The organism is Duganella zoogloeoides, assembly GCF_034479515.1.
GTDB lineage: Bacteria > Pseudomonadota > Gammaproteobacteria > Burkholderiales > Burkholderiaceae_D > Rugamonas > Rugamonas zoogloeoides.
Window position 1 is genome coordinate 4,182,758 of record NZ_CP140152.1, and the last position, 230,686, is coordinate 4,413,443.

Here is a 230,686-nt window from a genome sequence, read left to right on the forward strand (position 1 = left end):
TCCTGTCGCCCACCGGCGCCACCAGCCGGCCGCCGATGGCGAGCTGGTCGAGCAAGGGCTGCGGCACCTGCAAACCGGCAGCAGCCAGGATGATGCCATCGAACGGCGCCGCTTGCGGGAGCCCAAGCATACCATCTCCGTAATGCAAGCGCAGATTCGGCACGCGCAGGGGGCGCAGGTTGGTCTTGGCCAGTTCGTGCAAAGGCTTGATGCGCTCGATCGAATAAACTTCCTGCGCCACGCACGCCAGCACCGCCGCCTGGTAGCCGCAGCCGGTGCCGATTTCCAGCACGCGCTTGAGCTGGCCGCCGTTGCGCATCACCTCGATCATGCGCGCCACGATGTACGGCTGCGAAATGGTTTGCTGGTGGCCGATCGGCAGCGACGCGTCGATGTATGCTTGCGACACCAGCCCCTGGTCCATGAACATGTGGCGCGGCACGGTAGCCAGCGCGTTCAGGACCACCTGGTCGCGCACGCCCTGCCTGGCCACCCGCTGCGCCATCGCGTGGCGGATCGCATCGGACACCAGCGGCCGGTCGCGGCTGGCGATAGGTTGCGCCCGTTCTTGAGCATAATTTTGCGCATAGCCATGCGACTTCGAGGGCGTGGCCACGGCGGCGGGCCGCTGCTGGCCCGGCACGGGCACATGGCGGGCGGCATTCTGGGTGGCGGTTTGGGGCGTGGCCACGGGAGCAAACACCGGCGCCTTCCTGGCGCCCTTGTCAACAACGGACGAGAGAGGCAAAGGAAAGCTGCGGGGTTTATCGCTCATGCCAGGCCTTTTTCGAGTGCGGCGAGTTGCGTTTTATGGGTGAGGTCGATTTGCAGCGGCGTGATCGACGTCTTGCCGTGGGTGACCGCGTAAAAATCGGTGCCCTCGCCCGCATCCTTGCAGGCGCCGGGCGGGCCGATCCAGAAGATTTCGCGCCCGCGCGGATCTTGCGAGCGTATCACGGGTTCGGCCTGGTGGCGACGGCCAAGCCGGGTGGCAGCCACCTGGCCCAGTTGCCCGTAAGGCAAGTTCGGAATATTGACGTTGAGCAGATACGGGCGCGGCAGGGTTTCGGAGTACCGCATCACGATATCGCGCGCATGCAGCGCGGCGTCGTCGATATGCTCCCAGCCCCATGCGCCTTGCGAGAAGGCGATGGCCGGGATGCCGAACAGGTAGCCTTCGGTGGCAGCTGCCACGGTGCCGGAATACAGCGTGTCGTCACCCATGTTGGGGCCGTTGTTGATGCCGGAGACCACCAGGTCGGGCCGGTAGTCGAGGATGCCGGTCAGCGCGATGTGGACGCAGTCGGTGGGTGTGCCGTTAATAAAATAGAAACCATTGTCGGCGCGTTGCACCGACAATGGCCGGTCCAGCGACAGCGAGTTGGACGCCCCGGAGCGGTTGCTGTCGGGCGCCACCACCACGATGTCGGCCACCGGTGCCAGGGCCTTGGCCAGGGCGTTGATGCCCGGTGCCAGGTAGCCGTCGTCATTGCTGATCAGGATTCTCATGACGGAGATTTTACCTGAAGCAACGCCACTGCTGCGCATCTTGCCCGCCTTGCAAGCAACAAATAATTGATTGTCGGCTTAACCACTACCCTGCCTTGTGTGCAACGTAAGCCATGGCGCTCGACGATGTCCAGTCCGCGCCCGGCTGGTACGGCGTCAGCGCCCGCAAATGGGGCGGACGGGCCAGCGCGTCGCCGTAATCGTCCATCGCGGCATCCTGGTGCAATTCCGCAGCCGTTGGCAACACCGCCGCTTGCTGCACCACGCCGTCAAGCAGGGCCTGGGTGCGCCGGGTGTCCGGGTGCTCGGCGCCGAGCCGCCCCGCTTGCGCCCGCACCACCTCGTCGAGCAGGCGGCGGGCGCCGTCGAGGTCGCGCGCCACCACCAGCGTGCGCGCCAGCGCGGTCTTGCTGCGCAGCGTATCGGCGTGCTCGGCGCCCAGGGTGCGCTTGCGGGCGGCCAGCACCTGCTCCTGGGCCTGGCGCGCGTGGTCGATGTCGCCGCGCTGGAACAGCAATTCCGCGCGCGCGGCCTGGCACGCCAGGGTGAGCAAATGTTCGGGGCCGAGCTGGCGCAGGTAGGCGTCGAGCACGCTGTCCTGGATGTTGAGCGCCTCGGCAGTGCGGTGCTGCTGGGCCAGCGTGGCGGCCAGGTTGGCGCGCGCGGCCAGGGTATCGGGGTGTTCCGGCCCCAGCATCCGTTCGCGCGCGGCGATCACCCCCTCTTCCAGAAACTGCGCTTCGTCGAGCTGGCCTTGCAGCCGCAGCACGCCGGCCAGGTTGCCCTTGCTGGTGAGCGTGTCCAGGTGGTCGTCGCCCATGGCGCGCTGGCGCAGCGCCAGGCTTTCTTCGAAACACGCGGCGGCCTGGCGCAGCCGGCCCTCCTGCCGGTACATCTCGCCCAGCAGGTTGAGGTCGCGCGCCAGCGGCTGCGACAGCGCGCGGGCGCCGATGCCGGCTTCGCCGCCGCCCTGTTCGAGCGCATGGCGGGTATCGGCCACGGCGGACAGCAGGTGGATTTCGCGCGCCGACTGCCAGGGAAAGTAGCCGGGGCCTAGCCAGTCGAGAAACGCTTCGAAGGTGCGGGTGAGCGAAAAGCGGTCGCCGCCCTGGTCCATGCGCACCGCCAGTTGCTCGCCGTAGGCAAAGGTGCGGGTCTGCTGCAGCTGCACTTCGTCGAAATACGAGTCGAGCGAGACATGCGGCAAGCCGTAGCAGTCGCGCATCAGGCGCTCGAAGATGGGCTGGTAGCCGATGATGTGCTGCTCGGGTGCGCCGCGCCGCCACTGCGCGCGCTGGATGCTGTCGCCCATCTCGATGCGCGACGGCAGCGGGTACACCAGCAGCGGCCGCTGCTCGTCCTCGTGGCTGCTGCGGTAGGCGGCGGCGCGGGACACCAGCGCCTCGACACCCTCGAGGCTCTGGCGATTCGGGGTAAACACCACCACCAGCTTGCGCGGCAACAGCGTGGTGCAGATGCCGGCGCTGTCGGTGCGACCCGTGCGCGAATCGACCAGCACGTAGCGGAAATGGCGCGCCATCAGGTCGGCAAAGCATCGGAACAGCGCCGGGCAACGGTCGAACAGGTCGTCCCAGTGCATCGCGGCCAGCCGTTCGCCATAGGTATGATCGAAGCGGCCGGCGCGCATCAGGTATAACTGGCTGCTCTGGTCCACCCGGCTCACGTATTGCTGCCAGCCGACTGCCGCCAGCACTTCGTTGGCCAGCGCTTCGCTGTCGAGCGCCGCGCCTTCGGGCGCCGCGCTGTCGTGTGCCGCGCTGCCGGGCACGACGGCCTCGCCGTCGGATTGCGGCCGATACCGGCTCAGCAGCTGTTCGCGGCATGCCTCGAACAGTTCGAGCACGCCGGGCCGCTCTTCGTGCAGGTCGAAATAATGGTGCAGGCCCGGCGCCTCCATGTCCCAGTCGATCATCAGTACGGGCGACGTGGAGTTGTGCTGGCGCGCCAGCAGCACCGCCAGGTTGGACAGGGCCATGGTGCGCCCGGTGCCGCCCTTGTATGAGTAGAAAGTGACAACTTCACCGCTATCGCTGAGCGGCGTCAAGGACAAGGAAACGTTTTCCATGGCAAACCCTTTTGTAAACCCTAACGAGGGAAATGTGGCGGCGGAATGGCGCGCCATTCCGGTGGGATGTCCGGCATGACAAATCGACCACAGTCATGCCCCGGCGGTGTGCAGCGTTTCAGATGATGGTAGTGCGCGGCAATCCGATCGACGATCCTGGCAATTTCCGGCAGGTAGTCGGGGTTGTTCTTGAGATCGCCGCTGGCCAGCGTGTAGCTGGAAAAATCGACATACATGCCCGGGCCCGAAATTTGCGGCGGCAGGTTCAACGGGTGGCGCGTCATGATGACTGGGATGATCAGGTGGCTCGGCAGGTCGTACCACTGGCGCCGCTCGGCCTCGATCAATTGCATCGCCGCAAACTCGCGCCGGGTGTAGCCATGGGCTTCGTACTTGGGGGTGTAGATGACGATCATGCACACGCTCTCGCACAGTGCGCGCGCGATTTTGCCATCGAGGTCATCGCCACCGCCCAGCTGTTCGCTATCCACGAACAACTCGTCCTCGTTGTCGAAGTGCGGCTCCAGGTAGCACTTCATGGCCTCGACCAGGTCATCCTTGAACTTCTTCATGTGCGCATGCTTGCCGTGGGCATAGCTGAAAAAACAACCGTGGCGGATCGTCATGACATCCTCCGTTCCTGCTCCACAAGGCAGCAGCATTTAACCAACTCTAAACATCCAGCCGGCAGCGGCTTTGCGCATGCGCAAACGGCAACCAAGCCCAAAAATGGCGTCAACGCACCAGAATCTGGCTTGATTGCCACGAAAAAATGCGGCAAAGAAAGGTATAGGCGAATGGAAAGGAAATCGAGCGCACCGGACGGTGCGCTCGGCAGGAGAACCGGAAGTTACAGGTCTTCGACCGGCGGTTGGTTCAGTTTTTTGAAGAAGTCCAGCACTTCGGCCGCTTCGCGCGTGCGTTTAAACGACGGCAAGCTCTGCCAGATGCGGCGGCCGTACGGCTTGGAAATCACGCGCGGGTCGCACAGCATCAGCACGCCCTTGTCGTTGACATCGCGGATCAGGCGGCCGGCGCCCTGCTTGAGATTGATGATCGCCTCGGGCAGGGTGTGGTGCATGAAGCCGTTCTTGCCCTGCTTTTCCATGACCTCGATGCGGGCAGCCAGCACCGGATCGTCGGGTGGCGCGAACGGCAGCTTGTCGATGATCACCAGCGACAAGGCGTCGCCGCGCACGTCAACGCCTTCCCAGAAACTCTGGCTGCCGACCAGCACGCCGTTGCCGGCCTTGCGGAACTGGTCGAGCAATTCGGTGCGGCCACGGTCGCCCTGGATGAACAGCGGGTAGTTCAGGCCACGCTTTTCGAACTCGTCGCGCAACCGCTCGGCCGCGCGTTTGACCGCACGTAAGGTGGTGCACAACAGGAAAGTCTTGCCGCCAGCCGCCTCGATAACGGGCAAGGCCAGGTCGAGCACGGCGTCGGTGTACCCCATGGAATTGGGATCCGGCAGGCCTTGCGGCACGTACAGGATACCCTGCTCTTCGTAATTGAACGGGCTGGGCCAGGTGCGCGACGGCTCGTCGGCCAGGCCCATCTGTTCCGAAAAATGGCTGAAATCGTTTTTGACGGCCAGGGTGGCCGACGTGAAAATCCAGCTGCGCGGCACGCCTTCGCGCTGGCCGGAAAAGATCGGTGCGATCGACAGCGGGGTTTTATGCAGCTGCAGCGACGAGGCGTAAGCTTCCACCCAATACACCGCTTCCTCGCCCTTGTTGACCTTGGCTTTCGGGTCGAACTTCCAGGCGGCCAGCTTTTCGGCCAGTTCCAGGCCGCGCTGGCGGCACTGTTCCAGCGTTTCGGCGCGCATGGCCTGGGTTTCCAGCACGGCCAGCATGCCGTCCAGCTCGTCTTTGAGGTGTTGCAGCGCCGGGAAAAACTCGCTCGATGGCGCAATTTGCGGCAGCGACAGGCGCACGATGTCTTGCGGGAAAGTCAGGCGCAGGTCGCGCGCGGCCTTCTCCACCACGGTGACGGTCTTGCCCCAGTCGGCGCCGTCGCGGGCATTGGACAAGCCTTCGGCCAGCACGTCGCGGCACAGTTCGAGAATGTGCGAGGTCGAGAACGTATCGCCAAAGAACAGGGTGGCGGTGTCCGGCAACTGGTGCGCCTCGTCGAAAATGATGGTGTTGGCAGACGGCAGCAGCTCGGCCACGCCGGAATCCTTCAGGGCCACGTCGGCAAAGAACAGGTGGTGGTTGACCACCACCACGTCGGCCTGCTGGGCTTCCTTGCGCGCCTTCATCACGAAGCAGTCCTGGTAGTACTGGCACTCCTGGCCCATGCAGTTTTCGCGGGTGGACGTGACCAGGTTCCAGACCAGCGCGTTCTCGGGCACACGCGCCAGCTCGGCCTTGTCGCCGGAGCTGGTCATCTTGAGGAAGCGCGAAATTTCGCGCAGGTGGCCGACGTCGTCGCGCGAGGTCATGCGGCCGTTTTGCAGCGTGCGTTCCAGGTGGTAGTGGCACACGTAGTTCGAGCGGCCCTTGAGCAGCGCGATCGACACCGGCGCTTTCAATGCCGCACGGACGTTCGGAATATCGCGCAGGAACAGCTGGTCCTGCAAGTTCTTGGTGCCGGTCGAGACGATGGTCTTGCCGCCCCACAGCAGCGCCGGAACCAGGTAGGCGAAGGTCTTGCCGGTGCCGGTGCCGGCCTCGGCGATCAGGGTGGTCTGGTTGGCGATAGCGTCGGCCACGGCCTTGGCCATCTCGGTTTGCGAGCGGCGCGGGCGGAAGTCGCCGACGGCCGGGCCCAGCGGACCGCCGGCGCCGAACAACTGCTCGACTTCGGCATCGTGGATACCCGGTGCGTGTTCGGGCGTCTCGCCGATCACGGCGGCTACAGCGGGCACACCGGCTACACCGGGTGTAGCAGGCACAGGAATGCCCGGCGTCTCGGTGGCAGGTTCGACGGGACGCTTGAGGATCGGACGGCTGGCCGGCGCGGGCGAACCAGCTGGCGTGGGCAGGGCTTCGGTCAATGTGTACTTAGGTAAGGCGCGAGGTTCGGGCGAAATCAGGCAGGAACGTCGGGCACGAGTTGCATTTTCAGCAAAGTGATATGGTCTTTCAGCTGTAGTTTGCGCTTTTTGAGACGGCGCAATTGCAGCTGGTCGTGGTGGCCATCCAGCGTGAGCATGTCGATGACCGCGTCCAGGTCGCGGTGTTCGACGTCGAGTTCAATCAGACGACGCTGGATATCTTGTACATCAGTCATGTTTCTCAGTCACTGGAAGGTTCACGGGATACGGCACGGTGCATAGTTTAATCTACCGGGGGCTTGCCAACAACCTTATTGCTTTTTGGCCGCCGCCGCTGCCGCTGCATCCGCCTTCTTCTTCTCGTCGACCGCACGCGCCTCGGCCTTGGCCTTGCGCTCCGCCAAGCGCTTGGCCACCTGCTCCTGGCGGCGGGCGGCATCGGCTTGCCGCTTTTCGTACGCGGCGACATTGGCGGCGCGCTTGTCGGCCTGCGATGCGGTCCGGGCAGCATCGCGGCGCAGGCGCTCGGCGTGCTCGGCTTCGCGCTCGGCCACGCTTTTACCGCCCCTGGGTGCGGCGGGTGGCGCCAGTTCTTCTTCGGTGCGGGCCGGCTTGGGCGGCTGGGCTTCGCGGCGGGCGAATTCCTCGGCATCCTTGCGGGCGCGTTCGGCCAGGTCGGCGTCGCGCTTGGCGACCGACGCGGCGCGCTTGAAGTGCTCGGCTTCCACTTCCTCGGCGCGCAACTGGGCCAGCGCCACGCGGCGCTGTTCCTTGGCCTTATCCAGGCAATTGTTGACAAAGAACTTGTCGTTGCATACGGTTTCTTCGGCGGCAAAGGTGCTGGCCACCACCGCGCGTTCGCGCGTGATGCGCTCGAGCGTGGCGTCGGCCTGGGCCACCGACTGCGTCGGGGTCACCACCGGGGCCGCCCCGGTGGACTCGGCCCGCGCCGCCATGGTTGCCATGGCGAGTACGCCGAGCGCAGCGGCCATCATCGATTTCACATTCAGTTTCATACGTATCCTGTAGCCTACGCCAGCGAGCCGGCGGCGGTGCGCTGCTCGCGGTCCATGTATTCCTGCGATTGCATTTCCACGATACGCGACACCGTGCGGTGGAATTCGTTGGCCAGGGTGCCGGTCGTGTACAGCTCTTCCGGTTCCACTTCGGCCGACATCAGCAATTTTACGCCCTGGTCGTAGAAGACGTCGATCAGCCACGTGAAACGGCGCGCTTCCGACGACATCGACGCCGACATGCGCGGGATTTCCGACAATATCACGGTGTGGAAGCGGCTGGCGATTTCCAGGTAATCGTTCTGCGATCGGGGGCCGCCGCACAGCGTATGAAAATCGAACCAGATCATCGAACCGGTGCGGCGCAGCGCGCGGATTTCGCGCGCCTCGATGCGCACCACCGGGTCTTCGTCAGCGCTTTCGGCCAGGCGCGCGTAGGCATCGCGCAGCGCGGCGTCGGCGGTGGCGCCCAGCGGCGTGTAATACGATTCCACCTGTTCCAGCGCGCGGCTGCGGTAGTCGATGCCGGCGTCGATATTCATCACGTCGAGCTTTTCGTACAGCAGGTCGATGGTCGGCAAGATGCGATCGCGGTGCAGGCCGTCCGGGTACAGCAGTTGCGGATCGTAGTTGGACGTCATGATAAACGACACGCCGTTGTCGAACAGCGCCTTCAACAGGTTGTACATGATCATGGCGTCGGCCACGTCCGAGATGTGGAACTCGTCGAAGCAGATCAGCCGGTATTTCTTGGCGATGCGCTTGGCCACCTCGTCGAGCGGATCGGCCACGCCTTTCAGTTCGTCGAGCTGGCGGTGCACGCCGCGCATGAATTCGTGGAAGTGCAGGCGCGTCTTGCGCACCACCGGCACCACCGAGTAAAAACTGTCCATCAGGAAGGACTTGCCGCGCCCCACCCCACCCCACATGTACACGCCCTTCGGCACTTGCGGCCGGTTGATCAGGCGCTTGAAGGTGCTTGAGCGCTGGGCCTTGTACTGGACCCAGTCGTCATAGCATTGCTGGAGGCGGTCCACCGCGCGGCGCTGGGCGGCATCGGCTTTGAAATCGCGCTCGAGCAGCGCCTTCTGGTAAAACTCTTCGACGTTCATGGGTTCGCTTGTGCGCTGGGCGCAAATGAAAAAGCGGGCCGAAGCCCGCCAAGGTTGCTTCAAACCGTGCGCAGCGAGGCGCGGCGCCGAAGACAGTACGCATGTACAGTCTCAGCTGGGCGCCGCAACGAAGCTGCGCGCGGTTTTAAGCGACCGACTTAGAAGTTCAGGGTGCGCTTGTCGATGGCGAGAGCCGCTTCCTTGGTCGCTTCCGACAGCGACGGGTGCGCGTGGCAGATACGGGCGATGTCTTCGGCCGACGCCTTGAACTCCATCGCTACCACGGCTTCCGAGATCAGCTCGGAGGCCATCGGGCCGATGATGTGCACGCCCAGGATTTCGTCGGTGGTGGCATCGGCCAGGAACTTGACCATGCCCGACGTGTCGCCCAGCGCGCGAGCGCGGCCGTTGGCCAGGAACGGGAAGGTACCGGCTTTGTAGGCAACGCCGTCAGCCTTCAGTTGCTGCTCGGTGCGGCCGACCCACGCGATCTCCGGCGAGGTGTAGATCACCCAGGGAATCGTGTTGAAGTTGGTGTGACCGTGCTGGCCGGCGATACGCTCGGCCACGGCAACGCCTTCTTCTTCGGCTTTGTGCGCCAGCATCGGGCCGCGCACCACGTCGCCAACTGCCCATACGCCTGGCAAGTTGGTTTTGCAGTCGTCGTCCACGGCGATGAAGCCGCGCTCGTCCAGCGCCAGGCCAACCTGGTCAGCGCCCAGGCCGTTGGTGTTCGGGGTGCGGCCGATCGAGATGATCAGCTTGTCGAACTCGGCGGTGATGGCTTCGCCCTTGGCGTTTTCGTACGCCACGGAAACGCTGTTGTCACCCTTGGTGATGGTGCCGATCTTGCAGCCCAGGTTGATCTTCAGGCCTTGCTTGGTGAACAGCTTGTTGGCTTCCTTGGCGATCTGCTCGTCCACGGCACCGAGGAAGACCGGCAGGCCTTCGAGCACGGTCACGTCCGAACCCAAGCGACGCCACACGGAACCCATTTCCAGGCCGATCACGCCGGCGCCGATCACGCCCAGCTTGGCTGGTACGCCTTCGATGGCCAGTGCACCGGTGTTCGACAGGATCAGTTTCTCGTCGAATTCGGCACCTGGCAGTTGACGGGCGTTCGAACCGGTCGCGATGATGACTTGCTTGGCGGTGATGGTTTCATTGGCCGGGCCGGTGATGGCCAGCGGGTAACCGTCAGCACCGGCGGCGCCGGCAAACGCTGCGCGGCCGTGGAAGAAGGTGACCTTGTTTTTCTTGAACAGGTACAGGATGCCGTCGTTGTTCTGCTTGACCACGCCGTCTTTGCGCTTGAGCATCTGGCCCAGGTTCAGCGCCAGGCCCGATACATCGATGCCGTGTTCCTTGAACGCGTGACCGGCGTGCTCGAAGTGCTCGGACGATTGCAGCAGTGCTTTCGACGGGATGCAACCGACGTTGGTGCAGGTGCCGCCAGGAGCCGGGCCACCTTTTTCATTTTCCCAGGCATCGACGCAAGCGACCGAAAAACCCAGTTGTGCAGCGCGGATGGCAGCAATGTAACCGCCAGGACCGGCGCCGATGACTACTACGTCAAATTGTTTACTCATTTTTATATTTCCAATCAGTTTCTTCTTCTGGAACGAAGATCCACAGCAAAAGATAAATCACCAGGCCCGTGCCAAAGGTCAGCACCAGCAGCACCAGCAGCACGCGCCATATCCACGACTCGATGCCGGAGATGCGGCCCAGGCCGCCACAGATGCCACCGAGCCAGCGGTCGCTGCGCGAACGGCGCAGGCTGCCCACGTTGTCCTCGCGCGGACGATGCGCTTCCTGGCTCAGCAGGCGCATCTTGGCTTCGGCGAACTCGTCCGCAGTCAGGGCACCCGCTTTGTGCAGGTCGTGCAGGCGCTGGATTTCTTCCGCGATGCTCATGGTTTCCCTCGGAGTGAACCCGGCAAGCTCAAGCTTGCCGGGGCGGGCTGGTGAACCGCCTAATGAAAGGCCGATACCTTACAGGTCCAGCAGCAGGCGGGCTGGATCTTCCAGCGCGTCTTTCATGGCGACCAGGCCCAGCACGGCTTCGCGGCCGTCGATGATGCGGTGGTCGTAGGACATTGCCAGGTAGTTCATTGGTCGGATCACGATCTGGCCGTTTTCAACCACGGCGCGTTCCTTGGTGGCGTGTACGCCCAGGATGGCCGATTGTGGCGGGTTGATGATCGGGGTGGACAGCATGGAGCCGAAGGTACCGCCGTTCGAGATCGAGAAGGTACCGCCGGTCAGGTCGTCCAGGGTCAGCTTGCCTTCCTTGGCCTTGGCGCCGAATTCACCGATTTTCTTTTCGATTTCAGCGATCGACATCTGGTCGGCATTGCGCAGGATCGGCACCACCAGGCCGCGTGGCGAACCGACAGCGATACCGATGTCGAAGTAGCCGTGGTACACGATGTCGTTGCCGTCCACCGAAGCGTTGATGATCGGGTATTTTTTCAGAGCAGCAACAGCAGCCTTGACGAAGAACGACATGAAGCCCAGCTTGACGCCGTGCTCTTTCTCGAACTTGTCCTTGTACTTGTTGCGCAGTTCCATGACTGGGGCCATGTTCACTTCGTTGAACGTGGTCAGGATGGCGTTGGTCGATTGCGATTGCAGCAGACGCTCGGCGATACGGGCGCGCAGGCGGCTCATCGGCACGCGCTCTTCAGGACGGTCACCCAGGCTCGCTGGCGACGACGACACTTGTGGCAGCGAAGCCTTGGCAGCAGGAGCAGCCAGTGGCGCGATCGCTGGGGTGGCGCTTGGAGCCGATGCTGCCAGGGCGTCGCCCTTGGTCACGCGGCCGTCTTTGCCCGAACCGGCGACGTCGCCAGCGTTCAGACCTTTTTCCGACAGGATTTTTGCAGCGGCAGGCATGGCGACATCGCCCTTGCTGCCACCGGTTGCAGCGGCAGCAACAGGTGCTGGAGCGGCGGCAGGAGCAGGAGCAGCTTCAGCGGCAGGAGCGGCGGCAGCAGCGACGCCATCGGTGTCGATCACGGCGATGACTTCGTCAGCAACCACGGTGGTGCCGTCGCCCTTGATGATTTTGACCAGTACGCCGGCCGCTGGTGCTGGCAGTTCCAGTACGACCTTGTCGGTCTCGATGTCGATCAGGTTTTCGTCGCGCGCCACAGCGTCGCCGACTTTTTTATGCCAGGTCAGCATGGTGGCTTCTGCAACCGATTCCGACAATTGGGGTACTTTAACTTCGATTTGTGCCATGAAAAACTCCGTATATTTTGTTATTGCGGCGCCACCCCGCGTAGCAAGGCGGCGCTCCGTCAAAAAGTGTGATGAACCGGGTACGGCGCCGGCGAACGAGCCGCGCGGCGCCGAAAACTTATTTCGTCAGGATGAAGCCCTTGAGCTTCGAGAACGCCGTTTCCAGCAGGTCTTTTTGCTGGGCGTAGTGCTTGTCGTAGTAACCGACAGCCGGCGAAGCCGATGCCGGACGACCGGCGTAGGCCAGGCGCTGGCCGGCGTCCATGCTCTCGAAGATGTTGTGCTGAATCTGGAACCATGGGCCCTGATTCTGCGGCTCGTCCTGCGCCCATACCACTTCGGCCAGTTTCGGGAACTTCTTCAGTTCGGCAGCGAAAGCCTTGTGCGGGAACGGATACAGCTGTTCGACACGGATGATGGCGGTATCAAGCTGGCCGCGCGTCTTGCGTGCGTTGATCAGGTCGTAGTAAACCTTGCCCGAGCAAGCGATCACGCGTTTGACTTTGTCCGCTTCGATGGCCTGATCGACTTCGCCGATCACGGTCTGGAAGGCGCCCTTGGCCAGGTCGGTCAGCGGCGAGCCGGCATCCTTGTTACGCAGCAGCGATTTCGGCGTGAGGATGACCAGCGGCTTGCGGAACTGGCGCACCATCTGGCGACGCAGCACGTGGAAGATCTGCGATGCCGTGGTCGGCTGCACAACTTGCATGTTGTTGTCGGCGCACAGTTGCAGGAAACGCTCAGGACGTGCGGACGAGTGCTCCGGACCCTGGCCTTCGTAACCGTGTGGCAGCATCATTACCAGGCCCGAAGCGCGGCCCCATTTCACTTCGCCGGAGCTGATGAACTGGTCGATCACGACTTGCGCGCCGTTGACGAAGTCGCCGAACTGGGCTTCCCAGATCGTCAGGGTGTTCGGTTCTGCGGTCGAGTAGCCGTATTCGAAGCCCAGTACCGCTTCTTCGGACAGCACGGAGTCGATCACGGTGAACGGCGCCTGGCCTTCGGCGATGTTTTGCAGTGGCACGTAGGTGCCCGAATCCCAACGCTCGCGTTTTTGATCGTGCAGTACAGCGTGACGGTGCACGAAGGTACCGCGACCGGCATCCTGGCCGGTCAGGCGCACGGCGTAGCCGGACGCAACCAGCGACGCGTAGGCCAGGTGTTCGCCCATGCCCCAGTCCAGGTTCATTTCGCCACGGCCCATGGTGCCACGGTCGCCCAGTACTTTTTCAACCAGCGAGTGGACCTTGAAGTCTTCCGGCACGGTGGTGATGCGGGTGGCCAGGCGTTTCAGTTCAGTCATCGGCACGGCGGTGTCGGCCGAGTCGGTCCATTTCTTGTTCAGGAACGGCAGCCAGTCGACCGCGAACTTGTTCTTGAAGTTGGAAATCACTGGATCGACAGTGTGCTTGCCGGCGTCCATCGCATCGCGGAACGCAGCTTGCATTTGTTCGCCGCCATCGGCTGCGATCACGGTTTGCGCGACCAGTTTGTCCGCGTACAGCTTGCGGGTGCCTGGGTGCTGGCCGATTTTCTTGTACATCAGCGGCTGGGTCAGCGCTGGCGTATCTTGTTCGTTGTGACCGAGTTTGCGGTAGCAGATGATGTCGACAACGATGTCTTTCTGGAACTGCAGGCGGTAGTCCATCGCGATTTGCGAGGCCAGCACCACGGCTTCAGGATCGTCGGCATTCACGTGCAGCACCGGCGCTTCGATCATCTTGACCACGTCCGAGCAGTAGATGGTCGAACGGGCGTCGCGCGGATCGGAGGTAGTGAAACCGATCTGGTTGTTGATGACAATGTGCACGGTACCGCCGGTACCGTAGCCACGGGTTTGCGCCAGATTCAGCGTTTCCATGACCACGCCCTGGCCGGCGAATGCTGCATCGCCGTGCACCAGGATCGGCAGCACTTGCTTGCCCAGGTGGTCCCCACGGCGATCCATACGGGCTTTCACGGAACCTTCAACCACCGGGTTGACGATTTCCAGGTGCGACGGGTTGAACGCCAGCGACAGGTGGACCGGGCCGCCTGCGGTGGAGATGTCCGACGAGAAACCCTGGTGGTACTTGACGTCGCCGGCTGGCAGGTCGTCGCCGTGCTTGCCTTCGAATTCTTCGAACAGGTCTTTCGGCGCCTTGCCCAGGGTGTTGACCAGGACGTTCAGGCGGCCACGGTGGGCCATGCCGATGACGATTTCCTGCACGCCTTTTTCGCCGGCGCGCTGGATGATTTCATCGATCGACGCGATGAAGGTTTCGCCGCCTTCGAGCGAGAAACGCTTCTGGCCGACGTACTTGGTGTGCAGATAGCGCTCCAGGCCTTCGGCAGCGGTCAGGCGCTCGAGGATGTGCTTTTTCTTTTCTGCGGTGAAATTCGGGGTGGAACGGATCGATTCCAGGCGCTCCTGCAACCAGCGCTTTTCGGCTGGATCGGAGATGTACATATACTCTGCGCCGATCGAACGGGTGTAGGTGTCGCGCAGGTAGTTCAGCAGGTCGCGCAGGGTCGCGGTTTCGGGGCCAAAATAGGTGTTGCTGATGTTGAACACGGTATCCATGTCAGCATCGGTGAAGCCGTAGAAGCTTGGCTCCAGTTCATTGATCGATGGACGCTCCTGGCGCTGCAGCGGGTCCAGGTTGGCCCAGCGCGAACCGAGGTAGCGGTAGGCAGCGATCAGTTGGGTTGCAGCAACACGCTTGCGGCCCATTTCGGCGTCGGCGGAAGCAACCACGGTGCGGATCGGACCCGATTTTGCGCGCTCGGCAAACGAGGCGATGACGGAAGCATGGGCGACGTCGGGCTTGTTGGTGCCATCGACGGCCGGTACGTGCTGCATGGCGTCGAAGTAGGCGCGCCAGTTGTCTGGTACGGAGCCTGGATTGTTGAGATACGCTTCGTACAGTTCTTCAACGTACGGTGCGTTCCCACCAAACAGGTAGGAATTGGACGAGGATTGTTGCATTTGTTGCTCACCTTTCTTCGCGTTTCGCGAGGAATTAGCGGGTTAGTCTAACCTTCCGCGACACGGCCTGACCGGTTAGCGGATTGCACATCAAGTTGTGGGGAAGGGCTAAAAATTCAGGGTAGTTCTCAAAAAAACGTCTGCATCAAAAAACAGCCACTTAGCATAGCACCGGTATTGTAGCGTAACAACCGCCTGTGCTCGCGTTTGTGATTTATTTTCGACTAAATCTTTCAAGGTTAATTTTCACTTAAGCCGCATACTACCTACCTCGGCGGGCAATGTTTTCTCATTTTTAACGGCATTTTGGATTATTTAGGCCGAACGTTGCTCACACTTAACCATGTGGGGTCGGTCGCGAACCAGTCCAGCAAAAAATCGAGCATGGCGCGCAACGCCGGCGCCATGTGTTGTCTGGAGGTATAAATTCCGTGAATGCCCATGCTCTGCGGAACGTATGTCGGCAACAAAGGCACCAAGTCGCCGTCGGCGATCAGCCTGGCCACGCTGTAAACTGGCTGCATCACCACGCCGGCACCCGCCACTGCCGCCCGCAATAACACCGTATCTTCGTTGGCAGACAGGTTGCCGCCCACCGGCACCGAGACCGCCTCGCCATCGGCATCGGTAAACTGCCACAGGCTCTTGCCGAAATACGTGTAGGTCAGGCAGTTATGGCCGGCCAGTTCGTGCGGGTGCGCCGGCGTGCCGTACGCGGCCAGGTAGGCCGGCGCCGCGCAAGCGACCGACTCGCACACGGCCAGGCTGCGCGCGATCAGGTTCGGCTCGAGCGCATTGGTGATGCGCAGCGCCAGGTCGATGCGCTGCTCGACCAGGTTGACCGCGCGGCTGTCCACCTGCACATCGACGGTCACGCGCGGGTACTGGCGCAGGAACGCCGTGATGGCGGGCGCCAGCGTGGTCTGGGCCAGCGACTGCGAGCAGGCGATGCGCAGCAGGCCTTGCGGCGAGGCGACATCGTCGGCTGCCACCGGCATGGCGCCGGCCAGCTCGAGCATGGCGCGGCAGCGCGCCAGGGTGACGTCACCGGCGTCGGTCAGGCTCAGGCGCCGGGTGCTCCGGTGCAGCAGGCGCGCGCCAGCCCACTCTTCCATTTCAGCCAGGTAGCGCGTGACCATGGCGCGCGACATGCCCTGCGCCTCGGCCGCCGCGATCATGCTGCCGCGCTCGGCGATGCTGACAAACACTTGTGCGGCGGTGATGCGATCCATGATTCGTCCGGATTATGCAATTGAGATGCGCAGATTACCCGATTTTTCTACCGTATCAAGCAATTTAAGATGGGGCACCTTTCACCAACACCGAGACCATCATGATCAAGCACACCATCCTGTCCGCCACCCTTGCTGCCGCTGTCGTTACCGCCCCTGCCTTTGGTGGGCCGTTAAAACTTGAAGTCTTCAACCCGGGCGAAGCGGCGATTTTCCCGGTCGCTTCCGTGCTGGTCACTGGCGACAGCGATGCCGTGTTGGTCGATGCGCAGTTCTCGCGCGGCGAAGCCGTCAAGCTGGCCGAGAAAATCCGCGCCAGCGGCAAAAAGCTGACCACCGTGTACATCAGCCACAGCGACCCCGATTTCTATTTTGGCCTCGACGTAATCCACGCCGCCTTCCCCGATGCCAAAATTGTCGCCACCGCGCCAACCGTGGCCGGCATCGAAAAGAAAAAAGATGCCAAGGTCGCCTACTGGGGTCCTATCCTGAAAGACAACGCGCCAAAATCCGTGATCGTGCCGCAGGTGTTGAAGGGTGACACCATCACCTTGGAAGGCCAGAGCCTGAAAATCGAAGGTTTGAAAGGCCCGACGCCGGACCGCAGCTACGTATGGATTCCATCGATCAAGGCAGTCGTCGGTGGCGTGGTGGTATTCAACGACCTGCACGTCTGGGTGGCCGACACGCAAACCGCCGAATCGCGCAAAAACTGGCTGACCACGCTGGCCGGCATCGACGCGCTGAAACCGGTTACCGTGGTGCCGGGCCACTTCAAACCCGGTACGCCGCTGACGCCAGCCGCCGTCGGTTTTACCCGCGACTACCTGGTGCACTTTGAAGCCGAGACTGCCAAGGCAGCCGACAGCGCCGCCCTGATCGCCCGCATGAAGCAGCTGTACCCGACCGCTGGCCTGCCTGCCGCGCTCGAGACCAGCGCCAAGGTCACCAAGGGCGAAATGAAGTGGTAAGCAGGTGATAAGCAGGTGATGGGGAGTGGCGAATGCTAGACTGCCGGCTTTAGCATATCCTTCACTTCCCATGCACACACTTGAGCAGTTGCGCGCCGGCGCATTGCAGGGCATCACGCGCCTGCAATTGCGCGCCGGCCTCACCGAATTCCCGCGCGAAATCTTCGACCTGGCCGACACGCTGGAAATCCTCGACCTGACCGGCAACGCCCTCGCCGCCCTGCCCGACGACCTGCCGCGCCTGCACAAGCTGCGCATCCTGTTCTGCTCCAACAACCGTTTTACGGAACTGCCCGCCATGCTGGGGAGCATGCCGGCGCTGACCATGGTCGGCTTCAAGGCCAACCAGATCGCCTCGGTGCCGGCCTCGGCGCTGCCACCGGCGCTGCGCTGGCTGGTGTTGACCGACAACCGCATCGAGGACCTGCCCGACGAGCTGGGCCGCCGCCCGGCCTTGCAAAAGCTGATGTTGTCGGGCAATCGCTTAAAAACGCTGCCGGACACCATGGCCAACCTGCACCAGCTGGAATTGCTGCGCCTGGCCGCCAACGCGTTCGAGGCGCTGCCCGCCTGGCTGACCAGGCTGCCGCGCCTGGCCTGGCTGGCGTGCGCCGGCAATCCGTGGGGCTTTGACCGCGCGCAGGCAATGAGTGCGGCGCCCGCCCCGCTCATCGCATGGCAGCAATTGGCGCTGCAACAGCAGCTGGGCGAAGGCGCCTCGGGCGTGATCCACCGCGCCGACTGGCAGCATGACGGCGCCAGCACGCCGGTGGCGGTCAAGCTCTACAAGGGCGAGATGACCAGCGACGGTTCGCCGCTCAACGAAATGGCGGCCTGCGTGGCGGCCGGCCTGCATCCGCACCTGATCCCGGTGCTGGGCCGCATCGCCAGTCACCCGGACCAGGCGCAGGGGCTGGTGATGGCGTTGCTCGATCCCGCCTTCGTCAACCTGGCCGGACCACCGAGCTTTGCCAGCTGCACGCGCGATGTCTACGACGACGACAAGCGTTTGAGCTGGCCGGCCATGCTGGCGATCGCCCACGGCGCGGCGGCAGCGGCGGCCCAGCTGCATGAACGCGGCATCCTGCACGGCGACCTGTACGCACACAACATCCTGCACGACGATCTTGGCCGCTGCGTGCTGAGCGACTTCGGTGCGGCGGCGTTCTACGATCCGGCCGCGCCAATTGCCGCACGGTTGCAACAGCTCGAGATACGCGCTTTCGGCTTGCTGCTGGAAGAGCTGCTGGACCGTAGCGACGCGACACCGGCGTTGCGCGCGCAGCTGGCGGCACTGCATGCAGCGTGCACCCAGCCCGAGGTAGTGGCACGCCCGCTGTTCAACCACGTCGCCGCGCAGCTGCATGCGCTGAAACAGGACTAGACAAATCGATCTAGATATTTTATTCTAGATCGATGACGACGTTACCTAAACCCACTGCTGCCGAGCTCGAGATGCTGCGCCTGCTGTTCGCGCTGGGCCCGGCCACGGCCAAGCAGGTGCACGCCGCCGCGCTCGACACCCGGCCGGATATGAACTACGCCACCGTGCTGCGCCTGCTGCAGGTCATGCACACCAAGGGCCTGCTCAAGCGCGACGAAAGCCAGCGCGCCCATGTCTATGCGCCGCGGCAGGAGCAGGATGCGATCCAGACCAATTTACTCAAAGAGCTGATCCAGAAAGCTTTTTCCGGCTCCGGCAAGGCGCTGGTCCTGGCCGCGCTGCGCGGCGGACACGTGAGCAGGAAAGAGCGCGCCGAGATCCAGGCGCTGCTGGACCAGGAAAAGCCGTAAGCGTCACCGGCAACTCAAGCACGCCAGTGCCCGGGCACTGTCCCGGAAATGTCGCCAGGCAGCCCGGTGGGCATCACCAAATGCCACTACAATGGTGTCCCACCGACTTTGCGCCGCACCGATGAACCACCGTTTCGACTCCTGGCCCGCCCTGCCCCATCCCGTCATTGCCGTCATGCTTGGCGTCGCCATCTGCGCGGTGCCGGTGATCCTGCCGCACTTCGACCTCGCCAACCTGGCCGCCAACCTGTTTTCCTACTGCTTCGCGTGCGTGCTGGCGTACCCGTTCGCGGCGCTGCTGCGCCACCGGATCACCAATGTCGTGCTGTTGTGGGCGGTGGCTTCGCTATTGATGCTGGCCGCGTGCTTCTACCACACCAACATCATGGCGGAGACCGCAAACGCCTTGTGGCCGCAGCGACGCGACGCGACCCTCGCCAAGTTCCTGTTCAACCTGCCGCAGGTAACCTTAGGTGTGTTGGGCTGGTGGATACTGGTCATCCGCCCCGACCGCCGCGCACCGGTCGTGCGCGAGGAAGACGATGAATTGCTGGAACCGGAAGACAAGCAGTAACATCATCTGGCTCCGTCATTTTTCATGCACCAGCCTGGCTGTATGGTATTCAACTTCGAAGGCACCGAAGCCAGGCTTGCCGATGGTGGGGATAACGTAGGTGGCGCGCTTGATATCGGCTGGCCGGCTACGGCTGAGCTCGATAAATTGCGTGGGAGACAGAATCTCTCGTTTCACGGCGATCAGCTTTGCGACAGCAGTTCCCTTGAATAGCTTCATGACTACCTCCCTTACTATAAGCGGCACCATCCACATACAATTTAGCAGAGTTCATTACTGATGAGCGTTGCGTTTTCCGTACGCGCAGCGACGCTCAAAATGAAAAAAGCCGCCTAGCTTGCACCGGGCGGCTTCTTTGGCATGGGCCGCAGCCCATGCTCACATTGCTTGTGCGTCGATTAACGCTGATCCAGCGGCTTGACGTCGCGGACGGTCGAGCCGACGAACAACTGGCGTGGACGGCCGATTTTCTGTTCCGGGTCGGCGATCATTTCGTTCCACTGGGCGATCCAGCCGATGGTGCGGGCCATGGCGAAGATACCGGTGAACAGCGATACCGGGATACCCAGTGCCGATTGCACGATGCCTGAGTAGAAGTCGACGTTCGGGTACAGTTTGCGCGAGACGAAGTATTCGTCGTTCAGTGCAATCTTTTCCAGTTCCATCGCCAGCTTGAACAGCGGGTCGTCTTGCAGGCCCAGCTCTTCCAGCACTTCGTAGCAGGTTTCGCGCATCAGCTTGGCGCGCGGGTCGAAGTTCTTGTACACGCGGTGACCAAAGCCCATCAGCTTGACGCCCGAGTTCTTGTCTTTCACTTGCGCGATGAAGGCAGGGATGTTCTCGACCGAGCCGATTTCCTTCAGCATGGTCAGCGCCGCTTCGTTGGCGCCGCCGTGGGCAGGGCCCCACAGGCAGGCGATACCGGCAGCGATACAGGCGAACGGGTTGGCGCCCGACGAACCGGCCAGGCGGACGGTGGAGGTCGAAGCGTTTTGCTCGTGGTCCGCGTGCAGGATCAGGATGCGGTCGAGGGCGCGCACCAGCACGTCGTTGACCTTGTACTCTTCGCATGGGTTACCGAACATCATGCGCATGAAGTTGGCGCTGTACGACAGGTCGTTGCGCGGGTACATGAACGGCTGGCCCATCGAGTACTTGTATGCCATGGCGACTAAGGTCGGCATCTTGGCGATCAGGCGGATGGCCGAGATTTCGCGCTGCTTGGCGTCGTTGATGTCGAGCGAGTCGTGGTAGAACGAGGCCAGCGCGCCGACGGTGCCAACCAGAACCGACATCGGGTGCGCATCGCGGCGGAAGCCGCGGAAGAAGAATTGCATTTGCTCGTGCACCATCGTGTGCTTGGTGACGGTGTCAACGAATTCCTGCTTCTGAACGTTGTTAGGCAGTTCGCCGTTCAGCAGCAGGTAGCACGATTCCATGAAGTCGGCGTTGACGGCCAGTTGTTCGATCGGATAGCCGCGGTACAGCAGTTCGCCCTTGTCGCCGTCGATGTACGTGATCGACGAATTGCACGACGCGGTGGACATGAAGCCCGGATCGTAGGTGAACTTGCCGGTGCCGGCGTACAGCTTGCGAATGTCGATGACGTCGGGACCGATGGTGCCCTTGTAGATCGGGAATTCGACGGACTGGCTGCCATCGGAGAACGACAGGGTAGCTTTGTTATCAGAGGTGTTCATGGACTCTTCCTTCTTTTAGGGAGATGGTGCGAAAAAAGTTCTGGTGCCTGGCGGCCTGCCGCTTGTGGCGTCAGGCCTGGCGCAACCGCTGCAGCAGTGCGTGCACGTGCGGCAGATCGATTTCGCCGTCCGGCTCCTTGCGGGCCAGTACCAGATCCATCAGGTCATTGTCCGACAAGTCGAGGAGCCGCGTGAACGCGTCCACTTCGTCGTCGGTCAATTCGGTTTCATGCGCATCGAGAAAACGGGTGAGGATGATGTCGTTTTCCAGGAGACCCCGGCGCGAGCGCCAACGCAGGCGCGCTCTGTTGGCTGGGTCCGACTGATGTGCAGATTGGTTCGGTTCAGTCATGGGTCACTACTTTACACTGCGCGCGCCGTTCATGCTGGAGCGCTACTTCTAAACGAAACGGGCGACGTTGCCGCCGCCCGCCACTGCGCCGTTAGATTGCGCGGCGTACCATCAATTCCTTGATTTTGCCGATCGCCTTGTTCGGGTTCAGGCCTTTCGGGCACACGTCCACGCAGTTCATGATCGAGTGGCAGCGGAACAGGCGGTACGGATCTTCCAGGTTGTCCAGGCGCGCGCCGGTGGCTTCGTCGCGCGAGTCGGCGATGAAGCGGTACGCTTGCAGCAGGCCGGCCGGACCGACGAACTTGTCCGGGTTCCACCAGAACGACGGGCACGACGTCGAGCAGCACGCGCACAGGATGCACTCGTACAGGCCATCGAGTTCTTCGCGTTCGGTCGGCGTTTGCAGGCGTTCTTTTTCAGGACGGATCGAGTCGTTGATCAGGTACGGCTTGACCGAATCGTACTGCTTGAAGAACTGGGTCATGTCGACGATCAGGTCGCGGATCACCGGCAGGCCTGGCAGCGGACGCAGCACGATAGGCTCGGTCAGCTCGTTCAGGTTGGTGGTGCAGGCCAGGCCATTCTTGCCGTTGATGTTCATCGCGTCCGAACCGCACACGCCTTCGCGGCACGAGCGGCGCAGGGCCAGCGAATCGTCCACGTCGGACTTGATGCGTTGCAGGGCGTCGAGCAGCATCTTGTCGGTGTCTTTCAACTCGACGGTGATGTCCTGCATGTACGGCTTCGCATCCTGGTCCGGATCGTAGCGGTAAATTTTCAGTTTGATAGTGCGTGCCATGTTCTAGCCTTAGAAAGTACGTGGTTTCGGTTTGAAGGTGTCGACCGTCAGTGGCTTGGTCACGACTGCCTTGTAGTCCAGGCGGTTGCCTTCCGAGAACCAGAGGGTGTGCTTCATCCAGTTGTCGTCGTCGCGGTGCGGGTAGTCGTCCTGGGCGTGGGCGCCGCGCGATTCCTTGCGCGCTGCTGCCGAGACGATGGTCGCTTTCGCAGTTTCGATCAGGTTGTCCAGCTCCAGCGCTTCAACGCGCGCGGTGTTGAACACTTTCGACTTGTCCTTGAACGAAACATGCTTGCGACGCTCGTCCAGTACCATGATTTCCTTGACGCCCTGGTTCAGCATCTCGTCGGTACGGAACACGCCGCAGTACTTCTGCATCGTGGCGCGGATGTCGTTGGCGACGCCCTGCACTTTTTCGGTACCGGTGGACGTTTCCAGCTTGTTCAGGCGGTCCATGGCGAAGTCCGACGCGTCTTTCGGCAGCGGCTTGTTCTCTTTTTGCTTGAGGTTCGAGGCCACCACGTGGTTGCCGGCCGCGCGGCCGAACACCACGAGGTCGAGCAGCGAGTTGGTGCCCAGGCGGTTGGCGCCGTGCACCGAGACGCAGGCGCATTCGCCGATCGCGTACAGGCCGTTGACGATCTTCTGGCTGCCGTCGGCGCCAGGCACCACCACTTGACCGTGGATGTTGGTCGGAATACCGCCCATCTGGTAGTGAATGGTAGGCACGACCGGGATCGGTTCCTTGGTCGCATCGACGTTGGCGAACTTGTGGCCGATTTCCAGGATCGATGGCAGGCGCTTCTCGATGGTGTCCTTGCCGATGTGGCGCAGGTCCAGCATCACGTGGTCCTTGTTCGGACCGCAGCCGCGGCCTTCCTTGATTTCCTGGTCCATCGAACGCGAGACGAAGTCGCGTGGCGCCAGATCCTTCAGCGTTGGCGCATAGCGCTCCATGAAACGTTCGCCTTCGGAGTTGATCAGGATACCGCCCTCACCGCGCACACCTTCGGTGATCAGCACGCCCGCGCCGGCCACGCCGGTCGGGTGGAACTGCCAGAATTCCATGTCCTGCAGCGGCAGGCCGGCGCGTGCCGCCATGCCCATGCCGTCGCCGGTGTTGATGAACGCGTTGGTCGAGGCTGCGAAGATACGGCCGGCGCCACCGGTGGCGAACATCGTGGTCTTCGCTTCCAGGATCATGACGTCGCCGGTTTCCATTTCCAGCGCAACCACGCCAACCACGTCGCCGTCGGCGTCGCGTACCAGGTCCAGCGCCATCCATTCGACGAAGAAGTGGGTACGGGCACGGACGTTACGCTGGTACAGCGTGTGCAGCAGGGCGTGACCGGTACGGTCGGCCGCGGCGCAAGCGCGCTGCACGGCTTTTTCGCCGAAGTTGGCGGTGTGGCCGCCGAACGGACGCTGGTAAATCGTGCCATCCGGATTACGGTCGAACGGCATGCCGAAGTGTTCCAGCTCGTACACGACCTTCGGTGCTTCGCGGCACATGAACTCGATCGCATCCTGGTCGCCCAGGTAGTCGCCACCCTTGACGGTGTCGAACATGTGCCAGAACCAGCTGTCTTCGGCCATGTTGCCGAGCGACGCGCCGATGCCGCCCTGGGCAGCAACGGTGTGCGAACGGGTCGGGAAAACTTTCGACAGCACCGCCACGTTCAGACCGGCTTCAGCCAGCTGCAGGGATGCGCGCATGCCGGAACCGCCGGCGCCAACGATTACCGCGTCAAAGCGGCGGGTAGGGATTGCAGATTTGATTGCTGCCACGATTACACACTCCAGATTATCTGTACCGACCAGGCGGCACATGCGATCAGCCACAGGATGGTGGCTGCTTGCAGGGTCAGGCGAAGGCCGACCGGTTTAACGTAGTCCATCCAGACGTCACGCACGCCAACCCAGGCGTGGTAGAACAGTGCGAACAGGGTCACAGCACTGATCAGCTTGAACCACTGCTGGGCGAACAGGCCTGCCCACCCTTCATAGCTGAAATTCTGGCCGGTCAGGAAGGTGATCAAGAGGATCGCGGTGTATGCGACCATGACCACGGCGGTCACGCGTTGCGCCAGCCAGTCGCGCATGCCGTAATGGGCGCCGACGACCAGGCGTTTCGGGCCGACGTTGTTGTTGACGTTATTTGCCATCTCAGAACACTCCAAACAGTTTCAGTGCCACCAGCACGGTCAGGGTCAGGCTCAGCGCCAGCACGGCCGCCGACGATTTACGCGCCGAATCCTTGTCCAGACCAATGTGCAGGTCCATCACCAGGTGGCGTACGCCAGCGAACATGTGGTGCAGGAAGGCCCAGACCAGGCCCAGGATGATCAGTTTGACCAGCGGGTAGGTGACGAAACCCTGGTAGTGCGCGTAGGAGATCTCGGAGCGCAGACTTTCCTGCAGCAGGTACAGGATGAATGGCAGCAGAACGAAGATGATGACGCCGCTGATGCGGTGCAAAATCGACACGATTGCCGACAAGGGCATGCGGTAATTTGACAGTTCGGTAACGTGGATATTACGGAACTCCGGCCGTTCTTTTTTGGGTGCGACCCGTACGGCTTCTGACATAACAAGACCTCCTAAACTTTGACAAAAATTGGGTGAAATCGGATGAAACATCGATTTTCGCCTATTTACCCTCATACAACCAATATCTATTGTTACATATAACCAAAATAGTGTTTTGCAACACACCCCAACGGCCACTTTCCGTAGCTCAACGTATTATCAGCGCAACAATGCTACTGGCGTATGACAGCCTCGTATTGTGCGCCTCCCGCAGCTTTTGTGCACTGCAAGAGTCTCCTGCTCCACTCCATGAGTTCGGTTCAAAGACGGTTCACCGCCCGGGTCCCGGTGCGCTCCCGCAGCCGGCTCCCTTAACTTAATTCGTTGTGATAATGATGTTGTTCGGTCAGATACAAGCCGCGGCGCAATTCCACCGGCTTGTCGCCGTAGGTGAACGACACCCGCTCCGACGCCAGCAGCGGCGTATTCGCGGCGATCTGCAGCAGAGCGGCGGCGCCATCGTCGGCACAGACGGCGCGGATTTTTTCGGTTGCCCGGATCATGCGGGTGCCGAATTCGGACTCGAACAGGCCGTACATCGGCCCCTTGTATTCGACCAGCCGCTCGGCGGTGAGCCCCTTGAAGGTGGCGCCGGGCAGCCACAGTTCCTCGACGATGGTGGGCACGCCGTCGAACGACTGCACGCGCTTGATGAACACCACGGCATCGCCGGATTTGAGGTCGAGCAGGCGCGCCACGTCGGCGGGCGCGCGCAGGCGCTTGACTTCGATGAACTTACTCTCGGGATAATGGGGAACGCCCTCGTCGGGCATCAATCGCAGAAAGCGGAAATGCGCGCGCGCTTCGTGGTGGGTGGACACGAACGTGCCCTTGCCCTGCTTGCGCATCACCAGGTTCTCGGCGGCCAGTTCGTCGATGGCCTTGCGCACCGTGCCCTGGCTGACCTTGAAGCGGTTGGCCAGTTCGACCTCGCTCGGTATCAGTTCGCCCGGTTTCCACTCGCCGCTTTGCAGGCTTTGCGTGATCAGCGCCTTGATTTGCTGATACAGTGGGGAGAACGTCGGCGAGGTCGTCGGCGCGTTCGCTGGCACCCCCGTCGCTGCCGTGGACGAACCGGCAGCGCCACCGGCACCTGAGGCTGGGCTGTTGCTGTTCGAATTGGGCGGGACGGGATTCATAGACCGAGATTTCACCACAAATACCCTTTGGCGTCCAGCAAAAACCGCCCTAACTTCTATGTCTTATATAAGACATAAGATACAATTGACAGAAGCCGGACACAGGCCTACACTCCCCGGCCATGCGCTGCGTAGCGAGTGCTCAAAATTGCAGTATGATGTTGGACTGTGTTCGACTCTGTTCTATACCTACTTTGGAGATTCATCATGGCAAAAACCCCAATGCGTGTTGCTGTTACCGGTGCAGCCGGTCAAATCGGTTACGCTCTGCTGTTCCGTATCGCTAACGGCGACATGCTGGGCAAAGACCAGCCAGTCATCCTGCAACTGCTGGAAATCGCCGACGAAAAAGCCCAGAAAGCGCTGAAGGGCGTGATGATGGAAATCGACGACTGCGCGTTCCCGCTGCTGACCGAGATGACCGCCCACTCCGATCCACTGACCGCCTTCAAGGATGTCGACGTCGCCGTGCTGGTTGGCGCCCGTCCACGCGGTCCTGGTATGGAGCGTAAAGACCTGCTCGAAGCCAATGCGCAGATCTTCACCGTGCAAGGCAAGGCGCTCGACGCCGTCGCTTCGCGCAACGTCAAGGTACTGGTCGTAGGCAACCCAGCCAACACCAACGCTTACATCGCCATGAAATCGGCGCCATCGCTGCCAGCGAAAAACTTCACCGCCATGCTGCGCCTGGACCACAACCGCGCGCTGTCGCAAGTTGCTGCCAAGACCGGCACTGCCGTCAAGGACATCGAGAAGCTGACCGTGTGGGGCAACCACTCGCCAACCATGTATGCCGACTACCGCTTCGCCACCACCGGCGGCAAGGCAGTCAAGGACCTGATCAACGACCAGGAATGGAACGCCAACACCTTCCTGCCGACCGTCGGCAAGCGCGGCGCGGCCATCATCGAAGCACGCGGCCTGTCGTCGGCAGCGTCGGCAGCCAACGCCGCCATCGACCACATCCACGACTGGATGCTGGGCACCAACGGCAAGTGGACCACCATGGGCGTGCCATCGGACGGTTCGTACGGCATCCCTGAAGGCACCGTGTTCGGCTTCCCTGTAACGACCGAAAACGGCGAGTACACCATCGTTCAAGGCCTGGAAATCGATGAATTCTCGCAAGAGCGCATCAACCTGACCCTGAAAGAACTGACCGAAGAGCGCGAAGGCGTCAAGCACCTGCTGCCATAACCGTCACCTCTTCATGAATGCTCGTGGAACCGGTTAATTTACCGATCCGCAGCAAGCACCGCGCTGCCAGGAGCAGCGCGGTTTGCGTTTCCGCTCCTGGTACTCTCTCCCCTCCCACCACTACACCCATTTCCTGCATGCATCCATCCGAGGTTTTATTCCAGGGTAATCGCCAGCCGCTCTTGCTGCCAGCTTGCGACCACTACGCCGGCTCCGAAAAGCTGATGCGCAAATCGATCGTCCTGCAACAAGAACTTGGTCCCGTCTTCGACATCACGCTCGACTGCGAAGACGGCGCCAGCGCCGGCAACGAGGAGGCGCACGCCCACCTGGTCGCCGAACTGCTGGCGTCCGGCGACAACCGCCACCACCGCATCGGCGCCCGCATCCACGATGTGCACAGCCCGCACTTCGCCCGCGACGTGGAGATCATCGCCGGCGGCAGCGCTGCCCAGGCGCTGGCCTACATCGTCCTGCCCAAGGTCAACAGCGTGGCCGAAGTGATTGAAGCGATCGCCTTCATCAACGGCCATGCCGGCAACGCCGGCCGCAGCGACCTGCCGGTGCACGTGCTGATCGAAACCCACGGCGCCCTGCGCGACGCCTACGACATCGCCGCCCTGCCCCAGGTCCAGTGCCTGTCGTTCGGCATCATGGATTTTGTCTCGAGCCACTATGGCGCGATTCCCGGCGCCGCCATGCGCACGCCGGGCCAGTTCACGCATCCGCTGGTGGTGCGCGCCAAGCTCGAAATCGCTGCGGCCTGCCACGCCCACGGCAAGGTGCCGTCGCATAACGTCACCACCGAGATCAAGGACCCGGCCGTGGCTGCCAACGACGCCCAGCGCGCCGCCGCCGAATTCGGCTACACGCGCATGTGGAGCATCCACCCTGGCCAGATCAAGCCCATCGTCAAGACCTTTACGCCGCGTCTGTCCGAGGTGAACGAGGCCGCTGCCATCCTGCACGAAGCAGCCAACGTCCAATGGGGCCCCATCTCCCAAAATGGGCGCTTGCACGACCGCGCCAGCTACCGATATTATTGGACCATCTTGCAGCGCGCCAGACTCGCGGGGCTTACCCTGCCCGAGTCGGCTGCCGCATTGATGCTGCCTACTCCCGTTCACCCTCTGGAACCAAACTGATGTCCATCTCCAAAATCCTGCTGGCCTGCGGACTCGCCATCGGCTCGCTGAGCCTGGCGACCGCGCCGGCAGCTGCTGCTGTCGAAACCAAGTCGGCCGCCAAGAAACCCGTCAAGAAAGCCACCACCAAAGCCAAGAAGGCCGTGGAAAAGCCGGTCGTGCCGAAAGAGCCGAATCCGGAAGAAGACGAGCCGGTCATCACCGATTCGAGCGTGACCGAATTCGACTGCGAACTGGGCAACAAGGTCGCGATCTACCAGAACGTGGGCGACGACGAACACATCGCGCTGCGCTGGAAGAAGCGCCTGCACCGCCTGACGCGCGTGGGCACCACCACCGGCGCCCAGCGCTTCGAGAACAAGCTGTATGGCCTGATCTGGATCGGCATTCCGGCCAAAAGCATGCTGCTCGATTCGAAACTCAATCGCCAGCTGGCCAACGAGTGCCGCAACCCCGAACAATTGCAGCCGGTCGCCATCACGGAAAAGGCGCCGGAAGCACCAGCAACTGCAGTCCAGTAACGCGTTTTGGCCGGCCGCGCACGCTTGCGCACGGTCGGCACCGATTTAGTTCATCATTTGACGATACCCACTGAAGGAGATGTCATGTCCCGTAACACTTTGAACACGCTCAAGGAATTCAACATTTCGGGCAAGAAGGCGAAGTTCTACTCGCTGCCCGCACTGGAGAAGAGCCTGGGCACCAAAATCTCCCGCCTGCCGGTATCGATCCGCGTGGTACTGGAGTCCGTGCTGCGCAACTGCGACGGTAAAAAAGTCACCGAAGAACACGTCAAGCAACTGGCCAACTGGGGCGCCACTGCCGAGCGCACCGACGAAATTCCATTCGTCGTGGCCCGCGTGGTGCTACAGGACTTTACCGGCGTGCCGCTGCTGGCCGACCTGGCCGCGATGCGTAACGTCGCCTACAAGATGGGCATCAACGCCAAGAAAATCGAGCCGCTGGTGCCGGTGGACCTGGTGGTCGATCACTCGGTCACCATCGACCACTTCCGCGAGCCGGGCGCGCTGGACCTGAACATGAAGCTGGAATTCTCGCGCAACAACGAGCGCTACCAGTTCATGAAATGGGGCATGCAGGCGTTCGACACCTTCGGCGTGGTGCCACCTGGCTTCGGCATCGTCCACCAGGTCAACCTCGAATACCTGGCGCGCGGCGTCCACAAGGACAACGAAGGCGTGTACTACCCTGATTCGCTGGTCGGCACCGACTCGCACACCACCATGATCAACGGTATCGGCGTGGTCGGCTGGGGCGTGGGCGGCATCGAGGCCGAAGCCGGCATGCTGGGCCAGCCCGTGTATTTCCTGACCCCGGACGTCATCGGCGTCAACCTGACCGGCGTGCTGCGCGAAGGCTGCACGGCAACCGACCTGGTGCTGACCATCACCGAACTGCTGCGCAAAGAGAAAGTCGTCGGCAAGTTCGTCGAGTTCTTCGGCGAAGGCACCGAGACGCTGTCGGTCACCGACCGCGCCACCATCGCCAACATGGCCCCGGAATACGGCGCCACCATGGGCTTCTTCCCGGTTGACGACGCCACCATCGAATACTTCGAAGGCACGGGCCGCACCAAGGCCGAGATCGACGCGTTTGCCGCCTACTTCAAGGCGCAGGGCATGTACGGCGTCTCGAAAGCCGGCGACATCGACTACACCCGCGTGGTCGAGCTGAATCTGACCACCGTCACGCCTTCCCTGGCCGGTCCGAAGCGTCCACAGGACCGTATCGAAATCGGCAACGTCAAGGCCAACTTCACCGAGCTGTTCTCGAAACCGACCACCGAAAACGGCTTCAACAAGAACCCGGACGACCTGCAAAAGACCTACACCACGACCGACGGCGTGCACGTGAAAAACGGCGACGTGCTGATCGCGGCAATCACCTCGTGCACCAACACCTCGAACCCGAGCGTGCTGCTGGCCGCCGGCCTCTTGGCGAAAAAAGCGGTGGAAGCCGGTTTGACCGTGGCGCCACACATCAAGTCGTCGCTGGCCCCCGGCTCGCGCGTGGTCACCGAGTACCTGACCGCTGCCGGCCTGCTGCCGTACCTGGAGCAGCTAGGCTTTGGCGTCACGGCCTACGGCTGCACCACCTGTATCGGTAACGCCGGCGACCTGACCGCCGAACTGAATGCCGCCATCACCCAGAACGACATCGTCGCCTCGGCCGTGCTGTCCGGTAACCGTAACTTCGAAGCGCGGATCCACCCGAACATCCGTTCGAACTTCCTGGCCTCGCCACCGCTGGTGGTCGCTTACGCCATCGCCGGCAACATGACCGTGGACCTGATGACCCAGCCGGTTGGCAAGGGCAAGGACGGCCGCGACGTGTACCTGGGCGACATCTGGCCGACCTCGCAAGAGATCGCCAAGCTGATGAAGTTTGCGATGAACTCGAAAGTGTTCAAAACCAACTACGCCGACGTCAAGGGCAACCCGGGCAAGCTGTGGGAACACGTGTCCTCCACCGAAGGTCAGGTGTACAACTGGCCGGAATCGACCTACATCGCCGAGCCGCCGTTCTTCGACGGCTTCACGATGGAGCCGGTGGTCACCGAAGCGGGCATCACCAACGCGCGCGCGCTGGGCGTGTTCGGCGACTCGATCACCACCGACCACATTTCGCCGGCCGGTTCGATCAAGGAAGACGGTCCTGCCGGTAAATGGCTGCTGGCCAACGGCGTACTGAAAGCCGACTTCAACTCGTACGGCTCGCGCCGCGGCAACCACGAGATCATGATGCGCGGTACGTTCGCCAATGTGCGTATCAAGAACCGCATGATCCCGGCCAAGCCGGACGGCTCGGCAGTCGAGGGCGGCATCACGATCCACCAGCCATCGGGCGAACAGCTGTCGATCTACGACGCGGCCATGAAGTACGTGGCCGAAGGCACGCCAACGATGATCTTCGGCGGCGAAGAATACGGCACCGGCTCGTCGCGCGACTGGGCCGCCAAGGGCACCCAGCTGCTGGGCGTGAAGGCCGTGATCGTGCGCTCGTTCGAACGTATCCACCGCTCGAACCTGGTGGGCATGGGCGTGCTGCCGCTGCAATTCCTCGGCAACGACAGCGTCGAAACCCTGGGCATCACCGGCAAGGAAACCTACGACCTGAAAGGCCTCGAAGGCGAAATCAAACCACAGCAAACCGCCACCCTGGTGATCCACCGCGCGGACGGCTCGAGCACCGAAGTGAAAGTGCTGCTGCGTATCGATACCCCGATCGAAGTCGATTACTACAAGCATGGCGGCATCCTGCCGTTCGTGCTGCGCCAGTTGCTGGCCGCGTAACGGTCGTTTAAAAAGATCGCAGCGTCGTTGCAGCGCCTTGCCGTGCAGGCGCACTGTCTGCGGCGCTGCGCCTCGCTGCGATCATTTTTAAACAACCTCGTGATCGAAAAAGCGCCGGACTCGTCCGGCGCTTTTTTTATGCCTGCACCATCGGTGACCTTGTTTTGCGGGTTTCATCTACAATATGGTGCATAAGGGTTATGATCTGCATGACCGATCCGTTTTTTTGTTTGCTTTCCCTTACCTGAGACCTTTATAGCGCCATGCGTCGTCCATCTAAAGATTCATCCCAAAAATTGTCCGCCGAGAGCCAGCGCCTGGTCAGCCATGCGCAGGCAGTCGGGCAAGCTGCCAGCCGCCTCGAAGAGCGGGCCTGGGAGCGCAGCCTCGATGCGCAGCTGCAAAAGCTGCTCAAGACCGGCCACCAGGACACCATCGACGCCACCCTCAACGCCCTGTTCCGCGAAGACCTCAACGCCTACGACGTCCTGATGGACGGCGTGGAAGCGGCCAGCGAATCGAGCTCCATCGTTCTGGAAACCGCCGACGGCGTGTCCAAGCCCTACGACGTGCTGCTGGTCGCCGCGCCGATCCTGGCCTGGACCCGCTTCGCCATCGCCTCGGGCCCAATTCCGGCCGATATTTTGAATACGCTGTCGGCCCATTTCTCGGCCCACCTGCTGGCCGATGGCACGCAGATGGCCATGTCGCCCACGCTGTTCTCGATCGACCAGCTGCCGCGCAGCCACGTGGAAACCTGGGGCAAGGTACACAAGCTGGCGCAGGCGGCCCTCAAGGGCACCGTGCTCAAGGCCGACACCAAGGTGCCGGAAACCGCGCCATTCCTGGCCGACACCCGCTACCTGATGGTGGCCGTGGTGGCGCCGGCCGGCGCCCCGCTGTTCCGCTGGCAGATGCCGGCGCACCAGGCCAACTTCGCCAACGAGCGCGCCAACGTGCTGGAACAATGGCGCGCCCAGGCTACACCAACGGTGAACCGCCTGCTGCCCGGCTGCGGCGTGGAACTGCTGCTGCCCGAAGCGTATTACATGGCCTGCCGCGAAGCGGACAAGCAAATCCGCCCGGTCTCGATCCGCGCTGCGGTGCACTATCTGACGCACACGCTGTCGATCGAACCATCGGAACTGCGCGCCGTGATCGCCGGTTTTGGCGAGGAAAATGGCGAAGGCCAGATCGACGAATACCGCGTGGCGTTCACGCGCCGTTCGTCGCCCGACGTGATTTACGGCGTGGTGTGGCCGCTGTATGGCCAGGAAGACGAAGAAGGCACGCCACCGGAAGGCCCGGCCGCGATGTTGCCGGCCACGCAAAAGCCGGTCACGCCGATGGACGACATCGTCAACCACCTGAACGAAGCGGGCATCACGCAGATCAAGCGCCATGCCGAGCGTTACGTGGTGGAGTTCTGCGACGACTGCGGCGCGCCGCTGTTTGCCGATCCGGTCGGCGAGCTGGCGCATGCGGAAATGCCGGAAGATACACCGGCCGGCACCGAGCACTTCCATTAAAGTCCAGCCTGGAATCTGGCCGTTATACTTCGATCCGTCATTCCCGCGCAAGCGGGAATCCATAGACCGGTTGCGCCGCGCCAGCTTAACGCAGAGCCGGACGACTCACCTGACGCATGGATTCCCGCGTCCGCGCGAATGACGGAGCTAGCGCTGGCAGCAAATATCCAGCGGCTTTGACTTACCAGCCTGAAAACGGCTGCTTGATCAAATTCGAGTTGTAGTACCGCGCATCGTCGGTCACCTCGTCCGCAACCCACTCGGGTTGGTCGAACGCCTCATCCTCGGCACCGAGCTCGATCTCGGCCACCACCAGCCCCGCATTCGCACCGAGAAATTCATCGACCTCCCACACGTGGGCGCCATTGGTGATCTTGCGCCGGTACTTTTCGATCAGCGGCTGCTCGCACAAGCCGTCGAGCAGCTCTGCCGCGTCCTGCATGGGTATCGGATACTCCCACTCGCCGCGCGTGGCACCCACGCTCTTGCCCTTGATGGTGATCACCGCGCGGTCGCCTTCGATGCGCACGCGCACCGTGCGCTCCTTCTGCGACGACAGGTAACCCTGGCGGAAGAACACCGGTTCGCCCAGCGTCTTCCAGGCGTCGCCCTGCACCAGGAACTTGCGCTCGATTTCGACGCCCATGATCAGTAGTCGTCCAGCGACAGCAGGATCGGTTGCAGGATGGCCGCGCCCAGCGCAGCGGAGCGGGCGCCATTCCAGCCCACGCGCACGTCGGGCAGATCGGCGTTGTCCTTGAACGGCATCTCGAGCGTCAATGCCAGGCAGCCGAAGTGGTGGCCCACGTACTTGGAGGCCAGCGTGAGCATGTCTTCCTTGTACTTGCTGGCCGCGTAGCCGACCTTGTCCTGGAAGTCCGGGCTGGCGTTTTTATAACGGTCGATAAACGCTTGCTGCTTGGCGCGGCGTTCGTCGCTGAAGTTTTCCAGCATCTCGTTACCGGCCACGAAGTTGTACGGCAGCGCCTCGTCGCCGTGGATGTCGAAAAACATGTCGATGCCCGTCTCGTGCATCTTCTGCTTTACGCACAGCACTTCCGGACTGCGCTCCAAGGTTGGCGTCATCCACTCGCGGTTGAGGTTGGCGCCGGCCGCATTGGTACGCAGGTTGCCGCGCACCGAGCCGTCCGGATTCATGTTCGGCACGATATAGAACACGCAGCTTTGCAGCAGCTTGCGCGCGATCGGGTTGGCGTCGTCGAGCAGCGAATCGATCAGGCCTTCGACAAACCATTCGGCCATCGATTCGCCCGGGTGCTGGCGCGCGATGAACCAGATTTTTTTCGGCGCATCGGGCTGGCCGATCACCACCAGGTTCATGTCGCGGCCATCGACCGTGCTGCCCAGGTCTTGTACCCTGGCCAGCGGGTGCTCGCCCACTTCGCCCAGCAGGCGCAGGTGGCGCTCGAACGAGTATGGCTCGAAGTAGGCGTAGTAGATGCTGTCGGTATCGGGCGTGTGCTTGATGGTCATGACAGCGCCGTCGAACGTGGTGGGCACGCGGAACCAGGTTTCGCCATCGTAACTGGCCACGGCGTTGTAGTTCTCGTAGCCCTTGGCATAGGTGGCTTCGCCGGCATTCAGGAAGCGCATGCGCACCGCCTGCCCCGCCGCGCCTTGCAGGCGGAAGTGGAACCATTGATGGATGTCCGCGTGCGAGTCCTTGCGCAGCTTGAGGTCGATGGCGTCGGCGGCTTCCGCGCGCACGACGTCAATGGCGCCGGAGTCGAAATTCTGGCTGATTTTGATGGTCATGTCGATCCAATAGATGATTATCGATCGCGCTATTTTACCAGCATGGTCCCTTCGCGTTTATAGCGGGCATGCCATGCCAGCGCCTGTTCCAGCACGTGCGGCGTCTGGCCGCCGCCGGCCAGCGCCTGCTCAACATACGCGCGCAATTGCGGGCGATAGTCGGGGTGGGCGCACTGCTCGATGATCAGCGGCGCGCGCTCGCGCGGGGCCAGGCCACGCAGGTCGGCCAGGCCCCATTCGGTCACCAGCACGTCGACATCGTGCTCGGTGTGGTCCACGTGCGCGGCAAACGGCACCACGCTCGAAATGGCGCCGTCCTTGGCCACCGACTTGCTGACGAAAATCGACAGCTGGCCATTGCGGGCGAAGTCGCCCGAGCCGCCGATCCCGTTCATCATGTGCGTGCCGCCCACGTGGGTGGAGTTGACATTGCCGTAGATGTCGAATTCCAGCGCCGTGTTGAGCGCGATGATGCCAAGCCGGCGCACGATTTCCGGGTGATTGCTGATCTCCTGCGGGCGCAGCACGATGCGGTCGCGGTACTGCTCGAGATTGGCGATGAAGCGCTCGTGGGTGGCGGCACTCAAGGTAATCGAGGACGCCGACGCCACGGCCAGGTGGCCCGAGTCGAGCAGCGCGATGGCGCTGTCCTGCAGCACCTCCGAGTACATGGTCATGTCGCGGAACGACGATGCAGATAAACCATGCAGCACGGCGTTGGCAATGGTGCCGATACCGGCCTGCAGCGGCAGCAGCTGCGGCCCCATGCGCCCGGCCGCCACCTCGCCTTCCAGGAACGCCACCACGTGGCGCGCGATGGCGTCGGTCTCGGTATCGGGCGGCAGCGCGTTGGACGGGCTGTCGGCGCTGTCGGTGATGACGATGGCGGCGATGCGCGCCGGGTCGATGGCGATCGCGGTGGCGCCGATGCGCTGCAGCGGCGACGTCAACGGAATCGGTTCGCGTTCGGGCCGCGCGTGCGGCACGTAGATGTCATGAAAGCCTTCCAGCGCCAGCGGCGCGGCCAGGTTGATCTCGATGATCACCTGCGCCGCCTGCTGGGCGAAGCTGGCCGTATTCCCGACCGACATGGTGGGGATGATGCTGCCGTCTTCGGTGATGGCCACCGCTTCGATCACCGCGATATCGACGGCTTTCAGGTCGCCCGAACGCAGCTGCTCGGCGGTCTCGGACAGGTGCTGGTCGATGAACATCACCTCGCCCGTGTTGATCTTGCGCCGCAGCGCGGCGTCGGCCTGGAACGGCATGCGCCGTGCGACCACGCCGGCATTGGCCATCAGGCCGTCGCTGTCGTTGCCCAGCGAGGCGCCGGTGAGCAGGGTCAGGTGCAAGGGCGCCTGGCGCGCGCGTTCCACCAGCGCCAGCGGCAGCGCTTTGGCGTCGCCGGCGCGGGTAAAACCGCTCATGCCGACGGTCATGCCGTCGCTGAACAGCGCGGCGGCGCGGTCGGCGGTCATTACCTTGTCCATCAGCGTTGCAAGGCGAATGCGGTCTTCATACATGGTGTGCTCCTCGATCTTCTTATAGAGTTTCAGTATAGAATTGCCGAGTCAGTCGCTTTATGACTTAAATTCCTGCTACCCAGTCGCTTTATTCATGGACCTTCGCTCGCTGCGCTATTTTGTCGAAACCGTGCGCCTCAACAGTTTTACCCAGGCGGCGGAGTCGCTGCACGTCACCCAGTCCACCATCAGCAAGATGGTGCGCCAGCTGGAACAGGAAACGGGCGCGCAGCTGTTGATACGCGACGGCCGCAAACTGGCGCTGACCGATATCGGCCGCGTGGTGTACGCGCGCGGCGAAGACATGCTGGCCTCGATGCGGCGCCTGGCGCAGGAAGTGCACGACACGCAAACCGTGGAGCTTGGCCAGCTCACGGTCGGCATCCCGCCCATGATCAACCTGCTGTTTACGCCCGTGCTGAAGGCGTTCCGCGAACGCCATCCGCAAATCACCCTCACGCTGCTGGAAGACACGGGGCAAGCCATCGAACGCAAGGTCGCCAACGGCGAACTGGAAATCGGCTTGACCGTGCTGCCGGCCGACCCGGCCTTGGCACTGCAAACGGCCGCCATCGCCAGCTACCCGCTGTGGGCGCTGGCCGCGCAAGGCACGTTTCGCAAGAGCCGCGCCACGTTGCCGTTCAAGGCGCTGGACCGATTGCCGCTGGTGCTGCTCACCGACGACTTCGCGCTCACGCGCAGGCTGCGCGCGGCGTTCGGCGCAGCCGGGTTCGAGCCGCAGGTAGCGGCGCAAAGCGGGCAATGGGACTGGCTGGTGGCGATGGCGTCGGCCGGTATGGGCGTGGCGCTGCTGCCGGAACCGTTCATAGATCGGCTGGCGCTTGGCCCGCTGGATGCGGTGCGGCTGGTGGAACCGGCGCTGCCATGGCAGCCAGCCCACGTGTGGCAGGGCGGCTACCTGTCGCACGCGGCGCGCGCGTGGCTCGACGTGTGCGAGGAAGTGCTGGGGGCCGCTACGGGTTAAGCCGGTGACAGTGGTGGCAGCGTGTGCAGCGCCACGCCTTCGATCAGATCCACCTTCGATTCCCACGGCCGCAGGGCGATCATGCGCTGCGCCTCTTCATACCCGGCCTGCCAGCGCGCGTTGATGCCGCTCGAGGAAAAATCGATATCCTTGGTATGGTCCTCGCCGCCGATGCGCGGCGCCACCAGCGACAGCACGTGCATGGTGGTGCCACAGCCCCAGCACGACAGGTCGCGCACTTCGGGCAGTTCGGCCACGTCGGGCGGCAGGTGCAGGCTCAGTTCGCGGATCACGTGACGCAGCCGGTGCAGCTTGCGCTGCTGTTCGATATTGCTGGAGCGGCTCGCGTACTGGATCTCCTTCTGCTTGTCGAGCACGTCGAGGATGCTTTGCGGCTCGGTACCGTCCGGGTTCCACACCTGCACCGAGAAGATCACCGAACTGCGGCGCGGCTCGTCGTCGAGCACCGCTTCGATCGGCGTGTTGGAATAGATGCCGCCATCCCAGTACGGCTCACCGTCGATGCGCACGGCGGGAAAGGCCGGCGGCAGCGCGCCCGACGCCATCACGTGGTCGGCGGTGAGTACGTCGCGACTGCTGTCGAAGTAGCGCATGGCGCCGGTGCGGGCGTTGACCGCGCCGACCGTGAAGCGCGGCTGCTGATGATTGAGGTAGTCGTAGTCGATCAGTTGCTCCAGCGTGGCGCGCAGCGGCGCGGTCTGGTAGAACGACGCGTGCTCCACGCCCACCTTGGCATCGGGATTCCACCAGGCCGACAGGTTGGGCTCGAAAAAGGCGGGAATGCCCTGCCCCACCGTGAGCGCATTGGCCACGCTGCGCGGCAAGGACGTCACCCCGAGCGCATTGCGCTCCATGCGTTGCCAGAACTGGCGCAGGCGCTCGAGGCGCTGCTCCGGTGGATTGCCGGCGATGATGGCGCCGTTGATGGCGCCGATCGACGTGCCGATCACCCAGTCGGGTTCCAGCCCCGCCTCGTGCATGGCCTGATAGACGCCCAGCTGGTAAGCGCCCAGAGCGCCGCCGCCCTGCAGGACCAGGACGACCTGGCCAAGCTGGGCAGAGTTTGAAACGGATGCGGGGGTGCGGTTCAAACGGTACTCCACGTTGGTGGCAACGTGGAGATTGTAGTGCAGTTAAGCGACTTCCACACCACGCGCCTTGAGCGCAGCGCGCACGCCGGCGCCGTAAGCCGGATCGGCCTGATCGAAGTGGGTCAATTGACGGGCGATGATCTCGGCGCTCACCTGCGACAACGGACCGGCGATATTGTCGAACAGGTTCTGCTGCTCTTGCGCCGGCAGCAGGCGGAACAGGTTGCCCGCTTGCGTGTAATCGTCTTCCTTGCCGCGACCGTCGTAGCGCCCTGCCGCGCCGTGCAGCGCCAGCCCCGGTTCGCCGTGACCCATGCCTTGCGGGTTGCTGCCGTTGCTATCGACCGGCTGGTAGTTCTGCGCCCCGCCGCCGTTGGCGATCGCCATGGCGCCGTCGCGCTGCTGGTTGTGGAACGGGCAGCGTGGCGCGTTCACCGGCAGGTGCTGGTGATTCACACCCACGCGGTACAGCTGGGCGTCGTGGTAGGCGAACAGGCGCGCTTGCAGCATCTTGTCCGGCGAGTAGCCCAGGCCCGGCACCACGTTCGACGGCGACAATGCAGCCTGCTCCACCTCCGCGTGGTAGTTCACAGGATTGCGATTGAGTTCGAACACGCCGACCGGGATCAACGGGAAGTCCGCATGCGGCCACACCTTGGTCAGGTCGAACGGGTTCCAGCCGGTGCGCTGCTCCCATGCCGCCAGTTCCGCCTCGGTGGCCACTTGCAGGCGCACGTCCCAGCGCGGGAAGTCGCCGGCCGCAATCGCGCCGAACAGGTCGCGCTGGGCGTAGTCCGGATCTTCACCGGCGATGCGGGTGGCCACGGCAGCTGGCAAATTCTTGATGCCCTGCTGCGTCTTCAGGTGCCACTTGCAGTACACGCGCTCGCCCGCCTCGTTGATCAGGCTGAAGGTGTGGCTGCCGAAGCCGTCCATGTGGCGATAGCCGTCCGGCGTGCCACGGTCCGAGAACAGCATCGTCACCTGGTGCAGGCTCTCCGGCGTCTTGCTCCAGAAGTCGAACATCATGGTCGGCGACTTCAGGTTGGTTTGCGGATCGCGCTTCTGGGTGTGGATAAAATCGGGGAACTTGATGCCGTCCTTGATAAAGAACATCGGCGTGTTGTTACCGACCAGGTCCCAGTTGCCGTCCTCGGTGTAGAAGCGCATGGCGAAACCGCGCGGATCGCGTTCGGTATCGGCACTGCCTTTTTCGCCGCCCACGGTGGAGAAGCGCACGAAGGTCTCGGTCTGCTTGCCGATGCTGGCGAACAGCCTGGCCTTGGTAAAACGGGTGATGTCGTGGGTGACGGTGAAGGTGCCGTAGGCGCCCGAACCCTTGGCATGGACCACGCGCTCCGGAATGCGCTCGCGGTTGAAATGCTGGAGTTTTTCGAGCAGGTGGAAGTCTTGCAGCAGCAGCGGGCCGCGCGGGCCAGCGGACAGCGAATTCTGGTTGTCGGCGACCGGGATGCCGGAGGCGGTGGTGATAGGTGGCTGGCTCATGCTATGGCTCCTCGTTGTTTAATAGACTGAGGCTATTTTAAACGCTGGATGCGATAAATAAAAACTATAAATATCTATGGCTTTCATAGATAACGCCAATAGCTACCGGCAATAAAAAAACCGGGGACGCACCCCGGTTTCATTGCTTACTCTGACGATCAGACTTCGGCGATACGCTTGCGGATATGCGCCAGCGCGTCTTCCACCTGGTCGATCAGGATCAGGCACAGATCCCCTTCCTGCAGGCGGCTCAGCGCCGTATCGATGGCCAGGAACTCGCCGTAAATCTCCTGCACGTGCGACGTGCGCGGTGCGCCTTGCAGACCGGAGCGCAGCAGCGCCACCACTTCGCCATCGACGCGGCCGCGCTGGCACGCGTCTTCGTACAGCAGCACGTCGTCGAACGCGCGACCGAGGATTTCGGTCTGCTGCCGGATGTCTTCGTCGCGGCGGTCGCCGGCGCCGGAAATCACCACGCCACGACGCTTGGCCGGCATGGTTTCTACGGCCTGCACCAGCGCCAGGATGGCATCCGGATTGTGGCCGTAGTCGGCGATCACGGTCGCACCCTTGTAATCGAACACGTTGAAGCGGCCGGGCGCGTTGTCGGAATCGTTGGCGAAGGTTTTCAGGCCCAGGCGGATCGCATCCCAGCTGATGCCCACGCCCCATGCGGCAGCGACCGACGCCATCACGTTCTCGACCTGGAAGCCGATGGCGCCGTTGCGGGTGATCGGCACTTCCGCCAGCGGAATGCGTACCTGCTGCTTGCCTTCGGCAGCGACCAGGTGGCCGTCCGCGACGTACACGGTGCGGCAGCCCTGCGCCAGGTGGGTGGCGATGACGGGATGGCCGGCGTCCGCGCCGAAGTAGATGATCTTGCCTTTGCAGTTGGCGGCCATGGCGGCGACGATCGGATCGACCGCGTTCAACACCGCGTAGCCGTCTGCCGCGACGTTCTGCACGATCACGCGCTTCAAGACCGCCAGGTCTTCCACGGTGGTGATGTAGTTCAGGCCCAGGTGGTCGCCGGCGCCGATGTTGGTCACTACCGCCACCTGGCAGCGGTCGAAGGCCAGGCCTTCGCGCAGGATGCCGCCACGGGCGCTTTCGAATACCGCCGCGTCCACGTCCGGGTGCAGCAGCACGTTGCGCGCGCTGCGCGGCCCGCTGCAGTCGCCGCTGTCGGTCTGGCGGCCTTCGATGTACACGCCGTCGGTGTTGGTCATGCCGGTGCGCAGGCCGCTGGCCGTGAGCAGGTGCGCGATCAGGCGCACGGTGGTGGTCTTGCCGTTGGTGCCGGTGACGGCAACGACCGGGATGCGGCCGTTTTCTCCCGGCGCGAACATGGTGTTCACGATGGCCTCGCCCACGGCGCGGCCCTTGCCGTACGACGGCGCGATGTGCATGCGCAGGCCGGGGGCGGCGTTGACTTCCACCACGCCGCCGCGACGGTCGTCAAACGGTTCGAGCACGCCTTCGCACACCACGTCCACGCCGCAGATATCGAGACCGATCATCTGCGCCGCTTCCACCGCGCGCGCCGCCACTTCCGGGTGCACGTCGTCGGTCACGTCGGTGGCGGTGCCGCCGGTGGACAGGTTGGCGTTGTTACGCAGGATCACGCGCTGACCCTTGCCTGGCACGGAGTCCGCTTCCAGGTCTTGCAGCGCCAGGCGCGCCAGGGCAATGTCGTCGAACCGGATCTTGGTCAGCGACGTCGAGTGGCCGCTGCCACGGCGCGGGTCGGCATTGACCAGGTCCACCAGTTGGCGCACCGTGTGCACGCCGTCGCCAACCACTTGCGGCGGGTCGCGGCGGGCGGCAGCAATGAGCTTGTTGCCGATGACGAGCAGGCGGAAATCGTGGCCCGGAAGGTAGCGCTCGACCATCACGTCGTCGCGGAATTCCTTGGCGGTGCGGAACGCCTGCTCCAGGTGCTCTTTCGAATTGACGTTGACCGTCACGCCCTTGCCCTGGTTGCCGTCCTTCGGCTTGACCACGACCGGCATGCCGATGTCCTGCGCGGCTTGCCAGGCGTCCGCCTCGTCTTCCACGGTGCGGCCGTACGGGACCGGCACGCCGGCCGCGTGCAGCAGCTTCTTGGTCAGTTCCTTGTCCTGGGCGATCGATTCGCCGATGGCGCTGGTGGTGTCCATTTCGGCAGCCTGGATGCGGCGCTGCTTGGAACCCCAGCCGAACATCACCATGCTGCCTTCGGTCAGGCGGCGGATCGGGATGTCGCGCGCCAGCGCGGCGTTGACGATGGAGCCGGTGCTCGGTCCGAGGCGCACGTCTTCGTCGAGGTCGCGCAGTTCGGTGAGCGCGGCGTCGAGGTCGAAGGGGGTGTCGTTCAGCGCGGCGTTGATCAGGTTTTCGGCCATGGCGACGGCCAGGCGGCCCACGGCTTCTTCCGAGTATTCCACCACGGTCTGGTACACGCCCTCTTCCGGCGTGGCGGTGGTGCGGCTGAAGGTGACCGGGCAGCCGGCTTGCGCCTGCAGGCTCAGGGCTGCGGCTTCGAGCACATTGGCCAGCGAGATGGTTTCACCGGTGGCGTGCAGGGCGCCGACCGCCGGGAAGCGCGCGTGCAGGCGCTGCTCGAAGCCGGGCAATTGCGCAATAGCGCGCTGGTCGGGCGGGCACGATACGACCACTTCCATGGCGGTGTGGTGGCTCCAGAGATTCGGGCCACGAAGGGCGCGGGTGCGGATGACTTCCATAAATCTGCTTGTTCTTTCGTATCAGTGATGGATGCGCTTCGGATTCGCATCGAAGGTGCGCAAACCGGCGGCGATCAGTTCCGGCGTCAGGCCCAGCGCCCAACCGGCGGCAATCGCAGCCAGCACGGCCTCGGGCGGCACCAGCGGCGACAGCGGCAGGCTGACCATGTCCACGTAGCCCTGGCCCAGCACGATGGTGTGCTGGTCGCCCTGGATGCGCTGGAAGACCACGCGCGCGCTGTCCTGGCGGTGCTGGACGATGGCCGGCAGATGCTCTTCCACGCCGTAGAAAATCACTTCGCCGTCGCACAAATCTGCCATCTCCACCACTTGCGGATCTGCGGCGTTGAGCACGGCGGCACCGCTGGCCAGCACCACGTCCACCTGGGTGCGCAGCACGTTGTACAGTTTGTCGTCGGTGTCGATGTGGAACTCGGCCACGTCTTCCAGGCCGGAGACATCGGTCACCACGCCCACCGTGCACTTGTCGTAGGCCAGGCCTTCGGTGAGGATCATGCGCGCGCTCGATTCGAACACCGCCGCTTCCACGTTCTTGTTGAGCAGCAGCCGCTCGCCGGTTTCCCAGTCGGACAGGCCGTCGCGCGACAGCAGGCGGCTGTTCACGTACAGGCCGTCGGCGCAGCTCACGCCGACCTTCTTGCCGCCCACTTGCAGCAGCCAGGCGATCAGGCGCGCGGCCATGGTGGTGCCGTGCGTGCCGGTGATGCCCACGACCGGGATGCGGCCCGTGTCTTCCTGCTTGAACAACTGTTCCACGATGGCGGCGCCGACGTTGCGCGGCTCGCCGTGTTCGGGCTTCAGGTGCATCAGCAGGCCGGGGCTGGCATTGACTTCGATGATGGCGCCGCCCTGCTCGTGCAGCGGACGGGTAATGTCGGACGCCACCAGGTCGATGCCGGCGATGTCGAGGCCCACCACGCGCGCAGCCAGCGTGGCCATGGCGGCCACTTCCGGGTGCACCTTGTCGGTGACGTCGGTGGTGACGTTGCCGTTGGCCTGGATCAGCACCTTCTGGCCGTCCAGCGGCACGGAAAGCGCGTCCATGCCCTGGCGCTTGAGTTCCAGGATGGTTTCGCCGGCTTCCGCCGGCTTGATCAGGCTAAGGGGGAAATCTTCTTCCTCGCCACGGCGCGGATCGATATTGATGTGCAGATCGACGAGCTGCTGGATGGTGTGGACGCCGTCGCCGGTGATCCACAAGGCTTCGCCGGCGGCGGCAGCGATCATGCGCTTGCCGACGACCAGCAGGCGGTGCTCGTTACCGACGATGAAGCGCTCGACGATCACGCTCGAGCTGTAGCCTTCGTCGGACGCCAGCGCATAGGCGGCAGTGACATCGGCTTCGGTCATCAGGTTGAGCGACACGCCACGGCCATGGTTGCCGTTGTACGGCTTGACCACGACCGGCAGGCCGATGTCCTGCGCGGCTTCCCAGGCAGCTTCCGCGCTGGTCACCAGTTCACCTTCGGGCACCGGCACGCCGCACGACGACAGCAGCGACTTGGTCAGGTCCTTGTCGCTGGCGATGCCTTCGGCAATCGCGCTGGTCTGCTCGGTTTCGGCGGTCCAGATGCGGCGCTGGGCGGCGCCGTGGCCCAGTTGCACCAGGTTGCCGTCGGTGAGGCGAATCGACGGAATCGCGCGGTCGGTAGCGGCATCGACGATGTTGCCGGTGCTCGGACCCAGGCACAGCGTCTCAACCAGGTCGGTCAGTTCGGCCACGGTGGCGGCCAGGTCGTACGGTTGATCCTCGATCATTGCCATCAGCAGGTCGCGCCCGGCGGCCAGGGCGGCGCGGCCGACCTGTTCCTGGCGGGTGCGGAACGCCATCTTGTAGTAGCCGGTGTCCTCGCCGATCTGGCGGGTTTTGCCGAAGCCGGTCTTCATGCCGGCCAGGTTTTGCAGCTCCAGCACCACGTGCTCGAGCACGTGGCCGGCGTAGGTGCCGTCGCGCAGGCGCTCGAGGAAGCCGCCCACCTCGCCCACGCCGCAGCGGTGCTCGAGCAGGCCCGGCAGGATCGTGGTCAGGCGCTCGTACAGGCCCGGCAGCAGGTTGGACGGGTATTGTTCCAGCTCGCCAATGTCCAGCCACGCCTCGATCACCGGGCGATAGGTCCAGATATTGGGGCCGCGCAAGTGGGTGACGCGGAGGATTTCTATGCTTTTCTTCTTGATCATGTTTCGAACTTTATAACTTCGTTATCGGCTCGGGCCGTGGCCGCGCGCCGTATTTTAAACCCTGTAATATCGCTGTCGCCAAATCACATTTGGCATCACCCATGTCCTGATCAAGTTCATCAAGCAGTACCAGCGTCTTTGTCCGTGCGTTATACTTGCCGCTAGAACAAATAAGTCAGTACTGACTTAACTTCTGTCAATTATTAGCGACAGAATACCGTAATTCATTACTTTTACCAGAGACAATGCACGATTGAATTCCTGCACTGCCGCTGCCATGTAAGTAAGCACTTAACCACGCACCTCAGCACACAACGCTTTTTTCCCGAATCCGGAGTACGCCACACAATGACAAGCCAACAACTTTCCACCATATCGAGCGTCGGCGGCGAGCTGCCCGACCGCTGGCGTTCCGATATACAGGCACAACTTTCCCAAGGGGAAAACGTTGTAAGTGCCCTGGAGGTTGACCTGGATCAGCAACTTCGTTTCGCCAAGGGTGTGGTCGTGATTACCAACACCCGCCTGCTGGCGCGCGCGCCGGGCCAGGAGCAATGGCAGGCATGGCCGTTCTCGTTCGATCTGTCGCTGGAACACCACGATCACGCGGGCGTGGGCCACCTGGAACTGGTGTCCGCGCGCGGCCGCCTGGCCGCCTGGCGTTTTACGCTGGGCCAGAACCTGCAGGCAATCCGCCTGATCGAGCACTTTGCCGCCCAGCGCGACAGCCATTCCAGCGGCGAGCCGGTCATCAGCGACGAGACCAACATGTGCCCCAGTTGCAAGGCGCCGCTCGAACCGGACCAGGAAGAATGCCCGGTCTGCACCAAGGTGGTGTACACGCCGCCGTCCACCTGGACCCTGTTCCGCCTGTGGCGCTTCGCCCGCCCCTATAAACTGCAACTGGGCCTGGGCTTTTTGCTGATGCTGCTGTCCACCGGCGCCCACATGATCCCGCCGTATCTGACCATCCCGCTGATGGACAAGGTGCTGATCCCGTACCAGAACGGCACGCCGGTCGATTCGAGCCTGGTGGCGCTGTACATGTCCGGCCTGGTGGGCGCAGCGGTGCTGGCGTGGATTTTCGGCTGGGCCAAGACCTATGTGCTGGCACTGGTCTCCGAGCGCATCGGCGCCGACCTGCGCACCGAGACTTATGACCACCTGCTGCGCCTCTCGCTCGAATACTTCGGCGGCAAGCGCACCGGCGACCTAATGTCGCGCATCGGTAGCGAAAGCGACCGCATTTGCGTGTTCCTGTCGCTGCATTTGCTCGACTTCGCATCCGACTGCCTGATGATCATCATGACCGGCGTGATCCTGTTCTCGATCGATCCGTATCTCGCCATCTTCGCGCTGGCGCCGCTGCCGTTCATCGCCTGGCTGATCCACCTGGTGCGCGACCGCCTGCGCACCGGTTTCGAAAAGATCGACCGCGTGTGGGGCGAAGTGACCAACGTGCTGGCCGATACCATACCCGGCATCCGCGTCGTCAAAGCGTTCGCCCAGGAGACGCGCGAAGCGGCGCGCTTCCGCACCGCCAACAAGCACAACCTGGCCGTCAACGACAAGCTCAATAAAATCTGGTCGCTGTTCTCGCCCACCGTGTCGTTCCTGACCGAACTGGGCCTGCTGGTGATCTGGGTGTTCGGCATTTACCAGGTCTCGAAGGGCAATATCACGGTCGGTGTGCTGTCCGCGTTCATCGCGTACTCGAGCCGCTTCTACGGCCGGCTCGATTCGATGAGCCGCATCGTCTCGGTCACGCAAAAATCGGCGTCGGCCGCCAAGCGTATTTTCGATATTCTCGATCACGTGTCGTCGGTGCCCGATCCGGTCAACCCGGTCAAGCTGGCCAAGGTGGAAGGCAATATCACCTTGCGCGAAGTGGGCTTCCGCTACGGTAACCGCGCGGTCAACCGCGGCATCAACCTCGATATCAAGGCCGGCGAAATGGTGGGCCTGGTCGGCCACTCGGGTTCCGGCAAATCGACGCTGGTCAACCTGATCTGCCGCTTCTACGACGTGGCCGAAGGCGCCATCATGCTCGACGGCGTCGATATCCGCTCGCTGGCCATTTCCGACTACCGCCGCCAGATCGGCCTGGTGCTGCAGGAGCCGTTCCTGTTCTTCGGCACCATCGCCGAGAACCTCGCCTACGGCAAACCGGATGCGACGCGCGCCGAGATCATGGCAGCCGCCCGCGCCGCGCACGCCCACGAATTCATCCTGCGCCTGCCGCAGGGCTACGATTCGATGGTCGGTGAACGCGGCCAGGGCCTGTCCGGCGGCGAGCGCCAGCGCATCTCGATCGCGCGTGCGCTGCTGATCGACCCGAAGATCCTGATCCTCGACGAAGCCACCGCCTCGGTCGATTCGGAGACCGAAAAAGAAATTCAGCGCGCGCTGGAAAACCTGGTCAAAGGCCGCACCACGATCGCGATTGCCCACCGCCTGTCCACGCTGGCCAAAGCGGACCGCCTGGTGGTGATGGACCGCGGCGTGGTGGTGGAAGAAGGCGCCCATGATGAACTGATGGCCAAGGAAGGCGCGTACTACCGCCTGGTACAGGCGCAAGCCCGCAACGTGGACACGGACCTCGACGACCGTGGCAGCAAGGATTGAAGCAGATGAGCATTAACTTTGAACTGATACGCAACCCCTTCGGCAAACTGGTACTGACCACGCTTGATGGCGTGGTCCACGAAGGCGTGGCAGCGGTGCGCGCCTTCCCGGTGCAGGCGCCGGAAGACGGCATTGCGCTGGTCAATCACGACGGCAAGGAAGTGGCCTGGATCGACCGTATCGAGGATTTGCCGGCAGCGGTGGGCGCGCTGGTGCGCGAGGAATTGAGCGGACGCGAATTCATGCCCGAGATCAGCCGCATCGTGGCCGTGACCAGCTTTGCCACGCCGTGCACCTGGACCGTCAATACCGACCGTGGCGACACCGAGTTCGTGCTGCGCGGCGAAGAAGACATCCGCCGGCTGACGGCCGATACGCTCCTGATCTCGGACATCCACGGGATTCACTTCCTGGTGCGCGATGTGCGCCAGTTGGACAAGCACAGCAAGAAGTTACTGGATCGCTTCCTGTAAGACGGTGCAGTGCACGGGTTCGGCGCTTACTTGGCCGGCACCCCGGCCTGTTTTTTCGCCAGCAGGTCCGCCACCGGGTTGTCCGGATCGGCGGCCAGGGTCCAGTTGCCGCTTTCGATTTCGGACGGCCGCACGTCGCGCTGGTTGCCGAGGTTGACGCCAAAGCTGTAGCGCAACTCGGGGTTGCGCAGCGATAGCCGTTCGAGCGCCTCGAAAATGATGCGCATATCGATGTCGTTGGAGCTGTCCGTCAGGCTTCGCTCCAGCCGCCCCACCAGCTCGGCATTGACGCTGCGGCCGGCCTTGCCAGCTTCTGCCTTCAACTTTTCGAACAGCGAAAACGGCATGCGGAATTGACTACGATAGATGTTTGTCATGACGCTATCTTGGCATCAACGCGGCAAACCCGCTAGTGCCTGAAATTCTCAAAATAGTGACAAAACGGTCTGGAACTGCGAAAAGACGGTCCTGGAGCGGTACATTTCGTCGCTAACCCGCGCGAGTCTTGGTCACCCCAAGAATCTTACCAATTCGGCATTTCCATCTGTATCATAGCCATAGCGTCGCAGCCCGACGTTTCCGGCCGGGCGGCACCCGGCGCGCTCCGTGGAAGACGCTGTCATGCACACCCTGGTCCGTATCGCCGCCATGGCGGGCACCACCCTCTTGGCCGCCCGTGCCACACTCGGTCCGCTGGCACTCACGCGCATGATGTGCCCACCCGATGCCATCGGCCAGCACTGGCTGCAAGACGTCGAACGCATCGACAGCTATCGCCTGACCGATGGCCGGCTGCGGCGCACCGTGTCCGGCAATGGCGGCAGCTACGCCTGGGAACGCGTGCAGCCGTGAGCCTGCCTGTGCGTTTGGCCGCCACGGCGATCTGGCTGATGATGCTGGCCCTTGCCGGCCTGGTGACTGCGGCAGCGGCACCGCCGCCGCCAGGCGCGCCGGCCACCCCCATCACCATCCAGGACATCCTCAAGCAAACCGACGAAGACCAGCAACTGGTCGATGTCGCCCGCCAGCTGCTGGCCGCGCCGCCGCCGTTCGCGCGCCTGCGCGCCACGCTCGACGCCATCGCCGCGCCGGTCAACGCCAAGCTGCTCTCGGCCCGGGGCACGGCCTTGCGCGCCCTGCCCATCATGCGTCTCGAGAGCCTGGCCCGCCACTGGGAATTCGATGCGCGCCGCTATGCGCGCTGGGAAGCGGAGTCCCGTGCCACTTTCGCGCCATATGCCGACAGCGCCATGCAACTGGCGCAGCGCCGCCTGGCCTGGTCGGCGGCGCGCGGCGCCGGCACGCTCGGGGGGCTGCCGCCGGTAATGTCCACCCGTATCGAGGCGGTGCTGGTGCAGATCGACGCGTGCGAGGCGGCACTGGGCGCGGCCTTGTCCACCCAGTTCGAACTGACCGAGCGCGCCAGCGTCATCAAGGCGCGTATCCGCAGCGGCCAGGCCGACGTGGGCGCCGCCATCGATGACATCGACCGCCGCCTGCTGAAGATCGATGTGCCGCCGCTGTGGCAGCAGTCGGGCATTGGCGGTGGCGCAGGTGCGCCGCTCGACGCCATGCAGCGCGGCCTCGACATCGAAGCCCGGTTCGCCAACGACTACAATGCTGCCAGTACCGGCAACCAGCAAGCGCTGCGTGTACTGCAGATCCTGCTGCTGCCGTTGATCCTGGTGCTGGCGCTGCGCAGCCGGCGCCACGGCAGCCTGCCCGAAGCGGGCACCAGCGCGCTGCGGCGGCCAGTGTCGGCCTGGCTGCTGCTGTCGCTGCTGGCGGTGCTGGTCTTTGAGCCCGATGCGCCGCTGCTGGTCGAGGAATTCGTGCTGATGCTGGCACTGATCCCGGTGCTGCGCCTGCTGCCGAAAAACACTGCCGCCTGGCTCGGTATGCCGCCCTCCATCGCCGTGGGTCTGTACGCGATCGACCGCCTGGGCGTGGCGATCGTGGCGGACGTGGGGCTCTACCGCCTCTTCACGCTGGCGCTCAACCTTCTGGCGCTGGGCTTGACGGTCTGGATGCTGCGTCAACCCTGCCCGCCGCATGCCGCGCGGTACAACATGCTGCAACGTCTCAAGCGCCCGCTCGAATGGGGTGTGCTGCTGATACTGGCGGTGGCGGCCATCTGCAACGTGGTCGGCAATATCTCGCTGGCCGAAACGCTGACCAGCGGCGTGATCGAAAGCGGCTACATGGCGCTCCTGCTCTACGCTGGCGTGACAGCCTGCCAGGGACTGTTACGCGGCATGCTCAGCGCGCCGGAGCCCGATGGCGGCACCCTCGTGCACCGCCAGGGGCCGGCGCTGGTGGCAGCCTGCGACCGCCTGCTGGTCGTGGCAGGATTGGTCGGATGGCTGGTCTACAGCCTGCACCGTTTCCGCCTGCTGAGGCCGCTGCAAAATGCCGGCAGTTCAGTGCTGGCCGTGGGCATCGACGTCGGCGAGGTATCCCTCCACCTCGGCGACGTGGTGGTCTTCGTGTTCTCGACCTGGCTGGCGGTGTGGGTTGCGCAGGCAGTGCGGCGCCTGCTGCGCGAGGAACTGCCCGGCCACAGCAGGCTGCCGCGCGGGGTGGGCAACAGTATCGCCTCGCTCAGCTACTACGGCGTGCTGCTGCTGGGGATCCTGTTCGCGCTGTCGGCCGCCGGCTTCAAGGTCAGCCAGTTGATGTTCATTTTCGGCGCGCTGGGCGTGGGCATCGGCTTCGGCCTGCAAAACGTGGTCAACAATTTTGTGTCGGGCGTGGTGCTGATGTTCGAGCGGCCTATCCAGCCCGGCGACGTGATCGACGCCGCCGGCATCTCCGGCACAGTGCGCGACATCCGGCTGCGCGCCACCACCATCCGTACCTTCGACGGCGCCGACTCGGTGGTGCCCAACGGCCTGCTTCTGAGCGGCAACCTCACCAACTGGACCATGTACGACCGCAGTCGCCGTTTCGAGGTCACCATCAACGTTGCGTATGGCACCGACGCGGCACGCGTGATCGCGATCCTGAATGCCACGGCCGGCGCCACCGCCGGCGTGGCGGCCGAGCCGGCGCCGGTGGTGCTGCTGACCAGCGCTGGCGACAATGGCGTCAATTTCGCCGTGCGCGTGTGGACGGCCGATGTCGGTGGCTGGCTGCAGGTGCGCGGCGCGCTGCTCGAAAACATCCTCGCCGCCCTGCAGACTGCAGGCATCGAAATCCCCTACCAGCAGCTCGACATACATGTACGCAAACCAACCGGAGACCCGCATGAATAAACTCTTGATGGCGGCGCTGTGCGCAGCGCTCGCCTGTGGCAGCGCCTGGGCGGTCGACCCGATACGGCCCGAAGAGATCGTGCTCACCCACGCAGCGCCACTGCAGAAAATCAGCGGCAAGATCAAGGGCCGCGCGACTGCCGAATACAGCATTGCCGTGCCGGCAGGCGCCAAGATCGACATCCGCCTGACAGGCGCCAACCGCTCGGCCAACTTCAACGTCACCGCCGCGGGCGCGGACGAGGCGCTGTTCGTGGGCTCGCGCGATGGCAACCGGTTTCATGCGACGGCGCCGACGGCTACCGTCTATCGCGTCAGTGTTTACCTGATGCGCAACGCGGCGCGCCGCAACGAGTCGGCGAGCTTTGTGCTGGAAGCGGGCCTTGGCGCCGCACGCTGAGTTGTTCGAGGCGTGCTAGTCGCGCCCATTGAGCACGGTAAGCGGGGTGCCAGCGGCGCCCTGCGAAAGTGGCTCAGCAGTCACCAGCAAGGTGGTCCCGGGCAGCAGCAGCGGCGCCACTTTTGCATAAAAATCCGGCGCCACCTGCACCCGGTTGCGCACCGCCTCATCTACCGGCCTGCCGGATTCGTTGGCATGCCCGGCTACGCCAACGTAGAACCATGCCGGTGCGCCGGTGGCATCCGTCCCAGCGTGAGCACATGGGTGGCATCGCTGTCGGCCGGCAGGATGGCGCGGGCGCGGCCGATTTCCACGCCATTCCTCAGCACCACCACCGCCTGGTCACTGCGCGAAATGACGATCGTCACCGGCCCCGATGCAGCGCGCTCCGGCGCCCAGAACTCTCCGGTCTGTTCGCCGACGAGGGTTGACGGCGCCAAGACATCTGCGCTGTCGGTGGTCACCGCGTGGCTGGCATCGCCGGTCACCACCACGGTGGTGCCGCGCCGGGTGGCGTCGAACAGTTCGCGCGCAAACGCGTACGGCAAATGCACGCAGCCATGGCTTTCCGGGTAGCCGGGCAGACCGCCCGCATGCAAGGCCACGCCATCCCAGGTCAGGCGCTGCTGGTACGGCATGCTGGCGTTGTTGTAGGCGTTGGAGTGGTGCTCCACATTCTTTTCCAGGATGGTGAAGACGCCGGTGGGCGTGGCGTGCCCCGGTTTTCCCGTGGAGACGGTCGAAACGCCGATGCGCACACCGTTGCGATAAATGGTCGCGACCTGGCGCGACAAATCCACGTACACCAGCACCGGCCCGGCGGGCGCAATACGCGGCGCCCACACCCACTGCCCCGGCTTGAGCGCATCCGCCCGCCGCGCCAGTTCCACCGGCGACGACACCTTCGCGCCTTGCGCCAAAACGGCGCCGGCCAGCAGCGCGCCGTATGCGAGAGCCGCCAGCGTGAATGCTACGCGCGCCATGCTGCTAGAACCTGCGATGGCCATCGTCGGCATCGCAGCGGCCGTTGAACTTGATCATGCCATCGACGGTCATGGCTCCGGTGCGGCGGTTGATCGACAGGCGCGGCTGATTCAGTGCATTGAGGCGGAACTTGCCGCGAATCTCGTCGTGCCCCACGAGCAGGTCATCGATGCGCCACCAGCCATCGCGGTTGTCGCCATGCAGCGGCGGAATCAGGCTTTTGGGTAACTGGATATCGCCGCGATCGCCGTGAATGGAGACGGTGATGGTGGCCTGAAAATCGGCTTTGCCGGTTTCAACGCTTTGCTTGGGCACGTACTTGTGCTGCTGCGCGTCCCACTCGTAGCCCGAGTGGACTTCGGCGGTGGTTTTCTCGGCGCCGCCGTAACAGACCAGTTGCAGATCGGGGCCGCGATCATCGCGGTCGTCCCGCTGGCGGTCCTGGGCGTGGGTGGCGGTGCAGGCGGCAAGTACCAGGATCAGCGGCAGGAGCCGGCGTGGTGCGGTGTTCATCGGATGTCTCCTTGGGTGAAGGGATACGGACTTACCGCGCGAGTATAAACCACAGGTTGCATTTTTTATTACTGCCGGTATGCCCATCTTTCTGGTGAAGGCAACGCCCGGGCATTCAGCTATCATAAGACTGCTGTGCCATGAGGCCCACCGACGAAACCGTCCGTTCTTCAACCAAGGATCAACCATGAGCAATGACCATAGCGCATCGAAATGCCCGTTCAGCCAGGCCAACAACGCCGGCACCACCAACCGCGACTGGTGGCCCGACCAGCTTCGCCTCGACCTGCTGCACCAGCATTCCGCCAAGTCGGACCCGATGGGCGCCGGCTTCGACTATCGCAAGGAGTTCGAGAGCCTCGACCTGGCAGCCGTCAAGCGCGACCTGGCCGCCCTGATGACCGATTCGCAGGACTGGTGGCCGGCCGATTTCGGCCACTACGGAGGTCTGTTCATCCGCATGGCCTGGCACAGCGCGGGCACCTACCGCACCGGCGATGGCCGTGGCGGCGCACGCCGTGGTCAGCAGCGCTTCGCACCGCTGAACAGCTGGCCCGACAACGTCAGCCTCGACAAGGCACGCCGCCTGGTCTGGCCGATCAAGCAAAAATATGGCCGCAAGATCTCGTGGGCCGACCTGATTATTTTGACCGGTAACGTCGCGCTGGAAACCATGGGCTTCAAGACCATTGGTTTCGCGGGCGGCCGCGTCGATACCTGGGAACCGGACCAGGACGTGTACTGGGGCCGCGAAACCACCTGGCTCGGCGGCGACCTGCGATACGCCCACGGCAGCGATGGCGTGGAAAAAGCGGGCGGCGTGCTGGTCTCGGATGACGACGCCGACGGCGATGTCCACAGCCGCAACCTGGAAAATCCGCTGGCCGCCGTACAAATGGGCCTGATCTACGTGAACCCGGAAGGCCCCGACGGCAATCCCGATCCGCTGCTGGCCGCGTACGATATTCGCGACACGTTCGCGCGCATGGGCATGGACGACGAGGAAACCGTGGCCCTGATCGCCGGTGGCCACAGCTTCGGCAAGACCCACGGCGCCGGCCCGGCCGACAACGTCGGCCCCGAACCCGAAGCGGCCGGCATCGCCGCCCAGGGCTTCGGCTGGCATAACAAGTTTGGCAGCGGCAAAGGCGGCGACACCATCACCAGCGGCCTGGAAGTGACCTGGACCAAGACCCCGGCCCAGTGGAGCAACGACTTCTTCGAGCACCTGTTCGGCTTCGAATGGGAACTGGGCAAGAGCCCGGCCGGCGCCCACCAATGGTTTGCCAAGGATGCGCAGGCAGTCATCCCGCACGCGCACGACCCGTCGAAAAAACTGCTGCCGACCATGCTGACCACCGACCTGGCGCTGCGCGTCGATCCGATCTACGAGCCGATCTCGCGCCGCTTCCTGGCCAACCCCGGCGAGTTTGCCGACGCTTTTGCACGCGCGTGGTTCAAGCTCACCCACCGCGACATGGGCCCGAAAACCCGCTATCTCGGCGCCGACGTTCCCGCCGAAGACTTCATCTGGCAAGACCCGGTACCGGCAGTGGATCACCCGCTGATCGACGCTGCCGATATCGCCGCGCTCAAGGCAGCCATCTTGGCTTCAAGCCTGACGGTTTCTGAGCTGGTATCGACGGCCTGGGCCTCGGCCTCGACCTATCGGGGTTCCGACCTGCGCGGCGGCGCCGACGGTGCGCGCGTGCGCCTGGCGCCGCAAAAGGACTGGGCCGTCAATCAGCCGGAGCAACTGGGCAAGGTGCTCGCCGCGCTGGAAAAAGTGCAGGCCGACTTCAACGGCAAGGCTGCCGGCGGCAAGCGCGTATCGCTGGCCGACCTGATCGTGCTGGCCGGCGCCGCCGCCGTCGAAGAAGCGGCCAGGCAAGCCGGCCACGCCGTCACGGTCCCCTTCAAGCCGGGCCGCACCGATGCCACCCAGGAGCAGACCGACGCGGCCTCGTTCGACGTGCTGGAACCGATCGCCGACGGCTTCCGCAATTACCAGAAAACGCGCTACGCCGTCCCGGCCGAAGCGCTGCTGGTGGACCGCGCCCAGTTGCTGACCCTGACCGCACCGGAGATGACCGCGCTGGTCGGCGGCTTGCGCGTGCTGGGCACCAACAGCCCGCAGTCCGACGCCGGCGAGTTCACTACCCGCCGTGGCACGCTGACCAACGACTTCTTCGTCAACCTGCTCGACATGGGCACGGTGTGGACGGCGACATCGCCAGCAGCCGAAGCGTTTGAGGGCCGCAACCGCAAAACCGGCGCCATCACCTGGCGCGCCAGCCGCGTCGACCTGATCTTCGGCTCGAACGCGCACTTGCGGGCGATTGCCGAGGTGTATGGCAGTGCTGATGGTGAGCAGAAGTTCGTCGGGGACTTTGTGGCGGCTTGGGGCAAGGTGATGGCGTTGGGGCGTTGATGATGGCTTGATCGGTCGGCCCTGTCGCTGCTGTCAGGGCCGGCGATATCTGGCTCAGGAAGCGCGGACGGTTCGGCAACGAGCCGCCCGAGGGTTTGGGATAAGGGCGGCACTTTCCGCATGGTGTACACAGCGCAGTTCGAAGGCTCGGTCTTTGTGCTTCATTCATTTCAAAAAAAGACGATGCAAACCGCTCAGTCCGATATCGATCTGGCGCAGCGCCGATATAAACAGGTGAAGGAGCAACAACATGGAAAAAATTGAGACGTTCGCCAATCCCTGGGATGCCATCGCAGAGTCCCCAGCCGAAGCGGCGAATCTCCTGGCTCGCGCCGAGTTGATGCTTTCAATCACAGAAATTATTCGTCACAACGCCTGGAAGCAGGCTGATGCTGCTATCCACTGCGGCGTTACCCAACCCCGGGTAAATGATTTGCTACGCGGCCGAGTGTCGCGGTTTTCTTTGGACGCGCTCGTCAATATCGTTTCCGCCCTTGGTTACAGGGTTCATTTCGATGTGAAAAAGATGGAAGCGCAGGCCGCTTAAGTCGCGGTCTATACCGCCACCATATCGGGCGCCAACAGCACCGAGGTGCGTGGCGAACAGTTGCTGTCCCAAGTCCGGCAAATCCTCGCTGTCACTGGCGCGGCCAAGGCCAATCTGATCGGCCATAGCCACTGATCACGGCCGGCGCGTTCGCCGCCCTGGGGCTATCCGGGTCACTGGCGCGCGGCGAACCGCCGGCACCAGCACCGCCAAAGCAAGACCCCGATCTGTTCGCGTTCGTGCGCTCGATGGAAGGCACGCGGCCCGACGGCAACGTGACCGTCGCCGCCGGCGACGCGCTGGTGATCGATGTGGAATTGGGCCACCTGTTCGACTACTACCTGGCAGGCCTCGGCGAAAAACCGCTGGCCGCCATCCGCAGCAGGAAAGCGCCGGCCTGTTCGGCCAGGAAGACGCACCCGTTGACGACACCGTGGTGCGCATGGCCGTGCTGGCCGACGGCACGCTGGACGAGGCGCAGCGGCAGCGCAAGCTCGCTACGCTCGACGCGGCGCTGCCGCCGGCCCAGCGCCTGGCTCGCGACGCACCGCAGCAGGTCAGCGCGCTCGATGCCGCCGTGCGCGACTTGCGTGCGCACGGTGGTGGCGACAATGACGTCTATTGGCTGCGCGGCGACGTTTTCGCCGCAAGCGGCAGCGCGACTGGGGGAACTCGATCGCGAGGAAGCGCAGTGGCAGCAGCGTATTACTGCCTGGCGCGCGCAGATGGCGGCGCTGGGCGTGGGGGTGACCTTGAACATCTAGGAGGGGTAGCAACGCCCACCGGCATGCCTTACCTTTTGCCTTGGCTTGCTATATTATTTGCAACGCCCGCCATGTGGCATTGTGGCCACACCTCAGGACGATAATGGACAAAGAAATCGCGAAAGTGGTCTTGAGTTTGATGGACCAGGCAAATGGAAATCTCAATGAAGCGCTGATGGTCATAAAAAATGGGGGCTCAGAGGAAGATTTTCTGAATAACCGTACAGAGATCGGAAAGATTATGTTGGAAATTTACCTCAATGTAATGAGGCCCATCCATAACGAACACTCTGAGTTGGAACCTGAGAAATTGAGACAAAGCCGACTTTCCAGCGAATGATGGCTGCAATCAAGAAAAAAGCACGAACATCAGCCTAGCTGGAACCGGACATCAAGGATGGGTATTAAATAAATGAAGAAAGAAATTGCCACTCAACTAAACGACATGCTGGTCGATCAATACGGCCAACTAAACGAATCCATTTACTTGGTCCGGGATAATTGCACTGAAGACGAATTTTACGAGTATAGACGTGCTGCCGGAGCAATTATGGCCGACATGTATTTCAAGATCATGAAGTCTATTCATTTGGAATATCCTGAACTCGAACCGGAAGCACTACGCAGCGCGAGAATCAATACTTGAGACAAGGAATATTGCTTGATGAAGTCAGCATCACTGATCCCGACAGTCCGTACGGACCTCGGAGGGGACCGGACTGCCGGGGCTGGCGCGCCGCAAGAGCACGAATATCCACATCAAGGAATCGACCCCGGACATTTCGAGCATCGACATCGACATCGACCTGCAGCGGGCGTAGATCAAAGAGAAAGCCGGCGCTGAAAAGACTAAGCCCAGCTCCGATATTAGACAACCGTCTAATATACAGCGCTGAGCTTTTATACAGTTTATGCTGCAAGTCCTTGATTCTATTGGTCGGGGCGAGAGGATTCGAACCTCCGACCCCGTGCACCCCATGCACGTACGCTACCAGGCTGCGCTACGCCCCGACTAGGCCAAGATTATAGCAGCCACTTTAAGCATTTGTCATGTTTGTGTTGTGCCGGGTAAGATTTACTTTCTTCTCCTGTCAAAACCCCCACAGCCGCCATGACCAACTCCACCGACATCGCCCGCGCCGCCGCCCTCATCGACCAGGCCGACCTGCTGCTCGTTGCCGCTGGCGCCGGTATGGGCGTCGATTCCGGCTTGCCCGATTTTCGCGGCAATGACGGTTTCTGGAAGGCCTACCCTGCCCTGGCGCAGGCGCGGCTGGCGTTTGCCAGCGTGGCGTCGCCGCGCACGTTCGAGGACGATGCGGCGCTGGCGTGGGGCTTTTATGGGCATCGCTTGCAGCTCTATCGCGCGACGGTGCCGCATGCGGGCTTTGCGCTGCTCAGGGACTGGGGCGCGCGCATGGCGCACGGGGTTGCGGTTTTCACCAGTAATGTCGATGGCCAGTTCCAGCGCGCCGGCTTCGATCCCCAGCGCATCCTAGAATGTCATGGCTCGATTCACCACCTGCAATGCCTGGCGCCTTGTTGCGAGGCGATCTGGCCGGCGGACGGGTTTGTACCGCAGGTCGATGATGCGGCTTGCCGGCTGCTCAATGAAGCGCCGGTGTGCCCGCATTGCGGTGGCCTGGCGCGGCCGAATATTTTGATGTTTGGCGACGGCGGTTGGGTCGAGCGGCGCACGGCGGTGCAGGAGGCGCGGCTGGAGGCGTTGCTGGCCAGGGCGCGGCGGCCGGTGGTGGTGGAGCTGGGCGCCGGGGTGGCGATTCCCTCGGTGCGGCATTTCAGCCAGCGGGTGGTGCGCGATTACGGTGGGCGGCTGGTGCGGATCAATCCGCGTGAGGCGGGCGTTGGCTCGGCACTGGATGTGGGGCTAGCCTGCGGGGCGCTGGCGGGATTGATGGCGATTGATCAGGTGCTTCGCGCCTGAGTGCAGCGGATTGCCGGGTCCATGGATCCCCGCTTTCGCGGGGACGACGGATTGACCGCTAACGATCGATATCGTTTATACGATTTTTACCGTGATGCCGTCGATGCCGGCTACCGTACCCACCAGCACCTGCCCCTGCACCACTGCTCCCACGCCCTCGGGCGTGCCGCTGAAGATCAGGTCTCCCGGCGCCAGCGTAAACAGCGTGGACAGGTTGGCGATGGTTTCGTCGATCGACCAGATCAAGTCGTCGATGCTCGACGTTTGTTTGGTCACGCCATCGACCTTCAGTTCGATCGCGGCGCGGTTGATGTCGCCGGCGGCGGCGGCCGGGGTGATCACGCCGATCGGCGCCGAGTAGTCGAACGCTTTGCCGATTTCCCATGGACGGCCGGCGTCGCGCATCTTGAATTGCAGGTCGCGGCGGGTCATGTCGAAGCCGACCGCATAGCCGAAGATGTGGCTTGCTGCGTCTTCCACGGCGATGTTGCTGCCGCCTTTGCCAATCGCCACCACCAGCTCGCACTCGTAGTGCAGGTTGGCGGTTACCGGTGGGTACGGCAGCTCGGCCACCTGGCCTGGCGCGACCGGCACCACGGCCTGGGCATCAGCCGGTTTGCTGAAGAAGAATGGCGGTTCACGGTCCGGGTCGGAACCCATTTCGCGCGCGTGGCCCGCGTAGTTGCGGCCCACGCAGTACACGCGGCGCACCGGGAACAAGGCGTCGGTGCCGGCGACTGGCAAGCCGACGATGTCATGGGCGGGGATTACATAGGCAGTCATGATGCTCCGATATCGTGTTGGGGATACCGGACATGTTACAACAGACGCTCTCCCCCTGCATCAGGTCATAAGAAGGGCGCGCATCGCCACCTGGAATGCTTCCGTCAGGCCGGCACGGTTCATGTCCGGACGGTGCAGAGCGCGCACGGTCAGGCCATGGAAGTACGCGATCATGGTGTCGATCCGGCTGTCGAGCAGCACGTCCTCCACCGACAGGTTGCGGCGTTCGCGGCCACGCCTGACCAGTTCGCGCAACTGGCCACGCGCGGAGTCCTCGTGCGCGCGCAGGCGCTCGGCGATCACCGGGTTGCGCGAGGCTTCCGCATACATCTCGATCGAGACGTGCCACGGTTGCGGATCAAGCGCTTCGGTGACATGGCGCTCGGCGTCGTCGATCATCGCCTGCAGCGGATCCTCGAGCGAATCGAGGTTGCTCAGCATGGCGCTTACGTACTCGGAGTGCGCCTCCACGAACGCCAGGATGATGGCGTTCTTGCCGTCAAAATAATTGTAGATATGGCCGGCGCTCATGCCGGCCTGCTTGGAGATCTCCGACATGCTGGCGCCGTGGAAGCCGCTGCGTGCAAAGCAAACGGCCGCCGCTTCCAGCACCTGGTTACGCCGCCCCGCTGCCTTCTCGGGATCGACTCGCCGTTTTGCGGGAGAAGTGGTCATGATAATTCCTTGGGTAGGCGGCGACCGCACAACTGCGCGGCCGCCGCATGGTCGCAGGATCAGCCGCGCGGTGCTGGCTGCACTGCTTGCGTTGCCTGTGGCGCTGGCGTTACCTGTGCCGCCTCCGGCTGCCAGCCGCCGCCCAGCACCTTGTACAAGGTGACGGCGTTGCTGGTCTGGTTCAGGCGCGTGGTGATCAGGCCTTGCTGCGCCTGGTACAACGCGCGCTGCGATACCAGCGAGTTGAGGTACGTGTCGGCGCCGTTGCGATAGCGCGCTTCGTTGATGTTGTAGCTCTTCTCGGCCGCCTGCACCAGCGCCTGCTGGGAGTTCAGGCGCTCGTCGATGGTGCCGCGAATGGCCAGGGCATCGGCCACTTCGCGGAACGCCACCTGGATCGCTTTTTCGTACTGCGCCACCGAGATATCGCGGTCAGCCTTGGCGATATCGAGATTGGCGCGGTTGACGCCTCCGTCGAAGATCGGCAGGTTGATCTGCGGCGCGAAGCTCCAGGTACCCGAGCCGGCCTTGAACAGGCCGGACAGGTCGCGGCTGGCGCTGCCGCCCGACGCCGTCAGCGAAATGCTGGGGAAGAAGGCGGCGCGCGCCACGCCGATGTTGGCGTTGGCCGAGCGCAGCGCGCGTTCGGCCTGCTGCACGTCGGGACGACGCTGCAGCAGGTCGGACGGCAGGCTGCCCGGCAGAGCGGTCAGTTCGGTCACCGATACCAGCTCGCCTTCCGGCAGCAGCGTGGTCGGCACGGTGCCGCCCACCAGCAGGTTCAATGCGTTCTGGTCCTGCGCCACTTGCGCGGTATAGGTGGCGACGTCGTTGCGCGCCGTTTCCACGCTGGTCTGGGCGTCGTACACGTCCACGCCCGACGTGGCGCCGGCGTCGAAGCGCTTGCGGCTCAGGTCATACGTGGTCTGCTGGCTGCGCAGGGTTTCCTGCGCCAGCTTCAGGCGCTGCTGGTCGGCCGTGAGCGTGAGCCAGGCGTTGGCCACTTCGGCCACCAGGCTGATTTGCTGCGTGCGGCGCGCTTCTTCGGTGCCGAGGTAGGTTTGCAGGCCCGCTTCGGCGCCGTTGCGTACGCGGCCGAAGAAGTCCAGCTCATACGCGGCCAGCGAAAGTCCGCCGCTGTACTGGCGGGTAATGGCCGCTTCGCCGGTGCCGGTCATGGTGCGCGGCGTGCGGGTAGCGGTCTGGCCCACGCCAGCGGCCACGGTCGGCAGCAACGGCGCGCTGCTGATGTTGTATTGGGCGCGGGCACGCTCGATGTTGAGCACCGAGACGCGCAGGTCGCGGTTGTTGGCCAGCGCCAGCTCGATCACCTGGCGCAGGCGCGCATCGGCGAAGTACTCGCGCCACTGGATCTCGGACACCGGACGGGCATCGGCTGCCGCTGCCGGCAAGCCCTTGTAGGCTTCGCCGGCAGGCCAGGCCTGGCCCACCGGTGCCGCCGGACGCTCGTACACGGGCGCCAGGCTGCAACCGCCCAGCAGCGCCAGCGCCGCCAGGGTGAATAAGGATTTATGCATGTTGTTCATGATCGTCATGATTAATGTGCCTCCACGACTGGCGTAGCGTCAGGTGCCGGCTTGGCCTTGGTCTTGCCAAAGCGGCCGCGCACCAGCACGAAGAACAATGGTACGAAGAAGATGCCCAGGAAGGTCGCCGTCAGCATGCCGCCCAGCACACCCACGCCGATCGCGTTCTGGCTGCCCGAACCGGCGCCGCTGCTGATTGCCAGCGGCAGCACGCCCAGGCCGAAGGCGATCGACGTCATCAGGATCGGACGCAGACGCGTATGCACGGCCTGCAGGGTCGCTTCCTTCAGTTCCACGCCCTGCTCCTGCAGGTCCTTGGCGAATTCCACGATCAGGATCGCGTTCTTCGCACCCAGGCCCACCACGGTCAGCAGACCCACCTGGAAGTACACGTCGTTCGACAGCTTGAAAAGGAACGTCGCCAGCACCGTACCGAGAATACCGAGCGGTACGATCAGCAGCACCGAGAACGGCACCGACCAGCTTTCATACAGCGCGGCCAGGCACAGGAACACGATCAGGATCGAGATCGCATACAGCTGCGTGGTTTGCGAACCGGAGTCGCGTTCTTCCGTCGACAGGCCGGTCCACTCGTAGCCGATACCGGGCGGCAGCTTGGCCGCCATGCTTTCGACTTCCGCCATCGCGGCGCCCGAGCTCTGGCCCGGCGCCGGCTGGCCCAGGATCTCGACCGACGGCAGGCCGTTGTAGCGTTCCAGGCGCGGCGACGCGTAGATCCACTCGCCGTGCGAGAAGGCCGAGAATGGCACCATCTCGCCAGCGGTGTTACGCACGAACCACTTGTTCAGGTCTTCCGGCACCATGCGCGCTTCGGCCTGGCCCTGGATGTACACCTTCTTCACGCGGCCACGGTCGATGAAGTCGTTAACATACGCAGAACCCCAGGCGGTGCTCAGCACGCGGTTCACGTCCGCGATCGCCAGGCCCAGCGCAACGGCTTTTTGCTGGTCCACGGTGATCTTGTATTGCGGCGTATCTTCCTGGCCGTTCGGACGCACGCCGACAATGACCTTGCTCTGCGCGGCCATGCCCAGCATCTGGTTACGCGCCGCCATCAGCGCCTCGTGGCCCACGCCGCCGGTGTCCTGCAACATCAGGTCGAACCCGGATGCGTTACCCAGTTCCAGCACCGCTGGCGGGGCGAACGCGAACACCATCGCATCCTTGATCTGCGAGAAGGCACCCATGGCGCGGCCCGCGATCGCGCTCACGGCGTGATCCTTGCCTTTGCGCTCGGACCAGTCTTTCATCCGCACGAAGGCGATACCGGTGTTCTGGCCGTTACCCGCGAAGCTGAAGCCGGCCACCGCAAATACCGATGCCACCGATTCCTTCTCGTTGTTCATGAAGTGCTGCTCGACTTTTTCGATGGTCTTGAGCGTGCGCTCTTGCGTGGCGCCGGTCGGCAGCTGGATCTGGGTAAACAGCACGCCCTGGTCCTCTTCCGGCAGGAACGACGTTGGCAGGCGCAGGAACACGAACGCCATGACCGCGACGATCAGCGCATATACCACCAGCGAAATGCCGCTCTTGTTGATGATCGAGCCGACGATGCCCTGGTACTTGCGGTTGCCGCGATCGAAATTGCGGTTGAACCAGCCGAAAAAACCGGTAGTGGCCATCGCATGGCCTTTCGGCACTTGCTTGAGCATGGTGGCGCACAGCGCCGGGGTGAAGATCATCGCGACGATCACCGAGAGCACCATCGCCGAGACGATCGTAATCGAGAACTGGCGGTAAATCACGCCGGTGGAGCCGCCGAAGAACGCCATCGGCACGAACACGGCCGACAGCACCATGGCGATACCGACCAGCGCACCGCTGATCTGGCCCATCGATTTGCGGGTGGCCTCGATCGGGGACAGACCCTCCTCGGTCATGATCCGCTCGACGTTTTCCACCACCACGATCGCATCATCGACCAGCAAGCCGATGGCCAGCACGATGGCGAACATGGTCAGCGTATTGATCGAGTAACCGAGCACCGACAGGATGCCGAAGGTACCGAGCAGCACGACCGGTACGGCCATGGTTGGAATCAAGGTGGCGCGGAAATTTTGCAGGAACAGGTACATCACCAGGAACACCAGGATCACGGCTTCGATCAGGGTTTTCACCACTTCTTCGATCGAGATCTTGACGAACGGGGTGGTATCGAAGGCCACCATGGCTTTCAGGCCTTGCGGGAACTGCTTTTCCATCTGCGCGATCTTGGCTTTCACCGCCTCGGCGGTGTCGAGCGCGTTGGCGCCGGTCGCCAGCTTGATGGCGATACCGGTTGCGGCATTGCCGTTATAACGGGCCAGGATCGAGTAGTTTTCACGGCCCAGTTCCATCTTGGCGACGTCGCGCAGGTACACGGTAGCGCCGTTGGTGGTGGTCTTGAGCAGGATGGCGCCGAATTGCTCGGCCGTTTGCAGGCGGCTCTGGGCCGACACGGTGGCGTTCAGCTGCTGGCCGGCGACGGCTGGCGCGCCGCCCAGTTCACCGGCGGACACCTCGGTGTTCTGCGCGGTAATCGCGGTGGTCACGTCTGCCGGAGTCAGCTGGTAGCTTTGCAGTTTGGCCGGATCGAGCCAGATGCGCATCGCGTATTGCGAACCGAAGTTGGTCACGTCGCCCACGCCTTCCACGCGCGAGATCGGATCGAGCACGCTGGCGGTGACATAGTCGCCGATGTCGGCCTGGTTCATCGAACCGTCTTCCGACACGAAGCCGATCACCAGCAGGAAGTTCTTGGTAGCCTTGTTGACCACCAGGCCCTGTTGGGTCACGGCGGTAGGCAGCAGCGGCGTGGCCAGTTGCAGCTTGTTCTGCACCTGCACCTGCGCGATATCCGGGTTGGTGCCGGATTCGAACGTCAGCGTGATGCTGATGCCGCCCGACGAATCGGAGGACGAGGCCATGTAGCGCAAGCCGTCGATACCCTTCATCTTCTGTTCGATGACCTGGGTCACAGCGTCTTCCACCGTCTTGGCGGAAGCGCCCGGGTACGAGCCGCTGATCGAGATCGACGGCGGTGCGATGGCGGGGTACTGGGCGATCGGCAGGCCGAGGATGGCCAGTACGCCACCCAGCATGATCACGATCGCGATCACCCAGGCGAAAATCGGGCGATCAATAAAGAAACGGGACATGTGTGATCTCCTCGATTACTGCTTGGCGGCCGGCGCGGCCGGTGCACCACCGGCGGCTGGCGCGGCGGCTGGGGCCTTGGCGACAACGGCTGGCGCGCCCGGCTTGACCTTCTGTACGCCTTCGACGATCACCTGGTCGCCATCGGCCAGGCCGGATTTCACCAGCCACTTGGTGCCGTAGGTGCCGGCGGTGGTCAGCACGCGTTGTTCGACCTTGCCTTCCTTGTTCAGGACCAGCGCGGTGGCCTGGCCCTTCTGGTTGCGGGTCACGCCTTGCTGCGGCACGGTGATGGCTTTTTCGTCGACGCCCGATTCGATCACGGCGCGCACGAACATGCCCGGCAGGAGATTCTGTTTCGGGTTCGGGAAGATGGCGCGCAGCGTGACGTTGCCGGTACCCTGGTCCACGGACACGTCCGAGAATTGCAGCTTGCCCGCTTCGGCGTACTTGGTGCCGTCGGCAAGTACCAGCGACACCTTGGCCTGGCCCGATTGTTTGAGGCTGCCGTCAGCCATCTCGCGCTTCAAGCGCAGCAGGTCTTCGCTGGACTGGGTGACGTCCACATAGATCGGATCGAGCTGCTGCACGGTGGTCAGCGCTTCGGTCTGATTGGCCGTCACCAGTGCGCCCGGGGTCACGGTCGAACGGCTGATACGGCCGCTGATCGGCGCATACACATTGGTATAGCGCAGGTTGATATTGGCTTCCTGCAGCGCGGCGGTGGCCGATTCGATATCGGCCTGGGCCTGGGCGTCGGCGGCGAGCGCATCTTCGTAATCCTGGCGGCTCACGCCCTCGATCGCCAGCAGTTCCTTGTAACGCGCGACCTTGGGACCACTGGTGAGCAGGTTGGCCTTGGCGCGCGTGAGCGCCGCCTTGGCCGAATTGACATTGGCTTGATAGATCGATGGATCGATCTGGTACAGGGCGGTACCGGCCTTGACGTCGGAACCTTCGACAAACAGGCGTTTAAGAATCACACCGTTGACCTGCGGGCGCACTTCAGCCACCTGGAAGGCGCTGGTGCGACCCGGCAGTTCGGTCGTGATTTGCAGTGGCTCTTGCACCACTTTATAGACGCCCACTTCCGCCACCTGCGGTTTTTGAGGTGCTTCGGACGTGGATTTGGAGCAACCAGCCACGAAGGCGGTTGCAGTGATCAGGGCTGCGACCCCGGCCGTCCGCAGGGACGGTTTGCAGAAAAGAGCTTCCATGTGGTGAGGCTTTCTGAGGAGATTACGAGAGGAATTATAAATATGCAGACGCTAGAATGAACGATCATTCTAACTATGTCAAGTTGGAATTTAATTCCGCAAGGCAACTCGCTACTTCATTTAAGTTATATTTAAGGAATTATTCCGTGGCTATCAGGAAACAATTTGGCCATTCAGACAAGATTATGCCGGGCGCCGATGCTAGAATTACCGGTTACTCTTTCATCCTACTAGCGGCCGGTGGCGGCCATTTCGCCCGATGCGTACGCAGCCCAATTCTCATGCCACGCCGCCCCGCCTGACCACCCTGGTCACGTTGGGCGTCAGCGCGACGGTGCTGCTCACGGTGCTCGCCCTGTTGATCCTGGTCGATCATTTCGCGCTCAACTATGCCGAGCGCGAAGCAGGCCAGCGCCTGCAACAACTGTCCTGGCAAATGCGCGACGCCCTCAATCGCGGCGTGCAAAAAGCTGGCGGCGACGTCCGCTTGCTGAGCGAGCTGCCGCAACTGCGCGCCGCCCGCTCGCCCGACGAAGTGCGCACGGTGCTCGACAGCCTGCAGCGCGCCTCCCCCGACTATGCGTGGATCGGCCTGGCGGCGCGGGACGGCCGCGTGCTCGCTGCCACCCAGAACCTGCTCGAAGGCGTGGACGTAAGCAACCGCACCTGGTTCCAGGCCGGCCGCGACGGCCTGTACGCCGGCGATGCCGGGCCGCTCTCCGCCGCCGCCGAGATCGACGACAAGTTGCCAGCCAGCGGCGCGCCGTGGCGCTTCATCGATGTGGCCGGCCCGGTGCCGGGCGCCGATGGCAGCGTGCGCGGCGTGCTGGGCGTGCGCATGAGCTGGGGCTGGGCGCGGCGCCTGATGCACGGCGTGCTGGCGCCGGCCGAACAAACCGACGCTGCCGAGATTTTTGTCGTGCGCGGCGACGGCCAAGTCTTGCTGGGCCCTGCCGGCATGGAGCAGCAGCGGCTGCAAACGGCCAGCCTGGCGCTGTCGCACAGCGGCAAATCGGGCGCCGTGCGCGAAACCTGGAGCGACGAGCGCGAATACCTGAGCGGCTACTCCCTCACCGGCCAGACCGGCGACGCCGCCACCCTGCCCTGGTCGGTGATCGTGCGCCAGCCGCTGGCCGTGGCGCTGGCCGACGCCCGCGCGCTCGAACGCCAGATACTGCTGCTCGGCGCCTTCCTCGGCGTGGTGCTGGCTGCTGCCGCCGCCGTCATCGCGCGCCGCTACACCCGGCCGTTCAATCAGCTGAGCGCGCAGCTCGAGCGGCATTCGGACGCGCCCGACGATGCCGCCGGCCTGCCCGACAGCGCCACCATCGCCACCATTGCCACGGTGGGCAGCTTCCACGAATTGCAGGTGCTCTCCGGCGCACTGGCGCGCATGGTGCACAAGGAGCAGCAGCACCTGGCCGCGCTGCGCACGCTCAACGAGCAGCTGGAAACCACGGTGGCCGAGCGCACCCGCGAAATCGCCAGCAAGGCGCTGCAACTGGAGCGCGCGCTGGCGCAGGAGCACACTACCCAGCTGCTGCTGCAGGAACGCGCCGCCGAGCTGCGCGCCATCCTCGACAACACCCACGACGCCTTCATCGCGCTCGACCATCGCGGCGTAATCCTGGACTGGAACCGCCAAGCCGAAAAGCTGATCGGCTGGCGCCGCGCCGAGGTGATCGGCCAGCCGCTCGGTGCAATGGTGCTGCCGCCCCTGCTGCGCCGCACCTGCGAACGCGACATGCAGCTGCTGGCCGAGCGCGGCCCGGGCGCCGGGGCGTCGCTAAGCCGCCGGATGGAACTGACCATGCACCACCGCGACGGCCAGGAGTTGCCGGTGGAAGCGTCGGTGGCATACGTGCCGCGCAGCGGCGGCCACGTGTTCATCGCCTTCCTGCACGATATCAGCGAGCGCAAACGCATGATCGCGTCGCTCGAGGAAATGGCGCTGCACGACACGCTCACCGGTTTGCCCAACCGCCGCGCACTGATGCAGACGCTGCCAGCGGCGCTGCAACGCGCGCAGCGTTCAGGCCAGCGCTGCGCCGTGTTCTTCCTCGACCTCGACCGCTTCAAGCAGGTCAATGACCGTTACGGCCACGAGGAAGGCGACGAGCTGCTGCGCCAGTTTGCCGACCGCGTGCGCGGCGCAGTGCGCAAGACCGACACCGTGGGCCGCCTGGCCGGCGACGAATTCATCGTCATCGTGGAAATGCTGGGCAGCGACGCCGATGCCTACGAGGCCGCCGACAAGCTGGGGCCGCTGCTGCGCCAGCCGTTCATGCTCAAGACCGTGACGGTGGCATTGAGCGCCAGCGTGGGCGTGGCCATTCACCACCCGGACGATCCGCAGGATGTCGCCACGCTGCTGGCCCGTGCCGACCGCGCCATGTATGCGGTCAAGCAGCGCGATCAGCGACAGGCCTTGCCCTGAGCCGTCTGGGGGACTCCCTGTTTCGGCCGATTGGGGTAAGATCGAACGATTCACGCTGGCCCTGTGACGCCAGCTCCCCTGCCCTCCCGGACCTGCCCCATGGAACCTCAAAACAGCGATACCACCGATTTTCTCTCCAGCGGCGTGCCCGGCCTCGATGAGGTGCTGGGCGGCGGGCTCACCGCCGACCGTCTTTACCTGGTGGAAGGCGAGCCGGGCACCGGCAAGACAACGCTGGCGCTGCAATTCCTGATCGAGGGCGCGCGCCGGGGCGAGCACGTGCTGTACATCACGCTGGCCGAAACCGCCGTCGAACTGCGCAGCGTGGCGCAGTCGCACGGCTGGGACATGGCCGGCATCCAGATCGAGGAAATCATCCCCGCTGAAAATGCGCTCGACCCCGACCAGCAATACACCATTTTCCACCCGGCCGAAATCGAAATGGGCACCACCACCCAGCGCATCGTCGCCGCCATCGACAAATCGCGGCCGCGCCGCGTGGTGCTCGATTCGCTGTCCGAGTTGCAGCTGCTGGCGGAAAACCCGCTGCGCTACCGGCGCCAGGTGCTCGCGCTCAAGCAGTACCTCACCAGCCGCTCGTGCACCACCGTGCTGCTCGATGACCGCACCGCGCTCAGTACCGACTTGCAGGTGCGTAGCGTGGCGCACGCGGTCATGACGCTGGAGCTGGCCGACCAGGCCTATGGCGCCGAGCGGCGCCGCATCCGCGTGGTCAAGTATCGCGGCATTGCGTTCCACGGCGGCGCCCACGATTACCAGATCATCCGCGGCGGCCTGCGCGTGTATCCGCGCCTGGTGGCAGCCGACACCCGCGTGAGCAGCGCCCGGCGCCAGCTATCGTCCGGCATGCCGGCGCTCGACCAGTTGATCGGCGGCGGCCTGGAGGAAGGCATGAGCACCCTGATCAGCGGCCCGTCCGGCACCGGCAAGTCGTCGCTGGCGGCGCAGTTCGTGCATGCGGCCGCGCAGCGGGGCGAAAAAAGCGCCATGTTCCTGTTCGAGGAAGCACGCAACAACCTGCTCAACCGCTGCGCCAACCTGGGCCTGGACCTGGCCGGCGCCGAGGACAGCGGCCTGCTCACCATCCAGCAGGTCGATCCGGCCGAACTGGCGCCGGGCCAGCTCACCCACGCGGTGGTGCAGGCGGTGGAACGCGGCGTCAAGGTGCTGGTCATCGACAGCCTGAACGGCTACCTGAACGCCATGCCCGACGAGCGCTTCCTGGCCACCTACCTGCACGAAATCCTCACGTACCTGGGCCAGCGCGGCGTGGTGAGCATCATCGTCGGCGTCCAGCGCGGCATGATCGGCACCGCCAGCTCCGCGGTCGATGCCAGTTACATCGCCGACAACATCATCATGCTGCGCTACTTCGAAGCCGAGGGCGAGGTGCGGCAGGCGATCTCCGTGTTCAAGAAGCGCGGCAGCGCCCACGAGCGCACCATCCGCCGCTTCGAAGTGAGCACCGGCGGCATCAAGGTCGGGCCGGTGCTGCGCGGCTTCCACGGCATCCTCACCGGGGTACCCACGTACGACAGCGCCGAGATTTCCCAGAATGCCGGCCAATCCGCTGCCGACTTCCAGATCTGAAACCGATGGAAACCCGCATCCTGATCTACGCTCCCACCGGCCAGGATGGACCGCTGGCGGCGCGCGTGCTGGCACTGGCCAACCTCGACAGCCACGTGTGCGCTACCGTGGCCGAGCTGGAACAGCAGATCGAACTGGGCGTCGGCGCCGTGCTCACGGTGGAAGAGGCATTGACGCCTGCCGGCTACAAGCTGCTGCACGACGTGGTGGCGCGCCAGCCCGACTGGTCGGATCTGCCGATCCTGCTGCTTACCCACCACGGCGCCGATTCGGCCACCGTGCGGCGCGCGGTGGCCGGCTTGGGCAACCTGACGCTGCTCGAACGCCCGGTGCGCACGCTGACCCTGATCACGGCCCTGCAGGCGACGCTGCGCGCGCGCCACAAGCAGTACCAGGTGCGCGAGGCCGCGCGCCGCAAGGATGAATTCCTGGCCAGCCTGGGGCACGAGCTGCGCAACCCGCTGGCGCCGATCCGCACCTCGGTGTCGCTGCTCACGCATATGTATCCGGACGCGGCGCCGGTGGCGCGCATCCGCGACATGGTCGAGCGCCAGGTCAAGCTGCTCACGCGGCTGGTGGACGACCTGCTCGACGTCGCCCGCATCACGCGCGGCAAGATCAAGCTGCAAAACCAGCTGGTCGCGCTGCAGGCGGTGATGACCCACGTGAACGAACTGTGCACGCAGGCGGCCACCGCCAAACGTATTCACGTGGCGTGGCAGCTGCCGGTCAGCGAAATCCTGCTCAATGCCGACTACGCGCGCATCGTGCAAATTTTTGCCAACATCCTCTCCAACGCCATCAAGTTCACGCCGCAGGGCGGCCACGTGGTGGTGCGCGCGCAGGTGACGGACAACATGCTGGAGGTGTCGCTGCGCGACAGCGGCATCGGCCTGGAGCCGGAAGCGCTCTCGCGCATCTTCACCATGTTCGAGCAGGGCACCACGGTGGCCGGGCAATTCACCAGCGGTCTCGGGATCGGCCTGAGCCTGGCACGCCAGTTCGCCGAAATGCACGGCGGTTCGGTAGAAGCGTCGAGCGATGGCGTGGGCCGGGGCAGCGAGTTCGTGATCCGCCTGCCGATCGTGCACGTGAGCGAAAATCACCACCAGGAAAGCGCCCCGCTGCCCGCCCACGCCGCGCTCGACGGCAGGCGCATGCAGGTGCTGGTGGTGGACGACAACCAGGACGCCGCCGACTCGCTGGCCGCGCTGCTGGAAATCGACGGCTTCGACGTGCGCGCCGAATATGGCGGCGCGGGGGCCGTATCAGCAGTTGCCGAGCGCATCCCGGACATGATCATCATGGACCTGGGCATGCCCGGCATGGACGGCTACGAGGCGGCACGGGCAATCCGCCAGCAACCGGGCGCGGACAAGATCCTGCTGATCGCCCTCACCGGCTGGGGCCAGAGCGACGCCCGCCGCCGCACCACAGAAGCAGGCTTCGACCATCACCTGGTCAAGCCGGTGGAACTCGCACAGATCATTCGCCTGGCGGGGGCGCGGCATAACCGCGAGCAAGTGCAGGCGGCACGGTAGGCCCCTGCATCAAGTTCCCTACTTCCAGTCTCCACGCAACGCCGCCACATCGGCCCGCAACCCATCGGGCGTGACGTCCTGCGGCGACACCGGTTGGCCAACGGCCAGCGCGAGTTTCGAGCGCAGGCCGGCGTGGAAGGCGCGGCCGAAGATGTTTTCCTTGTTGCGGCTCAGCAGGTGAGTCCACAGGCCGCGCAGCGCCATCGGGATCACCGGCACTTGCGAGCGCTCGATGATCTTGGCGATGCCGCCCTTGAACGGGTTGATCTCGCCGTCGCGCGTCAACTGCCCTTCCGGGAAGATGCAGACAATTTCGCCTTCGTGCAGTGCCTGGGCGATGTCGATGTAGGCTTTTTCCATCAGCCACGGATCTTCCTTGGCCGGCGCAATCGGGATCGCGCGCGCGGTGCGGAAGATCCAGCCCAGGAACGGCGTCTTGAAGATGCGGTGGTCCATCACGAAGCGGATCGGGCGCGGGGCGATGGCGCCGATCACCAGCGCATCGACATAGCTGACGTGGTTACACACGAGGACCGCCGCGCCTTCGGCCGGAATGCGCTCGGCGTTTACCGTGTGCACGCGGTGCACGGTGTGGATCAGCAGCCAGGCCAGGAAGCGCATCAGGAATTCCGGCACCAGCGAGAAGATATAGATTGCCACCAGCGCGTTGAGCAGGGCCGTGACCAGGAACAGCTGCGGGATCGTCAAGCCCTGGCCCAGCAGCACGATCGCCATGCCGGCCGCCGCCACCATGAACAAGGCGTTGAGGATGTTCATGCCGGCGATGGTGCGCGAGATGTGGGCGGGATCGGCGCGCAGCTGGATCAGCGCGAACAGCGGCACGATGAAAAAGCCGCCGAACATGCCGATCATCAGAAAGTCGAACAGGATGCGCCAGATGCCGGGCTGCGCCAGCAGGGTCATCACGTCGGCCGACGTGCCGGCCAGCGCGGCGCCACTGACGGCGAACGCATTGCTGGCAAAGTAGAGGTCGGCGCCAAAGATGGTCAGGCCGATCGAGCCGAACGGCACCAGGCCTATCTCCACCTTGGCGCCCGACAACCGCTCGCACAGCAGCGAGCCCGATCCCACGCCCAGCGAAAACACGGTGAGCAGCATCACGAACGCGCCGTGGTCGCCGTGCAGGTAATCCTTGGAATACACGGGCAGTTGCGCCAACAGGACTGCGCCATAAAACCAGAACCACGAGTTGCCCAGCATCGACTGGAACACCACCCGGTTCTTGCTCGAGAAACGCAGGTTGCGCACCGATTCGCCGACGAAATTCCAGCTCACCTTCAGTTCGGGCGCCGGCGCCGGCGAGGCTGGAATCCGGTAGCTGGCCAGCAAACCGACGACCGCCACGAAGATGGTGGCGCCGGCCTCGAAGTACAGGCCATGCGGCTGCATCACCACCAGCACCGCACCGAGAATTTCGCCGGCCAGGATGCCGACGAACGTACCCATTTCGGTCACGCCGTTACCGCCGATCAGTTCTTCCTTTTTCAGGTGCTGCGGCAGGTAAGCATATTTGACGGGGCCGAACAGCGTGGAATGGATACCCATGCCCACCACTGCAGCGACCAGCAACCACAAATGGTGGGTCATCCAGCCGATGCCGGCGACCAGCATGATGGCCACTTCCAGCCACTTCACGCAGCGCGTCAGGCCCGCCTTGTCAAACTTGTCGGCCAGTTGGCCGGCGGTGGCGGAAAACAGCACATAGGGGAGGATAAACAGGCCGGGGATCAGGTTGGTCACCAGCGACGGCGCCAAGGTGGTCCAGCTGAGCGCATCGAAAGTGATGACGACGATCAGCGCAGTCTTGAACAGGTTGTCGTTGAAAGCACCGAGGAATTGGGTCCAGAAGAAAGGAGCGAAGCGACGTTGCTTCAGCAGGGAAAACTGGTTGGGCTGGCTCGGGTTGGGCTGGCTCATAGGGCGCGGGTCCGTTCGTGTAAGTTCCAGGGTGAGCGGATTATACCCGCAGGCCGGCGTGCCTCGGCATGCGATTAGGCAACTTTAGCGGTGAGCAATTGAGGATTAGGTCAGGCTTTTTGCGGCTTGCCGCGTTGCAGCCACAGATCGACATGCGGCAAAGCCAGCCACACTACCGCCATGCCACCCAGCACGATGCCCAGGCCCGGTCCGATGCCGTAGTCTTCGGTAGCAGCGGCCAGCGCGCCGGTGGCCAGCGGTACCGACAACCAGCGCAGGAACTTGGCCCGGCCCAGCGCCGCCGGCCACAGGCGTTGGCGCGGCGCGGCCAGGTACAGGCACAGCGCTGCCAGTGCCGCCGTGAAAGCAGACGCCAGCGCACAATTGAGCATCGAGACGATTTCCATGCTTGCCATACCTCACCCCTTGATTCCGATGAGAACAATTCTCATTCATTGAATCTTAAATGAGAATCGTTTTCATTTCAAGCGGAGATTTGATGGGAGTGTCTGCCAGCTAACATTGGTCAACGTCGGACGAAAAAAAGGCCGGGTCTGGTGACAGACCCGGCCTTCTCGATGCATGCTGCGCACCAGGGTGCGATCAGCGCTTCTTGTCGCCTGCCACTTCATCGGCACGCAGCTTCGGCGCCAATTTGTCGAGCACACCGTTGACGTACTTGTGACCGTCGATACCGCCAAACGACTTGGTCAGTTCAACAGCTTCGTTGATCACCACGCGGTAAGGGATTTCGAGGTTGTTTTTCAGCTCGTAGGCACCGATCAGCAGCACCGCGTGCTCGATCGGCGACAGCTCGTTGATGCCGCGATCGACCAGCGGCGCAAACGTTTCGCGCAGTGCCACGGAGTCCTGGATCGCACCGTACAGCAGCTTGGTGAAATGCTCGGCATCGGCCTTGTCGAAGCCGTGGGCGGCGCGGATGTTGTTGACGACCGTCGTAGCCGGTTCGTTGTTCAGCAGCCACTGGTACAGGCCCTGCAGCGCGAACTCGCGCGCGCGGTGGCGCGGGGTGCGGTTCTTGCTGGGGTTGGCGTGTAGGCTTTTATCTGTCATGGGGTTACCTGTTAATGAAGAGCGACTTATTCGTCGTCGCCCTGGTCCTGATTGAGTTCTTCGAGGGCGATGGTCAGATTGGCCATTTCCACTGCCACGCGGGCGGCGTCGGTGCCTTTTTCGACCATGCGCACTTCCGCCTGTTCATCGGTTTCAGTGGTGAGAATGGCGTTGGCGATCGGGATGCCGTAGTCGAGGCCGATGCGGGTGATACCGGCGCCCGACTCGTTCGAGACCAGCTCGAAGTGGTACGTCTCGCCACGGATCACGGCGCCCAGGGCGATCAGCGCGTCGAACTGCTGCGACTCGGCCATTTTTTGCAGCACCAGCGGCACTTCCAGCGCGCCGGGCACGGTCACGTGCAGGACGTCTTCGTCTTCCACGCCCAGGCGTTTCAGTTCTGCCAGGCAGGACGACAGCAGGCCGTGGCCGATGTCTTCGTTAAAACGGGCTTGAACGATGCCGACACGCAGGCCGTCGCCGTTCAGGTTGGTATCGTAGCTTCCTACGGTCATGATGAGCCTCTTTAATCAGGTTAGTTGGGTTTGGCCAGGTAGCCGGTCACTTCCAGGTCGAAGCCCGTCATCGACGGCATCTTGCGCGGGCTGGCCAGCAGTTGCATTTTGCACACGCCGACTTCGCGCAGGATTTGCGCGCCAATACCGTAGCTGCGCAGGTCCATGCTGGCCGCGCGGCCTTTCGGCTTGGTTTCCGGTTTGTCGAGGGCGGCAAATTGCGAGAAGAACTGCTCGGCGGTTTCTTCGCAATTGAGCAGCACGATCACGCCGCTATCGGCAGCCTTGACCGCTGCCAGCGACGACGACAGGTTCCACGAGTGGGTGGTCGCTTCCGATTCCAGCACGTCGAGGATGGAGACGGGCTGGTGCACGCGCACCAGGGTGTCCTTGTCTTTTTCGATCTCACCGTGCACCAGCGCCAGGTGGGCCGAACCGCTCGGCTTGTCGCGGTATGCAATCATGCGGAACTGGCCTTGCGCCGTGTTCAACTGGCGCTCGCCCACCTTTTCCACCAGCGACTCGTTGCGGCTGCGGTACTGGATCAGGTCGGCGATGGTGCCGATCTTGAGGTTGTGTTCCTTGGCAAATTCCAGCAGATCCGGCAGACGCGCCATGGTGCCGTCGTCCTTCATGATCTCGCAGATCACCGAGGCAGGCGTGAGGCCGGCCATGGCGGTCAGGTCGCAACCGGCTTCGGTGTGACCAGCACGCATCAGCACGCCGCCTTTTTGCGCCTTGAGCGGGAAGATATGGCCCGGCTGCACGATATCGATGGCCTTGGCATCCTTGGCCACGGCCACGGCAATGGTCTTGGCGCGGTCGGCAGCCGAGATGCCCGTGGTTACGCCTTCAGCCGCTTCGATCGACACCGTGAAATTGGTGCCAAAGGCGGTGCCGTTACGCGACGACATCATCGACAGCTCGAGCAGGTCGCAGCGTTCCTCGGTCAGCGTGAGGCACACCAGGCCGCGCGCATACTTGACCATGAAGTTGATGGCTTCCGGCGTGACGAAGTCCGCCGCGAGCACCAGGTCACCTTCGTTTTCCCGGTCTTCTTCATCGACCAGGATCACCATGCGGCCAGCGCGCAATTCGGCGACGATTTCTTCGGTGCTGGAAATTGACATTTTTAATCCTTGGGAGCTAATGCGAGAATAACCCGCTATTTTAATGGATTTACGGCACTCCCACCGCAAAAGCCCACTTTTATCCTCGGGCTGCCAGCTCGATGCTTTTCTTTTCGAAAATATTCTGTGACATCGCGAGGCAATTTATCGCTTACGCGAGACGATATTGCCCTACGGCAGCAGTTGTGCGCGTAAGATTGATCCGGCCACATGGAGACATCGATGCCTTTTAGCCCGCCCACCTGCTTGGTCCTGTGCCTGATTTTTTCGGTGCAGCAGGCGCACGCCCAGGGCGCTGCAGCGATCAAGCAGGGCCAGCGGCTGTGGCAGCAGCGCTGCACCGACTGTCACGCGCTCGACACCGACGAGACCGGCCCGCGCCATCGCGGCGTATTCGGCCGCCGTGCCGGCAGCATCAAAGGCTACGATTACTCGCGCGCGCTCAAGCGTTCGCAGGTGACGTGGGACGCCCGGTCGCTCGACCGCTGGCTGACCGATCCAGAACAGTTCATTCCGGGGCAGAACATGGATTTCAAGGTGAGCAATGCAGCCGAGCGGGCTGCGCTGATTGCTTATTTGCAAAGCTTGTCTGCGCCGGGTGTGGGCAAACCTTTTACGCAACCGGTGCAAACGCCGCGTGCAGCGCCAGGTAGGCAGCGCCAATGACATTGGCGTCCACGCCAACCTCGCCTGCCAACACCGGCGGACGGTCGACGCCCGACCAGTCGTAGCGCGTCAGCGCCGTTTCCACCTGCGCAAGCAGCAGCGCCAGCAAACCGCGCCCGAGCTTGCCATCGACGATCACCGCGTCCAGATCGACCATGCAGGCTGCGTTGCAGACAGCGTAAGCCAACGCGTCAGCTGCTTCGTTCGCCCAAGCCTGCGTGAAGCCGGACCAAGGCGCTGCGAGGGCGCGTTCGTCGCGCGCGGCGTCCACGTCGAGGCCAGCCTCTGTATAGCGCTGTTCGAGCATCGCCAGCGATGCTACGCTGAGCAACTGCGCTGGCAACCCGCCTCGTTCTCCCGGTCCGCTCTGTCTGCCCACCCCGTTTGATCCGTTTGATCCGTTTGATCCGCTTGATGCGCCTCGTTCGCCTGCGGCCGACCGCAGCGGCATGGAGCCGAGGGCACCGGCGTTGCCATGCGCACCGCAGTGGGGGCGGCCGCCCAACACCAGGCTTCCGCCAGCCAGGGCGTCAAGATACACATACAGATAATCAGGCAAATCGCGACCGCGACCGGCCAGCAGTTCGGCCACACAGGCAGCGGCGGTATCTTTGGCGAAAACCACCGGCAGCGTCGTCATCGCCTGCAAACGGGCGCGGATATCGACATTGGCCCACTCCCTGGCCTGCTCTGGCATCTGCCCCAGCAACTGGTGCCAGGTGCCCAGCGCCAGCGGCGCAGCGACTCCAATGCCGCACAACCGCGCCGCCCCGCTCGCGCCAAGTTGGGCAACAATGGCATCGAGTTGACTGGCGATGGCAGCAAACACTGCATCTACTTCGGGGTGCGGATAGACCACCTCGGCGCGAAAGCGCGCTTGGCCAGTCAGATCAAGCAGCATCACTTCCAGGCTGCGCCGGCCGATATGGATGCCGATCGCGTAGGCGCCGTCGGGGTTGAGCGCGATCGGCTGCGACGGCTGCCCTACTCTGCCGCGCACGGCTTCGAGCTTGCGCACCAGTTTTTCGTCGAGCAGCCGGTTGATGATGACCGAGGCGCTCTGGCTGCTGAGTTCAGTCGCGCGCGCCAGGTCGGCCTTGGCCAAGCTGCCAAGCCGACGCAGATGATGCAGCATGAGCCGTTCGTTGGGGCCAAGCGCGCGCAGGTTCGATGACATGGGGATAGCGGAACAGGTTGCCGGAGATTTTGTAGTATAGTTTTCCTTTAATTAATAAATCAAGTTGACTTATTAATCCAAAAGGAAAAACCATGCATTTTGACTCTACCCTGTTGGGCCTGATTGCCGCTTTTTGCACGACTGTCGCCTTCATCCCGCAAGTGCTCTTGATCTGGCGCCGCAAATCCGCTGCCGGTGTTTCCACCGGCATGTACTGCGTGTTCTGCTTCGGCGTGCTGCTATGGCTGATTTACGGCGTGATCATCGAGGCATGGCCCATCGCCATCAACAACGGCATCACGCTGATGCTGGCGTGCTCGGTGCTGGTGATGAAATGGGCCTACCGGAACAATCCGTAGTTAGCGGGTAGCAGCGCCCACCGACACCATGCGTTCCACGTAACGCGCGATCAGGTCGATCTCGAGGTTGACCTGCACGCCCACCACCAGGTGCTTCAAGGTGGTCATGGCGATCGTGTGCGGGATCAGGTTGATCGAGAACTGGCACACCAGGTCGGCGCCGGTGCCGATGTCGGTCACGCGGTTGACGGTCAGCGACACGCCGTTGACCACGATCGAGCCTTTGAAGGCCAGGAACTTGGCAAGCTCGTGATCGGCTTCGACCACCAGTTCCCACGATTCGCCCACTGGCTCGAACTTGCGCACCACGCCCAGGCCATCGACGTGGCCGGACACCAGGTGGCCGCCCAGGCGCTCGTTCAGGGTCAGCGCCTTTTCCAGGTTTACTTCGGTGAGCGTATCGAGGCCGACGGTGCAGTTGAGGCTTTCGCGCGAGACATCGACGCGGAAGTTGGACTCGTCCTTTTCCACAACCGTCATGCAGGCGCCGTTGATGGCGATCGAGTCGCCGAGCGCAACGTCGGCCAGCGGCAGGCCGCCGGCATGAATGTCCAGGCGCACGCCTGCAAACGAGCCGCCTTCGAGCGGGGTGACCGAGGCGATTTTGCCGACTGCGGCAACGATTCCAGTAAACATAAGAGTTCTCAAATAGGGGTGGAGGAACGATTAAAACGGGCCAGCAGCCGTACATCGGCGCCGATCTGCTTTACTTCGTGGAATTTCAACGACTGTTTTTGCGACAAATGCGTGAGCGCCGGCAGCGCGAACATGCCTTGCGCATCGCCCAGCAACATCGGCGCGAGGTACACCAGCAACTCGTCAACGCAACCTTCGCGGATCAGGGAGCCATTGAGCTTGCTGCCTGCTTCAACATGCAATTCATTGATCTGGCGCCGGCCCAGCTCGCGCATCAGCTCGGGCAGATCGACCTTGCCGGACGCATTGGGCAGCAGGATCACTTCGTTGCCCAGCGCGCGCAAGGCTGCGCCCTTTTCCGGGTCGCGCACGGCGGCCACGATCCAGGTGCCGCCTCCTTGCAATATCTTGGCGGCCGGGTCGATTTCAAGGCGGCTGTCGATGACGATGCGGATCGGCTGGCGCGGCGTGTCGATGCCGCGCACGTTCAACTGCGGATCGTCGGCCTTGACAGTACCGATGCCGGTGAGGATGGCGCAGGCGCGCGCACGCCAGGCGTGGCCGTCGGCGCGGGCCCGCTCGCCCGTGATCCACTGGCTGGCGCCGTTGTGCAGCGCGGTCATGCCATCGAGGCTGGCGGCGGTTTTCATGCGCACCCACGGCAGACCACGCGTCATGCGCGAGAAAAAGCCGATATTCAATTCATAGGCTTGCTCGGCCAGCAAACCGCTGCTCACCGCAATACCGGCTGCGGCCAGCTTGGCCATGCCCTGCCCTGCCACCAGCGGATTGGGGTCTTCCATGGCCGCCACCACGCGGGCCAGGCCGGCGTGCACCAGCGCGTCGGCGCACGGCGGCGTGCGGCCGTGGTGGCTGCACGGCTCGAGCGTGACGTACGCCGTGGCGCCGCGCACGTCGTGGCCACGGGCCTGCGCGTCTTTCAATGCCTGGATTTCCGCGTGGTCGCCGCCCACCTGCTGGGTGACGCCGGCGCCGATCACTGCGCCGTCGCGCACGATCACGCAGCCGATGTGCGGATTGGGCGACGTGGTGTACAGGCCGCGCTCGGCCCAGGCCAGGGCCAGGGTCATGCCCTCGGTATCGTTGTGGATTCTCACTATGTCCTTAATCTAATGCGCCTGTGCAGGCAGCCTCCACGGCCGGATCGCACACGCGCAGCCGGCCCAGCATATTGATCTTGATGTTGCGGACGTTGTCGCCCAGCGCCAGCGACAGCGTGCCCCAGCGGGCGGCCAGGCTGTTCGCTGCGCTGCAACTGCGTCCCGCACCATTATAAGCAACGTAGGCTGGCGGCGCTTTGGAAGAGAACGAAATGCCCATCCGCAGGCCATCAGGCAGCGGGCCGCGCCGGAAGATCGCGGTCTCGCCGGCATCGGGCCGGCGGTTGCCGTTGGCATCGACAAACACGATCCAGCCGCCCCGCCAATCGATGCCGCCAGGGTCGAGCGGCGCCAGCATGACCATGCTCCCGCGCGCGATCGCCTGCGAGCGGGTGAGATCGATGGCGGCCACCAGGTCGGTGACGGCAGCGCGCAACCGCTGGCGCTGCATCGTCTGCTGATAGGCGGGCGCAGCGGCGGCTAGCAGGATGCCGGCCAGGGCAAGCACCAGAAGCAACTCGACCAAGGTGACGCCTGCTGCTGTGGCGGCGCGCCTGCCAGGGCATCGGGGCGACGGTTGGCGAATATGCATCGTGTCAGTGGCGTGCGCGGTGTGCATGGTATGCCCGGAATTTAGCGCCAGCAATCGGCCCGTGGCCCACCTGCCTGGCGCAGACCACTGCTGGTCAATGTCAACTCGCCGCAGTCGGCGTCGCGAAAGCGCGCGTCAACCCGGGGCGTGCCGGGTGTGGCGACCAGTTGCACGCACGTGTCCAGCGTGTGGCCATCGCAGGCTTTACCTTCGATTTCGTAGCCGCTGGCCGGTGCGGTGGCGCCGCTCCACCACTGGAACTGGCGCTGTTCGGGGTCATCGCCTTGCACGGCGGGGCCAAAGGCGAGATAGCTGCCGTGCTGGGTGAAGTAGCGCTCTTGCTGCAACATCAAACGCTGCATGGTGGCTTGCGCTTCGTGGCGGCGGGTGCGCACCAGGTGGTCATTCCACGCCGGCGCGGCAACAGCCGCCAGCAGCATGGCGATGACGCATACGACCAGCAGTTCAATCATCGAAAATCCGCGCGGCGTGTTCATGGCACCGCCCGTTGCGCTTGGTGCGCCTGGTTCGCCTGGTTCGCTTGAGGCTGCTGGTATGCCTGGTGCAACTGGCGCCAGTTTGCTACCTCGCGCCAACTGAGGCGGCCGGCGCGTTTGCGGGTGTGGACCGTGCCCAGCACCGGTTCGCCCTGTGGCCCGGGTGTGCCGATGGCGAAGTCCTGTTCCAGGTTTGCCCGGCCGGTGGGCTCCCGCGCCGTGGGGGGCTTAATGGATGGCACTGGCAGCAACAGCGGCCGGGGCACGTATCGTGTGGTGCGTTCGGCAACGACAGGCGGCGGCGCTTCCAGCGTGGGCGGCAATCTGGCGGTAACGCTTTGGCCGAGCGCCAGGCCGGTCAGCACGTTGAGCACGTAAGTTCGGCTGTGCGCGGGCGAGCAGGATGCGCCAGGATTGCCCGGTGTGGTCGGCGTGGTCGGCGTCCCCGGGGTGGCAGGTGTGCCCGGCTGGCCCGATTGCCCGGACTGGCCTCCCTCGTTAATGGGCAGCACGGTATTAAATGCCAGCGCACCGTTCACCAGTACGCCACTATCGAGGCTGCGTTCGCCGGTGGTGGACGATGCCAGCAAGTCCATGTACCAGCCCATGCTGCCTGGCGCCATCGCTTCGCCTTCGATGGCGAGGCGTTCGCTCGCCGGATCGCCTTTGAGCTCGCGCCGCGTAAGCTGGCGCCGGCCGGAGACAGGTTCGGGCGGCGTGCGCAGGCTGTCGCGGATGGCGTAATAGGTTTGCGGCGCGAAGCGGGCTGGATCGCGGTCGGCCTGTTCGATCAGCTTGCCGGTGCCGAACAGCACCAGGTAACCGCCATTGTCGGCGTGAGCCACTTGCGGCAGTTGCGCGATAGGCTGGCGGCGGCCGCTGGCATCGCGCGCAACAAACAGCGGTGATAGCGACGCGTTGTCCGCTAGCGGTTGCGCCTGTCCTGTCTGAGCCGTCTGAACCACCGGTCCCGTCTGGACCGTCTGGACCGTCTGGATGATCTGCCCCGTCCGCACCGTCTGAATCACCTGCCCCGCCTGGCCGGCCTGCGCCGCAAGGCTCCACGATGGACCGGCCGTCAAGTCGAAGCGCCACAGATTGCCTTGCAGGTCGCCGGCGTACGCGTAGCGGGCGGCGCCCTGGCGATCGGCCACCAGCGCTGGCGCGTACAAGGCATTAGGCAAGGTGGCGTCCGCGATGGGGGTGCGCAAGCGGTAGTAATTGTCGTTGAGGCGCCAGGGCGCATTGCGCGGCTTGTCCAGCGCCAGCAGGAACAAGGCGCCGTCGCCGGAAGGGCTGGCGTTGCCGTCGGCAGCGTAGTTGTTCAAGCCGCTGGCGACGACTGCAAAATAGCGATAAACCGGTGCGCCGCCGTACGTGCCCACGCGCAGCTTGGCCAGTTGCGGTGTGCTGGTGACGTTGCCGATATTGGGATCGTGGCGGTCGGTGAATTCCCACAGCACGCCGCCCTGTTCTGCAAACCGGACGGGATCGGTGATATCGAGCGCGAACACGCCTTGCGCACCGCCGCCCATACCGGACACCAGCACCGTGCGCGCGCTGCCGGCGATCATCACGTCGCCCGCCTGGGTCGGACCATCGACGTAGGCGCGGTGTACATAATCTTTATCGGCCAGCCGGTGCAACGCACCGAACAGCGCGGCCGGGACGTAGGCAAACAGCTCGGCGCCATCGGCAGCATTGAAGGCATGCAGCATGCCGTCGTTGGCGCCAAGATAAAGCATGTCCGGCCGCGCCCGCACCAGCCCCTGTGAGGATTGGCCCACGTTCACCGGCGTGCTGTGGACCGAGTTGCCCAGCACGCTGCCGCGTGCGCGGAATAGCGTACCTTCTGCGCTGCGCTCGCCGCGTAACCAGGCCAGGCGTTGCGGGCCGCTGCCGTCGCTGGCAGGATCGAGCTGGGCGCGCTGCTCGGGCGACAGGGCTTCCCACGCGAACGGCACCATGACCAGAGTGCCGTCAGCCTGGACGATGGCGGTGTGAAGATTGCGCCGTTCCGGCGGCGGCGATGCGGCGCGGATGGCGCTGCCGGTGAGCAGTGCGCCAGCATCCCATACGGCCTGCTTCGCTTGCGACAAGCCGCCGGTACCGGGCGCCATCGCATAGCGGATGAAGCTGCCGGACCAATCGGCCGTCTGCATCGCTGACTGGTACAAGGTGCCGGCCTGGTCGGGCTTGCTGGGAACGAGTACCAGCGCGGGGCCCTCAAGTTGTCCCGCACTGTCCTGGCGGCACGACGACGCCAGCGGTTCGCTGGCGATCGCCAGCAATGGCGGCGCAGACCAGGCGGCGTTGCTCACGCCCCAGCTTACACACGCAATCAGGCAGTAAATCAGGCACCGTTCCGGCACCATCGTCAACCAAACCATCTGCGTACCCATTTATCCCTCACTCAGCTATGAACACACTCTGCAACACTACTTCCGTGCCGGGTTTCGGGCCGAAGCCGATCGCCGTCACGCGGTAGCAAGTCTGTGGATCGGCTGCGTCGGTGCCGGGTTCGTGGCATTCCAGGCTTTCGATCACGTAACGCGGCTTTTTGAAGGGCAGCAATCCCATGCCGGTCTTCATCGTCGCGCCGGTCGCCTCGCCGTATTCGACGGTGCAGCCGCCGCCATCGTCGCCGCCCAGGTCGGCGTGCTGCCAGGCGGGATCGACGCCGCAGGCGTCCTGCGCCACCACGGCGCTGCCGTTTTGAATACTGCGCTCTGCATCCGCCAAGGCATCCTCCGCCGCGTGGAAGGCGATTTCGCGGTCACGCTCGCCACGCGCGGCCTGTTCGCCCTGCAAACCCAGGCGCGCAGCCGACGCGCCCAGCAGCATGACCAGCAACATCATGACCAGGCACACCACCACCGTTACTCCGCGTTGCGTACGCATGGTCGTGACCATGGTGTCACCCGCTCTTGTTGCGTAGCATGACCGTCAGTCCCACCAGGCGCCGCGCCCGCCATCGCTCCGTCGCCGGGATCTGCGCTTCCATGAGGCGCGTGCCCAGGTCCTGGCTGTGGCCGTCTGCATACGCCGGCCCGAACAGGTCGAATTGCATGGCGTGGGTGTCACTACGGGTGTTGCCGTCGCCATGCAGCAGCAAGGCCAGCTTGACGGTGCATACGCGTTTCCAGTGGCTGCGCCGCTGCAGTTCGCGCTGTTGTTCTTCTGGCGTGGCGCCTGCTGGCGCCAGCGCGTTGTCGAGGGCGCGGATGGCGGTGGCGCTCAAGTATCGGTTGGGGACGCCGTCGGCAGGCTGGTCGGTGTCCAGGCCGTACAGCACCTGGAACGATTCGACGCCGCGCACGATGGCGTCCGCGCCCCAGTTGCCATTGCCCAGATATTTGCAGCGCAATTCGCCGTCGCCGCCCTCGCCCAGTGCGACATAGAAGATGCTCCAGCCGAGCGCGTCGCCATCATCGGGCGCCGCCACGCCGAAGCCGCCGCAGTTGATGCTCGAGCCATCGCCGCTGATGCCCTGGCCGTGACCGGCAAAGCGCACGGCCAGCACATCGCTGCCGTTGGCAACAGCTGGCAGCGGCGTAGCAATGCCGTAGCTGGCCTTGCCCAGGCTGTGCGCATCCCAGCCGCTGATCAACGCCGGCGCATCGTCGGCGATGGATACCGGCGCGGTCGTGCTGTCCCAGTTGACGTAAGCGCCCTGCCGCACCGACTGCGCCATGATCTCCAGCGCATAGCGGCCGCCATCGTCAAGCCAGGCGCTCTCGGCGTGGTGGCGATAGTTGCCGGCCGACGCCAGCAGCAGGCTGCCAGCCAACAAGGTCAACAAAAGCCCCAGGCCGGCGGCAACCAGCAGCTCGACCAGGCTCCAGCCGTCCTGGCGCGTGAGCTTTATGAACCTGCTCCGAGATCGGCCTTGCTTACGCGAGCACTTCATTAACGTGCTCGGATACAGGCCCTGGTGGCGCACGCGTTTCATCACAGTGCTCCGACCGGCAGCGCCACGCCCGGCACATGCTGGCCGGTGCGATCGACTTGCGGCCTACCGTCGGCGCGTTTGCCGCGCCAGCCCACCTTGATCACCAGCGGTGCACCGGCCCCGCCACTGCAAGGCCACAGCAAGGTGCCGCCGCTCCACAGGCCGGCGTCGCGGCAGATCACCACGCGGCCGCTGGGCAGGTGCGTGCGCAGGGCAGTCTTGATTTCGTAGAGGTCGAACCAGGCCAGTTGGGCCGCGTTGCAGGCATCGGCGTAGCACAGCACGGCCGGCGGCGCGGGCGGAGGCTGGTCGAGCACGTCGTAGTCGAGGGTCAGGTAGGGATTGGCGCCATCGGGCAATTGCATCTGCGACGGATTGGCGCGCAGGCGTTCGGCCATACTGGTCGCCAGCAGCGATGCCTGCGCCAGCAAGGCGCTCTGGTGCCGCGCGCGCATGGCCGCCAGTTGCATCGACACCCCGCCGACGATGCCCACCGCCAGCACGAACACGGCAATCAGCACCTCGAGCAGGGTGAAGCCCCCAACCGACCACAACTTTGTACCTGAGCGCACGGCCAACCTCCGCTACATGACGAGGACAGGGTTCGACGTTAGCAGTGCTTTATGGCTGAGATCTGCGATGGATCAAGCGTGCGCTCGGGTTCGGCCGGTTGACAACAGTTGGCGAACACGACAGTAAAGCGGTAAGACGACACGCTTGCATTCGGTTAACTTTTAAGCAATCATGGGCCACCATGTGATCGGGGCCAATTATGAGTTTTCTCCTTGTCTTTGCTGGTACCTGCCTGGCTGGCGGTGGTGGCTTCGTCTGGCAGCGCCAGCGCCGCACCCGGCGCGAGGCCACCATCCGCGAGTTTCTGCTGCCGAAAGGATTGTTCGAAGCACTGCGTGTTCATCATCCGCAACTGACGCCCAAGGATTGCCACCTGGTGGCACAGGGACTGCGCCAGTTCTTCCTGGTCCACCTGAAAAGCGGCGGGCAGTTTGTGTCGATGCCGTCGCAGGTAGTGGACGACCTGTGGCACGAATTCATCCTCTACACCCGGGCTTACGAACAGTTTTGCCGCAAGGCATTCGGCGGCACCCTGCACCACACTCCGGCCATCGCGCTTGACCAGCGCCACCGTGGCAACGACGGCATCCGGCGCACCTGGCGCCTGGCCTGCGCCGAAGAAAATATCGATCCGCGCCATCCGTCGCGGCTGCCGTTGCTGTTTGCGCTGGACAGCAAGCTGGCCATCCCGAACGGCTTCGTGTACGTGCCCGATTGCGACGGCGTCGCGCGCAAGGGCGGTCAAGGCGATGGTGGTGGCGGCGATACTTACTGCGGTGCCCACCTCGGCGGTGGCGACAGCGGCTCAGGCACCGGGAGTGGCGACAGTAGCGATGGCGGTGGCGACAGCGATGGCGGTGGCGACAGCGGCGGCTGCGGTGGCGGAGGATGCGGTGGTGGCGGCGACTAGGCGCGCCCGACACAACCGCGACAGCAGTGACAGCGATGGCGACAGCGGCGGGAATAGCAGTGACTGCGGTGGCGGAGATTGCAGCGACCAGGCGCGCCTGACGCAAGCTTTCGCGCGAGCAGCAGCGACGAAGATGGTACGAAGGTACAGCAGGAGCTGCAACACAGCAAAGGAGGACCGGTCAGGCCCCTACTCGGTCTTGCGCGGCTTGCTTTCCTCACCCACTTCCGCAATCGCATTCTGGAACTCGGCCAGGTCTTCGAAGTTTTTGTAGACGGAAGCAAAACGGATGTAGGCCACGGTATCGAGGCACTGCAATTCCTGCATGACCAGTTCGCCGATGTAGCCGGTATCGACTTCGCGCAGGCCGCTGGTGAGCAGTTTTTCTTTGATGGACGAGACCGCCGCATCGACGGCGGGCGCCGCCACGGGGCGTTTGCGCAAGGCCAGCGACAGGCTGCCACGCAATTTTTCCGCCGAGTATTCGGTACGGCTGCCGTTCTTCTTGACCACGGCCGGCATCACCAGCTCGATGCGCTCGTACGTGGTAAATCGTTTATCACATTTCGTGCAGCGACGGCGACGGCGGATGGCATCCCCTTCCTCGGATACACGCGTATCGAGAACCTGGGTATCGTCATGCTGGCAGAACGGACATTTCATATGAGCCACTGAATATTGAAACGGCGCGCCGGTGGTGACCGCCGGCGCGCCAGGGGATTACTTGGCGTAGACCGGGTACTTGTCGGCCAACACTTTAACAGCAGCTTTGACACGCTCGATGGTGGCGGCGTCGTGCGGGTTGTCCAGCACGTCGGCGATCAGGTTGCCCACTTCTTCCGCTTCGGCTTCCTTGAAACCACGGGTGGTCATCGCTGGCGAACCGAGGCGGATGCCCGAGGTCACGAACGGCTTCTGCGGATCGTTCGGGATGCCGTTCTTGTTGGTGGTGATGTGGGCGGTGCCCAGGATCGCTTCGGCTTCCTTGCCGGTCAGGTTCTTCGGACGCAGGTCCACCAGCATCACGTGCGACTCGGTGCCGCCGGAGACGATACGCAGGCCGCGCTTGATCAGGGTCTTGGCCAGCACGTCGGCGTTGATCACCACTTGTTGCTGGTAAGCCTTGAATTCAGGCGTCAGCGCTTCCTTGAAAGCCACTGCCTTGCCGGCGATGACGTGCATCAGCGGGCCGCCCTGGATGCCGGGGAAGATGGCCGAGTTGATGATTTTCTCGTGCTCGGCCTTCATCAGGATGATGCCGCCGCGCGGGCCGCGCAACGATTTGTGCGTGGTCGAGGTGACGAAGTCGGCGTGCGGCACCGGGTTCGGGTACAGGCCTGCAGCGATCAGGCCTGCGTAGTGGGCCATATCGACCATGAAGTAAGCGCCCACTGCCTTGGCAACGGCTGCAAAACGCTCAAAGTCGATCTTTTTCGAGAAGGCCGACGCGCCGGCGATGATCAGCTTCGGCTTGTGTTCCTTGGCCAGCGCTTCCATCGCGTCGTAGTCGATGTCTTCTTCAGCGGTCAGGCCGTACGACACCACGTTGAACCATTTGCCGGACATGTTCAATGGCATGCCGTGGGTCAGGTGGCCGCCTTCGGCCAGCGACATGCCCATGATGGTGTCGCCTGGTTTCAGGACGGCGAAGAACACGCCCTGGTTTGCCTGCGAGCCGGAGTTCGGCTGCACGTTGGCCGCTTCCGCGCCGAACAGCTGCTTGACGCGGTCGATCGCCAGTTGCTCGACGACGTCCACGTATTCGCAGCCACCGTAGTAGCGCTTGCCTGGGTAGCCTTCGGCGTATTTATTGGTCAGCTGGGAGCCTTGGGCTTCCATGACGGCTGGCGAGGTGTAGTTCTCGGAAGCGATCAGTTCGATGTGGTCGTGCTGGCGGGTGTTTTCGTTCTGGATGGCGCCGAACAGTTCCGGGTCAACGCTGGCGAGGGTGTGATCTTTTGCGAACATGAAAAAACTCCAATAATGAGTAACGTTGTTGCTGGCAGGTTGGATCGAATGAGGGAAGCCAAAGCGGACAGGCAGCCTCTTTCGTGCATTCCATCGATGGGCTGCCCAGGCGAACGGCTGTTGAAATCTCACGTTTCCCGATGGATGTCCATCTTTCGCCGACGGACCAGCGCACCATTTTGGGGCTGCCCGCAGCTTTTCGCCAGTTACGTGAGACGTAATGGAACCCGGATTGTAATTTATGCGCCAGATTTGAGCAAATTTGCGCGAAAGGCGGGCTGATCTAATTTGCAACATCGGCATTTTGCGGCATCGCCGGGCGACATTGGGCATTTCAGCTACAATTTTGCCACCCTGTCACTCACTCTAGGAACCCTCATGATCGTCTTCATCACTGGCGCCTCCGCCGGCTTCGGCGCTGCCATGGCCCGCATCTTCGTTCAAAACGGCCATAAAGTCCTGATCGCCGGCCGCCGCGCCGACCGCCTGCAGGCCCTGGCCGCCGAACTGGGCGACGCCACCCTGCCGGTCGTGCTCGATGTGACCGACCGTGCGTCGATCGCGTCCGTGCTGGCTGGTTTGCCGGAAGCCTGGCGCCAGATCGACGTACTGGTTAACAACGCCGGCCTGGCACTGGGCGTGACGCCAGCGCACGAATCGTCGCTGGAAGACTGGGACACCATGATCGCCACCAATATCAGCGGTCTGGTTGCGATGACGCGCGCCATCCTGCCGGACATGGTCAAGCGCGGCAGCGGCACGATCATCAATATCGGCTCGGTCGCCGGCGATACGCCTTATCCGGGCGGCAACGTGTATGGGGCGACCAAGGCCTTCGTCGAGCAGTTCACGCTCAACCTGCGTGCCGACCTGGTGGGCACGGGCGTGCGCGCCACCAACCTGGCGCCGGGCCTGTGCGGCGGTACCGAGTTTTCCAACGTGCGCATGAAGGGCAACGACGAGGCTGCCGCCAAGGTCTACGAAGGCACCACGCCGCTGACCGCCGACGATATCGCCAACACCGCGTACTGGATCGCCACCCTACCCGCGCATATCAATATCAACCGCATCGAGATGATGCCGACCTGCCAGGGTTATGGCCCGCTCAACATCAAGCGCACGCTGTAAGCGCGGCGCGGCGAATGGACAGTAAAACTTAAATTTCGCTGAATTTTGCAGGGGAAGGACGCAATTGGCCCGTCCTTCCTTCAACCAGAGCAATAAATTCGCGTAGAATGTTGCTCAATCTTATTTGCAATCAACACAACATGCCAGCACAGTTCGACTGGAATGTCCGGGTCTATTACGAAGACACCGACGCCGGCGGGATCGTCTATTACGCCAACTACCTGAAATTCTTCGAGCGGGCCCGTACCGAATGGCTGCGCCACCTCAATGTGAACCAGCGCGCATTGCAGCAGGAACATGACGTGTTGTTCGTCGTCAAAAGTGTGACCTCGGAGTATCATGCGCCTGCAAAGCTTGACGACGTAATAAAATTAACTCTTAGCATCCAAAAACTAGGCCGTGCATCGGTTGCATTCCAGCAGCAAGCATGGTGTGGCGAGCAATTGTTGAATTCGGCCCAGGTGACCATCGCCTGCGTCGATACCACCATGCGCTTGCGCGCCATACCATCCGCCGTGGCCGAAAAAATGCGTCACTACGTAATCTCCGACTGATCAGACTGATAAACAATGAACGTCACCCAAGACCTCTCTTTCATCTCCCTCATCACCAATGCCCACCTGATCGTGCAGTTGATCATGGCGTTGTTGCTCATTATCTCGCTGGTCAGCTGGACCTACATCTTCAGCAAGCTGTTCGCAGTGCGTTCCGCGCGCCGCCAGACCGTGGAATTCGAAAAAACCTTCTGGGCCGGCGGCAACCTGCACGCGCTGCACCAGAATGCTGGCAAGGACCGCGCTGGCAGCGGCCCGCTGGCCCGCATCTTCGAAGCCGGCATGGGCGAATTCATCAAGAGCAAGGCCGCCTACGCCGCCAGCCGTGAAACCATGGACCACGGCGCCATCCTGGACGGCGCCCGCCGCGCCATGCGCGCTGCCTTCCAGCGCGAAATGGATGTACTGGAATCGCACCTGGCCTTCCTGGCCTCGGTCGGTTCGGTGTCGCCGTACATCGGCCTGCTCGGTACCGTGTGGGGCATCATGAACGCGTTCCGCGGTCTGGCCAATGTGCAGCAAGCCACGCTGGCAGCGGTCGCGCCCGGCATTGCCGAAGCGCTGATCGCTACCGCCATCGGCCTGTTCGCGGCGATTCCTGCGGTGGTGGCCTACAACCGCTTCTCGCACGATATCGATCGCCTGGCGATCCGCTTCGAGAGCTTTGTCGAAGAGTTCTCCAACATCCTGCAACGCCAGTCGCGCTAAGCGCGGGCATTTGATAAGGCAGAGCGATCATGGGTTCTTCTTTTAACAGCAGCATGCGCGGCGGCCGTGGCCGCAAGCTCAAGTCCGAAATCAACGTCGTGCCGTACATCGACGTGATGTTGTGCCTGCTGATCATTTTCATGGTCATGCCGTCGGCCAACGACGCCTCGGTGGTGGACTTGCCGCACGCGGAAAAATCGACCAAGCCGCCCAGCGACTACGTGCAGATCGTCATCAAGCCCAACGGCGCGCTGTCGATCGGCGTCAAGGGCAAGGATGCGGACGCGCCGGAAACGGCGCCGAGCCGCGACGCGCTGGTGAAAAAGCTGCGCACCTTGCACGACGAGCATCCCGACTACCCGGTGCTGATCTCGGGCGACAAGGAAAGCAAGTACGACGACGTGATCCAGCTGATCTCGGAAGCGAAAAAAATGGGCATTACCCGCGTGGGTTTGGCCACTCAATAAGAACGTTGAATAGATGAATCCCCCTACCGCAGGCGGCCCGTACAAGGTGCCGCGACAACACAACGGCTGGCGCGCAACGATACTTGCCGTATCGGTGCACGCGGTGCTGTTGCTGTTCCTGTGGGTGGGCGTGAGCTGGCAGAACACCGAACCGACCGAAGTCCAGGCAGAAATCTGGGACATGACGGTGCAGGACGCCGCCCCCGCCGCCCCGCCGGAACCCCAACCGGAACCTGATCCAGAACCGACTCCGGCGCCGGAGCCTGAACCCGTGCCGCCGCCCGTGGTCAAAGCTCCACCACCACCGCCGGTGGAAGTGCCACCTGCGCCCAAAGCACCCGACATCGCCCTCGAACGCCTGAAGGAAAAGAAGAAAAAGCTCGAGGAAGAGAAGAAGATCGCCGAGGCCAGGGAACTCAAGGAAGCCCAGCTGAAGAAAGAGGCGGACGAGAAGCAGGCCAAGCTCGACGCCAAGAAGAAGGCTGAGCAGAAAAAACTTGCCGAGCAAAAAGCCCGGGAAGAGGAAGAAAAAGAACAGGAAGAGAAAGAGAAGAAACTCGCCGCCGAGCAAGCCAAGAAAAAGGCCGCCGCAGAGAAACTGGCCAAGGAAAAGGCGGACAAGGCTGACAAGGCCGCCAAGGATAAGGCGTTTGCTGCGGAAATGAGCCGGATTACCGGTTCGGCCGCCAAGGGTGCCACCGGGACGGCTGCGCAATCGACTGGCGGCAAGGTTGATGGCGGTTACTCGGCAGCGATCCGTACCAAGGTCAAGAACAACCTGGTCTATGGCGGCACAGACGATACGCTGACGGCAACCTACAAGATCACCCAGTTGCCAACCGGTGAAATTATTGGCGTTCGCAAGATCAAGGGCAGCGCCTCGCCTGCGTACGACAGTGCGATCGAGAACGCAATTGCCAAATCGTCACCGCTCCCGAAGAAAAAAGATGGTACGGTAGAGCGCGAACTGGAACTGAACTTCAACATGAAGGATATGCACTAATGCAAACCAAATTTAAACACATCATTCTCTACGCCGGCCTGACCATCGCGGCCACCATGGGCAGCGCCCAGGCGCAGATGCGCATCGAAATTTCGGGCGCCGGCAGCAACCAGATCCCCGTCGCCGTGGCCGGCTTTGCCAACGAAGGCGTGGCCCCGCACATGGTCTCCGCCATTATCAAGGCCGACCTCGAACGCAGCGGCGCGTTTAAAATCATCGATGCCGGTGTGATCAGCGACGTCAACAACGTGGATTACAGCGGCTGGAAAGCCAAGGGCGCCGATGCGCTGGTGGTCGGCACCGTCAACGCCATGGCCGATGGCCGCTACGACGTGCGCTATAAACTGTACGACACCGTCAAGCAATCGCAGATCTCCAACCTGGACAAGGCTGTGACCGCCCAGTTCACGCGCCTGTCCGCGCACCTGATCGCCGACGATGTGTTCTTCAAGCTGACCGGCGTGCGCGGTGCTTTTTCCACCCGCATTTCGTATGTAAAACAGGAAGGCCGCAGCAATATGCTGATGGTTGCCGACGCCGATGGCGAAGGCGAGCAACTGGCGCTGCGTTCCAACGAGCCGATCATTTCGCCGTCGTGGTCGCCGGACGGCACCAAGGTCGCGTACGTGTCGTTCGAGCAGAAAAAGCCGGTCGTCTATATCCAGAACCTGATCACCCGCGCCCGCACCGTGGTGGCCAATGAAAAAGGCAATAACTCGGCGCCAGCCTGGGCGCCGGACGGCAACAAGCTGGCCGTGGCGCTGTCGCGTGACGGCAACTACGAGATCTACACGGTAAACGCCGACGGCAGCAACCTGCGCCGCGTCACCAGCAACGGCGGCATCGATACCGAGCCACAATGGTCGGCCGACGGCCAGAGCATCTACTTCACCAGCGACCGCAGCGGCGGCCCGCAAATTTATCGCATGAGCGCCAGCGGCGGCGACGCCAAGCGCGTGACCTTCTCCGGCACCTACAACACCAGCCCGCGCGTGTCGTCGGACGGCAAGACCCTGGCCTACATCTCGCGCCGCGACGGCAACTTCCAGCTGTACGTGCTGGACCTGGGCAGTGGCCAGGAAACGCGCCTGTCGGATACGACCAGCGACGAGTCGCCAAGTTTCGCGCCCAACGGCAAGTACATCATGTACGCCACGACGGCAGGCAGCCGCAAGTCGCTGGCCGTGGTCTCGGTGGATGGCCGTGTGAAGCAACGCCTGACCACTCAGGCGGGCAACATCAAGGAGCCCACCTGGGGTCCGTTCATGCAGTAAAACAATCAAAATCTAACGTTACTAGGAGAAACTCATGCGTCAAATCAGCAGCTTAGCCCTCGTCCTGACCACGGCAGCGATCCTGTCGGCCTGCTCGTCGACCCCGATCAAGGAAAACACCCCGCCACCAGTGGTAGAGCGTCCAGCGACCGGCCCGGCAACGGCACCAGCGGACACCCGCACCGTGGCGCCAGTTGAAACCAAGTCGCTCGACCCGCTGGACGATCCAAAAGGCGTGCTGGCCAACCGCAGCGTGTACTTCGACTATGACAGCTACAGCGTGCGCGCCGACGGCCGTCCAGTGGTGGAAAACCACTCGGCTTACCTGGCGAAAAACAAATCGCGCCAGATCCTGATCCAGGGTAACACCGATGACCGCGGCGGCTCCGAGTACAACCTGGCCCTGGGCCTGAAGCGCGCCGAAGCCGTGCGTAAAGCCATGACCACGCTGGGCGTGTCCGATTCGCAAATCGAAGCCGTGTCGCTGGGCAAAGAGAAGCCAAAAGCTGCCGGCACCGATGAAGCCGCACGCGCTGAAAACCGCCGCGCCGACATCGTTTACAAGTAATTTCTCTTTTGCCGGGTCACAGGCATAATACGGGGCGGTACCCGGACTTGGTTCCCAAGTCCAGGCATCGCCCCGTTTCCATTTTGATTTGTTGAAAGCGCCCGACATGATGAAACTCTCCAAATCCGGCGTCTCCGCCGCCGTGCTCGCTGCGATGACCTGGCTGCCGCTGCAAGCCCATGCCGGCCTGTTCGATGACGACGAAGCCCGCAAGGCCCTGCTGGACCTGCGCGCCAAGGTCGAAGCCTTGCGCGTCGAAACCAACGCCCGCCTCGAAACCAAGTCCGACAAGTCCAGCACGCTGGACATGATCAATCAGAACGACAACACGATTCAGGAGATCGCCAAGCTGCGCGGCCAGATCGAAGTGCTGGCCAATGAAGTATCGATGGCCCAGAAGCGCCAGCGCGACCTGTACACCGACCTCGACACGCGCATGCGCAAGCTCGAGCCGCGCGAAGTGAACGTGGACGGCAAAACCGCCCAGGTCGATCCGAGCGAAGAGCGCAGCTACGACGCCGCCATGACCCAGTTCAAGGCCGGCGACTACAAGGCCGCCGGCGATGCCCTGGCCGCCTTCGTGCGCCAGTACCCTGCTTCCGTGTACACGCCGAACGCGCAGTACTGGCTCGGCAACTCTTTCTACGCCCAGCGTGACTGCAAGAGCGCCATCGCGGCCCAGCAAGTGGTGCTGAAGAACTACGCCGACAGCCCGAAAGCGCCGGACGCCATGCTCAACATCGCCAGCTGCCAGACCGAGCTGAAAGACAAGGCGGCCAAGAAGACCTTGCAGGACCTGATCAAACAGTTCCCGGACTCGCAGGCGGCCGTGACGGCCAAGCAGCGCCTCGGCGGCAAGTAAGCGCGTGCGTTGAGGCTGCCGGACAAATAAATTGTCCGGCAGGCATTTGACAGGATGTGCTGAAACATCCTATAATCTCGCTTCTTCGGGGGTCGTTAGCTCAGCTGGTAGAGCAGCGGACTTTTAATCCGTTGGTCGCAGGTTCGAATCCCGCACGGCCTACCACCGAAGCACCCTTGGGTCGTTAGCTCAGCTGGTAGAGCAGCGGACTTTTAATCCGTTGGTCGCAGGTTCGAATCCCGCACGGCCTACCAAGAATTATCAAGGAAGCCCACGAATTTCGGTTCGTGGGCTTTTTTGTTTCTGGTCGCCCTCTGGTCGCACCGGAAGCGCTCCGCCCCCTTAGTAAAAAAAATTCCAAAAAATTAACAGGCCAAGGCCAATGCTTAGCCATACGGAAGAGGTATAAAATCGAGTCTTGTAATTAAGGGGGGAATCATGTCAACGGACGATGACGGTGTACCAGCAAGCCGCCAGACGGCAAGAGCAGCGCTAGTGAACATTCGCCGCATGCTCGCGGGTGAGGTGCCCTTTCCAACGTCGCCGGAAGCCGCCGCAGAAATGGTCAAAGCTGCGGTTCCCGTCCAGGCACCGCAACAGGACGAGCCACCCTTCCTTGGCACCTCAGATCAAGTCATGGCAGGTTTCGAAGGAGCTGCGCAGAGAACACCTGACGGCACAGAGTACTGGAGCGCCATCGACCTAATGGAGCTCCTGGGCTACGGATCATGGAATCACTTTGAGCCAGTGATAAAGCGCGCCTACATCGCATGCAATCAAAGCGGCCTCACGATTAATGAACACTTCGCTGAGATCCATGAAAAAGTTGATACCGAAGGCGGCGTAGAACTTCGAATCCGCGACGTTAACGTCACCCGATATGGTGCCTATCTAATTGCTCAAAATGGCGACTCGAAGAAGAAGCAGGTGGCGTTTGCTCAAACATACTTTGCTGCTCAAACGCGCCGCCAAGAGCTACAGACGCAGCGCAGCGAAGAAATCACTGAGTGATCTTGCCCCCGTATAACCGGACACAGCCTGTCGCTTAATTAACGCCGCTTTCCTGAGCCCGGCGTGCCAGCTCCCTCCTATACATGCGAGGTGATTTCAACTTCAACGACGAGTGCGGATGCACCTCATTGAAATGCATAAATGCGTCTGGCAGTTGGGCCAGCACTACCTCGGCAGTGCTGCGGTCCATCAAGCTGACGTAGTCCCGTTTAAACGTGTTCACAAAGCGCTCGGCCATGCCGTTCGATTGCGGGCTGCACACCGGTGTATGCACCGGCTCGATGCCTAGCGCGCGTGCCAGCGCATGCGTTTCATGAGCTCGATAGGCACCGCCGTTGTCGCTCAAAAATTCCAGTTTGGCCGATCCCACGTTGGCCTGCCCAAATCTGGCCTCCACCGCCTCCACCAACATGTCGCGCACCGGCTCGCCAGGCAGGCCACGTTCGCCCCAGGCCCGCCACGCGATGATCTCACGATCACAGCAGTCTTTCATGAAGACGCCCGTCACCACCTCGCCGTTGTCGCAAGCGATCTCAAAGCCGTCGGAGCACCAGCGTTGGTTCGATTCGGCCACCGACACCACACCGTCGTGCACGCGGCTGCTAACTGGGCGTTTTGGCGCTTTTGCCAGCAGCAGACGGTTCTCTTTCATCACCCGGTAAAAGCGTTTATGGTTGATCGTTTGCAGCCCCACCAAAGCGCGTGTGCGGTTGACCAGAGCGCCTGCACGACGATATCCATACGTCGGCAATGCAGTGATCTCGGCGCGCACCGCGTCGACCAGGATCGCGTCAGCAGGTTGATGAAACGTTTGTACGGTGCGGCCATCGACCCAGTCGGTAGGGCGAATCATCATTTGCGAAATATGCGAGCGCGCTACGCCAAGGGCAGAACAAACCGGCTTCACTGGTCGTCCTTGCCCGACAAGGGCGAGCGCGCAATCCACTTTTTTTCGCGAGCGAACTCGACGGCCTCCTTCAGAATTTCCGCCTCCATCGTCTTCTTGCCGAGCATGCGCTGCAGCTGAGCGATCTGAGCGCGTGCGGCGGCCAGTTCGCTCGCCGGCACGACCGACTCACCGGCAGTGACCGCCGTCAACGCACCTTCGCGTTCGAGTTTGCGCCAATTGAACAGCTGGCTCGCACCCACGCCGTGCTTGCGGGCGACCAACGACACATTCATGCCTGGCTCGTATGTCTCGCGTACCAGCGCCGCTTTTTCCTCGGCTGACCAGCGCCTGCGGCGCTCTTCGCTCACCGTCACCACTTCGATTGTTTGCTTGTTCCTAGTCATATGCACAGTCCTATTCCTATCCGTAAGAATAACGCATAGGCTGTGTCCGGGGAATCAGGGGGCTATCTCATGCGCCTGCTTTTCCCCGGCTTTAACGCGCCTTCGTCGAAGTAATGAAGGGGCCGCTTCCTGACAACTCACGTCTAGATGATGACAAATCGTCACGCAACGTTCATACTTAACCAGAAGTAAAAATAACTACGGTGTACCAACACCGTTCATAAATATCCAAGGGTCCAAAATGGGAAAATTATTGCCAGCTTCGCTGTCGGTAGTCATGCTCGCGACATTGCTGAGTGGGTGCGTTAGCGGCTACACAACGTTCTATAAACCAGTCGCCGGAGCCACGCCTGAGGCCATCGCGGCTAAGCGAGCCGCGCCGCCACCGGCAGCACCAATTGTTGAACGAGCCCAGCCAGGCGACCCGCAAACCATCTTGGACGCGTACGCGAAGCGCGGATACGCGATGATCGGTAACGCGATGTTTAATAGCGGCCGTCCTGAAACCGAAGATTCGGCCGTTCGCCAAGCACAGACAGTCGGCGCAGACCTTGTCCTTATCCTGAACCCCAAATATACAGGCACGATCACCTCAAATATCCCTATCACCACTCCCACGACGACCACTTCCTACTCCACCGGCACTGCGACAGCATACGGTGCAGGAGGGCCTGTAACGGCGTACGGCAGTGGGACCACAACAACCTACGGCACTACCACCAACTATGTTCCTATCGCTATCAACAGATCCGATTACGGCGCAATTTTTTTCGTGAAGCAAAAACTTGGGCTGGGCTTATTTACTCGTGATCTTAACGATTCCGAGCGCCAACAACTACAAACTAACAAGGGTGCCGTAGTTCGCGTGGTAGTGGACGATACTCCGGCATTCAACGCAGACTTGCTGGTTGGCGATATCATCGTCTCACTGGATGGTATCGGCATATCAGGCACAAAAATGTTTAACGATCTATTACGTGATAGAACAGGAAAAATCGTATCCATCGGTCTTATTCGTCGAGGCCAGCGCCTCGAAAAATCTGTTCAGCTTAATTTGTGAACTGTAGTATTTTTTCCTTAGAAACCTGTGACCTGCAAAAGTACCTCATGGGATATGATTTAAAAAATTAATCGTGCGGGTTCAGAAACTACTTTGAAAGTACTTATGAGCAAAAAATATACTGGAACCTTTGAACAACTAAAAGCCCAGTTGAAATCTATCGGCACCGAATGGGACGAATCGCAAACTAATAAGAAGGTCTTGCGTAGAGACGGAGCAGTTCTCAGCTGGTTTGTTTCGACAGGAAGCCTTCAATTTCAAGGCAAGGCGGGAGCAAAGGAACGGCTTGAAGCGGACACCCTAAAGATTTTATATCCTGATCAACCGGAGACTGCTGCAAGCATCAGCACTCAAGAAACGCTGATCGCCGCAGCCGTCCTTCAGGAACCTCCACCTGCTGAAGCGTCGTTAGAAACCCAATATTTATTGCATGGTGTCAATAACAGTGAGCTAATCATTGGACTGGTAAGTGCAGTCGGAACTGAATCGAAGCTGGTTACTGATCCGCTAAAAGATCGGCTTAAAGGTTTTGGCTACTCGACTGAGGAGATTCGGCTGTCGCAGATACTGCCGCCGGATACTTCCGGCGGTCTCGAATACGACAGGATACGCCATTACATGAGCGCGGGAGACGCTCATCGTGAACGCGCTGGAAACAACGCGATCCTTGCTGCAGGTGCTGCAAAGTTGATAGCAGAAAAACGAACAAGCAACTCCACCAATTTAAAGAAGGCTTACATAATAAATTCTTTAAAGCATCCAGATGAGGTGGCATTCCTACGCAAAGTCTATGGAGACGGATTTTATCTCTTCGGGATTCACGCAGATGTTAAACGAAGGCATCACTTCCTCACGGAGGATAAAGGATGCACTTCTACCGACGCAGATTTGCTAATAAAAATCGATGAAGATGAAAGTATCGATCACGGTCAAAAAACACGTGATACCTTCCATTTGTCGGATTTTTTTCTGAACTTAGGAAAAAATAGTGATCAAGTTAAAAATACTATACAGCGTTTCCTTGAGCTAATCTTCTCACACCCATACCAAAATCCTACGTTCGATGAATTTTCGATGTTCATGGCGTTTAATAGTTCGGTTAGATCGAGCGACTTGTCACGCCAAGTGGGATCAGTGATATCGAAGCATCAGCAAATAATTGCTACCGGCGCAAACGACGTTCCAAGGTCCGGTGGCGGGCTCTACTGGGCGGAAATTGATCCCGATACCGGGAAGGTAAAAGATCAAGCAGACGGCAAAGATTACACAAGAGAAGAAGACTCAAATAAGCGAACTCAAATCGAAATAATTGATGAGATCACTGCTTCAGCGCTTCGAGAAGGGCTAGTGATAGGCGATCAGTCTGATAAGCTAAAAGAGCTCTTGAAGCAAAGTAAAATTTCGGACTTAACCGAGTTTGGGCGCGTCGTTCATGCTGAGATGGAAGCGCTGCTTTCATGTGGCCGTGCTGGCATTCCAACGGCGGGTGCTATTCTGTATTGCACGACATTCCCATGCCATAATTGTGCAAAACACATCATTGCAGCGGGCATTGAGCGTGTGGTCTACGTTGAACCTTATCCTAAGAGTCGAGCTCTCGATTTTCACTCCGAGTCCATCCAGCTTAAAACTCAACCGGAGGAAAAACACGATCCTAGCCTCGTAACGTTCGAACCGTTTATCGGCGTGGGACCAAGACGATTTCTTGACCTCTTTTCCATGAATCTTGGATCAGGATCTAAACTGAAGAGGAAGAGCAAACAGGGAGGAACGCTGGAGTGGTCAAAAGAGACGGCTGTAATCCGGACACCGTTACTCCCGCACTCATATCTTGACATTGAAAAGGCTGCAATTGCGCTTTGGACCAACTCAATTAAGTAGGTAATGTTAGGTGCTGTAGTTAACTGTGCAAAACTGTGTAGCGAATTGCGCGGGTAGCTTCAGCAATACTGAACGCCCCAGTCATATGTCGGGGTAGCTGCGCTGGCATCCCCGCTTGCGCGTAAAGAGGATGCCAGTAATGCTGCATCGAATGCGGCGAATTGAGAAAAACAGGCTAGCACGACTATCCCGCCGGCGGACATACCGTTATGCTGGTTACGATGGTGATCTCACATATTTGTCGCTGATGTAACCTGAAATGACTTGATGCCCTAGAGTGGAGGTGTGCAAACTGTGCAGTCAGGTAGTACTGCTCGTCACGTAAGAACGAGCGCCGCACTTGGTCATTGTCCTGCTTACGCCGGTACAGTTCTGGTCCAGTAACGCCCTCACGGCAAACTACGCGCTGGCACCAATGCGGCGTCGCACATCAATGTCGCCCTCCAATGGCCGTACACAGTTGCTGAAATTGCAAATAAGCCTGTCTGGTCGCTCTCTGGTCGCGGCCGAATACAATGTGGTCAAGCCGGATCAATCAGCAGCAGCGTCAAGTTCACTGCAGTCCTTAAGCGGCTCAGGACGATATGACTAGCATGGATAAGGGAAGTACCCGAAGCGATGCCCAAACAGATGGTAGAATTCGATCGGACGATGCCTGCTGCTTCACGTTCTTTTAATCCGTTGGTCGCAGGTTCGAATCCCGCACGGCCTACCAAGATTCATCAAGAACGCCCACAAGCTCCGGTTTGTGGGCGTTTTTGTTTATGATGCATTTCTGGTCCTGGACGTCGCCCTTCTGCCCGGCGTTTCCCATCAACGCCAATGCCAGGGGCCAGGGCACTGGCGCAGTCGCCCAGCGCGACAAAACGCCACCGGCTGCGCCAGCGCCAGCATCGTCCCTACGCTACCTCGCCTGCTGCGCCTGCCGCGCATCGAACTCCTGCCGTGCCGCTTCCACTTCCGGCAGCTTGACCAGCGTCCACTCGTGCATGGCCTTGAATGGCTGCAACAGGGTGTGGCCCAGCGCCGTGATCTCGTATTCCACCGCCACCGGCGAGAGCGCCAGCACGTGACGTGTGAGCAGGCCATTGCGTTCTAGCCGGCGCAGGCATTGCGTGAGCGCCTTTTGGGTGACGCCCTCGAGCCGGCGCTTGATGGCGTTGAAGCGCACCGGGCCGCCGTCGAGCACCGTCAGCACCATCATCGACCACTTGTCGAGCACCTGGTCGAACAGCGCGCGGCTGGGACAGTCGGCGGAAAAACACTGGGGCGGGATGTCGTGCTGGTCAAGTTCGTTCATGGCAGGTTTCCTTGGTGATACCTAGGCACTTCAAGGTGCCTGATTGACGCCTAGTATAAATCATATACCATGAGAACTCCAGTCACTAACGAGCTCAAACATGTCTTATACCGATACCAGCGTCCTGTTCCGCCCTTTGACCATCAAGTCGCTTACCCTGAAAAACCGCATCGTCATGGCGCCGATGACGCGCATGTTTTCGCCGGACGGCGTGCCCACGGCCGATAGCGCGGCCTATTACGCGCGCCGCGCCGCCGGCCAGACCGGCCTGATCCTGTCCGAGGGTACGGTCATCGACCGGCCGGCATCGACCAACGATCCGAAGATTCCGCATTTTTATGGCGACGCGGCCCTGGCCGGCTGGAAGGATGTGATCGACGCCGTGCACAGCGCTGGTGGTCGCATGGGCCCGCAGCTGTGGCACACCGGCTCGGCCCGCAACAGCGAGTGGGAACCGGCAGCGCCCGTCGAAAGCGCTTCCGGCCTGGATGCGCCGGGCAAGCCACGCGGCGTGGCCATGACCGAGGCCGACATCGCCGACACCATCGCCGCCTTCGGCAAGGCCGCCGCCGACGCCAAGCGCCTCGGTTTCGACATCGCCGAAATCCACGGCGCGCACGGCTACCTGATCGACCACTTCTTCTGGGCCGCCACCAACCTGCGCACCGACGGCTACGGCGGCCGCACGCTCAAGGAACGGTCGCGCTTTGCGCGCGAGATCCTGGCCGAAGTGCGCAAGGCCGTCGGCCCCGACTTCCCGATCATCCTGCGCCTGAGCCAGTGGAAACAGCAGGACCTGACCGTGCGCCTGGCCGAGACGCCCGACGCCATGGCCGACTGGCTGGTGCCGCTGGTGGAAGCCGGCGCCGACGTGCTGCACTGCTCGCAGCGCCGCTTCTGGGAGCCGGAGTTCCCGGGGATCGATGGCGAGAACGGCCTCAATTTCGCCGGCTGGGCCAAGAAGCTGACCGGCGCCACCACCATCAGCGTCGGTTCGGTCGGTCTTGACGGAGACGTGCTCAACGCCTTTGCCGGCAAGGGTTCCGGCGTGATGAGCATCGACCGCCTGGTCGAGCGCATGGAGCGCGACGAGTTCGACCTGATCGCCGTGGGCCGCGTGCTGCTGACCGATCCGCAGTGGACCGCCAAGATTGCCGGCATCAACCGCGAACACCTGCAAGGCTTCGATCCGGCGTCGCTGGGCGCACTGGTCTAAGCCGGCGCGATGATCGACCGCAGCGTTTGCGCGGTCTATCAGGGGTGAACGCTGCGCCTGGCTTAGAATCACCGGGCGGCTCACCCCATGGGCCGGTTCGAGGCAAACAATGAAAAAAATGGTCGCGATCCTGGTGGCGCTTGGCACGGCCATGTGCGGTGTGGCCACCGCGCTGGAAGCGCACGCCGCCAGCACCTGTTATGGCACTGCGGCCAACGGGCGCGCCAGCGGCGCCGTGCCATTGCCCGCGCAAGGGCAAAACTATGGCGTCTATGCCAGCCTCGGTGTCACGCTCGGCAGGACTTACGTCCACCAGCGCGTGCGCGACATCGTGGTCGATGCTTATGCCGCCACTTACCGCACCCTGCCGGCCAGCCGCTTCCTCTACGGAGAAACCGGCCTGTCCACCGGCGGCCCCTTCAAGCCGCACCGCACCCACCAGAACGGCACCTCGGTCGACTTCATGGTGCCGGTGCTGGACGGTAAGGGACAGTCGGTGCTGCTGCCATCGAATGCGCTCAACAAGTTTGGCTATGCACTGGAATTCGACGCCAGCGGCAAGCTCGACGATCTGCACATCGATTTCGAGGCCGTGGCCGAACACCTGTACCAGTTGTCCGTCGCAGCGAAACTGCACGGCGCGCCGATCAACCGCGTGATCTTCCAGAAGGAACTGGTGACGCAGCTGTACCGCACCAGGCGCGGCGCCTACCTGCGCAACTCGGTGACGTTCATGAAGGCGACGCCATGGATCCGGCACGACGAGCACTACCATGTGGATTTCACGTTGCCGTGCCGGCCGCTCAAGGACTACAGCAAGTGAGCTAGAATTGCGGTGTTACCCACCCGGCATCGGAGACATCATGGCCCTGGCACACGTAACGTCAGGTCAATCCGTCGCGCTCACGCGCGCCGGCGAAGACACTACGCAGTTTTCCGCGATCGCGCTGGCCAAGACCGCGCAGCTCGAATTGATCCGGCTGGTGCTCCCGGCCGGAAAAGAAATGCCGAAGCACCACGTGAAAGGCGAGATCACGTTCCAGTGCCTGAGCGGGCGGGTCGCCTTCATCACGGGCGCCACCACCACCACGCTCAACGGCGGCGAGATGTTATACCTCGACGGTGGCGTGCCCCACGCAGTCAGGGCGCTGGCCGATTCGGTGGCGCTGGTGACGATCATACTGCGCCACTGATCCCGTGAAAATCAGGCGGCCAGCGGGAGTGGCTTAGCGCTTGGGCGCCTTCTTGACGCCCAGTTGCGAGGCTTCGTAAATCGCCTTGGCATCCTGGTGCGCCTGCTCGACCGTGCGCAAGCTCTCGTTTTCGTCGTGCCGGACAAAAAACTCCTTGTCCTGCGCCGCCACCACCAGTTTTACAGCCGCAGCCTCGGCCACGCCAAATTTTTCGAAGATCAGCGTGGTGACCTCATCCAGGTATTCTTCGTAGGTCATGCGACCATCCTCTCTTGTTGATGCGATTGACTTCAGGGTTGGACATGGTAATCGCATCGTGGACAATCGCCAACCCCGGCAACCGTTAAAAGCGCTGCCCCGCCACAATTACCTTCAAGCAACTTCAACATACACTAGCCTTCCAACTAGCGCGCGCGGCCCTTTGACAAAATCCAGACTCCGTAGCCACCACATGAACGTTACCCCAGATTGCAACTACTCCCTGCGCATCATCACACCATCAACATCGGAGCAGACGCCTTCCTGCGAACTGATGATTTTCGATACGCCAACCGGCAAGATCCTCGATGGCGCCGTGCTGGAAGCGGCGCTGGTATGGGGTGATCTGCTGCTGTTGTGTATGACCGATGACGTGCCATACGAAGAAGGCTTGCGCATCGTCCTGTTGGACCAGGATTACAAAACGCTGGACTCGGCATTGATCGGGGCGATGTATTCGACCGGCGTTTTTTCGGATCTCGATCTGACCGAGGCGGACACGGTGCGCTTCCGCTTCTTCCGTGGCCTGGTCTATACGCTGACCTTGCTGCCGCAAGCCTCGTTTGCCCTCCCCTTCTTTTCAGATCCGGGCGCCGTCTGGCGCCCGTTCAAGTGGACGCGCAGGTTTCGCATTGACACCCACCCGTTGCCGGAAACAGGAACGCCACCACCACAGTGACGCTCCCGCCGGCAACGCTTAAAACGCCGCCCGCAACCCCACACTTACCCGCCGCCCCACATCCTCCAGCGTCAGGAACTGGCTCTCGTTGACCGCGTACTCGTGCGTGCGCGAGTTGGCGATGTTGATCGCGTCCGCGTAGATCGCCAGGTTGGGCGTGAGGTTGTAGCGCAGGCTGGCGTCGGTCTGGCCGTAGGCCGAGCGGTTGCGGGCCTGGGTGCTGCCGCCGCCGCAATCGACCGAGAAATGGTTGCGCCAGTTGTAGCTCACGCGCGCCTGGAAGTCGCCGCGCTCGTAGAACACCGAGCCGTTGTACGACTGCGGCGACAAGCCCGGATAGCCGCACGATGGCGTGGCGACGTTATCGGTTTCGCGCTGGGCGCTGGCATCGACATAGGTGTAGTTGGCGGAGACGCCAAAGCCCTGCAGCCAGCCGACCGACGTGTCGAACGCGTACTGGCCGGCGATCTCCACGCCCTTGATCTTGCCCTTCTGGCCGTTGCGCACGCGCGAGTCGTGGACGATTTCGTTGAACTGCGGGATGCGCATGTCGACGATGGTCGTCTCGAGGAAGTCCGATACCTTTTTCATGAACACGGCCGCGCTCACGTAATTGGTCTTGGACAGGTACCACTCGTACGAGACATCGAAGTTCTTCGACTGCATCGGCTTCAGGTAGGGATTGCCGCCGCCGGTCTGCACGTCGCCGAAGCGCCCGCCGTACCAGTTTTCCACGCCCAGCTGATTGAGCGTGGGACGGGTCTCGGTTTTGGACGCGCCCAGGCGCAGCAGCATGTCCGAGCGCAGGTCGAACTTGATGTTGGCCGATGGCAGCACGCTGTTGTAGCTGTTCTGTACCGTGGTCACCTGGTTGGGGCCCCACACCGAGATAAAGGTGGTGTCGTTCGGGCTTTTCACCGCCGACAGCAGTTCGCGGCTGATGCCGGTGGACGTCGATTTCACGCGTACCAAGCGCACGCCGGCGTTGGCCGACCAGCCGCTGCCCTCCCATTTCGAGTCGAGGTACATGCTGGTCACTTTTTCTTTCACGCCCCACATCGACGGCTTGGTGTAGTCGATCGCCATCGGGCCGTTGGGGAAGCGCGTCAGGTCCGAATAGTAGGCCGGGTCGTTCGACTGCGGCAGCAGCGACGGCTGGTTCAGGTAATTCATGTACGCGTATGGATCAAAGCTCAGGTACTGGCTCGGGACTTTGCCTCCGGTATTCATGAAATCGTCCATCTGCTGCACCGTGAACAACGATGACGGCAATTTCACGTGGTAGCCGCTGAACGCATTCCAGGCGTCGTTGCCCCACTTGGTGCGATCGACCTTGCGCTGCGAGTGGGCCAGGCCGGTGTCGATGCCCTTGAAGTAGCCGATCTCGTGTTGCCAGGCCGCGCTCAGGCGCCCTTCATGCAGCTTATCGGTATTGCGAATGTCGCCGTTGGAGACGGCGTGGGCACTGACATTGTTCGGATCGGCGATGTTGTCGCCGAAGGTGATGGTGGGCGTGCTGCCGAAGGTCAGCGTGTCGCCGTTCTTCGGTATCATGCCGGCCACCACCCACATATCGTTCGAATCGGACGTGGTGCGCGAGGTCGAGATATCGCCCTCGATGCGCCACTCGTCGCCCACCTTCCACTTCGAATTGAGCCCGAAGGCCTTGGTCACCGACAGCCGGTCGCCGCCCTTGGCGATCATGTCGTTGGAGTTGGCCTCGCCCAGCAGCTTGCCGGCGCCGGCGATGGCCGGGTTGTTGGCGTAAAAGGTGGAGCCGGGACGCAGGAAGCTGGTCACCTGGTCGTTCTGGTCGTACTGCACGCCCAGCTGCACCGGGTTGTTCCAGTCGCTGAAGGCGATGATCTTGTTGTTCTGGTCGAGGCGCGAGTACAGGCCGTCGGCGGTCAGCTTCCAGGTCGGCGACGGGCTGTATTGCACGGTCAGATTGCCGACCACGCGCTTGCGGCTTTCGTCTTCCTGCTGGAAGCCGTAGCTTTGCGGCATATAGAGCTTGCGGGTGGTGACATCGGCCATGGTCAGGCCGCGCGAGTTGAGGTCGCCGTTGATCATCGAGACATCGCGGTAATTCCACGCATCGTTGATGGCCTTGTTCTGCTTGGATGCGCGGTCGGTGTACGACAGCGAGCCGGTCACGCCGAACGTGCGGTCCTCGTTGGCAAACGAATACATGCCGCTGGCGTTGGGCGTGTATTTTTTGGAATTGGAGTCCCACGCACTCGAGACATTGACCACCGAGCTGTGGCCGACCTTGCCCGAGAGCGGGCGCGCGGTCTGGATATCGACGGTGGAGCCGATGCCGCCCTCGGGCAGGAACGGTTGCGAGGTCTTGTACACCAGCGCCTTCGAGATCAGGTCGGACGACAGCAGGTCGAACGAAAACTCGCGCCCGCCGGTATCGCTGGTCATGGTGCGGCCGTTGACCAGCACGTTGTTGAATTCCGGCCCCAGGCCACGCACCGAGATGTAGCGCCCTTCGCCGCCGTTGCGCTGGATTTGCACACCGGTCACGCGTTGCAGCGATTCGGCGATATTGGTGTCGGGGAATTTGCCGGCATCTTCGGCCGAGACCGCATCCACCACGCCATCCTGCTGGCGCTTGGTGTTGAGCGACGACGACAGCGACGCGCGGATGCCGCTCACGACCACCTTGGCGGACGGATCGACAACGGGTTCATCGGAAGTTTGGGCGTGGGCGCCGCCCGCCAGCAGGATGTCGGCGATCAGCGCGGCCAGCAGTGTCTTGCGCAGGGTTGCGTGTTGTGTTGCCATCTTAGTCTCCATCTTTATATTTATTGATTGCCATGGATGACTGCCTGCACCAGGTAATGCCGCAAGCAGTTCCGGTGCAGTGGCTTGTTTTTGTGACTGCACGAGGGAAATACTACGCCTATGGCTGGAATGACAAGCTATCATTTATTTGTGTTTTGATATTCTAAAATGATATAACTTACACCATGAAAAACGCCGGCACATGGCCGGCGTTTTGCTGAACATCCATGAAGATTGCGCTTATCTCAACGTCACAATACCGGCCTTGCCGCTGTCCGGCTTGAGCCAGTCGCGCGTATCGATCTTGTCGCTGAGAAACTGCACCGCGCGGCTCAGCGGCAGTTCCACCCAGCGGTGGAAGGCAGCGCCGGCCAGCAGGCTGGCGCTCCAGGCGATCAGCATGCCCAGCATTTGCAGTTCCGGTTCGGGATCGACAAAACGGGTAAAGGCGGCGTTAACCAACAGACACACTGGGAAGTGAATCAGGAACACCGAGTACGAAATCTTGCCCAGCTTGTTGATGGCCGTCCAGCCATTGCCGTCGGAAGCCGTCTTGATCCTGCCGCAAACGAACAGCACGCTTGCCACCACCAGCGCCAGCGCAATGCGGCTGCGAAATTCCAGCATCAGCCCGACCAGTGTCGGCAGCAGCGCCGCCAGCATGATCAGGGTAACCGCGCCGGGCTTGCGGGCAGGATCGCTGCCCCACCACGCCATCAGGCCCAGGCCATAGCTGCCGAAGAAATACGGCGCCCAGGAATCCCATGCGGGATCGAGATTGAAATGCAGCAGCGACATGGTAATGCCTGTGGCGACCAGTAACGGCATCAGCCACCGCACCACGTGTTTGCCGACTAGCACCCCGGCCGCCCACAGCAGCAGCACCAGCGCTGCATACAACTGAAAATCGATGGCGACATACCAGGCGCCGGCGGACAGCGAAGGATAGTCGAGCACGCCGTGCAGCAGTACCGCGTGGGCAGCCAGTTGCGCCAGCGTGGCCGGCTCCGAGATCGAGTCGTGCACCATCCAGCGACTTGCCACGGCCGACGCGACAGAGGCCACCAGCGTGGCGGCGATGAACGGCGGCGCCAGCTTGGCGTAGCGGTGCCAGATCGCGCTCAGGGGACGGGCAGGCGCCGGCAGGCCGGCCGGCGACAGCGACTTGGCCGCCAGGAAGCCGCCGATCACCAGGAACACCTGCACGGCGATGCGCGCGCTGTCGCCGAGAAAACCGATCAGGTCGGGAAACACCGGGCGCACGTAATCGGCCATGGGGCCGTAAAACGCCAGGTGGTGCAGCACGATCAGTTGCGCGGCCACGGCCTTGAGCAGGTTGATGTAGCCGAACTGCGATGGTTCGTGTTGTTTTTTTAATACAGCAGAAGTCATGTAATCCCGTGTCCTCACTTGTCCTTGATACGCTGACAAGCTTGCCAACAAGGTCGCTATCATAGCGGAGGTCGGGGAATCGGGGGCGCACGGACAGTGGGGCTGCCCTGCTTCGCCCCATCAAATCTTTAACGGATAGTTGAATTTTTCTGCTGGCCCCTGTAAAATTCGCGCCCTTGGGTCGTTAGCTCAGCTGGTAGAGCAGCGGACTTTTAATCCGTTGGTCGCAGGTTCGAATCCCGCACGGCCTACCAAGATATGTTAAAAACGCCAACCGGCTACCCGGTTGGCGTTTTTTTTCGTCTGCCGCCCCTGGCATAACAGATATCACTGGAAGACACATCTCTTTCAGCCAAGAAATTCAATTTTCGAATGTCGTTTATCGGAAATTGAAATTATCTTTATATCTGAGACTTCAGTAAGATGCATTCATCGACACATTGAATGCAGTTCACAGGAGCCCATCATGACCACCGCTACCGCCAATATCAACACCATCGCCGCCGCCCCTAAAGCTCCACGCCGTTCGTGGAAAGCCATCGTTCGCCGCATCTTCGAACTGTGGGCCGAGCCGTACAGCCACGGTCCTTACCAGCCGCTGTAAGCCGTACCAGCAAGATCAGCATTACCGGTAATAAAGACGTAGCAAATATCGTTCGCGTGGGTGCACAATCGGTGTACTCACGGAAGATGACCAAGCAGTTCACCATTGCCACCCTGGCAGATTACCCCGCAGCTGCGCCTGTTCTGGCACGCTGGTGCTACGACGAATGGGGCCGCGCCGACGGCTTCACGCTCCAACATGAACTCGACCGCTTCGAGCGTGCACTGTGTGCCACGCGCGCCAACGCCTTGCCGCTGGTGCTGATTGCGCTCGACGGCGATGCGGTTGTTGCCTGTGTGCAACTCAAGACCGAGCCAGTCTTTGATTTCCCTGAAAATACCTGCTGGTTGAGCCCGCTCTATGTGGCTGCGGCCTACCGTGGCAACCATCTTGCCGAACATCTGATCGACGCCCTCGTGCACCGCGCACGGCAAGACGGCGTCACGCAACTCCATCTACAGACTGAAGTGTTTACCGGCGGCCTGTATGCCAGGCTGGGCTGGAAGCCAATGTTTCGCGCCGTGAATCATGGCGTGGACGAGCTGGTGATGCGGCGCGATCTGTTGGCAGGCTAACGCCGCCTGAACTTTTTCGGCTGCCGCTTGCGCGCTGCCGAATTTTGATCCTGCAAAATCGCATCCACCCGCTCCGACGCTTCGCGTGACAGCCGCAGGGCCAGTGCCGTGTCCGGGAAGTGTTCGGGTTGGCGGTAGGCCAGCCAGGCGTAGGCCGAGTACAGTCGGCAGGCGTCTTCCGCTTCCTGCAAATTCATGTAGTGCACCGGGTTGTTTTCCGGTTTGAGGTGGGTGATTTTCTTGTGGGCCAGGGCCGTCGCCCAGCTTTCCCACGCGTGTTGCAGGCTGTGTACCTTGGCCGAAATCGGCACCAGCGACAGCGCGAATTTTTCTGCCACCGACAATTGCAGCATGTCGAGCCAGGCCGCGCGTTCGAACTGGTCTTCAGTAATGCGCGGATAGAAAAAGCCGTCGGGCACGTCGATGTTGTGGACGAAGCGCTTGAGCAGCTTGGCCAGGCCGTGCTCGTTGGTTACGGCCGAGATGCGGTGCAGGTGTTCCAGCGTGGGCGCCACCGCAAAGCCGGTGGTCTTGAGCGGCACCGGCTTTTCGCGCAGCAGCGAGCGCATGACGTTGTGGGTCTCGGCATCGAAGCCGGCCACCAGGCCTTCTTCATGGACGCCGAAGCGCCCTGCCCGGCCGGCGATCTGGCGCGCCAGTGCGGCCGGAATTTCTTCTTCCTCGTAGCCGTTGTACTTGACGCTGGTGGTCATGACGATGCGCGCGATCGGCATGTTCAGGCCCATGGCAATCGCATCGGTGCCCACCACCACGTCGGCAGCGCCGTCGCGGAAGCGCTGGGCCTGGGCGCGCCGCACTTCGGGCGACAGGTTGCCATACACGGTGGCCACCGACAGGCCCGCTTCGGTCACATTGTCGCGCCACATCAGCACTTCGCGGCGCGAAAAACAGATGATGGCGTCGCCGCGCCGCAAGCCGGTGAGCTTGCGTACCGGGCTGTCTTCCATCGACAGCGGCCCCTTGCGCTTGAGCACGTGCACTTCCAGTTCGCAGTCCAGGCGCGCGGCCAGCACTTCGATGGCGCGCCGCGCTTCGGGCGCACCCACCAGGTACACGGTGTGGGCGGGGGCGCCGCAGACGGCAGCGGTCCAGGCCGCGCCGCGGTCGCGGTCGGCCAGCATCTGGATCTCGTCGATCACGGCCACATCCACTGGCGTACGGGTATCAAGCATCTCGACCGTGCTGGCCACGTGGGTGGCGCCCGGCACCAGGCGCCGTTCTTCGCCCGTGACCAGGCTGACAGCCAGCGGCCGGCCATGCTGCTGCATCGCTTGCAGGCGTTCGTAGTTTTCCAGCGCCAGCAAGCGCAAGGGCGCCAGGTACACGCCGCTGGGCGCCTTGGCCAGTGCTTCGATGGCCTGGTGGGTTTTACCGGAATTGGTGGGACCCAGCAGCGCGATGAACTTGCGCTTGATGCGGCGCGCCACTTCGAACGACGCCGGATACTCGGCCAGGTTGATGCTCTGGCGCGTGCGTTCGGCGTGCTGTTCTTCCATGTCGCGCTCGACCGCGTGTTGCAGGCGCTGGCGGATGCGGTCGAACACCATGCCGGCCGGTTCCGAAATCTGCATATCGGCCAGGCCCTGCAGGAACGGCTGCGGATCGAGGTCGCAATCGTCGCTGGCGTCGGCGATTTCCTGCACGAACGCTTCGACGTGGCCGTGCAACTCGTCCACCACGGCCGGGCTGGCCCGTTCGCGCAGGATGGCGGCGCGGGCCTCGGCGTCGAGCTTGCGCCATTTCGATGGCTTGGCCAGCACGCCTTGCGCCGGCACCAGGTCGTACGGGTAGCGGCGGCCGCCGTATTCCACCGTGGCGGTCAGGCGCAGGAATACCCGGCCTTCGAGGCGCATCAGCGAGAAGCCGAGGTCGGCCAGGCCCAGCTCGCGCATCAATTGGTCGTCATGTTCCTGGTCTGCTATGTCGCTCATGGTCGTTTCCGGTTACTCAATGCAGGATTATATCGCGGCGGCATCGCCGCGATTTTTGTCTTTCACCGGGATTTCTGGCACGATGTCCCGGTTTACCGTTGCTGTCCCAAATATGCCCCAAACAATAATCGTCCCCGTCCAGCATGAATTGCTGATCAAGAAAAGCCGCTTCATCGCTTGCGTCCAGCCAATGGCCGATCGCGCTGCCGCGCAAAAAGTCGTCGCGCACTTATGGGCACAGCATCCGCAAGCGGCGCATGTGTGCTGGGCATTATTGGCCGGCGGCCAATCGGCAGCAGTCGATGATGGTGAACCAAGTGGCACGGCCGGGCGTCCCATGCTCGACGTATTAAGACACCAGGATTTGGAAGGCGTATTGGCAACCGTGGTGCGCTATTTTGGCGGCGTAAAACTCGGCGCCGGCGGCCTGGTGCGCGCTTATACCGACAGCGTAGCCCAGGCTTTATTAAAAGCCGAGAAAATCGCGATTATCAAGCAGCGTTTTTTAACCTGCACCGCGCCGTATGCGCTCGAAGGCATGATACGGCGCGAACTGGAAGCGGCCGGCGCCACCTTGGAGAATGTCGCGCATGGCGACGATGTCCGCTTCGAATTCAGCCTCCCCGATAGCGAAGCCGAAATACTGATAGTGCGCCTGAATGAATCAGGCCATGGCCGGATTACCTGGATAGCTGCCGAACTCGAATAACCGCAGAATAAGCAGCCAGAACGGCAGCACTGCATGCCGCCCTTGTCACGCCGAAAATCGGCACATTCACGCCAATTTCTGGCGCACCCGCCCGGTCCAGGTAGCGCGGTGCCAGAGCGCTTCCAGCGGTCCCTGCGCATGCGAGCGCAGCCACCACACGCTGAACTGGCGTTGCGCCAGCGCCAGCACGATGCCGATCGCCAGCGCCACCGTGGCGCCGGTATGCTGGTACAGGCCGAGTCCATAGCCATAATATAAAGCGGTGCCAACCACTGATTGCACGATATAACTGGTCAAACTCATCCGACCCAGCGGCGAGAAAAATGCCAGCGCGGGACGGGCATAAAATACCAGGCTAAAACAGGCAACCAGTATCGCCATAAAAGCGAGATTCGCCCACGAGGTAATAATGACCAACAGCGGCCGCTCAAGGGCCGGGCCGATATTCCAGCTACCGAAATACGTCTTGATCAAATACAGGGGAATAAATGCCACGACGGCGATAGACAGCACGCACCACCAGCGCCGCTGATTCTCTTCGGATAATACAAACCAGCCCGCCCTGCCCGCCAGCATGCCGAGCATAAACAAGGCGGGAATCTGGAACAGCCGGCCATTCTCCCAGCTCCATAAAATCACGCCGGTTTTCCCATTGGTCAGATTGCCGATCCAGACATCGATTATCGAACCATGTTTCATGTATTCATTGGCGCGGCCAAAATAAGCCCACGATGCCGGATCGGCCAGCTTTTCATTGGGCACCGATAATGCCCAATACCATTCCAGCCAGGCATACGGTTGCAACAGCAATATCACGGCAATTGCGAACACCACCGCGCTGCGCAGGCGGGCCACGGGAATGAGCGCCAGTCCGAGCACCGCGTACATACTGAGGATATCGCCGTGATAGACCATGGAATTGACCAAGCCAAAGCACAGCAACAGCACCAGGCGCCACGCGTAGCGCGGCCGGAAATCCTCGCCGCGCGCGGCGCGGCCCTGGAATTGTATGTAAAAGGTCACGCCGAACAGCAGCGCGAAGATGGCATACGATTTGCCACCGAACAGGAAGAACATGCTATCCCATACCACCTTGTCGATCGCGACCAGCCAGCCTGGCGCGCCTTGCGGCGTGAAGTACAGGTCGAAATGCTCGATGTTATGCAGCAGCATGATCGAGACAATGGCGAACCCGCGCAAGGCGTCGAGCAGGTCCAGCCGGGAAGAAGGCGCGTTCATCGTAAGCGGTTCCTTGGCAAAAGCGCCAAGCTTATCTGAAAACGATTTCGCGCGATATCTAAAAATTAAGAAGGAGAAATCAAGGCGTCAGGCGCGACGGCAGTAGCGCGCCACGGTGACGATCAGTTCGTCGAAGTCGATGGGTTTGGCGATGAAGTCGTCGATGCCGGCCGCGCGGCATTCGCTGCGCTCGGCTTCGAGCACATGGGCGGTGAGCGCCAGGATCGGCAAGCTGCTGTAGCCCTGGGCGCGCAGGCGGCGGGTGGCTTCGTAGCCGTCCATGACCGGCATCTGCATGTCCATCAATATCGCGTTGAATCCGCCCGGGCTGCTTTGTGCAACGCAGGCCAGCCCTTCGGCGCCGTCATTGGCCACGGTGACCACCGCGCCTTCGGCTCGCAGCAATTCGCACGCTATTTGCTGGTTGAGAAAATTATCCTCGACCAGCAGCAACCGCATTCCCGCCAGTCTTTGTCCCGTCCCGGCTTCCATATCGAGCGCTCCCGATCGCGTGTGTGTTGAGTAAAGATCATAACATGCACACATCTTGCGATGACAACAAGAAATATTGTCTCACGCTAGCCGGAATACCTGCACCACGCCTGCCAGCTGGTCGGCCTGTTCGCGCAGCGCGCCGGCGGCAGCAGCGGCCTGCTCCACCAGCGCGGCATTTTGCTGGGTGGCGCTGTCGATGCTGACGATGGCCTGGTTGACCTGGTCGATGCCGAGCTCCTGCTCGCGGCTCGAATTGGCGATCTCGCGCACGATGGCGTTGAGGCGGCCGATGCTGGCGACCACGTCGTCCATGGTACCGCCAGCCTGGCCCACGAGCGTGCTGCCCGCTTCCACCTGGCCGGCGGAGGCGTCGATCAGCAGCTTGATTTCCTTGGCGGCCGCGTCCGAGCGCTGGGCCAGGCCGCGCACCTCGGAGGCCACCACCGCGAACCCCCGGCCCTGCTCGCCGGCACGCGCCGCTTCCACGGCCGCATTGAGCGCCAGGATATTGGTCTGGAACGCGATGCCCTCGATCACGCCGATGATATCGACGATGCGCTGCGACGAGGCGTTGATCTGCGCCATGGTGGCCACCACCTCGGTCATCACGGCGCCGCCGCGCACGGCCACGTCGGTGGCGCAGGCCGCCAGCGTGTTGGCCTCATTGGCGTGGCGGGTATTGTGGTGGACCATGGTTGTCATCTCTTCCATCGACGACGCGGTTTGTTCCAGCGAACTGGCTTGCGACTCGGTCCGTGCCGATAAATCCATATTGCCGGCCGCAATTTCGCCCGAGGCCAGCGCGATGGCGTCGGTGCCGCCGCGCACCTGGCTGACGATGCGGTGCAGGCTGCTGTTCATGTCGCGCAAGGCACGCTTGAGCACGCCGGTTTCGGAGACGTCATCGTCGCCTACATCGATGCGCCCGGACAGGTCACCCCTGGCCACGCTGGCGGCAAAGCCCACTGCCTGGTTCAGCGGCATCATGATCGAGCGCGCCAGGGCCCGGCCCATCAGCAGCGAGACCAGCGCCGCCAGCGCGGCAAAGCTGATGATCTGGTAGCGCGAGCCGGTCACTGCCGCGTCGCCCACGGCCTTGGTGGCGTCGGAGTTTTTCTCGATGACTTCGCTCAGCGCCGCCATGCTTTTCTCGAGCACACGGAAGGTGTCCATGAACGCACCGAACTGCGCCTGCGCGGCGTCCTTGTCGGACAGCGCCAGCGTCACCATCTGCTGGGCACTGGTGAGATAGCGATCGACGTCGGGACGCACCTGGCGCATGGCTTGCTGGATTTCGGCGTCGGTGGTAGCCGCGCCCATGTCGTCGATCAGCTTGCGGAACAGCGCGATGTGCTCGGCCGTATCCTCGCGCACGCCCTTGATTTCGGCAGCATCGTTGCGGTCGGCCGCCAGCCGTGCGGCCAGCACATCGGCGCGCAGCGCGTCGTGCATCATGTCCGCCTGCAGCTGGTCTTTCATGGCCGAGCCGTTGATGGTGATGGCGTCCATCGCCCGGCTCAGCACGGCCACGGCCTGGTAGCCGACTACGCCCACCAGGCCGACAAACACCAGCGTCACCACGTTCGAGAGCAGCAGACGCCGCTTGATGGTCCAGCGCATGCGCAACTCCTAGAATTTGAGCGACAAGCCGACCGTCCAGCTCCAGTCGGGGGTGTTTTTATTGAGCGCGCGCGACACGGCCGTATCGACCTGCACCGATTTGCCCAGCAGCCAGGCGGCGCCCACGTCGAGGGTATTGATCGAACCGCCGTCGCGGGCGTGGGCGATCTGCTGCGCCGAGTATTCGACAAAGGTGCGCAGGCCGTCGTTCCACTCCTTGCCCAGCACCACGGCGAAGATGCCGCTGGTGAAACGCTGGCCGCCGTCATTGCGCTGCCACGCCACGCCCGGCATCACGCCCAGGCCCAGGTCGCCCGGCAGTTCCCACTCGGCCACCACGCGCAGCGAACCGCCCTTGCCGGGCGCGCGGAACGGCGCCGAGCCGGTATCGAGGTCCCAGTGCGCCAGCAGGCCCATCGATGGACGCGCACCTTCGTCATCGACCATATGCCATTTCACGCCCACGGCGGTGTCGGCATAGCCGTTCTCGCGCAGGCGCTGGCCGGTGGCCGGATCGTGGGCGGTGGCGCGCAGGCGGCCGTCGGATTCCACGCGCAGTTCCCAGTCCTCGGCCACGCCGAAGCGCAGCAAGGTGGGCGTGGAGACGGTGCGCAGCTTGACGCCATCGGCACGATCGCGCTCGACAGCAATGCTGGTCTCGACCTGGAAACGTCCCTTGCCCACCACGTTGCTCGACTCGACAAAGTCGGGGCGGTCGGTGACGATGCCGTCATCGTCCTCGACGGCGCTGGCCGGGCCGGGCAGCATGAGCAGCAATGCAACCAGTACGCCTGGCACGCCGCACCACGCTGCGCAGATCTTGATCGCCATTTTCAGCCTCGCCTTGTAGGTTTTGTGTCTCCACGGTATCACATTGTTTTGAATCAACGGTTGGTAAATTTCCACAGGCGGCAGTGTGTCCGGATCCGGGCAGCGGTGCCCGGCGCCGGGCAGGCCAGCGTTGGCAATGCAACCTTGATCGCTACATAACATCTTGATTCAACAAGGATTTTATTCATGCCCGGGGCTGGCACGGCAGTTGCACTATGACGTGCAACTTAACCTTGCCGGAACACCTATGGATCAACCGCTCAGCCCGCACATCACCGCCCGTCGCCGCGCCACCATCGCGCTGGTGGTGGCCGCCGGGCTGGCCACCGTGTGCCTGGCGGCATGGGGCCTCAACCGCGCTGTCGGCGCCAGCGTGGCGGCCGACAGCGTCACCATCGCCACCGTACGCGCGGGCGGCATCGCCAACACCATCAACGCCTCCGGCATCGTGATCCCGGTGCACGAAGAGCAGGTCGCCAGCCCGATCCAGAGCCGCGTGGCCAGGGTCCATGCGCGGCTGGGCCAGCAGGTGCAGGCTGGCGATTTGCTGCTCGAGCTCGACAACCGCAGCGTGGTGCTGGCGATCGACAACATCCGCGAACAACTGGCGCTGCAGGAAAACCGCATCGTCGCGCTGACGCAGGAACTGGACCAGAAGCGCAAGCAACTGGTCAGCGCCATCGAGCTGCTGCAACTGGACTTGCAAGCCACGCGGGTAAGACTGGGCCGCTACCAGACCTTGCGCAAGGCCGGCGGCGTGTCGGCCGAGGATTTGTTGACGGCCGAACTGAACGTGCAGCGCAACGAGATCGCGCTGCGCCAGCAGCAGGAGCTGATCGAGGACAGCCGCCGCGCCACGTCCACCAATATCGATGGCGCCCGCCTGCAAAAGAACATCCTCAACAAGCAGTTGCAGGAGCAGCAGCTGCTGCTGGCGCAGACCGCCGTGCGGGCGCCGTTTGCCGGTATGCTCAGTTCGCTGCTGGCCGACGAAGGCGCCAGCGTGGCCATCGGCCAGATGCTGGCGCGGGTGTCGGAACCCAATAACTACAAGGTGGAAGCGTCGCTGTCGGACTTCCATGCGCGCGCGCTCGATCCGGGCCAGGCAGTGCTGGTGGAACAAGGCAACGTCAAACTCCGTGGCGTGGTACAGACCATCCTGCCCGAGATCCAGAACGGCACCGTCAAGCTGCTGGTCGTGCTCGACGAGCCGCACCACGCCATGCTGCGCAACAAGCTGCGGGTGGAAGTGAACATCATCACCGAACAAAAGAAAAACACCGTGCTGGTCGATGCCGGCCCCGCCTTCAACGGCCGCGGTCCGCAAGACGTGTTCGTGGTCCGCGACGGCGTGGCCCGCAAGACCACGCTCGACATCGGCGCCGGCGACGGCAAGGTGGTGGAAATTTTACAGGGCGCCCGCGCGGGCGACCGCATCATCACGTCGGACACCAGCCGCTACAAGGATCGCGACAGCGTTCGCATCGACAACTAAAGAGGAACACCATGATACGCCTGCACAATGTCAGCAAAACCTATCGCACCGACAAGGTCGAAACCCTGGCCCTGAAAGACATCGACCTGCACATCGCCAAGGCCGAGTTCGTAAGCATCATGGGGCCCAGCGGCTGCGGCAAGAGCACGCTGCTCAATCTGATCGGCCTGCTCGACGTGCCCGGCAGCGGCACCATCGCGGTGGGCGGCCAGCCGGTGGCATCGTACCAGGACAAGCACGTGGCGCAGCTGCGCAACACCACTTTCGGCTTCATCTTCCAGAGCTTTCACCTGATTAACGACTTGCGCGTGATCGACAACGTGGAACTGCCGCTGCTGTACCGCGACCTGCCCGCCAAGCGGCGCCGGCGCATGGCGCGCGAGGCGCTGGAAAAAGTGGGTCTCGGTGCGCGCATGGACCATTATCCGAACCAGCTTTCGGGCGGCCAGCAGCAGCGCGTGGCAATCGCCCGCGCCATCGTGGGCCAGCCGCAGGTATTGCTGGCCGACGAGCCAACCGGCAACCTCGACAGCCAGATGGGCCGCGAAGTGATGGACATCCTGCTGCAACTGCACCGCGAGGGCACCACGGTGGTGATGGTCACCCACAACGAGCACGACGCCCACCTGGCTTCGCGCATCGTGCGCGTGTTCGACGGCCAGCTGGTCGCATAAGGAGCTGCCATGTTCCGGAATTACCTGCTGACGGCGTGGAAAGTCTTCATGCGCCGCAAACTGTTCACCGCCATCAATATGCTGTGCATCGTGCTGACGCTGGTGGTGCTGATGGTGGTCACCGCGCTGCTGCAAAACACGTTTTATCCGACCGGGGTGGAAGGCAAGAGCGAGCGCTTCGTGCAAATGATCTTGATGGAATCGAGCCATTCCACCAAGAACAATCGCCGCAACGGCCTGTTCGGTTACAAGGTGATTGACCAATACCTGAAACCGCTGCAAGGCAAGGGCGGCGTGGAAGCGGTATCGGCCACCCTGTTCCCGCAATCGGTATCGGTGTACCAGGAAGGGCGCGTGAGCGAAGTGATGATGCGCCGCGTGGACGCCGAGTACTGGAAGATCCTCGACTTCAAGCTGCTGGCCGGCCGCCTGCCCACGGCGGACGATGACGCCCAGGGCCGCATGGTGGCCGTGGTCAATGCTTCCACCGCACGGCGGCTGTTTCCCGGCCTGCCGTACCTCGACCAGAAGGTCACCGTGGGCGGCCAGGTGTTTACCGTGATCGGCGTGGTGGAGGATGCGCTGCACCTGAACGCCTATGCCGATATCTGGACGCCGATCACTACCCTGCCCTCCACCGAATACAAGGGCCAAATGTACGGCATGTTTACCGTCATGGTGCTGGGCCGCACCGCCGCCGACCTGCCGGCCATCAAGCAGCAACTGCTGAGCGTGGCCCGCAGCGTACCGTCGGACGATCCGAAACGCTTCGATCGCAACCTTTTTTGGGGCGACTCCAAGCTCGAAGTGTTTGCCCGCCAGCTCACGTCGAGCCGTGCCGAGGATGCCGGCGTGGGCAAGCTGCTCACCGCCATCGTGGTGCTGATGCTGCTGTTCATGGCGCTGCCTGCACTCAACCTGGTCAACCTCAACGTCGGCCGCATCATGGAGCGCAGCAGCGAGATCGGCGTGCGCAAGGCGTTCGGCGCCACCAGCGCCCAGCTGGTGGCGCAACTGGTGCTGGAAAACGTGCTGTTGTGCCTGGCCGGCGGCGCGGTTGGCCTGCTGGCGGCGGCCGGCGTGTTGTGGTGGCTCGAAGGGTCGGGCCTGATTCCGTATCTGCAGGTCGATTTCAATTTGGCCGTGTTCGGTTATGGCCTGCTGATCACGCTGGTGTTTGGCGTGCTGTCGGGCGTGATCCCGGCCTGGAAAATGTCGCGCCTGGCGCCCGTGCAAGCCTTGAAAGGAACCGCATAATGTTGCGCCACCTGTTGAAACTGATCTGGCAGCGCAAGTCGCGCAACCTGATGCTGAGCCTGGAAATCCTGCTGGCCTTCGTGCTGGTGTTCGCGCTGGCGGCGTTTGCCGCGCGCTATGTCCAGCTGCAACAACTGCCCACCGGCTTTGCGTACCGCGACCAGTGGATGGTGCAGATACGCACGGCCAAGCCGCTGGTCAACGATGCCGCCGTCTACGACCAGCTGCAGCGCAACCTGCTGGCCTTGCCAGAGGTGGAGCAAGTCGCCTTTGCCGCCCTGCCGGTGTACGAGATGTCACGCCGCACCGGCACCTTCGAACGCGCCGACGGTACCGGCCCGATCCGCCTCGACGTCCAGGATGCGAGCGACCAGTATGGCGCCACCATGGACATGCGCGTGACCAGCGGCCGCTGGTTTTCCAGTGCCGACGATGGCGCCGACACCACGCCGGTCGTGATCGACCAGCTGGCGGCCGAGCGCCTGTTTCCCGGTGCGGCGGAAGCGCCAGTGGGCCAGCTGTTTTCCGACCCCAGCGACGAAACCAATCCCACCCGCTACCGCGTGGTCGGCATGGTCGAGGCATTCCGCTCGCACGGCGAGTACATGGCGCCGGTTCCCTTCATGCTGCCGCGCTTCCGCCCCGGTGTGGGCAAGGAAGCGGTGACGACGATCATGCTCAAACTGCGCCCGGGCACGCCGCGCCTGTTCGAGAGCACGCTCAGCGCGCGCATCAAGCAGTTGCAACCAGACTGGTCTTTGGTGATCACGCCGCTGTCCGAAGCGCGCGCTTCGATGCTGGGCCTGCAACTGGTGCCGCTCAAGATCGGCGCCGTGATCGCCGCCTTCCTGCTGGTGATGGTGGCATTCGGCCTGTTCGGCGTGCTGTGGCAAAACACCACGCAGCGCATCCCGGAACTGGGTCTGCGCCGCGCGCTGGGCGCCACCTCCGCCAGCATCTACCGCCAGATCGTTGCCGAACAATTCCTGCTCAGTTCGAGCGCCATGCTGGTGGGCCTGGTGCTGCTGGTGCAGTTGCCGCTCACCGGCGTGATGGGCGAGACGCTGAACTGGCCGGTGTTCTGGGCAGCGGCGGCGCTATCGGCCGGTGTGATCTATCTGCTATCCTTGCTGTCTTCGCTGTATCCGGGCTGGCGCGCCGCGCAACTGAGTCCCGTGCAGGCGCTGCACTACGAATAAGGCTGTCGTATCGATGGAATCTCCCCGCAAGCAATGCATCCTGATTGTCGATGACGACAGCGCGGTCCAGGTGTCGCTGGCGCTGCTGCTCAAGCAGGCCGGCTACCACACCGTGTGCAGCGACGACCCGGCCCAGGCGCTCTCTGCGCTGGCGCGCGAGCCGGTGGACCTGGTGCTGCAAGACATGAATTTTTCGCTGCACACCAGCGGCGACGAAGGCTTGCAGTTGCTGGCCGCCATCCGGCAGGCCCACCCCGCGCTACCGGTCCTGCTGATGACGGCATGGGGTTCGATCGGCCTGGCCGTGCGCGGCATGCAGGCCGGCGCCGCCAATTTTTTCACCAAGCCGTGGGATAACACGCAGCTGGCGGAGCTGGTGCGGGCCACGCTGGACACGCTGGGGCCGCAGACAACAGCCTGCCCGGTCGCAGACTCGAGAGCCGGCGCGACAACTCCCGCAACCGTCGGCGCAACCACCGGCCTTGCCGCGAGCACGCCGACCGGCAACCTCGCGGCCGGCATCGAGGCTGGCACCCGGGCCGCAGGCACGGCCGACGTGCCCGGCGCCGCACAGCCGCCGCATTCAACCGCGCCTGCGGCCGAACGCCGCGCGCTCGACGCGCGCTTCGATTTTTCGGCCATCGTCGGGGAGCACCCGCGCCTGCTCAAGGTGCTGGCCACCATCGGCCAGGTGGCCGCCACCCGGGCGCCGGTGCTGATCCTGGGCGAGAGCGGCAGCGGCAAGGAACTGGTGGCCGACGCCATCCACCGCAACAGCCCGCGCGCGGACCAGGCCATCGTCAAGATCAACATGGGCGCGATCACGCCTACCTTGTTCGAGAGCGAAATGTTCGGCCACGTGCGCGGCGCCTTTACCGATGCGCGCACCGACCGCAAGGGCCACGTGGCCAGCGCCCACCAGGGCACGCTGTTCCTCGACGAGATCGGCGAACTGAATCGCTCCGACCAGGTCAAGTTGCTGCGCGTGCTGCAAGACCAGAGCTACCAGCCGGTGGGCGCCAGCCGCACCGAGCGCGCCGATATCCGGGTGGTGTCCGCCACCAACCGCGAACTGGCCGAACTGGTGGCGGCCGGCGACTTCCGCGAAGATTTGTTCTATCGCCTCAACCTGATCACCATCCGCCTGCCGGCGCTGCGCGAGCGGCGCAGCGACATCCCCTTGCTGGCCCGCCACATTCTCACCGACGTCGCCCGCAGCTACGGCCTGGGACCGGCCACGCTGGCGCCGCAGGCGCTGGAATGGCTGTCCGCCCAGCCGTGGCCCGGCAATATCCGCCAGCTCAAGCAGACGCTGGAGCGCACCCTGCTGCTGGTCGGCAAGACCGAGCTGAAACAGGCCGACTTTATCGCCGCCGAACAGCACGAGCACGGCGGCAGCATCGCCGGCAACCGGCGCCTTGGCGTGGACGGCATGACCCTGGAGCAGGTGGAGCGCCACATGATCGCCCACGCGCTCGACCAGCACCAGGGCAATATCTCGCGCGTGGCCAAGGCGCTCGGCGTGAGCCGCACCGCGCTGTACCGGCGCCTGGAACGGCACGGCCTGGGTAGCGCTGCCGAATCCGAGCCCCAGCCATGAGCCAACCGCGAAAGACCGTCGCGAGCGGTTCGGTAGCGTCGGCAGTAGCGCAGGCGCGCGGGCAAGTGCTGCGCAACGCGGCGGCGACAACAGGCCGTGCAGTCGGTCTTACGAGGTTCGCATGAGCTTGCGCCACAAGCTGTACGCCTACCTGGTGGTCGTGCATGTGCTCGCGATCGTGCTGATGGTGGTGCTGCTGCGCGATACGCCGCAAACCATGCTGGCGCTGGAAGCGGCGCTGCTGGTGAGCCTGTTTCTCGGCTTGCGCCTGATCGGCCGCGCGCTCGAGCCGCTCGGCTACACGCGCCACTTCCACGACCTGCTGCAAGACCAGCACTACGCCGCGCGCCTGCAAGGCAGCGCCGATGGCGAACTGGGCGAACTGGTAGCGCTGTTCAACACCATGCTCGAACGCCTGTACCGCGAGCGCCTGCAACTGGGAGAACAGCAGGGTTTTCTCGACCGGCTGCTGGAAGCGACGCCCAGCGCGGTCATCGTGTTCGATTTCGATGGCAACGTCAGCCTGCTCAATGCCAGCGCGCAGGCGCTGGTCGGCACACCCGCCGGTGCGCCGGCGCCGCGTGGCCAGGCCCTGCGCGCGCTGGCCAGGACCGATGGCGATCAAGGCCTGCTGGCTGAACTGGATGCCCTGCCGCTTGGCGAGAGCCGGATGCTGACCGCCGCCAGCGGCCGCCGCTACCGGGGCCAGCGCGGCCAGTTCCACGATCGCGGCTTTCCGCGCCACTTCCTGCTGGTCGAGGAACTGACGGAAGAACTGGAAAGCTCGGAAAAATCCACCTACGACAAGCTGATCCGCGTGCTCGCGCACGAGGTCAACAACACGGTGGCGGCCACCGGTTCGGTGCTCGATTCGCTGCTCTATTATCGCGGCCAGCTGGCCGAGCGCGACGGCGAGGATTTCGGTACCGCGATTGCCGCCGTCAAGCAGCGCAACGTGCGCCTTGGCGAATTCATCGAGCGCTTTACGCGCGTGGTCAAGATGCCGGCGCCCGAGCTGCGGCGGTGTGCGCTGCGCGACATCATGGACGACATCCTGTACCTGTACCGCGAACCGTGCCGCAGCCGCGGCATCCAGATCGGCTGGGGCCGCTGCGATGCGGCGCCGCTGCTGGCGCTGGACCGCCAGTTGATGGAACAGGCGCTGCTCAACGTGGTCAAGAACGCGATGGAGGCGGTGGAACAGGCAGGCGGTGAGTGGCAAGGCATCGAGTTCGTGCTGGCGTGCGAGGACGGCGCCGTGCGCCTGTCGGTGTTCGATACCGGCAACCTGCTCGGCGGCGTACCGGCCGAACAGCTGTTTACGCCGTTCTTCACCACCAAGAAAGGCGGCCAGGGCATCGGCCTGCTGTTCGTGCGCGAGGTGATGGGCCGCCATGGCTTCCAGTATCGGCTGGCGGCCAGCGGGGATGCGCGCACCGTGTTCGAGGTAATAGTGCCGGTGGTTTAAGCCGCCAGGCGGGCAACCGTCTTGCGCGGCAGGGCGGGCGTGGCCGCCACCGGCGCCGCCGGCAAGCCATCGACGCGGAACACGCTGACGATACGCTCCAGGTTGGCCGCCTGCTCCTGCAAGGCTTCGGCTGCAGCAGCGGCCTCTTCCACCAGCGCGGCATTTTGCTGTGTGACGGTATCCATCTCGGTGACGGCCTGGTTGATCTGCTCGATGCCGGCGCTCTGCTCGTGGCCGGCGCTGGAAATTTCCACCATGATGTCGTTGACGCGCTGCACGCTATCCACCACGTCGTTCATGGTCTGCCCGGCCTGCTCGACCAGCTTGCTGCCGATTTCCACTTTTTCGACCGAGTTGCCGATCAGTTCCTTGATCTCCCGCGCGGCCGAGGCCGAGCGTTGCGCCAGGTTGCGCACCTCGGTGGCCACCACCGCAAAGCCCCGGCCCTGCTCGCCTGCACGGGCGGCCTCCACGGCGGCATTCAGGGCCAGGATATTGGTCTGGAACGCGATGCCGTCGATGACGCCAATGATATCGACGATCTTGCGCGAAGAATCGTTGATGGCGCCCATCGTATCGACCACCTGCGCCACCACCGAGCCGCCCTGGCGCGCCACGGTCGAAGCGGCATCGGCCAGCACATTGGCCTGGCGCGCATTGTCGGTATTCTGGCGCACGGCGCTGGTCAGCTCTTCCATCGACGAGGCGGTTTCCTCGAGCGCGCTGGCCTGCTGCTCGGTACGCGACGACAAGTCCTGGTTGCCGGCCGCGATCTGGGTGGACGCAGCGGCGATGGTCTGGGTGCCGGTGCGTACCTCGGTAACGATGGCCGACAGCGCATCGCGCATCATCTTCATTGCGTGCAGCATGCTGTGGTTGTCGTCGTGGCGGGTATCGACCGCCACCGTCAGGTCGCCGGCAGCGATGCGGCCGGCGATGTCGGCCGCATAGTCGGGTTCGCCGCCGAGCTGGCGCAGCAGGTTACGGGCGATCAGTACCGACGCTACCACGCCGATGGCGACCGCCAGCGCGCTCAGCGCCAGCATCACGGTACGGGCGCGCGCATAGGCGGTGGATGCGGCGTCGGCATCGGCATCGTTGGTGGCGCGCTGCAGCGCGGCGTATTCGGCCATGGCGTCCTGCCACTGCTGGGTAACCGGGCCCGCCTGCTTCATCAGTACTTCGGTGGCAGCGACGTCGTCGTGCGCGCGGGCCAGCTCGAACACCTTGTTGTTCAACGCGCGTGAGGCATTCTGCATCCCGGCAATGCGGTCGCGGATGGCCACGCCGGCTGCGGTGGCCGGCATCGCGGCCAACTGGTCGCGCGCCTCGTCGTAGGCCTTGCGTGCGCTGGCAACCTTGTTCATTTCGTTGGCGATGGCCGCGTCATTGTCGAGCAGCACCACCGAGCGCGAGACGCGCGCAACAACATGGACCGATTCCGACATCCGTCCCACCAGCTCGGTTTTCACGGCATTCTCGTTGACCACGCGGTCGAGCTTGGCATGGATCGTGCTCATGTTGTACACGCCCAGCGCCGCGATCGACAGCAACAATACCAGCACCAGGCCGAATCCCAGTCCCAGCTTGGTCCCGACCTTCATTTGTTTGCTTGCCATGCTCTATCTCCTGATGGGTATGGTATCAAAACGATAGTTGTGATACGGAAATGAATATCGATTCTAACGCAGTCGGCAGCGTGGTTCCAACTTCCAGCCCTTATATGAAAATCTTATGGAGATATAGCTAAATATTCGTTTCTTGAAACACTTCGTTATCCCGCAGCGTAATCAACCCCTATAAAATGGCTGACCCCGCCAGCTGTTTGCGGGCTTTATCTATTTGCAGTGAAAGAAGAACAATATGGCGATCAACGTGATACTGAACCTGGTGGCGGCTGCGCTGCTGCTGGGCGTGCTCTACATTCTCCAGCGCCGCAACGCGTCCTTTTCGGTGCGGGTATTCACCGGCATGGGGCTGGGCGTGGCGCTCGGTGCGGCGCTGCAGGCGATCTACGGTGTAACCGCGCCCGAACTGGCCACCACCAACGAGTACCTCGACATCGTCGGCTCCGGCTACATCAAGCTGCTGCAGATGATCATCATGCCGCTGATTATGGTGTCGATCATCTCGGCCATCCTCAAGCTCAAGGGCCTCGATTCGCTGGGCAAGATCAGCGTGCTGACCATCGGCACGCTGATGCTGACCACGCTGGTGGCCGCCGGCATCGGCATCCTGATGGCCAAGGCCTTCAGTCTCACCGCCGTGGGCCTGACCGCGTCGGCGGCCGACGTGGCGCGCGGCGTGTACCTCGAAGGCAAGGTCGGCACGGCGCAGGCGATTTCGCTGCCGAACATGCTGCTCTCGTTCCTTCCGGCCAACCCGTTCCTGGACCTGACCGGCGCGCGCAAGACGTCCACCATCGCCGTCGTGATCTTTGCCGTGTTCATCGGCGTGGCAGCGAGCGGCATCCACGACAAGAAGCCCGAGCTGTTCAGCTCGTTCGACCACTTCGTCAAGGTGGCCCACGCGATCGTGATGCGCATCGTCACGCTGGTGCTGCGCCTGACGCCGTATGGCGTGTTCGCGCTGATGGCCGGCATGGTGTCCACGTCGAGCCCGACCGACATCCTGCACCTGATCGACTTCGTGCTGGCGTCGTACAGCGCGCTGCTGCTGATGTTCCTGGTGCACCTCTTGATAGTCACCGGCGCCGGCCTCAACCCGCTGCGCTTCGTGAAAAAAATCCTGCCGGTGCTGACCTTCGCCTTTACCTCGCGCAGCAGCGCCGGTTCGATTCCGATGAGCGTGCAGACCCAGACCCAGCGCCTGGGCACGTCCGAAGGCATCGCCAACTTTGCCGCCTCGATCGGCGCCACCATCGGCCAGAACGGCTGCGCCGGCATCTATCCGGCCATGCTGGCGATCATGATCGCGCCCACCGTCGGCATCGATCCGTTCACGTTCAACTTCATCGCGCCGCTGCTGGCCATCATCACCATCGGCTCGGTTGGCGTGGCCGGCGTCGGCGGCGGCGCCACGTTTGCCGCGCTGATCGTGCTCTCATCCATGAACCTGCCGGTGGCGCTGGCCGGCCTCCTGATCTCGATCGAACCGCTGATCGACATGGGCCGCACCGCGCTCAACGTCAGCGGCTCGATCACGGCCGGCACCCTGACCAGCCGGGTAATGGGCGAGACCGACATGGCCGTGTTCAACGGCAATGCCGACCTGTCGATCGACAGCGACAGCAGTGACAAGGGCAACAGCAAGCGCGCCTGACTAAAAAACAGGGAACGCGCCCGCGTGGCGCGGGTCTAAATTTTTCCCTTGCTTTTTTTGAAAGGAAAAACCATGACTTCCCTGCCTACCTCCAGCAAAATCGTACTCGGCGTGGCGCTTGGCGCCGCCCTGTTGGCTGCCTGCGACCGCCGCCCGGCCGACCAGCCGGCCAGCCCTGCAGCCACGCCCGAGTCGGCCACCCCCACCCCCTCCTCTCCCGGCAGCACCACGCCCGGCGCCACCGGCGGCACCGGCTCCGGCAGCACCGGCACCACTCCGGGCAGCGGCAGCGGCGCCGGCACCAGCGGCGCCGATACCAGCGGCTCGGGCAATGCCGGCGCCGGCTCCGGCAGCTCCGGTACCGGCAGCGGCAGCGGCACCACGAGTGGCGGTACCAGCAGCGGCTCCGGCTCCGGTTCCGGCCCCGGTTCCGGCTCCGGTTCCGGCACCAGTGGTTCCGGTACCGGTGGCAGCGGCAGCGCCACCCCGCCCTCCACCGGCCAATAGCACGCAAAAAAGGGCCCCGCAGAGCCCCCGTGTCTGACACCGTCGGTAACGGCTTAGAACTTGTAGTTGTACGACAGGCCCAGCAGCGAGATGTGGGTCTGCGACAGGCCGCGCGTGGTTTCGCCGTTGCCGGTGCAGGTACGCGACAAGGTATTGCACAGGTTGGTGTAGTTGAGCGGCGCATCCTTGAAGTCGAGGTAGCTGTACGCGACGTCGATCGACGAACGGTCGTTCAGCTTCCACTTGGCGCCCAGCGAATATTGCACGCGGTCGCTGTCCGGCAGCGCCGGATGGCGCAGCTCGGCGCTGACCACCGGCGATTCGTCGTGGGCGATGCCGGCGCGCAGGGTCAGGCTGTCGCTGTAGGCGTAGCTGGTGCCCAGCGACAGGCGCACCGTGTTCTTCCATTGCTGGCGGATCACTTCGGCGCCTTCGGGCGTGCCCGGGAATTCGATCAGCAGGTCGCCCAGGCGGTTGTGGCGCGACCAGGTGATGTCGGCCATGCCCGCCCATTTCGAGTCGAACTGGTGGAAGATGTTGCCGGACACGGTTTCCGGCGTGCGCAGCTTGACCAGCGCAGCGGAGTTGACGCGGTGCGACGCGGTCTTGAGCGCGGCATTGACGACCGGGTCGGTGGTCGAATTGGAGAATTCCCATACCGTGCTGCCCTTGAGCTTGTGGGCAATCGACGAACGGTACGACAGGCCGAAGCGGGTGCTTTCATCGACCGTGAACATGTAGCCGAGGTTGAAGCCGTAACCCCAGTCCTTGACGCTGTTCGAGCCATGGCCGTCGCCGGCCGTGGCCAGCAGGGCCGGATTGCCGCCGGCGGCAACGATGCCGGCCAGCAGTGCCTGGCGCTGCGCCGCGTTGGCGGGCGACTGCAGCTGGGCAATGGTGCCTCGCACATCGACGCCCTGGCCCAGCTCGGCCTTCATGAACTCTGCCGACACGCCGAAGCCGAACGCGTGGCGCTCGTTGACCTTGAACGACAGCGAAGGATTGATGGTCACCGACTTGAGCATCACGTCGGTCAGCGCGTAACGGCCGGCCCAGGTGTCGCCGTAGTCGAGCTTGGAGCCGTACGGCACGAACAGGCCGATGCCGGCGGTCCACTGGTCGTTGATTTTCTTGCTGGCGTAAATCGATGGCGCGGTTTTCACCGATGGCACGTAATCGGACGGGTTGCCGCCGCCGGTCGGGCTACCGACGAAGCGGGTCGAGCCGGTGTCGTTGTAGGTCGAATGCGGCACCACGAAGGTGGCGCCGGCACTGATCTGCGTGCCTTCCAGGCGCGACAGGCCGGCCGGGTTATAGAAGATGGTCGATGGATCGTTGGCTTCGGCGCCGCTGGCGTCCGCCGTGCCCTGTGCCGATACGCTTTGCGAACCGAAGCGGTAGCCGGAAGCGTGGGCGTTGAACGAGAGCGCGCCGACGGCGGCGGCAATGACCAGGGGAAGAATCTTACGTTGCATGGTGTCGTCTCTTTATATTGTAGGGTTGTCATGTTCCCGCGCCGCGCCGACCGGGCTGGGCGTTACGGTGCTGGAAGGCCAGCAGCTTACCTGAGAGGAGTCCGCGCACGAAAGTCAAGTTACTAGAGGAAAACCCCTAATATTTCGCTTGAAACCGAGCGCATGCTCTGCACTGAAAACGTCAAAAAGGGGCCGAAGCCCCTTTTGAAAACAACAACTTATGATGCGGCGCCCGGTCCTATGCCACCTTCTTGGTGAAATCGCCGTGGTCGTCCGGTGGCGCCTTGCGGGTACCGTTGATTACCATCCGCGCCGCCATCATCACCATGCGATAGACGAAGCGCACCAGCACCAGGAACAACACGATCTCGATAAACGTGATCAGCACCGCCAGCGGCAGGCCGAGTCCGCCGGCGCGTGCGCCCCAGTACGCCATGCGGCGCTGGAACTTGATGGCCAGGTTTTCACGCATGATCTCGATGCTGTCGTAGAACGTCGGCACCATCAGCAAGGTCAGCAGCGTGGACGTGATGGTGCCGCCGATGATGGCCACCGCCATCGGACGGTAGAATTCACCGCCTTCACCGAGCGCCAGCGCCACCGGCAACATGCCGGCGATCAGCGCGAACGTGGTCATCAGGATCGGCCGCAGGCGCATGCGGCCTGCATACATCAGCGCGTCTTCGCGGCTGTGGCCCTCTTCCTCGCGGGTGCGGGCCGCCTCCAGCAGCAGGATGGCGTTCTTGGCAACCAGCCCCATCAGCATGATCACCCCGATCAGGCTCATCAGGTTGAGGGTGCTGCCGGTCACCAGCAGGCCCACCACCACGCCGATCAGCGACAGCGGCAGCGACAGCATCACGCCGATCGGCGCCATGAAGGAACCGAACTGCATCACCAGGATCAGATACATCAGGCCCACGCCGGCCAGCAGCGCAATGCCCATCGCGCCGAACACTTCCTGCATGTCCTTGCCGGCGCCGCCCAGCGACAGGCCGTAGCCGGGCGGGAAGTCGATCGACTCGGCCAGCGCCTTGGCAGCGTTGGTCACTTCGCCGTCCGAGCGGCCCTGGGCGTTGGCGGTGACGGTGATCACGCGCTTGCCATCCTTGTGCTTGATGGTCGATGGTCCTTTACCCATGGTGACGGCAGCGATCTGGTCGAGCGGCACCATCTGGTTGGTGCCCACCACGGCGATCGGCAGGCGCTCGATGTTTTCCGCGCTGGCACGGTCTTCGGGCGCCAGGCGCACCGCCACGTCGCGCGATTCACCGGTCGGATCGACCCAGTCGCCCACTTCGATGCCGGCAAACGCCACCCGCAGCGCTTGCGCCGCGTCGCCGGCAGCGATGCCCATCGAGTTGGCCAGACCACGGTTGAGCACGATTTGCAGCTCGTCCTTCGGATCCTGCTCGGACAGCGTGACATCGACCGCACCGGGCACCTTGCGCAGGCGTTCCATGTAGTCAGTGGTAATTTCCATCAGCTTGCGCGAATCGGCGCCGGTGAACTGGATCTGCACCGGTTTGCCGCCGCCGTTGGCCAGGTCGTCCTGCACCGTGTATTCGGCGCCGACCAGGCCGGCCAGTTTTTCACGCAGCTCCTTGGCCACTTCGGCCGAGGAACGGTTGCGCTCATTTTTCTTGCCCAGGTCCACGTAGATCTTGCCGCCGGCCACATTCACATAAGCATTGGTCTGCTTGACTTCCTTGATGGTGAAGGCAATGTCGGCGGCGTTCTGCAGTTTCAGGCGCGAGTACTCGAGGCTGGACGACGACGGCGTGCGCACATCGACGGCAATGGTGCCAAAGTCGGACGCCGGCAGGAAGCTGCTGCCGCCCTTCCACATCTGCAAACCGATCGCGGCCACGAACGTGAGCACCGCGATGATGCCCATGGTGCGGCGGTGGCGCAATGCCCAGGCGATCACGCGGCCGTAGCGGTCGGCCTGGTGGTCGAACCAGATATTGAAGCGTTCCAGCACCCGGCTGATGCCGGTGCGCGGCTTGGTGTGGTGGTCGGGCGGGTCGCCCCAGAACGCCGACAGCATCGGGTCGAGCGTAAACGAGATCAGCAGGGACACGGCCACCGAGCAGGTCACGGTCAGTGCGAACGGCCGGAACCACTCGCCGGTAATGCCGGGCATGAACGCAACCGGGATGAACACGGCCATGATCGAGAACGTGGTGGCGGCCACCGCCATGCCGATTTCCGCCGTGCCTTTGAGCGCGGCGGTACGGCGGTCGGCGCCCATCTGCATGTGGCGCACGATGTTTTCCCGCACCACGATGGCATCGTCGATCAGCACGCCGATTGCCAGCGACAGGCCGAGCAAGGTCATGAAGTTGAGCGTGAAGCCGCACAGCCACACGCCGATGAACGCGGCCAGCACCGAGGTGGGCAGCGACAGCGCCGTGATCAGGGTCGAGCGCCACGAGTTGAGGAACGCGTACACGACGAAAATGGTCAGGCCGGCGCCGAACACCAGCGCCTCGATCACGTTATTCAGGCTGGACTCGGCGTCTTCGCCGCCGTCCTGGGTGATTTCCAGCGCGGTGCCCTTCGGCAGTTCCTTGTTGATCTCGGCAGTGAGCTTGCGCACCGCGTGCGCCACCGAGACGGTGGACGCGTCGCGCGAACGCGAAATCGAGATACCGACATTGGGCTTGCCCGAACGGACGCTGAGCGAGCTCATTTCGGCAAAGCCGTCTTCGATGGTGGCCACCTGCGACAGGCGCACCAGGTCGTCGCCATTACGCTTGATCACCACTTGCTGGAAGTCTTCGGGACGCTCGATGCGGCCCACCAGACGGATGCTTTTTTCGTCCAGCTCGCCGCGCACCTTGCCCACCGGCGCATTGGTGTTCTGGTTGCGCAGCGCGTTGACCACGTCGCCCACCGACACATTGTATTCACGCAGTTTTTCCGCCTTGAGCAGCACGGAGAGCTCGCGCTTGAGCGAACCGTCGATATTGACCGAGGACACGCCGTCGATGCCGCGGAAGCGGTCGGCCAGCTTGTCTTCGGCCAAACGCGAAATGGCCGAATGGGTTTGCGCGGTTGACGACAGCGCCAGCTGCATGACCGGCTGGGCCGAGGTATCGATCCGTTGCAGGATCGGCTCGCGCATCTCGATCGGCAGCTTGTAGCGCACCGCCGCGATGGCATTGCGGATCTCGTCGGACGCTTCGATCAGGTTCTTGCTGAACCCGAACTTGACCTGGATGCGCGCCGTGCCCTCCGACGCGGTGGAGTTGGTCTCGGTCACGCCGGTAATCGACTGGAACGATTTTTCCAGGCGGTTGATGATCTCGCGCTCGACCGTCTCGGGCGAAGCGCCCGGGTACGGAATGCTGACGATGATGAACGGGATTTCGACGTCCGGGTTCTGGTTGACCCGCAATTTGCTCAGGGCCATCAGGCCCAGGCACATCATGGCCACGATCAGCACGATCGTGGCGACCGGCTTCTTGACACTGAAATTCGATAAGAACATGGCTGTTTATTCCTTCTTGTCTGCCACGGTGGCGGCTGGCGCCGATGCGACGGCCTGGGCCGGCTTGGCAACTTTCGGCGCAATGAACGCCACTTTCAGGCCATCCTTGAAGTTCGAACCGGGCACGCGCATGATGGTGTCGCCGGCGGCCAGGCCGGACAGCACCTGCCAGTTGCCGGTGCGCTCGTCGCGGGTGCCGATGCCGAGCATCGCCTTGTTCATCACGCCATTTTTCACGCGCCACACGTAATTGACGTCGCCGGCCTGCACCAGCGCTGCCTGCGGCACCGTCAGCGCGGCATTGACTTGCGCCTCGATCCGTCCTTCCGCGTACAGGCCGGCCACGCGCGGCTGCGCCGGTCCGGCAAACGAGACCAGCACTTCCACCTGGCGGGTGACCGCGTTGGCGGCCGGATCGACGCGCTTGACGGTGCCGGCGAAGTTCTGGCCCGGGTAGCCGTTGACGCGGAACAGCACTGGCTGCCCCACCTTGACCACGCCGATCTTGTCAGCCGACACCGTACCCTCGAAGCGCATGCTGGCAGGATCAATCACCTTGACCAGTTCCTTGCCCACCTGGGCGGTGTCGCCGTTGGACACCTTGCGTTCGCTGACGATGCCGTCGAACGGCGCGCGCACCACGGTGCGGCCCAGTTGCTGGCGCGCGGTGACCAGGCGCGACTTGGCGGCGGCCAGCTCGCTCTGGGCGGTATTGCGGCGCAGTTCCACGTCTTCCAGCGCCTGCGACGACACCATGCCCGACGAGCGCAAGGTGGTCTGGCGCTCGAGCATGCGCTGGGTCTGGTCCAGTGATTGCTGCGCGGCGCGCGCGGCTTCCTCGGCCGAATTGACGTTGTCGCGGATCGAGGTCTCGTCCAGGCGCAGCAGCACATCGCCCTTTTTGACCGGTTCGCCATTTTCCTTGAGCACTTGCAGCACGATGGCGCTCACTTCGGCGCGCAGGTCGGCACGGCGCTCGGGCTGGATAGAACCGGTGATGACGGGGCCCGATGCCAGGCCGCTCGACTGCACCACCAGCGTGTCTTCGCTTGCAACCTGCAAGGTAATATTCGCAGCCTTGGCGGCCGCTTCTTTTTTCTTGGCCTCCTCGTCTGACTTGTTACACCCCGCCAAGGCTGTAGCGACGGCGATAGCGAGCAGGGTTTTGCGCAACATAAATGAATCTCCGGATGATGGACAAGTAGTAATGAATAGTAATTAGAATTTTTGGCAGACTACAGCGCGCAGAGTATCCCCGACTGACCGTGAGCGGTCAATGCGCCTGCGACAGACGGCAGAATCTGTGGCTGAATTGCGAAATTGGGGGATGAGCGGGAATTTTGGCGGATAGCCGGCAAAACCGGGGATGCCGGGTTCCGTCCCTGGACGAAGGCCGAACCCGGTTGGTACTGCAGGAGTATCAGCGGCCGAAGAAGTGGTTGATCACGTGGGCGATGGCGATGCCGGTGCACAGGCCACCGGCAATTTCGACCAGGGTGTGGCCCATGCGCTCGCGCAGCCACTTGTGCCCGCCATCCTTGCCGGCCAGTCGGTTGATGGCAGCCGCCTGCTTGCCCACGTGCTGGCGCAGGCTGTTGGCGTCGATGATGACGATGAAGCACAACGTGACCGCCACGCCGAAGGCCGGGTGGCCGATACCTTCGCGCAGCGCGATCAGGGTGGCCATGCTGGAAACGACCGCGCTGTGGTTGCTGGGAAAGCCGCCGTTACCCACCAGGTTGAACGCCCACTGGCGCGCCCTGGCGCTGTTGATCAGGAACTTGATCGGCCCTACGGTGATCCAGGTAATGAGGGGAGTGACGAGATACGCGATATCCATCCGATAATCCTTTGAATTGTTGTGGCGTAAATTTTTGTGGCGCAATTATCGCAGAACCACACACAGCGGCCCAGCAATGATGCCTGTCCATCTACATCTCGGCTAGAATTGCTTCATCCCTAAACTTCCAAGAAGAACAATATGCGGCACTTTGGTGTTTCCTTTGCAGTCACCTTCATTCTCATGGGCCTGGCCGGCTGGTGGGGTTTCAATCATGGCGGCAGCGCCGGCATGCTCTCGGCGCTGTGGATTTGCGCCGTGCTGGGCGTGATGGAAGTCTCGCTGTCGTTCGACAACGCGGTAGTCAACGCGTCCGTGCTGCGCCACTGGAACGAATTCTGGCGCAAGCTGTTCCTCACGGTCGGCATCCTGGTGGCCGTGTTCGGCATGCGACTGGTGTTCCCGCTACTGATCGTCTCGGTTGCCACCGGCCTGGGCCTGTTCGACGTCTGGACCATGGCGACCACCACCCCCGACGAATATTCGCGCCACCTGACCGAGGCCCACGCCCAGGTCGCCGCCTTCGGTGGCGCCTTCCTGCTGCTGGTATTCCTCAACTTCCTGTTCGACGAGGAAAAGGAACACCACTGGCTGGGCTGGATCGAAGAAAAACTCGGTGCGATCGGTACCGGCGGCCTGGCCGTGCTGCTCACCCTGGCTGCGGTGTTCGGCTGCATGACGATGGTGCCGGAGAAAGACAAGCTGAGCGTGCTGACCGCCGGCGTGGTCGGCGTGGTGGTGTACCTGGCGGTGTCTTGGCTGTCCGACCTGCTGGAACAGGACGAACCGGCGGAGGCCGAAGATGGCGACACCACCGAATCCGGTGTTGGCAGCAATGGCCGTACCACCGGCGTCGGCGCCGTGGTCGGCACGGTGGCGCGCGGCAGTATCGGCGGCTTCCTGTACCTGGAAGTGCTGGACGCGTCGTTCAGCTTTGACGGCGTGATCGGCGCCTTTGCCATCACCAAGGACGTGGTGATCATCATGCTGGGCCTGGCCATCGGCGCCATGTTCGTGCGTTCGCTCACAGTATTCCTGGTGCACAAGGGCACGCTGGACGAGTATGTGTACCTCGAGCACGGCGCCCACTACGCCATCGGCATCCTGGCGCTGATCATGCTCACCAGCGTGAAATACCATATTCCCGAGTGGTTTACCGGCTTGTCGGGCGTGGCGTTCATCCTGATCTCGCTGTGGTCATCAATCCGTTATAAACGGCAGCACGCTGCGTGATAAGATTCCCAATCTTGCTTAACTTGACTGCCCATCCATGAAATCGAAACGCGTGTTGCTGTACTTTATCGGCCTGGTGATCGTCGCCATGCTGGCTTTTGCCGCCTATACCTGGACCATGCTCAACGTGTCCTACTCGGACGGTGAACGGGCCGGCTACCTGCAAAAGTTCTCGCGCGTGGGCTGGTTCTGCAAGACCTGGGAGGGAGAGATCCTGCTGACGTCGATGCCAGGTGCGATTCCGGAGAAATTCTTCTTCAGCACGCGTGAAGAAGCGGTGGCCAAGGAGTTGTCGGCTGCCATCGGCAAGCGCGTGGTGCTCGGGTATGCCCAGCACCGGGGTGTGCCGACGCAGTGTTTCGGCGAGAGTGAATATTTTGTGACCAAGGTGACCGTACAACCATAAACGGTTGCTCCGACCCACTGGTCCATGGATCCCCGCGAAGGCGGGGATGACGGCATCACGGTTCGCGACTTACGGACATTGTCAGGTTCACCGACCTGCAATCCGTCATCCCCGCGAAGGCGGGGATCCATGGAACGTCCGCTCAGAGACAACGCTTAACGCGTCCGCCACACCGGCTGCACGATCCGCGCTTCCTTGCGGGCACGGGCAGCATCGAGCGTCTCTACCACTCCACCCTCGGTCACGGTCAGCTTGGCCAGCACCTTTTGCGCGGCGCCGTAACGGCGCGTTTCCAGTTCCACCATCTGCTGCCTGGCTACCGTCATCGCGGCCGTGGTGTCGGCCACCTTGCGCTGCATCTCGGCGTGGGCCTTGGCTGCCTGCAGCAGGGCTTGCTGCGCCACCAGCTTGTCCGACACGGCCGCCAGCGCGGCCAGTTCCTGCTGTTCGCGCTCGCGCACGGCTGCCAGCTGCGCTTCCTCGGCCTCGGCGCGCTGGCGCGCTGCTGCCAGTTGCGCCTCTTCCGCTTCGGCACGCTGGCGCGCTGCGTCGGCCACGGCCTGCTCCGCTTCCAGGCGGCCGGCAATGGCCTGCGACGCCTTCACTTCCGCCGCATTGGTGATGCGCTGCTGCGTGAGTTTCTGGTTGATCAGCGCCAGCGACTCGCGCTCAGCGGTCACAAACGCCTGTTCCGCTGCCAAGAGCGCCTCGGCAGCGGCAGCCTTTTCCTGTTCCACCTTGGCGCGCTCGGCGTGCACCACGCCCAGTTCCACGGCCAGGCGCGCCTGCGCTTCCAGCGCGCGGGCAGCAACTGCCTTCTGGTCGGCTTCCAGCGACACTTGCGCGGCCAGCTGGCGCGCCGCTTCCGCTTCGGCGTCGGCGGCAAGCGCCAGGCGCTGCTCGGCGGCCTGCTGCTGATGCAGTGCCTCGGTTTGCTGCTGTTCGGCGGCGGTGCGCTGGCGCGCGGCTTCCTGCGCGCCCTGCTCGGCCGCCAGCTTGGCGCGCAGCGCGGTCAGGGCCTGTTGTTCGTCGGCCGCGCGTTGTTGTTCGGCTTGCAGCGCGGCATGGGCCTGCTCAGCGCGTTGCCGGGCCAGGTCATTGGCAGCGGTTTGGGCTTCGACGTGCAGCGCCAGCGTGGCCGCCTCCTGTTCTTCGGCCTGGTTCTGGCTGGCGGCCAGTTCGGCGGCGGTGCGCGCCAGTGCGGCGCGTTCGTCGGCCAGGGCGGCGGCGCGCTGGTGTTCCTCGGCTTGCACGCGGGCCGCTTCGGCGGCGGCGAGATCGCTGGCCTGGCGCAGCTTGGCTTCATCGAGCGCCCGCGCTTCGGCTTCGACGCGGGCGTGGGTATCGAGTTCCGCTTCCTGCTCGGCCTGCACCCGGGCCAGCGCCACGGCGCGCAGCTGGTTGTCGGCTTCGATGCGCGCTTCGGTGGCAGCCATGATGCGGGCATCCGCTTCGCGGCGGGCCTGGGCGCTGGCGGCGGCCACCATCTCCAGGCGTTCGCGGTTGAGCGCGGCGTCGCGGATTTCTTTTTCGGTTTGCAGGCGCAGGTGCAGCGACTGGGCGGCGCTGCGATCCGATTCGGCCTTGGCCAGGGCGATCTGCTCGCGCTCCTGCTCCAGGTGGGCCAGCGCGCGTGCCTCTTCCAGCGCCCGCACTTCGGCGGCGGCGCGGTTGAAGGCCGATTCCAGCGCGATCTTGTCGGCGCGTTCGCGCTGCACGGTCAGGTCCAGCGCTTCGGATTCCGCTTCGGCCAGCATCTGCGCGGTCTGGCGCGCCGAGTGGGCGTGGCGTTCGCGTTCGCGCGCCAGGGTGGCCATGCGGGCGTCGGCGCTAGCGATGCCCACCACCTGATCCTTGGCCGCTTGCACGGCAGCCACGCGTTCGACCGCTTGCAGGCGCGCCTGTTCGGTTTCCACTTCCAGTTCGTCGGCGGCGCGCGCGGCCTGTGCGGCCAGCTCCGATTCGACGGCGATCTGCTCGGAGGCGCGCTTGCGGCTCTCGTTTTCGGCGCGGGCGCGCTGTTCGGCGGCCTGGCGGATCAGGTTGTCCGCTTCCACGCGGGCGCGCAGTTCGGCGGTTTCCTGTTTAACGGCGTCCAGCCGGGCCACGCTGGCCTGGGCGGCAGCGCGCAGCGATTCGAGGCGGTCGCGGTTGGCGGCAATCGCGTCTTCGGACGCCTGGGCGTTTTGCTGGGCAGCGGCAGCGGCGGCGGCATCCATGGCGGCGCGGTCCTCGGCCAGCGCGCGGGCGCGCGACTCGGCGTGGGCGCGGTTTTCGGCGGCGCAGGCGGCTTTCGCTTCCGCTTCCACGCGGGCGATGGCCTCCTGGATCGCCTTCATTTCCATGGCGGCGCGCGGGGCGTTGACGGCAGGCGCCGGTGCGCGGGCATTGGTGACACTGGTGACATCGTCATGCAGGGAAATCTTGGGCAGCGTGTCGGACAGGGACGTGAAGGTGGCGCTGTCGTGTTCAACGGTATCGCTGGGGGCCAATTGTGCTTGCATGAGAGTTCTCGCTGACGATATGTCCCGATCCACACCGGGACTTCTGAACAGTCATTATCGGGCAGCGCGATGGCCGGCCGAATGGCAAGCAGAGCGGGAAAAGCCCGCTATTTCGCTATTTAGACCGGCAGCGGCGGTTCATCCATCAATGCCACCTGCTCGCGCAGTTCGAGGATGCGGTCCTGCCAGTACTGCTGCGTGTTAAACCATGGGAAGGCCACCGGGAAGGCGGGGTCGTCCCAGCGGCGGGCCAGCCACGCCGAGTAGTGGATCAGGCGCAGGGTGCGCAGCGCTTCGACCAGGTGCAGCTGGCGCGGGTTGAATTCGCAGAAGTCCTCGTAGCCGGCCAGGATGTCGCTCATCTGGCGCACCTGCTCGGCGCGGCTGCCGGACAACATCATCCACAGGTCCTGGATGGCAGGGCCCATGCGGCTGTCGTCGAAATCGACAAAGTGGGGGCCGGCATCGGTCCATAAAACATTGCCGCCATGGCAATCGCCGTGCAGGCGCAGTTGCGGCAAATCCCCTGCCCGGTCGTAGCTGCGCCGCACGCCATCGAGTGCCTGCTGCGAAATGCTGGCGTAGGCTTCGGCCAGGTCGGCCGGAATGAAACGGTTGGTTTGCAGGAATTCGCACGGCTCGGTGCCGAAAGTGGCGATGTCGAGCGCCGGGCGGTGTGCATACGGTTTGATCGCGCCGACCGCGTGGATGCGGGCGATGAAGCGGCCCGTCCATTCGAGCACGTCCGGGGCGTCGAGCTCGGGCGCGCGGCCGCCGTGGCGGGCGAATACGGCAAAGCGGAAACCGTTGAAGTGGTGCAGCGTGGCGCCCTGGACGGCGAGTGCCGGCACCACGGGAATTTCGCGCGCGGCCAGCTCTTCGGTAAAACCGTGTTCTTCGAGGATGGCGGCATCGCTCCAGCGCCCCGGGCGGTAGAACTTGGCCACCAGCGGCTTGCCGTCGTCGATGCCCACCTGGTACACCCGGTTTTCATAGCTGTTGAGCGCCAGCAGGCGACCGTCGCCGCGCAGGCCGATGCTTTCCAGCGCATCGAGCACGCACGAGGGATCGAGGGCGGCGTAGGGGTGCGGCGCTGCGGCGGCGGTTGCCGGGCGGTCGGCGTCGATCGGATCGGCCATGGCGGCCAGCAGGGCTGCGGCGCGCGCATCGGCGGCAGCGTCGGCTGCCGCTTCGTCATCGTCGTTGTAATCTGGGGTTTGTTGGCTCATGGCGTCATTGTACGTGGCGCGGCGTGTATACTGTCGCCTTCCAAGTAAAAGCACCAGAAAGATTAAAAATGCAACTCGACCAGCCCCTGAGCGACAAAGAATTCGACGAACTGGATAGTTTCCTGTTGTCCGACCGCAGCCCTGAAGATGCGATGACGATGGACATCCTGCACGGCTACCTGACGGCAATCGCCATCGGCCCGGAAACCGTGATGCCGGCCGAATGGCTGAAAAAAGTCTGGGGCAAGGAAGAGACCGACATTCCGACCTTCAAGCACGCCAAGGAAGAGGAACGCATCCTCGGGCTGATCATGCGCTTCATGAACGAAGTGCTGGTGACGTTCGAAGTGGCGCCGAAAGAATTCGAAGCGCTGTTCGTCGAGCACGAGCACGAAGGCCAGACCCTGATCGACGCCGAAGCGTGGTGCTGGGGCTTCTGGGAAGGCATGGACTTGCGCCCCGGTTCGTGGGACGCCATCTTCACCGAGTTGCCGGAACTGATGAAACCGATCTACCTGCTGGGCGCCGACGAGATCGAAGAGGACGAACTGGCACTGGTGGAAGACCCGGTCAAGGCCCATAAACTGGCGCTGGAACTGGAAGCGAACCTGCCGGCCATCCACAAGTTCTGGGTACCGCGTCGCAAGGCCGCCGTGGAAACCGTCAAGCGCGACGAGCCGAAAGTGGGCCGCAACGACGAATGCCCTTGCGGCAGCGGCAAGAAGTACAAGAAATGCCACGGTAACGACGGCGCGGCTGAATAAGCCACTCCGTTCGGTTGGGGCGCTGCCTCATCCGTTCCAGTAAAATGGGCATCTTAACCAGGATGCCCATGTTCTCCCTGCCGTTCAAACTCCCCTCCACGGCCACTGCGCCGTTCTGTCCGTCCGAAGTCGCCGGTACCGTTGCGGTCACGGCGGGCGATCCCTATTGGAAAAAAGTCCTGCGCTTTGCAGGTCCCGGCCTGCTGGTCTCGGTCGGCTACATGGACCCGGGCAACTGGGCCACGGCGATCCAGGGCGGCTCGCAGTTCGGCTACCAATTGCTGTACGTGGTGGTGCTGTCGAGCCTGGCCGCCATCGTGCTGCAATGCCTGAGCATGCGCCTCGGCATCGTCACCGGCAAGGATCTGGCCGTGCACTGCCGCGAGCAGTATCGACCGCCGGTGGCCAAAACCCTGTGGGGCTTTGCCGAAATCTCGATCATCGCCTGCGACCTGGCCGAAGTTTTAGGGTGCGCGCTGGCGTTCAAGCTGCTGCTGGGGGTGTCGCTGCCGGTGGGCGTGGCGCTGACCGCGCTCGACACCCTGATCATCCTGGGCCTGAAAGGCAAGGGCTTCCGCCAGATCGAGGCCATCGTGCTGGGATTGATCCTGACGGTGGCCGTGTGCCTGGTGGCCGAGCTCATCTTTGTGAAACCGGACTGGCAGGCCGTGGCCGCCGGCCTGATCCCGTCGATGCAGACGCTGTCGCAGCGCGAGCCGCTGTACCTGGCCATCGGCATTCTTGGCGCGACGGTAATGCCGCACAACCTGTACCTGCATTCGTCGGTAGTACAAACCCGCGTGGTGTCGCCCACGCCAGCCGCGAAACAGGAAGCCATCGGCCTGTCGCGCATCGACACCATCATCTCGCTGCTGCTGGCGTTGCTGATCAATGGCGCCATCCTGGTGGTGGCCGCTGCCGCGTTTTATGAACCCGGCAACACGCGCGTGCTCGATATCGACGACGCCTACCAGTTGCTGGCGCCCGTGGCCGGTACCGCGCTGGCCGCCATCCTGTTCGGCCTGGCGCTGCTCGCTTCCGGTCAGAGCTCCACCTTTACCGGGACGATCGCCGGCCAGGTGATCATGGAAGGCTTTCTGAAAATGAAGATACCGTGCTGGCAGCGGCGCCTGCTCACGCGCGGCCTGGCGCTGATCCCTGCCATGATCGGCGTGCTGACGCTGGGCGAACACTCGGTGGGCAAACTGCTGGTGCTGAGCCAGGTGGTGTTGAGCCTGCAATTGCCGTTCGCCATGTACCCGCTGATCAGCCTGACCTCGCAGCGCCGCATCATGGGCGACTTCGTCAACGCCTGGTGGACCACCGCACTGGCGTGGCTGCTGTTCGTGGTGATTTCGGCGGCGAACGTGTGGCTGGTGTGGCAGGCGGTGGCGGGGTGATTGGGTGGCTACGCAACAAGTGTAAAGTTGAAACCGTTGAGTGGCCCCAGTGGTGATTGCTACAAAACATAGCTCATCTCTCGCGACTTGGCTTCTGGCCTGGAGTTGGCGATGCAGGATCAATAGCAGGTGGGATGCTCGCTAACTTTTCTACATTCGCTCTGCGTGTGAAATACCTTCAGTTCGTCGGCGTTTGGAGCACGTCCATGCGCTGTATAGGTTGCTTCGATAAAAGCAATTTTATCCCGCTTATAAAGAACATAAGCAATAGCGCCTACAGCATCGTTGGAATCGGTCACCAGTTGCTGGTAAATCAGGGGATAGGATGAACCTGCAACTCCAGAAGCAGGCGGACTCACAGTGGAGCCTGAGGCGGCTGGCACCGGTGTAGGTGCCGAAGACATCAGCGCCTGCTTACAACACGAAGCGCTTCAGCAAACGCGCGGTTGATATCGTCGCTGCTGAACTGTGACTGGCGCAATAGCCGCGTCGAGGCAGGAGATACCCCGCAGGCACTTTATCTTTGCGAGCAATGAGGTCACTGTTCGCTTGGCGCACGTCGTCCGCCGTAAACCGTTTCAACAATTGTTTTATCGAACACATCCTTTCGCTACTTGAAAGCTTCGATTATTTACCTACCCTTTCAAGCAAGGCTTAGTTGACGCACAACGCCACTGACAAATCAGGATTTTCCTACCTGCCGGTGCCGGATGTTCGATAGACAACCGGCTCCGCCCTTCCCTTCGTCGCCAACACATACCCCGCCACATCCTCCAGCGTCGGCGCCAGCCAGCGCAGCGGGGCGGCGACCGAGGCGATCAGGGTGGTGTGGCTGACGCGGTCGTAATACAGTTCCCTGACCGGCACCTGCTGCGCGCGCAGCGCCTCGGCCAGGTGGCCGGTGTTGCGCTGCGGATCGACCAGGCTGTCGCTGCGAGCGGCGATCAGCAGCGCCGGTGGCGACCGTCTGGACACGTGGCGTACCGGTTGCGAATCGGGTGGCGTGTCAGGGAAGTGGAACACCGGCCTGGTCGTCGTGTTTTCGACCGGCAGGAAATCATACGGGCCAGCCAGGCCGATCCAGCCGCGCAGGTCGGCCGGGGTCATGTCTTGCGCGGCCAGCCAGCGCGGGTCGAGCGCCACCATGGCGGCGTTGTAGGCGCCGGCGCTGTGGCCCATCACGAACAGCCGCTGCGGGTCGCCGCCGTACTGCGCCGCGTGGCGTTTGGCCCAGGCCACCGCCTGCGCCGCGTCTTTCAAAAAATCGGGGTAACGCACTTGCGGGTACAGCCGGTAATCGGCCACCACCGTGACGATGCCGTGCGCGGCAAGCGAAAGGCCGATGAACGCATAGTCGGCGCGCTCGCCGGACACCCAGTTGCCGCCATAGAAGAACACCACGACCGGCGCCGCGCCGTGCGCGACCAGGGGCCGGTACACGTCGAGTTTCTGGCGCGGGTGGTTGCCGTAAGAGAGGCCGTCGGTGCGCTCTGACTCGCTGGCAGGCGTGAGCGCGTTGAGGGTGCCCAGTGGCGAACAGGCAGCCAGGCTCAGCGCCAGCAGCAAGGGCACCAGGGTAATGACGACAGTACGGGAGAGGCGTGGCATGATCCGGCGGTATTGATTGCAATATCCGCTACTCTACCGCGCGCCCGTGCCAGGCACAGTGCGCCGATACACGGAATTACTTGCCGGCCGGATGAATGACGGTGGCAGTGTAGTCGCGCAGCGGATAGCCGCCGGGGATGCCACGGCACAATTGCCCGGACGAGGCCTCGATCAGCTGGAAGCCGGTGACCGTCCAGGCCCACGTGGCCGAGACGTTGCAGTCGCCGATGCCGCGCCCCTTGCCAAAGCTCGTCAGCTGGTTGTTGTCGAAGCCGGGATTCATCAGGTACGCGTCACGGCGGCCATTGGCGTCCGGCAGCTTGACCGGCTTCGGTGCATACGGCGCCTTGTCGTTGGCGGTCCACAGCTCGAAACTGGACTGGTAGGCGCCGCGTCCGCATTCGAGCACCAGCAGCACCTGCGTGGCAGACAGGCGATGAAGTTCGTTCTGACGCTCGCCGTCCGCAATGTCGACCGGACTTTCGCAGCCGCCATGCTTGAGGGTCTTGACGATCGACGGCAGCAATTTGCCGTCTTCCTTGCGGGTGGCGACGGCTGGCAGTTGCTTCACTTGCGGAGCCGGCAACGGCGGCAGCACGGCGCTGGCTGGCTTGGTGCCCGGCATGGCCAGCGCGGTGGGTGTGCCCACCCTGCCCTGCACGTCGTCGAGCTTGAGCAGCGCGGCCTTGAGGCCGGCCAGCGACAGGGTCCAGCTGCGCTTGCCAGCACTGATCTTGGCCGATTCGGCATTGAGCAGCAGCGGCAGCAGCCTGGCCACATGCTCGGGTGTGAGCTCCACGTCGGCGCGCAGGCCGCGCACCGTGGTCTGGCCGACCTGCACGGTCAAGGGCCCGAGCTTGGCGTCATCGTCGGTATACGGAGAGAGCTTGAGCGACACGGACGCCGTGGCGCCGGCATCGCGCGCCAGCGCCAGCACCACCGGTTCGGCAGCATCTTCCTTCTGGTAACCGGCCGCCTCGCAGCGGCGCGTGTTATCGCACGCCACTTCCCAGTCCTTGAACGTGAAGTGGCCCGCGCTGGCACTGGCATGGGCGGCGCCGCAAACGAGCGCCAGCGCCAGGGCCGGTGCATAGCGTGGGTTGATCATCACAGCTTGATGAAGTGCTCGCGGTAGTACTTGAGTTCTTCGATCGACTCGACGATGTCGGCGAGCGCCGTGTGCATCTGGTGCTTTTTGAAGCCGGAAACCATGGCCGGCGCCCAGCGCTTGCCCAGCTCTTTCAGGGTCGAGACGTCGATGTTGCGATAATGGAAATACGCTTCAAGCTTGGGCATGTAGCGCACCATGAAGCGGCGGTCCTGGCCAATGGTGTTGCCGCACATCGGCGCTTTGCCTTTCGGTACCCATTGCTTCATGAAGGCGATGATCTGTTCTTCGGCTTGCGCTTCGGTCACGGTGGACGCCTTGACCTTGTCGATCAGGCCCGAGCGGCCGTGGGTGCCCTTGTTCCAGGCGTCCATGCCGTTCAGCACTTCGTCGCTCTGGTGGATCACCAGTACCGGGCCTTCGGCCAGCACGTTCAGGTGCATGTCGGTGACGATCACGGCCACTTCGATGATGCGGTCGGTGTCCGGCTCCAGGCCGGTCATTTCCATATCGACCCAGACCAGGTTCATCTCGTTCTGGCGCGGGGTGATCACCGCCGGGGCGGAACCTTCTGGCAAATCATTAGCTTGTGACATAATTCTCTCTTGGCTTCAATGCAGCTGATAGTAATCCGAATCCGCCATTTTCTCACAGGCATAGAATGTATACCCTCGCGTTTTCGATTTTGTTTGTGTCTTTCATCGTTTTGACGCTGATCGTGCGCTTCTGGCTGGCCTCGCGCCAGATCCGCCATGTGCTGGCGCACCGCAACGCCGTGCCGGCCGAATTTGCCGAGCGCATCCCGCTGGCCGCCCACCAGAAGGCGGCCGACTACACGGTCGCGCGCACCAAGTTCGGCCTGCTGGCGCTGCTGGTCAATACCGTGGTGCTGATCGGGTTTACCCTGTTTGGCGGCCTGCAATGGCTGTCGGAACAGATTTTTCAGATCACCGGTCCCGGCATGGTGTACCAGCTGGCGCTGCTGGCCGCGTTCGCGCTGATCTCGGGCGTGATCGACGTGCCGTTCGATTACTATAAACAGTTCAGGCTCGAGCAGCGCTTCGGCTTCAACAAGATGACGCGCGGCCTGTTCTTTGCCGACCTGCTCAAGGGCGCGGCACTGGGCACGGCCATCGGCCTGCCCCTGGTGTGGGTGGTGCTCACGCTGATGGATAAATCGGGCGCGCTGTGGTGGTTCTACGCCTGGCTGGTGTGGAGCGGCTTCCAGCTGTTGATGATGGTGCTGTTCCCCACCGTGATCGCGCCGCTGTTCAACAAGTTCACGCCGCTGGCCGACCAGTCGCTCAAGGACCGCATCGAGGGCCTGATGACGCGCGTGGGCTTCGCGTCCAAGGGCCTGTTCGTGATGGACGGCTCCAGGCGCAGCGCCCACGGCAACGCCTATTTCTCCGGCTTTGGCGCCCATAAACGCATCGTGTTCTTCGACACCCTGCTGGCGCGCCTGCAACCGCACGAGATCGAGGCGGTGCTGGCGCACGAACTCGGCCACTTCAAGCTCAAGCACATCGTCAAGCGCATCGCGATGATGTTTGCGATCTCGCTCGGCTTCCTGGCGCTGCTCGGTTACCTGAAAAACCAGGTGTGGTTCTACACCGGCCTCGGCGTCGATCCGCTGGCCCTGCCCGGCCAGACCAACGATGCCATGGTGCTGCTGCTGTTCATGCTGGTGCTGCCGGTGTTTACGTTCCTGTTCGGACCGCTGACCTCGATCAGCTCGCGCAAGCACGAATTCGAAGCGGATGCCTTTGCCGCCCAACACACCGCCGCGCGCGACCTGGTGTCGGCCCTGGTCAAGATGTACGAAGACAACGCTTCCACCCTGACGCCCGATCCGCTGCACTCGGCCTTCTACGATACCCACCCGCCCGCGAGCGTGCGGATTCGACAACTCAATTTGGCTGCGGCTTCATGAACAACCCAAAACTCCAACAAAAACTGACGGCAACCATCATTGCCGCCCACGGCCGCCACTACCTGGCCGAAGCCGATGGCCGCAAGCTGCAATGCGTCACGCGCGGCAAGAAGACCAACGTTGCCGTCGGCGACATCGTGCAGATCACCACCACGTCCAACGACCAGGGCGTGATCGACAAGATCGAGGAACGCAGCACCCTGCTCTACCGCTCCGACCAGTACAAGTCGAAACTGCTGGCCGCCAACCTGACGCAGTTGTTCATCGTGGTGGCGACCGAGCCGGGCTTTGCCGACGACCTGGTCTCGCGCTCGCTGGTGGCGGCCGAAGCGGCCGGCATCAAGGCCCACCTGATCCTCAACAAGACCGACGTGGAAGCGGCGCTGCCGCGCACGCGCGAGCGGGTGGCTGCTTACGGCTCGCTCGGTTACCCGGTGCACGAGGTCTCGGCCACGGCCCGCCCCGAAGAGGCGGTGGCGATCCTGCAACCGCTGATGGCGGGCCAGTCGTCGATCCTGATCGGCCAGTCCGGCATGGGCAAGTCGTCGCTGATCAACCTGCTGGTGCCCGACGCCGATATCGCCGTGCGCGAAATCTCGGCCGCGCTCGATACCGGCAAGCACACCACCACCTTCACCCGGCTGTACCAGTTGCCCGAACTGGGGGCAGGCACGGCCATCATCGATTCGCCCGGTTTCCAGGAATTCGGCCTCTACCATTTGACAGAAGGCATGCTGGAACGCGCCTTCGTCGAATTCGCGCCCTACCTGGGCCACTGCAAGTTCTACAACTGCCGCCACCTGATCGAACCGCAGTGCGCGGTGCTGGCAGCAGTCGCGGAAGGCAAGATCGCGCGCATGCGCCATACCTTGTACGGCCAGTTGCTGCACGAATCGTCGCAAACCCTGTACTGATTCAACAACAATAGCGACTTGCGCACGGGCCGTGTTTGCGGTCTATAATTCTCGATGGCAATACCAACGCAGGCAGCCCCACCCTCGCTGCGCGACCGGTGTCCTAAAGGATGGCGATGGACTTGTTTGTACTCGACGACGAAGTAGCCCAATGGGAGACCGTCTTGCTGCGCCTGACCGGCGCCGAGCGGCTGCCGGTACTGGTGCCGCTGGCCTGGCACCTGCGCCAGCGCGACTGCGTGCGCGCCGTGGCGCTGGCGCGCGAAGGGCTGGTGCTGCTGTTCGCCGCCGGCCTCGCGCCCGGTGACCTGGCCGCCACTGCCGCGCGGCTGGAACTGGTCGCGGCAGAAGCCGCGTGGCTCGCCGGCGAGCTCGATGCCGCCGAACGCATGGCGATCGAGATCGGCGCCCAGATGCTGGCCTGCGCAGACTGGCGCGGCGTGGCCGACACCCACTGGCTGCGCGCGTGGATCGCCATCGACCGCGGCGACCACCAGCGCGGCGCCGAACACCTCGATCACATGATCGCCATCGCGCGCCAGCCCGGCGTCGATGACACCATGCGCGCCACCTGCGCCGAGGCGGCGATTGCCCGCTGGGCCGTGATGGAAAACCGCGAGGCCGCCGAACAGCGCTGGTCCGCCCGCCTTGGCTCCAGCAACCATGCCCACTACGACCTGCACCCGGCGGTGGCGGTATGGGTGCTGGACTTCTTCGGCACCGACGCCACCCAGGGCAGCAACTTCGGCGCGGCGGCCGGCCACTTCGCCCGCGTGTACGAGGCGGCGCGCGTGAGCGGCCAGCTACGCTCGGCGATTACCGCCGCCATCAACATCGGCATCGATTTTACGAACCTCAACGACCACCGCGCCGCGCTGGAATGGATGCAGCGCGCGCTCGACATGGCGCGCCCCACCAGCTGGCCGCGCAGCATCGGCGTGTGCCTCACCCATACGGCCGACACCATGCGCCGCCTGGGCCAGCTGGAGGCGAGTGCCGCCCTGCTCGACGAAGCGTTCGATGTGCTGGCGCCGCTGGCCGACGGCCGCAGCTACGCCACGGCGCTGCAATTCCGCGGCGACCTGCAACTCGATACCGGCAACTACGCCGGCGCGCTCGAATCGTTCCGCCAGTTGCAGGCCAACGCCGCACGCCTGCGCCACGCGGACCTGATGTGCGCCGCGCGGCGTGGTCAGGCGCACGCGCTGTGCTTCCTCGATCGGCCACAGGAAGCGCTGACGGTGGCGCAAGACGCCATCGCCCTGGCCCAAGCCCAGTCCAGCCTGACCCACCACGTGCGTACGCTGCGCGTGCTCTCGGTGATCCACACGCGGCACGCACTGCCGCCACCGGACGGCATGACCGAGCAAAACGCCACCCTGCATTATCTGCACCAGGCGCTGGCGCTGGCCTCGGGCATCGAAGGCTACACGCTGCCGGGCGACCTGCTGGAAACCCTGGCCCACGAATATGCCCAGGTGGGCCAGTACCAGCGCGCCTACGAATCGGCCCAGGCGGCGGCCGCCGCGCGCCGTACTACCCACAGCCGCGAAGCCACCAACCGCGCCATCGCCATGCAGGTGCACCAGCAGACCGAGCGCGCCCGCGCCGAGGGCCAGCATCACCGCGAGCTGGCGGCATCCGAAGCGCGCCGCGCCCGCGTGCTGCAGCAAACCACGGCCACGCTCGAACGCCTGTCCGCCATCGGCCAGGAAATCACCACCCACCTCGACGCCAATGCTGTGTTCCAGGCGATCAACCGCCATGTGCAGGCGCTGCTGGCGGCCAACAGCTTTGCCATCTACCTGTGCGATCCCGGTTGCGACACCCTGAGCCGCGCATTCGGCATGGAAAACGGCAAACCGCTGGCCGACAACACCATCGCCGTGGACAATCCGCGCGCCAACGCCGCGCGCTGCCTGCGCGAACGGCGCGAGATCTACGTGGAAGACGCCGGCCCGGACGACATCTTCCTCGCCCCGAACACCCTGCTGATGGCATGCGCGCTGTACGTGCCGCTGCTGGTCGGCGAGCGCGCGCTGGGCGTGATGACGGTGCAGGCCTCGAACGCACGGGCCTATCGTGCGCGCGAGCGGCTGATCTTCCGCACCCTGTGTGCCTACGGCGCCATTGCGCTCGACAACGCCCAGGCCTACGCGCAGTTGAAGGATGCGCAAACCCAGCTGGTGTCGCAGGAAAAGCTGGCGGCACTGGGGTCCCTGATGGCCGGCGTGGCGCACGAGCTCAATACGCCGATCGGCAACAGCCTGCTGATCGCCAGCACGCTGCACCAGAAAACCACGGACCTGGCGCGCCAGGTCGCGGGCCCCGGCCTGCGCCGCTCCGAGCTGGCCGCCTACCTGGACGACGCCGCGAACGCGCACGAACTGGTGATGCGCGGCCTGAACAGCGCGGCGGACCTGGTCAACAGCTTCAAGCAGGTGGCGGTGGACCGCACCACCGAGCAACGCCGCCAGTTCGACCTGCAGCAGGTGGCCGGCGAAGTGATTGCCACCATGATGAACCGCATCCGCGCCTCCGGCCACCGTATCGAAGCGGAGGTGCCGCCGCACATCGCCATGGATAGCTACCCCGGCCCGCTGGGCCAGGTGATCGCCAATTTCATCAACAACGCCCTGCTGCACGCGTTCGACAAGGACGTGGTGGGACGCCTGTGGCTGCGCGCCGCCACCGCGCCCGATCAGCCGGGCCGGGTGCAGCTGGTATTCGGCGACAACGGCGTCGGCATCGCCCCGGCCAATATGTCGCGCATCTTCGACCCATTCTTCACCACCAAGCTGGGGCAAGGCGGCAGCGGGCTCGGACTGTCGATCAGTTACAACATCGTCACCTCGCTGCTGGGCGGGCAGATCACGGTGCGCAGTTCGCCGGCCGGTACCGTGTTCACGCTGGACCTGCCACTGATCGCCCCCGCAGCCCGTGGACCGGCCGCCGCGCAGATCTATCATTAAAAGGGGCTGGCTGACCAGCACAATCTCCTGTTATTGGCCCTACCGGCCGAATTGCCTTTATAATTGACCGGTTCAGCCGGCCGGGTATCGAGTCCCAGGCCAGCTCACCTGTCAGTTGCCACTATGCCTATCCAAAAACAGATCAAGCATTACCTGCAGTTTTCCGACTTCACGCTGGAAGAATACGAGTACGTGATTGAACGCGCGCACCTCATCAAGCGCAAGTTCAAGAACTACGAGATTTACCATCCGCTGATCGACCGAACCCTGGTAATGGTCTTCGAGAAGAACTCCACCCGCACCCGCCTGTCGTTCGAGGCCGGCATGCACCAGCTGGGCGGCGCCGCCATCTACCTGAACACGCGCGACAGCCAGCTCGGTCGCGGCGAGCCGGTGGAAGACGCGGGCCAGGTCATGAGCCGCATGTGCGACATCATCATGGTGCGCACGTTCGGCCAGGACATCATCGAGCGCTTTGCGGCCAATTCGCGCGTGCCGGTGATTAACGGCCTGACCAACGAGCACCACCCGTGCCAGGTCTTCGCCGACATCTTCACCTACTACGAGCATCGCGGCCCGATCACCGGCAAGACGGTGGCGTGGATCGGCGACGCCAACAACATGCTGTACTCGTGGCTGCAGGCGGCCGAGGTATTCGGCTTCCATGTCAACGTGTCCACGCCCAAGGGCTACGACATGGACATGTCGCTGGTCTCGACCGATCGCTACACTTTCTTCGCCAACCCGTCCGACGCCTGCGAAGGCGCGCACCTGGTCAACACCGACGTATGGACCAGCATGGGCTACGAAGAAGAAAACGCCGCGCGCCTGAAAGCGTTCGACGGCTGGATCGTCGATGGCGCCAAGATGGCCCGCGCCGCGCCCGACGCGCTGTTCATGCACTGCCTGCCCGCCCACCGCGGCGAGGAAGTGGCGGCCGAAGTCATCGACGGACCGCAATCGGTGGTCTGGGACGAAGCCGAGAACCGCCTGCACATCCAGAAGGCGCTGATCGAGTACCTGCTGCTCGGCCGCCTGGATAACCCTGCCGAATAATCAATAACACTTCACACACTTGGAATCAGCATGAGCGACATTAAAAAAGTAGTCCTCGCCTACTCGGGCGGCCTCGATACCTCCGTCATCCTCAAATGGCTGCAGGATAACTACCAGTGCGAAATCGTCACCTTCACGGCCGACCTGGGCCAGGGCGAAGAACTGGAGCCGGCGCGCGCCAAGGCGATCAAGTTCGGCATCAAGCCGGAGAACATCTACATCGACGACGTGCGCGAAGAATTCGTGCGCGACTTCGTGTTCCCGATGTTCCGTGCAAACACCGTGTACGAAGGCGAATACCTGCTGGGCACCTCGATTGCCCGTCCGCTGATCGCCAAGCGCCTGATCGAAATCGCCAACGAGACCGGCGCCGACGCCATCTCGCACGGCGCCACCGGCAAGGGCAACGACCAGGTGCGCTTCGAACTGGGCGCCTATGCGCTCAAACCTGGCGTCAAAGTGATCGCGCCATGGCGCGAGTGGGACCTGCTGTCGCGTGAAAAACTGCTGAAGTACGCGGAAGACGCGGGCATCGCCATCGACATGAAACACAAGAACGGCGGCGCGCCGTACTCGATGGACGCCAACCTGCTGCACATCTCGTTCGAAGGCCGCCACCTGGAAAACCCGAGCGCCGAAGCCGAGGAATCGATGTGGCGCTGGAGCGTGAGCCCTGAGGCAGCGCCCGACCAGGCCGAGTACCTGGACCTGGAATACGAAAAAGGCGACATCGTCGCACTGAACGGCGTGCGCATGTCGCCAGCCGCCGTGCTGACCGAACTCAATCGCCTGGGCGGCAAGCACGGCATCGGCCGTCTCGACCTGGTGGAAAACCGCTACGTCGGCATGAAGTCGCGCGGCTGCTACGAAACCCCGGGCGGCACCATCATGCTCAAGGGCCACCGCGCCATCGAGTCGATCACGCTGGACCGCGAAGTGGCCCACCTGAAGGACGACCTGATGCCACGCTACGCCTCGCTGATCTACAACGGCTACTGGTGGGCGCCGGAGCGCGTGGCGCTGCAAACCCTGATCGATCACACGCAGGCAACCGTCAACGGCTGGGTACGCGTAAAACTGTACAAGGGTAATGTGATCGTGGTGTCGCGCGATTCGAAGACTGACTCGCTGTTCGATATGAACATCGCGACCTTCGACGAAGACGGCGGCGCCTACAACCAGGCCGACGCCGGCGGTTTCATCAAACTGAACGCGCTGCGCATGCGCATCGCCGCCAACGCACGCCTCAAGCGCGGCCAATAAACAACGGATCGCCCTCTGAAAAGCCGCTCGCCGAGCGGCTTTTTTTTTGTCCTGGCGCCATTACCATGGGACAATGCTTAACCATCTATCGGCGCCTGGAGAAACCATGTTTAAAGACTTGAGCATCAAACGCAAACTATACCTGGGCTTCGGCGCCATCCTCGCCATCATCCTCGCGCTCCTGATCATCGCCTACAACCGTTTTAATAGCCTGTCGGAAGCCAACCAGTGGGACCGCCACACGATGGACGTGATCCAGGCCATCGACGGCTTGCGCAACGACCTGCTGCAAGTGCAGGTGGAAGCGCGCGGCTATTACCTCACCGGCACCGCCGCCCGCCTGGACCGCACCCGCAAGGAGCAGCGCGACATTCCGGAATCGATCCAGACGCTGCAAAAGCTCACGCGCGACAATCCGGCCCAGGTCACGCGTTTCAGCAAGCTGGAAAGCATGATCACCGTCTGGAGCAAGGAAGTCATTGAATCGCAGCTGGTGATGCGCGAGCAGCTGGGCAACGCGCCCGGCGCGGCCGATGCCATGGGCAAGACGCCGCAACTGGCCAGCACCGCCAATTCGGCCATCGGTGAAATCTACAAATTCATGGACGATGCAGCCGCCGAAGAACACCGCCTGCTGCTCGAACGCTCGGCCGCTTCCACCAGCCTGCAGGAGAGCATGCGGCTGGTGATCACGGTGGGCGGCATGGCGTGCGTGCTGCTGGGCGCCCTGGTGGCCTGGCTGCTGGTCGGCTCGCTCACCACGCCGTTGACGAACCTTACCGCCGCCGTGGGCCGTATCGCCCGCGGCGACCAGGGCGCGCGCGCCGAGGTGCTGTCCAACGATGAACTGGGCAAGGTCACCACGGAATTCAACCGCATGGCGCAATCGATCCAGGACAGCCAGGCCAAGGAAAAAGCGGTGAGCGACGAATTGCGCGCCAAGGTCGATTCGCTGCTGGGTGTGGTATCGAAAGCTGCGTCGGGCGACCTGACCGGCAATATCGAAGTGACCGGCAGCGATGCCATCGGCCAGCTGGCGCAAGGCCTTGACCGCATGTTCGAAAACCTGCGCTCGCTGCTCAACAACGTGCAAAAGGCCGGCATCCAGGTCACCACGTCGGCCACTGAAATCGCCGCCTCGGCCAAGCAGCAGGAAGCGACCGGCATCGAGCAGGCCCAGACCAGCGTGGAGATTCTTTCCACCACCAAGGAAATCTCGGCCAATGCCTCGCAGCTGCTCAAGACCATGGAAGAAGCGACTGCGGTGGCGGACTACACCACCACTGCCACCGCCGACGCCCAGGGCAACCTGCGCCGCATGGACAGCACCATGCAGCACATGGTAAGCGCCACCGATTCGATCAACGCCAAGCTGGCCGCACTGTCGGAAAAAGCGTCGAACATCAACAGCGTGCTGATCACGATCACCAAGGTGGCCGACCAGACCAACATCCTGTCGCTCAACGCCGCCATCGAAGCGGAAAAGGCCGGCGAAGCGGGACGCGGCTTCTCGGTCGTGGCCACCGAAATTCGCCGCCTGGCCGACCAGACCTCGGTCTCCACCTGGGACATCGAGCAGATGCTCAAGGAGATGCAGTCGGCGGTATCGGCCAGCGTGATGGGCATGGATAAGTTCTCGGAAGAGATCCGCCGCAGCGTGGGCGAAGTGCGCCAGGTCACCGACCAGCTGTCGGGCGTGATGGACCAGGTACAGAAACTGACGCCGCAGTTCGACGCCGTGCTGCAAGGGATGCAGTCGCAGGCAGTGGGCGCGGAGCAGATCAGCGCCACCATGATGCAGCTGAACGACGCCACCCAGCAGACGGTGGAGTCGCTCAAGGCCACCAGCGAAGCAGTACACCAGCTGCAATACGCGGCCGGCGACCTGCAGACCAGCGTAGCCAATTTCGCGGTCGCGGTGTAAGCGCGCGATGAAACTGCTCGTCTTCCACATCGGCGCCGACCGCTATGGCCTGCGCCTGCGCGACGTGGTGCGCGTGGTGCCGCTGCTCGACCTGAAACACCTGCCGCTGGCGCCCGATCCGGTGGTGGGGCTGATGGACTACCACGGCGCCTCGGTGCCGGTGGTGGACCTGTGCCTGGCCAGCGGCCTGCCGCCCGGCGCCGACCATTTCGATACCCGCATCATCGTCGTCGATTATCGCGCACCCGAAGGCACGGTGCACTTGCTGGGCCTGCGCGCCGAACGGGTGCAAGGCGTGCAGGAAGTACGCGACGACCAGTTGACCGAGAGCGGCGTGAAAGCCGCGCCGTTCCTGGGCCAGGTGGCCGGCGACGCGCGCGGCATGCTGCAGATGGTGGAGCTCGAACATCTGCTCACACCAGCGCTGCGGATCGCGCTGTTCCCAAATGCTGGTAATGCCGGCAGCGCTGACGATAGCGGCAACCTGCCATGACCACGCCGGCCCAGATCATGCTGCGCGCGGCGACGGGGTTGAACCTGTCGAAGCAGATCGTCGATCGCGCCATTCGCGCGCGCGTGGTCTGCGTCGGTGCGGTCGATGCCGACGATTACCTCGACCGCATGACCCCGGAGGAGCTGACCGCGCTGGTGGAACTGGTGGTGGTGCCGGAATCGTGGTTCTACCGCGACCAGCAGGCCTTCCACGCCACCGCCGACTACCTCAAAGAGCAGATCCAGGTCGAGCGCAATCGACTGTTCCACGTGCTGTCGCTGCCGTGCGCCGGCGGCGAGGAACCGTACACGATGGCGATGGTGCTGCTCGACGCCGGCATTCCCGCCGACCGCTTCATGATCGACGCCTTCGATATCAGCCCGGTGTGCGTAGCGCGCGCCAAGACCGGCGTGTATGGCCGCAACGCCTTTCGCAGCCAGGGCCTGGCGTTCCGCGACCGTCACTTCACCGAGGCTGGCAACGATGCATGGCGCATCAACGACGCGGTGCGCAAGCAGGTGCGCTTCCACCAGGGGAATGTGCTGGAAATGACCATGGCCAAGCGCGCCGGATTGTATGACGTGATCTTTTGCCGCAACCTGCTGATCTACTTCGACAAGCCCACCACCAGCGCCGCCATCCGCAACCTCGACACCATGCTCAAGCGCGACGGTCTGCTGTTCGTCGGCTACGCCGAGGTACCGTCGCTGTGCGCCAACGGCTTCGCGCCGCTGCCGTATGCGCAGGCGTTTGGGTTGATCAAGGATGCGGAGGCGGTGGCGCGCAAGAAGGCCGGTGCGCTGGCGGTGGCTGCGACCACTGCGCCTGCCTCCGCGCGAACAGCGCGCAGTGCGCGTCCGGGTGTGACACCGTCAATGGCAGCGCCGGCGCCGCTCGCGGCCAGGCTGACGCCGGCCCCGGCCACGCCCTCGGGATCGATGCCACCCGCACCTGGGCGTCCGGCTACCGGTGGCACTGCTGCGGCCACTGCGGGTGCGACTGGCAACAAGCCTGCGGCGGCCAAGCCGGCCGGGCCGGTGCCGGCCCCTGGCCGCGACCTGCTGGCCGACGCCCGCCGCCTGGCCGACCTGGGCCAACTGAAGGAAGCCGAGCGAGATTGCCGCGACCACCTGGCGCAGCAGCCCGAGTCGGCGGAAGCGTATTTCATCCTCGGCCTGATCAACGAACTGACCAACAAGCATGTGCAGGCGCAGGACTACTGGAAGCGCTGTATCTACCTGCAGCCCGACCATTACGAAGCGCTGTGCCACCTGGCGTTGCTGGCCGACACCAACGGCGACGCCACCACGGCCGCCGCGCTCAAGGCGCGCGCCGCGCGCATCTATAAACGCCAGCAGGCATCTTAAGAACAAGGGCGCCCCGACATGACGACCACCTTAGTCACCGCCGCAGCCACTGCCGATGCGATCGAAATCGACGACTGCTGGAATCGCATCGGCGTGGGCGGCGACCAGACCTGCGAGAAGCTGGCCGAGTACATCCACTGCCGCAACTGCCCGGTATACGCCAGCGCCGCTCAGCGCAATCTGCAGCGCGCGGTCGGCGCCGGCTACAAGCAGGAATGGGCCGCGCGCTTCCGCCAGCCCGCCATCGACACCCAGGCGCTCGACGCCTCGTGCCTGGTGTTTCGCATCGGCCGCGAATGGCTGTCGCTGCCGACCAGATTGTTCGTGGCCGTGGCGCCCGAGGCCAAGCCGCACCGGCTGCCGCATCGTACCGATCGCGGCTTGACCGGCATCGTCAATGTCGGCGGCACGCTGTATCCGTGCATGTCGCTTGCCGCCCTCCTGGGCATCGATGACAGCGAAGGCGAAGCAGCCAGGGGGACCATGCAGCGCCATACGTTTGCGCGGCTGCTGCTGATCCGCTGGGAAGACCAGGCATATGCGCTGCCGGTGGCCGACCTGCACGGCATCGAACGCTATGCCACGGCCGCCGTGCACGCGCCGGCCGCCACCATCAACAAGGGTCTCTCCCGCTTCCTGTCGGGCGTGATCTCGATCGCCGACATGCATGTGGGCGTGCTGGACGCGGCACTGATCGGCTACCAACTTGCGAGGACCCTGCGATGAGCCAGGATAACGGCGGCATGGGCGGAGACCTGAGCCAATTTTCGATGCTGGACCTGTTCCGCATGGAGGCGGACAGCCAGACGCAAATCCTTACCGACGGCCTGCTGGCCATGGAACGGCTGAAGAACGATGCCAGCGCGGTCGAGTCGATGATGCGCGCGGCGCACTCGATCAAGGGTGCGGCGTCCATCGTCGGCCTGGAAGTGGTGGTGCAGGTGGCGCACAGCATGGAAGACGCCTTCATCGCCGCGCAACACGGCAAGCTGGCCCTGACGCCCAACCGGGTGGACGTGCTGCTGGCCGGCGTGGACCTGATCCTGCAACTGTCACGCCTGCAGGACAGCGGCGTCGATGCCTGGCTGGCCGCCAACGAAACGCTGATCAAGCAGACCCTCGATTCGATCGCCACCATCGCCTTTTTGCCGGAACCGGTCAATTTGCAGGCGGAGATGGGGTGGATGCAGCAGGCGCCCGCGCCTGCGCCAGCGCCGGCGTTTCCGGTCGGCGAACTGCCGATCGCGCCGACACCGGCGCCGGTGCCGGCCGAGGAGGTGCCGATCGATCGGCGCGCGTCGGCGGCCGGCGCCAAGGCGCAGAACTTCGACAAGCTGCTGTCGCTGGCCAGCGAGTCGCGCATCAACGCCCACCAGATGCATCCGTTCATCCAGAACCTGCAACGCTTCAAGCGCAACCAGGCCAGCCTGGCGGCAGTGATCGAGCAGCTGCACGAAGCGATTTCCAACAGCACCGATCCGAAGCTGAAAGAACTGTCGCTGCTGGCGCTGCAAAAGACCCAGCCCTTAAAGCAGTTCGTGCTCGAACACATTGCCGATACCGAGGCGTATGAGCGGCGCCTACTGGCCGTCTCGCAAGGCATGGTGGACGAAGTGCTGACCATGCGCATGCGGCCGTTCCGCGACGGCGTGCAGCCGTTTCCACGCATGGTGCGCGACCTCGCGCGCAGCCTGGGCAAGGACGTGCAATTGCAGATCATCGGCGAAGACACGCTGGTGGACCGCGACATCCTGGCCCGCATCGAAAGCCCGCTCAACCACATGCTGCGCAACGCCATCGATCACGGCATGGACAGCGCAGTGGAACGCATCGCCGCCGGCAAGCCGGGCGCCGGCACCATCGTGCTGGAGGCGAAGCACCGCGCCGGCATGCTCAGCATCGAGATCAGCGACGACGGCAAGGGCGTGGACCTGGAAAAAATCCGCACCCGCGTGATCGACCGCAAGATGGCCAGCGCGCCGATGGCGGCCGCCATGTCGGGCGCCGAACTGCTGGAGTTCCTGTTCCTGCCGGCGTTCAGCCTGAAGGAAAACACCACCGAGATCTCGGGGCGTGGCGTGGGGCTCGATATCGTCCACGAAACCATCCGCTCGCAGAACGGCACGGTGCGTATCGAATCCGAACTGGGCGTGGGCTTTCGCACCTTCATCACCTTGCCGCTGACACAGTCGATCGTGCGCGCGCTGGTGGTTGATGTAAAAGGCGAGGCTTACGCGGTGCCGATCGTGCAGGTCGAGCGCGTGATCAAGGTGCCGCAAACGGCCATCCATACGCTGGAGAATAAACAGTTCTTCGACTTCGGCGGCGAGCACCTGGGACTGGTGTCGGCGGCGCAGGTGCTGGAACTGGGTGAGACTGACGCCTCGTCGGCGGAGCTGTCTGTGGTGGTAATCGGCAGCGGCGCGCGGCGCTACGCGCTGGTGGTGGACGCCATCAACGGCGAGCAAAGCCTGGCGGTGCAGGCCATCGATCCGATCTTCGGCAAGATGCGCGACATCTCGGCCGCCGCCCTGCTCGACAATGGCGACCCGGTGCTGATCCTCGACGTGCCCGACCTGCTGCTGTCGATCGACAAACTGCTGCACGATGGCGGCCTGCACCAGCTCACCCGCGCCGACCACACCGAGCGCCGCAAGACCAAGCGCGTGCTGGTGGTGGACGATTCGCTCACGGTGCGCGAGATGGAACGCAAGCTGCTGCAAAGCCGGGGCTTCCTGGTCGATATCGCGATCGACGGAATCGACGGCTGGAACGTGGTGCGCAGCGGAGAGTACGACCTGGTGATCACCGACGTGGACATGCCGCGCATGGACGGTATCGAGCTGGTCGCACTGATCAAGAAGGATATCCACCTTCACAAACTGCCAGTCATGATAGTCTCTTATAAAGATCGGCCGGAGGACCGCGCACGCGGACTGTCGGCCGGCGCAGACTATTATTTGACCAAGGGCAGCTTCCACGACGAGACGCTGCTCGATGCGGTCAGCGACCTGATTGGAGACGCCCACAGATGAAGATCGCCATCGCCAACGATGTCGCCATGGCAGCCGAAGCGCTGCGGCGCGTGGTTGCCAGCACCGCCGAGCACCAGGTGCTGTGGATCGCCCGCACAGGCGCGGAGGCGGTGCGCATGTGCGCGGAAAACCGGCCGGACCTGATCCTCATGGACCTCAACATGCCGGAACTCGATGGCGTGGAGGCTACCCGCAAGATCATGGAACAGAGCCCGTGCGCGATCCTGGTCGTGACCGGCCGGCCGCAGGACAACGTCAACCAGGTGTTCCGCGCGCTGGGCGCCGGCGCGCTCGACGTCACCGCCACGCCGGTGCTGCAAGGCCAGCCGGGCGGCGACTCCGAGCTGCTGGCCAAAATCCGCACCATGGACAAGCTGATACGCCACAGCGGCGGCAGCCAGGCCATGGCGCCGCGCACATCGCTGGCCGGCAGCGCCCCGGCGCCTGTCGCCGACAATGCCGATACGCCGGTGCCGGTAACGTCGCTGCTGGCGATTGGCGCCTCCACCGGCGGCCCGGTGGCGGTCTCCAAGATGCTGGCCGGCTGGGTGCCACCACGCGGTTGCGCGGTAGTGGTGGTGCAGCACATCGACGAGCACTTCGCCAACAACTTTGCGCGCTGGCTCGGCGAGCAGCTCGACATGCCGGTGCGTACCGCCGACGAGGGCGACGAGCTCGCGGCCGGCGTGGTGCTGATCGCCAAGAGCAACGACCACCTGACGCTGGATCAAAATCTGCGCTTGCGTTACGATGCAAATCCTAGGGACTACGCTTACCGGCCGTCGGTCGATGTGTTCTTCCGCTGCGTGGCGCAGCACTGGAAAGGCGTGGCGGTGGGTGTGCTGTTGACCGGCATGGGCCGTGATGGCGCCGAGGGCCTGCTGGCGCTGCGCCGCGCGGGCCACATGACCATCGCCCAGGACCAGGCCAGCAGCGCCGTCTACGGCATGCCGCGCGCCGCCGCCGAGCTGGATGCGGCGCAGATGATTTTACCGCTGACGCGGATCGGACCGGTCCTGCGCAGCACGTTGGGCAGCCGCGCATCATAGAAATAATGCGCGCAACCGAAGAAAGAGAGTATCGATGTCCGAAGCACCCGCAATCGCTGCAGCTACCGTTGACGCCGAACAGGCGCTTACCGCCTTCAAGGTCAGGGTGCTGCTAGTGGACGACCAGTTGATCATCGTCGAAGCCGTGCGCCGCATGTTGAGCGACCAGTCCGATATCGAATTCCACTACGTGACCGACGCCACGCTGGCGCTGCAAACGGCCGTCCAGCTGCAACCGACCGTGATCCTGCAAGACCTGGTGATGCCATCGATCGACGGCTTCGGCCTGATCCAGAGTTATCGCGGCGACGAATCGCTGCGCCATGTGCCGGTGATCGTGCTGTCGGCCAAGGAAGACCCCAAGCTCAAGGCGCACAGCTTTGGCACCGGCGCCAACGACTACATGGTCAAACTGCCCGACAAGCTCGAACTGCTGGCACGCGTGCGCTACCACTCGGGCGCGCACATCAGCCGCCTGCAACGCGACCAGGCGTTCCGCTTCCTGCGCGAGAGCCAGAAAAGCCTGGCCGACGCCAACATCGAACTGCAAAAGCTGGCCGCGCTCGACGCCCTCACCGGCATCGCCAACCGCCGCCGCTTCGACGACACCATGCGCATCGAATGGCAGCGCGGACAGCGCGACAAGAAGCCGCTCACGCTGCTGATGTGCGACGTCGATTTCTTCAAACTGTATAACGACAGCTTCGGCCACCTGGCGGGCGACCTCGCCCTCAAGAAGGTGGCTGCCGTGTTAACCGAACATCTGAAGCGCCCGGCCGATCTGGCCGCGCGCTATGGCGGCGAGGAATTCGTCATTATCCTGCCGGAGACACCATTGACGGGGGCACTGATCGTGGCCGAGTCATGCCGCCGACACCTGGAGCAGTTAGCCATCGAAAACCCGCAAGCGACCACCGACCTGTCCTGCGTGACCATGTCGATCGGTGTGGCCAGCGTAGTGCCCTCGCCGCAGTCGAGCATCGATGACCTGATCCAGCACGCCGACCAGGCGCTGTACGCCGCCAAAACCGGTGGCCGCAACCGCGTCGAAAGCGCGGGCCAGTTGCCCGGTCCCCTCCCCGCATCACATTAAGGAAACAAGCAGCATGAGTGCTCAATTCGATCAAGTCAGCGTCGTCAAGAAGTCCAATGTTTACTTCGACGGCAAGTGCGTCTCGCACAACATCATCTTCGCCGATGGCAGCAAGAAAAGCGTGGGTGTGATCTTCCCGTCCACCCTGAAGTTCAACACCGGCGCGCCGGAAATCATGGAAGTCGTCAGCGGCGTGTGCAAGGTGCGCCTGGCTGGTGAAGAGGAGTGGAAAACTTACGCAGCGGGCGACCAGTTCAGCATCGTCGGCGATTCGTCGTTCGATATCGAGACGGTGGAAACGCTCGATTACGTTTGCAGCTTCGGCTAAAGCACACCCGGTATGGATCCCCGCGTGCGCGGGGATGACCGGATTTCCGTCAGCGGCCTTGGCACATCATCCTCGCGAAAGCGGGGATCCATAGGACCGATGCGGCGCCATCAAACAAACACCGGCTCCGCCTCCAGCGCCACGCCATACTTTGCCAGCACATCGGCTTGAATCGCCGCCGCCAGCGCCACCACCTCCGCCCCCGTCGCCCCGCCGTTATTGACCAGAACCAGTGCCTGTTTCGGGTACACGCCCGCTGCGCCCAGGTTACGCCCTTTCCAGCCGCATTGATCGATCAGCCAGCCGGCGGCCAGCTTCTCGCTGCCATCAGGCTGCGCATGGTGCACCAGTGCCGGAAAGCGCTCGAGCAGCGCGGCGCACTGTTCTGACGATACCACCGGGTTCTTGAAGAAGCTGCCGGCGTTGCCGATCACCGCAGGATCGGGCAGTTTGCGGCGGCGGATCGCGATCACCGTATCGGCCACCTGCTGCGCGGTGGGCGCGGTCCAGCCTTGCTCGGCCACCGCCTGCGCCAGTTCCGCGTAGCGCAGGTTCGGCTGCCAGCAACGCGGCAAGGCGAATGTCACGTCCAGGATCACCAGTTCGCGTCCGTCATCGCGCTTGAATATGCTGTCACGGTAACCGAAACGGCATGCCGCTGCATCCATGGTACGCGTGCTGCCGTCGCACGGATCGAACACGGTCACGCTGTGAAAGACGTCCTTGATTTCGAGCCCATAGGCGCCAATATTCTGGATAGGCGACGCGCCCACGGTACCGGGAATCAGCGACAGGTTTTCCAGTCCGCCGAGGCCCTGGGCAAGGGTCCATTGCACGAAGGCGTGCCAGTTCTCGCCAGCCGCCGCACGGACAAAATGGTGGGTTTCATCGCCGCCGACCACCTCTTTTCCTGCGAGCGCGAGGTGCAATACCAGCCCGGGAAAATCGCCGGTCAGCAGCACGTTGCTGCCGCCGCCCAAGACCAGCCGCGGCAAAGCGCGCCAATTGGCGCCTGTATAAACGCCGATCAGCTGCTCGGTATTCGTGATCCGCAAATAGGCATGGGCGCTGGCCGCGATGCCGAAAGTATTGAGGGACTGCAGGGGGAATTGATATTGGATGGATGAGAGTGGCTGCATGGACTAAAAAACCGATAAATTTAGTCGATTATAGAGGGAAACGTACAAAAAACCACTTGGCATATGGCGGCTTGCGTGCTGTTGTCCGTTAAAATGTCAGACTTTGATGCAGGGGTGTTTCACACGCCTGCATGCCACACGAAAAGGAAATAGCCATGCCGTCGTTTGATGTAGTTTCTGAAGCCGATATGATCGAAGTGAAAAACGCGGTCGACCAGTCCAACAAGGAAATCACCACCCGGTTCGATTTCAAGGGCAGCGACGCGCGGGTCGAGCAAAAGGACAACGAACTGACCGCCTTTGCCGATTCCGAGTTCCAACTGAGCCAAGTGCGCGACGTGCTGACCAACAAGTTGGCCAAGCGCAAGGTTGACGTCCGTTTCTTGGAAGACGGCGATATCAAGAAGATTGGCGGCGACAAGGTCAAGCAGGTCATCAAGGTCAAGAACGGTATCGAAACCGATGATGCCAAAAAGATCGTGCGTGTGATCAAGGACAGCAAGATGAAGGTGCAAGCGAGTATCCAGGGCGAATCGGTGCGCGTCACCGGCGCCAAGCGCGACGACCTGCAAGCGGCCATGGCCATGCTGCGCAAGGACGTGCCGGACATGCCGCTGGAATTCAACAACTTCCGCGACTGATCCCGCCGCGCGGTTGACGCCGCGCCGTCACAAGGCTGTAGCACGGCTGGAGTAGAATGAAGCCTCCGCGCCACGTGCTACCGCGCAATCGAACTCTCTGCATACCGCCGGCAGCTTCAAGCGCCGGCAACAACCTCGGTAGTCTAAGGATAGCAATGAAACGTGTTGATGATTTCCGCCTGCGATTTGGCAATAACGAATACGTGCCCATCATGGTCGGCGGAATGGGTGTCGATATCTCGACGTCGGAACTGGCGCTGGAAACCGCGCGCCTCGGTGGCATCGGCCACATTTCTGACGCCATGGTGGAAGACGTATCGGACCGTCGTTTCGATACCAGCTTCGTCAAGGATAAAACCAAGCTCTACAAGTTCAACATCAATAACTCGGACAAGTCGGTCGTGCAGTTCGACCTCGAGCGCCTGGCCGAAGCGCAGCGCCTGCATATCGGCAAGACCATGGAAGCCAAGAAAGGCCCCGGCCTGATCTTTGTGAACTGCATGGAAAAGCTGACCATGAACGGTCCGCGTGAAACCCTGCGCACCCGCCTGAACGCGGCGCTGGACGCCGGCATCGACGGCATCACGCTGTCGGCCGGTCTGCACTTCGGTTCGTTCGCGCTGATGGCCGACCACCCGCGCTTCCGTGAGGCCAAGCTGGGCATCATCGTATCGTCGGTACGCGCGCTGCAGATCTTCCTGCGCAAAAATGCCAAGCTCGACCGTCTGCCCGACTTCATCATCGTCGAAGGCCCGCTGGCCGGCGGCCACCTGGGCTTTGGCATGGACTGGGCCGAATACGACCTGATGACCATCACCAAGGAACTGCTGGCTTACCTGAAGAACGAGAACCTCGACATTCCGCTGATCGCCGCTGGCGGCATCTTCACCGGCAGCGACGCCGTCAGCTTCCTGGAAGCCGGCGCAGCAGGCGTACAGGTAGCCACGCGCTTCACCATCACCAACGAATGCGGTCTGCCAGCCAAGGTCAAGCAGGAGTACATCCGCGCCACCGAGGACGACATCATCGTCAACGGCGTCTCGCCGACCGGCTACCCGATGCGCATGCTGAAGAACACGCCCGCCATTGGCGCCGGCATCCGTCCAGGCTGCGAATCGTACGGCTATTTGCTCGACGCCACCGGCAACTGCGCTTACATCAACTCGTACAACCGCGAAGTGGCGGCCCATCCCGAGCTGAAAGTGGTGTCGGTGATGGACAAAACCTGCCTGTGCACCCACATGCGCAACTTCAACTGCTGGACCTGCGGGCACTACACGTACCGCCTGAAGGACACCACGCACAAGAAGGCCGATGGCGAATACCAGCTGCTGAGCGCGGAGCACGTGTTCAAGGACTACCAGTTCAGCGTGGACAACCAGATCGCGCTGCCGGAAAAAGAGGTCTGAATTAATTAGCTGGACAGGAGCGCTTCTTCGGAAGCGCTTTTTTTGCGTCTGCATTTTATGGATGGGGCCATTTATCCAGACAAATCAACACAGTATCTAAACGCAAAAAAGCCCCAACCAGATCACTGATTGGGGCTTTCTCTATATAACTAGCCTGACGATAACCTACTTTCACACTGGTTGCAGCACTATCATCGGCGCAAAATCGTTTCACGGTCCTGTTCGGGATGGGAAGGGGTGGGACCGATTTGCTATGGTCATCAGGCATTGAACTGTAAGGACATCGTCACACGACGCTGTCCTGAATCTGGGAGAAGCAAGTAGGTGGGTAATGAAGTTGTTATATCAACGAACGTTCCAACGCACTTCTTATTCGCTACAACCTGCTAAGGTTATAGGGACAAGCCGTACGGGCAATTAGTACTGGTTAGCTTAATGCATTACTGCACTTCCACACCCAGCCTATCAACGTCCTGGTCTCGAACGACCCTTCAAAGAGCTCAAGGCTCTGGGAAATCTCATCTCAAGGCAAGTTTCCCGCTTAGATGCTTTCAGCGGTTATCTCTTCCGAACTTAGCTACCCGGCAATGCCACTGGCGTGACAACCGGTACACCAGAGGTTCGTCCACTCCGGTCCTCTCGTACTAGGAGCAGCCCCCTTCAAATTTCCAACGCCCACGGCAGATAGGGACCAAACTGTCTCACGACGTTTTAAACCCAGCTCACGTACCACTTTAAATGGCGAACAGCCATACCCTTGGGACCGGCTACAGCCCCAGGATGTGATGAGCCGACATCGAGGTGCCAAACTCCCCCGTCGATATGAACTCTTGGGAGGAATCAGCCTGTTATCCCCAGAGTACCTTTTATCCGTTGAGCGATGGCCCTTCCATACAGAACCACCGGATCACTATGTCCTACTTTCGTACCTGCTCGACTTGTCAGTCTCGCAGTTAAGCACGCTTATGCCATTGCACTATCGTCACGATGTCCGACCGTAACTAGCGTACCTTCGAACTCCTCCGTTACACTTTAGGAGGAGACCGCCCCAGTCAAACTGCCTACCATGCACTGTCCCCGACCCGGATAACGGGCCAAGGTTAGAACCTCAAATGAACCAGGGTGGTATTTCAAGGTTGGCTCCACGAAAACTGGCGTTCCCGCTTCAAAGCCTCCCACCTATCCTACACAGATTGATTCAAAGTCCAATGCAAAGCTACAGTAAAGGTTCATGGGGTCTTTCCGTCTAGCCGCGGGTAGATTGCATCATCACAAACACTTCAACTTCGCTGAGTCTCGGGAGGAGACAGTGTGGCCATCGTTACGCCATTCGTGCAGGTCGGAACTTACCCGACAAGGAATTTCGCTACCTTAGGACCGTTATAGTTACGGCCGCCGTTTACTGGGACTTCAATCAAGAGCTTGCACCCCATCATTTAATCTTCCAGCACCGGGCAGGCGTCACACCCTATACGTCCACTTTCGTGTTTGCAGAGTGCTGTGTTTTTATTAAACAGTCGCAGCCACCAGTTTATTGCAACCCTTTCGCCCTATCACAGTAAAGTGACCAAGCTACCGGGGCGTACCTTTTCCCGAAGTTACGGTACCAATTTGCCGAGTTCCTTCTCCCGAGTTCTCTCAAGCGCCTTAGAATACTCATCTCGCCCACCTGTGTCGGTTTGCGGTACGGTCTCGTATGACTGAAGCTTAGAGGCTTTTCTTGGAACCACTTCCGATTGCTACAGAGCCGAAGCTCTTCGTCCCAGTCCCTTGAATTACGCACCCGGATTTGCCTAAGTGCCTTCTATGAACCAGAAACTGCCTATTCCAACAGGCAGACAACCTTCCGCGATCCGTCCCCCCATCGCATCATACGACGGTGCAGGAATATTAACCTGCTTCCCATCAGCTACGCATCTCTGCCTCGCCTTAGGGGCCGACTCACCCTGCTCCGATGAACGTTGAACAGGAAACCTTGGGCTTACGGCGTGGGGGCTTTTCACCCCCATTATCGCTACTCATGTCAGCATTCGCACTTCTGATACCTCCAGCATCCTTTACAAGACACCTTCGCAGGCTTACAGAACGCTCTCCTACCATATCCTTGCGGATATCCGCAGCTTCGGTGACTGGCTTAGCCCCGTTACATCTTCCGCGCAGGACGACTCGATCAGTGAGCTATTACGCTTTCTTTAAATGATGGCTGCTTCTAAGCCAACATCCTGACTGTTTTAGCCTTCCCACTTCGTTTTCCACTTAGCCAATCTTTGGGACCTTAGCTGGCGGTCTGGGTTGTTTCCCTCTTGACGCCGGACGTTAGCACCCGACGTCTGTCTCCCAAGCTCGCACTCATCGGTATTCGGAGTTTGCAATGGTTTGGTAAGTCGCGATGACCCCCTAGCCATAACAGTGCTCTACCCCCGATGGTGATACTTGAGGCACTACCTAAATAGTTTTCGGAGAGAACCAGCTATTTCCAAGTTTGTTTAGCCTTTCACCCCTACCCACAGCTCATCCCCTAATTTTTCAACATTAGTGGGTTCGGACCTCCAGTGCGTGTTACCGCACCTTCATCCTGGCCATGAGTAGATCACTTGGTTTCGGGTCTACACCCAGCGACTATCGCCCTGTTCGGACTCGATTTCTCTACGGCTTCCCTATATGGTTAACCTTGCCACTGAATGTAAGTCGCTGACCCATTATACAAAAGGTACGCAGTCACGGAACAAGTCCGCTCCTACTGTTTGTATGCACACGGTTTCAGGATCTATTTCACTCCCCTCCCGGGGTTCTTTTCGCCTTTCCCTCACGGTACTGGTTCACTATCGGTCGATTACGAGTATTTAGCCTTGGAGGATGGTCCCCCCATATTCAGACAGGATTTCTCGTGTCCCGCCCTACTTGTCGTACGCTTAGTACCACCGTTTGAATTTCGTGTACGGGGCTATCACCCGCTATGGCTGCCATTTCCAGAGCATTCCACTATTCAATCGACTATCACGTACAGGCTCTTCCCATTTCGCTCGCCACTACTTTGGGAATCTCGGTTGATTTATTTTCCTGCAGCTACTTAGATGTTTCAGTTCGCCGCGTTCGCCTTGCATACCTATGTATTCAGTATGCAATACCCTGTAAAGGGTGGGTTTCCCCATTCGGAAATCTGCGGATCAAAGCTTGTTTGCTAGCTCCCCGCAGCTTATCGCAAGCTACTACGTCCTTCATCGCCTGTAATCGCCAAGGCATCCACCATGTGCACTTATTCACTTGTCCCTATAACGTTAGCCCCTGCGACTAAACAAGGAGCGTTTATAGGAATAAGAAGTACTACGTTGTTGCGTTTGTTGATACATACAATCATTACCCATCGCATTACGTTTTAGCGTAACACGACACATAAAAATCTACTTACTTCTTCCAGATTGTTAAAGAACATACAGCACTTGGTCTCTAAAAGACCAAACCTAAATCGCTTTGATTTACGTTTGAACTCTTGGTGGAGGATGACGGGATCGAACCGACGACCCCCTGCTTGCAAAGCAGGTGCTCTCCCAGCTGAGCTAATCCCCCATGGGTAAGACTGGTAGGGCTGGTTGGACTCGAACCAACGACCCCCGCGTTATCAACACGGTGCTCTAACCAGCTGAGCTACAGCCCCAAATGCTGTTCTTCTAATTGACAGTCGATAAGTGTGAACGCTTGATGAGGAGTCATTACTGACCAGTGCTACTCTAGAAAGGAGGTGATCCAGCCGCACCTTCCGATACGGCTACCTTGTTACGACTTCACCCCAGTCACGAATCCTACCGTGGTAAGCGCCCTCCTTGCGGTTAAGCTACCTACTTCTGGTAAAACCCGCTCCCATGGTGTGACGGGCGGTGTGTACAAGACCCGGGAACGTATTCACCGCGACATGCTGATCCGCGATTACTAGCGATTCCAACTTCATGCAGTCGAGTTGCAGACTACAATCCGGACTACGATACACTTTCTGGGATTAGCTCCCCCTCGCGGGTTGGCGGCCCTCTGTATGTACCATTGTATGACGTGTGAAGCCCTACCCATAAGGGCCATGAGGACTTGACGTCATCCCCACCTTCCTCCGGTTTGTCACCGGCAGTCTCATTAGAGTGCTCTTTCGTAGCAACTAATGACAAGGGTTGCGCTCGTTGCGGGACTTAACCCAACATCTCACGACACGAGCTGACGACAGCCATGCAGCACCTGTGTGCAGATTCTCTTTCGAGCACTCCTCAATCTCTCGAGGATTTCTGCCATGTCAAGGGTAGGTAAGGTTTTTCGCGTTGCATCGAATTAATCCACATCATCCACCGCTTGTGCGGGTCCCCGTCAATTCCTTTGAGTTTTAATCTTGCGACCGTACTCCCCAGGCGGTCTACTTCACGCGTTAGCTGCGTTACCAAGTTAATTAAAACCCGACAACTAGTAGACATCGTTTAGGGCGTGGACTACCAGGGTATCTAATCCTGTTTGCTCCCCACGCTTTCGTGCATGAGCGTCAGTTTTGACCCAGGGGGCTGCCTTCGCCATCGGTGTTCCTCCACATATCTACGCATTTCACTGCTACACGTGGAATTCTACCCCCCTCTGCCAAACTCTAGCCTTGCAGTCACCATCGCCATTCCCAGGTTGAGCCCGGGGATTTCACGACAGTCTTACAAAACCGCCTGCGCACGCTTTACGCCCAGTAATTCCGATTAACGCTTGCACCCTACGTATTACCGCGGCTGCTGGCACGTAGTTAGCCGGTGCTTATTCTTCAGGTACCGTCATTAGATCTCTGTATTAGAAAAACCCGTTTCTTCCCTGACAAAAGAGCTTTACAACCCGAAGGCCTTCTTCACTCACGCGGCATTGCTGGATCAGGCTTGCGCCCATTGTCCAAAATTCCCCACTGCTGCCTCCCGTAGGAGTCTGGACCGTGTCTCAGTTCCAGTGTGGCTGGTCGTCCTCTCAGACCAGCTACTGATCGATGCCTTGGTAGGCTTTTACCCTACCAACTAGCTAATCAGATATCGGCCGCTCCAGGAGCATGAGGTCCTTGCGAATCCCCCACTTTCATCCTTAGATCGTATGCGGTATTAGCGTAACTTTCGCTACGTTATCCCCCACTCCAGGGTACGTTCCGATATATTACTCACCCGTTCGCCACTCGCCGCCAGGTTGCCCCGCGCTGCCGTTCGACTTGCATGTGTAAGGCATGCCGCCAGCGTTCAATCTGAGCCAGGATCAAACTCTTCAGTTTAATCTCTGTTTATTTGCCGATTTCTCGGCACCATCATCGCTGATGGGTCGCTCACTCAAAATACTGACAGGCCACTATTTTCATAGCGCCTATTTCATTACTTCTTGTGAACATTTGATATGTTAAGTATCACGAAGACTAGCTTCGTGTGCACTGTCATCAAACGTCCACACTTATCGACTGTTAATTTTTAAAGAACTGTATTTGGTGTTGCGGTACTGCGTTGCTGAAGAAGCGTTTTGTTCATCAGCGAAGAGGCAAGATTATGAGGCGTTTCGAATGTTTCGTCAAGCACTTCTTTTTCTTCTCTACTCTCGCTTCACTCGACATTTGCATGTGTTGTTCTGCGAGGGGGCGAATTATAGCCAGTGTCCATACAAAGCTGCAAGACTTATTTTCGCGCTGCTACAATCGCAGCCTTTACCCGGTGCGGAAAGCAGTCATGACTAATAATTCGATCAAACGCGGCGGCTTCAGCTCCAGCTTCGGCGTCCTCGCCGCCACACTGGGTTCGGCCGTCGGCCTGGGCAATATCTGGAAGTTCCCCTACCTCACCGGGGCCAATGGCGGCGCCGGCTTTTTGTTGATTTATTTGCTGGCCACCTTGCTGGTCGGCCTGCCGGTCATGATTGCTGAGATCACCATGGGCCGTGCTGCCAAGGCCAACCCGATCACAGCGCTGCAAAAACTCAGCCCGAGCCGTCTGCCCTGGTGGCTGATCGGCGCATCCGGCATGCTGGCATCTTTCCTGATCATGTCGTTTTATTCAGAGGTAGTAGCCTGGGTATTCGCCTACGTATTCAAGGCCATCGGCGGATCGATCCTCAGCAGCGATCGCCAGGTGACTGAAGGCGCATTTACGGCGCTGATCAGCGATCCGCTGCAATCGCTGGTGTGGCAATGGGTGGTACTGATTTTTATCGGCGGCATCCTGTTGATGGGGGTGACCAAAGGCATTGAAGCGGTGGCCAAGAAACTGATGCCGCTGTTATTCCTGCTGCTGCTCCTGCTGTGCGCGGTGAGCCTGTCGCTGGACAAGGCGCTCGATGGCCTGGCATTCCTGTTCCGCCCGGACTTCAGCAAGATCACTGCGGGCGTCATTCTTACGGCGATGGGCCTGGCGTTCTTCAAGCTGTCGCTGGGCATGGGTACCATGATGACTTACGGTTCGTACTTCCGCGATGATCAGAATATTCCGCAAACCACGGTGCGGGTGATGATCGCCGACCTGTTCGTCTCGATGCTGGCCGGGATCGCCATCTTCCCGGCGGTGTTCACTTTCGGCTTCGCGCCGTCGGCCGGGCCATCGCTGGTATTCATCACCATCCCGGCCGTGTTCTCGCAAATCCCTGGCGGGCACTTCCTGATGATCGTGTTCTTCGTGCTGGCCGCAGTTGCTGCGACCGGTGCGATGCTGTCGCTGATGGAAGTGCCGGTCGTGATTTTGCATGAGCGCCTGGGCCTGAGCCGCGCGAAGTCGACCATGCTGACCATCGCCGTGTTGATGGTGGCCGGCTCCAGCTGTGCGCTGACTAACAACGTGCTGGCCGACTTCAAGTTGTTCGGCATGAATATGTTCGACCTGTTCGACTTCTTGTCGTCGAATGTGCTGCTGCCGATCGGTGGCATTTGCCTGGCGGTATACGTCGGCTGGGTTTGGGGCGCGGACAAATTCACGCGCGCGCTGTCCAATAATGGCGCGCTGCCCAACCAGGCGACTGCGCGCGTCGTGTTAATACTGCTGCGCTATGTGTCGCCACTGCTGATCTTGCTGGTGATGCTCAAGGGCTTGAACCTGTTCTGAACCCGGTGCGGGCGGGTGCAAAACAGGCTATGGTACATCCCTCACCTGACTGGAAGCCCGCATGAGCATGCAAGAACTAATTTACGACGCCATCGTGGTCGGCACCGGCCCCGGTGGCGCCAGTGTCGCGCGTGAGCTGGCCCGGCGGCAGCTGCGGGTGCTGATCCTCGAGCGCGGCAGCAATGCGCCGCTCGAGGGCACCTTGTCGCAGATGGCGGGCATGGCGGCAATTCCCGGCAAAGGGGTATTCATTCATCGCGACGGCTCTCTGCTGGTCCGCGGCCTGGTGGTTGGCGGCAGCAGCACGATCAATTTTGCCACAGCCGCCCCGCCGCCCTTACCCATGTTTGCCGCCTACGGCATCGACCTGGCGCCAGCGCTGGCATCGCTGCGCGCGGAGCTGCCGATGGAGCCTTTACCCGATAGCCTGATCGGCCCCATGGCCAAGCGCATCGCTTCGGGCGCCGGCGCACTCGGTCTCGACTGGCGCAAACTCGACAAACTGATACGCCCGCAGATCTGCCGCACCGGCTGCTGGCGGTGCGTCTATGGTTGCCCCTTCGGCGCCAAATGGACCGCCCGCGATTTTGTCGACGAAGCAGTGGCGTCAGGCGCGACGTTAGTCGATCATGCCCTGGTCGACAGCGTGGTCGTGAAGGACGGGCGAGCATGCGGCGTGCGCTTCCAGCGTAAGGGTGAAACCCATACCGCGCGCGCCACAAATATCATATTGGCCGGCGGCGGTATCGGTAGCCCACGCCTGCTACATAGCTCTGGGCTTCATGCTGCACAAAGCTCGTTCTTCAGCGATCCGGTCATTGCGGTGATGGGCGAGGTCGACCAATTGGACGGCGGCGCAGAAGTACCGATGGCCTGTGGCCTGTATCTGCAGGAGGAAGGCGTTGCCTTGGCCGATATGGCTTTGCCCAGGCCGATGTTCCAGGCATTTGCAGTGCAGGTCGGACGCCTGGACCGCGTGCTTTCCCACGCGCGCACCCTGACCATCATGGTCAAGATACGCGACGATATCGGTGGCGCCATCGGTCCGCATTGGGTTGATAAATCGCTCACTGCAGGCGATCGCGCCAAACTCAAACGTGGCATCGGAATGGCGCGCGATATTTTGCGCGCGGCAGGTGCAAAAAAAATCTTCAAAAGCTGGCATTTCGCTGCCCATCCGGGCGGCAGTCTACCTATCGGCACTATCGTCAACAGCGATTTGCAAACCAGTACGAGAAATTTGTATGTATGTGATGCCTCGGTGATACCAGGATCATGGGGATTGCCGCCGACGTTGACCTTGCTATGCCTGGGAAAACGTCTAGGAATGACGCTCTGAAATGCGAAAAACCCCACCAAGATCACTTGATGGGGTTTTTCTGTATAACTAGCCTGACGATAACCTACTTTCACACTGGTTTCAGCACTATCATCGGCGCAAAATCGTTTCACGGTCCTGTTCGGGATGGGAAGGGGTGGGACCGATTTGCTATGGTCATCAGGCATTGAACTGTACGAGTCGCGTTCTGGTGAACGTTACTCAGAATCTGGAAGTAGTAAGTAGGTGGGTAATGAAGTTGTGTATCAACGAACGTTCCAACGCACTTCTTATTCGCTACAACCTGCTAAGGTTATAGGGACAAGCCGTACGGGCAATTAGTACTGGTTAGCTTAATGCATTACTGCACTTCCACACCCAGCCTATCAACGTCCTGGTCTCGAACGACCCTTCAAAGAGCTCAAGGCTCTGGGAAATCTCATCTCAAGGCAAGTTTCCCGCTTAGATGCTTTCAGCGGTTATCTCTTCCGAACTTAGCTACCCGGCAATGCCACTGGCGTGACAACCGGTACACCAGAGGTTCGTCCACTCCGGTCCTCTCGTACTAGGAGCAGCCCCCTTCAAATTTCCAACGCCCACGGCAGATAGGGACCAAACTGTCTCACGACGTTTTAAACCCAGCTCACGTACCACTTTAAATGGCGAACAGCCATACCCTTGGGACCGGCTACAGCCCCAGGATGTGATGAGCCGACATCGAGGTGCCAAACTCCCCCGTCGATATGAACTCTTGGGAGGAATCAGCCTGTTATCCCCAGAGTACCTTTTATCCGTTGAGCGATGGCCCTTCCATACAGAACCACCGGATCACTATGTCCTACTTTCGTACCTGCTCGACTTGTCAGTCTCGCAGTTAAGCACGCTTATGCCATTGCACTATCGTCACGATGTCCGACCGTAACTAGCGTACCTTCGAACTCCTCCGTTACACTTTAGGAGGAGACCGCCCCAGTCAAACTGCCTACCATGCACTGTCCCCGACCCGGATAACGGGCCAAGGTTAGAACCTCAAATGAACCAGGGTGGTATTTCAAGGTTGGCTCCACGAGAACTGGCGTTCCCGCTTCAAAGCCTCCCACCTATCCTACACAGATTGATTCAAAGTCCAATGCAAAGCTACAGTAAAGGTTCATGGGGTCTTTCCGTCTAGCCGCGGGTAGATTGCATCATCACAAACACTTCAACTTCGCTGAGTCTCGGGAGGAGACAGTGTGGCCATCGTTACGCCATTCGTGCAGGTCGGAACTTACCCGACAAGGAATTTCGCTACCTTAGGACCGTTATAGTTACGGCCGCCGTTTACTGGGACTTCAATCAAGAGCTTGCACCCCATCATTTAATCTTCCAGCACCGGGCAGGCGTCACACCCTATACGTCCACTTTCGTGTTTGCAGAGTGCTGTGTTTTTATTAAACAGTCGCAGCCACCAGTTTATTGCAACCCTTTCGCCCTATCACAGTAAAGTGACCAAGCTACCGGGGCGTACCTTTTCCCGAAGTTACGGTACCAATTTGCCGAGTTCCTTCTCCCGAGTTCTCTCAAGCGCCTTAGAATACTCATCTCGCCCACCTGTGTCGGTTTGCGGTACGGTCTCGTATGACTGAAGCTTAGAGGCTTTTCTTGGAACCACTTCCGATTGCTACAGAGCCTAAGCTCTTCGTCCCAGTCCCTTGAATTACGTACCCGGATTTGCCTAAGTACCTTCTATGAACCAGAAACTGCCTATTCCAACAGGCAGACAACCTTCCGCGATCCGTCCCCCCATCGCATCATACGACGGTGCAGGAATATTAACCTGCTTCCCATCAGCTACGCATCTCTGCCTCGCCTTAGGGGCCGACTCACCCTGCTCCGATGAACGTTGAACAGGAAACCTTGGGCTTACGGCGTGGGGGCTTTTCACCCCCATTATCGCTACTCATGTCAGCATTCGCACTTCTGATACCTCCAGCATCCTTTACAAGACACCTTCGCAGGCTTACAGAACGCTCTCCTACCATATCCTTACGGATATCCGCAGCTTCGGTGACTGGCTTAGCCCCGTTACATCTTCCGCGCAGGACGACTCGATCAGTGAGCTATTACGCTTTCTTTAAATGATGGCTGCTTCTAAGCCAACATCCTGACTGTTTTAGCCTTCCCACTTCGTTTTCCACTTAGCCAATCTTTGGGACCTTAGCTGGCGGTCTGGGTTGTTTCCCTCTTGACGCCGGACGTTAGCACCCGACGTCTGTCTCCCAAGCTCGCACTCATCGGTATTCGGAGTTTGCAATGGTTTGGTAAGTCGCGATGACCCCCTAGCCATAACAGTGCTCTACCCCCGATGGTGATACTTGAGGCACTACCTAAATAGTTTTCGGAGAGAACCAGCTATTTCCAAGTTTGTTTAGCCTTTCACCCCTACCCACAGCTCATCCCCTAATTTTTCAACATTAGTGGGTTCGGACCTCCAGTGCGTGTTACCGCACCTTCATCCTGGCCATGAGTAGATCACTTGGTTTCGGGTCTACACCCAGCGACTATCGCCCTGTTCGGACTCGATTTCTCTACGGCTTCCCTATACGGTTAACCTTGCCACTGAATGTAAGTCGCTGACCCATTATACAAAAGGTACGCAGTCACGGAACAAGTCCGCTCCTACTGTTTGTATGCACACGGTTTCAGGATCTATTTCACTCCCCTCCCGGGGTTCTTTTCGCCTTTCCCTCACGGTACTGGTTCACTATCGGTCGATTACGAGTATTTAGCCTTGGAGGATGGTCCCCCCATATTCAGACAGGATTTCTCGTGTCCCGCCCTACTTGTCGTACGCTTAGTACCACCGTTTGAATTTCGTGTACGGGGCTATCACCCGCTATGGCTGCCATTTCCAGAGCATTCCACTATTCAATCGACTATCACGTACAGGCTCTTCCCATTTCGCTCGCCACTACTTTGGGAATCTCGGTTGATTTATTTTCCTGCAGCTACTTAGATGTTTCAGTTCGCCGCGTTCGCCTTGCATACCTATGTATTCAGTATGCAATACCCTAAAAGGGTGGGTTTCCCCATTCGGAAATCTGCGGATCAAAGCTTGTTTGCTAGCTCCCCGCAGCTTATCGCAAGCTACTACGTCCTTCATCGCCTGTAATCGCCAAGGCATCCACCATGTGCACTTATTCACTTGTCCCTATAACGTTAGCCCCTGCGACTAAACAAGGAGCGTTTATAGGAATAAGAAGTACTACGTTGTTGCGTTTGTTGATACATACAATCATTACCCATCGCATTACGTTTTACCGTAACACGACACATAAAAATCTACTTACTTCTTCCAGATTGTTAAAGAACATACAGCACTTGGTCTCTAAAAGACCAAACCTAAATCGCTTTGATTTACGTTTGAACTCTTGGTGGAGGATGACGGGATCGAACCGACGACCCCCTGCTTGCAAAGCAGGTGCTCTCCCAGCTGAGCTAATCCCCCATGGGTAAGACTGGTAAGGCTGGCTGGACTAGCGTCCACCTTACCCCCAGCTTTTTAACTGGTAGGGCTGGTTGGACTCGAACCAACGACCCCCGCGTTATCAACACGGTGCTCTAACCAGCTGAGCTACAGCCCCAAATGCTGTTCTTCTTGATTGACAGTCGATAAGTGTGAACGCTTGATGGCGAGTTATTGCTAACTCAGTGCTACTCTAGAAAGGAGGTGATCCAGCCGCACCTTCCGATACGGCTACCTTGTTACGACTTCACCCCAGTCACGAATCCTACCGTGGTAAGCGCCCTCCTTGCGGTTAAGCTACCTACTTCTGGTAAAACCCGCTCCCATGGTGTGACGGGCGGTGTGTACAAGACCCGGGAACGTATTCACCGCGACATGCTGATCCGCGATTACTAGCGATTCCAACTTCATGCAGTCGAGTTGCAGACTACAATCCGGACTACGATACACTTTCTGGGATTAGCTCCCCCTCGCGGGTTGGCGGCCCTCTGTATGTACCATTGTATGACGTGTGAAGCCCTACCCATAAGGGCCATGAGGACTTGACGTCATCCCCACCTTCCTCCGGTTTGTCACCGGCAGTCTCATTAGAGTGCTCTTTCGTAGCAACTAATGACAAGGGTTGCGCTCGTTGCGGGACTTAACCCAACATCTCACGACACGAGCTGACGACAGCCATGCAGCACCTGTGTGCAGATTCTCTTTCGAGCACTCCTCAATCTCTCGAGGATTTCTGCCATGTCAAGGGTAGGTAAGGTTTTTCGCGTTGCATCGAATTAATCCACATCATCCACCGCTTGTGCGGGTCCCCGTCAATTCCTTTGAGTTTTAATCTTGCGACCGTACTCCCCAGGCGGTCTACTTCACGCGTTAGCTGCGTTACCAAGTTAATTAAAACCCGACAACTAGTAGACATCGTTTAGGGCGTGGACTACCAGGGTATCTAATCCTGTTTGCTCCCCACGCTTTCGTGCATGAGCGTCAGTTTTGACCCAGGGGGCTGCCTTCGCCATCGGTGTTCCTCCACATATCTACGCATTTCACTGCTACACGTGGAATTCTACCCCCCTCTGCCAAACTCTAGCCTTGCAGTCACCATCGCCATTCCCAGGTTGAGCCCGGGGATTTCACGACAGTCTTACAAAACCGCCTGCGCACGCTTTACGCCCAGTAATTCCGATTAACGCTTGCACCCTACGTATTACCGCGGCTGCTGGCACGTAGTTAGCCGGTGCTTATTCTTCAGGTACCGTCATTAGCGTTCTGTATTAGAAAACACCGTTTCTTCCCTGACAAAAGAGCTTTACAACCCGAAGGCCTTCTTCACTCACGCGGCATTGCTGGATCAGGCTTGCGCCCATTGTCCAAAATTCCCCACTGCTGCCTCCCGTAGGAGTCTGGACCGTGTCTCAGTTCCAGTGTGGCTGGTCGTCCTCTCAGACCAGCTACTGATCGATGCCTTGGTAGGCTTTTACCCTACCAACTAGCTAATCAGATATCGGCCGCTCCAGGAGCATGAGGTTCTTGCGAATCCCCCACTTTCATCCTTAGATCGTATGCGGTATTAGCGTAACTTTCGCTACGTTATCCCCCACTCCAGGGTACGTTCCGATATATTACTCACCCGTTCGCCACTCGCCGCCAGGTTGCCCCGCGCTGCCGTTCGACTTGCATGTGTAAGGCATGCCGCCAGCGTTCAATCTGAGCCAGGATCAAACTCTTCAGTTTAATCTCTGTTTATTTGACACTTTCGTGTCACCCTTATTGCTAAGGGGTCGCTCACTCAAAATACTGACAGGCCACTATTTTCATAGCGCCTATTTCATTACTTCTTGTGAACATTTGATAATTTAAGTATCACGGAGACTAGCTCCGTGTGCACTGTCATCAAACGTCCACACTTATCGACTGTTAATTTTTTAAAGAACTTATTCGGTTGCTACTTTCGCTCTTGACAAATCGTTTTGTTTGTCAGCGAGAAGGAAGAGTATGAAGCGTTTGCAGCATTTCGTCAACCTTCTTTTTTCTCGCTTCACTCTGCATTTGCATGCGGTGTTCTGCGAGGGGGCGAATTATAGCCAACACTGGACGCCGTGGCAAGAAACATTTCTACGACACGGCCCATCCCCAGTTTCTTGCATCCTGTCGCACAGGCATGGCGCAAAGCGGCGCTGGTCGTTACAGTTGCATCATCAAATACAGACAGTGAAAGCCGCACATGTTTCCTTTGCCAAAAACCCAAGAAACGGTCAAAACCGTCGCCACCTGGCTGCACCGAGCCTTCGATGCGGTGGCTACCTGGGTAACGCAGCTGTCCTGGTGGAAGTTCTTGGTGTTTGCCATATTGATGCTGATTGCCGGATCCATTCTGCAGGACGAGCTGTTTTCCTCTAATACTGTAATCCAGGAAAATGTTCGCAGCGACAAGTCCAAGCGTCGCAGTGGCGAAAGTAATATTGTCATCGATGACAGCGGCATCCGCTTCAATCCCCGCAACAAGAACATCAACAAGGATGCCGAGAAGAGCGTCGAAGAAACCGCCGCAGAACATGCCGATCATGTTGCAGAACCGGTCGAGCCGGCTGTGCCGGCCGAGCCCGAGGAGCCGGCAGCGCCAGAGGAGCCAACGACTCCGACCACACCGACTACCCCGACTACCCCGACAACGCCAACCACCAAGGGCAAAACCGGCAAAGCCGCCGCCGTCCCCTCCCTGCCCTCGCTGCCCGGCGACGAAGTCCACATCGAATTGCCGCCGCAAATCGGCGAGGAGTTGTCCAACGCTATCGAAGAAGCAGTGGACGATGCCGCCGAGCAAAAAGTGGCCCGCTACCATGTGCAGGCATCGACCTGGTTCAAGAGTTTCGTGACCTTGCTGGTGCTGGCACTATTCGGGATCAAGGCGCTGATGGGCAGCAAAAAGCGCGCGGAAGCGGAAACCCAGAACGCCAACGCCACCGCCGAACGCGAAGCCATGCAGCGCCAGCTGTCCGAAGCGCGGATGCAGATGATGCAGGCGCAAGTAGAGCCGCACTTCCTGTTCAATACTCTGGCATCGGTCGAACACCTGATCGAAACCGATCCGCCACGCGCCTCGGCCATGCAGCGCAGCCTGATCCGCTACCTGCGCGCGGTGCTGCCGCAAATGCGCGATAACGCCCTGATCACCAACCTCGGCCGCGAAGCCGACATGGTGGAGGCTTACCTGAACCTGCTCAAAATGCGCATGGAAGAGCGCCTGATCGTGGAGTTCGATGTGCCGGACGGGCTGCGCACTGCCGCCTTCCCACCCATGATGCTGCAATCGATGGTGGAAAACGCCATCAAGCACGGCCTGGAAGCGAAGCCCGAGGGCGGCGTGCTGAAAGTGCGCGCCGAAGTGGCCCATAACAAGCTGCGCGTGATTGTCTCCGATACGGGCCTGGGCTTTGGCGCCGTGCCCAGCAACGGTACCGGCCTGGGGCTGACCAACATCCGCGAACGGTTGAAACTGCTGCATGGCGAGCAGGGCCAGTTGCTGATCGCCGCCAACAGCCCGAGCGGCGTGATCGCCACCATCGAGGTGCCATATGCCCTGGCCAAGACCACGCTGGAAAAGAAGCCTCATTGATTAATTGACCATGAGCGCAATTCGTTGAATAATTGATCGACTATCCTTTTGATAAACCTTAGCCAGCAAACACGATGCCTACCGCAATTATTGCCGATGACGAAAGACTGATGCGCGACCAGCTGCGCATGCGCCTGGAACAAGTGTGGCCCGAGCTTGAAATTCTGGGCGAAGCCAAGAACGGCGATGAAGCAATCGAGCTGGTGGACCAGCTCAAGCCCGACTTTACGTTCCTCGACATCCGCATGCCGGGCAAGACCGGCATGGAAGCGGCCACCGTGATCGGCAACAAGAGTAATATCGTCTTCGTTACCGCTTACGACGCCTATGCGGTCGAAGCGTTCGAGCGCGGCGCCATCGATTACGTGCTCAAACCGTCCGAGCCGGAGCGGCTGAAAATCACGGTCGATCGCCTCAAGGAACGCCTCAACAAGCCGGTCGCGCCGGACGTGAGCGCCAGCGTGACGGCGCTGCTGTCGCAGCTGACCGAGAAAATTTCCGCCCCCAAGCCATCGCACCTGCAATGGATACAGGCGAGCATCGGCCAGGACCTGCGCATGATCCCGGTCGAGGAAATCCTGTTTTTCCGTTCCGACGAAAAATACACGTGCGTGCAGACCGAGCGCTACGAGGCGCTGATCCGCAAGCCGGTGCGCGACCTGGCCGAAGAACTCGACCCCAAGCTGTTCTGGCAAATCCACCGCGCCACCCTGGTCAATGTCAACGCCATCGAGGGCGTGACTCGCGACATCCGCGGCCGGCACCTGGTCATGATCAAGGGCCGCTCCGACAAGCTGGAAGTAAGCCGCAGCTTCCTGCATTTGTTCAAACAGATGTAACCGGCAGATCTCAAGTGCGCAGGCGCGCGCTTGAGCCGCATCAAGGGGTGGACCCGCACTTGTCCTAAGGTACAAGATGCAGCCGCCCTTCTCCGGCTGGGGAATTTGCATGAAGCTACCCGGCCACCTCCGTTCCCTGCTCGCCATCACCGCCGCTGCCGGCGCCGCATGGCTGGCGCAGCCTGTGTTGCGTCCGTTGTTGCGTCCGTTGTTGCGTCCCTTATTGCGTCCATTGCTGCACCCGCTCGGGCACAAGTCATGGCGCCGCAGCCGGGGCATCATCCAGCACGCCAGCGACGCCATCATCATCACCGACGAGCGCCAGTCCATCCTGCAGGCCAACCCTGCGGCGGCCGCCATGTTTGGCGTGACTGTCGACGAGATGCAGGGCGCGCCGCTCAACGCGTTCATCCCGCGCGACCAGCGCCTGGGCGCCAACATGGCCACCTCCCATTATTTCGGCGACACTGGCATCCACCTGCGCATGAAGGGCCGCCGCGCCAGCGATTACGCGGTCACGGGCGTGCGGCGCGACGGCCAGCACTTGCCGCTGGAGGGCTCGATCTCGTCGCTGTACGAGAGCGGCAAGCCGATCTATACCATCATCCTGCGCGACATTACCGAGCGCAAGCAGGTGCAGGAACAGCTGGCGCAGTCCACCACGCAGTTGCGCGAGCTGTCGGCCGCGTTGCAAACCATCCGCGAGGAAGAACGCAAGCACATTGCCCGCGAACTCCACGACGACCTGGGCCAGTTGCTGGCCACGCTGCGGGTGGACCTGGCACTGCTGCAACGCCAGGTGCGCGAACCGGGGGCGCGCAAGCTGCTCGATGGCATGGATGGCCTGGTGATGGGCTCGATCACGTCGCTGCGGCGCATCGCCAGCAACCTGCGGCCGCGCGCGCTCGATGAAGGTGGTCTGTATTTTGCGCTGGAAAGCCTGCGCCAGGAATTCGTGTCCCACTACGGCATTGCCTGCCGTTTGCATGCGGACGAAGAAGAATTGATACTCGATGATGCCTACAGTACGGCGATTTACCGCATCGTGCAGGAAGCGCTGACCAATATTACGCGCCATGCGCAGGCCAGCCGTGTCGATCTGTCATTGCGACGGGTCGACGATCTGCTCGATATTTCCATCCAGGACGATGGCCGCGGCATCGCCGCCCAGGACATGGACAAGGCATCGTCCTATGGCCTGATCGGGATGCGCGAGCGGGTATGGGCGCTGCACGGCGATATTTCCATCCTCAGCGACGGCGGTACGCGGATTATGGTCCGCCTGCCGCTGCCGCCGCGCCCGCCCGCTCCCTAGACCAGCTTAGAACGAGTGGCGAACACCAACGTTGAAGGCCTTGTCACCGGTGCCTGGTTCGTTGTTGTTACCAACGGTGTAGCCGGCGCCGTTCTTGTTCTTGATCTTGGCGTAGCTGGCGTAGGCGCCGGTACGCTTGGACAGCGCGTACAGGTAGCCCACTGCGAACTGGTCGGCATCCTGGTTGAAGGCGGTGCGGTCGTTCTTGCGGGTGTACGACGTCATGATGGTGCCAGCGCCGACCGGGATTTGCGCGCCGACCAGCATGTCACGGCTTTCCAGGCTGGCGGTTGGCGCCACGCGGTAGCCGAAAGCATTGGCCACTGGCAGCGGCGAGCTGTTCAGGCCTTTGTTGGCGCCGAAGGCGAAGTAAGCCTTGACCACCTTGAAGTCATAGTTCAGGGCCACCAGGGTGTTCTTGCCGGTGTCACGCTCGGTCACGACACCGTTGGCAACGGTGTCGTTGTTGCGATTGTTGTACACCACGCGCACGTTCAATGGACCTTGCGAGAAAGCCATGCCCAGGCCAAACTGGCGCGCGGCTTCGCTGCTGCCGGCTTGTTCGCCCAGCGCGTACTGGCCGTCGATGGTGAAGCCAGAGAAGGTCGGGGTCGTGTAGATCAGCGAGTTGCTGACGCGGGTCAGGTTGCCCGAGGTGGGGAACAAGTTCTTGGCGCTACCGGCGTAACCGGCACCGAACGGGTCGGCTACCTGGCTCAACGCGTTGTACAGCATGGTTTGTTGACGACCGATGGTCAGGGTGCCGGCATCCTTGCTTTTCAGGCCGACCATGGCGGCGCGGTTGAACAGCGCATTGTTGGAATTGTCCAGGGTACCGTCGTCCACTTTCAGGCCGGCTTCCAGCTGGAAGATGGCCGACAGGCCGTTGCCCAGGTCTTCGGTACCACGGAAGCCCAGACGCGACTGGCCGCCAATACCGCTGGTCACTTTGGTCACATTGCCGGCTGCACCGCCGCGCTCGGAAACCATACCGACGTCAACCAGGCCGTAGATGGTGACGTTCGATTGCGCTTGGGCCTGGGCTGCGAAGCCGCCGATGATCATTGCTGCCAGAGTAAGTTTTTTCACTTGAAGATCTCTACTGAAGGTTGAAAGAGTGCTGCACGATTTGCTTGTACCGGCGGAATCATGCCTATCAATTACTTCAACAATGTGACATCGCCAAGCTGTTGTTTTCAAACCACAGTGCAAAACAGCCGCACATGGCGGCTGTTCTTGAAGGCAATAACGCTTACTTCAGGCGGCAGGACAGCAGGTAGTAATACTCGAGCCGCTCGATGCGGATCTGCTTGGTGGACGCGGCAAAGCGCTTGCGCAGCGTGCTGTCGGTCAGGTAATTCTTCATGATTTCGTAGCGCTGGCCATCATCGGCAGTCAGGATCTGGTGGGTATTGCCTTCCATATCGGTGCGGGCAAACACCATCGAATTGCCATCGACATAGGTTTCGTCCAGCAATACAAGCAACACGTCCTTGCCCAGCTTGGCGCGCAGCTCTTTCAGGTATTTCTCCTGATCTTCGCGGCGCACGTGCGACCACAGGCCGGCTGCGAACACGGCAGTGTATTTGCCTTCCAGTCCGTCGGGCAGGTTAAACGCGTCCATGATGCCGAAGGTAACCACGTCCTCGTCGAGGCCACGGGTTTCGGCCAGGGCTATCATTTCCGGCAACAGGTCGGTGGCGTGGACCGACTCGGCGGTTTCCGCGATCAGGTCGGTCCAGTACGCGGTGCCGCAGGCCAGTTCCAGCACCTTGTGGCCTTCGAACATCTCGGCGACCATTTCCTGCAGGTCGTCGAGGTCGTCGAAGCGCTCTTCCTGGGCATAGACCTGGTCGTAATTGTCGGCGTTAACGGCATAAAATTGTGCCAACTGATTGGTAATCATGGGAGTGCTTTCTCGTTTTACAGTTCGTAGTGCTCTTTATCGCCACTCATGGCTTGCTCCACCAGCTTGCGGTTGAGCGTGGGCGCCAGCAGTTCGATAAAGGTGTATATATAGCTGCGCAGGTAGGCGCCCTGCTTGACGGCCACGCGCGAAACGTTCATGCCAAACAGGTGTCCTACGGGAATCGCGCGCAGATTCTTGTCGCGCTCGGCGTCGAAGGCCATGCCCGCGATGATGCCGATGCCCATGCCCAACTCCACATAGGTCTTGATGACGTCGGCGTCTATCGCCTCGAGCAACACGTCGAGCTTCAGGCCCCGCAGCGCAAACGCGTGATCGATCTTGCTGCGGCCGGCAAAGGCGCCATCATAGGTGATGATCGGGTACGCTGCAATTTCTTCCAGCGTGACTTCCTTGTAACGCAACAGCGGATGGTCGGGCGCGACCACCAGCACATGCTCCCATTGATAACATGGCAATGTGATCAAGCCGTTAATACCGGCGATCGATTCGGTGGCAATCGCCAGGTCGGCCTGGTCGCGCTGGACCATCTCGGCGATCTGCTGCGGATTGCCTTGCAGTAAAGACAACCTCACCTTGGGGAACTTGACCATGAAGGCCTGCACCACCTTCGGCAAGGTGTAGCGAGCCTGGGTATGGGTAGTGGCGATGGTGAAGCTGCCGCTGTCCTGGGCCGCGTACTCCTTGCCGATGCGCTTGAGACTGTCGATTTCCTGCATAATCAGTTCCACCGACGACAGCACCAGCCGTCCCGGCTCGGTCAAACCACGGATGCGCTTGCCATGCCGGGTAAAAATGTCCACTCCCAACTCTTCTTCGAGCTCGATAATCGCCTTGGACACGCCGGGCTGCGAGGTAAACAGCGCCTTGGCGGCGTCGGTCAGGTTGTAGTTCTGGCGTACAGCTTCGCGCACGAAGCGCAGTTGGTGAAGGTTCATCTCGACCGATCTTTAATTAACGTTCATGCTTATACTCAATCCTTATATAAGCAAATAAAGACTAAGTCGTTTGGAATAAAGCTGAAGTTTATTACTATTGCAGCTACTTTGGGGATTCTAGTAAGCGACCAACCAGGAAGAATATGTATCAATACGACCAATACGACCATCTTATCGTGCGCGAACGCATTGCACAGTACCGCGACCAGGTACGTCGCCGCCTCGCCGATGAGCTGACCGAAGCCGAGTTCGTGCCGCTGCGCCTGCAAAACGGCTTGTACATGCAACGCCACGCCTACATGCTGCGCATCGCCGTGCCGTACGGCCTGCTGGCGTCGAAGCAGATGCGCATGTTCGCCCATATCGCCCGCAAGTACGACCGCGGCTATGGCCACTTCACCACGCGCCAGAACATCCAGTTCAACTGGGTGGAGCTCGAACAGACCCCGGACATCCTGACCGACCTGGCTTCGGTGGAAATGCACGCCATCCAGACCTCGGGCAACTGCATCCGCAACACCACGTCCGACCCGTACGCCGGCGTGGCCGCCGACGAGATCATCGATCCGCGTCCGTACGCCGAGGTGCTGCGCCAGTGGTCCACCTTCCACCCCGAGTTCATCGCCTTGCCGCGCAAGTTCAAGGTCGCCATCAACGGCGCCGTTGAAGACCGCGCCGCGATTGCCATCCATGACATCGGCCTGACCGTGGTGCGCAACGACGCCGGCGAGATCGGCTTCAAGTTCATGGCCGGCGGCGGCATGGGCCGCACGCCGATCATCGGCAGCGTGATCCGCGACTTCCTGCCATGGCAGCACCTGCTCACCTACACCGAAGCCGTGATGCGCGTGTACAACCAGTACGGCCGCCGCGACAACAAGTACAAGGCCCGCATCAAGATCCTGCTCAAAGCCATCGGCGCCGAAGAATTCGCACGCCAGGTCGAAGAAGAATGGGCCGATCTCAAGGACGGTCCCGAGACGCTGACTTTGGCAGAAATGCAGCGCATTATCGACTACTTCCAGCCGCCGGCGTATAAACAGCTCGACGACAGCGATGTCGTGGCCGCGCAAGCCGGTAACAAGGCGTTCGCCAACTGGGTCGCGCGCAACGTCAAGCCGCACAAGCAGCCCGGTTACGCGGCCGTGGTGCTGTCGCTGAAAAAACCTGGCGTGCCGCCGGGCGACGCCACCGCCGAGCAAATGGACTTCATGGCCGACCTGGCCGACCGCTACAGCTTCGGCGAACTGCGCGTGACCCACGAGCAGAACGTGGTGCTGGCCGATGTCGAACAGTCGCAATTGTACGCGCTGTGGCAGGAGGCCAAGGCGCACCAGCTGGCCACGCCGAATATCGGCCTGCTGACCGATATCATCTGCTGCCCGGGCGGCGACTTCTGCTCGCTGGCCAATGCCAAGTCGATCCCGATCGCCGCGTCGATCACCGAACGCTTCGAGAACATCGATTACCAGCACGATATCGGCGAGATCGAACTCAATATCTCGGGCTGCATCAACGCCTGCGGCCACCACCACGTCGGTTCGATCGGCGTGCTCGGTGTGGACAAGGACGGCAGCGAGTGGTACCAGGTCTCGATCGGCGGCGCGCAGGGCAACAACGCCGCCATCGGCAAGATCATCGGACCGTCGTTCTCCGCGCAGCAGATGCCGGAAGTGATCGACCGCCTGCTGCAGGTGTACCTGCGCGAGCGCTTCGAGGACGAGACTTTTGCCCAATGCGCACAGCGCCTGGGCGTGGCACCGTTCAAGCAATTTGTGTACGCCACGCCGATCGCCGAAAAAGGTGGTCGCCTGGTAGGAGAGGATGAATATGTCTGACGCTGTTAAAAATCTGATCATCAAGGGCCGCGAAGTGGTCGAAGACGGCTGGCAGGTCCTGCGCCTGGCCGAACCGGTGGAAGGCGCGCCGGCCATCGACCCGGCCACCGTCAGTGTCCCGGCAGGCCACATCATCGTGCCGCAGGCTGTATGGCTGGTGCAGCGCGAACTGCTGGCCGCGCGCGCCGCCGCTGGCGAGATCGGCGTCTGGATCGCCAGCGACGAACGTCCCGAAGCGCTCAAGGACGACCTGTCGCAGTTCGCCCTGGTGGCCGTGGACTTCCCCAAGTTTACTGATGGCCGTGGCTACTCGATCGCCTACAACCTGCGCTTGCGCCTGGGCTGGACCGGTGAGCTGCGCGCGATTGGCGACGTGCTGCGCGACCAGTTGTTCCAGATGAGCCGCGTGGGCTTTGACGCCTACGTGGTGCGCGCCGACCGCGACGTGCACGACGCGCTCAAGGGCCTGTCCGATTTCTCCGAGACGTACCAGGCGTCCGTGGACCAGAAAGTACCGCTGTTCCGCCGCCACGCGCGCCTGGCCGCCGGCGCTTGATCGGAACCGCCATGAGTGATCTGAGCAAGCTGATTGCCGACAGCAGCGCCACGCTGTCGCGCATCGCCAGCGATTTTTCCCCGGCCGTTTTTGCTTCGAGCCTGGCCGCCGAAGACATGGTGCTGACCGACCTGATACTGAAATCGAAACTCGATATCGGCATCTTCTCGCTTGAAACCGGGCGCCTGCATCCCGAAACGCTGGACATGCTGGACAAGGTCAAGGACCGGTACGACGGTTACGAGATCGCGCTGTACAAGCCGCAGCCCGCAGCGGTCGATGCCTACGTGGCGCAGAACGGCCTGAACGCCTTCTACGACAGTGTAGAGATGCGCCGCGAGTGCTGCCGTATTCGCAAGGTCGAACCGCTGGGCCGCGCCCTGGCCGGCAACAAGGCCTGGGTAACGGGACAACGCCGCGCGCAATCAACCACCCGCGCCGAGCTGCACGTGCAGGAAGACGATGCGGCGCATGGCATGGTCAAGTTCAATCCGCTGGCCGACTGGTCGGAGGAAGACGTGTGGAATTACATCCGCGCCAACGACGTGCCGTACAACGCGCTGCACGACCAGGGCTTTCCATCGATCGGCTGCGCACCGTGCACGCGCGCCGTGCAGCCAGGCGAGGATGTGCGCGCCGGCCGCTGGTGGTGGGAAAACCCGGACTCGAAGGAGTGCGGACTGCACATGGTGGACGGCAAACTGATACGCATTAAATCCGTGGCTGCCTGAGTTTCGGCCGCCGAACAAGAAAGAACTTATGAACGCATTAGCTGAAAACCACGCCGTGCACGTCAATGCGCGCCACCTCGACGCCCTGGAATCGGAAGCGATCCACATCATGCGCGAAGTAGCGGCCGAGTGCTCCAACCCTGCCCTGTTGTTCTCGGGTGGTAAAGACTCGGTGGTCCTGCTGCGCATCGCAGAAAAGGCTTTCCGCCCTGGCAAATTCCCGTTCCCGCTGGTGCATGTCGATACCGGCCATAACTTCCCGGAAGTGATCACCTTCCGCGACAAGCGCGTGGCCGAACTGGGCGAGCGCCTGATCGTCGGCTCGGTCGAAGAGTCGATCAGGAAGGGCACGGTGCGCCTGCGTAACCCGGCCACCGACTCGCGTAATGCCGCGCAAGCGGTCACGCTGCTGGAAACCATCGCCGAACACGGTTTCGACGCCTGCATCGGCGGCGCCCGCCGCGATGAAGAAAAGGCCCGCGCCAAGGAACGCATCTTTTCGTTCCGCGACGAATTCGGCCAGTGGGACCCGAAATCGCAGCGCCCCGAATTGTGGGACCTGTATAACACCCGCGTGCATCCGGGCGAGAACATGCGCGTGTTCCCGATCTCGAACTGGACCGAGCTCGATGTGTGGCAATACATCGCCCGCGAACAGCTGGAACTGCCGCCGATCTACTTCGCCCACGAGCGCCAGGTCATTCCGCGCAACGGTCTCTTGGTGCCGCTGACCGACCTGACGCCGCCGCGCGAAGGCGAAACCGTGGAAACGCAGGTGGTGCGCTTCCGCACCGTGGGCGATATCTCGTGCACCTGCCCGGTATCGTCGGACGCCTCGACGGTGGACGCCATCATCGCCGAGACGGCAGTGACGCAAGTAACCGAGCGCGGCGCCACCCGCATGGACGACCAGACTTCCGAAGCATCGATGGAAAAACGTAAAAAAGCAGGATACTTCTGATGAACGCACTGACTGACAACACTGTTCAAAATCTGTCGGAGCGCGGCCTGCTGCGCTTCATCACCGCCGGTTCCGTCGATGACGGCAAGAGCACCCTGATCGGCCGCCTGCTGTTCGACAGCAAGGGCATCTTCGCCGACCAGCTGGACGCCATGTCGCGCTCCAAGCACAAGCGCACCGTGGGCGACGCGGTCGACCTGTCGCTGCTGACCGACGGCCTGGAAGCCGAACGCGAACAGGGAATCACCATCGACGTGGCCTATCGCTACTTCGCCACGCCCAAGCGCAAGTTCATCATCGCCGACACCCCGGGCCACGAGCAGTACACGCGCAACATGGTGACCGGCGCTTCCACTGCCGATGCCGTGATCATCCTGGTCGATGTATCGAAAGTGAAGCTGCGCGAGGATGGCGGCGTCGATCTGCTGATCCAGACCAAGCGCCACTCGACCATCGCCCACCTGCTGCAGATCGAGCACGTGATCGTCGCCGTCAACAAGATGGACCTGGTGAACTACGACCAGGCGATCTACGACCGCATCGTCAAGGCTTACCAGGATTTTGCTGCCACGCTGGGCCTGAAGGACGTGACGCCGATTCCGCTGTCGGCGCTGACCGGCGACAACGTGGTCGATCGCAGCGACAAGCTGGCCTGGTACCAAGGCCCCACCCTGATCGAACTGCTCGAATCGCTGTCGGTGTATGACGAATCGCACGATGCGCCGTTCCGCTTCCCGGTGCAGCTGGTGGCGCGCCACAACGGCCACGAAGCCAACGACTTCCGCGGCTACATGGGCCGCATCGAAGCCGGCAAGGTGTCGGTCGGCGACAAGCTGGTAGTGCAGCCTTCGGGCCAGAGCGCCACCGTCAAGGATATCGTCACACTGGAAGGCTCGCACCAGTCGGCCGTGGTGGGCCAGTCGGTGACCCTGCTGCTGGAAGAATACCTGGACATCTCGCGCGGCGACCTGCTGGCCGGCGCCGACCAGCCAGCCACGCTGCTCAAGACCCTGAAGGCGGACGTGTGCTGGATGTCGGACGAGCCGCTGGACCAGCGCCGCAAGTACTGGATCAAGCACGGCACCAAGCAGACGTCGGCCAAGATCACGGCCATCGAGTCGCTGTTGGACATCAACACCCAGCAGCGCCACGATGCCGACGGGCTGAAGCTGAACGACATCGCGCGCATCGGTCTGACCGTGCAGCAGCCGCTGGCAGCCGACGCCTACGCCGACATCCGCGCCACCGGCGCCTTCATCCTGATCGATGAAGTGACCCACCAGACCGTGGCAGCAGGTATGATTCGTCTGGCGGATTGAGGGGAGCCTCGCAAAACCTACTGCGCGACCCGCTATCGCATCTCCGTTGCTCAGCGTACGCAAGTACGCTTCCGCTACTCAATGCGATAGCGAGCCGCTCGCTACGGTTTATCGAGGTCCCCTCAACCGCCTGCTGCGGCGCAGCCATTCAAGGAATTTATTGTTATGCCAACTCTCGGAAAAGTTTACCTGATCGGCGCCGGCCCCGGCGCCCAGGACCTCATGACACTGCGCGGTGCGCGCCTGCTGGCGCAAGCCGACGTGGTGCTGCACGATGCCCTGGTCACGGCCGAGATGCTGGAACTGTGCCCGCAAGCCGAAAAAATCCTGGTCGGCAAACGCTGCGGCCAGCTCTCCAGCGCCCAGCAGTTCATCAACAAGCAACTGGTCGATCATGCCCACAAGGCTGCCGTGGTAGTGCGCCTGAAGGGCGGCGACCCGATGCTGTTCGGCCGCGCCGATGAAGAACTGCGCGCGCTCGAGGAAGCCGGTATCGAGGTGGAGGTGGTCCCCGGCATCACTACCGCCCTGGCTGCCGCCGCCACCACCAAGCAGCCGCTGACCAAGCGCGGCGTCTCGCGCAGCGTAGCGTTCTTCACCTCGTCCACCGCACCGGACGAACGCGAGCAGGATGCGATCCCCGATTCCGACACCCTCGTGCAGTACATGGGCGGGCGCGAGGCGATTGCCACGGCGCAGCGCCTGCTCGATGGCGGTCGCCGCCCCGACACCCCGGTAGTCGTGATCGAAAACGTCAGTCGCGCCGACCAGCATATCCGCCGCATGACCATCGCTGCCATGGCCCACGGCCTGGGCGAAGCGCATGGCCCGGTGCTGGTGATGATCGGCGATGCCATGCAAACGCGTAGCCACCAGCAGCTTGAAAGCCGGATCAGCGACGCAATACAGCAGCAACTCCGCGCGTAACTTCCGCCAAATAGTAATAGAATATCCATTCTTACCAACAGTGTCAGAGGCAGCAATGGATAATGTTCACGACATCCTGGACCGTGCGTGGACCGCGCACTCGGCCGGCCAGTTCGACGCCGCGCTGCAGGACTACATCTGGTTATTCGATGCCACCTCCGAACGCGATTCGGACGTGGCGCCGCTGCGCCTGTCGTATGTGCTCAACGCCTGGGCCAAGCTGGCCGAGGAACACCTGCCCGCGCGCCAGGCCCTGGTCGCCCTGCGCGACCGCGACGCCGAACGGCTGCTCGCTGGCGCTGGCAGCGACGGCACCGATACTGGTGCCGACATCGATACCGACGCGAACCTGTTCAACGACGTCCGCGCCATCAACGACAAGCTCGGCGACGCCCAGCACACGTACCAGCTGTTCCAGCGCCTGCCAGCAAGCCTGGCCCGCGAATGCGCCAACTCGGCGCTGCCGTCGATGATGGCCTGCGGCGATTTCACCCTGGCCCACACCTACCTGCCGCATCCCGACGCCCACCTGGGTGACTATGCGGCCGAAGTGAACGCCCACGTGGCCACGCTCGATCTGCTCGGCGACGCCGGCATGTCCGAGCTGCTGGCCACCGTGTATAACTACATGACCGAAGTGCGGCTGATCCTGGAGCTGCTCGAAGGCTATGGCGACCATGCCGCCGCCGACCGGTTGCGCCAGCAAGCCGCCGCGCTGATCACCTCGGCCGAAGCGCGCGCCTGCATCGAGGCCGAATTCGCCCATCCCGGCACCACGCTCGACGCCATGGTCGAATTGCAGAACGCCGCACTCATTTAACGATACCCCAGTGAACCAGAACCATCTGCCCACCTTCCTTCTCGCCACCGTGTTGACCGCTGCCTGCGCCACGGCAGCCGCAGCGATCCCCACCTACGACTTCAAGATTGTCCACAGCTACCCGCACGACGCCCAGGCCTTCACCCAGGGCCTGCTGTATCGCGACGGTTTTCTGTACGAGAGCACGGGCCTGAACGGCAAGTCCACCATCCGCAAGGTGCAGCTGGAAACCGGCAAGGTGCTGCAAAGCCGCGACATTCCGCCGCAGTATTTCGGCGAGGGCATGACCGACTGGAACGACACGCTGGTGAGCATCACCTGGCGCTCGCAGACGGGCTTCGTGTTCGACCTGAAAACGTTCGAACCGAAGAACGAATTCGCCTACCCCGGCGAAGGCTGGGGCCTGGCGCAAAACGGCAAGGAACTGGTGCTCAGCGACGGCAGCAGCACGCTGCGCTTCCTCGACCCGAAAACCTTCCTCGAAGTGCGGCGCGTCAAAGTGACGGCCGACGGCATCGCGGTCGATCAGCTCAACGAACTGGAAGTAGTGGGCGATGAAATTTTCGCCAATATCTGGCAGACCAACACGATCGCCCGCATCGACCAGAAAACCGGCAAGATCACCGGCTGGATCGATCTCGGCAAGTTGTATGCGGAAGCGGGCAAGGGCCCGGCGGCCGACAATGTCCTCAACGGCATCGCGTACGACGCCGCCAAAAAGCGCCTGTTCGTGACCGGCAAGCTGTGGCCCAAGCTCTACGAAATCAAGCTGGTACCACGCCGTTAATACCAAGGCCGCTTCAGAGGGCGTTGACGCAGTAGTCGGTTAGCGCATTCAACACGGCCGGATCTTCCCCCGCCGCCCCTATCACCTTGAACGACAGCTGCGGATGATCGCTGCGCAGCTGCTCCACCATCAGCGGCAGGTCGCGCAGCACGTGGCCGCCCTGCCCTAAAAACACCGGCACCACCGTTACTTCCGCAATGCCTTGCGCGGCCATCTGCGCCACCATCTCGGGCAGGCGCGGTTCCATCAGTTCGAGGAAAGCCAGTTCCACCTGCGTCTCGGGCAGGCGCGCGCGCGTGAGGTCGCGCAGCCGTTCGAACGGCGCAGCCCAGGATGCAGCGCGGGCGCCGTGGGCAAATAAAATCAGGGCTTGCTTGGTCATCTAATGTCTTTCCACCCACCATAGCGCACCGAGCGCCAGGAACAGGTATATCAAGCTGGGGGCCAGCGCCGTCAGGAATGCGGGCCAGGTACTGAGCACGCCAAGGTGCGAGAACAAGGTATTCACCAGCAGGAAGCTCACGCCGATCATGATGCCGACGAAAATTTTCAGGCTCACGCCGCCGCTGCGGGTGTGCAGGTAGCCGAACGGCAGGGCCAGCGCCATCAGCACGAAAATCGCCAGCGGGTCGAACAGTTTTTTCCAGAACGCGATCTTGAAGCGCTCGGTCTCCTGGCGGTTTTCCTGCAGGTGGCGGGTATAAACCAGCAGTTCGTTGGCCGACATGCGATCCGGGTCGGCGCCGGACACCGCCAGGATGCGCGGCGTGATTTCCGAGATCAATCCCCTGGTGGCGCTATGGCGCGTTTCGATCAGGCTCGACTCCTGGCCGAAATTGTTTTCCAGGTTGGCGATCATGCCCGGTTTGAGCAGCGCCGGATTGGTGAAGATGTTTTCGGTGACGTCCGACAGCAGCCAGTTGTTGTTGCCCTGGAAGGTGCCGCGCTTGGCGGCGGTGATGGAACGCAGGCGGAAGCTGTTATCGAACTCATAGAGCTTAACGTCCACCAGCGAACCGTCGGGCCGCACTTCGCGCACATTGAAAAAGCGCGAACCGGTGACGGTGCCGGTCATGCCCTCGGACTTGACGATATCCTTGGTCCACAAGCCGGAGCGGAACTCGGACGAAATCGCCGCGCCGCGCGAATTGAGCTTGATCTTGTCGGCAATGGGCGCCGTACGGGGCGTGATCAGCTCACCGAAAATGAAGGTGATAATCACCAGCACGATGCCGATCTTGGCCAGCATCCACGCCACCATGCCGGTGGACATGGACGCCGCGCGCATGATGGTGAACTCGGACGTGGCCGCGAACTGCGCCATGATGTAGATGGTGCCGATCAGCGAGGCTACCGGCATCACCCGGTACACATAGCCGGGAATGCGCGCGGCCACGTACAGCAGCGCGTATTGCAGCGTGTAGCCGTTCTTGCCGACCGAGCGCAGTTCGCCGGTGAGGTCGAGAAAAGCCTGCAGCAGCAGGAAGGCCACCAGCACGAAGGCAACCGCCTGCAGGATCGAGACGGCGAAATAGCGTTGCAGGATTTTCATGGCGAGACAGCCTTGTTGTCGGCGCCATTGCGCGTGCGTTTCATCGCCGCCAGCATGGCCAGCGGATGGTAAGGATGGTTCAGGTTCAGGCGCCAGGCGAACATGGCCAGCACCACCAGCGCGGTGATCAGGTGCAGCGGCCACCAGCCCAGCGCGAACGATATCTTGCCGCCCTGGACCACGCCTTCCATCAGCTTGACCAGGTTGTTATACGAGAAGAAGATCAGCAGCGCGATGATCAGGTTGGCCGAACTGCCGGCGCGCGGATTGACAAAGCCCAGCGGAATGGCCAGCAGCACCAGCAGCAAACAGGTGAGCGGCGAGGCGATACGCGAGAGCAGTTCGGCGCGGCCGGAGTTGCTGGTATCGGCAAACAGCGCCATGGTCGGGATGGCGTCGGTGTCGCTGTCGGGATCGAGCTCCTGCGACTGGCTCGCCACGCGCATGCTGTAGCTCTCGAACTCCATGGTCTGGAAGTCGGACTGCCCCGGCACGCCCTGGTAGCGGCGGCCGTTCTTGAGCACCAGGTAGCGCTCACCCTTGGCGCCGGTGCTGATCACGCCTTCGCGCGCAACGATGACGGCGGTGCCGCGTTCATCGACGGTGTTGACGAACACGTTGTGCACGACCGAGGTGTCGCCGGCCACGCCTTCCACGAAGAAGATGCGGTTGGCCGACGACGATTCGCGGAACTGGCCGGGCGAGACTTTTTGCAGGTCTTCGCGCTTGGCGAAGCGTTCGACGTACTCGGAGCTTTTCTCCTTGGCCCAAGGCGCCGCCACCAGGCTCAGGGCGGCGGTGAGCAGCACCATCGGAATGCCGAAGGTGAGCACGGGCCAGATCCACCGCGTGAGGCTCAGGCCCGAGGCAAACCACACCACCATTTCGGAATCGCGATAGGTGCGCGTGACCACCATCAGCACCGAAATAAAACTGGTGAGGATGAGGATGGTGGGCAGATAATTGACGGTCGCGAACATGATCAGCGCCAGCACGTCGCCGGAATCGACCTTGCCGCCGGCGGCCTTGCCGAGGATGCCGATCAGGGTCCAGGTCACGCTGACGCTGAAGAGCACCGTGAAGGTGGTGCCGGCCGCAGCGGCCATTTCTCGTCGGAGGGCGCGTTGAAAAATCATTCGAAGTTTATAATTGGTGGTTATGGCTTGGGTAATAGCTCATTACAGGGCCAAAAAATTAAAAGTAACAGCCTGGCGAAACACCCAAGACAGGCTGGAAATTCGCACACGTCACGGAGAATCAAATGGACTTTAGCATAAAAGCATTCGACACAAAGAACACCATCGCCTCGGCAAAAACCGGGGTAGTGGCCGTCGCGGTCTTCGAGAACAAGAAGCTTTCGCAAGCGGCCAAGGCCCTCGATGGTTCCGGTGAAATCTCGGCTGCGCTCAAGTCCGGCGACATCACCGGCAAGGCCGGCACCACCCTGCTGCTGCGCGGCGTGCAAGGCGTGGCCGCCGAGCGCGTGCTGCTGGTGGGCCTGGGTAGTGAAGAAGCCGTGAGCGAGAAAAGCTTCGCCAGCGGCGTGTCGGCCGCCATCAAGGCCTTCGGCGCCCTGGGCGCGAGCGACGCTATTATCGCACTGCCGATGACCGAAGTGAAAGAGCGCGACGTCAATTGGGCGATCCGCTGCGTGGTGCAAACCGGTCACGAAGCCGTGTTCCGCACCGACGGCCAAAAGAGCAAGAAGGATCCGGCGCCTGCAGGCGTCAAGAAGGTCGCGCTGGCCGTGCCAGCCACCCCCGACACCAAGCTGGCACTGGCGCAGGCCGTGGCGATCGCCAACGGCATGGACCTGACCAAGGAACTGGGCAACCTGTCCGCCAATATCTGCACCCCTACCCATCTGGCCAACACCGCCAAGAAGCTGGGCAAGGACTACAAATTCGACGTCGAAGTCCTGGACCGCAAACAGCTCGAAGCGCTGAAGATGAACAGCTTCCTGTCGGTCACCAACGGCAGCGAGCAGCCGCCGAAGTTCATCATCATCAAGCACATGGGCGGCAAGGCCAAGGATGCGCCGGTGGTGCTGGTCGGTAAAGGCATCACCTTCGACACCGGCGGCATTTCGCTCAAAGCCGGTCCCGGCATGGACGAGATGAAGTACGACATGGGCGGCGCCGCTTCGGTGCTGGGCACCATGCGCGCCATCGGCGAGATGAACCTGAAACTCAACGTGATCGGCGTGATCGCCAGCTGCGAGAACATGCCGTCGGGCCGCGCCACCAAGCCGGGCGACATCGTCGCGTCGATGAACGGCCTGACCATCGAAATCCTCAACACCGACGCCGAAGGCCGCTTGGTCCTGTGCGACGCGTTGACCTACGCCGAGCGCTTCAACCCGGCCGTGGTGCTGGACGTGGCCACGCTCACCGGTGCCTGCATCGTGGCGCTGGGCCACCACAAGAGCGGCCTGTTCACCCGCGACGACGACGCCCACAATGCGCTGGCCGACGAGATCATGGCTGCCGGCAAAGCCGCGGGCGACACCGCGTGGCGCCTGCCGATCGGCGAAGAGTACAACGAGCAGCTGAAGTCCAACTTCGCCGACCTGGCCAACATCGGCACCCCGGGCGGCGCGTCTTGCACGGCAGCGGCGTTCCTCGAGAACTTCACCCGCAAGTACACCTGGGCGCACCTCGACATCGCCGGCACGGCCTGGAAATCGGGCGGTGCCAAGGGCGCCACCGGCCGTCCGGTGCCGCTGCTGTCGAACTTCCTGATCAATCGTACGACACGCGGCTAATCGGCGACGCACAGCAAAAAGGCAGACTTCGGTCTGCCTTTTTTACGTCAGTACAGCGTCACGCCCGGTGATGGCGGCGGCAATTCGTCGCGCTCTTCAGCGGGGCGCATGATGACCGTCAGCGTCGATGGAAAATCGTAACCGGCGCCGGTATTCTGGTCGATGAAGTAGCCGACGCCAGCCGTCAGGATCAGGTTGCCCCACAAGTTGCCATTGGGCCTGGGATCGACGCGCTCGTAGGCCCAGCCCGCGCCCTCCTTCTTGCAGTCGATGCGCAAAGGCGTCGAGCTCTTGCGCAAGGTGACGCGGCCCGGCGTGGTCACGAACCACTTGCCGGCGTCGTTGTACAGCACGCAGCCCACACCGCCGATCTGGCGATGGTCGAGCACGGTTTGCACCAGCACAGTTTGTTCGGTGGGTTCGCTCAGCGAAGCGCAGCCGGCACTGGACAGCACAGCCAGTGCAGATAGTGCATTGACGTACACGCGTGCAGGAGGACGGAAATACATGGTCGGTCTCGGTAATGGAGTCCGGGACAGTGTATCAAGACCAATGAAAATTGATTCTCTTAATCAAGAGGCGTAAAGCGTTGCACTTTGACGCCATCAACCTCGATCAGCTCGAAAAACACGGAGGCAGGACGGCACCAGATCGATCCATCCGCAGCGCGGTAGACGATCATGGTGCTCAAGTCCGCTTCCAGGGTAGCCTCGCACACCAGCTCGTAGAGGCCGCCCTTGTAATGCCGGTAACGCGTCATCGGTACGATCAGGCGTTCTGGGTAGCTGCCGACTTGGTGGCGACCGAAGCGCGCTCGCTGGCCTGCTCCTGCTGCTTTTTCTTCAAGTCGTTGACGACTTTCAGGATGTCGTCCATGCCCCCCTGGCCGCCCAGCGACGAGAATGCATCGAGCACCTCGTTGAGCACCTGGTTACGCACGGCAGCTTCGTCCTGGCTCACTGCCGGGCCGCGTTGCAGCGCCTCGGCAGCGCGCTTTTCGGCAGCAGCAGCTTCTTTTTGCGCAGCAGTCTTACGACCGCCGGGCAATTTGCCATGCTCCAACGCAGCTTGCCAGATCACCCAGCGACGTTGCGTTTCAAAAACCAGATACTCTTCCGGTTTATCTTCTCGACGGCGAACGATATGTCCGTCGCGTTGTGCCCATGCCTCAAATGCAGCTCGCATTTTTATTCCTTTGCAAATGCGCTACGCGCAATTCACTGTTAAAACTACAAGATATTTCCTTATAGTACCATTTATTGCACTGACCCAATAGCCAATATAAAGGAATATTGCTAAATTGAGGTTGCTTAGCGGCAACACTAGTTTTGACTTAATTTTGTAACAGTATATTTCTTATTTGCTATTTTGTCGCGCACCGTTGATTCAGTTTTGATAACTAAGAGACAAATTTGGCAATTTTTTTAGCATTTCACAATTTCTGCAACATTTTAGGCGCTGGGAACGAGATTGCGAAGTGTTATTCCATAATTTCTTAGAAAAATCGTCATGACTGCTGCTACTAAGACAACCTCATCTGTTAAATCCGATTGCGGTAAGATGCGCCACTGACCGCGCAACGCCGCGCCCACAATTCTTCAAGGACATTAACTAGTGATGAAATTAGCTACATGGAATGTTAACTCACTGAACGTAAGACTGCCGCACGTTATGGCATGGCTAGAGGCAAATCCAACAGATGTGCTCTGCATCCAGGAAACAAAATTAACTGACGACAAGTTTCCGTCCGCCCAGATTGAGGCGGCTGGCTACCACGTCGCCTACACCGGGCAAAAAACTTACAATGGTGTGGCTATTTTGTCAAAATTGCCTATCAACGATGTAGTCAAGAACAATCCGCATTTGGACGATCCGCAACAGCGGATTCTGGCGGCAACCATCGGCGGCATGCGGATTGTCTGCGCCTACGTCCCCAACGGCCAGAGCGTTGGCTCCGAGAAATATCAGTACAAGATGGGCTGGCTCGACGCCTTCCACCGCTGGATCGGCGAGGAAGCTGCGCAGCATCCGCAACTGGCAGTACTGGGCGACTACAACATCGCCCCCGAAGACCGCGACGTCCACGATCCGGCAGCGTGGGAAGGCCAAGTGCACGTGTCGGAACCGGAGCGCGCCGCCTTGCGCCGTTTGCTCGACATCGGCCTGGCCGATGCCTTCCGCCTGTTCGAGCAACCAGAAAAATCGTTCAGCTGGTGGGACTACCGCGGCCTGGGCTTCCGCCTCAATAAAGGTCTGCGTATCGATCACATCCTGCTGTCGCCGGCGCTGGCGCAGCGCTGCACCGCTTGCGTGATCGACCGTACCCCGCGCAAATGGGAGCAGCCGTCCGACCATACTCCGGTGATCGCCACCATCGAGTAACGCTTATGCCAGCGCCGCATCGAGGCGCGGCAGCAGCAACCGCACTTCGTGGTCCGGCGCCGGTTCCGAGAACAGGAAGCCCTGGGCGAACTGGCAGCCATGGCGCTGCAACAGCGCGTACTGGCTTTCGTTCTCCACCCCTTCCGCCACCACCGACAGCTGCAAGCTGCCCGACAGGGCGATGATGGCCGCCACGATGGCGCGGTCCTCGGCGCTGTTGGGCAAATCCTTGATGAACGCGCGGTCGATCTTGATCTTCTTGACCGGGAAACGCTTCAAATAGGCCAGGCTCGAGTAACCGGTGCCGAAATCGTCGATCGACAGGCGGATGCCCATGGCATTGATCTGTTCGAGGATTTCCTGGGTATGTTCGCCGTGCTGCATCAGCGCCGTCTCGGTAATCTCAAATTCCAGCAGTGCCGGATCGATGCCGGTTTCGTCGAGGATGCGCCGCACCGTCGCCACCAGGGCGCCATGCGTAAACTGGCGCGCCGACAGATTCACCGCCAGCGGAACCGGCTGCAAGCCCGCACGCAGCCATGCCATGCTTTGCTCGCACGCCTGGCGGATCACCCATTCGCCGATCGGCACGATCAGACCATTGTCCTCGATGATGGGAATGAAGCTGTCGGGCAGCACCAGGTCATGCTCGTCCCGGCGCCAGCGCAGCAGCACCTCCATCGCGTGCAGGCGGCGCGTGCCGATATCGATGATGGGCTGGAAGTGCAGCGAGAACTGGTCGCGCGCGAGCGCGTTGCGCAGGTTCGATTCGAGTTCGAAATACTGGGCCGCGGCCTGGTTCATCACCGGCTGGAAGTACTGGTAATTGTTCCTGCCGGTGGCCTTGGCGTGGTACATCGCGGTGTCCGCGTTGCGCATCAGCGTGGCGACATCGGCGCCATCGTCGGGATAGATGCAAATGCCGATCGATGGCGTGATGTGCAGCTGGCGCCCGTCGAGCGGGAAGCTCTCATCGAGCGCGGCGATGATCTGCTCGGCCACCGCGCTCGCTTCAACCGGGGCGGCGATGCCCGGCAACAGCACCACGAACTCGTCGCCGCCCAGGCGCGCCACGGTATCGCTACCGCGCACCGCGCAGCACAGGCGGTTGGCCACTTCCTTGAGCAGCTGGTCGCCGGTCATGTGGCCGAGCGAATCGTTGATGGTCTTGAAGCGATCGAGGTCGATAAACATCACGGCCAGTTGGCGCTGCGAGCGCTGGGCATTAAGCATGGCGCGGTCGAGCCGGTCCGACAACAGCGCGCGGTTGGGCAGGCCGGTCAGGCTGTCGTGGTACGCCATGTGATGCACGCGGGCCTCGGCCTGGCGGCGCTCGATGATCTCGCCCTGCAGCAGGGCGTTGGCGCCGGCCAGTTCGGCGGTGCGCTCGAGCACCCGCACTTCCAACTCGTCACGCGCGCGGCTCACCGCCTCGGCGGCCTCGCGCCGCGCGGTGATATCGTCCACCAGCCATACCGAGCGGCCACGCGGGTGGGCCAGATCGAATGGGCGGCCCGACAGGCGCGCCCAGAACACCGTGCCGTCGCGGCGTACCAGCTCGTACTCGGAAACGTTGATGCGGCCGGCCGTGAAGTCGCGCATGGTCTCGGCGCGCGCCGCCTGCCAGGCATCCTTGTCGGCATAGAAGGCCTGCACACTGAGGTTGTTCATGCCGCCCGGCGGATAGCCGAACAGTTCTTCCATCTTGGTATTGCAGTGCAGGTTGCGCCCTTCCTCCACCACCGAGATGCCGAGCACCGCACTGTCGAGGATGGCCTGGTTTTCCAGCAGCGCGTTGTGCAGCGCGCGCTGGTCGCGCCGCACGTCGCTGATGTCGTTGAAGACGATGGTCGCGCCCTGCACTTGCGCCCCGGCCGGCAGCGGTTTGACCCATGCCTGCACCGCAAAATAGTGGCCGCTGGCGGGCGTCAGGTAGGTATCCCAGCGCACGCCGGGCATGGCGCTTGCCAGCAGAGCCACGCTGGCCTCGCGCACGTGCAGCGTAAACAGCTGGTCCACGCCTGCGCCGCACGGATCTCGTCCGAGCAGGGTGACCAGTTCCGCGTTGGCAGCCATGACCGTGCCGTCCACGCCAAAAGCGCAGGCGGGGACGCCGATCAGCGCCAGCGCGCCGGCGACAAAATCCGTATTGGTCAACATAAGGCCCCTGAAAGATCGACAAACATGACAACTTATTATTGTTAGTTGACAGATGTTAAACCATCTCCAGCGATTTGGGGCAGTTAAAACAAGATAAAACGACAATGCCCGGTAAATACCGGGCATTGTCGTTACAACAGCTCTTTTGTCGATGCTACATCAGTGGCCGCTGGCACCGTCCGCGCCGATACCGGTTTCCGAACGCACGGTCTGTGCTTCAAAGCCGTCACGGTCGATGCGCGCGCGCGGGCCCTTGTCGGTGATCGAGAACAGCCAGATGCCGATGAAGCCGACCGCCATCGAGAAGATGGCCGGCGACGCGTACGGGAACAACGGCTCGGCCTTGCCGAACACATCCACCCATACCGACTTCGACACCACGGTCAGTCCCACTGCGGTGAACAGGCCGAGGAAGCCCCCGACGGTCGCGCCACGGGTGGTGCAGTCTTTCCACAACACCGACATGAACAGCACAGGGAAGTTGGCCGAAGCGGCGATTGCAAATGCCAGCGAAACCATGAACGCGATGTTCTGCTTCTCGAACACGATGCCCAGCACTACGGCGACGATACCGAGCGCGATGGTGGTGATTTTCGAGACGCGCAGTTCGTCGGCGCCGGTGGCCTTGCCCTTCTTGATCACGGTGGCGTAGATATCGTGCGATACCGCCGACGCGCCGGACAGGGTCAGGCCCGCAACCACCGCCAGGATGGTGGCAAATGCCACGGCCGAAATGAAGCCCAGGAAGACGTCGCCGCCCACGGCCTTGGCCAGGTGCACCGCTGCCATATTGTTACCGCCCAGGAGCTTGCCGGCAGCATCCTTGAAGTCCGGGTTGGTGCCGACCAGAACGATGGCGCCGAAACCGATAATGAAGGTCAGGATGTAGAAGTAGCCGATCCAAGTGGTGGCCCACAGCACCGATTTGCGTGCTTCTTTCGCGTTCGGGACGGTGAAGAAGCGCATCAGGATGTGCGGCAAGCCGGCGGTACCGAACATCAGCGCCATGCCGAACGAGATCGCCGAAATCGGATCCTTGATGAACGTGCCCGGACCCATGATGGCATCCTTGTTGGCGTGAACTTCCACGGCCTTGGCAAACAGTTTTTCAGGGCTGAAGCTGAACTGCGCCAGCACGGCCAGCGCCATGAAGCTCGCACCGCCCAGCAGCATCACGGCCTTGATGATCTGCACCCAGGTGGTAGCGGTCATGCCGCCGAACAGCACGTAAATCATCATCAAGGTACCAACCAGGACGACCGCGATCCAGTATTCGAGGCCGAACAGCAGCTTGATCAACTGCCCGGCGCCGACCATCTGCGCGATCAGGTAGAACGCCACCACCACCAGGGTGCCGGAGGCGGCGAAAATGCGGATCGGCTTTTGCGCGAAGCGGTAAGCGGCAACGTCGGCAAAGGTGAAGCGGCCCAGGTTGCGCAGGCGCTCTGCCATCAGGAACGTGATGACGGGCCAGCCGACCAGGAAGCCGATGGCGTAGATCAGGCCATCGTAACCGTTCAGGAACACTGCGGCGGAGATGCCGAGGAACGAGGCTGCCGACATGAAGTCGCCGGCAATCGCCAGACCGTTCTGGAAACCGGTGATGCCGCCACCGGCGGTGTAGAAGTCGGCGGCCGACTTGGTCTTGGCGGCAGCCCACTTGGTGACCCACAGCGTGAAGACCACGAAGACGCCGAACATGGCGATCGCGGTCCAGTTGGTGGCCTGCTTGGTAGCCTGGCCCAGGTCGCCGCCGGCGGCGTACACGACGCCGCTGACTGCGGCGCCGATCAATGCGGAAGCGACCACCGCCAGTTGACGGTTCGAGGCGCTCATGCTTTCACCCGTGCGGCGATGGCGGTGGTGAGATCGTCGTATTCGCGGTTGGCGCGACGCACGTAGATGCCGGTAATGATGACGGTGAAGACGATCACGAACAGGCCGATCGGCATGCCCCAGGTCATCACGCCATCGCCGGTTTTGGCAGCCAGCAGTTCTTTGTCGAACGCGATCAGGAGGATGTAGCCGTAATAGACCACCATCATCAGCGCGGTCAGTATCCAGCCGAACCGGGAGCGCGCCTTGACCAGTTTATGGTAATTGGGGTCGGCTTTGATTTTTTGAACCAAATCGTCATGCATCATCTGTCTCCATTTATTGAGGAACCTGCCCATTTAGCTGAGCTTGAACCCACAATAAGCTGCGAGACTTACCGCTGGCTTACACGCACTGTTATTACTTACGCCCTCACCCATCCTTCCATCAGGATGCGCGCGCTGCGGCTCATCACCGCTTTCACCACGCTCCACTCGCCATCTTTTTGCACCGCAGCGGCGCCCACGCGCAGGGTACCCGACGGATGGCCGAAGCGCACGGCAGCGCGTTCGCCGCCGCCGGCGGCCAGGTTGACCAGCGTGCCGGGAATGGCAGCAGCCGCGCCGATGGCCACGGCGGCAGTACCCATCATGGCGTGGTGGAGTTTGCCCATCGAAAGCGCGCGTACCAGCAGGTCGATGTCGCCCGCGTGAACCTGCCTGCCGCCAGATGCCGTGTACGACACCGGCGGCGCCACGAAAGCCACCTTGGGCGTGTGCTGGCGTTGTGCGGCCTGCTCCAGGGTTTGCACCAGGCCCATGCGCACGGCGCCGTGCGTGCGGATGGTTTCGAACATGGCCAGTGCGCGTGCATCGCCATTGATCGCGTCCTGCAGTTCGGTGCCGGTGCAGCCCACCGCCTGCGCCTCGATGAAGATGGTGGGGATGCCGGCGTTGATCATGGTGGCCCGCAGCGTGCCGATGCCGGGCACCTCGAGGTCGTCGATCACGCGCCCGGTGGGGAACATGGCGCTGTTGGTGCTATTGGTGCTATTGGTGCTATGGGCGCCATTGCCCTCCTCGTCCGCCGCCGGGTCGAGGAATTCAAGCACCACTTCCGCCGCCGGGAAGGTCACGCCATCGAGTTCGAAGTCGCCCAGTTCCTGCACTTGGCCGCCGGTCATCGGAATATGGGCGATGATGGTCTTGCCGATATTGGCCTGCCAGATGCGCACCACGGCCACGCCGTCCTTCGGCACGCGCGCGGCATCGAGCAGGCCTGACTGAATCGCAAATGCACCCACGGCGGCCGACAGGTTGCCGCAGTTGCCGCTCCAGTCCACGAACGGCCGGTCGATGGCGACCTGGCCGAACAGGTAGTCGACGTCGTGATCCGGCCTGGTGGCCGGCGACACGATGACAGCCTTGCTGGTGCTCGACGTGCCGTTGCCCATGCCGTCGATCTGTTTGCCGTAGAGGTCGGGGCTGCCGACCACGCGCAGCAGCAGCGCGTCGCGCGCCGCGCCCGGGGTTTGCGCGTCAAGCGGCAGGTCTTGCAGGCGGAAGAACACGCCCTTGCTGGTGCCGCCACGCATATAGGTGGCGGGAATCTTCGTTTGCTGGGTCATCATGCGGCCTATGCTGTTTTATGCTGTTGCAGGAAATCCTGGGCAAAGCGCTGCAGCACACCGCCCGCTTCGTAGATCGAGACTTCTTCCTGGGTGTCGAGCCGGCAGATCACCGGCGTTTCCACCCGCTCTCCGTTGCGGCGATGGATCACCAGCGTGAGCATGGCGCGCGGTGTGCGCTCACCCACCACGTCGTAGGTTTCGGTACCGTCCAGCGCCAGCGTCAGGCGGTTGACGCCGGGCGTGAACTCCAGCGGCAACACGCCCATGCCCACCAGGTTGGTGCGGTGGATGCGTTCGAAGCCTTCGGCGGCAATCGCTTCCACGCCGGCCAGGCGCACGCCCTTGGCGGCCCAGTCGCGCGAGGAACCCTGGCCGTAGTCGGCGCCAGCCACCACGATCAGCGGCTGCTTGCGCTCCATGTAGGTTTCGATGGCTTCCCACATGCGCGTGACGGTGCCTTCCGGCTCCACCCGCGCCAGCGAACCGGCGATGACTTTGCCGTCCGCGCCGCGCACCATCTCGTTTTTCAGGGTGGGGTTGGCGAACGTGGCGCGCTGCGCGGTCAGGTGGTCGCCGCGATGGGTGGCGTAAGAGTTGAAGTCTTCTTCCGGCAGACCCATTTTGGCCAGGTACTCGCCGGCGGCGCTGTCGGCCATGATGGCGTTCGACGGCGACAGGTGGTCGGTAGTGATGTTATCGCCGAGCAGCGCTAGCGGACGCATGCCGGTCAGCGACCGCGCGCCAGCGAGCGCGCCTTCCCAGTACGGCGGGCGGCGGATGTAGGTCGTTTGCGGGCGCCAGTCGTACAGCGGGCTCACTGCCGCGCCGTCGTCAACCTCGCGCGCGAACATCGGGATGTACACCTTGCGGAACTGTTCGGGTTTCACACTGGCCGCGACCACGGCGTCGATCTCGGCGTCCGACGGCCAGATGTCGGCCAACTTGACCGGACAGCCGGCGGCATCCACGCCCAGCACGTCTTTTTCGATATCGAAGCGGATGGTGCCGGCAATCGCATATGCCACCACCAGCGGCGGCGAGGCCAAAAAGGCCTGCTTGGCATACGGGTGGATGCGGCCATCGAAATTGCGGTTGCCCGACAGGACGGCGGTAGCGTACAGGTCGCGCGCGATGACCTCCTGCTGGATCACGGGATCGAGCGCGCCGGACATGCCATTGCACGACGTGCAGGCGTAAGCCACCACGCCAAAGCCCAGTTGCTCCAACTCGGGCATCAGTCCCGCCGCTTCCAGGTACAGCGTGACGGTCTTGGAGCCAGGCGCCAGCGACGACTTGACCCATGGCTTGCGTGTCAGGCCGCGCGCGTTGGCATTGCGGGCCAGCAGGCCGGCGGCGATCATGTTGCGCGGGTTGTTGGTGTTGGTGCAGCTGGTAATGGCCGCGATGATGCAGGCGCCGTCGGGCATCAGGCCCGGTTCGTTTTCCACCACGCCGCTGATGCCGCGTGCTGCCAGTTCCGACGTGGGCACGCGGCTGTGCGGGTTCGATGGCCCGGCGATATTGCGCACCACCGACGACAGGTCGAATGTCAATACGCGCTCGTACCGCGCGGTGGCCAGCGCGTCGGCCCACAGGCCGGCCTGTTTCGCATAGGTCTCCACCAGGTTGACGGTTTCCTCCTCGCGGCCCGTCAGGCGCAGGTACTTGATGGTCTGCTCGTCGATGTAGAACATGGCGGCGGTGGAGCCATACTCGGGCGCCATGTTGGAGATGGTGGCGCGGTCGCCGAGCGTGAGGTGGGCGGCGCCTTCACCGTAGAACTCCAGGTACGACGACACCACTTTTTGCTGGCGCAGGAATTGCGTCAGCGCCAGCACGGTGTCGGTGGCGGTAATGCCTGGCCCCGGTTTGCCGGTCAGCTCCACGCCGATGATGTCGGGCAGGCGCATCCACGAGGCGCGGCCCAGCATCACGCTCTCCGCTTCCAGGCCGCCCACGCCAATGGCGATCACACCCAGCGCATCGACCATCGGCGTGTGCGAATCGGTGCCGACCAATGTATCTGGAAAGGCCACGCCGTCCTGCGCCTGGATCACGGGCGACATGCGCTCGAGGTTGATCTGGTGCAGGATGCCGTTACCGGGCGGGATCACATCGACATTCTTGAACGCCTTCTTGGTCCAGTCGATGAAGTGGAACCGGTCCTCGTTGCGGCGGTCCTCGATGGCGCGGTTTTTAGTAAAGGCCTCGGGATCGAAGCCGCCGCACTCCACCGCCAGCGAATGATCGACCACCAGCTGGGTTGGTACCACCGGGTTGACCAGCGCCGGATCGCCGCCCTGCAGGGCGATGGCGTCGCGCAGGCCGGCCAGGTCCACCAGCGCGGTCTGACCGAGGATGTCGTGGCAGACCACGCGCGCCGGGAACCACGGGAAATCGAGGTCGCGGCGGCGTTCGATCAGCTGCCCCAGCGACGCATTGAGCGTGGCGGGGTCGCAGCGGCGCACCAGGTTTTCGGCCAGCACGCGCGAGGTGTAGGGCAGCCCGGCCCAGGCGCCGTTTTGAATGGCATCGACGGCGGCGCGCGCGTCGAAGTAGTCGAGCGTGGTGCCAGGCAGCGGTTTGCGGTATTGCGTGTTCATCGGCGTAGTCATTACGAACGGTCCTTGATCGGCACGAATTGCAGGTCTTCGGGGCCGACGTAGTTGGCGCTGGGGCGGATGATCTTGTTGTCGATGCGCTGCTCGATCACGTGCGCGGCCCAGCCGGACGTGCGCGAAATGACGAACAGCGGCGTGAACATCGCGGTGGGCACGCCCATCATGTGGTACGACACGGCCGAGAACCAGTCCAGGTTGGGGAACATTTTTTTCACGTCCCACATCACGGTTTCCAGGCGCTCGGCAATGTCGAACATTTTCATCGAGCCGCCGTCCTGCGACAGCTGGCGCGCCACTTCCTTGATCACCACGTTGCGCGGATCGGAAATCGTGTACACGGGATGGCCGAAGCCGATCACCACTTCCTTGTTAGCCACGCGGTTGCGGATGTCGGCTTCCGCCTCGTCTGCATTTTCGTAGCGCTTCTGGATTTCGAACGCGAACTCGTTGGCGCCGCCGTGCTTGGGACCGCGCAGTGCGCCGATGGCGCCGGTAATGGCCGAGTGCATGTCCGAACCCGTACCCGCGATCACGCGGCCGGTGAAGGTGGACGCGTTGAATTCGTGTTCGGCGTACAGGATTAGCGACGTGTGCATGGCGCGCACCCAGCTCTCGGGCGGCTTGAAGCCGTGCAGCAGGTGCAGGAAGTGACCGCCGATCGAATCGTCGTCGGTTTCCACCTCGATGCGCTTGCCGTTATGGCTGTAGTGGTACCAGTACAGCAGCATCGAGCCGAACGACGCCATCAGGCGGTCGGCGATGTCGCGCGCGCCGGGCACATTGTGGTCGTCCTTTTCCGGCAGCACGCAGCCGAGCACCGAAGCGCCGGTGCGCATCACGTCCATCGGGTGGGCGGCGGCCGGCAATGCTTCGAGCGCGGACTTGACCGCCTGCGGCAGGCCGCGCAGCGAGCGCAGTTTGGCCTTGTAGCCGCGCAGCTCCCCCCCGTTGGGCAGCTTGCCGTGCACCAGCAGGTAGGCGATTTCCTCGAACTCGCTGGTGGTGGCCAGGTCCAGGATGTCGTAGCCACGGTAGTGCAGGTCATTGCCGGTCTTGCCGACGGAGCACAGCGCGGTGTTGCCGGCCGCCACGCCGGAGAGGGCGACGGATTTCTTGGGTTTGAAAGTGGTAGTGTCGGTCATGATGATCTCCTGGTATCCGTCATTCCCGCGCAGGCGGGAATCCATGCTGAGCATGCATTGCGCCGGCGCGAAAGCGACGATATTGACTGGTTATTTTTTTTGCGCAGCGAAGAGCGCATCGAGCTTCTGCTCGAAGCTATGGTAGTTGATCCGTTCATACAGCTCGGCGCGCGTCTGCATGGTATCGAGCACGTTTTGCTGGGTGCCGTCGCGGCGGATCGCGCCATACACATTTTCAGCGGCCTTGTTCATGGCGCGGAACGCGGACAGCGGATAGAGCACCAGGCCCACGTCGGCGTCGCGCAGCTCGTCCACCGTGAACAGCGGCGTGGAACCGAATTCGGTGATGTTGGCCAGCACCGGCACTTTTACGGCGGCGGCGAACTGTTTATACATCTCGAGGCTGATCATCGCCTCCGGGAAGATCATGTCGGCGCCAGCCTCCACGCACGCCACCGCGCGCGCGATCGCCGCGTCCAGCCCTTCGACCGCCAGCGCGTCGGTGCGGGCCATGATCACGAACTGGTCGTCGGTGCGCGCATCGACGGCGGCGCTGACGCGATCGACCATCTCCTGCTGCGAGACGATTTCCTTGCCGGGGCGGTGGCCGCAGCGCTTGGCGCCCACCTGGTCTTCGATGTGCATGGCGGCGGCGCCGGCCTTGATCATGGTCTTGACTGTGCGCGCGACGTTGAAGGCCGAGGCGCCGAAACCGGTATCGGCATCGACCAGCAGCGGCAGGTCGCACACGTCGGTGATGCGGCGGATGTCGGTAAGCACGTCATCCAGGCTCGAGATGCCCAGGTCGGGCAAGCCGAGGGAGCCGGCCGCCACGCCGCCGCCCGACAGATAGATGGCGCGGAAACCAGTGCGCTTGGCCAGCAAGGCGTGGTTGGCGTTGATGGCGCCGACGACCTGCAACGGCGATTCTTCTTGTACGGCCTGGCGGAATGCGGCGCCTGCGGAACGACTCATGGGTGACCTTTCAATGTTGCGGTGAAGTTGGGTGACACTTTGCAAGAGCCGTGCCACCCGCCACCTCCTTTAAAATCAATCACTTGATGATTTTCGATGTTGCAAAATTGTTTCATTTTGAAACATCGAAACAACTGCACTACAATTGAAACATGCGCCCTCCTCCTTCCCTGCCGCTCGATCCTGACGACAAGCCCGTCATCTGGACCGTTTCCGTCTCGCGCCTCTCCGACGTGTTCCGCCATATCACGCTCGAATACGACAACCGCGCCACCATCGAACAAATCCACCTCGGCTTCGACGACGCCGTGCGCCATATCCGCGCGCGCCTGGCCACCGAGCGCTGCGACGCCGTCATCGCCGCCGGCTCCAACGCCGCCTACCTGAGAAGCCGGCTGTCGGTGCCGGTGGTCGTGGCACGCTTCAGCGGCTTCGACGTGATGCAGGCGCTGGCGCGGGCGCGGCGCGTGTCCCCGCACGTGGGCATCGTCACCTACCAGGAGCGGCTGCAGGAGCTGGCCGAATTCACCACCACCTTCGACATCGACGTGGCACAGCGCACGTATGTGACCGAGGAAGACGCGCGCGACCAGGTCAACGATTTAAAAGCGGCAGGCATCAAGGCCATCGTCGGCGCCGGCCGCATCACCGACCTGGCCGAAGAGGCGGGGCTGACGGGCGTGTTCGTGTACTCTGCGGCCTCGGTGCGGCACGCTTTTGACGATGCGCTGGAGCTGGCGCGCCTGACCCGGCTTGAAATGGACCGGGGCCGGGGCCGCGCACGCGGCGCCACCACGGGCGCCGCGACCGATACGCTGCGCGCCCGCCACGGCATCACCGACTTGCGCGGCGAATCGGTCGCCATGGAAGCGGTGCGCCAGTCGGTGGTGCTGTATGCGAAATCGCCAGCCACGGTGCTGATACAGGGCGAAACCGGCAGCGGCAAGGAACTGGCTGCGCAGGCGATCCACAACGAAGGGCCGCGCAGCCTGGGACAGAACCGGCCGTTCGTGGCAGTGAACTGCGGCGCCATCGCAGAGTCGCTGCTCGAATCGGAACTGTTCGGCCATGAAGACGGCGCGTTTACCGGCGCGCGCCGGGGCGGCCATGCCGGGCTGTTCGAGGCGGCCAACCACGGCACCCTGTTCCTCGACGAGATCGGCGAGATGCCGCTGACGCTGCAAACTCGTTTGCTGCGGGTGCTGGAAGAACGGCAGGTGGTGCGGGTGGGCGGCACCCGGCCCATCGCCGTTGCCGTGCGCATCATCAGCGCCACCCACTGCGACCTGGAGCAGCGCGTGCGCGACGGCCGCTTCCGCGCCGACCTGTTCTACCGGCTGGCGGTGCTGCGCCTGGCGCTGCCGCCGCTGCGCGCACGGCCCGGCGACGTGGTGGCGCTGGCCGAATGGTCACTCAAGCATGCGCTGGCGTCGCTCGGCGCCCGGCCGCACCCCAACCTGCGCGCCGAGATGGCGGCGTGCGCACCGCTGCTGCAAGCGTACGCCTGGCCCGGCAATGTGCGCGAACTGCGCAACCTGGCCGAACGCCTGGCGCTGTTCCTGGCGGCCGAGCCACTGCAGGCGCTCACGCCCGCGTTCATCGCTGGCGTGGCGCCGGAGCTGGCAGGCCATGGCGGTATTGACGCCGGTGTTGGCGCTGATGTTGGCAACACCGGCGCGGGTAGCGCGGCCGCCGGCGCCACTGCATCGTCGCTCAGCATCAGCCGGGCGCATCGCGAGACGGCAAGCACGGCAGAGGTTCTGGCCCGCTTTGGCGGCCGGCGCGACGCGGCGGCCAATTACCTGGGCATCAGCCGCACCACGCTGTGGCGCCGGTTGCGCGCGGAAGATGGCGGCCAGGCCGCCGCACCTTGAAAAACACCGTCACTGCGCCGATGCGGTCAAGTTAACCGCCGTACTTCCCGCCAAAGCGGGAGTCCATGCCGAGCACATGGTCACGCCGTTCATCACCTGCCAGCGACCGCTCATCCACCAGCGGTCGCCGCCCGTGAACCCCACCGCTAACATGGCCACACCTACCCATCACGGAGAAACGCCATGTCCTTCGCCCGCACCGTTGCCGCCATCACCGCCAGCTTGCTGTTCGCCTCAACGGCCATCGCCGCCCCTGCCTTCAAGATCGACGTCACCGGCAACGCCACCGGGGCACCGATGATCCTGATCCCGGGCCTGGCGTCGTCGGGCGCGGTGTGGGACGGCACGGTTCAGCGCTATTGCGGCGCGCGCCGCTGCCACGTACTGACCCTGGCCGGCTTTGCCGGCTTACCCGCCATCGACGGCCCGCTGCTGGCAACGGCCGAACAGCAGCTGAGCGAGTACATCGCCGCCAACAAACTGGCGCAACCGGTGATCGTCGGCCACAGCCTCGGTGGCTTCCTGGCGCTGAAACTGGCCGCCGACCACCCGGAACAGGTGGGACGGCTGGTGATCGTGGACAGCCTGCCGGCCATGGCCGCCATCCAGATGCCCAGCATTACCGGTCCGCAGATGAAGGAAATGGCAGCCGCCGTGCGTACCCGCATGCTGAGCAGGGACACTGCCGCCCAACAGGCCGGCCAGCTGCAAACGCTGCGCACCATGATCACCGGTGCAGACGATGTGCAGCGCGCACTGGCGTGGGGTCAACAGTCGGACCGCACCACGGTCGCCAACGCGATGGCGGAGTTGATGGGCGAAGACCTGCGCCAGGAAGTCTCCCGTATCAGGGCGCCCACGCTGGTGCTGGGCAGCTGGATCGCCTACAAGAACTTCGGGAACAAGGAACAGTTCCAGCAGGCCTACCAGGGTCAATACAGCAAGCTGGCCGGCGTCAAGGTGGAGATGGCGGACACCGCGCTCCATTTCATCATGCTCGACGACCCAAGCTGGATGTATGATCGCATCGACCAATTCCTGAAATAAGCCCAACGTACGCTCGTGACCGACCGCCGCCCCCTGCCCGCCCGCCTGCCCTGGTACTGGATCTTCCAGCTGGCCGGCTGGAACTTCCTGCCGCTGTTGATGGTGGCTATGACACCAAGTGCGCAGCGCACGCTGGCCGCGCTGGCGATCGGCTACTGGGGCGTGGCGGCGGGCCTGCTGATTTCCCACCTGTGGCGGCGCTTTCTCAAGCGACGCATACAAGCCAGGGTGCGGGTGTCGTGGAAAACCATTGCCCTCGCCCTGCCTTTGCTCAGCGCCGTGCACACGACGGTGCAACTCGTCGGCTATTTCGTCATCAAGCCGTTCGGCGAGGTGCGTAACGCCGGCTGGCTGCCGGGCGCGCTGCTGTTCTGGTGGGGCGTGTACCTGGTCTGGACGATTTTTTACATGCTGGTTGCCTACCTGCGCCGCAATGCCCGGCTCGAGGCGGAAGCGCTGCAACTGCAACTGAGCGCCCGGGAAGCCGAACTGCGCGCCTTGCAGGCGCAGGTTAATCCGCACTTTTTCTTCAACAGCATGAACAGCGTGCGCGCGCTGGTGTACCAGGACCAGGACGCGGCCGCGCAAATGATCGACCAGCTGGCCAGCGTGATGCGCTACGCGCTGCAATCGGGCCACCACGATACGGTGCCGCTGGCAGCCGAAATCGAAGCGGTGCAAGCCTACCTGGCGATCGAGAAAATCCGCTTCGAGGAACGGCTGCGCATCGCCATCGATATCGGTCCGGGCATGGACGCGGTGCGCATCCCGCCCATGACCTTGCAAACGCTGGTTGAGAACGCCGTCAAATACGGCGTGGAGGCCAGTCCCACCGGCAGCGACATCCGCATCCGCGCGTGGCGCGACGCCGACCAGGTGGTGCGCATCGACATCGCCAACCATGGCGCGCTGGCGCCATTCACCGATTCCACCCGGGTGGGGCTGGCCAACACGCGCCAGCGGCTGGCATTGATACTGGGCGCCGGCGCCCGGCTCGACCTGACCGAAGACGGTGGCTGGGTGCGCGCCACCATGACCGTGCCGGAGCTGCCATGATGCCAACCATGCGGGTACTGCTGATCGATGACGAGCGCCTGGCGCGCGCCGAATTGCGGCGCCTGCTGGCGGGGCACCCACACGTGGACATCGTCGGCGAGGCGGCCAACGCCGCCGACGGCGTGCAGCAGATCGCTGCGTTGAAACCCGACCTGGTGTTCCTCGACGTGCAAATGCCGGGTGGCAGCGGTTTCGACATGCTGGCCGCCCTCGACGCCGCGCCGCAGGTGATTTTTACCACCGCCTTCGACCGCTATGCCTTGCAGGCGTTCGAAGTCAATGCGCTCGATTACCTGCAAAAGCCGATCCAGCCCGCGCGCATGGCGGCGGCGCTGCAGCGCTGCGCGGCGCAACGCTTTACCAATGTGCTGCCGGCAGCCACACCCGCCGCCATGCCTCAAAAAATGTTCATCAAGGACGGCGAGCGTTGCTGGTTCGTCGCCCTCGACGACATCCGCCTGTTCGAGTCCGAGGGCAATTACATGCGCGCCTATTTCGACATGCACCAGCCGCTGATGCTGCGCTCCCTGAGCCAGCTCGAAGCACGGCTCGATCCGCAAAGGTTTTTCCGCGCCAGCCGCCGCCATATCGTCAACCTCGGCTTTGTCGAGCGGGTGGTGCCCAATGACGCGGGGGGGCTGGATCTGACGCTGCGCGACGGCATGGAAATAGAGGTATCGCGCCGCCGCGCCGCCCAGTTCCGCAGCCTCACCAATTTCTGAGGGCGCTCAGGCGCGCAGCGCATCCGCCGGCGCCATGCGCATGGCCACGCGCGCCTGCCGCGCTATCGCCAGCAGCGCCACCATGACAGTCATTGCCAGCGACAGCAGCAAGGTCCAGTAGCCGCCCGGCGCATGCGCCACGTAGCCGGCCAGGTAGCGCTGGATGGCCAGTGCCGCCGGCGGCAAGCCGATGATGGCGGCCACCAGCACCAGCACGCCGGTTTCGCGCACCACCAGCAGGCCGATATCGCTGCTGCGCGCGCCATGCAGCTTGCGCAGCACGATCTCCCTGGCGCGGCGCTGCACGGTGGTAGCCGACAGCACGTAGGTGCCGAACGCGGCAATCGCCAGCGCGATGGCGGTGGCAATGACCAGCAGCGTGGACAGGCGCGATTCGTCGGCGTAGTTCGCCGCCAGGATAGCGCTGGCGCGCTGGGTGTGCATGATCGCATCAGGGAAGTAGCGCGGCCACAGGTCGCGTACCATCGCTTCCACCTGCGCGGCCGGAACCGCAGCACGCACGCTCAGCGCCACGCCTGCCGTCCATAGCTCGTAGGCGGTGGCGCGCGGCGCCTCGCGCAGCGTATGGAAATGCAGGTCGGGCGCGATGCCCACCACGCGCTTGCGCACGACCTTGCCGTCGAAACCGGTAAACAGCACCACCTGTCCCACCGCAGCCTGCGGCGAGGCAAAGCCAAGGTCGCGGGTGGCAATCGCGTTGAGCACGGCCGGTACCGGATCGTCTTCCTTGTCCAGTGCGGGCTGGAACAGCCGGCCGGCTTCGGGCGCGATGCGATACAGCTGGAAGAAATTGGCGCTCACGCCTTTCATTTCCATGCCCGCACCAGGACCGCCCTCACGCCGCAGTTCGCGCGTCCACGCCTGGTCGAGCCTCCCCACCGGGTCTTCCGAAATGGCGATGCCCTGCACGCCCGGCTGCGCAGCCAGCGCGGTCATGAACGCGCGCGCGGGCGCGCTGTCCCGCACCGGCGCCGGCAGATCGACGATGACGAACGGCGCGGGATCGAAGCCCGGCGAGACGTGCAGCGCGAACGCGGTCTGCCAGGCCACGGCGGCGGTCACGCTCACAAAGCCCATGGCGATCGCCACCTGCCCGATAGTCAGCGCGCGGCGCCAGCGCATGCCGGCCATCGATTCGCTGTTCCCACGTCCGGCCAGCACCTGCGTGGGCAGCACGCGCACCGCGATCCACGCCGGGTACAGCGCCGTCGCCATGCCCAGCAAGGCGCCCAGCGCCAGCGCGGCGGCGATGTGCGGCAGCGACAGCAGGCCATCGAGGTCGCGGTTCATCAGCAGCGAGAACTGCGGCAGCGCCAGCCACGCCAGCACCAGTCCCAGCACGGTGGCCACCACGGACACCGCCACCGATTCCACCACAAAGTGCAGCACCAGGCGGCGCGCACTGGCGCCCAGAACCTTGCGCACCGCCACCTCGCGCTGGCGGCGCAGCACGCGGATGGTGGCCAGGTTGACGTAATTGATGGCAGCCAGCGCCAGCACCAGCAGCGCGATGGCGGCCAGCGCGGCAACCACCGCCGGGTTGGCACGGTTGCCGGGCTTGAACACGCGGTTGCCCTGCACCTGGTGGTCGAAGTAGGCGCGGCGCAGCGGCGTGACGCCGATGTCCATGATCTTGCGCGGTCCCAGCCGCGCCAGCGTTTCGGGCGGCACATTGCGCAGGCTGGGCGCGCGATCGACCGCCTGCTGCAACGCCGCGACGATGGCCGGCAGCGCAGCCTCGGACTTCACCCGCAGCAGCACCTTGCCCATCCAGCCTTGCTGGCCGGTGAGCAGTTCGTCGCGCACCATCGGGTCGGTGAGGGTGGAGTTCGCGCCCAGCAGCGAGTCGAACGGGATCGTGGTGGTCGGTGGCGGCGTGCGCACGACCGCGCCCACGCGCACCGTCTTGCCTTCGGCCTGCATGGTGCGGCCCATGGCGTCGGTGGTGCCGAACAGCCGCTGCGCGGTGGCCTGAGTGAGCACCACGGCATCGGGCTGCGCGAGCGCCTGGCGCAGGTCGCCCTGCACCGCCTGCAATTCCAGCATGTCGGCAAAGCCGGGCAGCACCAGCAGTCCCTGCAAGTGCTGGCGGTGCTCGCCGATGCGCACCACCAGCGGCGTGGTCTCGGGGCGCGACGGGAAGAACACGGTGGCGTCCACCACCCCGGGCGTTGCCAGGGCGGTCTGGCGCAGGAAAGCCGGCGCCACGTCGTGCAGCGGCGATTGGGGATCGACGTTGTAGCGCTGCGTGACCACGACCATCCGGTCGGCGTTAGGTACGTGCGCATCGTATTGCAGCGAATAGCGGACGTACCCGAGCAGCAGGATGCAGGTGCACAGGCCGACGGCCAGGCCGAGGATCACGACCAGCGAGTAGCCGGGTTCGTGCAGCAAGGTGTGCCAGCCGATGCGGAAGTCCTGGAGTTTCATTGCGTGTCCTGAAGTGGCGATGCCGTGACATTGCAACTAGCGTGCCACGGCACTTTCCGCGCCGGGAATCGCGCATTCAGCACCGGCTGTTCATAGTCGAACACCGGCGCTGTCCGCTTTCGCACACCTTACTTCAACGCGGGAATCTTCTGCGGCGTATAGGGCTGCACCGGCTGCGCCTTGAGCTTTTGCGCCAGCAGGTCCAGCGCCACTTCCAGCTGGCGATCCTGGCCGGTGAAGGTAGCATGCGGCAGGTTGTCCACTTCCACGTCCGGCGTCACGCCCACGCCTTCGATCAGCCAGTGGCCGTCGGCCGTATTGAACTGGCCGTTCTGCGCCACCCGCGCCATGCCGTCGTCGCTCAGGCGATTGTTATCGCTGAGCCAGACGCCGGCGCCGGCAGTGCGCATACCCACCAGCGGCGCCAGTCCCAGGGCTTTGACGCCCGCTGCAAAGGTCTCGCCGTCGGAATACGTCAGCTGGTCGATCAGCACCACCAGGTGGCCGCGGAACGTGGTCTGCATATTCGGTGCGGGCTGGCTGCCCGGCGACGACCAGAACGCCCACGCCTTGCGCAGCAGTTTTTCGATGATCCAGCTGTCGATATTGCCGCCGTTATTGCGGCGCACGTCGATGATCAGGCCTTCGCGGTTGACATTGGCGTAGAAGTCGCGTGCGAACGAGGCGATGTCGCGCGCGCCCATGGCGCGCAGGTGCAGGTAGCCGATACGTCCGCCGGACGCCGCCTCCACCTGGCGTGCGCGGCTCTGTTCCCAGTCGCTGTAGCGCAGCGCCGCTTGCCTGGTCATGTCCACCGGCAGCACGATCACCGGCCGGCTGCGGTTGTTTTTGTCCTTGACCTGCAACAGCACCTGCTTGCCGGCCTGGTTGAGCAGCAGGTCGGCGATGTCGCGCGCTTCGCTGGCCGGCTTGCCGTTGACGGCGGTGATGATCTCGCCCTCCTTGATGTCCACGCCGGCCTGCGCCAGCGGCCCGCGCTCGGACGGCAGCTCCGGTTCGCTGCGGTAGATGTGATCGACCTGGTAGCCATCGGCAGTACGGGTGAGCAGCGCGCCCAGGCCGGCCGGCGTGCCTTCCGGCGCCGAGCGGCGCAAGTCGCCGGGACGGATCTGCGAGTGCAACGCGCCCACTTCGCTCACCATCATGCCCAGGATATCGTTGAGTTCCGCGCGGTCGGTCACGCGCTCGACCAGCGGCGCATATTTCTGGCGCATGCCGGCCCAGTCCACGCCGCGCATATTGGCGTCGTAGAGGAAATCGCGGTGCATGCGCCAGGCGTCGTTGAACATCTGCTTCCACTCCAGGCGCGGGTTGGACGTGAAACTCCAGTCGTCCACCTTGACCCTGGCCTTGGAGATATCGGTTGGCGCCTTGGCGCCCGCATCGACGATGATCATCTCGCCCGGGCCGGCGGCAAAGGTGCGGTAATAAACGTGTTTCTTGTCGCGCGCCAGGTCGAACTCGCGCACATTGCTGGCAAAGGTTTCCGGCTGCGGGCCGTTGGCGGCGATGGCCAGCGTCTTCAAGATGGCTTTGCCGCCTGGATCTTCGCTCTCGAGGTAGTACAGGCGCTTGTCGTCCATCGCCAGCGCGCGGTAGTTCCCCGGCGCCAGCGGCACTTCGTACAGGCGGTCCTGCAGGCCGGCAAACACGATGGCCGGCAGGGTCTTGCCGGCGCTGGCCTTCGGCTTGGCGTCGGTGGTCTTGGCGACTTTTTCCACGGCTTTTTCTGCCGCTTTTTCAGCCGCCTGTTCGACTGCCTTGTCCTCGGTGCCGACCGCGCTCTTTTCGCCCGGCAGGCTCAGTTCATCGTCCGGCTTGAACGGGAAGCGGTTACCCGGCTGCAGCGCCAGCGCATACACGCCGGTGCGCTTGTCGAACACGGGCCCCATGTTGCGGTCGCCCCACGGCGAACCGTTGGCCAGCGTGAAGTTGCGCGCCGAGAGGAAGTACAACCACTTGCCGTCCGACGAAAACACCGGCGCGCCGGAAGTGAACCGGTCGCTGGTGACGAACGCCAGCTGTTTCGAGGCCAGGTTGTACAGGCCGATCTGCTCGCGCTGCTCGGTGCTGGCGGCGCGCACGATGGCCAGGTTTTTACTATCCGCCGACCAGACGATTTCGTCGTGCTTGTCCACGCCCGCCTTGCCGGCATCGTCGATCACGACATTGGTCTTGGTGGCCAGGTCCAGCAGCCAGAATCGGCCCTTCTTGTCGGTGTGGCCAAGCCAGCGCCCGTCCGGCGACGGGTACAGTTGCCAGCGATGGCTGATGCCGTCTTTTGTGAGGCGTTCGCCCGGACCCGAGCCGTCGGCCGGGTACTTCCAGATTTCGTTTTCGCCAGTGGTATCGACGATGGCGTACACCGAGCGCTCGTCATGGCTGAACACCGCCTCGCGCGCCCGCGCGCCTTCGGAAATCGCGATTTCCACGCGGCGCTGGGCGCCGGTGCCGGCCAGGCTCACGCGTCCGCGCGCGGTGAGCACCAGCCGTTCGCGCGTGGCCGCCAGCTGAACGTTGGTCAGCTGTTCCAGCGGCGAGCGGATCTGGCGTGCGCGCTGCTGGTCGAAGTCGGACACCAGGTCGATCGCCAGCGGGCGGTCGTTGGCCGACGCCAGGTCCAGCACGTGGATATCGGCGCCCAGCTGGTAGGCGATACGGCCGTCGCCCAGCGCGGCGTTGCGCACGTCCCATTCCTTGTGGCGCGTGTGCTGGCGCAGGTCGGCGCCAGCGGCCGTCATCGACCAGATGTTATCGGCGCCATCGCGGTCGCTGATGAAATACAGGCGACCCTGCCACCACATCGGTCTTTTGCTGTTTCCGGCATCGGACGCCAGCAGTTGCACCGCCTCGGCCTTGCCATCGACATCGTAGCGCCACAGCTGCGCGTGGGCGCCGCCCCGGTAGTTCTTGACGTTGTCGTTGGTAAGCGCCAGACCGTAGCGGGTGAAGTACAGGGTCTTGCCGGCGTCGTCGAGCACGGCGTCGTTGGCGTCGGCCACGGCAAACACGCGGCGCGCCAGCGTGGTGGGTGTGACGGCCGCAACGATGCGGTGCGCCGACGGTCCCTTGCTGTCCTGGGTACTGACCAGCACCTCGCCCTGCGCGGTCCATCCTAGCACCGTCACGGCGCCGTTCTCGAACGTGATGCGCCGTGGCAGGCCGCCGGCGAGCGGCATCACGTAGGCTTCCTGTGCGCCCTCGTAGGCGCCGGTGAACGCCACCCAGCGGCCGTCGTGCGAGATGGCGGCATTGGTTTCGGCAGCGGCGTGCGTGGTCAGGCGCTGGGCCGCGCCGCCCTGGGCGCCGGTCTTCCACAAGTCGCCTTCGGCGGTGAACACCACGGCGTCGCCACGGATGGCAGGGAATCGGTAGTAGGCTTCGGCGGCGTGGGCGCCGATCTGGGTGGCCAGCAGGCCAGCGGACAGCAACAGTTGCGACAGGCGGGACAGTTTCATGGAGACCAGGTTAAGTTGTCGGATTGAACGACAATTCTGGCACAGCTCGGGCTGCGGCAGGCAAAAATCGGGACGTAAAAAAACCCGCACCACTTGCGTGGGCGGGTTTTTCTGCCAGCGTTGACGCTTAGTCCACTTCCACCGTTTCCGGTGGCAGGGTGGGCGCGGCGTCCGGCGGTTCCGGGAACTCCAGCTTGACCACGTCCTTCTCGTCCAGGTCCACGGTGACCTTGCCGCCGGTGACCAGGCGGCCGAACAGCAGTTCGTCAGCCAGCGCCTTGCGGATCATGTCCTGGATCAGGCGCGCCATCGGGCGCGCGCCCATCAGCGGATCGAAGCCTTTCTTGCCGAGGAACTTGCGCAGCTTCTCGGTGAAGATCGCTTCGACCTTTTTCTCGTGCAGCTGCTCTTCCAGCTGCATCAGGAACTTGTCGACCACGCGCAGGATGATTTCCTCGTCCAGCGCACGGAAGCTGATGATCGCGTCGATACGGTTGCGGAACTCCGGCGTGAACATGCGCTTGATGTCGCCCATCTCGTCGCCAGCCTGCTTGGAGTTGGTGAAGCCGATGGTGGCCTTCTGCAAACTCTCGGCGCCCGCATTGGTGGTCATGATGATGATCACGTTGCGGAAGTCCGCCTTGCGGCCGTTGTTATCGGTCAGCGTGCCATGGTCCATCACCTGCAGCAGGATGTTGAAAATGTCCGGGTGGGCTTTTTCAATTTCGTCCAACAGCAGCACCGCGTGCGGCTTCTTGGTGATGGCTTCGGTCAGCAAACCGCCCTGGTCGAAACCGACGTAGCCCGGCGGCGCGCCGATCATGCGCGACACCGCGTGACGCTCCATGTACTCGGACATGTCGAAGCGGATCAGGTCGATGCCGAGGATGAACGCCAACTGCTTGGCCACCTCGGTTTTACCCACGCCGGTCGGACCGGAGAACAGGAACGAACCGATCGGCTTGTCGGACTTGCCGAGACCGGCGCGCGCCATCTTGATGGCCGACGCCAGCGCTTCGATCGCAGGATCCTGGCCGAACACCACGTTGCGCAGGTCGCGGTCGATGGTTTGCAGCTTGCTGCGGTCGTCCTGGTTGACCGTTTGCGGCGGGATGCGTGCGATCTTGGCAATGATGTCCTCGATCTCGGTCTTGCCGATGGTTTTCTTCTGCTTCGATTTCGGCAGGATGCGTTGCGCCGCACCGGCTTCGTCGATCACGTCAATGGCCTTGTCGGGCAGGTGACGGTCGTTGATGAAGCGCGCTGCCAGTTCGGCCGCCGTGGACAACGCCGACGACGTGTATTTCACGCCATGGTGCTCTTCGAAGCGCGATTTCAGGCCACGCAGAATTTGCACGGTCTGCTCGACGGTCGGCTCGTTGACGTCCACTTTCTGGAAGCGGCGCGACAACGCGTGGTCTTTTTCGAACACGCCGCGGAACTCGGTGTAGGTGGTCGCACCGATGCACTTGAGCTGACCATTGGCCAACGCCGGCTTGAGCAGGTTCGATGCATCGAGCGTACCGCCCGAAGCCGAACCGGCGCCGATGATGGTGTGGATCTCGTCGATGAACAGGATGCCGGCCGGGTTGTCCTTGAGCTGCTTGAGGACAGCCTTGAGGCGCTGTTCGAAGTCGCCGCGATACTTGGTGCCGGCCAGCAGCGCGCCCATGTCCAGCGAGTAGACCACGGCGTTTTGCAGGATTTCAGGCACGTCGCCCTGGGTGATGCGGTAGGCCAGGCCTTCGGCAATCGCGGTCTTGCCCACGCCGGCTTCGCCGACCAGCAGCGGATTGTTCTTGCGGCGGCGGCACAGGATCTGGATCACGCGATCGACTTCCTCGTCGCGGCCGATCAGCGGATCGATCTTGCCTTCGGCAGCGAACTTGTTGAGGTTTTGCGTGAACTGGTCGAGCGGGCTTTCCTTCGGCTGGCCCTCGGCGCCCGGGGCGCCCTCTTCCACGCCTTCGGACGCCTTGGCGGCATCCGATTGCTGGTCCTTGCGCACACCGTGCGAAATGAAATTGACCACGTCGAGACGGGTCACGCCCTGCTGGTGCAGGTAATAGACCGCGTGCGAGTCCTTCTCGCCGAAGATGGCGACCAGCACATTGGCGCCGGTGACTTCCTTTTTGCCGTTCGAGGCGGACTGCACGTGCATGATGGCACGCTGGATGACACGCTGGAAACCGAGCGTAGGCTGGGTATCGACTTCACCGGTGCCGGGCACCGTCGGCGTGTTATCGCCGATGAAGTTGGTCAAGGTCTTGCGCAGATCCTCGATGTTGACGGCACATGCGCGCAACACTTCGGCAGCCGAGGGGTTGTCCAGCAGAGCGAGCAGCAAGTGCTCCACCGTGATGAATTCGTGCCGTGCCTGTCGTGCTTCGACAAACGCCATGTGCAAACTTACTTCCAATTCCTGCGCAATCATACTTCCTCCATCACGCATTGCAGGGGATGCCCCGCCTTGCGTGCGTGCGTTAAAACGAACTCCACTTTGGTACTGGCTATATCTTTTGAGAACACGCCGCACACTCCTTTGCCGTAGCGATGAACACTGAGCATTATTTGCGTGGCTGTTTCACGGTCTTTGTTGAAATACTCCTGGATGATGGCAACGACGAACTCCATCGGCGTGTAGTCGTCATTTAGCAGCGCCACCTGGAACAACGGTGGGGGTTTCAGCGCTTGCCGCTCCAGTAGGGTTTCGGTGTCATGCTTGGTTGCCATACGCTTATATTCTAATGCTTTCGGGGTTGATGCAATGTGCATTTCACCATGCACAACTAATTGTTTTCCATCTTACGCGTTTTCCTGACTTGCCGCAGATGGCGTCCGGTTTGTCAATTACAAGAGTTGCTTTTCAACCAATTCGATTAAAAGTAGCAAAATGCCCATAAATCTGCTTGACTTTCAAATTTGGTCCGCTAACAATGCGTTATCGGCTCCGTGCAGAAATGTACATGTTGATAAGAAGTGAGGCGTGAGGAGGGGCAAGAAGCATCTTGCTTTTATGGCTCGTGTGATCAGTTTTAATTTTGAAAGTTCTTTTTATGGCAACAGGTACTGTTAAGTGGTTCAATGATTCCAAAGGTTTTGGCTTCATCACTCCAGATGACGGCGGCGAAGATTTGTTCGCGCACTTCTCCGCAATCAACATGAACGGTTTTAAGACCCTCAAAGAAGGTCAAAAAGTTCAATTCGAAGTCACGCAAGGCCCTAAAGGCAAGCAAGCTTCCAACATCCAGTCCACGTAATTTGGTGGCATCGATGTACAAAAACCCCGTCTGCGGGGTTTTTTTTCGCCCGTACGGTTGGGTTCGACCGAGGCGAAGTGTTGTACCGATCCTACGCGGCGCAATTGCTCCCCCGAATGAAAAAAGCTCCGCCCTGCGCAGGAACGGAGCTTTGACAGTGGATGATCCCCTGCTTATTCCATGTTCTCGACCATCACCTCGCCAAAGCCCGAGCACGACACCTGGGTGGCGCCGTCCATCAGGCGGGCGAAATCGTAGGTGACTTTTTTCGAGATGATCGAGCGCTCCATGGCCTTGATGACCAGGTTGGCCGCCTCGGTCCAGCCCATGTGGCGCAACATCATTTCGGCCGACAGGATCAGCGAACCGGGGTTGACGTAATCCTTGCCCGCGTACTTGGGCGCGGTGCCGTGGGTGGCTTCGAACATGGCCACCGAGTCGGACATATTGGCGCCCGGAGCGATGCCGATGCCGCCCACCTGGGCCGCCAGCGCGTCGGAGATGTAGTCGCCGTTCAGGTTCAGGGTGGCAATCACGCTGTACTCGGCCGGACGCAGCAGAATTTGTTGCAAGAATGCATCAGCGATCGAATCCTTGATGACGATGTCGCGGCCGGTCTTCGGGTTCTTGAATTTGCACCACGGGCCGCCGTCGATCAGCTCGGCGCCGAATTCCTCGACCGCCACCTGGTAGGCCCAGTCCCGGAAGCCACCCTCGGTGTATTTCATGATGTTGCCCTTGTGGACGATGGTCACCGAAGGCTTGTCGTTGTCGATGGCGTACTGCAACGCCTTGCGTACCAGGCGCTGCGTGCCCTCGATCGAGACCGGCTTGACGCCGATGCCCGAGGTTTCCGGGAAGCGGATCTTTTTCACGCCCATTTCCCTGACCAGGAAGTCGATCAGTTTTTTCGCGCCTTCCGACCCCTGCTCGTACTCGATGCCGGCATAGATGTCTTCGGAGTTTTCACGGAAGATCACCATCTGGGTTTTTTCCGGCTCCTTGACCGGCGACGGCACGCCGGGGAAGTAGCGCACCGGGCGCAGGCACACGTACAGGTCCAGTTGCTGGCGCAGCGCCACGTTGAGCGAGCGGATGCCGCCGCCCACCGGCGTGGTCAGCGGGCCCTTGATCGACACCACGTAGTCCTTGAGCACGGCCAGGGTTTCTTCGGGCAGCCAGACGTCGGGGCCATACACGCGGGTCGATTTTTCGCCCGAGTAGATTTCCATCCAGTGGATCTTGCGGGAGCCGCCGTACGCCTTGGCGACAGCGGCATCGACCACCTTGATCATCACCGGCGTGACGTCGATGCCGGTACCATCGCCCTCGATGAAGGGGATGATCGGATTATCTGGCACATTCAGGGAAAAATCGGCGTTGACGGTGATTTTCTGGCCGTCGGCAGGGACATTGATATGTTGGTACATCGCGTACTCCTAAATGGGCACCAGGGGACACCGGGCAAACAGCTACAATGCTGCTCCAGGATCAAGAAGCCAACTACTCTTCTATAAGACATAAGACACTGTTTCGCATTATGCACGACTATCATGCGAGGCGCTAGCCTACACCAATCCCACCCTCTACAGCATGGCCCTCATACTTTTTAACAAACCGTTCCAGGTCCTGTGCCAGTTCTCGCCGCAGGACGGCAAGGCCACCCTGGCCGACCATCTGGCCATTCCCAACATCTACCCCGCCGGCCGCCTCGACTACGACAGCGAAGGCCTGATGCTGCTCACTGACGACGGCAAGCTGCAGCACGCCATCGCCCACCCCGACCACAAGGAAGCCAAGGTGTACCTGGTGCAGGTGGACGGCGTGCCCGACGCGGCCAGCCTGGCCAGGCTGCAGGCGCCGATCGAGCTCGGCGACTTCACCACCCTGCCCTGCCAGGCCGTGCGCATCGCCGAACCCGAATGGCTGTGGCCCCGCAATCCGCCGATCCGCCAGCGCGCCGAACAGCCCACCAGCTGGCTGGCGATCACGTTACAGGAAGGGAAGAACCGCCAGGTCCGGCGCATGACGGCAGCGGTAGGTTTGCCGACCTTGCGGCTGCTGCGCACCGCCATTGGCGGCATCTCGTTGGCCACCCATCCGCTGCTGCCGGGCGAGTGGATGGAAGTGTCTTCGAAGGATCTCAAGCCCTAGGAACCAGCTCCGGCCGCCGGCCGGAGCATAACCCGCTGCCAATGCGAAAAAACCCGCGCTGGCCGAAGCCAGGCGGGTTTTTGCTGCTATTCCCGAAGGGGGAATTAAGCGGCGGTTGCCAGTGCCTTGACAGCAGCGGCCAGGCGGCTCTTGTGGCGAGCGGCCTTGTTTTTGTGGATGATCTTCTTGTCAGCGATGCTGTCGATGGTCGACACCGACTTCTGGAAGATTTCAGCAGCAGCGGCTTTGTCGCCAGCCTGGATTGCTTTACGAACTGCTTTGATTGCAGTGCGCAGGGTCGAACGCTGCGACGAGTTGTGCGCGTTTTGTTTAACTGCTTGACGAGCACGTTTGCGCGCTTGTGCGGTATTTGCCATGGAATTTCCTAAAATAAAGGTAGTTTGCAAACATTATCGTTTGCCAAACAGGTCGTTCGTGTGCCGAACCAAGTGAGTCAAACTGCTGCCTGCCAAACAATTATTGTCTGCATAACAGAATTCTGTACAGCCAGCGATTATAGCGATCTTTTCCGCCCGGAGCAACTATAATCATGCCCCATGAACTTGCTCAGAACCCTCGCCGCCATCTCCAGCATGACCATGCTGTCCCGTATCACCGGGTTGTTGCGTGACATTTTAATTGCCCGCGCCTTTGGCGCCGGCGGCATGACGGATGCCTACAACATCGCGTTCCGCCTGCCCAACCTGCTGCGCCGGCTGTTTGCCGAGGGCGCGTTCTCGCAGGCGTTCGTGCCCATTTTATCCGAATACAAGAACAAGAAAACGCTGGAAGAAACCCGTTCGCTGGCCGACCACGTGGGCACCACGCTGGTGTGGGCCACGCTGGTGGTCACAATCATCGGCATCATCGCCGCGCCCGCGCTGCTGCTCGCTGTCGGCGGCGGCCTCGCCCCCGAGTCGTTCGACGCCGGCGTGTGGATGACGCGCCTGATGTTCCCCTACATCTCGTTCATGGCCTTCGTGGCGCTCGCTGGCGGCATCCTCAATACCTGGAGCGAGTTCAAGATTCCGGCGTTTACCCCGGTGCTGCTGAATATCTCGTCGATCCTGGCATCGCTGTTTTTGCAACAACACCTGGAACAGCCGATCTACGCGATGGCGATCGCCGTGTTCGTGGGCGGCGTGCTGCAGGTGGCGATCCAGATTCCGGCGCTGATCAAGATCGGCATGTTGCCACGGCTGTCGTGGAATCCGGCCATCGGCCTGCGCGACGCCGGCGTGCGCCGCGTATTAAAAAAAATGGGACCGGCCGTGTTTGCAGTGTCTGCCGCCCAGATCAGCCTGTTGATCAATACCGGCATCGCCTCGCGCCTGGCCGAGGGCAGCATCTCGTTCCTGACCTATGCCGACCGCCTGATGGAATTCCCCACCGCGCTGCTGGGCGTGGCGCTGGGCACCATCCTGCTGCCGAGCCTGTCGAAAGCCAACAATAGCGGCGACCGCGAAGAGTACTCGTCGCTACTCGACTGGGGCCTGCGCCTGACCTTCCTGCTGGCCATGCCGGCCGCCGTCGGCCTGGCCACGCTGGCCGAACCGCTGATCGCCACCCTGTTCCAGAACGGTGCCTTTACCGCCGCCGCCACGCAAGCCTCGTCCGAACCGCTGATCGCCTACAGCGTGGGCCTGCTCGGCATCATCCTGGTCAAGACCCTCGCGCCGGCCTTTTATGCGCAGCAGGACATCCGCACGCCGGTGCGCATCGCCATCGGCGTACTGGTCGCCACCCAGTTGATGAACATGATCTTCGTGCCGTACCTGGCGGTGGCCGGCCTGGCGCTGTCGATCAGTCTGGGCGCCTGCGTGAACGCCAGCTTCTTGTATATCGGCCTGCGCAAGCGCGACATCTACCGGCCCAAGCCAGGCTGGCCGCTGTTTTTTGCCAAGCTGGTGATCGCCTGTGCGCTGATGGGCGCCACGGCCTGGTACGGCGCCAGCCACGTCAACTGGCTGGCCATGCAGCACCAGCCCCTGCTGCGCGTGGGAGCGCTGTTCCTGGTGATCGGCGTGTGCTGCGTGGTGTACTTTGGCGCGCTGCTGGTACTGGGATTCCGGCCGCGCGACTTCAAGCGCATGGCGCGCTGACCTCGCGCACCAGGTTTCCGTGCCGTGCAATCAAGCTCCGCATGCGCTGAGCGCGGCCGGTGCGGGCGACGTTTTAGTCTGGCAAAACCAGCCGCCCGC

General features: G+C 62.4%; 191 protein-coding genes, 8 tRNA genes, 6 rRNA genes, 2 pseudogenes and 1 riboswitch (1 of these 208 only partly in view). Of the genes and pseudogenes, 99 read left to right on the forward strand and 108 right to left on the reverse strand.

Translation table 11 applies throughout. The annotated features are described in order from the left end of the window. From SR858_RS18475 to SR858_RS18535, 13 genes are all read right to left on the reverse strand, one after another. Positions 1-775, reverse strand: the 5' portion of a protein-coding gene (locus SR858_RS18475) for a protein-L-isoaspartate(D-aspartate) O-methyltransferase (protein WP_026637033.1). 101 nt of this gene lie to the left of the window's left edge; 775 of the gene's 876 nt are visible here — the first part of the coding sequence; it begins with the start codon at positions 773-775; the stop codon falls past the left edge of the window. Then, positions 772-1,509 (reverse strand): 5'/3'-nucleotidase SurE, encoded by a 738-nt coding sequence (gene surE / locus SR858_RS18480; RefSeq protein WP_019920474.1) that lies wholly within the window; start codon positions 1,507-1,509, stop codon positions 772-774. Before surE ends, SR858_RS18475 begins: the two co-directional genes overlap by 4 nt. A gap of 85 nt (positions 1,510-1,594) precedes the next feature. After that, the gene (locus tag SR858_RS18485; RefSeq protein WP_040377316.1) at positions 1,595-3,595 is read right to left on the reverse strand and encodes a KGGVGR-motif variant AAA ATPase; all 2,001 of its coding nucleotides are present in this window, start codon (positions 3,593-3,595) and stop codon (positions 1,595-1,597) included. Between the two features lie 20 nt (positions 3,596-3,615). Next, positions 3,616-4,221 carry a toll/interleukin-1 receptor domain-containing protein gene (locus SR858_RS18490; protein ID WP_019920475.1) on the reverse strand — a complete coding sequence of 202 codons (606 nt, stop codon included), beginning with the start codon at positions 4,219-4,221 and terminating at the stop codon, positions 3,616-3,618. A gap of 224 nt (positions 4,222-4,445) precedes the next feature. Further along, positions 4,446-6,470: an ATP-dependent DNA helicase gene (locus SR858_RS18495; protein WP_040377488.1), complete on the reverse strand. Its 2,025-nt coding sequence runs from the start codon at positions 6,468-6,470 to the stop codon at positions 4,446-4,448. A gap of 164 nt (positions 6,471-6,634) precedes the next feature. Beyond that, the gene (locus SR858_RS18500; protein WP_008450659.1) at positions 6,635-6,835 is read right to left on the reverse strand and encodes a YdcH family protein; all 201 of its coding nucleotides are present in this window, start codon (positions 6,833-6,835) and stop codon (positions 6,635-6,637) included. Between the two features lie 75 nt (positions 6,836-6,910). Continuing rightward, positions 6,911-7,615: a hypothetical protein gene (locus SR858_RS18505; RefSeq protein WP_019920477.1), complete on the reverse strand. Its 705-nt coding sequence runs from the start codon at positions 7,613-7,615 to the stop codon at positions 6,911-6,913. 14 nt (positions 7,616-7,629) lie between these two features. After that, positions 7,630-8,727 (reverse strand): cell division protein ZapE, encoded by a 1,098-nt coding sequence (gene zapE / locus SR858_RS18510; protein WP_019920478.1) that lies wholly within the window; start codon positions 8,725-8,727, stop codon positions 7,630-7,632. Between the two features lie 158 nt (positions 8,728-8,885). Continuing rightward, positions 8,886-10,316 (reverse strand): dihydrolipoyl dehydrogenase, encoded by a 1,431-nt coding sequence (lpdA, locus tag SR858_RS18515; RefSeq protein WP_019920479.1) that lies wholly within the window; start codon positions 10,314-10,316, stop codon positions 8,886-8,888. Then, complete coding sequence (locus SR858_RS18520; RefSeq protein WP_019920480.1) at positions 10,309-10,644, reverse strand: PspC domain-containing protein; 336 nt, start codon at positions 10,642-10,644, stop codon at positions 10,309-10,311. Before SR858_RS18520 ends, lpdA begins: the two co-directional genes overlap by 8 nt. A 78-nt stretch (positions 10,645-10,722) precedes the next feature. Next, positions 10,723-11,973: a 2-oxoglutarate dehydrogenase complex dihydrolipoyllysine-residue succinyltransferase gene (odhB, locus tag SR858_RS18525; protein WP_019920481.1), complete on the reverse strand. Its 1,251-nt coding sequence runs from the start codon at positions 11,971-11,973 to the stop codon at positions 10,723-10,725. Between the two features lie 118 nt (positions 11,974-12,091). Continuing rightward, positions 12,092-14,944: a 2-oxoglutarate dehydrogenase E1 component gene (locus tag SR858_RS18530; protein ID WP_019920482.1), complete on the reverse strand. Its 2,853-nt coding sequence runs from the start codon at positions 14,942-14,944 to the stop codon at positions 12,092-12,094. A 311-nt stretch (positions 14,945-15,255) separates the two neighbouring features. After that, complete coding sequence (locus SR858_RS18535) at positions 15,256-16,176, reverse strand: LysR family transcriptional regulator (protein WP_019920483.1); 921 nt, start codon at positions 16,174-16,176, stop codon at positions 15,256-15,258. 101 nt (positions 16,177-16,277) lie between these two features. Between SR858_RS18535 and SR858_RS18540 the strand changes: the two genes are divergently transcribed. The 4 genes from SR858_RS18540 (at position 16,278) to SR858_RS18555 (ending at position 19,515) form a co-directional block, all read left to right on the forward strand. Next, positions 16,278-17,147, forward strand: coding sequence for an MBL fold metallo-hydrolase (locus SR858_RS18540; RefSeq protein ID WP_019920484.1), 870 nt, complete (start codon positions 16,278-16,280; stop codon positions 17,145-17,147). 70 nt (positions 17,148-17,217) lie between these two features. Continuing rightward, positions 17,218-18,531 (forward strand): leucine-rich repeat-containing protein kinase family protein, encoded by a 1,314-nt coding sequence (locus SR858_RS18545; RefSeq protein ID WP_026637034.1) that lies wholly within the window; start codon positions 17,218-17,220, stop codon positions 18,529-18,531. Between the two features lie 32 nt (positions 18,532-18,563). Next, positions 18,564-18,941 (forward strand): BlaI/MecI/CopY family transcriptional regulator, encoded by a 378-nt coding sequence (locus tag SR858_RS18550; protein ID WP_026637035.1) that lies wholly within the window; start codon positions 18,564-18,566, stop codon positions 18,939-18,941. Positions 18,942-19,062: 121 nt separating this feature from the next. Further along, positions 19,063-19,515 carry a hypothetical protein gene (locus SR858_RS18555; protein WP_019920487.1) on the forward strand — a complete coding sequence of 151 codons (453 nt, stop codon included), beginning with the start codon at positions 19,063-19,065 and terminating at the stop codon, positions 19,513-19,515. Positions 19,516-19,530: 15 nt separating this feature from the next. On the opposite strand, the gene SR858_RS18560 is transcribed toward SR858_RS18555, so the two are convergent. The 8 genes from SR858_RS18560 to SR858_RS18595 all read right to left on the reverse strand — a co-directional run bounded on the left by SR858_RS18560 (position 19,531) and on the right by SR858_RS18595 (position 26,097). Next, positions 19,531-19,734, reverse strand: coding sequence for a hypothetical protein (locus SR858_RS18560; protein ID WP_154819734.1), 204 nt, complete (start codon positions 19,732-19,734; stop codon positions 19,531-19,533). 179 nt (positions 19,735-19,913) lie between these two features. After that, complete coding sequence (gltA, locus tag SR858_RS18565) at positions 19,914-21,215, reverse strand: citrate synthase (protein ID WP_019920489.1); 1,302 nt, start codon at positions 21,213-21,215, stop codon at positions 19,914-19,916. Positions 21,216-21,285: 70 nt separating this feature from the next. Continuing rightward, positions 21,286-21,567 (reverse strand): FAD assembly factor SdhE, encoded by a 282-nt coding sequence (locus SR858_RS18570; RefSeq protein ID WP_019920490.1) that lies wholly within the window; start codon positions 21,565-21,567, stop codon positions 21,286-21,288. Between the two features lie 91 nt (positions 21,568-21,658). Continuing rightward, the gene (locus SR858_RS18575; protein WP_019920491.1) at positions 21,659-22,369 is read right to left on the reverse strand and encodes a succinate dehydrogenase iron-sulfur subunit; all 711 of its coding nucleotides are present in this window, start codon (positions 22,367-22,369) and stop codon (positions 21,659-21,661) included. A 9-nt stretch (positions 22,370-22,378) separates the two neighbouring features. Further along, the gene (gene sdhA / locus SR858_RS18580; RefSeq protein WP_026637036.1) at positions 22,379-24,157 is read right to left on the reverse strand and encodes a succinate dehydrogenase flavoprotein subunit; all 1,779 of its coding nucleotides are present in this window, start codon (positions 24,155-24,157) and stop codon (positions 22,379-22,381) included. Between the two features lie 2 nt (positions 24,158-24,159). Further along, positions 24,160-24,534, reverse strand: a complete 375-nt coding sequence (sdhD, locus tag SR858_RS18585) for a succinate dehydrogenase, hydrophobic membrane anchor protein (RefSeq protein ID WP_019920493.1) — start codon at positions 24,532-24,534, stop codon at positions 24,160-24,162. A 1-nt stretch (position 24,535) separates the two neighbouring features. Next, positions 24,536-24,958 (reverse strand): succinate dehydrogenase, cytochrome b556 subunit, encoded by a 423-nt coding sequence (gene sdhC, locus SR858_RS18590; protein ID WP_019920494.1) that lies wholly within the window; start codon positions 24,956-24,958, stop codon positions 24,536-24,538. 311 nt (positions 24,959-25,269) lie between these two features. After that, entirely contained in the window at positions 25,270-26,097 is an 828-nt protein-coding gene (locus SR858_RS18595) for a GntR family transcriptional regulator (protein ID WP_026637037.1), read from the reverse strand. A 207-nt stretch (positions 26,098-26,304) separates the two neighbouring features. Here SR858_RS18595 and SR858_RS18600 point away from each other — a divergent pair, with 207 nt between their 5' ends. The 5 genes from SR858_RS18600 to SR858_RS18620 all read left to right on the forward strand — a co-directional run bounded on the left by SR858_RS18600 (position 26,305) and on the right by SR858_RS18620 (position 33,282). After that, positions 26,305-27,294, forward strand: coding sequence for a malate dehydrogenase (locus tag SR858_RS18600; protein ID WP_026637038.1), 990 nt, complete (start codon positions 26,305-26,307; stop codon positions 27,292-27,294). 137 nt (positions 27,295-27,431) lie between these two features. After that, a complete protein-coding gene (locus SR858_RS18605) occupies positions 27,432-28,439 on the forward strand; it encodes an HpcH/HpaI aldolase/citrate lyase family protein (protein ID WP_026637039.1) in 1,008 nt (335 codons plus the stop codon). Then, entirely contained in the window at positions 28,439-28,960 is a 522-nt protein-coding gene (locus SR858_RS18610) for a hypothetical protein (RefSeq protein ID WP_019920498.1), read from the forward strand. Before SR858_RS18605 ends, SR858_RS18610 begins: the two co-directional genes overlap by 1 nt. Before the next feature lie 84 nt (positions 28,961-29,044). Further along, the gene (gene acnA, locus SR858_RS18615; protein ID WP_026637040.1) at positions 29,045-31,753 is read left to right on the forward strand and encodes an aconitate hydratase AcnA; all 2,709 of its coding nucleotides are present in this window, start codon (positions 29,045-29,047) and stop codon (positions 31,751-31,753) included. A gap of 263 nt (positions 31,754-32,016) precedes the next feature. Beyond that, positions 32,017-33,282: a DUF2863 family protein gene (locus SR858_RS18620; protein WP_026637041.1), complete on the forward strand. Its 1,266-nt coding sequence runs from the start codon at positions 32,017-32,019 to the stop codon at positions 33,280-33,282. Positions 33,283-33,463: 181 nt separating this feature from the next. On the opposite strand, the gene SR858_RS18625 is transcribed toward SR858_RS18620, so the two are convergent. The 3 genes from SR858_RS18625 to SR858_RS18635 are packed head-to-tail and all read right to left on the reverse strand — an operon-like array spanning position 33,464 to position 36,581. Next, a complete protein-coding gene (locus SR858_RS18625; RefSeq protein ID WP_019920501.1) occupies positions 33,464-33,928 on the reverse strand; it encodes a CYTH domain-containing protein in 465 nt (154 codons plus the stop codon). Positions 33,929-33,930: 2 nt separating this feature from the next. After that, positions 33,931-35,058: a M14 family metallopeptidase gene (locus SR858_RS18630; protein WP_019920502.1), complete on the reverse strand. Its 1,128-nt coding sequence runs from the start codon at positions 35,056-35,058 to the stop codon at positions 33,931-33,933. Between the two features lie 29 nt (positions 35,059-35,087). Next, positions 35,088-36,581 (reverse strand): acetyl-CoA hydrolase/transferase family protein, encoded by a 1,494-nt coding sequence (locus SR858_RS18635; protein WP_019920503.1) that lies wholly within the window; start codon positions 36,579-36,581, stop codon positions 35,088-35,090. Between the two features lie 94 nt (positions 36,582-36,675). On the opposite strand from SR858_RS18635, the gene SR858_RS18640 reads away from it, so the two are divergent. Further along, a complete protein-coding gene (locus SR858_RS18640) occupies positions 36,676-37,566 on the forward strand; it encodes a LysR substrate-binding domain-containing protein (RefSeq protein ID WP_019920504.1) in 891 nt (296 codons plus the stop codon). Here the strand turns inward: SR858_RS18640 and SR858_RS18645 are convergent. From SR858_RS18645 to SR858_RS18660, 4 genes are all read right to left on the reverse strand, one after another. Continuing rightward, the gene (locus tag SR858_RS18645; RefSeq protein WP_019920505.1) at positions 37,563-38,678 is read right to left on the reverse strand and encodes a patatin-like phospholipase family protein; all 1,116 of its coding nucleotides are present in this window, start codon (positions 38,676-38,678) and stop codon (positions 37,563-37,565) included. The genes SR858_RS18640 and SR858_RS18645 overlap by 4 nt on opposite strands. 42 nt (positions 38,679-38,720) lie before the next feature. Continuing rightward, entirely contained in the window at positions 38,721-40,184 is a 1,464-nt protein-coding gene (locus SR858_RS18650) for a catalase (protein ID WP_019920506.1), read from the reverse strand. A gap of 158 nt (positions 40,185-40,342) precedes the next feature. After that, positions 40,343-42,907, reverse strand: a complete 2,565-nt coding sequence (gene cphA, locus SR858_RS18655) for a cyanophycin synthetase (RefSeq protein ID WP_026637043.1) — start codon at positions 42,905-42,907, stop codon at positions 40,343-40,345. 21 nt (positions 42,908-42,928) lie between these two features. After that, positions 42,929-45,106, reverse strand: coding sequence for a cyanophycin synthetase (locus SR858_RS18660; RefSeq protein ID WP_019920508.1), 2,178 nt, complete (start codon positions 45,104-45,106; stop codon positions 42,929-42,931). Between the two features lie 348 nt (positions 45,107-45,454). Here SR858_RS18660 and SR858_RS18665 point away from each other — a divergent pair, with 348 nt between their 5' ends. Further along, positions 45,455-47,731 (forward strand): cyanophycin metabolism-associated ABC transporter, encoded by a 2,277-nt coding sequence (locus SR858_RS18665; protein ID WP_084669801.1) that lies wholly within the window; start codon positions 45,455-45,457, stop codon positions 47,729-47,731. Positions 47,732-47,736: 5 nt separating this feature from the next. Next, a complete protein-coding gene (locus SR858_RS18670) occupies positions 47,737-48,204 on the forward strand; it encodes a cyanophycin metabolism-associated DUF1854 family protein (RefSeq protein ID WP_019920510.1) in 468 nt (155 codons plus the stop codon). 26 nt (positions 48,205-48,230) lie between these two features. Here the strand turns inward: SR858_RS18670 and SR858_RS18675 are convergent, their stop codons facing one another. After that, positions 48,231-48,581, reverse strand: coding sequence for an Arc family DNA-binding protein (locus SR858_RS18675; RefSeq protein ID WP_084669803.1), 351 nt, complete (start codon positions 48,579-48,581; stop codon positions 48,231-48,233). 244 nt (positions 48,582-48,825) lie between these two features. Here SR858_RS18675 and SR858_RS18680 point away from each other — a divergent pair, with 244 nt between their 5' ends. From SR858_RS18680 to SR858_RS18690, 3 genes are read left to right on the forward strand one after another with little or no spacing between them, the layout of a single operon-like run. After that, entirely contained in the window at positions 48,826-49,056 is a 231-nt protein-coding gene (locus SR858_RS18680) for an META domain-containing protein (protein WP_019920512.1), read from the forward strand. Further along, a complete protein-coding gene (locus SR858_RS18685) occupies positions 49,053-51,458 on the forward strand; it encodes a mechanosensitive ion channel family protein (RefSeq protein WP_019920513.1) in 2,406 nt (801 codons plus the stop codon). The genes SR858_RS18680 and SR858_RS18685 overlap by 4 nt, the downstream gene beginning before the upstream one ends. Further along, positions 51,451-51,858 carry a PPC domain-containing protein gene (locus SR858_RS18690; RefSeq protein ID WP_019920514.1) on the forward strand — a complete coding sequence of 136 codons (408 nt, stop codon included), beginning with the start codon at positions 51,451-51,453 and terminating at the stop codon, positions 51,856-51,858. Before SR858_RS18685 ends, SR858_RS18690 begins: the two co-directional genes overlap by 8 nt. Before the next feature lie 15 nt (positions 51,859-51,873). On the opposite strand, the gene SR858_RS18695 is transcribed toward SR858_RS18690, so the two are convergent. Genes SR858_RS18695 through SR858_RS18705 form a run of 3 tightly spaced genes read right to left on the reverse strand, consistent with a single transcriptional unit; the run spans position 51,874 to position 53,355 of the window. Beyond that, positions 51,874-52,020 (reverse strand): hypothetical protein, encoded by a 147-nt coding sequence (locus tag SR858_RS18695; RefSeq protein ID WP_019920515.1) that lies wholly within the window; start codon positions 52,018-52,020, stop codon positions 51,874-51,876. 41 nt (positions 52,021-52,061) lie between these two features. Then, complete coding sequence (locus SR858_RS18700) at positions 52,062-52,841, reverse strand: L,D-transpeptidase family protein (RefSeq protein WP_322533726.1); 780 nt, start codon at positions 52,839-52,841, stop codon at positions 52,062-52,064. Positions 52,842-52,845: 4 nt separating this feature from the next. Next, entirely contained in the window at positions 52,846-53,355 is a 510-nt protein-coding gene (locus SR858_RS18705; protein ID WP_019920516.1) for a hypothetical protein, read from the reverse strand. A 187-nt stretch (positions 53,356-53,542) separates the two neighbouring features. Between SR858_RS18705 and katG the strand changes: the two genes are divergently transcribed. The 7 genes and pseudogenes from katG (at position 53,543) to SR858_RS18745 (ending at position 57,743) form a co-directional block, all read left to right on the forward strand. Further along, the gene (gene katG, locus SR858_RS18710) at positions 53,543-55,786 is read left to right on the forward strand and encodes a catalase/peroxidase HPI (protein ID WP_019920517.1); all 2,244 of its coding nucleotides are present in this window, start codon (positions 53,543-53,545) and stop codon (positions 55,784-55,786) included. A gap of 45 nt (positions 55,787-55,831) precedes the next feature. Next, positions 55,832-56,050 (forward strand): type II toxin-antitoxin system RelE/ParE family toxin, encoded by a 219-nt coding sequence (locus SR858_RS18715; RefSeq protein ID WP_322534627.1) that lies wholly within the window; start codon positions 55,832-55,834, stop codon positions 56,048-56,050. Next, the gene (locus SR858_RS18720; RefSeq protein WP_019920518.1) at positions 56,037-56,333 is read left to right on the forward strand and encodes a helix-turn-helix domain-containing protein; all 297 of its coding nucleotides are present in this window, start codon (positions 56,037-56,039) and stop codon (positions 56,331-56,333) included. The genes SR858_RS18715 and SR858_RS18720 overlap by 14 nt, the downstream gene beginning before the upstream one ends. A 24-nt stretch (positions 56,334-56,357) precedes the next feature. Next, a pseudogene (locus tag SR858_RS18725) lies at positions 56,358-56,465 on the forward strand (lipase); the annotation flags it as partial. Between the two features lie 304 nt (positions 56,466-56,769). After that, positions 56,770-57,097: pseudogene (locus SR858_RS27785) on the forward strand (lipase secretion chaperone). 103 nt (positions 57,098-57,200) lie between these two features. Continuing rightward, complete coding sequence (locus tag SR858_RS18740) at positions 57,201-57,437, forward strand: hypothetical protein (protein WP_019920521.1); 237 nt, start codon at positions 57,201-57,203, stop codon at positions 57,435-57,437. A 72-nt stretch (positions 57,438-57,509) separates the two neighbouring features. Beyond that, the gene (locus SR858_RS18745; RefSeq protein ID WP_019920522.1) at positions 57,510-57,743 is read left to right on the forward strand and encodes a hypothetical protein; all 234 of its coding nucleotides are present in this window, start codon (positions 57,510-57,512) and stop codon (positions 57,741-57,743) included. A 288-nt stretch (positions 57,744-58,031) separates the two neighbouring features. Here SR858_RS18745 and SR858_RS18750 read toward each other — a convergent pair. Then, positions 58,032-58,108 (reverse strand) — tRNA-Pro (locus SR858_RS18750). Between the two features lie 100 nt (positions 58,109-58,208). Here SR858_RS18750 and SR858_RS18755 point away from each other — a divergent pair. Beyond that, a complete protein-coding gene (locus SR858_RS18755; RefSeq protein WP_019920524.1) occupies positions 58,209-59,042 on the forward strand; it encodes an SIR2 family NAD-dependent protein deacylase in 834 nt (277 codons plus the stop codon). Between the two features lie 75 nt (positions 59,043-59,117). Here SR858_RS18755 and SR858_RS18760 read toward each other — a convergent pair whose 3' ends face one another. Genes SR858_RS18760 through SR858_RS18780 form a run of 5 tightly spaced genes read right to left on the reverse strand, consistent with a single transcriptional unit; the run spans position 59,118 to position 66,420 of the window. Next, a complete protein-coding gene (locus SR858_RS18760) occupies positions 59,118-59,825 on the reverse strand; it encodes a fumarylacetoacetate hydrolase family protein (protein ID WP_019920525.1) in 708 nt (235 codons plus the stop codon). Positions 59,826-59,885: 60 nt separating this feature from the next. Beyond that, on the reverse strand, positions 59,886-60,500 hold the full coding sequence (locus SR858_RS18765; protein WP_026637044.1) for a TetR/AcrR family transcriptional regulator: 615 nt from the start codon (positions 60,498-60,500) through the stop codon (positions 59,886-59,888). Positions 60,501-60,559: 59 nt separating this feature from the next. After that, positions 60,560-62,038, reverse strand: coding sequence for an AdeC/AdeK/OprM family multidrug efflux complex outer membrane factor (adeC, locus tag SR858_RS18770; protein ID WP_154819735.1), 1,479 nt, complete (start codon positions 62,036-62,038; stop codon positions 60,560-60,562). Positions 62,039-62,058: 20 nt separating this feature from the next. Then, entirely contained in the window at positions 62,059-65,205 is a 3,147-nt protein-coding gene (locus SR858_RS18775; protein ID WP_019920528.1) for an efflux RND transporter permease subunit, read from the reverse strand. A 15-nt stretch (positions 65,206-65,220) separates the two neighbouring features. Beyond that, positions 65,221-66,420, reverse strand: coding sequence for an efflux RND transporter periplasmic adaptor subunit (locus SR858_RS18780; protein ID WP_040377322.1), 1,200 nt, complete (start codon positions 66,418-66,420; stop codon positions 65,221-65,223). A 259-nt stretch (positions 66,421-66,679) separates the two neighbouring features. Between SR858_RS18780 and SR858_RS18785 the strand changes: the two genes are divergently transcribed. The 3 genes from SR858_RS18785 (at position 66,680) to SR858_RS18795 (ending at position 72,009) form a co-directional block, all read left to right on the forward strand. Next, the gene (locus tag SR858_RS18785; protein ID WP_019920530.1) at positions 66,680-68,857 is read left to right on the forward strand and encodes a diguanylate cyclase domain-containing protein; all 2,178 of its coding nucleotides are present in this window, start codon (positions 66,680-66,682) and stop codon (positions 68,855-68,857) included. Positions 68,858-68,956: 99 nt separating this feature from the next. Then, a complete protein-coding gene (locus SR858_RS18790; RefSeq protein ID WP_019920531.1) occupies positions 68,957-70,468 on the forward strand; it encodes an ATPase domain-containing protein in 1,512 nt (503 codons plus the stop codon). A gap of 5 nt (positions 70,469-70,473) precedes the next feature. Next, positions 70,474-72,009: a hybrid sensor histidine kinase/response regulator gene (locus tag SR858_RS18795; protein ID WP_019920532.1), complete on the forward strand. Its 1,536-nt coding sequence runs from the start codon at positions 70,474-70,476 to the stop codon at positions 72,007-72,009. Between the two features lie 18 nt (positions 72,010-72,027). Here the strand turns inward: SR858_RS18795 and SR858_RS18800 are convergent, their stop codons facing one another. The 5 genes from SR858_RS18800 to ribBA all read right to left on the reverse strand — a co-directional run bounded on the left by SR858_RS18800 (position 72,028) and on the right by ribBA (position 76,666). Next, positions 72,028-73,947 (reverse strand): MFS transporter, encoded by a 1,920-nt coding sequence (locus SR858_RS18800; protein ID WP_019920533.1) that lies wholly within the window; start codon positions 73,945-73,947, stop codon positions 72,028-72,030. 110 nt (positions 73,948-74,057) lie between these two features. Continuing rightward, positions 74,058-74,363: a hypothetical protein gene (locus SR858_RS18805; RefSeq protein WP_322533735.1), complete on the reverse strand. Its 306-nt coding sequence runs from the start codon at positions 74,361-74,363 to the stop codon at positions 74,058-74,060. 187 nt (positions 74,364-74,550) lie between these two features. Further along, positions 74,551-75,021, reverse strand: coding sequence for a transcription antitermination factor NusB (nusB, locus tag SR858_RS18810; protein ID WP_019920535.1), 471 nt, complete (start codon positions 75,019-75,021; stop codon positions 74,551-74,553). 26 nt (positions 75,022-75,047) lie between these two features. Further along, the gene (gene ribH, locus SR858_RS18815; protein WP_019920536.1) at positions 75,048-75,536 is read right to left on the reverse strand and encodes a 6,7-dimethyl-8-ribityllumazine synthase; all 489 of its coding nucleotides are present in this window, start codon (positions 75,534-75,536) and stop codon (positions 75,048-75,050) included. Between the two features lie 20 nt (positions 75,537-75,556). Next, positions 75,557-76,666, reverse strand: coding sequence for a bifunctional 3,4-dihydroxy-2-butanone-4-phosphate synthase/GTP cyclohydrolase II (ribBA, locus tag SR858_RS18820; protein ID WP_019920537.1), 1,110 nt, complete (start codon positions 76,664-76,666; stop codon positions 75,557-75,559). A gap of 222 nt (positions 76,667-76,888) precedes the next feature. On the opposite strand from ribBA, the gene SR858_RS18825 reads away from it, so the two are divergent. Continuing rightward, a complete protein-coding gene (locus tag SR858_RS18825; RefSeq protein WP_051120260.1) occupies positions 76,889-77,332 on the forward strand; it encodes a c-type cytochrome in 444 nt (147 codons plus the stop codon). On the opposite strand, the gene SR858_RS18830 is transcribed toward SR858_RS18825, so the two are convergent. Further along, positions 77,280-78,509, reverse strand: a complete 1,230-nt coding sequence (locus SR858_RS18830) for an ROK family transcriptional regulator (RefSeq protein ID WP_019920539.1) — start codon at positions 78,507-78,509, stop codon at positions 77,280-77,282. The genes SR858_RS18825 and SR858_RS18830 overlap by 53 nt on opposite strands. Before the next feature lie 92 nt (positions 78,510-78,601). Here SR858_RS18830 and SR858_RS18835 point away from each other — a divergent pair, with 92 nt between their 5' ends. Next, positions 78,602-78,868: a SemiSWEET transporter gene (locus SR858_RS18835; RefSeq protein ID WP_019920540.1), complete on the forward strand. Its 267-nt coding sequence runs from the start codon at positions 78,602-78,604 to the stop codon at positions 78,866-78,868. Here SR858_RS18835 and SR858_RS18840 read toward each other — a convergent pair whose 3' ends face one another. From SR858_RS18840 to pilV, 8 genes are all read right to left on the reverse strand, one after another. Further along, positions 78,869-79,504, reverse strand: coding sequence for a riboflavin synthase (locus tag SR858_RS18840; RefSeq protein WP_019920541.1), 636 nt, complete (start codon positions 79,502-79,504; stop codon positions 78,869-78,871). It lies immediately after the preceding gene. A gap of 8 nt (positions 79,505-79,512) precedes the next feature. After that, a complete protein-coding gene (gene ribD / locus SR858_RS18845) occupies positions 79,513-80,622 on the reverse strand; it encodes a bifunctional diaminohydroxyphosphoribosylaminopyrimidine deaminase/5-amino-6-(5-phosphoribosylamino)uracil reductase RibD (protein WP_026637046.1) in 1,110 nt (369 codons plus the stop codon). A gap of 7 nt (positions 80,623-80,629) precedes the next feature. Beyond that, complete coding sequence (locus tag SR858_RS18850) at positions 80,630-81,151, reverse strand: GspH/FimT family protein (RefSeq protein WP_019920543.1); 522 nt, start codon at positions 81,149-81,151, stop codon at positions 80,630-80,632. A 107-nt stretch (positions 81,152-81,258) separates the two neighbouring features. Further along, a complete protein-coding gene (locus SR858_RS18855; RefSeq protein WP_019920544.1) occupies positions 81,259-81,714 on the reverse strand; it encodes a type IV pilin protein in 456 nt (151 codons plus the stop codon). Further along, complete coding sequence (locus tag SR858_RS18860; protein ID WP_322533742.1) at positions 81,711-84,104, reverse strand: pilus assembly protein; 2,394 nt, start codon at positions 84,102-84,104, stop codon at positions 81,711-81,713. The genes SR858_RS18855 and SR858_RS18860 overlap by 4 nt, the downstream gene beginning before the upstream one ends. A gap of 19 nt (positions 84,105-84,123) precedes the next feature. After that, positions 84,124-84,615, reverse strand: a complete 492-nt coding sequence (locus SR858_RS18865) for a pilus assembly PilX family protein (protein ID WP_040377493.1) — start codon at positions 84,613-84,615, stop codon at positions 84,124-84,126. A 16-nt stretch (positions 84,616-84,631) separates the two neighbouring features. Next, positions 84,632-85,666 (reverse strand): PilW family protein, encoded by a 1,035-nt coding sequence (locus SR858_RS18870; RefSeq protein ID WP_019920547.1) that lies wholly within the window; start codon positions 85,664-85,666, stop codon positions 84,632-84,634. Continuing rightward, on the reverse strand, positions 85,666-86,238 hold the full coding sequence (gene pilV / locus SR858_RS18875) for a type IV pilus modification protein PilV (RefSeq protein WP_322533744.1): 573 nt from the start codon (positions 86,236-86,238) through the stop codon (positions 85,666-85,668). Before pilV ends, SR858_RS18870 begins: the two co-directional genes overlap by 1 nt. 200 nt (positions 86,239-86,438) lie before the next feature. Here pilV and SR858_RS18880 point away from each other — a divergent pair, with 200 nt between their 5' ends. Then, a complete protein-coding gene (locus SR858_RS18880) occupies positions 86,439-87,149 on the forward strand; it encodes a glycine-rich domain-containing protein (protein ID WP_019920549.1) in 711 nt (236 codons plus the stop codon). Positions 87,150-87,338: 189 nt separating this feature from the next. Here the strand turns inward: SR858_RS18880 and nrdR are convergent, their stop codons facing one another. Together nrdR and glyA are read right to left on the reverse strand one after the other, a co-directional pair. Then, a complete protein-coding gene (nrdR, locus tag SR858_RS18885; protein WP_026637049.1) occupies positions 87,339-87,812 on the reverse strand; it encodes a transcriptional regulator NrdR in 474 nt (157 codons plus the stop codon). Between the two features lie 57 nt (positions 87,813-87,869). Further along, on the reverse strand, positions 87,870-89,117 hold the full coding sequence (gene glyA, locus SR858_RS18890) for a serine hydroxymethyltransferase (RefSeq protein ID WP_019920551.1): 1,248 nt from the start codon (positions 89,115-89,117) through the stop codon (positions 87,870-87,872). A 96-nt stretch (positions 89,118-89,213) separates the two neighbouring features. After that, a riboswitch (ZMP/ZTP riboswitch) is annotated at positions 89,214-89,337 on the reverse strand. 158 nt (positions 89,338-89,495) lie between these two features. Here glyA and SR858_RS18895 point away from each other — a divergent pair. The 11 genes from SR858_RS18895 to SR858_RS18945 all read left to right on the forward strand — a co-directional run bounded on the left by SR858_RS18895 (position 89,496) and on the right by SR858_RS18945 (position 96,692). Next, the gene (locus tag SR858_RS18895) at positions 89,496-90,245 is read left to right on the forward strand and encodes an SDR family oxidoreductase (protein ID WP_019920552.1); all 750 of its coding nucleotides are present in this window, start codon (positions 89,496-89,498) and stop codon (positions 90,243-90,245) included. A 140-nt stretch (positions 90,246-90,385) separates the two neighbouring features. Beyond that, positions 90,386-90,799, forward strand: a complete 414-nt coding sequence (gene ybgC / locus SR858_RS18900; RefSeq protein WP_019920553.1) for a tol-pal system-associated acyl-CoA thioesterase — start codon at positions 90,386-90,388, stop codon at positions 90,797-90,799. Between the two features lie 15 nt (positions 90,800-90,814). Further along, positions 90,815-91,507: a protein TolQ gene (tolQ, locus tag SR858_RS18905; protein ID WP_019920554.1), complete on the forward strand. Its 693-nt coding sequence runs from the start codon at positions 90,815-90,817 to the stop codon at positions 91,505-91,507. A gap of 29 nt (positions 91,508-91,536) precedes the next feature. Continuing rightward, positions 91,537-91,974 (forward strand): ExbD/TolR family protein, encoded by a 438-nt coding sequence (locus tag SR858_RS18910; protein ID WP_040377323.1) that lies wholly within the window; start codon positions 91,537-91,539, stop codon positions 91,972-91,974. Between the two features lie 13 nt (positions 91,975-91,987). Then, positions 91,988-92,977, forward strand: coding sequence for a cell envelope integrity protein TolA (gene tolA / locus SR858_RS18915; protein WP_019920556.1), 990 nt, complete (start codon positions 91,988-91,990; stop codon positions 92,975-92,977). Then, on the forward strand, positions 92,977-94,251 hold the full coding sequence (gene tolB, locus SR858_RS18920; protein WP_019920557.1) for a Tol-Pal system beta propeller repeat protein TolB: 1,275 nt from the start codon (positions 92,977-92,979) through the stop codon (positions 94,249-94,251). Before tolA ends, tolB begins: the two co-directional genes overlap by 1 nt. 34 nt (positions 94,252-94,285) lie before the next feature. After that, positions 94,286-94,819: a peptidoglycan-associated lipoprotein Pal gene (gene pal, locus SR858_RS18925; protein WP_019920558.1), complete on the forward strand. Its 534-nt coding sequence runs from the start codon at positions 94,286-94,288 to the stop codon at positions 94,817-94,819. 106 nt (positions 94,820-94,925) lie between these two features. Next, positions 94,926-95,681 (forward strand): tol-pal system protein YbgF, encoded by a 756-nt coding sequence (ybgF, locus tag SR858_RS18930; protein ID WP_019920559.1) that lies wholly within the window; start codon positions 94,926-94,928, stop codon positions 95,679-95,681. A gap of 89 nt (positions 95,682-95,770) precedes the next feature. After that, positions 95,771-95,846, forward strand: a tRNA-Lys gene (locus SR858_RS18935). A gap of 13 nt (positions 95,847-95,859) precedes the next feature. Beyond that, positions 95,860-95,935 (forward strand) — tRNA-Lys (locus SR858_RS18940). 184 nt (positions 95,936-96,119) lie between these two features. Beyond that, a complete protein-coding gene (locus SR858_RS18945; protein WP_154819737.1) occupies positions 96,120-96,692 on the forward strand; it encodes a BRO family protein in 573 nt (190 codons plus the stop codon). A 34-nt stretch (positions 96,693-96,726) separates the two neighbouring features. On the opposite strand, the gene SR858_RS18950 is transcribed toward SR858_RS18945, so the two are convergent. Continuing rightward, positions 96,727-97,985, reverse strand: a protein-coding gene (locus SR858_RS18950) for an IS3 family transposase (protein ID WP_322533750.1) whose coding sequence is annotated in 2 segments (ribosomal slippage) — positions 96,727-97,646 and positions 97,646-97,985 — 1,260 coding nt in all. Because the reading frame shifts where the segments join, the coding sequence is not laid out codon by codon here. A 241-nt stretch (positions 97,986-98,226) separates the two neighbouring features. On the opposite strand from SR858_RS18950, the gene SR858_RS18955 reads away from it, so the two are divergent. Further along, positions 98,227-99,045, forward strand: a complete 819-nt coding sequence (locus SR858_RS18955; protein WP_084670246.1) for a PDZ domain-containing protein — start codon at positions 98,227-98,229, stop codon at positions 99,043-99,045. Positions 99,046-99,150: 105 nt separating this feature from the next. Continuing rightward, positions 99,151-100,926, forward strand: a complete 1,776-nt coding sequence (locus SR858_RS18960; protein WP_026637853.1) for an anti-phage dCTP deaminase — start codon at positions 99,151-99,153, stop codon at positions 100,924-100,926. A gap of 904 nt (positions 100,927-101,830) precedes the next feature. Here SR858_RS18960 and SR858_RS18965 read toward each other — a convergent pair. Beyond that, entirely contained in the window at positions 101,831-102,226 is a 396-nt protein-coding gene (locus SR858_RS18965; RefSeq protein WP_019924904.1) for a winged helix-turn-helix transcriptional regulator, read from the reverse strand. A 100-nt stretch (positions 102,227-102,326) separates the two neighbouring features. On the opposite strand from SR858_RS18965, the gene SR858_RS18970 reads away from it, so the two are divergent. The 3 genes from SR858_RS18970 to SR858_RS18980 all read left to right on the forward strand — a co-directional run bounded on the left by SR858_RS18970 (position 102,327) and on the right by SR858_RS18980 (position 104,635). Next, on the forward strand, positions 102,327-103,442 hold the full coding sequence (locus SR858_RS18970; protein WP_019924903.1) for an NADH:flavin oxidoreductase: 1,116 nt from the start codon (positions 102,327-102,329) through the stop codon (positions 103,440-103,442). 109 nt (positions 103,443-103,551) lie between these two features. Next, entirely contained in the window at positions 103,552-104,265 is a 714-nt protein-coding gene (locus SR858_RS18975; RefSeq protein ID WP_019924902.1) for a penicillin-insensitive murein endopeptidase, read from the forward strand. Positions 104,266-104,305: 40 nt separating this feature from the next. Further along, a complete protein-coding gene (locus SR858_RS18980) occupies positions 104,306-104,635 on the forward strand; it encodes a cupin domain-containing protein (RefSeq protein ID WP_019924901.1) in 330 nt (109 codons plus the stop codon). A gap of 33 nt (positions 104,636-104,668) precedes the next feature. Here the strand turns inward: SR858_RS18980 and SR858_RS18985 are convergent, their stop codons facing one another. Beyond that, positions 104,669-104,893 carry a hypothetical protein gene (locus SR858_RS18985; RefSeq protein WP_019924900.1) on the reverse strand — a complete coding sequence of 75 codons (225 nt, stop codon included), beginning with the start codon at positions 104,891-104,893 and terminating at the stop codon, positions 104,669-104,671. A gap of 193 nt (positions 104,894-105,086) precedes the next feature. Between SR858_RS18985 and SR858_RS18990 the strand changes: the two genes are divergently transcribed. Further along, the gene (locus SR858_RS18990) at positions 105,087-105,572 is read left to right on the forward strand and encodes a hypothetical protein (protein ID WP_026637852.1); all 486 of its coding nucleotides are present in this window, start codon (positions 105,087-105,089) and stop codon (positions 105,570-105,572) included. An 18-nt stretch (positions 105,573-105,590) separates the two neighbouring features. Here the strand turns inward: SR858_RS18990 and SR858_RS18995 are convergent, their stop codons facing one another. Together SR858_RS18995 and SR858_RS19000 are read right to left on the reverse strand one after the other, a co-directional pair. Continuing rightward, positions 105,591-108,365 (reverse strand): TonB-dependent receptor, encoded by a 2,775-nt coding sequence (locus SR858_RS18995; RefSeq protein WP_019924898.1) that lies wholly within the window; start codon positions 108,363-108,365, stop codon positions 105,591-105,593. Positions 108,366-108,605: 240 nt separating this feature from the next. After that, positions 108,606-109,757, reverse strand: a complete 1,152-nt coding sequence (locus SR858_RS19000; protein WP_019924897.1) for an acyltransferase family protein — start codon at positions 109,755-109,757, stop codon at positions 108,606-108,608. Between the two features lie 178 nt (positions 109,758-109,935). Between SR858_RS19000 and SR858_RS19005 the strand changes: the two genes are divergently transcribed. From SR858_RS19005 to SR858_RS19015, 3 genes are all read left to right on the forward strand, one after another. After that, a tRNA-Lys gene (locus tag SR858_RS19005) sits at positions 109,936-110,011 on the forward strand. Between the two features lie 212 nt (positions 110,012-110,223). Continuing rightward, positions 110,224-110,361: a hypothetical protein gene (locus SR858_RS19010; RefSeq protein WP_019924896.1), complete on the forward strand. Its 138-nt coding sequence runs from the start codon at positions 110,224-110,226 to the stop codon at positions 110,359-110,361. 86 nt (positions 110,362-110,447) lie between these two features. Further along, complete coding sequence (locus SR858_RS19015; protein ID WP_019924895.1) at positions 110,448-110,936, forward strand: GNAT family N-acetyltransferase; 489 nt, start codon at positions 110,448-110,450, stop codon at positions 110,934-110,936. Here the strand turns inward: SR858_RS19015 and SR858_RS19020 are convergent. Continuing rightward, complete coding sequence (locus tag SR858_RS19020; RefSeq protein ID WP_019924894.1) at positions 110,933-112,888, reverse strand: helicase-related protein; 1,956 nt, start codon at positions 112,886-112,888, stop codon at positions 110,933-110,935. The genes SR858_RS19015 and SR858_RS19020 overlap by 4 nt on opposite strands. Before the next feature lie 112 nt (positions 112,889-113,000). On the opposite strand from SR858_RS19020, the gene SR858_RS19025 reads away from it, so the two are divergent. Then, complete coding sequence (locus SR858_RS19025) at positions 113,001-113,597, forward strand: IMPACT family protein (RefSeq protein ID WP_026637850.1); 597 nt, start codon at positions 113,001-113,003, stop codon at positions 113,595-113,597. A 66-nt stretch (positions 113,598-113,663) separates the two neighbouring features. Here the strand turns inward: SR858_RS19025 and SR858_RS19030 are convergent, their stop codons facing one another. The 4 genes from SR858_RS19030 to SR858_RS19045 all read right to left on the reverse strand — a co-directional run bounded on the left by SR858_RS19030 (position 113,664) and on the right by SR858_RS19045 (position 117,782). After that, complete coding sequence (locus SR858_RS19030) at positions 113,664-114,836, reverse strand: DUF418 domain-containing protein (protein ID WP_019924892.1); 1,173 nt, start codon at positions 114,834-114,836, stop codon at positions 113,664-113,666. Between the two features lie 87 nt (positions 114,837-114,923). Further along, a complete protein-coding gene (locus tag SR858_RS19035; RefSeq protein WP_019924891.1) occupies positions 114,924-115,295 on the reverse strand; it encodes a response regulator in 372 nt (123 codons plus the stop codon). A gap of 114 nt (positions 115,296-115,409) precedes the next feature. Then, positions 115,410-116,951, reverse strand: coding sequence for a methyl-accepting chemotaxis protein (locus SR858_RS19040; protein ID WP_019924890.1), 1,542 nt, complete (start codon positions 116,949-116,951; stop codon positions 115,410-115,412). A gap of 9 nt (positions 116,952-116,960) precedes the next feature. Further along, positions 116,961-117,782, reverse strand: coding sequence for a transporter (locus tag SR858_RS19045; protein ID WP_019924889.1), 822 nt, complete (start codon positions 117,780-117,782; stop codon positions 116,961-116,963). Between the two features lie 247 nt (positions 117,783-118,029). Here SR858_RS19045 and SR858_RS19050 point away from each other — a divergent pair, with 247 nt between their 5' ends. From SR858_RS19050 to SR858_RS19075, 6 genes are all read left to right on the forward strand, one after another. After that, entirely contained in the window at positions 118,030-119,277 is a 1,248-nt protein-coding gene (locus SR858_RS19050) for an efflux RND transporter periplasmic adaptor subunit (RefSeq protein WP_019924888.1), read from the forward strand. An 11-nt stretch (positions 119,278-119,288) separates the two neighbouring features. Beyond that, a complete protein-coding gene (locus SR858_RS19055; RefSeq protein WP_019924887.1) occupies positions 119,289-119,951 on the forward strand; it encodes an ABC transporter ATP-binding protein in 663 nt (220 codons plus the stop codon). 9 nt (positions 119,952-119,960) lie between these two features. Beyond that, positions 119,961-121,208 (forward strand): ABC transporter permease, encoded by a 1,248-nt coding sequence (locus tag SR858_RS19060; RefSeq protein ID WP_019924886.1) that lies wholly within the window; start codon positions 119,961-119,963, stop codon positions 121,206-121,208. Then, entirely contained in the window at positions 121,208-122,407 is a 1,200-nt protein-coding gene (locus tag SR858_RS19065) for an ABC transporter permease (RefSeq protein ID WP_019924885.1), read from the forward strand. Before SR858_RS19060 ends, SR858_RS19065 begins: the two co-directional genes overlap by 1 nt. Positions 122,408-122,420: 13 nt before the next feature. Then, entirely contained in the window at positions 122,421-124,007 is a 1,587-nt protein-coding gene (locus SR858_RS19070; protein WP_019924884.1) for a sigma-54-dependent transcriptional regulator, read from the forward strand. Positions 124,008-124,128: 121 nt separating this feature from the next. Continuing rightward, positions 124,129-125,475: a sensor histidine kinase gene (locus tag SR858_RS19075; RefSeq protein ID WP_019924883.1), complete on the forward strand. Its 1,347-nt coding sequence runs from the start codon at positions 124,129-124,131 to the stop codon at positions 125,473-125,475. On the opposite strand, the gene SR858_RS19080 is transcribed toward SR858_RS19075, so the two are convergent. Beyond that, on the reverse strand, positions 125,472-127,094 hold the full coding sequence (locus SR858_RS19080) for a methyl-accepting chemotaxis protein (protein WP_051120414.1): 1,623 nt from the start codon (positions 127,092-127,094) through the stop codon (positions 125,472-125,474). The two genes, SR858_RS19075 and SR858_RS19080, sit on opposite strands and share 4 nt — an antisense overlap. 244 nt (positions 127,095-127,338) lie before the next feature. On the opposite strand from SR858_RS19080, the gene SR858_RS19085 reads away from it, so the two are divergent. Next, positions 127,339-128,757 carry an L-cystine transporter gene (locus tag SR858_RS19085; RefSeq protein ID WP_019924881.1) on the forward strand — a complete coding sequence of 473 codons (1,419 nt, stop codon included), beginning with the start codon at positions 127,339-127,341 and terminating at the stop codon, positions 128,755-128,757. A 72-nt stretch (positions 128,758-128,829) separates the two neighbouring features. After that, a complete protein-coding gene (locus SR858_RS19090; RefSeq protein ID WP_019924880.1) occupies positions 128,830-129,264 on the forward strand; it encodes a hypothetical protein in 435 nt (144 codons plus the stop codon). Positions 129,265-129,317: 53 nt separating this feature from the next. On the opposite strand, the gene SR858_RS19095 is transcribed toward SR858_RS19090, so the two are convergent. From SR858_RS19095 to SR858_RS19110, 4 genes are all read right to left on the reverse strand, one after another. After that, on the reverse strand, positions 129,318-130,739 hold the full coding sequence (locus SR858_RS19095; RefSeq protein ID WP_019924879.1) for an OmpP1/FadL family transporter: 1,422 nt from the start codon (positions 130,737-130,739) through the stop codon (positions 129,318-129,320). Positions 130,740-130,977: 238 nt separating this feature from the next. Beyond that, the gene (locus SR858_RS19100; protein ID WP_019924878.1) at positions 130,978-134,235 is read right to left on the reverse strand and encodes an efflux RND transporter permease subunit; all 3,258 of its coding nucleotides are present in this window, start codon (positions 134,233-134,235) and stop codon (positions 130,978-130,980) included. Positions 134,236-134,241: 6 nt separating this feature from the next. Beyond that, positions 134,242-135,411 (reverse strand): efflux RND transporter periplasmic adaptor subunit, encoded by a 1,170-nt coding sequence (locus SR858_RS19105; RefSeq protein ID WP_019924877.1) that lies wholly within the window; start codon positions 135,409-135,411, stop codon positions 134,242-134,244. A gap of 244 nt (positions 135,412-135,655) precedes the next feature. After that, entirely contained in the window at positions 135,656-136,075 is a 420-nt protein-coding gene (locus SR858_RS19110; protein WP_019924876.1) for a divergent PAP2 family protein, read from the reverse strand. Positions 136,076-136,216: 141 nt separating this feature from the next. Between SR858_RS19110 and SR858_RS19115 the strand changes: the two genes are divergently transcribed. Both SR858_RS19115 and SR858_RS19120 read left to right on the forward strand, forming a co-directional pair. Next, complete coding sequence (locus SR858_RS19115) at positions 136,217-137,308, forward strand: DUF475 domain-containing protein (RefSeq protein WP_026637848.1); 1,092 nt, start codon at positions 136,217-136,219, stop codon at positions 137,306-137,308. 37 nt (positions 137,309-137,345) lie between these two features. Next, positions 137,346-137,714, forward strand: coding sequence for a hypothetical protein (locus SR858_RS19120; protein ID WP_019924874.1), 369 nt, complete (start codon positions 137,346-137,348; stop codon positions 137,712-137,714). Between the two features lie 155 nt (positions 137,715-137,869). Here SR858_RS19120 and SR858_RS19125 read toward each other — a convergent pair whose 3' ends face one another. Then, positions 137,870-140,218: a coiled-coil domain-containing protein gene (locus SR858_RS19125; RefSeq protein WP_026637847.1), complete on the reverse strand. Its 2,349-nt coding sequence runs from the start codon at positions 140,216-140,218 to the stop codon at positions 137,870-137,872. Between the two features lie 119 nt (positions 140,219-140,337). Beyond that, complete coding sequence (locus SR858_RS19130; protein ID WP_322534628.1) at positions 140,338-141,357, reverse strand: serine/threonine protein kinase; 1,020 nt, start codon at positions 141,355-141,357, stop codon at positions 140,338-140,340. Positions 141,358-141,515: 158 nt separating this feature from the next. On the opposite strand from SR858_RS19130, the gene SR858_RS19135 reads away from it, so the two are divergent. Both SR858_RS19135 and SR858_RS19140 read left to right on the forward strand, forming a co-directional pair. Beyond that, complete coding sequence (locus SR858_RS19135; protein WP_019924871.1) at positions 141,516-142,211, forward strand: UPF0149 family protein; 696 nt, start codon at positions 141,516-141,518, stop codon at positions 142,209-142,211. Between the two features lie 68 nt (positions 142,212-142,279). Beyond that, positions 142,280-143,611: an Nramp family divalent metal transporter gene (locus SR858_RS19140; RefSeq protein ID WP_019924870.1), complete on the forward strand. Its 1,332-nt coding sequence runs from the start codon at positions 142,280-142,282 to the stop codon at positions 143,609-143,611. Between the two features lie 119 nt (positions 143,612-143,730). Here SR858_RS19140 and SR858_RS19145 read toward each other — a convergent pair whose 3' ends face one another. The 4 genes from SR858_RS19145 to orn all read right to left on the reverse strand — a co-directional run bounded on the left by SR858_RS19145 (position 143,731) and on the right by orn (position 146,923). Continuing rightward, positions 143,731-144,015: a hypothetical protein gene (locus SR858_RS19145; protein WP_154820161.1), complete on the reverse strand. Its 285-nt coding sequence runs from the start codon at positions 144,013-144,015 to the stop codon at positions 143,731-143,733. Positions 144,016-144,304: 289 nt separating this feature from the next. Beyond that, positions 144,305-145,219 (reverse strand): alpha/beta hydrolase, encoded by a 915-nt coding sequence (locus SR858_RS19150; protein WP_019924868.1) that lies wholly within the window; start codon positions 145,217-145,219, stop codon positions 144,305-144,307. 76 nt (positions 145,220-145,295) lie between these two features. Continuing rightward, positions 145,296-146,327: a DUF1176 domain-containing protein gene (locus SR858_RS19155; protein WP_019924867.1), complete on the reverse strand. Its 1,032-nt coding sequence runs from the start codon at positions 146,325-146,327 to the stop codon at positions 145,296-145,298. Continuing rightward, the gene (gene orn, locus SR858_RS19160) at positions 146,327-146,923 is read right to left on the reverse strand and encodes an oligoribonuclease (protein WP_026637844.1); all 597 of its coding nucleotides are present in this window, start codon (positions 146,921-146,923) and stop codon (positions 146,327-146,329) included. Before orn ends, SR858_RS19155 begins: the two co-directional genes overlap by 1 nt. 65 nt (positions 146,924-146,988) lie before the next feature. Between orn and SR858_RS19165 the strand changes: the two genes are divergently transcribed. The 13 genes from SR858_RS19165 (at position 146,989) to ppnP (ending at position 163,754) form a co-directional block, all read left to right on the forward strand. Further along, positions 146,989-148,260 carry a M48 family metallopeptidase gene (locus tag SR858_RS19165; protein ID WP_019924865.1) on the forward strand — a complete coding sequence of 424 codons (1,272 nt, stop codon included), beginning with the start codon at positions 146,989-146,991 and terminating at the stop codon, positions 148,258-148,260. After that, complete coding sequence (rsgA, locus tag SR858_RS19170) at positions 148,257-149,174, forward strand: ribosome small subunit-dependent GTPase A (protein ID WP_019924864.1); 918 nt, start codon at positions 148,257-148,259, stop codon at positions 149,172-149,174. The genes SR858_RS19165 and rsgA overlap by 4 nt, the downstream gene beginning before the upstream one ends. Positions 149,175-149,290: 116 nt before the next feature. Next, positions 149,291-152,146 carry an ATP-binding protein gene (locus SR858_RS19175; RefSeq protein ID WP_026637843.1) on the forward strand — a complete coding sequence of 952 codons (2,856 nt, stop codon included), beginning with the start codon at positions 149,291-149,293 and terminating at the stop codon, positions 152,144-152,146. 123 nt (positions 152,147-152,269) lie between these two features. Beyond that, a complete protein-coding gene (gene argF / locus SR858_RS19180; RefSeq protein WP_019924862.1) occupies positions 152,270-153,202 on the forward strand; it encodes an ornithine carbamoyltransferase in 933 nt (310 codons plus the stop codon). 30 nt (positions 153,203-153,232) lie between these two features. Beyond that, positions 153,233-154,465: an argininosuccinate synthase gene (locus SR858_RS19185; RefSeq protein ID WP_019924861.1), complete on the forward strand. Its 1,233-nt coding sequence runs from the start codon at positions 153,233-153,235 to the stop codon at positions 154,463-154,465. Between the two features lie 106 nt (positions 154,466-154,571). Beyond that, the gene (locus tag SR858_RS19190) at positions 154,572-156,389 is read left to right on the forward strand and encodes a methyl-accepting chemotaxis protein (protein WP_019924860.1); all 1,818 of its coding nucleotides are present in this window, start codon (positions 154,572-154,574) and stop codon (positions 156,387-156,389) included. A 7-nt stretch (positions 156,390-156,396) separates the two neighbouring features. Continuing rightward, a complete protein-coding gene (locus SR858_RS19195; RefSeq protein ID WP_019924859.1) occupies positions 156,397-156,882 on the forward strand; it encodes a chemotaxis protein CheW in 486 nt (161 codons plus the stop codon). Beyond that, complete coding sequence (locus SR858_RS19200; protein ID WP_019924858.1) at positions 156,879-158,249, forward strand: CheR family methyltransferase; 1,371 nt, start codon at positions 156,879-156,881, stop codon at positions 158,247-158,249. The genes SR858_RS19195 and SR858_RS19200 overlap by 4 nt, the downstream gene beginning before the upstream one ends. 18 nt (positions 158,250-158,267) lie before the next feature. Further along, entirely contained in the window at positions 158,268-158,975 is a 708-nt protein-coding gene (locus tag SR858_RS19205) for a chemotaxis protein CheW (protein ID WP_019924857.1), read from the forward strand. Next, positions 158,972-161,284 (forward strand): hybrid sensor histidine kinase/response regulator, encoded by a 2,313-nt coding sequence (locus SR858_RS19210; RefSeq protein ID WP_019924856.1) that lies wholly within the window; start codon positions 158,972-158,974, stop codon positions 161,282-161,284. The genes SR858_RS19205 and SR858_RS19210 overlap by 4 nt, the downstream gene beginning before the upstream one ends. Further along, positions 161,281-162,333, forward strand: a complete 1,053-nt coding sequence (gene cheB, locus SR858_RS19215) for a chemotaxis-specific protein-glutamate methyltransferase CheB (RefSeq protein WP_019924855.1) — start codon at positions 161,281-161,283, stop codon at positions 162,331-162,333. The genes SR858_RS19210 and cheB overlap by 4 nt, the downstream gene beginning before the upstream one ends. A 34-nt stretch (positions 162,334-162,367) precedes the next feature. After that, on the forward strand, positions 162,368-163,426 hold the full coding sequence (locus tag SR858_RS19220; protein WP_019924854.1) for a diguanylate cyclase: 1,059 nt from the start codon (positions 162,368-162,370) through the stop codon (positions 163,424-163,426). Positions 163,427-163,439: 13 nt separating this feature from the next. Continuing rightward, complete coding sequence (gene ppnP, locus SR858_RS19225; protein ID WP_019924853.1) at positions 163,440-163,754, forward strand: pyrimidine/purine nucleoside phosphorylase; 315 nt, start codon at positions 163,440-163,442, stop codon at positions 163,752-163,754. Between the two features lie 110 nt (positions 163,755-163,864). On the opposite strand, the gene murB is transcribed toward ppnP, so the two are convergent. Beyond that, positions 163,865-164,893 carry a UDP-N-acetylmuramate dehydrogenase gene (murB, locus tag SR858_RS19230; RefSeq protein WP_019924852.1) on the reverse strand — a complete coding sequence of 343 codons (1,029 nt, stop codon included), beginning with the start codon at positions 164,891-164,893 and terminating at the stop codon, positions 163,865-163,867. A gap of 155 nt (positions 164,894-165,048) precedes the next feature. Between murB and SR858_RS19235 the strand changes: the two genes are divergently transcribed. Further along, the gene (locus SR858_RS19235; protein WP_019924851.1) at positions 165,049-165,534 is read left to right on the forward strand and encodes a YajQ family cyclic di-GMP-binding protein; all 486 of its coding nucleotides are present in this window, start codon (positions 165,049-165,051) and stop codon (positions 165,532-165,534) included. 155 nt (positions 165,535-165,689) lie between these two features. Then, complete coding sequence (locus SR858_RS19240; RefSeq protein WP_019924850.1) at positions 165,690-166,943, forward strand: nitronate monooxygenase; 1,254 nt, start codon at positions 165,690-165,692, stop codon at positions 166,941-166,943. A 152-nt stretch (positions 166,944-167,095) separates the two neighbouring features. On the opposite strand, the gene rrf (SR858_RS19245) is transcribed toward SR858_RS19240, so the two are convergent. From rrf (SR858_RS19245) to SR858_RS19265, 5 genes are all read right to left on the reverse strand, one after another. Further along, positions 167,096-167,208 (reverse strand): 5S ribosomal RNA (rrf, locus tag SR858_RS19245). Positions 167,209-167,339: 131 nt separating this feature from the next. Beyond that, positions 167,340-170,213, reverse strand: a 23S ribosomal RNA gene (locus SR858_RS19250). A 221-nt stretch (positions 170,214-170,434) separates the two neighbouring features. Beyond that, positions 170,435-170,510, reverse strand: a tRNA-Ala gene (locus tag SR858_RS19255). An 11-nt stretch (positions 170,511-170,521) separates the two neighbouring features. Then, positions 170,522-170,598: transfer RNA gene (locus SR858_RS19260), tRNA-Ile, on the reverse strand. 77 nt (positions 170,599-170,675) lie between these two features. Further along, positions 170,676-172,206 (reverse strand): 16S ribosomal RNA (locus SR858_RS19265). The 16S, 23S and 5S rRNA genes sit together here with 2 tRNA genes alongside, the layout of an rRNA operon. Before the next feature lie 442 nt (positions 172,207-172,648). Here SR858_RS19265 and SR858_RS19270 point away from each other — a divergent pair. Next, the gene (locus SR858_RS19270; protein ID WP_019924975.1) at positions 172,649-174,010 is read left to right on the forward strand and encodes a sodium-dependent transporter; all 1,362 of its coding nucleotides are present in this window, start codon (positions 172,649-172,651) and stop codon (positions 174,008-174,010) included. 61 nt (positions 174,011-174,071) lie between these two features. After that, complete coding sequence (locus SR858_RS19275) at positions 174,072-175,349, forward strand: GMC family oxidoreductase N-terminal domain-containing protein (RefSeq protein ID WP_019924976.1); 1,278 nt, start codon at positions 174,072-174,074, stop codon at positions 175,347-175,349. A gap of 51 nt (positions 175,350-175,400) precedes the next feature. On the opposite strand, the gene rrf (SR858_RS19280) is transcribed toward SR858_RS19275, so the two are convergent. The 5 genes from rrf (SR858_RS19280) to SR858_RS19300 form a co-directional block, all read right to left on the reverse strand. Further along, positions 175,401-175,513 (reverse strand): 5S ribosomal RNA (gene rrf, locus SR858_RS19280). A gap of 132 nt (positions 175,514-175,645) precedes the next feature. Next, positions 175,646-178,518: ribosomal RNA gene (locus SR858_RS19285) — 23S ribosomal RNA — on the reverse strand. A 221-nt stretch (positions 178,519-178,739) separates the two neighbouring features. Next, positions 178,740-178,815, reverse strand: a tRNA-Ala gene (locus SR858_RS19290). A gap of 59 nt (positions 178,816-178,874) precedes the next feature. Next, positions 178,875-178,951, reverse strand: a tRNA-Ile gene (locus SR858_RS19295). 79 nt (positions 178,952-179,030) lie between these two features. After that, positions 179,031-180,561 (reverse strand): 16S ribosomal RNA (locus tag SR858_RS19300). A 490-nt stretch (positions 180,562-181,051) separates the two neighbouring features. Here SR858_RS19300 and SR858_RS19310 point away from each other — a divergent pair. The 3 genes from SR858_RS19310 to SR858_RS19320 all read left to right on the forward strand — a co-directional run bounded on the left by SR858_RS19310 (position 181,052) and on the right by SR858_RS19320 (position 184,597). After that, positions 181,052-182,443 (forward strand): sensor histidine kinase, encoded by a 1,392-nt coding sequence (locus tag SR858_RS19310; protein WP_019921918.1) that lies wholly within the window; start codon positions 181,052-181,054, stop codon positions 182,441-182,443. Positions 182,444-182,517: 74 nt separating this feature from the next. After that, complete coding sequence (locus tag SR858_RS19315; RefSeq protein ID WP_019921917.1) at positions 182,518-183,282, forward strand: LytR/AlgR family response regulator transcription factor; 765 nt, start codon at positions 182,518-182,520, stop codon at positions 183,280-183,282. A 109-nt stretch (positions 183,283-183,391) separates the two neighbouring features. Further along, entirely contained in the window at positions 183,392-184,597 is a 1,206-nt protein-coding gene (locus tag SR858_RS19320) for a PAS domain-containing sensor histidine kinase (protein WP_019921916.1), read from the forward strand. Between the two features lie 6 nt (positions 184,598-184,603). Here the strand turns inward: SR858_RS19320 and SR858_RS19325 are convergent, their stop codons facing one another. From SR858_RS19325 to SR858_RS19335, 3 genes are all read right to left on the reverse strand, one after another. After that, positions 184,604-185,686, reverse strand: a complete 1,083-nt coding sequence (locus SR858_RS19325; RefSeq protein ID WP_456077556.1) for a porin — start codon at positions 185,684-185,686, stop codon at positions 184,604-184,606. A 163-nt stretch (positions 185,687-185,849) separates the two neighbouring features. Further along, the gene (locus SR858_RS19330) at positions 185,850-186,503 is read right to left on the reverse strand and encodes a class I SAM-dependent methyltransferase (protein WP_019921914.1); all 654 of its coding nucleotides are present in this window, start codon (positions 186,501-186,503) and stop codon (positions 185,850-185,852) included. Between the two features lie 17 nt (positions 186,504-186,520). Then, positions 186,521-187,462, reverse strand: coding sequence for a CysB family HTH-type transcriptional regulator (locus tag SR858_RS19335; RefSeq protein WP_019921913.1), 942 nt, complete (start codon positions 187,460-187,462; stop codon positions 186,521-186,523). 143 nt (positions 187,463-187,605) lie between these two features. On the opposite strand from SR858_RS19335, the gene SR858_RS19340 reads away from it, so the two are divergent. The 8 genes from SR858_RS19340 (at position 187,606) to SR858_RS19375 (ending at position 195,401) form a co-directional block, all read left to right on the forward strand. Further along, positions 187,606-189,300: a nitrite/sulfite reductase gene (locus SR858_RS19340; RefSeq protein WP_019921912.1), complete on the forward strand. Its 1,695-nt coding sequence runs from the start codon at positions 187,606-187,608 to the stop codon at positions 189,298-189,300. Further along, positions 189,293-189,856 carry a DUF934 domain-containing protein gene (locus tag SR858_RS19345; protein WP_019921911.1) on the forward strand — a complete coding sequence of 188 codons (564 nt, stop codon included), beginning with the start codon at positions 189,293-189,295 and terminating at the stop codon, positions 189,854-189,856. Before SR858_RS19340 ends, SR858_RS19345 begins: the two co-directional genes overlap by 8 nt. 11 nt (positions 189,857-189,867) lie before the next feature. Next, complete coding sequence (locus tag SR858_RS19350) at positions 189,868-190,587, forward strand: phosphoadenylyl-sulfate reductase (protein WP_019921910.1); 720 nt, start codon at positions 189,868-189,870, stop codon at positions 190,585-190,587. Positions 190,588-190,615: 28 nt separating this feature from the next. Next, entirely contained in the window at positions 190,616-191,548 is a 933-nt protein-coding gene (cysD, locus tag SR858_RS19355; protein ID WP_019921909.1) for a sulfate adenylyltransferase subunit CysD, read from the forward strand. After that, positions 191,548-192,867, forward strand: coding sequence for a sulfate adenylyltransferase subunit 1 (locus tag SR858_RS19360; protein WP_019921908.1), 1,320 nt, complete (start codon positions 191,548-191,550; stop codon positions 192,865-192,867). The genes cysD and SR858_RS19360 overlap by 1 nt, the downstream gene beginning before the upstream one ends. Before the next feature lie 165 nt (positions 192,868-193,032). After that, on the forward strand, positions 193,033-193,794 hold the full coding sequence (gene cobA, locus SR858_RS19365; RefSeq protein ID WP_019921907.1) for a uroporphyrinogen-III C-methyltransferase: 762 nt from the start codon (positions 193,033-193,035) through the stop codon (positions 193,792-193,794). Between the two features lie 55 nt (positions 193,795-193,849). Then, the gene (locus SR858_RS19370; protein WP_019921906.1) at positions 193,850-194,614 is read left to right on the forward strand and encodes a hypothetical protein; all 765 of its coding nucleotides are present in this window, start codon (positions 193,850-193,852) and stop codon (positions 194,612-194,614) included. A gap of 10 nt (positions 194,615-194,624) precedes the next feature. Further along, positions 194,625-195,401, forward strand: a complete 777-nt coding sequence (locus tag SR858_RS19375; RefSeq protein WP_019921905.1) for a glutaminyl-peptide cyclotransferase — start codon at positions 194,625-194,627, stop codon at positions 195,399-195,401. A gap of 13 nt (positions 195,402-195,414) precedes the next feature. On the opposite strand, the gene SR858_RS19380 is transcribed toward SR858_RS19375, so the two are convergent. Genes SR858_RS19380 through lptF form a run of 3 tightly spaced genes read right to left on the reverse strand, consistent with a single transcriptional unit; the run spans position 195,415 to position 198,089 of the window. Further along, a complete protein-coding gene (locus SR858_RS19380; protein WP_019921904.1) occupies positions 195,415-195,783 on the reverse strand; it encodes a sirohydrochlorin chelatase in 369 nt (122 codons plus the stop codon). Then, entirely contained in the window at positions 195,784-196,953 is a 1,170-nt protein-coding gene (gene lptG / locus SR858_RS19385) for an LPS export ABC transporter permease LptG (protein WP_019921903.1), read from the reverse strand. It abuts the gene before it with no gap. Continuing rightward, complete coding sequence (gene lptF, locus SR858_RS19390; RefSeq protein ID WP_026637299.1) at positions 196,950-198,089, reverse strand: LPS export ABC transporter permease LptF; 1,140 nt, start codon at positions 198,087-198,089, stop codon at positions 196,950-196,952. The genes lptG and lptF overlap by 4 nt, the downstream gene beginning before the upstream one ends. 125 nt (positions 198,090-198,214) lie before the next feature. Here lptF and SR858_RS19395 point away from each other — a divergent pair, with 125 nt between their 5' ends. Next, entirely contained in the window at positions 198,215-199,717 is a 1,503-nt protein-coding gene (locus tag SR858_RS19395; RefSeq protein WP_019921901.1) for a leucyl aminopeptidase, read from the forward strand. Positions 199,718-199,764: 47 nt separating this feature from the next. Here the strand turns inward: SR858_RS19395 and SR858_RS19400 are convergent, their stop codons facing one another. Genes SR858_RS19400 through SR858_RS19410 form a run of 3 tightly spaced genes read right to left on the reverse strand, consistent with a single transcriptional unit; the run spans position 199,765 to position 200,764 of the window. Then, a complete protein-coding gene (locus SR858_RS19400; RefSeq protein WP_154819932.1) occupies positions 199,765-200,226 on the reverse strand; it encodes a hypothetical protein in 462 nt (153 codons plus the stop codon). A gap of 59 nt (positions 200,227-200,285) precedes the next feature. Beyond that, positions 200,286-200,477, reverse strand: a complete 192-nt coding sequence (locus tag SR858_RS19405) for a DUF1653 domain-containing protein (protein ID WP_019921899.1) — start codon at positions 200,475-200,477, stop codon at positions 200,286-200,288. Between the two features lie 8 nt (positions 200,478-200,485). Beyond that, positions 200,486-200,764, reverse strand: coding sequence for a hypothetical protein (locus SR858_RS19410; RefSeq protein WP_322533775.1), 279 nt, complete (start codon positions 200,762-200,764; stop codon positions 200,486-200,488). Between the two features lie 570 nt (positions 200,765-201,334). On the opposite strand from SR858_RS19410, the gene xth reads away from it, so the two are divergent. Further along, positions 201,335-202,099, forward strand: coding sequence for an exodeoxyribonuclease III (xth, locus tag SR858_RS19415; protein ID WP_026637296.1), 765 nt, complete (start codon positions 201,335-201,337; stop codon positions 202,097-202,099). 3 nt (positions 202,100-202,102) lie between these two features. Here the strand turns inward: xth and SR858_RS19420 are convergent, their stop codons facing one another. From SR858_RS19420 to prpB, 7 genes are all read right to left on the reverse strand, one after another. Then, entirely contained in the window at positions 202,103-204,259 is a 2,157-nt protein-coding gene (locus SR858_RS19420; protein ID WP_019921896.1) for a putative bifunctional diguanylate cyclase/phosphodiesterase, read from the reverse strand. Between the two features lie 159 nt (positions 204,260-204,418). Then, positions 204,419-206,095, reverse strand: a complete 1,677-nt coding sequence (locus SR858_RS19425; protein ID WP_019921895.1) for a cation acetate symporter — start codon at positions 206,093-206,095, stop codon at positions 204,419-204,421. Further along, positions 206,092-206,400 (reverse strand): DUF485 domain-containing protein, encoded by a 309-nt coding sequence (locus SR858_RS19430; RefSeq protein ID WP_026637295.1) that lies wholly within the window; start codon positions 206,398-206,400, stop codon positions 206,092-206,094. Before SR858_RS19430 ends, SR858_RS19425 begins: the two co-directional genes overlap by 4 nt. Before the next feature lie 98 nt (positions 206,401-206,498). Further along, complete coding sequence (prpF, locus tag SR858_RS19435) at positions 206,499-207,704, reverse strand: 2-methylaconitate cis-trans isomerase PrpF (protein ID WP_019921893.1); 1,206 nt, start codon at positions 207,702-207,704, stop codon at positions 206,499-206,501. A 5-nt stretch (positions 207,705-207,709) separates the two neighbouring features. Continuing rightward, positions 207,710-210,307, reverse strand: coding sequence for a Fe/S-dependent 2-methylisocitrate dehydratase AcnD (gene acnD, locus SR858_RS19440; protein ID WP_019921892.1), 2,598 nt, complete (start codon positions 210,305-210,307; stop codon positions 207,710-207,712). A gap of 11 nt (positions 210,308-210,318) precedes the next feature. Beyond that, positions 210,319-211,467 carry a bifunctional 2-methylcitrate synthase/citrate synthase gene (gene prpC / locus SR858_RS19445; RefSeq protein ID WP_026637293.1) on the reverse strand — a complete coding sequence of 383 codons (1,149 nt, stop codon included), beginning with the start codon at positions 211,465-211,467 and terminating at the stop codon, positions 210,319-210,321. A gap of 90 nt (positions 211,468-211,557) precedes the next feature. After that, entirely contained in the window at positions 211,558-212,442 is an 885-nt protein-coding gene (gene prpB, locus SR858_RS19450; RefSeq protein WP_019921890.1) for a methylisocitrate lyase, read from the reverse strand. 152 nt (positions 212,443-212,594) lie between these two features. Between prpB and prpR the strand changes: the two genes are divergently transcribed. The 4 genes from prpR (at position 212,595) to SR858_RS19470 (ending at position 217,141) form a co-directional block, all read left to right on the forward strand. Beyond that, positions 212,595-214,316 (forward strand): propionate catabolism operon regulatory protein PrpR, encoded by a 1,722-nt coding sequence (gene prpR / locus SR858_RS19455; RefSeq protein ID WP_019921889.1) that lies wholly within the window; start codon positions 212,595-212,597, stop codon positions 214,314-214,316. Between the two features lie 183 nt (positions 214,317-214,499). Further along, positions 214,500-215,363, forward strand: a complete 864-nt coding sequence (locus tag SR858_RS19460; protein WP_019921888.1) for an alpha/beta fold hydrolase — start codon at positions 214,500-214,502, stop codon at positions 215,361-215,363. Between the two features lie 15 nt (positions 215,364-215,378). Beyond that, positions 215,379-216,419, forward strand: a complete 1,041-nt coding sequence (locus tag SR858_RS19465; protein ID WP_019921887.1) for a sensor histidine kinase — start codon at positions 215,379-215,381, stop codon at positions 216,417-216,419. An 8-nt stretch (positions 216,420-216,427) separates the two neighbouring features. Beyond that, positions 216,428-217,141, forward strand: coding sequence for a LytR/AlgR family response regulator transcription factor (locus SR858_RS19470; protein ID WP_026637292.1), 714 nt, complete (start codon positions 216,428-216,430; stop codon positions 217,139-217,141). 6 nt (positions 217,142-217,147) lie between these two features. Here the strand turns inward: SR858_RS19470 and SR858_RS19475 are convergent, their stop codons facing one another. The 4 genes from SR858_RS19475 to clpS all read right to left on the reverse strand — a co-directional run bounded on the left by SR858_RS19475 (position 217,148) and on the right by clpS (position 225,804). Beyond that, complete coding sequence (locus tag SR858_RS19475) at positions 217,148-219,592, reverse strand: FtsX-like permease family protein (protein ID WP_019921885.1); 2,445 nt, start codon at positions 219,590-219,592, stop codon at positions 217,148-217,150. Positions 219,593-219,720: 128 nt separating this feature from the next. Next, complete coding sequence (locus tag SR858_RS19480) at positions 219,721-223,071, reverse strand: S41 family peptidase (RefSeq protein ID WP_019921884.1); 3,351 nt, start codon at positions 223,069-223,071, stop codon at positions 219,721-219,723. 127 nt (positions 223,072-223,198) lie between these two features. Beyond that, positions 223,199-225,505, reverse strand: coding sequence for an ATP-dependent Clp protease ATP-binding subunit ClpA (gene clpA, locus SR858_RS19485; RefSeq protein WP_019921883.1), 2,307 nt, complete (start codon positions 225,503-225,505; stop codon positions 223,199-223,201). Next, the gene (gene clpS / locus SR858_RS19490) at positions 225,502-225,804 is read right to left on the reverse strand and encodes an ATP-dependent Clp protease adapter ClpS (RefSeq protein WP_019921882.1); all 303 of its coding nucleotides are present in this window, start codon (positions 225,802-225,804) and stop codon (positions 225,502-225,504) included. Before clpS ends, clpA begins: the two co-directional genes overlap by 4 nt. 323 nt (positions 225,805-226,127) lie before the next feature. Between clpS and cspE the strand changes: the two genes are divergently transcribed. Then, a complete protein-coding gene (gene cspE / locus SR858_RS19495; protein WP_019921881.1) occupies positions 226,128-226,331 on the forward strand; it encodes a transcription antiterminator/RNA stability regulator CspE in 204 nt (67 codons plus the stop codon). 173 nt (positions 226,332-226,504) lie between these two features. On the opposite strand, the gene icd is transcribed toward cspE, so the two are convergent. After that, a complete protein-coding gene (gene icd, locus SR858_RS19500; protein ID WP_019921880.1) occupies positions 226,505-227,761 on the reverse strand; it encodes an NADP-dependent isocitrate dehydrogenase in 1,257 nt (418 codons plus the stop codon). A gap of 163 nt (positions 227,762-227,924) precedes the next feature. Here icd and SR858_RS19505 point away from each other — a divergent pair, with 163 nt between their 5' ends. Beyond that, a complete protein-coding gene (locus SR858_RS19505; RefSeq protein ID WP_019921879.1) occupies positions 227,925-228,485 on the forward strand; it encodes a pseudouridine synthase in 561 nt (186 codons plus the stop codon). A 104-nt stretch (positions 228,486-228,589) separates the two neighbouring features. Here SR858_RS19505 and rpsT read toward each other — a convergent pair whose 3' ends face one another. Continuing rightward, positions 228,590-228,862: a 30S ribosomal protein S20 gene (gene rpsT, locus SR858_RS19510; RefSeq protein ID WP_019921878.1), complete on the reverse strand. Its 273-nt coding sequence runs from the start codon at positions 228,860-228,862 to the stop codon at positions 228,590-228,592. A 180-nt stretch (positions 228,863-229,042) separates the two neighbouring features. On the opposite strand from rpsT, the gene murJ reads away from it, so the two are divergent. After that, on the forward strand, positions 229,043-230,587 hold the full coding sequence (gene murJ, locus SR858_RS19515) for a murein biosynthesis integral membrane protein MurJ (protein WP_026637291.1): 1,545 nt from the start codon (positions 229,043-229,045) through the stop codon (positions 230,585-230,587). Positions 230,588-230,686 lie beyond the last annotated feature (99 nt).

Excerpts from the sequence above, each read along its gene's own strand:
- adeC (WP_154819735.1), bottom strand. The coding sequence starts at position 62,038 with ATGCATAAATCCTTATTCACCCTGGCGGCGCTGGCGCTGCTGGGCGGT.
- SR858_RS18865 (WP_040377493.1), bottom strand. The coding sequence starts at position 84,615 with ATGCGTACGCAACGCGGAGTAACGGTGGTGGTGTGCCTGGTCATGATG.
- SR858_RS19045 (WP_019924889.1), bottom strand. The coding sequence starts at position 117,782 with ATGGCGATCAAGATCTGCGCAGCGTGGTGCGGCGTGCCAGGCGTACTG.
- lptG (WP_019921903.1), bottom strand. The coding sequence starts at position 196,953 with ATGAAAATCCTGCAACGCTATTTCGCCGTCTCGATCCTGCAGGCGGTT.
- SR858_RS19400 (WP_154819932.1), bottom strand. The coding sequence starts at position 200,226 with ATGTATTTCCGTCCTCCTGCACGCGTGTACGTCAATGCACTATCTGCA.
- SR858_RS18505 (WP_019920477.1), bottom strand. The coding sequence starts at position 7,615 with ATGAAACTGAATGTGAAATCGATGATGGCCGCTGCGCTCGGCGTACTC.
- SR858_RS19175 (WP_026637843.1), top strand. The coding sequence starts at position 149,291 with ATGGACTTGTTTGTACTCGACGACGAAGTAGCCCAATGGGAGACCGTC.
- SR858_RS18705 (WP_019920516.1), bottom strand. The coding sequence starts at position 53,355 with ATGAACACCGCACCACGCCGGCTCCTGCCGCTGATCCTGGTACTTGCC.
- SR858_RS18775 (WP_019920528.1), bottom strand. The coding sequence starts at position 65,205 with ATGTCCCGTTTCTTTATTGATCGCCCGATTTTCGCCTGGGTGATCGCG.
- SR858_RS18560 (WP_154819734.1), bottom strand. The coding sequence starts at position 19,734 with ATGAAGCTATTCAAGGGAACTGCTGTCGCAAAGCTGATCGCCGTGAAA.
- SR858_RS18605 (WP_026637039.1), top strand. The coding sequence starts at position 27,432 with ATGCATCCATCCGAGGTTTTATTCCAGGGTAATCGCCAGCCGCTCTTG.
- SR858_RS19055 (WP_019924887.1), top strand. The coding sequence starts at position 119,289 with ATGATACGCCTGCACAATGTCAGCAAAACCTATCGCACCGACAAGGTC.
- SR858_RS19095 (WP_019924879.1), bottom strand. The coding sequence starts at position 130,739 with ATGCAACGTAAGATTCTTCCCCTGGTCATTGCCGCCGCCGTCGGCGCG.
- SR858_RS18550 (WP_026637035.1), top strand. The coding sequence starts at position 18,564 with ATGACGACGTTACCTAAACCCACTGCTGCCGAGCTCGAGATGCTGCGC.
- SR858_RS18785 (WP_019920530.1), top strand. The coding sequence starts at position 66,680 with ATGCGTACGCAGCCCAATTCTCATGCCACGCCGCCCCGCCTGACCACC.
- SR858_RS19330 (WP_019921914.1), bottom strand. The coding sequence starts at position 186,503 with ATGATTACCAATCAGTTGGCACAATTTTATGCCGTTAACGCCGACAAT.
- glyA (WP_019920551.1), bottom strand. The coding sequence starts at position 89,117 with ATGTTCGCAAAAGATCACACCCTCGCCAGCGTTGACCCGGAACTGTTC.
- ppnP (WP_019924853.1), top strand. The coding sequence starts at position 163,440 with ATGAGTGCTCAATTCGATCAAGTCAGCGTCGTCAAGAAGTCCAATGTT.
- SR858_RS18700 (WP_322533726.1), bottom strand. The coding sequence starts at position 52,841 with ATGGCGCGCGTAGCATTCACGCTGGCGGCTCTCGCATACGGCGCGCTG.
- SR858_RS19085 (WP_019924881.1), top strand. The coding sequence starts at position 127,339 with ATGGCGATCAACGTGATACTGAACCTGGTGGCGGCTGCGCTGCTGCTG.
- prpR (WP_019921889.1), top strand. The coding sequence starts at position 212,595 with ATGCGCCCTCCTCCTTCCCTGCCGCTCGATCCTGACGACAAGCCCGTC.
- SR858_RS18975 (WP_019924902.1), top strand. The coding sequence starts at position 103,552 with ATGAAAAAAATGGTCGCGATCCTGGTGGCGCTTGGCACGGCCATGTGC.
- SR858_RS19080 (WP_051120414.1), bottom strand. The coding sequence starts at position 127,094 with ATGGCAAGCAAACAAATGAAGGTCGGGACCAAGCTGGGACTGGGATTC.
- SR858_RS18910 (WP_040377323.1), top strand. The coding sequence starts at position 91,537 with ATGGGTTCTTCTTTTAACAGCAGCATGCGCGGCGGCCGTGGCCGCAAG.
- SR858_RS18745 (WP_019920522.1), top strand. The coding sequence starts at position 57,510 with ATGAAGAAAGAAATTGCCACTCAACTAAACGACATGCTGGTCGATCAA.
- SR858_RS19350 (WP_019921910.1), top strand. The coding sequence starts at position 189,868 with ATGAGTGATCTGAGCAAGCTGATTGCCGACAGCAGCGCCACGCTGTCG.
- SR858_RS18765 (WP_026637044.1), bottom strand. The coding sequence starts at position 60,500 with ATGACCACTTCTCCCGCAAAACGGCGAGTCGATCCCGAGAAGGCAGCG.
- lptF (WP_026637299.1), bottom strand. The coding sequence starts at position 198,089 with ATGATTTTTCAACGCGCCCTCCGACGAGAAATGGCCGCTGCGGCCGGC.
- ybgC (WP_019920553.1), top strand. The coding sequence starts at position 90,386 with ATGCCAGCACAGTTCGACTGGAATGTCCGGGTCTATTACGAAGACACC.
- SR858_RS19335 (WP_019921913.1), bottom strand. The coding sequence starts at position 187,462 with ATGAACCTTCACCAACTGCGCTTCGTGCGCGAAGCTGTACGCCAGAAC.
- clpS (WP_019921882.1), bottom strand. The coding sequence starts at position 225,804 with ATGGCAACCAAGCATGACACCGAAACCCTACTGGAGCGGCAAGCGCTG.
- SR858_RS19150 (WP_019924868.1), bottom strand. The coding sequence starts at position 145,219 with ATGCCACGCCTCTCCCGTACTGTCGTCATTACCCTGGTGCCCTTGCTG.
- SR858_RS19200 (WP_019924858.1), top strand. The coding sequence starts at position 156,879 with ATGACCACGCCGGCCCAGATCATGCTGCGCGCGGCGACGGGGTTGAAC.
- cobA (WP_019921907.1), top strand. The coding sequence starts at position 193,033 with ATGCCAACTCTCGGAAAAGTTTACCTGATCGGCGCCGGCCCCGGCGCC.
- SR858_RS19275 (WP_019924976.1), top strand. The coding sequence starts at position 174,072 with ATGAGCATGCAAGAACTAATTTACGACGCCATCGTGGTCGGCACCGGC.
- SR858_RS19065 (WP_019924885.1), top strand. The coding sequence starts at position 121,208 with ATGTTGCGCCACCTGTTGAAACTGATCTGGCAGCGCAAGTCGCGCAAC.
- SR858_RS18835 (WP_019920540.1), top strand. The coding sequence starts at position 78,602 with ATGCATTTTGACTCTACCCTGTTGGGCCTGATTGCCGCTTTTTGCACG.
- cheB (WP_019924855.1), top strand. The coding sequence starts at position 161,281 with ATGAAGATCGCCATCGCCAACGATGTCGCCATGGCAGCCGAAGCGCTG.
- SR858_RS18720 (WP_019920518.1), top strand. The coding sequence starts at position 56,037 with ATGGAAAAAATTGAGACGTTCGCCAATCCCTGGGATGCCATCGCAGAG.
- acnD (WP_019921892.1), bottom strand. The coding sequence starts at position 210,307 with ATGAACACGCAATACCGCAAACCGCTGCCTGGCACCACGCTCGACTAC.
- tolB (WP_019920557.1), top strand. The coding sequence starts at position 92,977 with ATGCAAACCAAATTTAAACACATCATTCTCTACGCCGGCCTGACCATC.
- xth (WP_026637296.1), top strand. The coding sequence starts at position 201,335 with ATGAAATTAGCTACATGGAATGTTAACTCACTGAACGTAAGACTGCCG.
- SR858_RS19475 (WP_019921885.1), bottom strand. The coding sequence starts at position 219,592 with ATGAAACTCCAGGACTTCCGCATCGGCTGGCACACCTTGCTGCACGAA.
- SR858_RS19360 (WP_019921908.1), top strand. The coding sequence starts at position 191,548 with ATGAACGCACTGACTGACAACACTGTTCAAAATCTGTCGGAGCGCGGC.
- SR858_RS19020 (WP_019924894.1), bottom strand. The coding sequence starts at position 112,888 with ATGAGCGACATAGCAGACCAGGAACATGACGACCAATTGATGCGCGAG.
- SR858_RS18530 (WP_019920482.1), bottom strand. The coding sequence starts at position 14,944 with ATGCAACAATCCTCGTCCAATTCCTACCTGTTTGGTGGGAACGCACCG.
- SR858_RS19040 (WP_019924890.1), bottom strand. The coding sequence starts at position 116,951 with ATGCGCTGGACCATCAAGCGGCGTCTGCTGCTCTCGAACGTGGTGACG.
- SR858_RS18575 (WP_019920491.1), bottom strand. The coding sequence starts at position 22,369 with ATGGCACGCACTATCAAACTGAAAATTTACCGCTACGATCCGGACCAG.
- tolQ (WP_019920554.1), top strand. The coding sequence starts at position 90,815 with ATGAACGTCACCCAAGACCTCTCTTTCATCTCCCTCATCACCAATGCC.
- SR858_RS18670 (WP_019920510.1), top strand. The coding sequence starts at position 47,737 with ATGAGCATTAACTTTGAACTGATACGCAACCCCTTCGGCAAACTGGTA.
- rpsT (WP_019921878.1), bottom strand. The coding sequence starts at position 228,862 with ATGGCAAATACCGCACAAGCGCGCAAACGTGCTCGTCAAGCAGTTAAA.
- SR858_RS18965 (WP_019924904.1), bottom strand. The coding sequence starts at position 102,226 with ATGAACGAACTTGACCAGCACGACATCCCGCCCCAGTGTTTTTCCGCC.
- prpB (WP_019921890.1), bottom strand. The coding sequence starts at position 212,442 with ATGAGTCGTTCCGCAGGCGCCGCATTCCGCCAGGCCGTACAAGAAGAA.
- SR858_RS19185 (WP_019924861.1), top strand. The coding sequence starts at position 153,233 with ATGAGCGACATTAAAAAAGTAGTCCTCGCCTACTCGGGCGGCCTCGAT.
- clpA (WP_019921883.1), bottom strand. The coding sequence starts at position 225,505 with ATGATTGCGCAGGAATTGGAAGTAAGTTTGCACATGGCGTTTGTCGAA.
- SR858_RS19320 (WP_019921916.1), top strand. The coding sequence starts at position 183,392 with ATGAAGCTACCCGGCCACCTCCGTTCCCTGCTCGCCATCACCGCCGCT.
- SR858_RS18630 (WP_019920502.1), bottom strand. The coding sequence starts at position 35,058 with ATGACCATCAAAATCAGCCAGAATTTCGACTCCGGCGCCATTGACGTC.
- SR858_RS19025 (WP_026637850.1), top strand. The coding sequence starts at position 113,001 with ATGCCCCAAACAATAATCGTCCCCGTCCAGCATGAATTGCTGATCAAG.
- SR858_RS18985 (WP_019924900.1), bottom strand. The coding sequence starts at position 104,893 with ATGACCTACGAAGAATACCTGGATGAGGTCACCACGCTGATCTTCGAA.
- SR858_RS18795 (WP_019920532.1), top strand. The coding sequence starts at position 70,474 with ATGGAAACCCGCATCCTGATCTACGCTCCCACCGGCCAGGATGGACCG.
- SR858_RS19155 (WP_019924867.1), bottom strand. The coding sequence starts at position 146,327 with ATGATCAACCCACGCTATGCACCGGCCCTGGCGCTGGCGCTCGTTTGC.
- pal (WP_019920558.1), top strand. The coding sequence starts at position 94,286 with ATGCGTCAAATCAGCAGCTTAGCCCTCGTCCTGACCACGGCAGCGATC.
- SR858_RS19015 (WP_019924895.1), top strand. The coding sequence starts at position 110,448 with ATGACCAAGCAGTTCACCATTGCCACCCTGGCAGATTACCCCGCAGCT.
- SR858_RS18825 (WP_051120260.1), top strand. The coding sequence starts at position 76,889 with ATGCCTTTTAGCCCGCCCACCTGCTTGGTCCTGTGCCTGATTTTTTCG.
- SR858_RS18675 (WP_084669803.1), bottom strand. The coding sequence starts at position 48,581 with ATGACAAACATCTATCGTAGTCAATTCCGCATGCCGTTTTCGCTGTTC.
- acnA (WP_026637040.1), top strand. The coding sequence starts at position 29,045 with ATGTCCCGTAACACTTTGAACACGCTCAAGGAATTCAACATTTCGGGC.
- SR858_RS18555 (WP_019920487.1), top strand. The coding sequence starts at position 19,063 with ATGAACCACCGTTTCGACTCCTGGCCCGCCCTGCCCCATCCCGTCATT.
- lpdA (WP_019920479.1), bottom strand. The coding sequence starts at position 10,316 with ATGAGTAAACAATTTGACGTAGTAGTCATCGGCGCCGGTCCTGGCGGT.
- SR858_RS19480 (WP_019921884.1), bottom strand. The coding sequence starts at position 223,071 with ATGAAACTGTCCCGCCTGTCGCAACTGTTGCTGTCCGCTGGCCTGCTG.
- cspE (WP_019921881.1), top strand. The coding sequence starts at position 226,128 with ATGGCAACAGGTACTGTTAAGTGGTTCAATGATTCCAAAGGTTTTGGC.
- SR858_RS19140 (WP_019924870.1), top strand. The coding sequence starts at position 142,280 with ATGTTCTCCCTGCCGTTCAAACTCCCCTCCACGGCCACTGCGCCGTTC.
- SR858_RS19010 (WP_019924896.1), top strand. The coding sequence starts at position 110,224 with ATGACCACCGCTACCGCCAATATCAACACCATCGCCGCCGCCCCTAAA.
- SR858_RS19505 (WP_019921879.1), top strand. The coding sequence starts at position 227,925 with ATGGCCCTCATACTTTTTAACAAACCGTTCCAGGTCCTGTGCCAGTTC.
- SR858_RS18840 (WP_019920541.1), bottom strand. The coding sequence starts at position 79,504 with ATGTTTACTGGAATCGTTGCCGCAGTCGGCAAAATCGCCTCGGTCACC.
- SR858_RS18945 (WP_154819737.1), top strand. The coding sequence starts at position 96,120 with ATGTCAACGGACGATGACGGTGTACCAGCAAGCCGCCAGACGGCAAGA.
- SR858_RS18990 (WP_026637852.1), top strand. The coding sequence starts at position 105,087 with ATGAACGTTACCCCAGATTGCAACTACTCCCTGCGCATCATCACACCA.
- SR858_RS19430 (WP_026637295.1), bottom strand. The coding sequence starts at position 206,400 with ATGCATGACGATTTGGTTCAAAAAATCAAAGCCGACCCCAATTACCAT.
- SR858_RS19060 (WP_019924886.1), top strand. The coding sequence starts at position 119,961 with ATGTTCCGGAATTACCTGCTGACGGCGTGGAAAGTCTTCATGCGCCGC.
- SR858_RS18995 (WP_019924898.1), bottom strand. The coding sequence starts at position 108,365 with ATGGCAACACAACACGCAACCCTGCGCAAGACACTGCTGGCCGCGCTG.
- nusB (WP_019920535.1), bottom strand. The coding sequence starts at position 75,021 with ATGACAGATAAAAGCCTACACGCCAACCCCAGCAAGAACCGCACCCCG.
- SR858_RS19235 (WP_019924851.1), top strand. The coding sequence starts at position 165,049 with ATGCCGTCGTTTGATGTAGTTTCTGAAGCCGATATGATCGAAGTGAAA.
- SR858_RS18860 (WP_322533742.1), bottom strand. The coding sequence starts at position 84,104 with ATGGTTTGGTTGACGATGGTGCCGGAACGGTGCCTGATTTACTGCCTG.
- ribH (WP_019920536.1), bottom strand. The coding sequence starts at position 75,536 with ATGACCGTAGGAAGCTACGATACCAACCTGAACGGCGACGGCCTGCGT.
- SR858_RS18960 (WP_026637853.1), top strand. The coding sequence starts at position 99,151 with ATGAGCAAAAAATATACTGGAACCTTTGAACAACTAAAAGCCCAGTTG.
- prpC (WP_026637293.1), bottom strand. The coding sequence starts at position 211,467 with ATGACCGACACTACCACTTTCAAACCCAAGAAATCCGTCGCCCTCTCC.
- rsgA (WP_019924864.1), top strand. The coding sequence starts at position 148,257 with ATGAACAACCCAAAACTCCAACAAAAACTGACGGCAACCATCATTGCC.
- SR858_RS19130 (WP_322534628.1), bottom strand. The coding sequence starts at position 141,357 with ATGGCCGATCCGATCGACGCCGACCGCCCGGCAACCGCCGCCGCAGCG.
- zapE (WP_019920478.1), bottom strand. The coding sequence starts at position 8,727 with ATGAACGTCGAAGAGTTTTACCAGAAGGCGCTGCTCGAGCGCGATTTC.
- SR858_RS19110 (WP_019924876.1), bottom strand. The coding sequence starts at position 136,075 with ATGGATATCGCGTATCTCGTCACTCCCCTCATTACCTGGATCACCGTA.
- SR858_RS19075 (WP_019924883.1), top strand. The coding sequence starts at position 124,129 with ATGAGCTTGCGCCACAAGCTGTACGCCTACCTGGTGGTCGTGCATGTG.
- SR858_RS18665 (WP_084669801.1), top strand. The coding sequence starts at position 45,455 with ATGACAAGCCAACAACTTTCCACCATATCGAGCGTCGGCGGCGAGCTG.
- SR858_RS18955 (WP_084670246.1), top strand. The coding sequence starts at position 98,227 with ATGGGAAAATTATTGCCAGCTTCGCTGTCGGTAGTCATGCTCGCGACA.
- SR858_RS19100 (WP_019924878.1), bottom strand. The coding sequence starts at position 134,235 with ATGTTCTTATCGAATTTCAGTGTCAAGAAGCCGGTCGCCACGATCGTG.
- SR858_RS18520 (WP_019920480.1), bottom strand. The coding sequence starts at position 10,644 with ATGAGCATCGCGGAAGAAATCCAGCGCCTGCACGACCTGCACAAAGCG.
- sdhD (WP_019920493.1), bottom strand. The coding sequence starts at position 24,534 with ATGGCAAATAACGTCAACAACAACGTCGGCCCGAAACGCCTGGTCGTC.
- SR858_RS19310 (WP_019921918.1), top strand. The coding sequence starts at position 181,052 with ATGTTTCCTTTGCCAAAAACCCAAGAAACGGTCAAAACCGTCGCCACC.
- SR858_RS18535 (WP_019920483.1), bottom strand. The coding sequence starts at position 16,176 with ATGGATCGCATCACCGCCGCACAAGTGTTTGTCAGCATCGCCGAGCGC.
- SR858_RS19070 (WP_019924884.1), top strand. The coding sequence starts at position 122,421 with ATGGAATCTCCCCGCAAGCAATGCATCCTGATTGTCGATGACGACAGC.
- cphA (WP_026637043.1), bottom strand. The coding sequence starts at position 42,907 with ATGGAAGTCATCCGCACCCGCGCCCTTCGTGGCCCGAATCTCTGGAGC.
- SR858_RS19210 (WP_019924856.1), top strand. The coding sequence starts at position 158,972 with ATGAGCCAGGATAACGGCGGCATGGGCGGAGACCTGAGCCAATTTTCG.
- SR858_RS19315 (WP_019921917.1), top strand. The coding sequence starts at position 182,518 with ATGCCTACCGCAATTATTGCCGATGACGAAAGACTGATGCGCGACCAG.
- SR858_RS19125 (WP_026637847.1), bottom strand. The coding sequence starts at position 140,218 with ATGCAAGCACAATTGGCCCCCAGCGATACCGTTGAACACGACAGCGCC.
- SR858_RS18485 (WP_040377316.1), bottom strand. The coding sequence starts at position 3,595 with ATGGAAAACGTTTCCTTGTCCTTGACGCCGCTCAGCGATAGCGGTGAA.
- SR858_RS18690 (WP_019920514.1), top strand. The coding sequence starts at position 51,451 with ATGAATAAACTCTTGATGGCGGCGCTGTGCGCAGCGCTCGCCTGTGGC.
- SR858_RS19090 (WP_019924880.1), top strand. The coding sequence starts at position 128,830 with ATGACTTCCCTGCCTACCTCCAGCAAAATCGTACTCGGCGTGGCGCTT.
- SR858_RS19000 (WP_019924897.1), bottom strand. The coding sequence starts at position 109,757 with ATGACTTCTGCTGTATTAAAAAAACAACACGAACCATCGCAGTTCGGC.
- tolA (WP_019920556.1), top strand. The coding sequence starts at position 91,988 with ATGAATCCCCCTACCGCAGGCGGCCCGTACAAGGTGCCGCGACAACAC.
- SR858_RS18880 (WP_019920549.1), top strand. The coding sequence starts at position 86,439 with ATGAGTTTTCTCCTTGTCTTTGCTGGTACCTGCCTGGCTGGCGGTGGT.
- murJ (WP_026637291.1), top strand. The coding sequence starts at position 229,043 with ATGAACTTGCTCAGAACCCTCGCCGCCATCTCCAGCATGACCATGCTG.
- SR858_RS18790 (WP_019920531.1), top strand. The coding sequence starts at position 68,957 with ATGGAACCTCAAAACAGCGATACCACCGATTTTCTCTCCAGCGGCGTG.
- SR858_RS19105 (WP_019924877.1), bottom strand. The coding sequence starts at position 135,411 with ATGTTGCGCAAAACCCTGCTCGCTATCGCCGTCGCTACAGCCTTGGCG.
- SR858_RS18610 (WP_019920498.1), top strand. The coding sequence starts at position 28,439 with ATGTCCATCTCCAAAATCCTGCTGGCCTGCGGACTCGCCATCGGCTCG.
- SR858_RS19240 (WP_019924850.1), top strand. The coding sequence starts at position 165,690 with ATGAAACGTGTTGATGATTTCCGCCTGCGATTTGGCAATAACGAATAC.
- SR858_RS18570 (WP_019920490.1), bottom strand. The coding sequence starts at position 21,567 with ATGACTGAACCGAACCAATCTGCACATCAGTCGGACCCAGCCAACAGA.
- SR858_RS19380 (WP_019921904.1), bottom strand. The coding sequence starts at position 195,783 with ATGACCAAGCAAGCCCTGATTTTATTTGCCCACGGCGCCCGCGCTGCA.
- SR858_RS19395 (WP_019921901.1), top strand. The coding sequence starts at position 198,215 with ATGGACTTTAGCATAAAAGCATTCGACACAAAGAACACCATCGCCTCG.
- cysD (WP_019921909.1), top strand. The coding sequence starts at position 190,616 with ATGAACGCATTAGCTGAAAACCACGCCGTGCACGTCAATGCGCGCCAC.
- sdhC (WP_019920494.1), bottom strand. The coding sequence starts at position 24,958 with ATGTCAGAAGCCGTACGGGTCGCACCCAAAAAAGAACGGCCGGAGTTC.
- SR858_RS18740 (WP_019920521.1), top strand. The coding sequence starts at position 57,201 with ATGGACAAAGAAATCGCGAAAGTGGTCTTGAGTTTGATGGACCAGGCA.
- SR858_RS18500 (WP_008450659.1), bottom strand. The coding sequence starts at position 6,835 with ATGACTGATGTACAAGATATCCAGCGTCGTCTGATTGAACTCGACGTC.
- odhB (WP_019920481.1), bottom strand. The coding sequence starts at position 11,973 with ATGGCACAAATCGAAGTTAAAGTACCCCAATTGTCGGAATCGGTTGCA.
- SR858_RS19340 (WP_019921912.1), top strand. The coding sequence starts at position 187,606 with ATGTATCAATACGACCAATACGACCATCTTATCGTGCGCGAACGCATT.
- prpF (WP_019921893.1), bottom strand. The coding sequence starts at position 207,704 with ATGATGACCCAGCAAACGAAGATTCCCGCCACCTATATGCGTGGCGGC.
- SR858_RS18625 (WP_019920501.1), bottom strand. The coding sequence starts at position 33,928 with ATGGGCGTCGAAATCGAGCGCAAGTTCCTGGTGCAGGGCGACGCCTGG.
- SR858_RS19270 (WP_019924975.1), top strand. The coding sequence starts at position 172,649 with ATGACTAATAATTCGATCAAACGCGGCGGCTTCAGCTCCAGCTTCGGC.
- SR858_RS18640 (WP_019920504.1), top strand. The coding sequence starts at position 36,676 with ATGGACCTTCGCTCGCTGCGCTATTTTGTCGAAACCGTGCGCCTCAAC.
- SR858_RS18800 (WP_019920533.1), bottom strand. The coding sequence starts at position 73,947 with ATGAGCCAGCCCAACCCGAGCCAGCCCAACCAGTTTTCCCTGCTGAAG.
- SR858_RS18895 (WP_019920552.1), top strand. The coding sequence starts at position 89,496 with ATGATCGTCTTCATCACTGGCGCCTCCGCCGGCTTCGGCGCTGCCATG.
- SR858_RS18650 (WP_019920506.1), bottom strand. The coding sequence starts at position 40,184 with ATGAGCCAGCCACCTATCACCACCGCCTCCGGCATCCCGGTCGCCGAC.
- SR858_RS18540 (WP_019920484.1), top strand. The coding sequence starts at position 16,278 with ATGATCAAGCACACCATCCTGTCCGCCACCCTTGCTGCCGCTGTCGTT.
- SR858_RS19205 (WP_019924857.1), top strand. The coding sequence starts at position 158,268 with ATGACGACCACCTTAGTCACCGCCGCAGCCACTGCCGATGCGATCGAA.
- SR858_RS19135 (WP_019924871.1), top strand. The coding sequence starts at position 141,516 with ATGCAACTCGACCAGCCCCTGAGCGACAAAGAATTCGACGAACTGGAT.
- SR858_RS19460 (WP_019921888.1), top strand. The coding sequence starts at position 214,500 with ATGTCCTTCGCCCGCACCGTTGCCGCCATCACCGCCAGCTTGCTGTTC.
- murB (WP_019924852.1), bottom strand. The coding sequence starts at position 164,893 with ATGCAGCCACTCTCATCCATCCAATATCAATTCCCCCTGCAGTCCCTC.
- SR858_RS18755 (WP_019920524.1), top strand. The coding sequence starts at position 58,209 with ATGACCAACTCCACCGACATCGCCCGCGCCGCCGCCCTCATCGACCAG.
- SR858_RS18620 (WP_026637041.1), top strand. The coding sequence starts at position 32,017 with ATGCGTCGTCCATCTAAAGATTCATCCCAAAAATTGTCCGCCGAGAGC.
- SR858_RS18780 (WP_040377322.1), bottom strand. The coding sequence starts at position 66,420 with ATGGAAGCTCTTTTCTGCAAACCGTCCCTGCGGACGGCCGGGGTCGCA.
- SR858_RS18595 (WP_026637037.1), bottom strand. The coding sequence starts at position 26,097 with ATGAATCCCGTCCCGCCCAATTCGAACAGCAACAGCCCAGCCTCAGGT.
- SR858_RS19145 (WP_154820161.1), bottom strand. The coding sequence starts at position 144,015 with ATGTCTTCGGCACCTACACCGGTGCCAGCCGCCTCAGGCTCCACTGTG.
- orn (WP_026637844.1), bottom strand. The coding sequence starts at position 146,923 with ATGTCACAAGCTAATGATTTGCCAGAAGGTTCCGCCCCGGCGGTGATC.
- argF (WP_019924862.1), top strand. The coding sequence starts at position 152,270 with ATGCCTATCCAAAAACAGATCAAGCATTACCTGCAGTTTTCCGACTTC.
- ybgF (WP_019920559.1), top strand. The coding sequence starts at position 94,926 with ATGATGAAACTCTCCAAATCCGGCGTCTCCGCCGCCGTGCTCGCTGCG.
- SR858_RS18490 (WP_019920475.1), bottom strand. The coding sequence starts at position 4,221 with ATGACGATCCGCCACGGTTGTTTTTTCAGCTATGCCCACGGCAAGCAT.
- SR858_RS18830 (WP_019920539.1), bottom strand. The coding sequence starts at position 78,509 with ATGTCATCGAACCTGCGCGCGCTTGGCCCCAACGAACGGCTCATGCTG.
- SR858_RS19115 (WP_026637848.1), top strand. The coding sequence starts at position 136,217 with ATGCGGCACTTTGGTGTTTCCTTTGCAGTCACCTTCATTCTCATGGGC.
- SR858_RS19220 (WP_019924854.1), top strand. The coding sequence starts at position 162,368 with ATGTCCGAAGCACCCGCAATCGCTGCAGCTACCGTTGACGCCGAACAG.
- gltA (WP_019920489.1), bottom strand. The coding sequence starts at position 21,215 with ATGAACACCTCTGATAACAAAGCTACCCTGTCGTTCTCCGATGGCAGC.
- SR858_RS18635 (WP_019920503.1), bottom strand. The coding sequence starts at position 36,581 with ATGTATGAAGACCGCATTCGCCTTGCAACGCTGATGGACAAGGTAATG.
- SR858_RS19190 (WP_019924860.1), top strand. The coding sequence starts at position 154,572 with ATGTTTAAAGACTTGAGCATCAAACGCAAACTATACCTGGGCTTCGGC.
- SR858_RS19425 (WP_019921895.1), bottom strand. The coding sequence starts at position 206,095 with ATGAGCGCCTCGAACCGTCAACTGGCGGTGGTCGCTTCCGCATTGATC.
- SR858_RS19420 (WP_019921896.1), bottom strand. The coding sequence starts at position 204,259 with ATGTTGACCAATACGGATTTTGTCGCCGGCGCGCTGGCGCTGATCGGC.
- SR858_RS18805 (WP_322533735.1), bottom strand. The coding sequence starts at position 74,363 with ATGGCAAGCATGGAAATCGTCTCGATGCTCAATTGTGCGCTGGCGTCT.
- SR858_RS18980 (WP_019924901.1), top strand. The coding sequence starts at position 104,306 with ATGGCCCTGGCACACGTAACGTCAGGTCAATCCGTCGCGCTCACGCGC.
- SR858_RS19470 (WP_026637292.1), top strand. The coding sequence starts at position 216,428 with ATGCGGGTACTGCTGATCGATGACGAGCGCCTGGCGCGCGCCGAATTG.
- SR858_RS19120 (WP_019924874.1), top strand. The coding sequence starts at position 137,346 with ATGAAATCGAAACGCGTGTTGCTGTACTTTATCGGCCTGGTGATCGTC.
- icd (WP_019921880.1), bottom strand. The coding sequence starts at position 227,761 with ATGTACCAACATATCAATGTCCCTGCCGACGGCCAGAAAATCACCGTC.
- SR858_RS19165 (WP_019924865.1), top strand. The coding sequence starts at position 146,989 with ATGTATACCCTCGCGTTTTCGATTTTGTTTGTGTCTTTCATCGTTTTG.
- nrdR (WP_026637049.1), bottom strand. The coding sequence starts at position 87,812 with ATGAAATGTCCGTTCTGCCAGCATGACGATACCCAGGTTCTCGATACG.
- SR858_RS19405 (WP_019921899.1), bottom strand. The coding sequence starts at position 200,477 with ATGACGCGTTACCGGCATTACAAGGGCGGCCTCTACGAGCTGGTGTGC.
- katG (WP_019920517.1), top strand. The coding sequence starts at position 53,543 with ATGAGCAATGACCATAGCGCATCGAAATGCCCGTTCAGCCAGGCCAAC.
- SR858_RS18855 (WP_019920544.1), bottom strand. The coding sequence starts at position 81,714 with ATGAACACGCCGCGCGGATTTTCGATGATTGAACTGCTGGTCGTATGC.
- surE (WP_019920474.1), bottom strand. The coding sequence starts at position 1,509 with ATGAGAATCCTGATCAGCAATGACGACGGCTACCTGGCACCGGGCATC.
- SR858_RS18600 (WP_026637038.1), top strand. The coding sequence starts at position 26,305 with ATGGCAAAAACCCCAATGCGTGTTGCTGTTACCGGTGCAGCCGGTCAA.
- SR858_RS18545 (WP_026637034.1), top strand. The coding sequence starts at position 17,218 with ATGCACACACTTGAGCAGTTGCGCGCCGGCGCATTGCAGGGCATCACG.
- ribBA (WP_019920537.1), bottom strand. The coding sequence starts at position 76,666 with ATGTCAATTTCCAGCACCGAAGAAATCGTCGCCGAATTGCGCGCTGGC.
- SR858_RS19035 (WP_019924891.1), bottom strand. The coding sequence starts at position 115,295 with ATGCGGTTGCTGCTGGTCGAGGATAATTTTCTCAACCAGCAAATAGCG.
- SR858_RS18680 (WP_019920512.1), top strand. The coding sequence starts at position 48,826 with ATGCACACCCTGGTCCGTATCGCCGCCATGGCGGGCACCACCCTCTTG.
- SR858_RS19345 (WP_019921911.1), top strand. The coding sequence starts at position 189,293 with ATGTCTGACGCTGTTAAAAATCTGATCATCAAGGGCCGCGAAGTGGTC.
- SR858_RS18870 (WP_019920547.1), bottom strand. The coding sequence starts at position 85,666 with ATGAAACGCGTGCGCCACCAGGGCCTGTATCCGAGCACGTTAATGAAG.
- SR858_RS18760 (WP_019920525.1), bottom strand. The coding sequence starts at position 59,825 with ATGACTGCCTATGTAATCCCCGCCCATGACATCGTCGGCTTGCCAGTC.
- SR858_RS18660 (WP_019920508.1), bottom strand. The coding sequence starts at position 45,106 with ATGATCAAGAAGAAAAGCATAGAAATCCTCCGCGTCACCCACTTGCGC.
- SR858_RS19030 (WP_019924892.1), bottom strand. The coding sequence starts at position 114,836 with ATGAACGCGCCTTCTTCCCGGCTGGACCTGCTCGACGCCTTGCGCGGG.
- SR858_RS18970 (WP_019924903.1), top strand. The coding sequence starts at position 102,327 with ATGTCTTATACCGATACCAGCGTCCTGTTCCGCCCTTTGACCATCAAG.
- SR858_RS19370 (WP_019921906.1), top strand. The coding sequence starts at position 193,850 with ATGGATAATGTTCACGACATCCTGGACCGTGCGTGGACCGCGCACTCG.
- SR858_RS19050 (WP_019924888.1), top strand. The coding sequence starts at position 118,030 with ATGGATCAACCGCTCAGCCCGCACATCACCGCCCGTCGCCGCGCCACC.
- SR858_RS19195 (WP_019924859.1), top strand. The coding sequence starts at position 156,397 with ATGAAACTGCTCGTCTTCCACATCGGCGCCGACCGCTATGGCCTGCGC.